Annotated in this window: 228 protein-coding genes, 1 tRNA gene, 13 pseudogenes and 1 riboswitch (1 of these 243 running past the window's edge); of the genes and pseudogenes, 118 read left to right on the top strand and 124 right to left on the bottom strand. The window is 37.0% G+C overall.

From position 1 onward, the window contains the following. Positions 1-63 precede the first annotated feature (63 nt). The 5 genes from LZP85_RS09085 to LZP85_RS09070 all read left to right on the top strand — a co-directional run bounded on the left by LZP85_RS09085 (position 64) and on the right by LZP85_RS09070 (position 3389). Positions 64-1566 carry a malate:quinone oxidoreductase gene (locus LZP85_RS09085; RefSeq protein ID WP_119542734.1) on the top strand — a complete coding sequence of 501 codons (1503 nt, stop codon included), beginning with the start codon at positions 64-66 and terminating at the stop codon, positions 1564-1566. Positions 1567-1830: 264 nt separating this feature from the next. Next, complete coding sequence (locus tag LZP85_RS09080; protein WP_025911268.1) at positions 1831-2094, top strand: hypothetical protein; 264 nt, start codon at positions 1831-1833, stop codon at positions 2092-2094. A 352-nt stretch (positions 2095-2446) separates the two neighbouring features. Continuing rightward, entirely contained in the window at positions 2447-2809 is a 363-nt protein-coding gene (locus tag LZP85_RS09075) for a DedA family protein (protein WP_206833586.1), read from the top strand. Positions 2810-2824: 15 nt separating this feature from the next. Next, positions 2825-2953, top strand: coding sequence for a hypothetical protein (locus LZP85_RS20755; RefSeq protein ID WP_267965685.1), 129 nt, complete (start codon positions 2825-2827; stop codon positions 2951-2953). 175 nt (positions 2954-3128) lie between these two features. Then, positions 3129-3389, top strand: a complete 261-nt coding sequence (locus LZP85_RS09070) for a hypothetical protein (protein ID WP_234562165.1) — start codon at positions 3129-3131, stop codon at positions 3387-3389. A gap of 110 nt (positions 3390-3499) precedes the next feature. On the opposite strand, the gene LZP85_RS09065 is transcribed toward LZP85_RS09070, so the two are convergent. Together LZP85_RS09065 and LZP85_RS09060 are read right to left on the bottom strand one after the other, a co-directional pair. Further along, positions 3500-3826, bottom strand: coding sequence for an antibiotic biosynthesis monooxygenase family protein (locus tag LZP85_RS09065; RefSeq protein WP_100347806.1), 327 nt, complete (start codon positions 3824-3826; stop codon positions 3500-3502). Positions 3827-3867: 41 nt separating this feature from the next. Then, positions 3868-5061 (bottom strand): hypothetical protein, encoded by a 1194-nt coding sequence (locus tag LZP85_RS09060; protein ID WP_234562163.1) that lies wholly within the window; start codon positions 5059-5061, stop codon positions 3868-3870. A gap of 889 nt (positions 5062-5950) precedes the next feature. Here LZP85_RS09060 and LZP85_RS09055 point away from each other — a divergent pair. Together LZP85_RS09055 and LZP85_RS09050 are read left to right on the top strand one after the other, a co-directional pair. Then, complete coding sequence (locus tag LZP85_RS09055; protein ID WP_025911266.1) at positions 5951-6154, top strand: cold-shock protein; 204 nt, start codon at positions 5951-5953, stop codon at positions 6152-6154. A 96-nt stretch (positions 6155-6250) separates the two neighbouring features. Continuing rightward, entirely contained in the window at positions 6251-6421 is a 171-nt protein-coding gene (locus tag LZP85_RS09050; RefSeq protein ID WP_165932551.1) for a hypothetical protein, read from the top strand. Between the two features lie 88 nt (positions 6422-6509). On the opposite strand, the pseudogene LZP85_RS09045 reads toward LZP85_RS09050, so the two are convergent. The 4 genes and pseudogenes from LZP85_RS09045 to LZP85_RS09030 form a co-directional block, all read right to left on the bottom strand. Further along, a pseudogene (locus LZP85_RS09045) lies at positions 6510-6773 on the bottom strand (immunity protein Imm33 domain-containing protein); the annotation flags it as partial. Positions 6774-6775: 2 nt separating this feature from the next. Next, positions 6776-8068: pseudogene (locus LZP85_RS09040) on the bottom strand (serine hydrolase); the annotation flags it as partial. Between the two features lie 42 nt (positions 8069-8110). Beyond that, positions 8111-9261 (bottom strand): IS3 family transposase gene (locus LZP85_RS09035; RefSeq protein WP_206833833.1). Its coding sequence is split into 2 segments (ribosomal slippage): positions 8111-8988 and positions 8988-9261, totalling 1152 coding nucleotides; the frame shifts between segments, so codons are not numbered across the junction. A gap of 99 nt (positions 9262-9360) precedes the next feature. Continuing rightward, positions 9361-9537: pseudogene (locus LZP85_RS09030) on the bottom strand (serine hydrolase); the annotation flags it as partial. 610 nt (positions 9538-10147) lie between these two features. Here LZP85_RS09030 and LZP85_RS09025 point away from each other — a divergent pair. From LZP85_RS09025 to LZP85_RS09010, 4 genes are all read left to right on the top strand, one after another. Then, complete coding sequence (locus LZP85_RS09025; RefSeq protein ID WP_076513657.1) at positions 10148-10342, top strand: hypothetical protein; 195 nt, start codon at positions 10148-10150, stop codon at positions 10340-10342. Positions 10343-10976: 634 nt separating this feature from the next. Next, on the top strand, positions 10977-11462 hold the full coding sequence (locus tag LZP85_RS09020) for a T7SS effector LXG polymorphic toxin (protein WP_206833580.1): 486 nt from the start codon (positions 10977-10979) through the stop codon (positions 11460-11462). A 35-nt stretch (positions 11463-11497) separates the two neighbouring features. After that, positions 11498-12736 (top strand): hypothetical protein, encoded by a 1239-nt coding sequence (locus tag LZP85_RS20815; protein ID WP_277627776.1) that lies wholly within the window; start codon positions 11498-11500, stop codon positions 12734-12736. A 3-nt stretch (positions 12737-12739) separates the two neighbouring features. Further along, positions 12740-13174, top strand: coding sequence for an SMI1/KNR4 family protein (locus LZP85_RS09010; RefSeq protein ID WP_013083517.1), 435 nt, complete (start codon positions 12740-12742; stop codon positions 13172-13174). A gap of 849 nt (positions 13175-14023) precedes the next feature. Here LZP85_RS09010 and gdhA read toward each other — a convergent pair. Then, a complete protein-coding gene (gdhA, locus tag LZP85_RS09005) occupies positions 14024-15406 on the bottom strand; it encodes an NADP-specific glutamate dehydrogenase (protein ID WP_119543748.1) in 1383 nt (460 codons plus the stop codon). Between the two features lie 169 nt (positions 15407-15575). Between gdhA and LZP85_RS09000 the strand changes: the two genes are divergently transcribed. From LZP85_RS09000 to LZP85_RS08990, 3 genes are all read left to right on the top strand, one after another. Further along, positions 15576-16481: a glutamate biosynthesis transcriptional regulator GltC gene (locus tag LZP85_RS09000; protein WP_025911262.1), complete on the top strand. Its 906-nt coding sequence runs from the start codon at positions 15576-15578 to the stop codon at positions 16479-16481. Positions 16482-17803: 1322 nt separating this feature from the next. After that, entirely contained in the window at positions 17804-18202 is a 399-nt protein-coding gene (locus LZP85_RS08995) for a DoxX family protein (RefSeq protein WP_206782609.1), read from the top strand. Positions 18203-18457: 255 nt separating this feature from the next. Beyond that, positions 18458-19396, top strand: a complete 939-nt coding sequence (locus tag LZP85_RS08990) for a ring-cleaving dioxygenase (RefSeq protein ID WP_206782608.1) — start codon at positions 18458-18460, stop codon at positions 19394-19396. Between the two features lie 113 nt (positions 19397-19509). Here LZP85_RS08990 and LZP85_RS08985 read toward each other — a convergent pair. After that, positions 19510-19581, bottom strand: a tRNA-Ala gene (locus LZP85_RS08985). Between the two features lie 221 nt (positions 19582-19802). Here LZP85_RS08985 and LZP85_RS08980 point away from each other — a divergent pair. From LZP85_RS08980 to LZP85_RS08960, 5 genes are all read left to right on the top strand, one after another. Then, on the top strand, positions 19803-21191 hold the full coding sequence (locus LZP85_RS08980) for a PepSY-associated TM helix domain-containing protein (protein WP_119543743.1): 1389 nt from the start codon (positions 19803-19805) through the stop codon (positions 21189-21191). Positions 21192-21293: 102 nt separating this feature from the next. Further along, on the top strand, positions 21294-22436 hold the full coding sequence (solA, locus tag LZP85_RS08975) for an N-methyl-L-tryptophan oxidase (RefSeq protein WP_226638835.1): 1143 nt from the start codon (positions 21294-21296) through the stop codon (positions 22434-22436). Continuing rightward, positions 22436-23305: a PhzF family phenazine biosynthesis protein gene (locus LZP85_RS08970; protein WP_226638830.1), complete on the top strand. Its 870-nt coding sequence runs from the start codon at positions 22436-22438 to the stop codon at positions 23303-23305. Before solA ends, LZP85_RS08970 begins: the two co-directional genes overlap by 1 nt. 10 nt (positions 23306-23315) lie before the next feature. After that, entirely contained in the window at positions 23316-23498 is a 183-nt protein-coding gene (locus LZP85_RS08965) for a hypothetical protein (protein WP_153301161.1), read from the top strand. 447 nt (positions 23499-23945) lie between these two features. Then, positions 23946-24515 (top strand): dihydrofolate reductase family protein, encoded by a 570-nt coding sequence (locus LZP85_RS08960; protein WP_119543738.1) that lies wholly within the window; start codon positions 23946-23948, stop codon positions 24513-24515. Between the two features lie 203 nt (positions 24516-24718). On the opposite strand, the gene LZP85_RS08955 is transcribed toward LZP85_RS08960, so the two are convergent. Beyond that, on the bottom strand, positions 24719-24931 hold the full coding sequence (locus LZP85_RS08955; RefSeq protein ID WP_076513670.1) for a hypothetical protein: 213 nt from the start codon (positions 24929-24931) through the stop codon (positions 24719-24721). A 459-nt stretch (positions 24932-25390) separates the two neighbouring features. Between LZP85_RS08955 and LZP85_RS08950 the strand changes: the two genes are divergently transcribed. From LZP85_RS08950 to LZP85_RS08920, 7 genes and pseudogenes are all read left to right on the top strand, one after another. Then, positions 25391-25528 carry a hypothetical protein gene (locus LZP85_RS08950; RefSeq protein ID WP_176031388.1) on the top strand — a complete coding sequence of 46 codons (138 nt, stop codon included), beginning with the start codon at positions 25391-25393 and terminating at the stop codon, positions 25526-25528. Between the two features lie 425 nt (positions 25529-25953). Continuing rightward, positions 25954-26514, top strand: a complete 561-nt coding sequence (locus LZP85_RS08945) for a hypothetical protein (protein WP_076513673.1) — start codon at positions 25954-25956, stop codon at positions 26512-26514. A 713-nt stretch (positions 26515-27227) separates the two neighbouring features. Beyond that, positions 27228-27939 (top strand): annotated as a pseudogene (locus tag LZP85_RS08940) (IS6 family transposase). Positions 27940-28258: 319 nt separating this feature from the next. Further along, the gene (locus LZP85_RS08935; RefSeq protein WP_176031356.1) at positions 28259-28849 is read left to right on the top strand and encodes a hypothetical protein; all 591 of its coding nucleotides are present in this window, start codon (positions 28259-28261) and stop codon (positions 28847-28849) included. Positions 28850-28853: 4 nt separating this feature from the next. Continuing rightward, positions 28854-29474 carry a hypothetical protein gene (locus LZP85_RS08930; protein ID WP_076512923.1) on the top strand — a complete coding sequence of 207 codons (621 nt, stop codon included), beginning with the start codon at positions 28854-28856 and terminating at the stop codon, positions 29472-29474. Positions 29475-30006: 532 nt separating this feature from the next. Then, a protein-coding gene (locus tag LZP85_RS08925; RefSeq protein ID WP_267965684.1) for an IS3 family transposase occupies positions 30007-31166 on the top strand; the annotation gives its coding sequence in 2 pieces (ribosomal slippage) (positions 30007-30268 and positions 30268-31166; 1161 coding nt in all). A 246-nt stretch (positions 31167-31412) separates the two neighbouring features. After that, complete coding sequence (locus tag LZP85_RS08920; RefSeq protein WP_076512927.1) at positions 31413-32057, top strand: DUF3967 domain-containing protein; 645 nt, start codon at positions 31413-31415, stop codon at positions 32055-32057. 194 nt (positions 32058-32251) lie between these two features. Here the strand turns inward: LZP85_RS08920 and LZP85_RS08915 are convergent, their stop codons facing one another. Next, positions 32252-32563, bottom strand: a complete 312-nt coding sequence (locus LZP85_RS08915; RefSeq protein WP_078989729.1) for an NUDIX hydrolase — start codon at positions 32561-32563, stop codon at positions 32252-32254. Positions 32564-32600: 37 nt separating this feature from the next. Here LZP85_RS08915 and LZP85_RS08910 point away from each other — a divergent pair, with 37 nt between their 5' ends. The 8 genes from LZP85_RS08910 to LZP85_RS08875 all read left to right on the top strand — a co-directional run bounded on the left by LZP85_RS08910 (position 32601) and on the right by LZP85_RS08875 (position 39038). Then, entirely contained in the window at positions 32601-33599 is a 999-nt protein-coding gene (locus LZP85_RS08910) for a DUF3231 family protein (protein ID WP_224840154.1), read from the top strand. Positions 33600-34217: 618 nt separating this feature from the next. Continuing rightward, positions 34218-34574 (top strand): DoxX family protein, encoded by a 357-nt coding sequence (locus LZP85_RS08905; protein WP_119542747.1) that lies wholly within the window; start codon positions 34218-34220, stop codon positions 34572-34574. A 343-nt stretch (positions 34575-34917) separates the two neighbouring features. Next, entirely contained in the window at positions 34918-35403 is a 486-nt protein-coding gene (locus LZP85_RS08900) for a DinB family protein (protein ID WP_206782344.1), read from the top strand. Between the two features lie 216 nt (positions 35404-35619). Further along, complete coding sequence (locus tag LZP85_RS08895) at positions 35620-36732, top strand: MBL fold metallo-hydrolase (protein WP_119542768.1); 1113 nt, start codon at positions 35620-35622, stop codon at positions 36730-36732. Positions 36733-36777: 45 nt separating this feature from the next. Next, entirely contained in the window at positions 36778-37197 is a 420-nt protein-coding gene (locus tag LZP85_RS08890) for a hypothetical protein (protein WP_138116974.1), read from the top strand. A gap of 14 nt (positions 37198-37211) precedes the next feature. Then, complete coding sequence (locus LZP85_RS08885; RefSeq protein ID WP_224840155.1) at positions 37212-37616, top strand: hypothetical protein; 405 nt, start codon at positions 37212-37214, stop codon at positions 37614-37616. 155 nt (positions 37617-37771) lie between these two features. Then, positions 37772-38482: a class I SAM-dependent methyltransferase gene (locus LZP85_RS08880; protein WP_119542869.1), complete on the top strand. Its 711-nt coding sequence runs from the start codon at positions 37772-37774 to the stop codon at positions 38480-38482. Between the two features lie 70 nt (positions 38483-38552). After that, positions 38553-39038: a hypothetical protein gene (locus tag LZP85_RS08875; RefSeq protein ID WP_234562157.1), complete on the top strand. Its 486-nt coding sequence runs from the start codon at positions 38553-38555 to the stop codon at positions 39036-39038. A 107-nt stretch (positions 39039-39145) separates the two neighbouring features. On the opposite strand, the gene LZP85_RS08870 is transcribed toward LZP85_RS08875, so the two are convergent. After that, positions 39146-40027: a DMT family transporter gene (locus tag LZP85_RS08870; RefSeq protein WP_119542871.1), complete on the bottom strand. Its 882-nt coding sequence runs from the start codon at positions 40025-40027 to the stop codon at positions 39146-39148. A 167-nt stretch (positions 40028-40194) separates the two neighbouring features. On the opposite strand from LZP85_RS08870, the gene LZP85_RS08865 reads away from it, so the two are divergent. Beyond that, positions 40195-40755: a helix-turn-helix domain-containing protein gene (locus LZP85_RS08865; RefSeq protein ID WP_226639167.1), complete on the top strand. Its 561-nt coding sequence runs from the start codon at positions 40195-40197 to the stop codon at positions 40753-40755. A 158-nt stretch (positions 40756-40913) separates the two neighbouring features. After that, positions 40914-41129, top strand: coding sequence for a DUF7832 domain-containing protein (locus tag LZP85_RS08860; RefSeq protein ID WP_226639169.1), 216 nt, complete (start codon positions 40914-40916; stop codon positions 41127-41129). 227 nt (positions 41130-41356) lie between these two features. Here the strand turns inward: LZP85_RS08860 and LZP85_RS08855 are convergent, their stop codons facing one another. Together LZP85_RS08855 and LZP85_RS08850 are read right to left on the bottom strand one after the other, a co-directional pair. Next, positions 41357-41659, bottom strand: a complete 303-nt coding sequence (locus tag LZP85_RS08855; RefSeq protein WP_226639170.1) for an ABC transporter permease — start codon at positions 41657-41659, stop codon at positions 41357-41359. A gap of 132 nt (positions 41660-41791) precedes the next feature. Next, a pseudogene (locus LZP85_RS08850) lies at positions 41792-41953 on the bottom strand (IS1595 family transposase); the annotation flags it as partial. Between the two features lie 803 nt (positions 41954-42756). Here LZP85_RS08850 and LZP85_RS08845 point away from each other — a divergent pair. The 4 genes from LZP85_RS08845 (at position 42757) to LZP85_RS08830 (ending at position 46744) form a co-directional block, all read left to right on the top strand. Beyond that, the gene (locus LZP85_RS08845) at positions 42757-43017 is read left to right on the top strand and encodes a hypothetical protein (RefSeq protein ID WP_206782348.1); all 261 of its coding nucleotides are present in this window, start codon (positions 42757-42759) and stop codon (positions 43015-43017) included. Positions 43018-43738: 721 nt separating this feature from the next. Continuing rightward, on the top strand, positions 43739-45229 hold the full coding sequence (zwf, locus tag LZP85_RS08840; protein WP_206782349.1) for a glucose-6-phosphate dehydrogenase: 1491 nt from the start codon (positions 43739-43741) through the stop codon (positions 45227-45229). Between the two features lie 263 nt (positions 45230-45492). Continuing rightward, the gene (gene fsa, locus LZP85_RS08835; RefSeq protein WP_076512938.1) at positions 45493-46161 is read left to right on the top strand and encodes a fructose-6-phosphate aldolase; all 669 of its coding nucleotides are present in this window, start codon (positions 45493-45495) and stop codon (positions 46159-46161) included. Positions 46162-46270: 109 nt separating this feature from the next. Next, on the top strand, positions 46271-46744 hold the full coding sequence (locus tag LZP85_RS08830; protein WP_226639171.1) for a hypothetical protein: 474 nt from the start codon (positions 46271-46273) through the stop codon (positions 46742-46744). 358 nt (positions 46745-47102) lie between these two features. Here the strand turns inward: LZP85_RS08830 and LZP85_RS08825 are convergent, their stop codons facing one another. Next, on the bottom strand, positions 47103-47348 hold the full coding sequence (locus LZP85_RS08825; RefSeq protein WP_242529466.1) for a hypothetical protein: 246 nt from the start codon (positions 47346-47348) through the stop codon (positions 47103-47105). A 170-nt stretch (positions 47349-47518) separates the two neighbouring features. On the opposite strand from LZP85_RS08825, the gene LZP85_RS08820 reads away from it, so the two are divergent. The 4 genes from LZP85_RS08820 to LZP85_RS20880 all read left to right on the top strand — a co-directional run bounded on the left by LZP85_RS08820 (position 47519) and on the right by LZP85_RS20880 (position 50944). Further along, positions 47519-48724, top strand: coding sequence for an MFS transporter (locus LZP85_RS08820; RefSeq protein WP_206782351.1), 1206 nt, complete (start codon positions 47519-47521; stop codon positions 48722-48724). Positions 48725-49044: 320 nt separating this feature from the next. Next, positions 49045-49938 carry a LysR family transcriptional regulator gene (locus LZP85_RS08815; RefSeq protein ID WP_206782352.1) on the top strand — a complete coding sequence of 298 codons (894 nt, stop codon included), beginning with the start codon at positions 49045-49047 and terminating at the stop codon, positions 49936-49938. 471 nt (positions 49939-50409) lie between these two features. After that, complete coding sequence (locus tag LZP85_RS08810) at positions 50410-50565, top strand: transposase (RefSeq protein WP_206782353.1); 156 nt, start codon at positions 50410-50412, stop codon at positions 50563-50565. Next, on the top strand, positions 50528-50944 hold the full coding sequence (locus LZP85_RS20880; RefSeq protein ID WP_206782354.1) for an IS3 family transposase: 417 nt from the start codon (positions 50528-50530) through the stop codon (positions 50942-50944). Before LZP85_RS08810 ends, LZP85_RS20880 begins: the two co-directional genes overlap by 38 nt. A 458-nt stretch (positions 50945-51402) precedes the next feature. On the opposite strand, the gene LZP85_RS08795 is transcribed toward LZP85_RS20880, so the two are convergent. Together LZP85_RS08795 and LZP85_RS08790 are read right to left on the bottom strand one after the other, a co-directional pair. After that, positions 51403-52248, bottom strand: coding sequence for an STAS domain-containing protein (locus tag LZP85_RS08795; RefSeq protein WP_234562155.1), 846 nt, complete (start codon positions 52246-52248; stop codon positions 51403-51405). A 618-nt stretch (positions 52249-52866) separates the two neighbouring features. After that, positions 52867-53271, bottom strand: a pseudogene (locus tag LZP85_RS08790) (shikimate kinase); the annotation flags it as partial. Positions 53272-53666: 395 nt separating this feature from the next. Here LZP85_RS08790 and helD point away from each other — a divergent pair. The 3 genes from helD (at position 53667) to LZP85_RS08775 (ending at position 57586) form a co-directional block, all read left to right on the top strand. Beyond that, positions 53667-56003 (top strand): RNA polymerase recycling motor HelD, encoded by a 2337-nt coding sequence (gene helD, locus LZP85_RS08785; RefSeq protein WP_119542662.1) that lies wholly within the window; start codon positions 53667-53669, stop codon positions 56001-56003. 293 nt (positions 56004-56296) lie between these two features. Next, entirely contained in the window at positions 56297-57073 is a 777-nt protein-coding gene (locus LZP85_RS08780; protein WP_206782356.1) for an SDR family oxidoreductase, read from the top strand. Between the two features lie 69 nt (positions 57074-57142). Then, positions 57143-57586, top strand: a complete 444-nt coding sequence (locus tag LZP85_RS08775) for a cell wall hydrolase (RefSeq protein ID WP_119542892.1) — start codon at positions 57143-57145, stop codon at positions 57584-57586. A gap of 64 nt (positions 57587-57650) precedes the next feature. Here the strand turns inward: LZP85_RS08775 and LZP85_RS08770 are convergent, their stop codons facing one another. Then, positions 57651-59027, bottom strand: coding sequence for an aminotransferase-like domain-containing protein (locus LZP85_RS08770; protein WP_206782357.1), 1377 nt, complete (start codon positions 59025-59027; stop codon positions 57651-57653). 131 nt (positions 59028-59158) lie between these two features. Here LZP85_RS08770 and LZP85_RS08765 point away from each other — a divergent pair, with 131 nt between their 5' ends. The 8 genes from LZP85_RS08765 to LZP85_RS08730 all read left to right on the top strand — a co-directional run bounded on the left by LZP85_RS08765 (position 59159) and on the right by LZP85_RS08730 (position 66219). Then, entirely contained in the window at positions 59159-60067 is a 909-nt protein-coding gene (locus LZP85_RS08765; RefSeq protein ID WP_206782358.1) for a DMT family transporter, read from the top strand. A 100-nt stretch (positions 60068-60167) separates the two neighbouring features. Further along, positions 60168-61010 carry an N-acetylmuramoyl-L-alanine amidase gene (locus LZP85_RS08760; protein WP_119543872.1) on the top strand — a complete coding sequence of 281 codons (843 nt, stop codon included), beginning with the start codon at positions 60168-60170 and terminating at the stop codon, positions 61008-61010. Positions 61011-61147: 137 nt separating this feature from the next. Beyond that, entirely contained in the window at positions 61148-62089 is a 942-nt protein-coding gene (locus LZP85_RS08755) for a nuclease-related domain-containing protein (RefSeq protein ID WP_025910999.1), read from the top strand. A gap of 138 nt (positions 62090-62227) precedes the next feature. Beyond that, positions 62228-62632, top strand: a complete 405-nt coding sequence (locus tag LZP85_RS08750; RefSeq protein WP_226639173.1) for a GNAT family N-acetyltransferase — start codon at positions 62228-62230, stop codon at positions 62630-62632. 80 nt (positions 62633-62712) lie between these two features. Then, the gene (locus LZP85_RS08745; RefSeq protein WP_234562153.1) at positions 62713-63558 is read left to right on the top strand and encodes a DUF2971 domain-containing protein; all 846 of its coding nucleotides are present in this window, start codon (positions 62713-62715) and stop codon (positions 63556-63558) included. Positions 63559-63605: 47 nt separating this feature from the next. After that, on the top strand, positions 63606-63755 hold the full coding sequence (locus tag LZP85_RS08740; RefSeq protein ID WP_169799843.1) for a hypothetical protein: 150 nt from the start codon (positions 63606-63608) through the stop codon (positions 63753-63755). A 97-nt stretch (positions 63756-63852) separates the two neighbouring features. After that, positions 63853-64866 (top strand): acyltransferase family protein, encoded by a 1014-nt coding sequence (locus LZP85_RS08735; protein ID WP_076512947.1) that lies wholly within the window; start codon positions 63853-63855, stop codon positions 64864-64866. 15 nt (positions 64867-64881) lie between these two features. Further along, positions 64882-66219, top strand: a complete 1338-nt coding sequence (locus tag LZP85_RS08730) for an MATE family efflux transporter (protein WP_076512948.1) — start codon at positions 64882-64884, stop codon at positions 66217-66219. A gap of 51 nt (positions 66220-66270) precedes the next feature. On the opposite strand, the gene LZP85_RS08725 is transcribed toward LZP85_RS08730, so the two are convergent. The 3 genes and pseudogenes from LZP85_RS08725 to LZP85_RS08715 form a co-directional block, all read right to left on the bottom strand. Continuing rightward, positions 66271-66450 carry a DUF4083 family protein gene (locus LZP85_RS08725; RefSeq protein ID WP_076512949.1) on the bottom strand — a complete coding sequence of 60 codons (180 nt, stop codon included), beginning with the start codon at positions 66448-66450 and terminating at the stop codon, positions 66271-66273. Positions 66451-66653: 203 nt separating this feature from the next. After that, positions 66654-66830, bottom strand: a pseudogene (locus tag LZP85_RS08720) (PLP-dependent aminotransferase family protein); the annotation flags it as partial. A gap of 98 nt (positions 66831-66928) precedes the next feature. After that, on the bottom strand, positions 66929-67117 hold the full coding sequence (locus LZP85_RS08715; RefSeq protein ID WP_025911008.1) for a hypothetical protein: 189 nt from the start codon (positions 67115-67117) through the stop codon (positions 66929-66931). A 173-nt stretch (positions 67118-67290) separates the two neighbouring features. Here LZP85_RS08715 and fbpA point away from each other — a divergent pair, with 173 nt between their 5' ends. Beyond that, positions 67291-67473, top strand: a complete 183-nt coding sequence (gene fbpA / locus LZP85_RS08710; protein ID WP_025911010.1) for a Fur-regulated basic protein FbpA — start codon at positions 67291-67293, stop codon at positions 67471-67473. Here fbpA and LZP85_RS20875 read toward each other — a convergent pair. Beyond that, positions 67459-68352 (bottom strand): annotated as a pseudogene (locus tag LZP85_RS20875) (sigma 54-interacting transcriptional regulator); the annotation flags it as partial. The gene fbpA and the pseudogene LZP85_RS20875 sit on opposite strands and share 15 nt — an antisense overlap. A 142-nt stretch (positions 68353-68494) precedes the next feature. Between LZP85_RS20875 and LZP85_RS08700 the strand changes: the two are divergent. The 18 genes and pseudogenes from LZP85_RS08700 (at position 68495) to mbcS (ending at position 88026) form a co-directional block, all read left to right on the top strand. After that, positions 68495-69769 (top strand): AAA family ATPase, encoded by a 1275-nt coding sequence (locus LZP85_RS08700; RefSeq protein WP_206833491.1) that lies wholly within the window; start codon positions 68495-68497, stop codon positions 69767-69769. Between the two features lie 75 nt (positions 69770-69844). Continuing rightward, complete coding sequence (locus LZP85_RS08695) at positions 69845-70102, top strand: hypothetical protein (RefSeq protein ID WP_206833490.1); 258 nt, start codon at positions 69845-69847, stop codon at positions 70100-70102. 362 nt (positions 70103-70464) lie between these two features. Further along, entirely contained in the window at positions 70465-71112 is a 648-nt protein-coding gene (gene sigH / locus LZP85_RS08690; RefSeq protein ID WP_061785188.1) for an RNA polymerase sporulation sigma factor SigH, read from the top strand. A 213-nt stretch (positions 71113-71325) separates the two neighbouring features. Continuing rightward, the gene (gene htpG, locus LZP85_RS08685) at positions 71326-73203 is read left to right on the top strand and encodes a molecular chaperone HtpG (protein WP_226639176.1); all 1878 of its coding nucleotides are present in this window, start codon (positions 71326-71328) and stop codon (positions 73201-73203) included. Between the two features lie 91 nt (positions 73204-73294). Next, the gene (locus LZP85_RS08680; RefSeq protein WP_076513024.1) at positions 73295-74041 is read left to right on the top strand and encodes an alpha/beta hydrolase; all 747 of its coding nucleotides are present in this window, start codon (positions 73295-73297) and stop codon (positions 74039-74041) included. 288 nt (positions 74042-74329) lie between these two features. Then, complete coding sequence (locus LZP85_RS08675) at positions 74330-74782, top strand: SDR family oxidoreductase (protein WP_206833488.1); 453 nt, start codon at positions 74330-74332, stop codon at positions 74780-74782. Between the two features lie 384 nt (positions 74783-75166). Next, complete coding sequence (locus LZP85_RS20870) at positions 75167-75385, top strand: hypothetical protein (RefSeq protein ID WP_404825972.1); 219 nt, start codon at positions 75167-75169, stop codon at positions 75383-75385. 42 nt (positions 75386-75427) lie between these two features. Further along, on the top strand, positions 75428-75973 hold the full coding sequence (locus tag LZP85_RS08665) for a hypothetical protein (RefSeq protein ID WP_206782362.1): 546 nt from the start codon (positions 75428-75430) through the stop codon (positions 75971-75973). A gap of 166 nt (positions 75974-76139) precedes the next feature. Further along, entirely contained in the window at positions 76140-76250 is a 111-nt protein-coding gene (locus tag LZP85_RS08660; RefSeq protein WP_224840160.1) for an alpha/beta hydrolase, read from the top strand. A 247-nt stretch (positions 76251-76497) separates the two neighbouring features. Further along, the gene (locus LZP85_RS08655; protein WP_119544180.1) at positions 76498-77685 is read left to right on the top strand and encodes a cytochrome P450 family protein; all 1188 of its coding nucleotides are present in this window, start codon (positions 76498-76500) and stop codon (positions 77683-77685) included. Between the two features lie 24 nt (positions 77686-77709). Then, a complete protein-coding gene (locus LZP85_RS08650; protein ID WP_061785180.1) occupies positions 77710-78327 on the top strand; it encodes an RraA family protein in 618 nt (205 codons plus the stop codon). Between the two features lie 180 nt (positions 78328-78507). Beyond that, the gene (locus tag LZP85_RS08645) at positions 78508-79872 is read left to right on the top strand and encodes a 3' terminal RNA ribose 2'-O-methyltransferase Hen1 (protein WP_226639178.1); all 1365 of its coding nucleotides are present in this window, start codon (positions 78508-78510) and stop codon (positions 79870-79872) included. After that, complete coding sequence (locus LZP85_RS08640; protein WP_226639179.1) at positions 79869-82472, top strand: polynucleotide kinase-phosphatase; 2604 nt, start codon at positions 79869-79871, stop codon at positions 82470-82472. The genes LZP85_RS08645 and LZP85_RS08640 overlap by 4 nt, the downstream gene beginning before the upstream one ends. Positions 82473-82544: 72 nt before the next feature. Continuing rightward, on the top strand, positions 82545-83084 hold the full coding sequence (locus LZP85_RS08635; protein WP_206833486.1) for a GNAT family N-acetyltransferase: 540 nt from the start codon (positions 82545-82547) through the stop codon (positions 83082-83084). A gap of 34 nt (positions 83085-83118) precedes the next feature. Then, complete coding sequence (locus tag LZP85_RS08630) at positions 83119-84180, top strand: DmpA family aminopeptidase (RefSeq protein WP_119542801.1); 1062 nt, start codon at positions 83119-83121, stop codon at positions 84178-84180. 106 nt (positions 84181-84286) lie between these two features. Continuing rightward, positions 84287-84508, top strand: a pseudogene (locus LZP85_RS08625) (AAA family ATPase); the annotation flags it as partial. Positions 84509-85587: 1079 nt separating this feature from the next. Next, on the top strand, positions 85588-86286 hold the full coding sequence (locus LZP85_RS08620) for a hypothetical protein (protein ID WP_206782368.1): 699 nt from the start codon (positions 85588-85590) through the stop codon (positions 86284-86286). A 156-nt stretch (positions 86287-86442) separates the two neighbouring features. Further along, on the top strand, positions 86443-88026 hold the full coding sequence (gene mbcS / locus LZP85_RS08615) for an acyl-CoA synthetase MbcS (RefSeq protein WP_234562151.1): 1584 nt from the start codon (positions 86443-86445) through the stop codon (positions 88024-88026). A 51-nt stretch (positions 88027-88077) separates the two neighbouring features. On the opposite strand, the gene LZP85_RS08610 is transcribed toward mbcS, so the two are convergent. Next, entirely contained in the window at positions 88078-89034 is a 957-nt protein-coding gene (locus LZP85_RS08610; RefSeq protein WP_025911045.1) for a VanW family protein, read from the bottom strand. 388 nt (positions 89035-89422) lie between these two features. Here LZP85_RS08610 and LZP85_RS08605 point away from each other — a divergent pair, with 388 nt between their 5' ends. Further along, positions 89423-89878 (top strand): MarR family winged helix-turn-helix transcriptional regulator, encoded by a 456-nt coding sequence (locus LZP85_RS08605; protein WP_061784611.1) that lies wholly within the window; start codon positions 89423-89425, stop codon positions 89876-89878. Positions 89879-89918: 40 nt separating this feature from the next. Here the strand turns inward: LZP85_RS08605 and LZP85_RS08600 are convergent, their stop codons facing one another. After that, complete coding sequence (locus tag LZP85_RS08600; protein ID WP_206782370.1) at positions 89919-91430, bottom strand: class I adenylate-forming enzyme family protein; 1512 nt, start codon at positions 91428-91430, stop codon at positions 89919-89921. 421 nt (positions 91431-91851) lie between these two features. Between LZP85_RS08600 and LZP85_RS08595 the strand changes: the two genes are divergently transcribed. Beyond that, positions 91852-92496, top strand: coding sequence for an SDR family oxidoreductase (locus tag LZP85_RS08595; RefSeq protein ID WP_119544021.1), 645 nt, complete (start codon positions 91852-91854; stop codon positions 92494-92496). A 27-nt stretch (positions 92497-92523) separates the two neighbouring features. Here the strand turns inward: LZP85_RS08595 and LZP85_RS08590 are convergent, their stop codons facing one another. The 3 genes from LZP85_RS08590 to LZP85_RS08580 form a co-directional block, all read right to left on the bottom strand. After that, complete coding sequence (locus LZP85_RS08590) at positions 92524-93141, bottom strand: NUDIX hydrolase (RefSeq protein WP_167556133.1); 618 nt, start codon at positions 93139-93141, stop codon at positions 92524-92526. A 50-nt stretch (positions 93142-93191) separates the two neighbouring features. Beyond that, entirely contained in the window at positions 93192-94028 is an 837-nt protein-coding gene (locus tag LZP85_RS08585) for a cobalamin-binding protein (protein WP_226639181.1), read from the bottom strand. 278 nt (positions 94029-94306) lie between these two features. After that, positions 94307-94753 carry a DUF6376 family protein gene (locus LZP85_RS08580; protein ID WP_025911056.1) on the bottom strand — a complete coding sequence of 149 codons (447 nt, stop codon included), beginning with the start codon at positions 94751-94753 and terminating at the stop codon, positions 94307-94309. A 344-nt stretch (positions 94754-95097) separates the two neighbouring features. Here LZP85_RS08580 and LZP85_RS08575 point away from each other — a divergent pair, with 344 nt between their 5' ends. After that, a complete protein-coding gene (locus LZP85_RS08575; RefSeq protein ID WP_025911058.1) occupies positions 95098-95676 on the top strand; it encodes an exonuclease domain-containing protein in 579 nt (192 codons plus the stop codon). An 8-nt stretch (positions 95677-95684) separates the two neighbouring features. On the opposite strand, the gene LZP85_RS08570 is transcribed toward LZP85_RS08575, so the two are convergent. The 13 genes and pseudogenes from LZP85_RS08570 to LZP85_RS08510 form a co-directional block, all read right to left on the bottom strand. After that, positions 95685-96371, bottom strand: a complete 687-nt coding sequence (locus LZP85_RS08570; protein ID WP_182840877.1) for a GNAT family N-acetyltransferase — start codon at positions 96369-96371, stop codon at positions 95685-95687. 12 nt (positions 96372-96383) lie between these two features. After that, positions 96384-97262 (bottom strand): carbon-nitrogen hydrolase family protein, encoded by an 879-nt coding sequence (locus LZP85_RS08565; RefSeq protein WP_076512968.1) that lies wholly within the window; start codon positions 97260-97262, stop codon positions 96384-96386. A gap of 40 nt (positions 97263-97302) precedes the next feature. After that, positions 97303-97806, bottom strand: coding sequence for a G/U mismatch-specific DNA glycosylase (gene mug / locus LZP85_RS08560; protein WP_206782371.1), 504 nt, complete (start codon positions 97804-97806; stop codon positions 97303-97305). 59 nt (positions 97807-97865) lie between these two features. Then, a complete protein-coding gene (locus tag LZP85_RS08555; RefSeq protein ID WP_226639182.1) occupies positions 97866-99191 on the bottom strand; it encodes a C40 family peptidase in 1326 nt (441 codons plus the stop codon). A gap of 204 nt (positions 99192-99395) precedes the next feature. Next, positions 99396-100211 carry a uroporphyrinogen-III synthase gene (locus LZP85_RS08550; protein ID WP_061784617.1) on the bottom strand — a complete coding sequence of 272 codons (816 nt, stop codon included), beginning with the start codon at positions 100209-100211 and terminating at the stop codon, positions 99396-99398. A gap of 24 nt (positions 100212-100235) precedes the next feature. Continuing rightward, a pseudogene (locus LZP85_RS08545) lies at positions 100236-101014 on the bottom strand (IclR family transcriptional regulator). A gap of 156 nt (positions 101015-101170) precedes the next feature. Further along, entirely contained in the window at positions 101171-102538 is a 1368-nt protein-coding gene (accC, locus tag LZP85_RS08540; protein ID WP_100347759.1) for an acetyl-CoA carboxylase biotin carboxylase subunit, read from the bottom strand. Between the two features lie 21 nt (positions 102539-102559). Continuing rightward, positions 102560-102997: an acetyl-CoA carboxylase biotin carboxyl carrier protein gene (gene accB / locus LZP85_RS08535; RefSeq protein ID WP_025911069.1), complete on the bottom strand. Its 438-nt coding sequence runs from the start codon at positions 102995-102997 to the stop codon at positions 102560-102562. Between the two features lie 21 nt (positions 102998-103018). Further along, on the bottom strand, positions 103019-104002 hold the full coding sequence (locus LZP85_RS08530) for a 5-oxoprolinase subunit C family protein (RefSeq protein WP_206833481.1): 984 nt from the start codon (positions 104000-104002) through the stop codon (positions 103019-103021). 2 nt (positions 104003-104004) lie between these two features. Beyond that, positions 104005-104754, bottom strand: a complete 750-nt coding sequence (pxpB, locus tag LZP85_RS08525; protein WP_119544029.1) for a 5-oxoprolinase subunit PxpB — start codon at positions 104752-104754, stop codon at positions 104005-104007. A gap of 14 nt (positions 104755-104768) precedes the next feature. Next, entirely contained in the window at positions 104769-105554 is a 786-nt protein-coding gene (locus LZP85_RS08520; protein ID WP_061784622.1) for a putative hydro-lyase, read from the bottom strand. Positions 105555-105610: 56 nt separating this feature from the next. Further along, positions 105611-106840, bottom strand: coding sequence for an NRAMP family divalent metal transporter (locus LZP85_RS08515; RefSeq protein WP_119544030.1), 1230 nt, complete (start codon positions 106838-106840; stop codon positions 105611-105613). An 18-nt stretch (positions 106841-106858) separates the two neighbouring features. Beyond that, a complete protein-coding gene (locus LZP85_RS08510; RefSeq protein ID WP_138117009.1) occupies positions 106859-107623 on the bottom strand; it encodes a LamB/YcsF family protein in 765 nt (254 codons plus the stop codon). A gap of 256 nt (positions 107624-107879) precedes the next feature. Between LZP85_RS08510 and LZP85_RS08505 the strand changes: the two genes are divergently transcribed. Further along, on the top strand, positions 107880-108728 hold the full coding sequence (locus LZP85_RS08505) for a C40 family peptidase (protein WP_182840878.1): 849 nt from the start codon (positions 107880-107882) through the stop codon (positions 108726-108728). A 41-nt stretch (positions 108729-108769) separates the two neighbouring features. Here LZP85_RS08505 and LZP85_RS08500 read toward each other — a convergent pair whose 3' ends face one another. The 5 genes from LZP85_RS08500 to LZP85_RS08480 form a co-directional block, all read right to left on the bottom strand. Further along, entirely contained in the window at positions 108770-109141 is a 372-nt protein-coding gene (locus LZP85_RS08500; RefSeq protein ID WP_119544033.1) for a GNAT family N-acetyltransferase, read from the bottom strand. A gap of 28 nt (positions 109142-109169) precedes the next feature. Beyond that, positions 109170-109820 carry an MtnX-like HAD-IB family phosphatase gene (locus LZP85_RS08495; RefSeq protein WP_061784627.1) on the bottom strand — a complete coding sequence of 217 codons (651 nt, stop codon included), beginning with the start codon at positions 109818-109820 and terminating at the stop codon, positions 109170-109172. A gap of 21 nt (positions 109821-109841) precedes the next feature. Continuing rightward, positions 109842-113042 (bottom strand): DEAD/DEAH box helicase, encoded by a 3201-nt coding sequence (locus LZP85_RS08490; RefSeq protein ID WP_226639183.1) that lies wholly within the window; start codon positions 113040-113042, stop codon positions 109842-109844. A 128-nt stretch (positions 113043-113170) separates the two neighbouring features. Continuing rightward, positions 113171-113806, bottom strand: a complete 636-nt coding sequence (locus LZP85_RS08485) for a response regulator (RefSeq protein WP_076512973.1) — start codon at positions 113804-113806, stop codon at positions 113171-113173. Between the two features lie 12 nt (positions 113807-113818). Continuing rightward, the gene (locus tag LZP85_RS08480) at positions 113819-114937 is read right to left on the bottom strand and encodes a GAF domain-containing sensor histidine kinase (RefSeq protein WP_119544035.1); all 1119 of its coding nucleotides are present in this window, start codon (positions 114935-114937) and stop codon (positions 113819-113821) included. Positions 114938-115222: 285 nt separating this feature from the next. On the opposite strand from LZP85_RS08480, the gene LZP85_RS08475 reads away from it, so the two are divergent. Together LZP85_RS08475 and LZP85_RS08470 are read left to right on the top strand one after the other, a co-directional pair. Next, positions 115223-115561: a hypothetical protein gene (locus LZP85_RS08475; RefSeq protein ID WP_025911084.1), complete on the top strand. Its 339-nt coding sequence runs from the start codon at positions 115223-115225 to the stop codon at positions 115559-115561. Positions 115562-115732: 171 nt separating this feature from the next. Further along, on the top strand, positions 115733-116011 hold the full coding sequence (locus tag LZP85_RS08470) for a hypothetical protein (protein ID WP_061784631.1): 279 nt from the start codon (positions 115733-115735) through the stop codon (positions 116009-116011). 79 nt (positions 116012-116090) lie between these two features. Here LZP85_RS08470 and ilvD read toward each other — a convergent pair whose 3' ends face one another. From ilvD to LZP85_RS08440, 6 genes and pseudogenes are all read right to left on the bottom strand, one after another. Beyond that, positions 116091-117767: a dihydroxy-acid dehydratase gene (ilvD, locus tag LZP85_RS08465; protein WP_119544036.1), complete on the bottom strand. Its 1677-nt coding sequence runs from the start codon at positions 117765-117767 to the stop codon at positions 116091-116093. Between the two features lie 193 nt (positions 117768-117960). Beyond that, positions 117961-118887: a manganese-dependent inorganic pyrophosphatase gene (locus LZP85_RS08460; RefSeq protein ID WP_206782377.1), complete on the bottom strand. Its 927-nt coding sequence runs from the start codon at positions 118885-118887 to the stop codon at positions 117961-117963. 473 nt (positions 118888-119360) lie between these two features. Then, the gene (locus LZP85_RS08455) at positions 119361-119543 is read right to left on the bottom strand and encodes a hypothetical protein (protein WP_224840163.1); all 183 of its coding nucleotides are present in this window, start codon (positions 119541-119543) and stop codon (positions 119361-119363) included. Positions 119544-119679: 136 nt separating this feature from the next. Continuing rightward, a complete protein-coding gene (locus tag LZP85_RS08450) occupies positions 119680-119922 on the bottom strand; it encodes a hypothetical protein (RefSeq protein ID WP_206833478.1) in 243 nt (80 codons plus the stop codon). A gap of 113 nt (positions 119923-120035) precedes the next feature. Further along, positions 120036-121108, bottom strand: a pseudogene (locus LZP85_RS08445) (branched-chain amino acid aminotransferase). A 193-nt stretch (positions 121109-121301) separates the two neighbouring features. Continuing rightward, positions 121302-121730: a hypothetical protein gene (locus LZP85_RS08440; protein WP_234562149.1), complete on the bottom strand. Its 429-nt coding sequence runs from the start codon at positions 121728-121730 to the stop codon at positions 121302-121304. Positions 121731-121991: 261 nt separating this feature from the next. Here LZP85_RS08440 and LZP85_RS08435 point away from each other — a divergent pair, with 261 nt between their 5' ends. Genes LZP85_RS08435 through uraH form a run of 3 tightly spaced genes read left to right on the top strand, consistent with a single transcriptional unit; the run spans position 121992 to position 125175 of the window. Next, entirely contained in the window at positions 121992-123314 is a 1323-nt protein-coding gene (locus tag LZP85_RS08435) for a nucleobase:cation symporter-2 family protein (protein WP_119544037.1), read from the top strand. A gap of 12 nt (positions 123315-123326) precedes the next feature. Beyond that, on the top strand, positions 123327-124817 hold the full coding sequence (pucL, locus tag LZP85_RS08430) for a factor-independent urate hydroxylase (protein WP_119544038.1): 1491 nt from the start codon (positions 123327-123329) through the stop codon (positions 124815-124817). Position 124818: 1 nt separating this feature from the next. Next, positions 124819-125175, top strand: coding sequence for a hydroxyisourate hydrolase (gene uraH / locus LZP85_RS08425; RefSeq protein ID WP_100347746.1), 357 nt, complete (start codon positions 124819-124821; stop codon positions 125173-125175). A gap of 41 nt (positions 125176-125216) precedes the next feature. On the opposite strand, the gene LZP85_RS08420 is transcribed toward uraH, so the two are convergent. Then, positions 125217-125723: a GNAT family N-acetyltransferase gene (locus LZP85_RS08420; RefSeq protein WP_025911101.1), complete on the bottom strand. Its 507-nt coding sequence runs from the start codon at positions 125721-125723 to the stop codon at positions 125217-125219. Positions 125724-126061: 338 nt separating this feature from the next. On the opposite strand from LZP85_RS08420, the gene LZP85_RS08415 reads away from it, so the two are divergent. Then, positions 126062-126988, top strand: a complete 927-nt coding sequence (locus LZP85_RS08415; protein ID WP_206782379.1) for a PD-(D/E)XK nuclease family protein — start codon at positions 126062-126064, stop codon at positions 126986-126988. 4 nt (positions 126989-126992) lie between these two features. Here the strand turns inward: LZP85_RS08415 and LZP85_RS08410 are convergent, their stop codons facing one another. Further along, on the bottom strand, positions 126993-127793 hold the full coding sequence (locus LZP85_RS08410; RefSeq protein WP_224840165.1) for an HAD family hydrolase: 801 nt from the start codon (positions 127791-127793) through the stop codon (positions 126993-126995). A 198-nt stretch (positions 127794-127991) separates the two neighbouring features. Here LZP85_RS08410 and LZP85_RS08405 point away from each other — a divergent pair, with 198 nt between their 5' ends. Further along, positions 127992-128441: a MarR family winged helix-turn-helix transcriptional regulator gene (locus LZP85_RS08405; protein WP_206782380.1), complete on the top strand. Its 450-nt coding sequence runs from the start codon at positions 127992-127994 to the stop codon at positions 128439-128441. A gap of 28 nt (positions 128442-128469) precedes the next feature. Here the strand turns inward: LZP85_RS08405 and LZP85_RS08400 are convergent, their stop codons facing one another. The 13 genes and pseudogenes from LZP85_RS08400 to LZP85_RS08340 form a co-directional block, all read right to left on the bottom strand. Then, positions 128470-128904, bottom strand: coding sequence for a hypothetical protein (locus LZP85_RS08400; protein WP_206782381.1), 435 nt, complete (start codon positions 128902-128904; stop codon positions 128470-128472). A gap of 117 nt (positions 128905-129021) precedes the next feature. Further along, positions 129022-130110 carry a tyrosine-type recombinase/integrase gene (locus LZP85_RS08395; RefSeq protein ID WP_224840167.1) on the bottom strand — a complete coding sequence of 363 codons (1089 nt, stop codon included), beginning with the start codon at positions 130108-130110 and terminating at the stop codon, positions 129022-129024. 287 nt (positions 130111-130397) lie between these two features. Continuing rightward, positions 130398-131591, bottom strand: coding sequence for a TcaA NTF2-like domain-containing protein (locus LZP85_RS08390; protein ID WP_119544041.1), 1194 nt, complete (start codon positions 131589-131591; stop codon positions 130398-130400). Positions 131592-131620: 29 nt separating this feature from the next. Further along, positions 131621-132565 carry a TcaA NTF2-like domain-containing protein gene (locus LZP85_RS08385; protein WP_142925398.1) on the bottom strand — a complete coding sequence of 315 codons (945 nt, stop codon included), beginning with the start codon at positions 132563-132565 and terminating at the stop codon, positions 131621-131623. A 185-nt stretch (positions 132566-132750) separates the two neighbouring features. Beyond that, complete coding sequence (gene thiT, locus LZP85_RS08380; RefSeq protein WP_025911111.1) at positions 132751-133323, bottom strand: energy-coupled thiamine transporter ThiT; 573 nt, start codon at positions 133321-133323, stop codon at positions 132751-132753. Positions 133324-133383: 60 nt separating this feature from the next. Then, positions 133384-133486: riboswitch (TPP riboswitch) on the bottom strand. 67 nt (positions 133487-133553) lie between these two features. Then, a complete protein-coding gene (locus LZP85_RS08375) occupies positions 133554-134048 on the bottom strand; it encodes a GNAT family N-acetyltransferase (RefSeq protein WP_025911112.1) in 495 nt (164 codons plus the stop codon). Positions 134049-134144: 96 nt separating this feature from the next. After that, complete coding sequence (locus LZP85_RS08370) at positions 134145-134723, bottom strand: cysteine hydrolase family protein (protein WP_025911113.1); 579 nt, start codon at positions 134721-134723, stop codon at positions 134145-134147. Positions 134724-134744: 21 nt separating this feature from the next. Further along, positions 134745-135056 (bottom strand): cupin domain-containing protein, encoded by a 312-nt coding sequence (locus tag LZP85_RS08365; protein ID WP_061784637.1) that lies wholly within the window; start codon positions 135054-135056, stop codon positions 134745-134747. Then, complete coding sequence (locus LZP85_RS08360; RefSeq protein WP_119544043.1) at positions 135031-135798, bottom strand: YqcI/YcgG family protein; 768 nt, start codon at positions 135796-135798, stop codon at positions 135031-135033. Before LZP85_RS08360 ends, LZP85_RS08365 begins: the two co-directional genes overlap by 26 nt. Positions 135799-136001: 203 nt before the next feature. Beyond that, positions 136002-136826 (bottom strand): alpha/beta fold hydrolase, encoded by an 825-nt coding sequence (locus LZP85_RS08355; protein ID WP_119544044.1) that lies wholly within the window; start codon positions 136824-136826, stop codon positions 136002-136004. 173 nt (positions 136827-136999) lie between these two features. Then, positions 137000-139432, bottom strand: coding sequence for a DNA topoisomerase IV subunit A (gene parC, locus LZP85_RS08350; RefSeq protein ID WP_234562147.1), 2433 nt, complete (start codon positions 139430-139432; stop codon positions 137000-137002). After that, positions 139429-141404: pseudogene (gene parE / locus LZP85_RS08345) on the bottom strand (DNA topoisomerase IV subunit B). The gene parC and the pseudogene parE overlap by 4 nt, the downstream one beginning before the upstream one ends. Positions 141405-141701: 297 nt before the next feature. Then, positions 141702-142124: a CoA-binding protein gene (locus LZP85_RS08340; RefSeq protein WP_242529467.1), complete on the bottom strand. Its 423-nt coding sequence runs from the start codon at positions 142122-142124 to the stop codon at positions 141702-141704. 187 nt (positions 142125-142311) lie between these two features. Between LZP85_RS08340 and plsY the strand changes: the two genes are divergently transcribed. Then, a complete protein-coding gene (plsY, locus tag LZP85_RS08335; protein WP_061784640.1) occupies positions 142312-142902 on the top strand; it encodes a glycerol-3-phosphate 1-O-acyltransferase PlsY in 591 nt (196 codons plus the stop codon). Positions 142903-143272: 370 nt separating this feature from the next. Continuing rightward, positions 143273-143563: a HesB/YadR/YfhF family protein gene (locus LZP85_RS08330; protein WP_025911127.1), complete on the top strand. Its 291-nt coding sequence runs from the start codon at positions 143273-143275 to the stop codon at positions 143561-143563. 34 nt (positions 143564-143597) lie between these two features. Here LZP85_RS08330 and LZP85_RS08325 read toward each other — a convergent pair whose 3' ends face one another. The 7 genes from LZP85_RS08325 to acnA form a co-directional block, all read right to left on the bottom strand. After that, positions 143598-144020, bottom strand: coding sequence for an acyl-CoA thioesterase (locus LZP85_RS08325; RefSeq protein ID WP_242529468.1), 423 nt, complete (start codon positions 144018-144020; stop codon positions 143598-143600). A gap of 84 nt (positions 144021-144104) precedes the next feature. Continuing rightward, positions 144105-145532 (bottom strand): phospholipase D family protein, encoded by a 1428-nt coding sequence (locus tag LZP85_RS08320; protein ID WP_025911130.1) that lies wholly within the window; start codon positions 145530-145532, stop codon positions 144105-144107. A 100-nt stretch (positions 145533-145632) separates the two neighbouring features. After that, positions 145633-145878, bottom strand: coding sequence for a small acid-soluble spore protein Tlp (gene tlp / locus LZP85_RS08315; protein WP_025911132.1), 246 nt, complete (start codon positions 145876-145878; stop codon positions 145633-145635). Positions 145879-145999: 121 nt separating this feature from the next. Next, positions 146000-146143 carry an acid-soluble spore protein N gene (locus LZP85_RS08310; protein ID WP_025911133.1) on the bottom strand — a complete coding sequence of 48 codons (144 nt, stop codon included), beginning with the start codon at positions 146141-146143 and terminating at the stop codon, positions 146000-146002. A 43-nt stretch (positions 146144-146186) separates the two neighbouring features. Beyond that, positions 146187-146330: an FbpB family small basic protein gene (locus LZP85_RS08305; RefSeq protein ID WP_076512981.1), complete on the bottom strand. Its 144-nt coding sequence runs from the start codon at positions 146328-146330 to the stop codon at positions 146187-146189. A 239-nt stretch (positions 146331-146569) separates the two neighbouring features. Further along, positions 146570-147163, bottom strand: a complete 594-nt coding sequence (locus LZP85_RS08300) for a peroxiredoxin family protein (RefSeq protein ID WP_025911136.1) — start codon at positions 147161-147163, stop codon at positions 146570-146572. Between the two features lie 177 nt (positions 147164-147340). Then, positions 147341-150061 (bottom strand): aconitate hydratase AcnA, encoded by a 2721-nt coding sequence (gene acnA / locus LZP85_RS08295; protein ID WP_119544046.1) that lies wholly within the window; start codon positions 150059-150061, stop codon positions 147341-147343. 218 nt (positions 150062-150279) lie between these two features. Here acnA and sspO point away from each other — a divergent pair, with 218 nt between their 5' ends. Beyond that, positions 150280-150429 (top strand): small acid-soluble spore protein SspO, encoded by a 150-nt coding sequence (sspO, locus tag LZP85_RS08290; RefSeq protein ID WP_025911139.1) that lies wholly within the window; start codon positions 150280-150282, stop codon positions 150427-150429. Positions 150430-150547: 118 nt separating this feature from the next. On the opposite strand, the gene LZP85_RS08285 is transcribed toward sspO, so the two are convergent. After that, positions 150548-150808: a hypothetical protein gene (locus tag LZP85_RS08285; RefSeq protein WP_061784643.1), complete on the bottom strand. Its 261-nt coding sequence runs from the start codon at positions 150806-150808 to the stop codon at positions 150548-150550. Between the two features lie 150 nt (positions 150809-150958). On the opposite strand from LZP85_RS08285, the gene LZP85_RS08280 reads away from it, so the two are divergent. Continuing rightward, a complete protein-coding gene (locus LZP85_RS08280; RefSeq protein ID WP_061784644.1) occupies positions 150959-151102 on the top strand; it encodes a small acid-soluble spore protein P in 144 nt (47 codons plus the stop codon). Positions 151103-151115: 13 nt separating this feature from the next. On the opposite strand, the gene LZP85_RS08275 is transcribed toward LZP85_RS08280, so the two are convergent. After that, positions 151116-151262: a hypothetical protein gene (locus tag LZP85_RS08275; protein WP_156413425.1), complete on the bottom strand. Its 147-nt coding sequence runs from the start codon at positions 151260-151262 to the stop codon at positions 151116-151118. Positions 151263-151356: 94 nt separating this feature from the next. Between LZP85_RS08275 and LZP85_RS08270 the strand changes: the two genes are divergently transcribed. After that, positions 151357-151800, top strand: a complete 444-nt coding sequence (locus LZP85_RS08270) for an Hsp20/alpha crystallin family protein (protein ID WP_119544047.1) — start codon at positions 151357-151359, stop codon at positions 151798-151800. 138 nt (positions 151801-151938) lie between these two features. Further along, on the top strand, positions 151939-152754 hold the full coding sequence (ku, locus tag LZP85_RS08265; RefSeq protein WP_119544048.1) for a non-homologous end joining protein Ku: 816 nt from the start codon (positions 151939-151941) through the stop codon (positions 152752-152754). Positions 152755-152768: 14 nt separating this feature from the next. Here ku and LZP85_RS08260 read toward each other — a convergent pair whose 3' ends face one another. Further along, positions 152769-153173, bottom strand: coding sequence for a hypothetical protein (locus LZP85_RS08260; RefSeq protein WP_025911145.1), 405 nt, complete (start codon positions 153171-153173; stop codon positions 152769-152771). Positions 153174-153369: 196 nt separating this feature from the next. Here LZP85_RS08260 and LZP85_RS08255 point away from each other — a divergent pair, with 196 nt between their 5' ends. Next, entirely contained in the window at positions 153370-153822 is a 453-nt protein-coding gene (locus LZP85_RS08255) for a YndM family protein (protein ID WP_076512982.1), read from the top strand. A gap of 235 nt (positions 153823-154057) precedes the next feature. On the opposite strand, the gene LZP85_RS08250 is transcribed toward LZP85_RS08255, so the two are convergent. The 4 genes and pseudogenes from LZP85_RS08250 to LZP85_RS08235 all read right to left on the bottom strand — a co-directional run bounded on the left by LZP85_RS08250 (position 154058) and on the right by LZP85_RS08235 (position 157849). After that, a complete protein-coding gene (locus LZP85_RS08250; protein WP_025911147.1) occupies positions 154058-154456 on the bottom strand; it encodes a DUF2750 domain-containing protein in 399 nt (132 codons plus the stop codon). A 108-nt stretch (positions 154457-154564) separates the two neighbouring features. Next, positions 154565-155164 (bottom strand): nuclease domain-containing protein, encoded by a 600-nt coding sequence (locus LZP85_RS08245; RefSeq protein ID WP_234562242.1) that lies wholly within the window; start codon positions 155162-155164, stop codon positions 154565-154567. 138 nt (positions 155165-155302) lie between these two features. Next, a pseudogene (locus tag LZP85_RS08240) lies at positions 155303-155868 on the bottom strand (DUF2357 domain-containing protein); the annotation flags it as partial. A 349-nt stretch (positions 155869-156217) separates the two neighbouring features. After that, a complete protein-coding gene (locus LZP85_RS08235; RefSeq protein ID WP_061784649.1) occupies positions 156218-157849 on the bottom strand; it encodes an McrB family protein in 1632 nt (543 codons plus the stop codon). A gap of 283 nt (positions 157850-158132) precedes the next feature. On the opposite strand from LZP85_RS08235, the gene LZP85_RS20740 reads away from it, so the two are divergent. From LZP85_RS20740 to LZP85_RS08225, 3 genes are all read left to right on the top strand, one after another. Next, a complete protein-coding gene (locus LZP85_RS20740) occupies positions 158133-158261 on the top strand; it encodes a hypothetical protein (RefSeq protein ID WP_257788883.1) in 129 nt (42 codons plus the stop codon). Between the two features lie 151 nt (positions 158262-158412). Next, positions 158413-159171, top strand: coding sequence for a TrmB family transcriptional regulator (locus LZP85_RS08230; protein WP_119544050.1), 759 nt, complete (start codon positions 158413-158415; stop codon positions 159169-159171). Between the two features lie 158 nt (positions 159172-159329). Then, the gene (locus LZP85_RS08225) at positions 159330-160499 is read left to right on the top strand and encodes an MFS transporter (RefSeq protein ID WP_025911151.1); all 1170 of its coding nucleotides are present in this window, start codon (positions 159330-159332) and stop codon (positions 160497-160499) included. A 28-nt stretch (positions 160500-160527) separates the two neighbouring features. Here the strand turns inward: LZP85_RS08225 and LZP85_RS08220 are convergent, their stop codons facing one another. The 4 genes from LZP85_RS08220 to LZP85_RS08205 all read right to left on the bottom strand — a co-directional run bounded on the left by LZP85_RS08220 (position 160528) and on the right by LZP85_RS08205 (position 163664). Then, positions 160528-161328, bottom strand: coding sequence for a YihY/virulence factor BrkB family protein (locus LZP85_RS08220; protein WP_025911152.1), 801 nt, complete (start codon positions 161326-161328; stop codon positions 160528-160530). A gap of 339 nt (positions 161329-161667) precedes the next feature. Then, positions 161668-161967, bottom strand: a complete 300-nt coding sequence (locus LZP85_RS08215) for a TIGR04104 family putative zinc finger protein (protein WP_025911153.1) — start codon at positions 161965-161967, stop codon at positions 161668-161670. Between the two features lie 138 nt (positions 161968-162105). After that, positions 162106-163251 carry an MFS transporter gene (locus LZP85_RS08210; RefSeq protein WP_025911154.1) on the bottom strand — a complete coding sequence of 382 codons (1146 nt, stop codon included), beginning with the start codon at positions 163249-163251 and terminating at the stop codon, positions 162106-162108. 5 nt (positions 163252-163256) lie between these two features. Beyond that, positions 163257-163664, bottom strand: a complete 408-nt coding sequence (locus tag LZP85_RS08205; RefSeq protein WP_234562145.1) for a MerR family transcriptional regulator — start codon at positions 163662-163664, stop codon at positions 163257-163259. Between the two features lie 266 nt (positions 163665-163930). On the opposite strand from LZP85_RS08205, the gene LZP85_RS08200 reads away from it, so the two are divergent. Next, positions 163931-165571: a SulP family inorganic anion transporter gene (locus tag LZP85_RS08200; protein ID WP_025911157.1), complete on the top strand. Its 1641-nt coding sequence runs from the start codon at positions 163931-163933 to the stop codon at positions 165569-165571. Between the two features lie 332 nt (positions 165572-165903). Here LZP85_RS08200 and LZP85_RS08195 read toward each other — a convergent pair whose 3' ends face one another. Genes LZP85_RS08195 through LZP85_RS08185 form a run of 3 tightly spaced genes read right to left on the bottom strand, consistent with a single transcriptional unit; the run spans position 165904 to position 168503 of the window. Beyond that, positions 165904-166317, bottom strand: coding sequence for a GNAT family N-acetyltransferase (locus LZP85_RS08195; RefSeq protein WP_407681855.1), 414 nt, complete (start codon positions 166315-166317; stop codon positions 165904-165906). Between the two features lie 18 nt (positions 166318-166335). Continuing rightward, entirely contained in the window at positions 166336-167022 is a 687-nt protein-coding gene (locus tag LZP85_RS08190) for a response regulator transcription factor (RefSeq protein ID WP_035321211.1), read from the bottom strand. Positions 167023-167036: 14 nt separating this feature from the next. Further along, positions 167037-168503, bottom strand: a complete 1467-nt coding sequence (locus tag LZP85_RS08185) for a sensor histidine kinase (RefSeq protein ID WP_119544053.1) — start codon at positions 168501-168503, stop codon at positions 167037-167039. 175 nt (positions 168504-168678) lie between these two features. On the opposite strand from LZP85_RS08185, the gene LZP85_RS08180 reads away from it, so the two are divergent. After that, complete coding sequence (locus tag LZP85_RS08180) at positions 168679-169188, top strand: GNAT family N-acetyltransferase (protein WP_224840202.1); 510 nt, start codon at positions 168679-168681, stop codon at positions 169186-169188. Between the two features lie 12 nt (positions 169189-169200). Here the strand turns inward: LZP85_RS08180 and LZP85_RS08175 are convergent, their stop codons facing one another. Next, positions 169201-169716 carry an SMI1/KNR4 family protein gene (locus tag LZP85_RS08175; protein WP_119544054.1) on the bottom strand — a complete coding sequence of 172 codons (516 nt, stop codon included), beginning with the start codon at positions 169714-169716 and terminating at the stop codon, positions 169201-169203. Positions 169717-169931: 215 nt separating this feature from the next. Here LZP85_RS08175 and LZP85_RS08170 point away from each other — a divergent pair, with 215 nt between their 5' ends. Further along, the gene (locus tag LZP85_RS08170) at positions 169932-171503 is read left to right on the top strand and encodes an RQC-minor-2 family DNA-binding protein (RefSeq protein WP_206782389.1); all 1572 of its coding nucleotides are present in this window, start codon (positions 169932-169934) and stop codon (positions 171501-171503) included. A 130-nt stretch (positions 171504-171633) separates the two neighbouring features. Continuing rightward, a complete protein-coding gene (gene spoIIP, locus LZP85_RS08165; RefSeq protein WP_025911171.1) occupies positions 171634-172821 on the top strand; it encodes a stage II sporulation protein P in 1188 nt (395 codons plus the stop codon). Between the two features lie 28 nt (positions 172822-172849). On the opposite strand, the gene LZP85_RS08160 is transcribed toward spoIIP, so the two are convergent. The 8 genes from LZP85_RS08160 to LZP85_RS08125 all read right to left on the bottom strand — a co-directional run bounded on the left by LZP85_RS08160 (position 172850) and on the right by LZP85_RS08125 (position 180058). Beyond that, positions 172850-173977: a GAF domain-containing sensor histidine kinase gene (locus LZP85_RS08160; protein WP_119542657.1), complete on the bottom strand. Its 1128-nt coding sequence runs from the start codon at positions 173975-173977 to the stop codon at positions 172850-172852. Positions 173978-174114: 137 nt separating this feature from the next. Beyond that, a complete protein-coding gene (gene cobA, locus LZP85_RS08155; protein ID WP_035321217.1) occupies positions 174115-174861 on the bottom strand; it encodes a uroporphyrinogen-III C-methyltransferase in 747 nt (248 codons plus the stop codon). Next, positions 174858-176240: a cobyrinic acid a,c-diamide synthase CobB gene (locus tag LZP85_RS08150; RefSeq protein ID WP_076512994.1), complete on the bottom strand. Its 1383-nt coding sequence runs from the start codon at positions 176238-176240 to the stop codon at positions 174858-174860. The genes cobA and LZP85_RS08150 overlap by 4 nt, the downstream gene beginning before the upstream one ends. Positions 176241-176414: 174 nt before the next feature. Further along, positions 176415-176573, bottom strand: coding sequence for a hypothetical protein (locus LZP85_RS08145; protein ID WP_176031361.1), 159 nt, complete (start codon positions 176571-176573; stop codon positions 176415-176417). 154 nt (positions 176574-176727) lie between these two features. Then, positions 176728-177762, bottom strand: coding sequence for a M42 family metallopeptidase (locus tag LZP85_RS08140; protein ID WP_234562141.1), 1035 nt, complete (start codon positions 177760-177762; stop codon positions 176728-176730). A gap of 108 nt (positions 177763-177870) precedes the next feature. Continuing rightward, a complete protein-coding gene (locus LZP85_RS08135; protein ID WP_206782391.1) occupies positions 177871-178068 on the bottom strand; it encodes an IDEAL domain-containing protein in 198 nt (65 codons plus the stop codon). Between the two features lie 320 nt (positions 178069-178388). After that, on the bottom strand, positions 178389-179660 hold the full coding sequence (locus LZP85_RS08130; RefSeq protein WP_206782392.1) for an ammonium transporter: 1272 nt from the start codon (positions 179658-179660) through the stop codon (positions 178389-178391). After that, positions 179660-180058, bottom strand: coding sequence for a hypothetical protein (locus tag LZP85_RS08125; protein WP_119543529.1), 399 nt, complete (start codon positions 180056-180058; stop codon positions 179660-179662). Before LZP85_RS08125 ends, LZP85_RS08130 begins: the two co-directional genes overlap by 1 nt. Positions 180059-180341: 283 nt before the next feature. Between LZP85_RS08125 and LZP85_RS08120 the strand changes: the two genes are divergently transcribed. Next, positions 180342-180776: a helical membrane plugin domain-containing protein gene (locus LZP85_RS08120; RefSeq protein WP_119543530.1), complete on the top strand. Its 435-nt coding sequence runs from the start codon at positions 180342-180344 to the stop codon at positions 180774-180776. 46 nt (positions 180777-180822) lie between these two features. Further along, on the top strand, positions 180823-182001 hold the full coding sequence (locus LZP85_RS08115) for an NAD(P)/FAD-dependent oxidoreductase (RefSeq protein ID WP_025911184.1): 1179 nt from the start codon (positions 180823-180825) through the stop codon (positions 181999-182001). A 35-nt stretch (positions 182002-182036) separates the two neighbouring features. Here the strand turns inward: LZP85_RS08115 and LZP85_RS08110 are convergent, their stop codons facing one another. The 6 genes from LZP85_RS08110 to LZP85_RS08085 all read right to left on the bottom strand — a co-directional run bounded on the left by LZP85_RS08110 (position 182037) and on the right by LZP85_RS08085 (position 188232). Continuing rightward, positions 182037-183281, bottom strand: a complete 1245-nt coding sequence (locus tag LZP85_RS08110) for an amidohydrolase family protein (protein ID WP_076513028.1) — start codon at positions 183279-183281, stop codon at positions 182037-182039. A gap of 73 nt (positions 183282-183354) precedes the next feature. After that, positions 183355-184356, bottom strand: a complete 1002-nt coding sequence (locus tag LZP85_RS08105) for an ABC transporter substrate-binding protein (RefSeq protein ID WP_119543531.1) — start codon at positions 184354-184356, stop codon at positions 183355-183357. A gap of 17 nt (positions 184357-184373) precedes the next feature. After that, positions 184374-185222 carry an ABC transporter permease gene (locus LZP85_RS08100; RefSeq protein ID WP_025908039.1) on the bottom strand — a complete coding sequence of 283 codons (849 nt, stop codon included), beginning with the start codon at positions 185220-185222 and terminating at the stop codon, positions 184374-184376. A 12-nt stretch (positions 185223-185234) separates the two neighbouring features. Next, positions 185235-186581: an FAD-binding oxidoreductase gene (locus tag LZP85_RS08095; protein WP_119543532.1), complete on the bottom strand. Its 1347-nt coding sequence runs from the start codon at positions 186579-186581 to the stop codon at positions 185235-185237. Positions 186582-186593: 12 nt separating this feature from the next. Beyond that, positions 186594-187391, bottom strand: a complete 798-nt coding sequence (locus LZP85_RS08090) for an ABC transporter ATP-binding protein (RefSeq protein ID WP_373688711.1) — start codon at positions 187389-187391, stop codon at positions 186594-186596. 25 nt (positions 187392-187416) lie between these two features. After that, positions 187417-188232 carry a creatininase family protein gene (locus LZP85_RS08085; protein WP_119543533.1) on the bottom strand — a complete coding sequence of 272 codons (816 nt, stop codon included), beginning with the start codon at positions 188230-188232 and terminating at the stop codon, positions 187417-187419. A gap of 354 nt (positions 188233-188586) precedes the next feature. Here LZP85_RS08085 and LZP85_RS08080 point away from each other — a divergent pair, with 354 nt between their 5' ends. Further along, positions 188587-189615 (top strand): LLM class flavin-dependent oxidoreductase, encoded by a 1029-nt coding sequence (locus LZP85_RS08080; RefSeq protein WP_025908043.1) that lies wholly within the window; start codon positions 188587-188589, stop codon positions 189613-189615. Positions 189616-189632: 17 nt separating this feature from the next. Here LZP85_RS08080 and LZP85_RS08075 read toward each other — a convergent pair whose 3' ends face one another. After that, complete coding sequence (locus LZP85_RS08075; protein WP_119543534.1) at positions 189633-189962, bottom strand: GRAM domain-containing protein; 330 nt, start codon at positions 189960-189962, stop codon at positions 189633-189635. 166 nt (positions 189963-190128) lie between these two features. Between LZP85_RS08075 and LZP85_RS08070 the strand changes: the two genes are divergently transcribed. The 9 genes from LZP85_RS08070 to LZP85_RS08030 all read left to right on the top strand — a co-directional run bounded on the left by LZP85_RS08070 (position 190129) and on the right by LZP85_RS08030 (position 198467). Next, complete coding sequence (locus LZP85_RS08070; protein ID WP_025908044.1) at positions 190129-190683, top strand: serine/threonine-protein kinase; 555 nt, start codon at positions 190129-190131, stop codon at positions 190681-190683. A 131-nt stretch (positions 190684-190814) separates the two neighbouring features. Beyond that, entirely contained in the window at positions 190815-191471 is a 657-nt protein-coding gene (locus LZP85_RS08065) for a PIG-L deacetylase family protein (protein ID WP_025908045.1), read from the top strand. Next, the gene (locus tag LZP85_RS08060; protein WP_119543536.1) at positions 191468-192793 is read left to right on the top strand and encodes a glycosyltransferase family 4 protein; all 1326 of its coding nucleotides are present in this window, start codon (positions 191468-191470) and stop codon (positions 192791-192793) included. The genes LZP85_RS08065 and LZP85_RS08060 overlap by 4 nt, the downstream gene beginning before the upstream one ends. After that, positions 192790-193968, top strand: coding sequence for a carboxylate--amine ligase (locus LZP85_RS08055; protein WP_206782393.1), 1179 nt, complete (start codon positions 192790-192792; stop codon positions 193966-193968). The genes LZP85_RS08060 and LZP85_RS08055 overlap by 4 nt, the downstream gene beginning before the upstream one ends. Before the next feature lie 3 nt (positions 193969-193971). Beyond that, positions 193972-195033: a protein kinase family protein gene (locus tag LZP85_RS08050; RefSeq protein ID WP_061785428.1), complete on the top strand. Its 1062-nt coding sequence runs from the start codon at positions 193972-193974 to the stop codon at positions 195031-195033. Positions 195034-195060: 27 nt separating this feature from the next. Then, positions 195061-196392, top strand: coding sequence for a glycosyltransferase family 4 protein (locus tag LZP85_RS08045; protein WP_119543537.1), 1332 nt, complete (start codon positions 195061-195063; stop codon positions 196390-196392). A gap of 18 nt (positions 196393-196410) precedes the next feature. After that, complete coding sequence (locus tag LZP85_RS08040; protein ID WP_119543538.1) at positions 196411-197328, top strand: NAD-dependent epimerase/dehydratase family protein; 918 nt, start codon at positions 196411-196413, stop codon at positions 197326-197328. A 117-nt stretch (positions 197329-197445) separates the two neighbouring features. Then, positions 197446-197727: a hypothetical protein gene (locus LZP85_RS08035; RefSeq protein WP_119543539.1), complete on the top strand. Its 282-nt coding sequence runs from the start codon at positions 197446-197448 to the stop codon at positions 197725-197727. Positions 197728-197855: 128 nt separating this feature from the next. After that, positions 197856-198467, top strand: a complete 612-nt coding sequence (locus LZP85_RS08030; RefSeq protein ID WP_174521183.1) for a DUF998 domain-containing protein — start codon at positions 197856-197858, stop codon at positions 198465-198467. 36 nt (positions 198468-198503) lie between these two features. Here LZP85_RS08030 and LZP85_RS08025 read toward each other — a convergent pair whose 3' ends face one another. Further along, positions 198504-199841 carry an amino acid permease gene (locus LZP85_RS08025; RefSeq protein ID WP_226639187.1) on the bottom strand — a complete coding sequence of 446 codons (1338 nt, stop codon included), beginning with the start codon at positions 199839-199841 and terminating at the stop codon, positions 198504-198506. 183 nt (positions 199842-200024) lie between these two features. Here LZP85_RS08025 and LZP85_RS08020 point away from each other — a divergent pair, with 183 nt between their 5' ends. Both LZP85_RS08020 and LZP85_RS08015 read left to right on the top strand, forming a co-directional pair. Beyond that, positions 200025-200648, top strand: a complete 624-nt coding sequence (locus LZP85_RS08020; protein ID WP_206833471.1) for a LysE family transporter — start codon at positions 200025-200027, stop codon at positions 200646-200648. 89 nt (positions 200649-200737) lie between these two features. After that, positions 200738-200971 (top strand): hypothetical protein, encoded by a 234-nt coding sequence (locus LZP85_RS08015; protein WP_206782397.1) that lies wholly within the window; start codon positions 200738-200740, stop codon positions 200969-200971. A 77-nt stretch (positions 200972-201048) separates the two neighbouring features. On the opposite strand, the gene LZP85_RS08010 is transcribed toward LZP85_RS08015, so the two are convergent. Then, on the bottom strand, positions 201049-201369 hold the full coding sequence (locus tag LZP85_RS08010; RefSeq protein ID WP_206782398.1) for an MBL fold metallo-hydrolase: 321 nt from the start codon (positions 201367-201369) through the stop codon (positions 201049-201051). Positions 201370-201503: 134 nt separating this feature from the next. Between LZP85_RS08010 and LZP85_RS08005 the strand changes: the two genes are divergently transcribed. After that, on the top strand, positions 201504-201890 hold the full coding sequence (locus LZP85_RS08005; protein WP_119542875.1) for a VOC family protein: 387 nt from the start codon (positions 201504-201506) through the stop codon (positions 201888-201890). A gap of 38 nt (positions 201891-201928) precedes the next feature. On the opposite strand, the gene LZP85_RS08000 is transcribed toward LZP85_RS08005, so the two are convergent. Beyond that, the gene (locus tag LZP85_RS08000) at positions 201929-203158 is read right to left on the bottom strand and encodes a Zn-dependent hydrolase (protein ID WP_206833468.1); all 1230 of its coding nucleotides are present in this window, start codon (positions 203156-203158) and stop codon (positions 201929-201931) included. 763 nt (positions 203159-203921) lie between these two features. On the opposite strand from LZP85_RS08000, the gene LZP85_RS07995 reads away from it, so the two are divergent. Further along, entirely contained in the window at positions 203922-204452 is a 531-nt protein-coding gene (locus LZP85_RS07995) for an IseA DL-endopeptidase inhibitor family protein (protein ID WP_226639189.1), read from the top strand. 30 nt (positions 204453-204482) lie between these two features. Here LZP85_RS07995 and LZP85_RS07990 read toward each other — a convergent pair whose 3' ends face one another. From LZP85_RS07990 to LZP85_RS07950, 9 genes are all read right to left on the bottom strand, one after another. Further along, on the bottom strand, positions 204483-204896 hold the full coding sequence (locus LZP85_RS07990; protein WP_025908057.1) for a GNAT family N-acetyltransferase: 414 nt from the start codon (positions 204894-204896) through the stop codon (positions 204483-204485). 165 nt (positions 204897-205061) lie between these two features. Then, positions 205062-206066, bottom strand: coding sequence for an LLM class flavin-dependent oxidoreductase (locus tag LZP85_RS07985; RefSeq protein ID WP_163071089.1), 1005 nt, complete (start codon positions 206064-206066; stop codon positions 205062-205064). After that, the gene (locus LZP85_RS07980; RefSeq protein WP_025909566.1) at positions 206063-206350 is read right to left on the bottom strand and encodes a DUF3219 family protein; all 288 of its coding nucleotides are present in this window, start codon (positions 206348-206350) and stop codon (positions 206063-206065) included. The genes LZP85_RS07985 and LZP85_RS07980 overlap by 4 nt, the downstream gene beginning before the upstream one ends. 65 nt (positions 206351-206415) lie before the next feature. Then, positions 206416-207009 carry an undecaprenyl phosphate transporter UptA gene (locus tag LZP85_RS07975; protein WP_025909565.1) on the bottom strand — a complete coding sequence of 198 codons (594 nt, stop codon included), beginning with the start codon at positions 207007-207009 and terminating at the stop codon, positions 206416-206418. Positions 207010-207126: 117 nt separating this feature from the next. Beyond that, entirely contained in the window at positions 207127-208509 is a 1383-nt protein-coding gene (locus tag LZP85_RS07970; protein ID WP_076513007.1) for an MATE family efflux transporter, read from the bottom strand. 440 nt (positions 208510-208949) lie between these two features. Then, on the bottom strand, positions 208950-210734 hold the full coding sequence (pepF, locus tag LZP85_RS07965) for an oligoendopeptidase F (RefSeq protein WP_206782401.1): 1785 nt from the start codon (positions 210732-210734) through the stop codon (positions 208950-208952). A gap of 12 nt (positions 210735-210746) precedes the next feature. Continuing rightward, entirely contained in the window at positions 210747-211496 is a 750-nt protein-coding gene (locus LZP85_RS07960) for an exodeoxyribonuclease III (protein WP_119543380.1), read from the bottom strand. A 136-nt stretch (positions 211497-211632) separates the two neighbouring features. After that, complete coding sequence (locus tag LZP85_RS07955; RefSeq protein WP_206782402.1) at positions 211633-215277, bottom strand: bifunctional 2',3'-cyclic-nucleotide 2'-phosphodiesterase/3'-nucleotidase; 3645 nt, start codon at positions 215275-215277, stop codon at positions 211633-211635. Between the two features lie 487 nt (positions 215278-215764). Next, positions 215765-216652 carry a helix-turn-helix domain-containing protein gene (locus LZP85_RS07950; RefSeq protein WP_119543378.1) on the bottom strand — a complete coding sequence of 296 codons (888 nt, stop codon included), beginning with the start codon at positions 216650-216652 and terminating at the stop codon, positions 215765-215767. Between the two features lie 238 nt (positions 216653-216890). Here LZP85_RS07950 and LZP85_RS07945 point away from each other — a divergent pair, with 238 nt between their 5' ends. Continuing rightward, a complete protein-coding gene (locus LZP85_RS07945) occupies positions 216891-217169 on the top strand; it encodes a hypothetical protein (protein ID WP_119543377.1) in 279 nt (92 codons plus the stop codon). Positions 217170-217184: 15 nt separating this feature from the next. Here the strand turns inward: LZP85_RS07945 and LZP85_RS07940 are convergent, their stop codons facing one another. Both LZP85_RS07940 and LZP85_RS07935 read right to left on the bottom strand, forming a co-directional pair. Next, on the bottom strand, positions 217185-218036 hold the full coding sequence (locus LZP85_RS07940) for a YihY/virulence factor BrkB family protein (protein ID WP_076513012.1): 852 nt from the start codon (positions 218034-218036) through the stop codon (positions 217185-217187). A gap of 67 nt (positions 218037-218103) precedes the next feature. Next, positions 218104-218949: a dimethylarginine dimethylaminohydrolase family protein gene (locus LZP85_RS07935; protein WP_119543376.1), complete on the bottom strand. Its 846-nt coding sequence runs from the start codon at positions 218947-218949 to the stop codon at positions 218104-218106. A 177-nt stretch (positions 218950-219126) separates the two neighbouring features. On the opposite strand from LZP85_RS07935, the gene LZP85_RS07930 reads away from it, so the two are divergent. Then, the gene (locus tag LZP85_RS07930) at positions 219127-221295 is read left to right on the top strand and encodes an MMPL family transporter (RefSeq protein WP_234562139.1); all 2169 of its coding nucleotides are present in this window, start codon (positions 219127-219129) and stop codon (positions 221293-221295) included. A 25-nt stretch (positions 221296-221320) separates the two neighbouring features. Here the strand turns inward: LZP85_RS07930 and LZP85_RS07925 are convergent, their stop codons facing one another. The 7 genes from LZP85_RS07925 to proC form a co-directional block, all read right to left on the bottom strand. After that, entirely contained in the window at positions 221321-221536 is a 216-nt protein-coding gene (locus LZP85_RS07925) for a DUF2164 domain-containing protein (RefSeq protein ID WP_224840170.1), read from the bottom strand. A gap of 8 nt (positions 221537-221544) precedes the next feature. Then, complete coding sequence (locus LZP85_RS07920; RefSeq protein ID WP_025908439.1) at positions 221545-221847, bottom strand: YxcD family protein; 303 nt, start codon at positions 221845-221847, stop codon at positions 221545-221547. Next, positions 221835-222302, bottom strand: a complete 468-nt coding sequence (locus tag LZP85_RS07915) for a hypothetical protein (RefSeq protein WP_061786098.1) — start codon at positions 222300-222302, stop codon at positions 221835-221837. Before LZP85_RS07915 ends, LZP85_RS07920 begins: the two co-directional genes overlap by 13 nt. A gap of 216 nt (positions 222303-222518) precedes the next feature. Next, positions 222519-222716 carry a cold-shock protein gene (locus LZP85_RS07910; RefSeq protein WP_025908441.1) on the bottom strand — a complete coding sequence of 66 codons (198 nt, stop codon included), beginning with the start codon at positions 222714-222716 and terminating at the stop codon, positions 222519-222521. Positions 222717-223073: 357 nt separating this feature from the next. After that, complete coding sequence (locus tag LZP85_RS07905) at positions 223074-224336, bottom strand: glutamate-5-semialdehyde dehydrogenase (protein ID WP_061786099.1); 1263 nt, start codon at positions 224334-224336, stop codon at positions 223074-223076. Positions 224337-224434: 98 nt separating this feature from the next. After that, positions 224435-225541: a glutamate 5-kinase gene (gene proB, locus LZP85_RS07900; protein WP_119543374.1), complete on the bottom strand. Its 1107-nt coding sequence runs from the start codon at positions 225539-225541 to the stop codon at positions 224435-224437. 83 nt (positions 225542-225624) lie between these two features. Beyond that, positions 225625-226467: a pyrroline-5-carboxylate reductase gene (proC, locus tag LZP85_RS07895; protein ID WP_035320203.1), complete on the bottom strand. Its 843-nt coding sequence runs from the start codon at positions 226465-226467 to the stop codon at positions 225625-225627. A 534-nt stretch (positions 226468-227001) separates the two neighbouring features. On the opposite strand from proC, the gene LZP85_RS07890 reads away from it, so the two are divergent. Beyond that, positions 227002-230538: a CheR family methyltransferase gene (locus LZP85_RS07890; RefSeq protein WP_206782403.1), complete on the top strand. Its 3537-nt coding sequence runs from the start codon at positions 227002-227004 to the stop codon at positions 230536-230538. Here the strand turns inward: LZP85_RS07890 and LZP85_RS07885 are convergent. After that, positions 230535-230686: the end of a cobalamin-dependent protein gene (locus LZP85_RS07885; protein ID WP_234562137.1), read on the bottom strand. It continues 1135 nt past the right edge of the window; the window shows 152 of its 1287 coding nt (coding positions 1136-1287); its start codon lies off the right edge, out of view — the gene reads right to left on this strand; its stop codon occupies positions 230535-230537. The genes LZP85_RS07890 and LZP85_RS07885 overlap by 4 nt on opposite strands.

Genomic DNA, 230686 nt, shown 5'->3' with positions numbered 1-230686 from the left:
AGCTAATTAAGAAGGGGAACATCTACATCTTTTTTGAAAATTTAGGGGATGGGGAAGGTTATCATGAGCAACGTACAGACAAAAACAGACGTTATCTTAATAGGCGCCGGCATTATGAGCGCGACTTTAGGGTCGTTACTCAAAGAGCTGGCACCTGAGTGGAAAATTAAAGTATTTGAGTCACTGACAGACGCGGGAGAAGAAAGTTCAAACGAATGGAATAATGCAGGAACGGGGCACTCTGCATTATGTGAGCTTAACTACACATCTGAAAAAGCAGATGGATCTATCGATATTACAAAGGCAGTAAATATTAATGAACAGTTTCAGCTATCAAGGCAGTTCTGGTCTTATCTCGTAAATAGTAACTTAATTGGTAATCCTAAAGACTTTATCATGCCAATTCCACATATGAGCCTAGTACAAGGTGACCAAAATGTTTCCTTTCTGAAGAAGCGTTTTGAAGCGCTTTCAAAGAATCCGCTATTTAAAGGAATGGAATTTTCAGATGACCCAAACAAGTTAAAAGAGTGGGTGCCACTTATTATGAATGGTCGTAAGGTAACTGAACCAATCGCGGCAACTAAAATTGATGAGGGGACAGACGTCAATTTTGGTTCTTTAACGCGCATGCTATTTGATCATTTGAAAACAAAAAACGTAGAGCTTAACTATCGACATAGCGTAAAAAACATTAAACGTACAAGTGATGGACTTTGGGAGCTTAAAGTTCAAAACTTAAATACGGGTTTAACTGAATACCATCAAGCTAAGTTCGTCTTTATTGGAGCTGGTGGAGGGAGCTTACCGCTTTTACAAAAAACAGGTATTCCTGAGTCAAAGCGTATCGGTGGATTCCCAGTAAGTGGACTCTTCATGGTCTGTAACAACCCGGAGGTTATCGAGCAGCATCATGGAAAAGTGTATGGAAAAGCAAAAGTGGGTGCACCACCGATGTCAGTACCTCACTTAGACACGCGTTATATTGGAAACAAAAAAGCGCTGCTGTTTGGACCATTTGCCGGGTTCTCACCAAAATTCTTAAAAACAGGTTCGAATTTAGATCTTATTGGCTCAGTGAAGCCAAACAATATCTTAACAATGCTTGCTGCTGGGGTTAAAGAAATGGCCCTTACAAAATACTTAATTCAACAGGTTATGTTGTCTAATGAAAAGCGTGTGGAAGAGCTTCGTGAATTTATTCCAGATGCAAAAGGAGAAGACTGGGATATTGTTGTAGCTGGTCAGCGCGTACAGGTTATTAAAGACACGGAAGCTGGCGGAAGAGGAACGCTTCAATTTGGTACAGAAGTTGTAAGCTCTTCAGACGGAACGGTAGCTGCGCTTCTAGGTGCATCACCTGGAGCTTCAACCGCTGTTCACGTCATGCTTGAAGTATTAGAAAAATGCTTCCCAGATCAAATGAACGCTTGGGAGCCAAAAATTAAAGAAATGATTCCATCATACGGCATGTCGCTTTCTGACAATCCGGCGTTTTTCGAGAAGATTTATGCTTCAACTTCGCATACGCTTGGCTTGAGTGAGAAGGAATCGGTTTATAATTGAGAGAATACTATAGTTAGAAAAGAACCCATTACCTTGTTCAGGTGATGGGTTTTTCACAAAGAAAGGCCGAAAAACTTTCTTTTATACATATTTCTGTTATATCATTTCGTGATTATTTATTGAGATAATAAGACTTTTGGTTTATAATGGAATTAACCATTAAAAGATTGAATTTTCTGAAATATATTTCGGTTCCAAAAACGAAATTTTCAATCTCAACGATGAAAAACTGAAAACACACTAAAATTTTGAGGAGGGGCTTTTATGGAATGGAAGTATTGGAAAGTCGTATTACGCTATGGTCATGTAGGAAAACGAAAAGATGTGACGGTTGCACGCTATCTCGTAACGCCTTCTCATTATAATTTAGTCATGGTGATGGACATTGGAAAAGAAATGCCTGGCGTAAAAAGTGAGGGAGTTGTTCGATTAACGGAAGTCGGGTTAGAAGAGTACCTGGCTGGCAAGAGAGCAGAAACGGAAAACTTTTACTTACAGCAGCTTTTTAATTACGAGCTGAGAGCATAGAAAAACTTTCATTAAGAAGCACCACTTAATTTATTTCTTCTACTACCTTCATCTTCTACCATGCAAGCTGAGCTGTTAACTGTTCCACAACTAGCCTTCAACGAAAACAGTATTCATTGTGTTCCAACATAGAAACAAGAATAGCTGAAAGATAGTAAAAGAGAGCTGCTGGCTTATATAAATAGCTAGCGGTTCTTTTTCGGATGTAAGTAGATTCAAGTGTTGATCCGCCTAACCATTAAACTCTCGGTAAGACCTAAGACGTAGTTGAAATTGATTCTCCAGCAGCTGTTTGAACATTTAATGCTTCTCTATACTTAAGTACATACAAAAAATAGTTGGAGAAGAGAGTATGACTGAAACCATAATAAACCTTGTAGAAGAGTGGGGAATCTGGGGTGTCCTTCTTTCCTTGTTTATTGAAGGGAGTGCATTCCACTTTATTGGAACATTTTTTATCGTAACGGTAGGCTTTATTTTAGATTTGTCTTGGTTTGGAATCGGTGGGATTTCTCTATTAGGAAGCTTCTTATATGCTGTAGGTAGTTATCTTCCTTATTTTATTGGATACAAATTAGGAGATTCATTGGAGAACAGATTAAGTCCCGCCAAAAGAGCAGGGGTAGAAAAAGCGAAAGGTCATTTTAGCAAATATGGCATTTGGAGCGTCATGATTTCAAGTCCCCTTCATCTAGGGAATGTTGTTCCTTTCTGAGCGGACGCTTCCAATATGAATCTTCGCTTGTATACATTACTAACGATGGCTGGAATTGCTCCGACAATCTTTCTTTTTTTGAGCATTGGTCATTTTTATGATGGCGATACTGAAACTGTAATTAAAATAATTACAGACTATTAATCAGTGTTGCTTATTGGCTTTGTGATTATCACTGCTTTATATATCAGTTGGAAAACATATAAGTTCCGTAAAGAAGAGAACACTATAAATAAGACGAACAGTTAGAACAACATGCATTTATTTTTATCCATTTTCTGATAAAATAGTAAGTACATAGAAGAAGGAGTGGATTGATATGACTGTAACTCATATGTTTAATCCAATTATTGCTTTAATCATTCTTGTAACAGGAATATGGATGGCAAGTATGATTAACCCATTGTTTGGATTAGTAGCGATTTTAGGAGGAGCATTATTAGGGTTCTCTAGCTTATTTAGAAGTGAAACCACACTCAATAACAAGGCCACCGTTTTACTGTTTGCATCCTTTGTTTTCTTATTAACTTTATTCTCAATTACTTACTTGGTTGTATCAGCATTTATTTTCAATGTCTAAAAAGGTTTTAAAATAGCTTAAAAACCTCCTGTTGCTTTGTCAGGAGGTTTCTTTTTATACACCCTTAGTCAATATAACGAGCTTTTTATCGATACTAATCAAATAATTAACTACATCTCAAAAAAACTATGTCTCTCAACTTTGCAAACTCTAAAAGAAAAATTTTTATACCATTCTGTTTTGCCTTTATTCTGTGCTACTCTATGAGCTGAGTTTTCTTTCCAAGCTTTTATTGACTCTAAAGAATCCCAATATGAAACTGTGATCCCTAAGTCTTTATCTCTGGCGCTTTCTATCCCTAAAAATCCTTGCTGGTTAGAAGCAAGTTCTACCATTTTATCCGCCATTATCCCATATCCCTTATCTCCTTCGGTTCTCTGTGAAGCAAAAATTACTGCAAAATAAGGCGGTTCAGGGGTTTTTGCAATGCCAGCCATATGTGGTTCCTCCTCGAATAGTAAAATTAAATCCATATTAGTTACACTTTTTGACTAAACAACTCTTTCAAAGAAAAGCAATATTTCTCTGGAAGCTTATCACTTTTCCTCATTAATTCAGCCCGATACCCTGACCGACCTGATATCACAATTTCATCTTTTTTTATCGCAAGTTTGTATAGACTTGCTCCCGCGTAGAATGTAAGTAAGTTATCGATAAAAGTTTCAGCGACTTGATTCGTTTGTAAGTCAGTAACCCTTAAATAAAATGCAGTTTTGGTTACGTGGTCCTTTGGTATATGATAAACAACTTCAGCTTTGTATCTTTTATTCTCTCTTTGAAAGTAAGTAAGCTCTTGGTTTAAGCCGTTTTTTTCGACTTGTGAGATGACGCTTTTTATTTTATCTCTATCTAAATGATCAACTTCTGTAAGCAGTAACAAACCTTCTGAAATGCTTTGTAGTAGCATCTCTTCCTTCTTCGTATCTGTGGCTTCATTAAAGCAAGCTAAGTCAACGCTTCCATAAGTCATCTTGTACCAAGGTTCTAAAGCGAGTTCCTGTTTAGCCTCTAATAGGCTCCCTGCGATATGAATATGTATCTGGCTGTATGAAGGTAAGTATACTCCAGCAGAAAGCAGCAAATTAGAGAAGAGTTCGGAATAGCGATAGCTGAGATTATTAAATAAATCATAGGGATCATTCACTGTAAAACCCTCAATTAGCTTATTTAGCGGTCTTTTAGTAAGCTGATCTTGTTTCAACATGCAGTCAATACGCTTAGCATAGTTACTCTTTTTGGTGAACGCTAAGCTGGCTTTATACTTGTTTAACTCTTCTTGAGAAGAAGGAGCGTGTATTTTTAGCTGTTCGTACTGAGATAATAGTGTTTCTTTGTCATAGTAAGATTCTTCTTTAACGTTTATTTCTTCAGCTTTACGAATTGCTTTTTCTACCGTTAATAGGCTAGCAGTAAAGTCCTCTAGGTTTAGTTTTTGATCATTTTTAAACTGCTGCACGATTTCCATCTCTGCCATGCTTCCGTACAATAACCGTAATTTTAACGTTTTTTTAGTACTTGGTATGTTTGAAACAAAGTGAGTGTAGATGCATTCAAACGCGTCGCCATGAAATGTCCCGATTAAATGTTCATTTAGAAGTGTCTCAAGCACTTCTAGTGTAGAGTTACTTGTTTGCTTTGTCTTAAAATCTTTATATTCAATCAAAAACCTCATCGATTCACTCCTTTTTATAGGCGAGTATTTGTTTTTTATTAATTTTACAAGGAAAGAGAAAGAAAGGGAATTTATATTTTAAGTGAAATACTAATATAATTAGCTGGTTTTATTAGCATTTAAACAAAAAACTCCTATTCATGTAAGAACCAATAGAAACATAATGGACTTCTTAAAGAAGTTTTTCCTGAAAAATATCATCATACTAATTATTGGTGAAAAAAAGTGAAATTATAATTAATTCAATTCTAAACAGTTTAAGATAACTATAGATTAGATACTGAGACGCAATCATCCTCAATATTTTTTGAATTTTTCTTTTATATAGAGCGTAGATAAAACCAATTTTCTTATTGATATGTTAAAATATAACAATAAGAAAATGATTGGCGGGTTTTTTTGTGTTTAACACTTTATCTTATAGAGTGATTATAACGCTATTTGCGCTATTAATTGGCTTATTGAATTACCCAAGTGAAGTTTCAACTTTTGCTTTTATGGTGTTTTTTATTGGTTTATTCTTTATTATGGAATCATTAATTCCTAATATAAAGCGTAAGTTTAGTATACTTGGAACCTTTTCAATATTTTTCATTGTCGTATGTGCTGTTACATTTATTGCTGGTTAGAGCTAATTCTTTAGTGAATCAGTTTTGTTTAGAGATGAAAATGACAAGATATCATCTTTTAGCGAATGTCATAGGGCTCTTTCTTCTTTTCTGTATTTGCTATAGTAACTTTTATATGATAAAATTAAGTTAATTATTTTTGTTCGGTATAGAATCAAGAGAAAAGAAATCTGTTCCATCGAAATTTCAATCTTAAGATAGTATGGTTGGACAAGGGTAGTAATACATATGTGGATTATTCCACAGCAGGAGGCAATATTATGGAACAAGGTACAGTAAAATGGTTTAATGCAGAGAAAGGTTTTGGCTTTATCGAAGTTGAAGGCGGCGAAGATGTATTCGTACATTTCAGCTCAATTCAAGGCGAAGGCTTCAAATCTTTAGACGAAGGTCAAAAAGTAACGTTTGACATCGAACAAGGTCCACGTGGTGCACAAGCTGCTAACGTTAACAAAGTAGCATAATTAAATTAAGTAAAAAAGACTCCACCTCGGAGTCTTTTTTACTTATGAATTCAAATAAACAACTTTATGATTTTAATCGAAGAAAGGGGAACGGTTATGGCTGAGAAAATGTTTAAGGATGGAGAAACCGTAAGCATAAAAGCATCAAACGAATCCGTGACAATTTTAAAAGGGCAGTATGTGAAAAACATGAAAAGATACTCTTATATCGTGGATAAATATCCAAGTACTTTTTTCTTTGAAGAAGAGTTAATAAAACAAAAATAAAAGCGGGCTTTATAAAAAGTTAACATAGACAATACGAACAGTAAAAAGGAGTGGAAACCGCTCCTTTTTAGTTATTTAAATAGTGTTCCTAATCGTAATCATCAATTTTATAAAAACGACCTTCATTATTTCTTTCATATACGCATAAGGGTGGTTGTTGGATAAAGTCCAAAATGGAATCATCGACATTCAAAATAACTCCGATAGAAACAATTTGAAAGTTTTCAGAGTCACTTAGATAATCGTCGTCTTCATATCCGCTCAATATAGACCAACCTGAGTCACTCTCATCATGTGGTTCATTTCTAAGCATAAAGTTGAACTCCTGTTTTTCTAGTACATCATCACTTAATTTTATGACGTTGTATCCGTATCGTCGAGTTTAGTAAATACAATTGGTTTTGCACTTAGCATTGGTGATAAGTTTAATTTTAACTGCGATAGCTTTCCTTCGGTTTCCATTTCATATGCAATTAATAAATTCATTTCTGAATAAGAAATATCCCACTTTACGGTGAACATATTGTAATGATGATGTTTCATCTCCGTATGAAGGGATCCCCATTTTAAATGTAACAGGTCATTTTGTATATCAACTTCAATTTCCCCATATGCAGGGTGCTCAAATATTCCTGTATACTCTTTTAATTCATGTGTAGGGCTTGTTTCTTTTACTTGTGGAAAAGGTTTATCTAACTCTTTCATTATTTCTTTAAACTTAGCTGTATCTTCCGCAGATCTTTTATGCCAGTCGATTGCATCTAGCTCCAGAATCTCATCATAAATTTGATTTGCAAGGTAAGTTGGGAGTAGAGTCGTTCCAGCGTTTGTCAGAATAACAAGGCCGATATTTTCTTCTGGTATAAAAGAGACGAGCGCTGAAAACCCATCAATGTTCCCCCCGTGATGAATGACTTTGTAACCGCGATACGCACTAATAAACCACCCAAGTCCGTAGCAAGTGAGCGCTGTTTCAGACGTAGATAGCAGCGGATCATCAGGAATTGGAATATGCGGTTCATACATTTGCTGCAGTAAATTTGGTGTAATAAGTTCATGCTCTCCAGCTTTTCCTTGATTTAAATGAAATAAAATCCACTTAGCCATATCTTCTATCGTTGAGTTTATGCATCCCGCAGCACCAACTGTATCAATGTTACGCAACGGAATTTTAACGGCATCTTTATCTTTTTCAATGTATGGAAGTGCGTGGTTATCATTTTCTTGTGAAGTAGTAACTGAGAAATTTGTATTTTCCATATGAAGAGGTTGCAAAATATGCTCACTTACATACTGCTCCCATGTTTGGTTCGTGATTTTTTCTACCATATAGCTCATAGTTACATACATTAAATTATTATATAGAAAAGATGTGCGAAATGGTGCATCAAGCTCTAAGTGCTTAATTTTCTCCATAATTTCTTTTCGCGTGAATGAAGATTGATACCATAATAACTCATGACGACTTACCCCAGAACGATGGGAAGCTAAATCACGAGCTGTAGTTTGTGAGCTTATCAGAGGGGCATGGAGTGAAAAAGTTGGAAGATACGTTTGAACAGGTTCATCCCAGTCAAACTTTCGTTGTTGAGCAAGTAAACTTAGAGAAAGTGTACCAAAAGCTTTTGTAGATGAGCCGATTGCAAACGGGACTGACCCCTGTTTTTGAGACAGGAATCAAAACACCTTTTAAACAACCCGTTTTCTGTATTGTACAGGAGACTGGTTGTTTAATTTTGTTTGAATACGGGCATGGTTATAATACGTAATATAGCTTTTGACGGTTTGCTCTATGATGGTAGTCGTAGTGTATGTCAACTCGTCAAGGTAGAACGTTTCAGACTTTAGTGAGGAATGAAACGATTCAATTGAGGCATTATCTGCAGGCGTCCCTTTTCGGGACATACTCATGATAATGCCTTTCTCTTTAATTGTTTGTTGATAAGCATACGATGTGTACACAGAGCCTTGATCACTATGCAACGTGCACCCTTCCGGTAGAGAAGGGAGTTGGTTAAGCGTGTCTAAAACAAACGCGACATTTTGACAATCACCTATGGAATACGCAATAATCTCTCCGTTAAATAAATCTTGAATACTTGAAAGATACAATGGTTTCGGCCCAAAAGGCAAGTACGTAATATCAGTCACGAGCTTTTGAAGAGGGCGTTCAGCTCGAAAGTCACGATTTAATACATTCTCTGCAACCTGATAAGGTTGCCCTGTTCGCTGCCGTTTCTTCCGTTTAACGCGACATTGCCAACCGTATTTCTGCATGGTACGCTGCACAAACTTGTGGTTAATCTTCATGGTTCGCTTGAGTACAGCTGTGATCTTCCGATAGCCATATCGAAACTTGTGTGCACGACATTGTTCACCCACTTGCTGTTCCATCCATTTCTTTCGTGTATCCTGTTGACTATGCTGCTTCCAACGGTAGTAAGTGGACCGAGGAATACCAAGATGGAAACAGATTTGATAAATAGGGATTTGTTCTTTTAACTCTTCCACTAGGTTCACTGCGATTTCTGGTACCACTTCCTTTCCAATTCCTTGTACTTTTTTAAAATCTCGATTTGTTGCTTTAATTGTCGGTTCTCAGTCTTTAACTTAGCTGTCTCGTTTTCAAAATCAGGACCTTTTCCATAGGCATATTGCTTGCCTACTGGCTGTTCCAACCGGTGTACATCCCCATTTTGATACCACTTCATCCATGTTTTTAATTGGGTAGGGTTCCGAATGTTTAGTTGTGATAATACTTCTTTTACAGGTACACCGGCTAACCTCATTTCAATCGCTTTTAACTTTATTTCGACTGGATAACTGACTCTTGTTCCCATAGAAAAAACACCTCCAAGTGATTGTTAGGTACTACATACCCAGTTTTCAACTTAAAGGTGTTTTTTATTTGTCTCACTTTATGGGGTCAGTCCCAACAGCGTGCTAGGTGTAACAGGTTTTTTATTTTCAACGTCACGGTATCCAAATCCTTCAGAAAGAACAATTTCTCCATCTTTTACGATTGCGACTGCTGCTCCTGGTACATTTAGCTCTTTCATCATTTCTTTTGTACAATTACGCAGGTGATCTGTAAGAGAAGACTTTATTTTTTGCATAAGGTTTTTTCTCCTTTACCATTTTTTTCTACAAATAGGTTACTTCGAGGTGAAGAAGGGAAATACCTTCTTGTTAACAAAGATGTCATAATTTCCAATGTTCTTATTAATTAGTAGATTAATAATTTTGATAAAAAAGATAAGACAAAACAATTTAATTGGTTTTATGGTTCCGGTACAAAAATTAACTTAGTATAAGTATACTATCAGAAAGAAACTTTTCACTAATCTCTTACGAATTGAACAAATAGAAATTTCATTTGCTCCAACAAAAAAGCACACCCAGCATTCCAAATACAAAATATTCTCCTATTAAATTAACATTTAGAGAACAATAAACTTATTAGTTATTAATTGACTTGCACAAATGTTATACGTTACTATTGAAGAAACTTAATACTTCAAAGGGGAGTAGCTGTACAACACAGTCGTCATTACGAAACAGTCAGTTTCCGGCTTTGTTGGCAATCTCAATTGTTAGCAAGACCTTTGCCTACGCTTTTAGTTAGGTAAAGTGTGTCTTTATAAATTAAACGCTTTTATCTACTAAAGAGATAAAAGCGTTTTTTTATTTTTATCGATTAAAAATGAGTATGAGGAGTGACTATTTATGTTTAAGAAGCTGTTTAATTCATTAACGAATAATAAGCATTACAGCAGCAGTGATTATAAGAGAAGAAAGTCGAAATCTTTCAAGAGCTATAGTAGTAGTGACGATTATAGAAGAAGTCGCGATCGTCACGATAGTTATGGTCACCACCACTATAAAAGAAAACGGAAGAGTGGTAGTTTCTTTAGTAGTTGAGTAGAAGGATGGGTACTAATAAGCAGTATAAAAATAATGCTAAAAAAACAAAAAAGGAGAAGTCTTTTTTATAGAAGGCTTCTCTTTTTTTGTGGTGGATTGTATGAAGGTTGGATTTCTGACCGCTATGCTGCCAGCGTGGAAAATGAAATTCCCTGTAGTTTTCTACTATGTTCAGAAATACCTCTATATCAAGGATTCGAGGGGATTTTTAAACTTTAAATGAACTATAGTTTCCCTTGATTTTCTATAGTGTATGACCAAAATATGACTGGAGTGTGACCAATATCTTTTGGGTGAATGTAGCTTTTCTTTTGTAGAATTATAGGACTTTGAGATATGATAGTATGCCGTAAGTTACCTTTCCACTTAGGTGGAGTTACAAGAAAGCTATTAGGAATAATGCAATCTGATCATAAAGAATAGTGTTTTTATACATGATATAAACTAGAGGTAAATATTTATACCTATGACTATCCTCTTTTATTTTGCAGTTATATTCTTTTTAATGGATTAACAAGCTTATAAAAGGGATTATTATCCTATTCAGATAATATATTAGCAGTTTTATAATGGATAATAGAGGAAAATCTTAAACCAGAGATATATTAATCATAAAAAAAGAGGGTATGTAATGGGAAAAGTATATGAAGCCAGTACGCTTTTAGCTTATGCAAAAGACAGGATGCAGGCGTACAAAGCATTTGATGAACAGCTAGATGTATTAAAAAAAGCCCTTCATGCCGTGGCTACACTAGATCATGAATTTCAAGGGAAAGGTGCCGACAGTATAAAAGGTTTTTATACATCACAAATAGATATGGTTACGCATTGGAAAAGCCTTGTATCGTCACATGAATCCTATTTTAATAGTATTGCAGATTATGCGGAACAAGCTAAATTAAAAGGTGATACGGTTGTAGACGTATCGTTTTTAGAGCAAGAGCTGGCTGTTGCTAATGATCGCTCTAAGCAAATGGTCGAACAGCAGCAAACTGAACTTGAAGCAATTTTAAGCAATATTGAAGATATTATACATATTACACCGTTTTCCACAGAGGCCTTTGAAGATGAGCTAAGCGCTGCTGAGAAAAAAGAACAGAAACTATTACCGCAGTAGAAGAACTAGATAATCAACTTTCAAGTGAATATGAAATGTTGAATTCTTTCTATGAATCCGTTCAATTTAGCGTAAATGGTTTAGAACAGCTGAATTCTCAAGGCGGCAGCGCTTATCAGCTCACTTTTGATGCGAAAGCTTACAAAAATAGCGAAGCATACCAAACACCTAAAGTGTTTAAAGTGCTTGAACAAACAGAAAAAGGATTGTATGGACTTGTCTTAACAAATGGCATGTATGAGTATACAATGGGGAAGGACTTACTAGGAAATAAGCTTACTAAAGAAGAGCAGCAGGCTAGTTTGTTTCAATCCTTTGGGGTTGCGGCAGGCGGTTTACTTGCTTCAAAAGCATCCACTCAGCTTGTCGAAAAAGGTGCACAGGCAGTTACGAAAAAGTTCAATGATATGCGCAACGTAGTTCGTACAAGTAAAGTTACTCAATATGGAAAAGACATTCAGCAGGCGATGCGAAAAATGCCAGCAGCTGGTATTGATAAAGCCAAAAAGATGTATGATGCTGTATTAGATGCGAAAGTACCGAGGTTCTTACCGCAGGAAGCACCAGTGGGTGTGAGTGTAGACTTTGCGCAGCAAACTGTACGGGATGTGTTGAAGAGTACGGCTAAAGATACGATGAATTTTATGGGGAAAGACTACTTTGACGGAAAACGTTGGCGTGATGCTAGGGGAAGGTTTATAAAGAAGAAGGATCCCAACCATGTTAGTAAGATGGAAAATAGCCAGGTTGAATCTTTAAAAGAAGATTCAAAAATTGATAAAACAACACATTCGATTTCGGTAGTAGAAAATAATACTAACAGATATAGCGGTACTGGAGTCAAAATTAATTCTGACTTAATAAAGAGATATATTAAAGATGTTGAAATGAGAACATCGAGAAAACTGTCAAAAAACCAAATAGAGAAGCTTAAAGAAGCGTTAAGAAATAAGGAATATCAAAAACTTTCTCCTATAGAAACCCGGAAGCATCGACGGGCATTTAATAAAATTAAAGACAAGCTCATTGAGGAATGGGAGATAAAAACGGGACAAAAATGGCCCACTTACAGTGAAGATATTATTTCAGAGAATACAGGTGAACCAGTTAGAAGAAAAGGCGATAAATATGATGCACATCATATAATTGAAAATAGCTTTCGGGGAGAACATGAATGGTGGAATATACACCCTGCAAAATTTCCAAATGAGCATCAGTCTGGTATACATGGTACGGGATCACCGGCTAATGAATTATTTAAAGGAGATAATTAAATTATGAGATACGATTTTGTTAAGAATCAAAAAGATAATCAATTTTATCCTGTAAGTAGAAATGATATTGAAGAGGTAGAAGGAACATTAGGGTTAAAGTTCCCTTTTGAATTAAAGAAGTTTCTTTTAGAGATTGGTTATGGCTTCCTTCAAAGATCAGAATATAATATCAATCGTATTATGGGGCCTTCTTCCATCAGAGATGCTAGATTAAAAGTTAATGATTTTGAATTTTATCCTGATATAGAAGTTTACGAAGATCTTGAAGAGGATAAATTAATATTTTTTGAAGCTAATGAAAGCGCGTTGCTACTAATAGAAATAAGTGAAGAGCAAAATAATGCTATTTATTATGATGATATAAAAATCGCGGATTCCTTAGAAGAATTTTTAAAGAAAATCATGGAAGATGATAAGTATTATATTGATTTAGAATAATACGATACTTATTTAATATTAAAGGCTTTATTTATATTAAACAATGAACAATAGATAAAATAAAGAACCCAACAAATAAAAAAAATTAGCAAAAATAATAAATACTTATTCAAATTATAATAGAAAATTGGTTTATTTAAAGATTGTATTAGACAAGTAGAACATTAATTTTCATTATAGATAAGACTGTAACAAAATTTCTATATTGTATACTTCATATATCTTTAGTTAACATAATGTCTCTTTCCGGAACCAAGCAAGCAAAAGAACCCTTGCGGCAGTAGGGTTCAGCTAAGGATTCCTTTGCTTGAGTATGCATCTTTTTATACACCGTTGATATGACTACGTTTTTTGGGTAGTTGAAAGAAGCGAGAATGTATAAAAAGAGCTCCTTTTATACATATGCTCGCATGAGAAAATATAGTATTTTCAGCAAAAATCTGTTATTATATGTCTGCACATACATTTTATAGTAAAAAGCCACCTGTCCTGCAAATACTGGGTGGCTTTTTATTTTGTTAACGATAATATTTACTGAATTTTCTTTTTGCAGATTCAGTTATAGATATAGTTAGTAGGGAGATAAGTGATGAAGTAAAAGCAGTAAAGCTAATTGTCCCTACTCTCATACCCATCCTCCAATAAGGAAACTGACGATAACACCACCCACACTAATCACTCCTACACTTAAAGGCGCTATATACTTAATAGTAGGTTTTTTTCTACTGAGTGCACATGAGAGTACAATTAAACTAGCAATCATAATTGTAGAAACTATCTGTAAGTCACCCATTATTAACAGCCTTTAAATTCAAGATATCCATACTAGTATATTCTCCTAATGAAGTATCAAATAACACCTTGCTCAATCATAGCATCAGCAACTTTTATAAATCCGGCAATGTTTGCACCTACGACAAGATTACCAGGAGCGTTGTATTCTTGAGCAGCTTTCTTGCTATTTTGGTATATGCTTTTCATAATCGCATGTAATTTGCTATCGACTTCTTCAAAAGTCCAAGAAAGCCTAGTGCTATTTTGAGCCATTTCTAATGCTGATACAGAAACACCACCAGCATTTGCCGCTTTAGCAGGGGCAAATAAAATATTGTTCTCTAAGAAAATCTCGACAGCTTCTAATGTAGATGGCATATTTGCACCTTCACCAATTGCTTTTACTCCATTGGAAAGTAATAATTCTGCAGAGTTTTGATCGATTTCATTTTGAGTAGCACATGGTAAAGCAATATCACATGGTACTGTCCAAATTCCATTACAACTTTCCACATAAATCGCTTCAGGATGATCAGCTACATAAGTACTTATACGTTTCTTTTCTATTTCCTTAATGCGTTTAATTGTCTCTAAGTTAAGACCATTTTTGTCATAGATATAACCATTCGAATCGCTGCAAGCAACCACTTTAGCCCCTAGCTGCATCGCTTTTTCAATTGCATAGATTGAGACATTTCCTGACCCCGACACAACAACTGTACTGCCTTCAAAGCTAAGATTCTTATCTTTTAACATTTCTTCAACAAAGTAAACTGTTCCGTATCCAGTTGCTTCTTTACGAGCTAAACTTCCACCATAACTAAGGCCTTTTCCTGTTAGAACGCCTGCTTCAAAGGTGCTACGCATTTTTTTATATTGCCCAAACAAAAAGCCAATTTCTTTACTTCCTACACCAATGTCACCTGCAGGAACATCCGTATCAGGTCCGATATATTTGCTAAGTTCTAGCATAAAGCTTTGACAAAAACGCATTATTTCTCCATCTGATTTTCCTTTAGGATCAAAATCAGCACCTCCTTTACCGCCACCAATTGGTTGACCAGTTAAAGAGTTTTTAAAAATTTGCTCAAATCCTAAAAATTTAATAATACTTGCGTTGACAGATGGATGAAATCTTAACCCACCCTTATATGGACCAAGTGCGCTGCTATATTGGACGCGAAACCCTCGATTTACTCTAACATTTCCGTGATCATCGACCCACGGTACACGAAAAGTGATGACTCTCTCAGGTTCAACGATTCTCTCCAAAATAGCTTGGTTAATATACTGAGGATTTTTAACGAGAACAGGTATTAAAGAATCGAATACTTCTTTGACCGCCTGATGAAACTCACTTTCATTTGGATTTCGTTTTTTAACTGTTTCAAATACTTGATTAACATAATTCTGTACGCTTTCTGTATACGTCGATTGATTTTTTTCAATTGTTATCATACTTATCCGTCTCCTATTTATTAATTTATAATGAAAATTTTAAAAATTTGTCGTAATTTTTTAGAGTTGTTAGTATAAAATATTTTATAATTGAAATAATGATCGAATCAATATAAAGAAACGATAACATCAATGCTTTTTATGCATTAACTAATAAGGAGGATATAAAATGGACTTTAGACAAATCCGTTATTTCATGGAGGTGGCTACACGCGAACACGTAACTGAAGCCGCCCACTCTTTACATGTAGCACAATCCTCGGTAAGTCGACAAATAGTAAATTTAGAAAATGAATTAGAAGTTGATTTGTTTATCAGAGAAGGAAGGAGGGTACATTTAACGCCAATTGGAAAAATATTTTTTGAACGAATGAAACATGCCATGAATGTGATAGACGATGCGAGACGTGAGGTTAAGGAATATTTAGATCCTGAAAAAGGAACAATACGCATTACTTTTCCGATAAGTTTAGCAGCGTATACATTACCAACTGTAATCTATGCATTTAGATTGCGCTATCCGGAAGCAAAATTTCAGTTAAAACAAGCGCTTTACCAGGAATTAATTGAAGGTGTGATTAAAGGAGATTTTAATCTTGGTCTGATAGGTCCACTTCCTCTCAAAGAAAAAAAACTTGAACAAAAAGTTTTATTTACGGAAAATATTGTGGTTCTTTTGCCAATTCACCACCGCCTTGCAAAAGAATCCTCCGTAAAACTTCAAGAACTAATAGACGAACCGTTTGTTTTATTACCTGAGGGTTTTGTCTTTCGAGATATTGTTGTAAATGCTTGTCAGAATCTTGGCTTCACACCAAATGTTGCCTTTGAGGGGGATGATATTGATGCGTTGAAAGGGTTAGTTTCTGCTGGTTTAGGTGTAACACTCATGCCAGAAGTCACGCTAGTCGATAGCTTGCCACGCTCAACAGTTAAAATACCATTGGTTGAACCAAATGTAACAAGGACTGTAGGGGTTATTACCCCAAAGGAACGGTCACTACTTCCAACGGAAAAGTTATTTTATGATTTTCTTCAGGAATTTTTCACTAGATTAGATGATTTTAAGAGCTAATTTATACTTAAGAAAAAGCACGTAACCAGTATAGAAAAGTAATATATTACATCTTTAGTTACCATAATATTCTTTCTGGAATCCAAACCAAAAAGAATCCCTTAAAAAGAAGGGTTAAGATCATGAATTATGCAGCTTTTATACATATGCTTGTTTTTATAATAAATCGCTTTCATGAAGAAAATATGTTATATTTAACTTACTAACACACACATTTCATATCTAGTTTTATAAAAAGCTGCCTCTCCTGACGCTCCGAGGCAGCTTTTTATTTTGTTAATGGTAATAAATATTTTAACATCTTGTAATAGATCTAAATATTTTGTCCGCGAAAGTATACTTTTACGGACAGTTCTTTTATATAAGAAATTTATTATTTTCGTCGATCGTTTAAGTTAAAAAATAAATTACGAACGACCTTTTAAAGTCATATACGTTTACGAACGGTTTTTGATTGACAAGAGGAAGAGAAACACAAAAGGAGTGTAAAAATAGAAAAAACTCGTCAACAAGAGGCTTTTATTTATCAAGACAAAAACTTCCTTTTTCTATAGATAAAAGTATATCTAATAAAATATTCTTGTCATATCTCATAATAAACTTTATAAAAGCACTAATAAAAAATACATAGTATGTTATAAGCTTACAGTGTACAACGTACAACGCTGCCAGCATAAAGATTACTTAAACAGATGATTTTTTGTTAAAAATTACTAATTGCTTTGATTATCAATTACTCAACAAACTATTGATATGTAGTATTAATTACATAAAAAATAAACGTTTATTTCTTTAGCTTTATGAGCAGCGACATTTAAACGAAATAGTTTTAGACGTCTATATATAACTTACGATCAATATCACCTTTAATTAAGGAAAGCTGTTCTTGTTCTATTCTACATACTTCAAGAATTTCGTGACGTCCGTTTTCTGGCACTATACAGGGAGCATAAAAGGAAATATAAGCAATAAAAAGCAGGGAATGATAGCTTCATTAAGGTATTCTCATCATAAATAAAAATTTATATTGACAATGAAATGACATTCGTTTTATAATTATCTTGAATTAAAGATATTTTAATTAAAGATAAATTCAATTAAAATTAGAAGTAGAAAGTGATGATATTGAATAAAAGTTTAGCAGAAACGGTTTTTAACCCTTCAGAAAGCTTCTAAATTTAAAATCAAAAAGTTATTGAAGATTTATTTATAGCTTTGAGTGATGAAGAAGAAATCTCTCATTAGGATTTTAGGGAAAATACAGTATTGCTAACTATAATCATCAAAGTTAATAAAATGATAAAAAATAGGAGGAATTAAAAATGATTAGTATTGGTTTATTATTAATTCGTTTAGTAATTGGATTGTCATTTATGGCCCATGGAGCTCAGAAATTATTCGGATGGTTTGGTGGTCATGGATTAAAAGGAACAGGAGGGTGGTTTGAGTCCATTGGAATGAAACCAGGTGCTAGAATGGCCTTAATAGCTGGGTTATCAGAACTTGTAGGCGGTGCTTTATTTGCTGTAGGATTTCTTACACCTCTTGCGGCTCTTATGATTGCTGGAACAATGTTTATAGCTATTATTAAAGTACACGGTCCAAACGGCTACTGGGCAACACAAAATGGTTATGAATATAACCTTACATTATTAGTTGTTGCTATTAGTATTGCTATAATCGGTCCAGGATACTACGCAATCGACGCCCTTATCTTCTAAAAGGAAAAATGGTAAAGTAAAGAATAATTTATTAAAAGTAGTTAGATACGTATACTTTGTTACTCTAGAAGTTAAACATATGAATTTTTGTATAATATCTCGAATTCGAGATATTATTGGTTCAATCATTTGAATTTGTTAAAGGTATATCTTTTATATAGCGTGCCTAGGTAAATTTGATTAGATTGAATATTCCATTGCTTTATGAAGGACAATTAAAATAATTATTAAAATATGGTAAGGGAGAGATGAAGAATGACAAAAAAAACTACAGGAATCCATCATATTACAGCAATTGTAGGTCATCCACAGGAAAATGTTGATTTTTATGCTGGTGTATTAGGTTTACGCTTAGTCAAACAAACAGTCAATTTTGATGATCCAGGTACGTATCATCTTTACTTTGGTGATGAAGCTGGAAAGCCAGGAACCATTATTACCTTTTTCCCGTGGGCAGGAGCACGCCAAGGAGTAATAGGTGATGGTCAAGTAGGTGTAACTTCATACGTAGTGCCAAAGGGCGCCATGGAATTTTGGGAGCAGAGATTATCAAAATTTAATATTCCGATAACAAAGATGGAACGATTCGGAGAACAATATTTAGAATTTGACGATCCTCATGGTTTACATTTAGAAATTGTTGAAAGAGAAGCTGGTGAAAAAAACACGTGGCAATTTGGTGAGGTTACACCTGAAGTAGCGATTAAAGGCTTTGGGGGAGCAACATTATTATCTGCTCGTCCTGAAGAAACTGCCAAGTTATTAGAAGATGTTATGGGTCTTGAAAAAGTAGGTGAGGAAGGAGATTTCATTCGTTTTCAATCATCTGCTGATATCGGAAATATCATTGATTTAAAGCTAACGCCAATCGGTCGTGGTCAAATGGGTGTTGGCACAGTTCACCATATTGCATGGCGTGCCGAAAACGATGAGGACCAGTTAGAATGGCAAAAACACGTAGCTAGTAATGGATATGGAGTCACTGCTGTTCGAGATCGAAACTATTTTAATGCTATTTACTTTAAAGAACATGGAGAAATTCTATTTGAAATTGCCACAGATCCACCAGGTTTTGCACATGATGAGTCACAAGAAACAATGGGAGAAAAGTTAATGCTGCCTAAGCAGTATGAAACTCATCGAGCTCAGCTTGAAAGAGAATTGCTTCCTTTTGAAGTGAGAGAACTAGACTAAACCCTAGTCTGAGTGCTTATTTTGCTTTCAATTCATCAATCTAATCTATTTCAACTAAGAAAAAAATGATAAGAAAAGAGAGGTCTTTCTATAGAAAGACCTCTCTTTTCTTATGGAGCGTAGGGGATTCGAACCCCTGACCCCTTCGCTGCCAGCGAAGTATTCTCCCGCTGAACTAACGCCCCGATATGTAAGTTCTCTTTTATTTTATAAATCTCTATAACGTCTGTCAATTCGTTTTTCGTATATTTTCGAAATAAAGCAACAATTTTTTTAGGTTTCATTTTTTCCACACATTTATTTAGTATAACTAAAGGTGAATAAGTAATGATATCAATATTGTAAGCGTTAACTTATTGCGTTCATTACTTAATTTGTATAGATCTGATACTAGGGGGAGCATTGGGTGGAAGCAGTTAAATTAACACCAAAACCAAAAAGACAAAGAGAGGTACACAAAAAGAAAACCTCAGCCGCTATTTATCAAACAGTGTGGAGGTGGCATTTTTATGCAGGACTTATTTTTGCACCATTTTTAATCATATTAGCGTTTAGCGGTGCGGTGTATTTATTTAAGCCACAAATTGAGTCAGTTCTTTATCACGACCTGTATTACGTAGAAGAAAAAGGAGATATACTATCTTCAACAAAACAGATAGATGAGGTCCAAAAAGCGTATCCAGAAGCAGCTATTACTTCAATAAAATATTATGATGATCCACTTCGTACAGCTGAGATTGGGATTATGACAAATGGAGAGATGTCTTCAGCATTTATAAATCCGTACACTGGAGAAGTAGCTGGAACCCTCTCAGATGACGAGAAATTCACGACTATTTTCAAAAAGATTCATAGTGAATTGCTCATTGGCGGAACGCTTGCCAATCGACTTGTAGAGCTAGCTGCCTGCTGGGCTGTTATTCTATTAATTACGGGTCTATACATATGGTGGCCAAGAAATAAAGCGTCGATATGGGGAACAGTTTTGCCAAGGTTTAACCGAAAAGGAAGAATATTTTGGCGAGATATGCACGCTGTTCCTGCATTTTGGCTATCGTTATTTATGTTAATTTTAATTCTAACAGGACTTCCTTGGTCAGGAGTGATGGGAGAGCAAATTAATCGACTTGCTACGTATTCAAACACGGGCTACCCACCATTTGCACATAGCTTTGGTGAAAAGCCTGAATCAATTGTTAAAACAAAAGACGTAGCAGAGGATATACCGTGGGCTGCAGAAAACATTCCAGTTCCCAATTCATCTGTTACTGGCTACGTGCCGCTTTCTCTTGAGAAAGTGACTGATATAGCACAAGCTGAAAAAATTCAAAAGCCATATACAATTTCAATGCCTCAAGGTGAAAAAGGTGTTTATACCATTTCAACATCTCATACTAAGCCCGGCGATAATGCAACTCTTCACGTTGATCAATATTCAGGTGCTATTTTAAGCGATGTTCGCTTTGATGATTACGGTATTATGGGAAAAGGAATTACAATGGGAGTTGCGCTTCATGAAGGAAGGCTATTTGGCGTAGCAAATCAAATTCTTGGCCTCATTACGTGTCTTGGATTAATTGGTTTAATTGTTAGTTCGTATGTTATGTGGCGTAAGCGAAAACCTCAAGAAAGTTCCGGAGCACCACCTAAGTCAAAGGACTCCAAAGTGACAAGAGTTGTTTTCTTTATCATGCTTGGACTCGGGATCGTCATGCCACTTGTTGGAATTTCAATTATTGCGGTATATTTGTTGGATAGGTTTGTATTTTCAAAGATACCCTCTGTTCAAAATTAAGTGCGTAACTTTTCGCTGCTTGCCTTGTTTCATGGCAAGCAGTTTTATTATACGTAATAACCTTCAAATATGTTAAAATAGTAAAAATATTCATTCGAAAACTTGGAGGCTATTATGAAATACGACGTAATTGTAGTTGGAGCCGGCTCAATGGGAATGGCAGCCGGTTATTTTTTAGCAAAAAAAGGGCAAAGAGTTTTACTTATTGATGCCTTTGATCCACCCCATACGAGCGGAAGCCATCACGGCGAGACGCGCATTATTCGCTATGCATACGGAGAAGGAGAAGAGTACGTACCGCTTGCACTCCGAGCAAAAGAGCTGTGGGAAGAGCTAGAAAAAGAAAGTGGACGATCGTTCTTTTTAAAAACGGGAGTACTGAGCGTAGGAGAAGAGACCTCATCGTTTATTCAAACCGTCATTTCAAGTGCAAAAACATATAGTCTACCACTTGAAGTGTTAAACGCAGTTGAAATACATACGCGATTTCCTGGAATCACTGTTCCGGATTCGTTCATTGGCTGTTTTGAACCAACCTCAGGCGTTTTAAAATGTGAAGATGCTATTCGCACTTACAAAGAGTTTGCGTTAAAATACGGAGCTGAGCTGTTAACTAATCATCCTGTGAAAGGTATCAAAGTAACAGAAGATAGCGTAAAGGTGCATACAGGTGACAACGTATATGAAGGTAAACGTTTGGTTCTTTCTGCCGGAGCCTGGTCCAAAGAGCTGTTAGCTAAGCTAGGACTCAATCTTCCTGCAACACCTATCCGCAAGACCTTTGCGTGGTTTGAAGCAGATGAAAAATTTTACGGAGAAGGGAAATTCCCTGCGTTTTCATTTGATACAAAAAGTGGGATGTACTATGGGTTTCCAAGCATTGACGGAGCGGGTTTAAAACTAGGCCGTCATGATGGCATTCAGCAAGCCCAAAATCCAAATGAAGAGATGGCGCCTTTTAACGATGGAGATCGTGCAGAACTGGAAAACTTACTTCGTAGCTATATGCCGCAAGTAGGAAAGCTGAAGTTCGGCAAAACGTGTATGTACACGATGACACCAGATGAAAACTTTATTATTGATATGCACCCATTGTATAAAAACGTTGTGTTCGCAGCAGGTTTTTCAGGGCACGGATTTAAATTCAGCAGCGCTGTTGGTGAAGTAATAAGTGATCTTTTGACTACAGGTAAAGCACCGTATGACTTATCATTATTCTCAGCAAGTAGATGGGAGGTAGAATAATGAAATTTTCAATTGTAGACGTATTTTCACAAGGAAAGTATACGGGAAACCAGCTAGCTGTTTTTAAAGAAGCAGGACATTTATCAACAGAAGAGATGCAAAAAATTGCCAAGGAAATTAATTTCTCTGAAACAACGTTTATTCTATCAAATGAGCCTACTGAAAAAGGGTATCCTGTCCGTATTTTCACACCTAATGAAGAAGTTCCTTTTGCAGGCCATCCAACGTTAGGTACGGCATTTGTTATTCAGCAAGATTATTTAAATGGTGAAGAAAAAGATATCTTGCTTCACTTTAAAGCGGGAACCATTCCTGTTACATATAACGCAAAAGAAAAGCTATTCTGGATGAAGCAAAACCAACCTACTTTTGGGAAGGTATTAGATTCGAAGGTCGCTGCAGATGTACTCGGCTTAGCAGTTGAGGAAATTGATCATCGCTTTCCAGTTCAGGACGTATCAACAGGACTTCCTGCCATTATCGTTCCACTCGTTTCGTTAGAAGCAGTGAGAAAAGCAAAGGTCAACCTGTTAAAATATAATCAGCTTATTCAAACAACAGAAGGGAAGACGCTGTTCGTATTCTCAAAGGAAACCTATGACTCTATGCATGATATTAATGCGCGAGATTTTGCCCATTACTATGGAATTCCTGAAGATGCCGCTACAGGAAGTTCTAACGGCTGTTTAGCTTCTTATCTTGTTCATCATAATTATTTTAATAAACATGCAATATCAGTAAAAGTCGAACAGGGTTACGAGATCGGTAGACCGTCACTTCTTCATTTAAACGCTTCGCAAACAAGTGATGGAATTGATGTGTATGTAGGAGGACAGGTTGAGAAGGTTGCTAAAGGGAAATGGGGATAACTTTTTCCGCATGAATAGTAATCATACTATTTATAAAGGTAAGCGTTTGGTTCTTTCTGCCGGAACCTGGTCCAAAGAGCTGTTAGCTAAGCTAGGACTTAATCTTCCTGCAACACGTATCCGCAAGGCATTTGCTTGGTTTAAAGCAGGTGAAAAATTATCAACCCCCTATTATTTTATTAACTGTAAGTAAGTGGTTACTGTACAGCCCTATTTTTCGTAATTTAGTTGAAATAACGAAAGAATACAGCAATGTATTTTTTTCTTTCCCTAAGAAGCTTTTTTCTATCATCATCGTTTCTATACTCCATCCAGGATGTTTTGTCTTGAAGCAATTGTCTATTATTACTAGCTAATTTTAAATCACTGCTATGACAGTATTTCATATTTAGTGATTACATTAATTATGTAAAAGATACTTAATCATGACAATATATGTCGTAATTAAGTATTATACTAGGTGTCTGTGTAGGAATAAAAATTACTTATACAATAATTAATGGACATAAAAGTCTAATTTTATGATGATAATATTTACTATTACTTTTTCTCCTATTTTGTGTCTGTTAATAATTACTGTAATATTTGGTTACATTACTACACATATCGTATATTCATTAGATAAAAGAGAGGAAAAATTATGTCCCAAAACACAGCACCAAGAAAGATAATTTTAGATTTAGCAGTAACTTTAGATGGATTTATTGAGGGGAAGAATGGGGAAGTTGATTGGTGTATCATGGATTCTGAGATGGATTTTATTAATTTCTTAAACCAAATTGATACTATTTTATATGGTAGAAAAAGTTACGTGGAGTGGGGGGAATATACTCCGAAAACAGGGGAATCTGATAGTGACAAGGAAATGTGGAATATCATTCATAGTAAAGAAAAGTACGTATTTTCCAAAACGCTAAAAGGGACAGAAAATAAAGCAGTATTTATAAATGATAATATTCTAGAAGAAGTAAATAAATTAAAGAATAAGCCTGGTAAAGACATTTGGCTATATGGCGGAGCAAATCTTATAACAACTTTTATTAATTTAGAGCTTGTTGATGAATTCAGATTATCCGTTCATCCTCTTATTTTGGGAGAAGGAAAACCAATGTTTATCGACATAAATCAGCGACTTAATTTAAAAATGGTTGATACAAGAATGTTCTCCTCTGGTGTTGTGCAACTAATCTATCGCTTGAATAAAAATTAATATATTGCATGTTACACGCTAAACCATTATGAAATAATTAATAGTAATTTTTACTTCTTCCATAATGAGGCTCAATTTTGGGATAAGGCTTATATTATTAGGGGATCCTGCCGACAAAATGCAGATGTTATACGGTAATACATTTTCTGGAATATAATACCCTGATTTTTCTCCTTAGCAGAGAAAGATTAGGGTATTACCTTTTACTGACGTTTCAACCACTCTTCAAATGTCATCACTTCAAAATCTTCTTCTGTATCTAGTCGAATTGGAGTTATTAGTTCAATTGAGTTACCATCTGGAGCATCAAAATAGATTGCAGCATGCGCTTGAAGATTGTTAGGTAATACAAGTGGCTGGCGATGTTCATCAAAGCCAAAAGAAGTGCGAATGGCAATCCTTTTTCGTTTAGCCATTCTTTCGCATGTGAAATATCCTCCCTAGCAATTATTTTATTCCTAGAATTTTAATTATGTTGACAAAAACTAAATGTTATATACAGCCTAAAGGAGAAAAATCTTACTGCTCCTGCACAGTGGGGTTCCCCTGTTTAAAATAGACAATTTGGTGTGGTGCCTCACGGTGCCTTGCGTAGTGTGCTCATCATATTTGTTGTTATTCCTAATAGACAGGTTAGATATAATAAAATTAATAGACAGAATATTTAAATAAAATACTTTTATTTGTAATCGCTTTCATTTATAATGAAATTAGGTTGGATAGTACGCGTGGCTGTCATTGTATGTGGCGTAGGCGGGGCCAGTACAAGATAAAAACACCTCATTATACAACATATTTTGTTAATTTGTATGTATAAGAGATTGCTAGTTGGGCAAGAATGAAAAATAGGAACTTACATAAAGGGGGTCAAACTATTGAACGAATCTAAAAAGCTTTTCTCGACATTTATTGAAGAAGATCGATTTGACTTACATTCTTACCTTACTTATCTCTTTATTAATGAGTACCAGGAGGATGTAGTAGATCAGATAGAACCGGAACATGTAAATTAATAAATTGAGAAATACGAAAGACTGAAAGGATAACTAATAATGAATAGAAAAATTGTGTAGGTGACTTAATCTTTCTCCATAGAAGGAATAGGTCGCCTATTAGTGTTTCTTTTAAATATTAACTGTAGTTAGGAAAACGGGTTCTGGTACAAAGAGTTCAACCCACTTGTAACAGGTGCTCTATTTCACACAAATAATAACTGGGGAAGTTATTTGTATTTGAGAAAAATTAGAGATTACTATTTGACTAATGTAGAATTTAATCGAGACGAAATTGATAAATTTATAAAGGATTTAGAGAACATAAAAATGTTTATCCCTGGAGACTATCATCCAGCATTGAATGAATTAATAAGAATATTGAGTAATCATGAAATCAAAAAAATATCTATAGTAGGAGACTAAAAGAAAATGGGAGGTAATCTATGAAGAACTGGGAACTGAAAGATACTGATCAGTTGGAAAAAGAATCTGATTGGAATGCAGCAAGGAATAAGTTATATCATAATTGGAAAGAAAATCCTCAGGACTTAAAAGTTTTTCTCAAACTTAGCTTTCTGTGTTGGTATTTGGTTGTGGAATGGGGCGTAGAAGACACGAGTAAAGTACAAGAAAGTGATTATGATGACTACGAAGAATTGCTGCAGGAACTTTATCATTATGGAATAATCCATTTTAAAGAGGATGCATTTTTTAATGCTGTTTTTGGTTTTATGATTGAATTGTTTCCAGAATACTTTGGGGAAGATTACGATAAAACAAAAGAATTCGGTGAATCACTGATTAATAAATCCTTCTATTTGAACAAAGAAGATCCATTTATAGAACTTATTTATCTTTCCGGACGAACTCCATCCAGAAATCCGGCTTATTATAGTAACGCAGTAGAAAAGCATTTTACCACTGTTAAGAATAGCCTCAAAGGAACGGGTGTTTTTCAAGAATATTTTAGCTATATGCTGCTATCTAATGGAAATCAGCTTTAGCGTCTAATCGAGTGGAAACTATGTCGTATTAACGTTCCAAACTTATGGAATATATAAAAGCATCTTTTTATACATTACGCATCGATTGGCAAAAGTTCAAAACGTGGATAGATCAACGATGTATAGAAATCTTTATAAACAGTAAATTTAACACTTCAGCAAGCCCTTCTATTTCAAAGGCTTGCTGAAGTGCTGGGTTCCTATAAAAGAGACATTATGTTAACTAATGTTGTATAAAGTATTCATTCTTTTTTCATCCTCCATATGTGTTAAAATGTTATTTAAAGAAAAAAATAACATTTTTGTTATAAGTAATAAAATGTGGAGGTTATTATGATAAGACGTAATTTTGGAAGGATATCTACAATATTATTTGTAATAGGTGTAGTACTTACTTTCTTCACTAATTTTTCTAATTCGGGATTAATATTAATAGTTATTTCAATAGGTATGACGTGTGTACAATTGGCAGACTCTATTAAAAATAAAATGTTGCAAGTTTTTATTTCATCAGTTTCTATAATTGTTACCTTGACGATAGGATTATTTATTATAACCCAACATTAATTATCTAAATGTATGCTCGAATTGAAATAAAAAAGCCTTAATTAGGCTTTTTTTGGTTCTGGTGCAAAAAACTAAAACCACCTGTAAATAACCTCTAAATCTTGGACAAACTGATACTAGTATTCTAAAAGAAGGACGTGATTAGTATGGAAAAGAAAAATCTATTCAAGTGGAAACAGTATCAACCTAATATTATTTTATTAACCGTCAGATGGTACCTACGGTACAATCTCAGTTTTCGTGATGTAGTCGAAATGATGGAAGAACGCAGACTATCGATTGCTCATACAACCATTATGCGCTGGGTTCACCAGTATGGTCCTGAATTAGATGAGCGAGTACGGCGTCATCTTAAGCCAACCAATGATTCTTGGTGAGTCGATGAGACGTATGTGAAAGTCAAAGGTCAATGGATGTACCTCTATCGTGCCGTTGATTCAGAAGGAAATACGATTGATTTTTATTTAAGTCAAACAAGAGATCATAAGGCTGCAAAGCGCTTTTTCAAGAAAGCTTTGCGGTCTTTTCATGTTTCCAAGCCCCGTGTGATCACAGTAGACAAGAACCCAGCCTAGCCTATCCTATGGCGATTGAAGAGTTGAAGAAAGAAAAAAAGATGCCGGTAGGCATCCAAATACGGCAGGTAAAATATCTGAATAACATTGTGGAACAAGATCATCATTTTATTAAAAAGAAAGTTCGTTCGATGTTAGGATTAAAATCGTTTCGTACAGCTACATCCATTATTTCTGGAATAGAAGCGATGCATATGATAAAAAAGGGCAACTTATGTCACGAGACAAGTCTGCCCGAAATCAAGTGGCGTTCATTCATGAACTATTTGGAATTGTTGCTTAAGAATCGATTTAGTTAACAATTTATATGCTTTTTTTCAGATTGAAGTAATTTTTGCACCAGAACCAGAAAAACAGCTTAAGACTTAACTTTTTTGTGTCCAAATTATTGACTCAAATCCAATAGGTACTTGAGACTAAATTATAACGGTTGTTTTAGTTGTATTTATATGGTTTATAAAAGAAATAATTAGAAAATAATGTATTTTAAGATAAGTAGAAATACTTATCTTAAAATAGATTTAAATATTTCCTTTTTTGTAGTAAAAAAGTTTGGTATTGTTTATTTGTGAAAAAAACAAATATGGAGGTTGTTGGTTGATATGAGAAAAATTTTGTCCACAGCTATTTTAGGTATAGTAGTAATAGGGGGGATTACCTTGGGAGCTTTAAGCACACATACTGAAGCAGAGACTGAAAGCAAATTATCCAAACAACAAAATTCTGAGGAGAAAGTAGAAGCAATAGTGTATTTAAAGAAACCTGCTAAACTTCAGAATTTAGCAGCACCAGTTTTTAATACAGAATCGAAAGACATACAAGAAGTTATTTTTTCTTTTGAAGGTAAAAATCATACATTTACTAGTGGTTACATATATGACTCTTCTCAAACAATTAAAGAGAATGCTGAAACATTAAAGTATCAACAATTATCAATAGTAAACAGAAATATTAAAAATGTTTCATCTATGATAGAAAATGAAGAAAATGAGCAAAAACGAAGTCAGCAAAAAAGATTACTTGAAGACTTACAGTCTAGGTTAACATATTTAAATAATAATGAACCTGCTGCTTATGCTGTCAGAGTACAAAATACTAAGTCTGAGATTGAAAATCTAGAACAGAGCTTTAATGTAAAGAAAGTTTCAAAAGAAAACAAACTTAAAACTATTAAAGAATTGAAGGAGGAATAATTGGATGTTTAAAAATGGCTTAAAAAGGATGTTCTTAGCATTTATTCTAATTTCAGGATTATCTATGACGATTGATGGTGTAGTTGAAGCTACTAACTATCCAGACTCTCAATGGGCTCCGGATTGGGGAGTAACGTATGTAGGAGAAACTTATGATCAGCAACGAGGTTTTGATATTACATATATCGATTCATTTTTTTCGTGGAACTCTTCAGCTGATATGAAGTACTTGAGAGACTCAGAAACGGATACTTTTGAGCTTGATACTATTTTTTATGCAGAACCTTATCCTTTTGCTTATGAGGCGTTAGGTGGAGGAAGAGGTATGTCTTGGGATACAGACATGAATGGAGGATATTTAGATTCTCAGTTAAGTGATGATCCTGATACTCCAACTTTTGGAATTGGAACAGCATCTCCTGACACTTTAGTGCCGGATAAAGTATACTTTGCATCAATTTATGCTGACCGAGGAGGTAACAGCTCTCCAATGTCAATTACAGCACAAAGAGGACGTTGTGTAGGTGGTATTTGTGACCCTTCAAGTACAATTTTCGCGTGGGAATCTTCAATTCTTCTTTCTAAAAGTGCAGGTGTAAGAGCTCCTGGAGAAGCTAACTATTAATCTAATAGCTACTATATAATAGAGCATAGGGTGAAACTCGTAATAGTTATGTAGTTTCATCCTATGTAATAACTTTCAAGCGTATGGAGGTGTAGATTATGTTTTCTAAACTTAGACTGTTTATATCATCCCTATTGTCAATACTAATATTAGTTATTACCTCATTTATTACTCCTACATATAAATCTCATTTAATGTATAAAGACTATATTAGTTTTGGCTATCCTTTTAAATTTATAGAGCAGCAAGTATTATATGAACCTATGAAGAAAGAATCATATACTATGTTTTCTCCAGCTGAAAATCCTACAGAAATATTATGGGGGCAATTTTTACTGTCATTTTTATTAGTGTTTATTTCTGTGTACTTAATACTATCATTAATATTTTATATGAGGAATTATGTTTTTAAAAAGTGAAATGGAGTTAGTATAGTTTCATGGATACCATTTAATTAAGGGTTCTTGATGCTAGACTAAAAAGTAGACACAGATTGTTATAATAAAAATAAAAACTATAACGAGGTGTCGAAATGCCAAGAGGTACTGGTAAAAGATATGATGAAGCATTTAAAAAAGAAACAGTAACGTATATTGCAGAAAACAACAAGTCTGTGGCTCAAGTAGCTAGAGAAATGGATGTTAATGAGAATACTTTATATAACTGGATAAAGAAATATGGCCAAGAACCCGAGGTGAAGTCTGTTCAATCCTTCTCCTCTGCAGAAGCTGAAGTAAGAGCACTGCGAAAGGAAATGCGTGATCTCAAGGAGGAGAATGAAATCTTAAAAAAGGCGATGCACTACTTCGCGAAAGACCCTCGGTAAAGTATGAATTCATTTATGAAAATCGCTCCCAATTCCGAGTGGAGAAGATGTGCATTGTTTTGGGAGTTTCCAAGAGTGGATACTTTAAATGGTTAAATCGACCGATTAGTGAAAGACAGAAGAAGCATGAAAAACTCTCACAAGAGATATTAAAGACTCACCTTGAATTCAAGCAACGTTATGGCAGTGTTAAAATTACGAAAACACTAAAAAAGCGTGGTGTTAAAGTAAGTGAGCGTACAGTCTCCCGAATAATGACAAAGAACCACTGGAAGTCTTGTACAGTCAAAAAGTACAAGGCTACGACCAATTCGAGGCATCATCACCCAGTAAGTGAAAACGTCTTAAATCGACAGTTTAAAGCGAGTAAACCAAACCAGTTCTGGGTTACGGATATCACTTATATTCCAACGAATGAGGGCTGGTTGTATTTGGCGACCGTAATGGATTTATATTCTCGTAAGATAATAGGATGGGCCATGGATAAAAAAATGATCAAAGAATTAGTTATCTCTGCGTTAAAGATGGCTTACAAACGCCAAAAACCTGGGAATGGAGTGGTCCATCATTTAGATCGCGGTGTTCAATATGCTTCTTGTGAATATCAAAATCTATTAAAAAAGTACACTATGACTGGCAGCATGAGCCGGAAAGGAAATTGTTACGACAACGCTTGTATTGAGTCCTTTCACGGGATTCTAAAACGAGAGCTTGTTTACCAAACAAAGTATAAAACGAGAGAAGAAGCAAAGAAGTCACTATTTGAATACATTGAGTTCTTTTACAATTCCAAGCGAATTCATTCGACATTGGGGTATTGCACACCGAATGAATTTGAACAAATGTACAGGAAATTCGCAGCTTGATTTCTCCTTCATAAAAAAGTTTAAATCTTTATAAATTTAAACTTTTTTATGAAGGCTACCAAGCGAAAGTGCGGTAGAAATCTGTGTCTATTTTCTTGACGTAGTATCATTAACGGGACCGTTTTAGAAGTAGACAAAGAGGAGAATATTATTCTAAATCGAAAACATTGTTAAAATAACCTATATAATAAATATTTATATGTATTGAGAATAGGTGGTGAACACATGCCAGAATAAGCAAATGAAGTGGTTTATTTAGGTGGAGAAGTAGCAAAATCATTAGGGATAGCTCGTAGTTCTCTCATAAAATATTGTATTGCTTTAGAAAATAAGGATTATAAATTTATTAGAGGAACTAATAATTCCAGAGCATTTAGAAATCAAGATATTCTTTTACTCCAAAAGGTGAAAGATTTAGTTCAAGATAAAAGTATGACTATGGAAACAGCAGTAAATGTAGTATTATCAATACTTCCAGAAGAAGAGAGAACAGGTGCTATTCTAAAGGAGAACAAGCTAATTTCTCAAAAACATGAATCTAAAGAACAAGAAGAAAATAATCCACTTTCTATTGTTATGGATAAATTAAGATATATTGAGGAAATATCTGATAGATTAAATTCAATGGAGAAAGAGCTTAAAGATATTAAAACTCAAAATAAGATTTTACAAGATCAAAATGAGGAATTAAAAACAAATGTTGAAGCAAGTTCGAGTAAAAGAGATGAAAATCTTTTATTTTTAATTCGTGAGATTCAAGATACTAAAAAAATGATAGCAGCCTCAAAGGAGAAAAAGTGGTGGAAGTTTTGGATCATAAAGAAGCATAACATAGCACCGCAAGTAAAAATATCGTATTTTTACCATATTATCTATAGTTTTCTTAATTGAGCATATGAATAAAAGGTGCGCTTTTTATGCATCATCACTTCAACTACCTGTAAGGGGAACTCCGTCATATCAAGGATGTATAAAAAGCTGCATATTGTATAAAAGTGACCCTTGCAGAATCCTTACTCCCAGAAGGGTTCTCTTTTGTGATGGCTTCCGGAAAGAGACATTACGTCAACTGGCTTCTATAGTAGTTATAATTTTTGATGGACCATTTTATTTTGACTGTATGTAAATAAATGATTTCCTTTATGAGCTAGTAATGTTGGTAAGTAGTGTGGGATTTTTTCTGGTATGCCAAGATTATTAGGGTTTAAAATCCAATCAATATCTTTCCAATCTAAAATGCCTTCTCGAGTTTTTATTGGTGTATCATATGTGAAAAGATTGTCTAATTCTCCAAGAAAAACATGTATTCCATCTACTTTACCTTCAGGAGTTAACCACGTTACAACTCCTTGAGATATAAAACCACTCAATTGAATAAATGTAAGGATTTGGGGCACAATACTATAAGTTTATATAGTATTGGAGGTAACAGGTTTGGATAATAAAATGAGATTAACGTCCTCAGAAATTACAAGTTTATGGACACAATATATTCAAGATACAATGGCTGTTTGTATTAGCAAATACGTGTTGGCAACGGTTAAGGACCCTGAAATTTATTCTCTATTTGAATTTACTCTAGGGATATCCGAAAAGCATTTAAAAGTGCTTAGAAATATTTTTAAGTCTGAAAAGTTGGAGCCACCGAAAGGATTTACTGAAAAAGATGTAAATGTAGATGCACCTCCTCTGTTTACAGATGTTTTTTGGTTAGGCTACATGCATGAGATGACAATGCACGGGTTAGCTGGATATAGTATATCTTTTAGTGTGTCGGCCAGAAAAGATATACGAGATCACTATTTCCAATGCAACATTGATGCTATGGAGATTTATAATAAGTCGATCGAAATCCTTTTATCCAAAGGTATTTATCAACGATCTCCCTATTTTTCTACATCTCAAAGGAGTCAATCAGTTACAGAGATAGGATATGTTATGGATTTATTCGGAGATAAACGACCTTTAAATTCAATGGAAGCAGGAAATATTTTTTTTAATCTAAAAAAGAGCATTGCAGCTAAGGCTCTCGTCATTGGATTTAAACAAGTAATTAAAGATAAAGACATTCATAAATTTATGGATAATTGTTTACATACAGTTAATAAAAATATAAATATTTTCTCTTCTATCCTTCAGGATGAAAACCTTAAACCTCCCCAATTATTAGACAATGAAATTACAAATTCTGATGTAGCTCCTTTTTCAGATAAATTAATGGTGTTTCATACTGGATTTTTATTTAATTTAGCCGCCACGTATTATGCTGCAGCTATGGTAACAAGCATGAGGATAGATGTAGCTGGACATTGTGACGCCTCTATTTTTCGGGATTTGAAAACGATCTCATCTTTTGGGAGAATTATGATTAAAAAAGGGTGGATAGAAAAACTACCAGAGGCGGATGATCGTAAAGAGTTACCTGATAATTAATGAAAGTTTTTACTCTTTTATAAATGTTTAAGATGGGGTAGCGTCAGAAAAGTGCGGATTTACAACGTTAAGGAAATCTAAGTATAAGAAAGCCTACTATCTCGATGTTTCAAGTGAAATAATAGGCTTTAGTTACCTCAAAGCTTAACTATAAAAGTAGAACGAAAAACACAGACTTTTAACCGATGAAATAATCCAAGAATATGAATGTTTTTTAGAAAGAGTTAACTCACAACCTGAACATACGCCAATGGCAGTAAGTTGGTTAGAAAAAATATTCCCTAAGAAACAGAAAAAGGTAGGAAGTATTATCGTTTCAGCTGTTAACTGTGTGTTTTTTTACAAACTTGATTATAGTCACTAAAACATAAAGTAAAATTTATCTAGTTGTCAGCTTATATAAAAACAGCTTATATAGCAGAAAATCTATTTAAAAAGACCAAGCCCTCATACACATTGTTCTAACAATTTAGTCATATAATGCAACTAAGAAGATTTACTTTTACAAGTAGCTTCTGTCTTTATTCTTACTTTATAGGATCTGATGCTTACTACGCTGAAAAACTCTTTTCAAAAAGTTTTAGGCTTTGACTTAAAATGGAGAAGGAGTGAGTGGTTATGCTATCAACGGTACTGCAGTTTATTTTGGGAGTTGGCTTTTTATTTTTTGGTTTTATGAAGTTTTATTCCCAGGACATGGTGAGTGAGTTTGAGCGGTATGGCTTTTCGAGTGGGTTCCGAAAATTCACAGGATTTGTAGAAGTAGTTGGAGCTATTGTCATCGTGTGGGGAGTTTGGTATGAAAGTCTTTCCGCAATCGGTGCGTTTGTATTGGGAGTGACGATGCTGGGTGCAATCTATACGCATTTAGTTCGTGCAAAAGATTCGTTTTCAAAAGTGGTTGTTCCTATTATTCTTTTGGCACTAGCAGTAGTAGTATTTGTACTGAATTTTGATTCCATACCGTTTTTATAAACATTAATATGCAATGTTAGCCGCGAGTTTCGACTAGCGGCTTTTTTCATTCTCTATTCTGCTTTTCAAGCAATTCAATCATCCTATCATTTTGTTTTACTGTTTTTCGCAGATTTGATTCTATTGAAAATAAAGTGACCATAATTGCGAGAAACCCAAATATTAAAAAAATCATAGTGCTTTACAACTCCTATACAACATGTTATCTAAGAAAACAATAACTATATAATAACATATTTTCTATATTTTACATATAATTAGTGCTAACTTAATAGACCTTTTAATTATTTCAAATTAGTGTATAGTAAGGATAAATTATACAATTTACTAAAGAGGTGAGGTTTTGTTGGAAATAGAATACGAGTGGGTAAAGAAAACGCGGCAGATTTTATTGGATCAATGTAAAGAACTAAATGAAGATGATTTTACGAAAGAGTTTGAATTTGGATTTCAAAGTATCAGAGACTCTTTAGTTCACGTAGCTGGTTGCTACCATGCGTGGTTGGGTTCTTTTGTACTTTCAAAAACATCCTCACCACTACTAACAAAAGAAGTTATTCAGACTATGCAAGTAGGCGATATTGACCGTTATTTTCAAGAGGCTGATAGATATGTAGAAGAAGTAATCGAAAGTTTCACAGATACATTTGATGAACTTATCGAAAAAGAGCCTTCTTGGAAAGCGAACGGTCAAGTGATAGGGAAAACACCTCGCCAACTACTAATTCATTCCATCACTCATGAATTTCATCATAAAGGACAAATTGTGATTATGCTACGGCTGCTGGGTTACACCCCTGAAAATACGGATATTTTGGTGTTAGAGTGAAATGCGGTGGTTGCTTGTTATTCCGCTCGTTTTATTCGGTTGGCTCCTCACTGGTTTAACTGTAAACTCATTTGGAAACATAGGCAATATATTGTTGAAAAACAAAGCCATATGTAAATTTCTTCTTGCTACAAGGAAGATAAATTGCTTCTTCATTAATATTCCATCTATAATAGGTTCACAACCTATTTGGCTTACTAATGGAGGCAGACAATGATGTCGTACGTATTATTATTTCTAATTTTATTAACCGTTGGTGTTGTGCTGTTTATTAATGTCCATCCAACGTTTGGGGCAAACCCAACCAAATTACAAAAAGAAGCCTATGAACGGTTTCCTCATTATGAAAATGGCAAGTTTAAAAACATGGTGCCTACTAACATGAAAATGAGCGCAGCTGACATTCTTTCTTTTATCAAAGATTCTATGAACAAAAAGCAGGAACGGAGTCCAAGAAACCAGCTTTCTATGAACAAGATTGACTGGGAAAAGGTGAAAAGTAAGGAAGATAGCCTTACTTGGTTTGGTCATTCAGCTTTTTTACTAAGCATTGACAATAAAAAACTTCTTATTGACCCCATGCTTGGTCCTACAGCTTCGCCTGTATCTTTCATTGGAAGCAAGCGCTATAGCCAAGATATTTTACATATCATTGATGAAATGCCACCGATTGATGCAGTTTTATTAACGCATGATCATTATGATCACCTTGATTATTCGTCGATTAAAAAGCTTAAGTGCAAGGTAAACCACTTTTTTGTGCCGCTTGGTGTAGGCGCTCACTTAATGAGATGGGGCGTTTCTTCACACAACATTACTGAGCTGAACTGGTGGGACGAGGTAGAATTAGGAGGTATAACACTAGCTTTTACTCCTTCTAAGCATTTCTCTGGAAGAGGCGTATTGAACCGTGATTCCACACTTTGGGGTGGCTGGGTTATCCTTGGTGAAAACACGCGCTTTTATACAAGCGGGGACGGTGGATACGATGCTCATTTTAAAGAAGTAGGAGATAAATACGGTCCGTTTACCTTAGCGCTGATGGAAGGCGGACAGTATGATGCGCGCTGGTCGTGGGTTCACATGAGACCAGAAGAGTCGGTGCAAGCACATCTTGATGTAAAAGGTGAAACGATGATGCTCATTCACTGGGGGGCATTTACCCTCGCGTATCATAGCTGGACAGATCCAATTGAACGAGCTATTCAAAAAGCAAAAGAAGAAGATGTGAACTTACTTATTCCAGAGCTTGGAGAGACGGTTTTGCTGAGTGGTGAAAAAGCAAGCGGTGTTAACGACTGGTGGACAAATGAAAGTAAAGAAGCATAAATGAAATGCCCCTAACAAAAGGGGCATTTTCTAATGGAGGAGACAATGAAGCCAAATTATAAAGAGTTAGGACATGCGGATATTTTAGGACCAAAGTTAAAGGAGCTAGTTGAGCAGCAGCTCCTTGAAGATTTAAAATTTTATGGTATTAATGGAGAGAAATTTAAGTTTGACTGGTCGGAAAGTTGTATTGAAGGGCATGACGAAGAGTACTTAGACGGAACAGTGGAAAACTTTTCAGGTATTAACTTATTTAATGAGCAAGATGAACATCAATTAGAAGGCTGGATGGAATTTATTTATGAGCGGGAACATCACTTTTTTATCGCATACTGGGAGTTTTTACACGATATATCTGCTACTAAACGATACCTCAAAGATATGCCTGGAATTCCTGATCACGTGTTTAGTAGAATTCCAGAAGCGGTGCGCAGCCGTTATAAAAGGCAACGGTTAAATCAATAAAAGGAGTATTCTTTATGAAAACAGAAGAGCAATTTTTAGCCGAAAAAGTACTAAAGTATTTGTTGATTGGTAGCCAAGTAGATGGTGTGAAGTTTGGGCCTAACAGTGGAACAACTATACTGAACTTTAGTAACTATAGCCGCAAGGAAGAAAGTGACTTTGTTTTATCAATTGAAACTGCCTGGACTTTATACCCCAAACCAACTGATTATCCATCGTGCGAGGCCGAAATACCTAACTTAACAGAGAAAGAACAGTTTCAGCATATTTGGAGCATGCGAAGAGAAAAAGGAGTGAATGTTGAACTAGGTAGTTTATCGCCACATCTCATTATTCACTTGGAATCCAACAAAGTGCTGTTTGTGAACGGTCGCGATCCTAACTATGAATGCTCTGGCAGCTTGGAGAAGAATGGATGAGCGGCGACTGGCTTGTGGTAGCTGCGCCTGGTGATGAGGTTGCGGTTTGGTGTCTAGATGGGTTTGAAGTCTTTTAACCTTGAAAACACTAAAGATAAAGGATAAAATTAACACTGTAATATTTTTCTATATTAGCTGAAGAGAGATGAGACGAGATGAGTAAAGAAACGTTCTATGAACAGGTAGGAGTTGCTATGACGTGCAGATCCTACGAAGAGTACGAAAAAATGTTTGTGTTAGATGATAATCTGTTAAGAAAAGGGACAATTCTAGATGTTGCAGCGGGAGCTTCTTCTTTTAGTGCCAGCGCCAACGAACAGAGCTATGATGCTTTTGCTGTTGATCCGCTGTATAACTTAGAATTTGAAGACATGATGTGTAAAGGTCAAAAGGAAATGCAAGAGGCAAGTGATAAGCTAGAGAGAAGTCGTTCAAGCTTCTCTTGGGAATCTTATGGAAGCTTAGCGGAGCATATACAGATTAGAAAACAATCTTTTGATGTTTTTCTAACCCATTATCAAGAAAAAGAAGTCAATAAACGATTTGTATGTGGAGCCTTACCGAATCTACCCTTTAACAATGAAACTTTTTCTCTAGTTTTATGTAATCATTTTTTATTTTTATATGAAGAGCAATTTGATTTTAACTTTCATTTGCAGGCCATTCATGAGCTAATTCGAGTCACTAAAAAGGGGGGAGAAATAAGGATTTATCCTCTAGTAAACTTTAAAGGAGAGAGGTTTCCTTTTTTAAATGAGCTAATAGAAACTTTAAGCGACGAGAATTTATCTGTAAAAATAATTAGTACACCGTTTCGATTCGTTCCTACAGCAACCGAAGTGTTAACTATTAAGAAAGCAGATTAAAAATCGAAACCTTTCTTCTCATAGGGAAGGGTTTTTTTATGCGGATTTCATTAATAAGGGGGACTGTTACTTGAACAACAAATATAAGCTTTTACTACTCGCTGCTCTGGTAATTACAATCTCTTGGGCCACGGTACATTTTTTTAACCATGACAAGCGTACAGCTAAAGATTTTGCTGAAGAATTTTACGCCATTCCGCTCCCACCTAAAACAAAAGTTATTGATCAAGATTTTAATTATGGTGTTTATTATGGAGGAGGGCCTTGGGGAAGTGGCGGACGACCAACCGTGGTTGCGTATAAAAAGCTGTCTTCTGAACTAAGTGAAAAAGATTTGGTTGATCGTTATACTAGTAACCCACCACTAGAAGGTGTAGAGATTTACTTTAAATGGGATGAAAAAGATACAACAACCGCTGGTAGTGAGAAAAAATGGTTTGAAGGCGAAATGCCTAAACAACCTAGTACAGAAAATCATAAAGGCTCACCCATAGAGGTCGTTATTCAATCACGAGAAGAATTTGAATCAGCTTTTGGTGAGTTTGCTAGGCCGTAAAACAAAAGAACATGTAACTATAATAAAGCCTAAATTCTCTGTAGTATAAGTGAGAGTTTAGGCTTTAGTTGCTTTATTACAGCGTAACGTCATTTAACCGCTGTTATTTATTCGTTATTTCTCTGCTGTATTAAAAATAATGCTAGACCGATTAAGATGAGTGCAATCCCCATACCTTGTTGCAAAGAAATGACCTCACCTAAAATGAAATAAGCAAGTATACAAGTTCCAATTGTCTCTCCTAATATACTCATTGAAATAATGGAAGTACTTAGCCATTTCAGCAACCAATTGAAAATTGTTTGCCCTAAAATTGTTGCAACAAAAGCTAATCCAATAAAGGACCACCATGTTTGTACGGAATAATTGAAGAAGGGTGTTTGCTGAGTGAAGGCAAAAACACCTAAAAGTACCGTACTGCTCCCATAACTAATAACTGAATATGGGATAAGAGATAGACTTTTACGAACATGCTGGCCAATGAAGAAGTAAGCTGTTATGATGCCTGCCGCAATAAAAGCGAGTATATCCCCAAATAATGCCTGACCACTAATCTGAAAATCTTGCCATCCAATGACAATGCTTCCGGAAATCGCTACTAGACAGCCTATTATCGCTCCTTTACTGAATCGCTCTTTAAATAGAAAATAGCCACCAACCACTGAAAAAAGTGGTTGTAATGTAACGATAACCGTGGAGCTTGCTACAGACGTATAATTTAATGATTCAAACCACAATACATAATGCGCTGCTAGAAATATGCCTGATAATAACCCGAGTCCCCATTGTTTTTTTGACAACAAACGTAATTCTTTTCGATTATTTTGATTAACTAATAAAAATGGTAAAAGCATTACTGTCGCAAAAAGTAACCGATAGAATGCCGTAATTGCTGCAGGTGCATCTGCTACTTTTACAAAGATGGCTGAAGTAGATAAAGCAAATACACCAAAAAATAAAATGATGTAACCAACAAGTGGTGATTTCAATTTTGTTTCCCCCTAGGTGTTCGTTTACAAAAATAAAAAAAATTTATTATAATGTACAAACGTAAGTATAAAATACTTATGTAATCGATAAAAGCATTAATTTAAGATGTTCATTATGTCAGCACAAATGGAGTTAAATACACATTATTGTAGAAAGGATTTTTACTATGAACAATCATCGTCTCGGGCACACTGTATTAAATTATCGTAAAAAGAATGGAATGACTATTCGAGAATTTGCTGATTATGCTGGAATTAGCACTTCGCTTATTAGCCAGATAGAAAGAGGACAAGCTAATCCTTCGTTAAGTGTATTAGAACTAATTGCGAAAGCATTAAATGTGCCACTTTTTACCCTTTTCATTAATGAAATTGATACGGATTCACTCATTTCAAGAAAACAGGACCGAAAGAAAGTATATCGTGAAAATAGTAATCATATTGTCTATGATGTGTTAACACCGGATTTTATGAAATCACATATTCAACTCTTAATGATGGAATTAAATGCACACGCAAATACTACGGAAAGTCACTATTCGCACGAGGATAAAGAAGAAATTGCTCTCGTCATGAAAGGACAAGCGTATGTCGAATTGGAAGGTACCGAATACTTTTTAAATGAAGGAGATGTCGTACGCATTCCACCAAATATTAAACATCGATTTTTAAACAAAAGCGATAAACCCAATCATATTTTATTCGTACTAACTCCATCATTAGTTTAAAGCGCTCTTTTTGATGAAAATATTGGTTTTTAGAAAAATGCATGAAATTAAGCGAAGGAAAACAAGAAGTTATTTATGATAAGGATATTTGCAGGTTTCATTTTCAAGGGTGTTGAAAATGAAACCTGACAGATGAAGGGAAGAAAGAGGAGAAAACTATGACGACGGTTTACGATAAAGCAAAATGGCATTATGAAGGGGACTTTCCAGAAGACCTGGATGAAGATCAAGGGTTTGTACATACAGGAATGTATTTAGGTTGGGTTATAGATGATAATAATCTGTATAGTGAAGAGTTTCACCAAGCGCCTTCTAATGAAATAGCGAAGGTTCACCAAGAGCTGCTATCTGGCACGGAAATATATATGAATTGAGATGGCGTGTGTACTAGCAAGCGATATACTAAATAATGCGTTTAGGTTTATAAATTTAATTTTCTCAGGTCATTAACTTTATAGCTATGTTAAACATTAATGTTGATTTTTAAAATAAAGAAAGAGAACGCCGATGTTTTAGAGTTCCCTTGTTCAATTAAAGCTCTCGATAATTGAAAAGCTTTTAAATAGGAGTATTAAATTTGCTTTCCTTGTTTTTTCTACCTTCAATGCTTTAAATTACGTTGTCTAATAAAATCCTTAATCACGAAAATGATACCAATAATGAAATAAAGTATTCCATTGATTACGATGACTATACCTATGAAAGCAGCTCCAAAGGCTGCTCCTACCCCGTCTCCTCCCATACTGTGGTCAACCTTTACAAAAACATAGCCCGATATAAAAGCAATTATTGGTCCTAGAATTCCAATAATTAAACCAGATCCCCATAAAGGCATTTTTCCTTTCTTGTATAAAACTATTAGACTTAATAACAATACGCTCCAGATTTCTCCATCGCCACTCATATAAGAATCTCCTTGAGATATTTTTAGGGTCAACCCTCTTTCAACAATCTTGCCCTTTAGTATAATGCTACTTTGTTACTAATTTGGAAAATTATTATAAAATAAGTTTATCATAAGTCATATCCATTTAGAACAAGTGAAGCTATCTTTAAGCTTCCGTTTCGAAACCTCTTTAAATACAGGTTCGCTTACAGAATAGGACGCAAGAGATTTAGAAAAGAACTCTTTTAGATGGTATTGATCTGCTTTGTTCTTTTTACTTCTCTGTTTTTTTAATAGAAAATAGAGACTCAAAAGCAAAGGAATTAAAAGAAACAAATAAACTGGAAAAGGTATTTAGTAGATCCAATGCTTATAATGTGAGGTCGTGTTTTTTTCAACAGCTAATGATAAGACAGAGAGCATGATGACTAATGATGAAGTCAACAAAGCAAAGCTTATCAAAAGCAGGTCGTACGTTTTGTTGTTTAGCAAGTAATTCACCTTTTTTTAACGGATTTAGAAGATGATGAAGTTTTTTATTATGGGTTTGAAACGGTTACTAAGATTGAAATCATAAATGATAGTAAAGAAAGTAAAGCGATTCGGTTATGTATAGACCAGGATAAAGATCGTTTTCTAATGATTATGGAAATAAGATTTAAACCTAAATTTAAAGTCAGAATAAAAGAAGTGTTTGACGGGTAGAAACAGTTGTGAAAATAAAAGGCCTGGTTTAGAAAAAATGAAGTAAAAATGATTTTATTAATGTAGAAAATCACACATTTATTACAAACAAATGATATAATTGTAATAAATGGAAAATAGTGAAGTGATATGCTTAGTTTATTTATTGGAGGATTTCTATTACTAGCAGGTGGCTATTTCATGTTAAAATTTTTTGGTGCGTCTCCTTCAACCAAAAACAGAGACGATCATAATGTTTCAAATCCAATGGATGAGAGTGTAGTTCCCCCTAACTCAACAAATAATTTTCAATAAATTTCTGCATCATCATAATGTATAGGATGTAAAAAAAAGTATATCAGCATAAAGGCAACAAAAAGAATAAATCTGTCATTGCATGTACTTTAAAATAAGTAAGAGAGTAAGTTACTATGAATGCAAGTAGTATGTTTAATCCAGCGTTTGCTTTAGTCATTTTTGGGGTAGGAATAGGGTTAGCAAGCATGGTCGACCCGTTATTTGGTTTACTAGCTATTTTTGGAGGTGCGCTTCTAGGGTTTTCTACATTAGTAACAGGCAAAATCGAGCTTAATAAAAAGGCAAAACTACTGCTTTTTGCATCTTTTGTTTTTTTATTAAGCTTATTTTCAGTATCTTATGTCATTGTCTCAGAAGTAATTCTTCGCTATTAACGTGCTGTAAATAAGAAAAAGAGACCTTTTGATAAAGGTCTTTTTTAATGTGGTTTGTATACGAAAAGCGAATTCTGTTAAGAGTGTTTATGCAAACTAGTACTGCATATAATATTCATTTGTTTCTCTCTCTTTATAACGTTTTAAGATGAACGTTTTAGGTTGGAAGCAAACTCTGTAAAAGAAAACGGAAGATGGTTTAGTTACGAAAACGCTCTAACAGATGAAGATTATACACAAGTTGCAGAACAAGTCCTCAAATCTCTTAAAACATCCGATGAATCTTGGATTACTTCGTTATTTTTATAACTTTTCAAAGGTGAAATAAAGCTTCTTTGAGGCTTTATTTTTTTGTTTTTTTCTCAATAGCTTTTTAGAAATGATAATTAGTCATGTTATAAAGCTGATTCTGTTTCAATTTATAAATGGTTATTTCCTTTTTTTATATCTAACATACTCCTATTATGTGTGTTATGTAAAAAAGCATTCTTCGCGCACTTTCAAACAACGTATATTTAGTGATTTTCTGTTCATAATATCCCACACCGTAAAAAATATAATATATAAACGTCTCAAATTGATGACCATTATCTATATAAGCTGATGTCAATGAATAATATGTCCTTATAATACAGATGATTAATGTCTAGATAATTATTTAGTGTATATGAATTACTTTGTTATACAAGAGGAACTTTACATAATAAAAGGAGTATTGGCAATGGACTCAATGACTTTTGTTTTATTTGGAGCTACAGGAGATTTAGCTAAAAGAAAAATAATACCCGCGTTATATAATTTATTTTTAAATAAGAAAATGCCTCAGCCGATTTCTATTGTTGGCTCGGGTAGAGAAGAGATGTTTGATACGGATTTTCAAAACCTAGTAAGAGAGTCAGTGGAAACTTTTTCTCGACGAAAGGTAGACAATCGTTCAAGCATGGAAGATTTTATAGGTTATTTCAGTTATATTAGCTTGGATGCAACAGCACCAGAAGATTATAAAGATGTATTAAATCATGTTCAACAACGTGAAAAAGAATTAGGAATTCCAGAAAATCGAATATTTTACCTATCAGTAGCACCAGATTTTTTTGATTCTATCGCATTAAACATTAAAGAGAGCGGGCTAGGTTCTACAAAAGGTTGGAAGCGCCTGATAATTGAAAAGCCATTTGGACATGATTTAAAATCTGCGCAAGATTTAAACCTAAAATTAAGTCAAGCATTTAAAGAAGATGAAATTTACCGTATTGATCACTATCTTGGAAAATCTATGGTTCAAAACTTAGAAGCTTTAGAATTTGCAAATCCTATACTTCAATCACTATGGAATAACGAACACATTGCTAATGTCCAAATTACGGCAAGTGAAACGGTAGGGGTAGAAGAAAGAGCTGGTTATTATGACCAAGCAGGTGCAATTCGAGATATGGTTCAAAATCATATGTTGCAACTCGTAATGATGACGGCTATGCACCTACCAAAAAGAATTAATTCAGAAGAGATTCGTAATGAAAAGAGAAAAGTAATGGAATCACTTCGCCTCATAAAGAAAGAGGAAGTAGGTATGCACGTTATTCGCGGTCAGTATAGTGCTGGAGAAGTTCAAGAACAATCTGTAGTTGGATATAAAGAAGAGCCTGGTATTGACACGTCTTCACAAACTGATACATTTGTAGCTGCTAGATTGTGGATTGATAATCCATTTTGGACTGAAGTCCCTTTTTATATTCGCACAGGAAAAAGAATGAAAAACAAGTCTACTCGCATTGTGATTGAATTTAAAAACTCGTTAAAATATTTGCATGTTACTGAAAAAAGAAACCTGGCTCCTAATTTGCTAATTATTGAAATTAATCCACATGAACAGGTCTCTATACAACTTAACAGTAAAAATCCATTAAATAACGGAGAAATTGAACCTGTAAGAGTAAACTTTTCATTGGATCAAAAGGACGTACCTGAAGCCTATGAACGGTTAATCTTTGATGCTTTCTGTGGAGATCCTACTTTCTTTGCTCACTGGGATGAGGTGGAGATGTCTTGGAAATGGGTACAGCCAATCCTAGAAGCTTTTGCAGAAAACCTTTTACCTCTTTATTCTTATAAATCAGGTTCTTATGGGCCTGAGGAAACGAATCGTTTACTGAGTGCAAACGGATTTAAATGGTGGTTAGATAAGGATAACTTTCCAACTTTAGAAGGGTGAGACCTTTAAAAAAGCGTCTATTATTTGAAATAAGAATCTCCCTGGGATGGGAATGATAAGGACCATAGGAGAAAATAATATCTATTGACATGTTTCGAGCGTTAGATCAGAGGTCAATCATTTGAATTTACCACAGAAAACGTTGTTCAACTTACTAAAAATGTATTACATGGTTAAATTAAGAGATATTAGGGAAAAGAAAGTAAACAAGCTTATGCTCTATTGTCTTGTAGCTAAAAAAGATTTGATGGAGGAATACAACTATGAAATTTTTTATTGATACAGCAAACATTGAAGATATTAAAAAAGCATATAAAGTAGGCGTTTTATCCGGTGTGACAACAAACCCATCTTTAGTGGCAAAAGAAGGCGTAAAGTTCGAAGATCGCATTGAAGAAATTCTAAAAATAGTACCTGAAGTAGAATCAGTTTCAGCAGAAGTAACACCGGATGCTGAAACCGCAGAAGAAATGATTGCACAGGCAGAAGAATTAATTAAAATTAACGGCGGAGATAAAAATATTACAATCAAACTTCCAATGACAATCCCTGGCCTGGAAGCAACACGTTACCTTTCAAAAAAAGGCGTGAAAACAAATGTAACACTCATTTTTACCGTGAACCAGGCACTTCTAGCAGCGCGTGCAGGTGCTACTTATGTATCTCCATTCTTAGGACGTTTAGATGATATTTCAGAAGACGGTGTCCACCTTGTATCAAAAATTGCAGAGCTGTTCCGCGTACAAAACATTGATTCGCAAATTATTGCGGCTTCTGTCAGACATCCAGATCATGTGACGCGTGTAGCGCTTGCTGGAGCTCATATTGCAACAATTCCTTATGCTGTCATTGAACAACTAGTGAAACATCCTTTAACTGAGCAGGGAATTGAAAAGTTTGCAGCTGATTGGAAAAACGCTGTTAAGAGCTAATTTCTCTACCTAAAACGATTTATTTAATGGAAGGAACGTTAGCTGTTTAAGAATTGTTAACGTTCCTTCTCATTATAAGGATATTAATACGACTAAGGGGTTAATTAGTATGGATTTATTAAGTAGTAAAGTAATTAAGACTACCCGTGGTTTGGAACTATATATAGATTCAGTAGAGAATATCACGATTAAAGGGATTCATATTCCAACTACATCTAAGCCATATTATGGGGTTAAATTTGAAATTGATTATTTTTTATTAGAAGAACATAAATATTATGACCTTCAACAAAATTATTTCTGCCTTGTTATGAGTGAAAACTTTCAGTCAATCAAGTTAGAGGAACCAGAGATGCAAAGTTTATTTGGTGTTAAAAATGAAGAGGAATTTAAAGCAACCAAACATCTCTTAAGTGACTGGTTAATTAAAACAAATGCTTATAGAGAAGCAATTCTTCAATCTCTTAATGAACATAAAGAGCATGGTACAAAAGAAGGAAATGAAGATATTAAAAAAACAATTACATTCTTAAAGGAATTATTAGAACTGAAAACAATAGACATAGAGCAAGCGCCTATCTAAAGAACGGTTTATTATTTTCACTATCCGGTATAGTAAAGAAGCTCCAGAACTAATTTAATCGTTCTGGGGCTTCCTTTATTTTAGAAGAGTTTATATAACGCATAAGACTTTACATATTCAAGTTCGTTGCAGTGATTGATGTTCACTTTCACTACGTTGTTTTATAGTGCACCGGAAGTGTTTGTATCAGAATACACCATGTAAATTAATGGTGTTTTAGTTAGTGAAAAGGATGATGAAATTAAAGAAGTTTCACTTGAGCTTAACATGTATTCTTTTCTTGAGTGCTTGTTCGTAAAACGAAGATGCACTAAGTGAACATTAAATGGTTTAAATATTGCTTAGTGGATTAGGCTTTTTATTTTATAGCTTCATTTAGAATATTTTCTGCTTTTTTCATAGGTTTATATACAAATACATGTAAAGATAACCCTATTACTGCAGTAACATTTAAAATAATACTTATAACGGGTAATGTAAATTGGAAGAAAATAGAAAGGTGTTCATTCATACTTATTGTGGAAGTACTAACTCCACAGTTTATATCACAATATAAATAAATGACAGTATGCTTAATTGTATCAATATTACAAGAACGAGTCATTCAATACAAATTTCAACACTTTCTATTTTCTTTTTATCTGTCCAAAAACGACTTAACATTTATCGTCAAAAATAATGAATATTATCATCAATTACCTTCACTGTTATTGATGATAATGCAATGTTATTCTATACAAGAAATCAATCAAACACATCTTAGGAGGTATTTACATGAGTGGACATGAACATTCACTACCGAAGTCAAAGGGAAACACATTTGCACTCTTTGCTTTGGCCGCAACATTCTTTGGTGTAGGAGTCACAGAATTCATAAGCGTAGGTGTCCTTCCTGCTGTTGCTAAAGAATTTACTATATCAACATCGACAGCTGGATTAATTGTTTCTATGTATGCGCTAGGAGTTGCTGTAGGAGGTCCTATTTTAACTTCTCTAACGGCTAAACTTTCGCGAAAAAAAGTGTTATTATCCGTTATCGTTCTGTTTATTATCGGGCATATTATAACGGCTATCGCTCCTACTTTCAGTATTGTACTAACAGGACGTATACTATCAGCATTTGCACATGGTGTGTTTTTTGCTATAGGTTCAACGGTTGCTGCAAGTCTTGTTCCTAAAAATCGTCAAGCAAGTGCCATTGCTTTTGTATTTGGAGGGTTCACCCTAGCCACTGCCATTGGTGCTCCTATAGGGACCTATATCAGTGATATTTTTGATTGGAGATTCCCATTTTACGGAATTGCATTTATTGGTGTAATTGCTCTTATTCTTAATGCTATTGCAATTCCGAGTCAACAATTAAAAACAGAAACACCTCCATCCTATAAAGATCAATTAAAGTTAGTTGGAAACGGAAGAATCTTGTTGGTTTTAGCAGTTACTGTTCTAGGATACGGTGGGACATTTGTAACCTTTACGTATCTTTCACCAATTCTCCAGGAAATCATGGGTATCGGTGCTAAGAACGTAAGTATTATCTTATTTATATACGGTATAGCTATTGCAATTGGAAATGCTATCGGGGGACGTTTTGGAGATCGAAAACCACTTAAAGCTTTACTTTATATGTTCATTATACAAGCTATTATTTTATTGATTTTCACATTTACTGCGCCGTTTAAAGTAGTTGGTCTTATTACAGTCGTAGCTATGGGACTGTTAGCATTTATGAGTGTTCCTGTATTACAATCATACGTATTAACCCTCGCTCAACGTTATGTGCCAAGCGCTGTAGATGTTGCTTCATCTCTTAATATTGCTTCATTTAATGGAGGAATTGCATTAGGCTCATATGTAGGTGGACTTACTACGGATATCATGGGGTTAAATCACACACCTTGGGTTGCCTCCATTATGGTTTTATTAGGTGTTCTTCTTACTTTCGTAACGATAGGGTTGGAAAAGAAAGAAAATAAATAATAAAGTTTGAAAGATAAAAATTAGTTGTTGAAATGTTATCAAAGGTTCTTATAAATATAATTTCTTACAAATCAAAACTTCTTGCAAGAAATAAAATGTTTTAAAAGGGAATTGTATAAAAAAATTGGTAAGATGGTTGTAGACGAAGTATGAATCTATAGCCTTCTTGCTTTATTTTTTTAACCACAGAATTGATATAGATTAGGATCACCCTTATTCATATTTTCATCTGAAATTGTTAATAAAATGTAATCATGAGATGATGAAGTATATGTAAAAAATGAAAGAATGGTTGGGTATTTTCGAAAGGAGTAAAACAGATGGAGTTACGTCAACTAGTGACTTTTCGAATGGTCGCTCTAACAATGAATTTTAGTCGAGCTGCAGAGGCCTTAAACTATGTTCCCTCAAATGTTTCCATGCAAATTCAATCCTTAGAAGAAGAGTTGGGGGTAAAATTGTTTGATCGTTTAAACAAACAAATTGTATTAACAGATGCTGGCGAACGCTTCTATAAATATGTAGAAAGGATTTTAAATGATGTTGAGGAAGCAAAAAATAATGTGAATGATAGTGAAAATATGACAGGTACTATTACCATTAGTGCAAATGAAATTTTATGTGTTTATTTGCTTCCAGCCATTTTGTATGAATTCAGGAAACAATATCCTAACGTACGTGTGATTTTCCGTCCAACACCTTCTAACGATCTAAAACAATCTATTTATGAAGGGAAAACGGACGTTGTATTTATACTGGAGGAGCCTGTAAAGTCAAACGGATTAAATATTGAGCTACTTCGCAAAGAGAGCTTTCGTCTCCTAGTTGCTCCTAATCATCCCCTTGCAAGTCAGAGCAAAGTTGATTTTGAGGACATTCAAGGAGAGTTTTTCTTATTAAACGAAAAAGGATGCACATATCATACAACATTTGATCGACTCCTTGTTCGTGAGGGGGCTAATGACTTTACAACCCTTGAATTTGATAGTGCGGAAGCCATCAAACAGTGTGCCATGCTTGGAATGGGAATTGCTTTTCTTCCTGAAATCTCTGTTGCTTCCGAGCTTGAACAAGGTAAGTTAGTTTCTTTATCTTTAGATCTAACAGAAATTAATTTTGTTTCTCAGATGATTTGGCATAAAGGAAAGTGGATATCGCCTGTCATTCAAGCATTCCTTGATATTGCAAGAAGTTCATATCAACATAAAAATTAACTATTTCTTTTATGAAACCGAATTGGGCTATTTTTATAGGGACGAGCATATGTATAAAACATGCGCTTTTTATCCATTTCTTTCTCGTTCGCCTCCTACTAAAGCGTTAGTATGTCAAAGATGTATAAAAAGCTGCATATCCGATAAAAATCATCCTACTCCGAACCCTTATCCTGCATGGGTTCCTTTAATTTTGATTATGGTAACTAATCAATGAAGCAGAAGCTAGTGTTAGCTATCGAAGTGAAAGTACTAGCGCTAGTTCTTCAAAGGCTAGTATAACTGTCATGAGAGTAGATGCCATTGAATTCTTACTGAAGAATTCAAAAGAAGGTTCAAAACGGATATATTAAGAAAAAAGATTAATAAATTAAATAAACCCACTCTTCTTTCTAAGCGTGGAGTTAGTATAGTTTCATGGACACCATTTAATTAAGTCCTTACAATAACTTTTGAGAGGATGTGTCCGAAATGGAACGTAAACGTGCAGGCAAAACATACAATGATGAGTTTAAGGAAAGGATTGTGGATCTATATCATGCAGGAAACTCGGTTAAAGATTTAAGCAGCGAATATGGCGTATCAGAAGTTGACGAAAGAAATCCAACGAATTCATGTGAAAAGTAAAGCACGTTATGGTGCTCCTAAAATTCATCAGACTTTAGTGAATAACGGGTGTTACCTAAGCCTAAAGCGTGTTCAACACTTAATGAAAAAGGCAGGAATTCGTTCGATCACAAAGAAAAAATACCGTCCTTATCCGTCAAAAGAAAAGGTTATACAACTAGATAATCTGTTAAAACGAGATTTCTCTACTTCTAGTTTTAATCGAAAAAGTTTACAGGAAGATCTTATATGCGGCTGCTTTTATTGTTTGGAAATTTTTAATCCAAAAGAACTTGAAGAATGGGAAGGCAAAAAAGAAGATACGGCGATTTGTCCTCGCTGCGGCATCGATTCTGTAATAGGTAAAAGTTCTGGTTTTCCTATAAAAAAGATTTTTTAGAGAGAATGAATCAAAAATTTTTTCATTGGAATTTAAAAACTAAACTATTAGTGTTAGAGAACATGTAGAGTATTAAGATAAAAAAATGAAATATATTCAAAACAGATGAGTAAACGAAAATACCTTTAAGCTTTATGAAGCCTGTATTACACATAGCTAAAAACAGATAATTGCGGTGATTACCTGGATATGAGATGAATAATACATAGGTTACGCTAATCAAATTTCTTTATCTTAATTATCACCCAATAAGAGGAGCAAATAAATGTCTAGTTCTAAAAGACAAATGATGGACGCTGCTTTAGCTCAACATTATAAAAGAGGAGGTGGTTCAAACGGGATAGAGCTGAAACAAATTGAAAACCTTTAATCCTAATTTGAAATAACTTCGTCCAGAAAAGATTTACCTCGAAAGGAATCTTTTCTGGACAAGTACAGTATTAACAAAAACTTATAGATTAATAGGTTTTAGATGTCGCAATTGCTTGTTCAAGGCTAGAGACAATTGAGATTTTACTGAAATCAATCCCGATTTGAATAGCAGTTTGTGCAATTTCAGGTCGAATACCTGATAGTGTAGCTTTTACACCTATTAAGCTTAATGATTCAATTAATTGAAAGATTTGATGAGCCACCATTGTATCAATAATGACTACTCCGGATAAATCAAGCAAAAGGTGACGAATCCCCTTATCTACACATTGATTTAAAGTGTTCTCAAGAATAAACCTAGCGCGGTCTGTGTCAATCTCACCTACAATAGGAAGTAGGGCTAAGCTTGAACTTAATGAGATGATAGGTGAGCTCAGTTCTATAATCAGTTCTTGCTGAGCCTTCAATCGTAGCTGAGAATGCGCATGATATTCTCTAGTGAATACAGTCATGACGTAATTAAAGTTTTTAATCACAACACGATTCCACCTATTGATTGTTTCTTGTGAATACGTTTCACTACTTGTCCGAACAAATTCTTCAATTAAATCCAAATACTGATTTTGCGTAACGAAAAACTCATGTAAAATGACGTCGATTGGCGTGTTTAAATGTTCTTCATCTTTTGAAATTGAATTAATCCATTCATCGAAGTGAATGGAAAACTGTTCATTTGACTCGTTATTATCAAAGACTTTACAAAATCGAATATGAAATTCATGGTTTTGCTGTTTTACTTTATCAATTACGAGTGGATCATTTGAAGCATATACACCTAATGAATTTTCTTTGTCTAATGATTCATACCAGTTTTCAGTCAAAGACCATGTGCGTTCAACTAAAAAATGATATAATTTGTGATTTCTATGCATCGTTTATTATCTCCTTATACAAGTGATGGCCATCATCGATCTTTCATGTTGTAAACAGTAAAGTCGTTATTATCTTATAAAGAAAAAAGCCCTGGATTTAAAGGGCTTTTTCTGCTCTTAAATTATTGTGCGTGCAGTTTTCACTTTATTAAATTTAAAATAGACTGCTTTGTGCTTGTTTATCTTAACATATTAATATAGAGAAAAATACCTTTTTTAGTGTATATATGCTCACAAGGAGTATTTTGCTAACAGCAGTTAACTTAGCTTGAAGGGGGTATAGTATAGCTTTACAGACAAGCATTCAAAGCGTAGAATGACTCTAACGAATAGACAATTTACTATTTTAAGAATCTTAAAATGTGGGTTGATCTTATATAAGGGAGCGTCCACAATTGGAAAATCAGTTTTCTCAATTAATAGAGAACAACGAAAGCGTTCATATTTATTATAATATTAACGATAAAAGAAATTACTTGGACAATCTAGTGCCGTATATTGTTTCAGGTGTAGAACAAGAAAGACATACGTTAGTAATTGAAATTGAAAGATTAATTCCGCTCATTTTTAAAAAGTTAGAGGAAATGCTAACTAAGGAACAATTAACATATATACACATTCTACGTTTCTTTTTGTTGGCTTATGCTGCAGTCTATTTGACGTTTTGTTTCGGTCAATGCTTTCGTTGAGATCCGCTTCTAGCTCCACAAAATATATCGTACCGCATTTTGATTCAAAAATGTCGCATACTTCTTTAACAAAACCCCAATCGCTTTGCATATCAAACGCCCATACATAAGTGAAAATTATACCTTCTGCGTCACTTTTTGCAACAGCTTCAAAGATTTCTTTACGGAACAAATCTACTAATCTCCACATTTCTTCGTTGAATTGAAACAAAGGAGCAAGAAGCTCAATAGTCATATGGTTATGAAACAGCTTCAGTCCCGTACTTTTCTCTAACTCTTGTCCTACCGTCATTTTTCCAACCGCCTGTGGGCCGAATATGAGAACGAACTTCATCTAGTTTCTCCTTTCTGCCGTAAGCTTACTAGATTATCATTATATACATTTGGTAAATTTTATCACAAATAAACAAACAGCGGAAGAAGAGATTCCAACAACTAACAATTTACCGTAGAGGTGCGGAATTGCACCAACTCCAATCAAGAATGATAGCATAGCTTCTTCATAACCACGGCTTCTGCTTATCTCAAAAAAGCATTAAAAAAGGATGAAGGTATACAATACCCTCATCCTTGGATTTATATTTCTGCTGAACATCTTGAAAACAAAACAATTTCATGATAAATTAGTATAGATGCGTATCTATATTTGTTATCGATTATAATTTTCCCTACTATAATTATAATATAGAAATGATGCGCTAGTCAACTATTTTTTAAGGGGTGTTTGCGATGGGTTCGGAACTTCAGCAGGAACAAAAGCGCGTAGACGATGTTACGGAAAGAATTAATGAAGAAATAAATAAGCTAGAAGAAGAGACGACAAAGCGTAAAGAAGAAGTCATTCATATTCGCAAGCACTTTTGGGATGAGGTTAAGGTAAATACGGATACGTTTGATGATTACCTTGAAACGATTATTGGGTTACGTCAGGAAGCTCAGGCGCTATCAGTAACTCAAAGTACACATAAACATTCCTCTAAGCGATTATCCACGTTGCATCGGATGAAAGAGCTTCCTTATTTCGGTCGTATTGATTTTACAGAAGAAGGAGATTCAGCTCCTGAAAGCATTTATATTGGAATTGCTGCTCTTAATGACCAAACCGGAGATGATTTTTTGGTTTACGATTGGCGAGCGCCTGTTTCCAGCGTCTATTATGATTATCAGCCTGGGCCGGCTCATTATATGACGCCTGGTGGCATGATTCAAGGTGTGCTTGAAAAGAAATGGCAGTACCTTATTCGTAACGGGGTGATTCAGTCCATGTTTGATACAAGTTTGACGATTGGAGATGAAATCTTACAGCAGGTTTTAGGTAAAGGTACAGATAAGCAAATGCATAATATCGTTGCGACAATTCAAAAAGAACAAAATAAAATCATTCGCCACGATAAAGGACGATTATTGATTGTTCACGGGGCAGCTGGAAGCGGAAAAACCTCGGCAGCTCTGCAGCGAATTGCGTATTTATTGTATAAATACCGAGACCACATCAATGCGGATCAAATTATTCTGTTTTCACCTAACTCTATGTTCAGTAGCTATGTTTCAAACGTACTACCAGAGCTTGGAGAAGAAAATATGCAGCAAGTGACGTTTCAAGAGTATTTAGACCACCGCTTAAGTAAAGCATTTCAAGTAGAAGCGCCGTATGAACAGTTAGAATATGTTTTAACAGCTAAAAAGACATCTTTCTATCAAGCGAGGCTCGCAGGCATACGCTTCAAAGCATCTACACGCTTTTTCGAAGCTGTTCAAGCCCACAGAAAATCACTTGAATCAGAAGGGATGCTATTTAACGACGTTGTGTTTAGAGGGAAAGCAGTTGTAACAGCAGAAGAAATGGTAGAACGATTTTACAATTTTGATACATCTCTCCGCTTTCATAATCGACTTGAAAAGTTAAGAGATTGGTTATTGAAGCAGCTAACTGACTTTCAAAAAACCGAAAGCAAAAAGCCTTGGGTTCAAGACGAAATCGAGCTTTTAAGCAATGAAGATTATCATAAAGCACATGCGTATTTAGCTAAAAAACGCGGATTTAAAAGAGAAGACACCGCTGATTACGATATGGAACCACAAGCGCTTGCAAGGCTGATTGTGCGTCAAAAGCTAAAGCCGCTGCGAAGCAAAATTAAAGCGCTGCAGTTTATTAATTTTATCGGAATATACAAACAGCTGTTCACGAATTCTCTTGAAATAACGAAACACTTAAAAGACAAGGCGCCTGCTAATTGGCCTGACATTTGTGACATCACGGTCGATACGTTAGAGAAAGATAAGCTTTTTTATGAAGACGCTACGCCGTTTTTACTTCTAAAAGAAATCATTGAAGGGTTTCAAATAAACAGCGCTATTAAGCATATCGTCATTGATGAAGCGCAGGACTATTCGCCGTTTCAGTTTGAGTTTTTAAAACGTTTATTTCCAGCTGCACGAATGACGGTACTTGGTGATTTCAACCAGGCCATTTTTGCTCATGCAAGTGAAAATGCCGACTTTAAACTATTAACGAACCTTTATGGTGAAGAGCAGACGGAACTGATTAACATTACAAGAAGCTATCGATCGACAAAACCAATCATTGAGCTGGCGAGAAGGCTTGTGCCGAATGGAGAAACAATCGTTCCATTTGAGCGCGAAGGTAAACGACCTGCTCTTACACAGCTGTCAGATTATGATGAGCTCCATCAAGCAATTGCCTCCAAGGTTGATGAGTTCAAGAGCGAGGGCTACAACAGTATTGCAATTATCTGTAAGTCTGCAGAAGAAAGCGCATCTGCCTACGAAGCGTTAGCTAATATTAAGGAGCTTAAGCTATTAAAAAGCAACTCTCTTGAGTATGAGCAAGGAGTAGTAGTTGTTCCCGCATACTTATCAAAAGGAATTGAATTTGATGCGGTTATCATCTACAACGCATCAAAGAACGTATACGGCGAAGAAAGTTTACGCCGGACGTTTTATACGGCTTGCACAAGAGCTATGCACGACTTTCACCTATACAGCGTAGGGGAAGTCAGTCCGTTTTTAGACAAAGCACTTCGTGAAGGAGCACTTGACGTGTAAGATAATAAAAGATATTTACTTCCTTTACCTCCTGGGTTATGATGAAATCATCATGGAGATATATGGAAGGAGCATAATGCAGATGGCTGGTATTCGATAATGGTTGATAAACAAAATGAATAGACAAATTCCCTTTTTATGAAAGGGTTGTTTTTCATTGTTACCATTATAGGATACGCCTAAGCTTATGTATGAGTAAGACAAAAAAAGCGGGTGCCTATTAGCATCTGCTTTTTTGTTAGTCTATATCTCCAATCGTACGTTGGTCGGCGCGTCCACAAGGAGATGCGAATATGCCAAAATTACCAAACAAAATTGCCATTATAACCGGAGCAAGTCGAAGTAAAGGAATAGGGTCGGCCATTTGTCTAGAGTTAGCCAAACAAGGGGCAGATATCTTCTTTACTCACTGGTCTCCTTATGACCAACAAATGGACTATTTTAAAGGCGAAGATACAAGTTGGTCTGAAGCCTTATTAACAGAAATTAAGCAGCTTGGAGTAAGGTGCGAAGCGATGAAGCTTGACTTATCTAAACCTGATGCGCCTGAATATCTGCTTAAAGAAGTGGAGAAGCGACTCGGGATACCTTCTATTCTAGTCAACAATGCAACTCATTCCATTGACGTTAATTTTCGTGCCTTAAATGCCGACGTACTTGATGACCACTATCGAGTAAACGTACGCGCAACGCTCCTTTTAACAGCTGAATTCGCGCGTCGACTGGACGGCAAACATAGCGGGCGAGTCATTAATATGGTATCCGGACAAGATAAATCACCTGAACCCGGAAACCTTGCCTATATTGCAACGAAAGGTGCGGTGTCTACATTCACTAAATCAATTGCGATTGAGCTTGCTTCTTTAAACATTACAGTGAACGCTGTAGATCCTGGTCCAACGGATACGGGTTGGATGAACGAAGAGTTCAAGCGAACTTTACTACCTCGATTTCCAATGGGACGAATTGGAAATCCAGCTGATGCAGCCAAGTTGATTGCCTTCTTAGCTAGTGATGAAGCCGCATGGATTACCGGACAAATTATTCACTCTGACGGTGGATTTTTGTAAAAAAATCAATTTTCCTGTCCACTAACATCAATTTTGGCAACTTTTCATACTATAGGTTGAGGTGAGATTATGCCAAGAGTTCAATATAAGGATTCAGATGTTGCGTTAATGGCTAGAATGATGCGAGCGGAAGCAGAAGGTGAAGGACAGCAAGGAATGTTATACGTTGGAAATGTCATTGTAAACCGATTAAAAGCGAATTGCATTGACTTTAAAGGTCTACGAACAATTCCGCAGGTTATTTATCAAGTGCAAGGAGGTAACTATTCCTTTGAAGCTGTTCAAAAAGGGAATGTTTTTTATCAACGAGCAAGAAGTACAGAGAAAAGATTAGCCAAGAAAACGCTTGATTTTTGGCGTGAGCATCCTGCAAAATATGCGCTTTGGTATTTTAACCCATACGCTCCGTGTCCTCCAACTTGGTACGACCAGCCATTTGCAGGTCAATATAAAAACCACTGCTACTACGAGCCGCAGCCGAATACGTGTGACAGTGTGTATACTGGATCGTAAAGTTAATTTAAAATAAAAAAGAGTTCATCGCCTTTATATTTTAAAGATGAGCTCTTTTTTTGTTTTAAAACCGCAAAAGGTTTTGAGGCGTAACACGATATTTTCTACTACTAATAAAGGTAATACAGCTCGCAATCTGTTTTACTCCCAATTTAATTTGGCTTTCATTTACCTGAGAGATGCTTAGTCTCAGTATATGGTCATTCTTATATTCCGGAAGAAACATTCTAGTTGCATCATCTACATAAACATCCTTTTCTTTTAATAAATTAATCACCTGCTTTGCCATCACGGTGTTTGGAAGAAAGATAGTGAGATAAAATCCGGAAGTAGGTCTAGAAAAAGAAGTCTCAGCAGGTAGATAGCATTCACAAGCTTCCTGAAGAAGCTGCATTTTGTGTTGATATACGTCTTTTATTCTTTTAATATGCCCATTAAGCATACCACTCTTCAGGTAGATTTCTAATGCTCCTTGAGAAAGTACGGAACTATTAAAGTCTGAACTGAACTTGTAGCGAGAAAAATTGCTAATCATTAATTTTGGAAGCACAACCATCGCAACTCTTAAACCAGGAAGGAAAATTTTAGAGAAGCTTTTAATATAAATCACTCTTCCAAACGGTGCGTAAGAAAAGAGTGGGTCTGATTTTGAATCGGGATCTAGATCTCCCAAGAAGTCATCTTCAACTAAATACACATCGTATTTTTCAGCTAATTCAACAATCTTTTTCTTTTCATTATTAGTATAGCTATGTCCAAGGGGATTTTGAAATCTCGGTACAATATAGAAAAATTTAATATCATTGTTTCGAAATATATACTCTAGACGCTCAAGGTCAATTCCTTCCATTGTTAGCTCAATACCAAAAGTAGTAGCTTGATGCAGAGTAGCGGATTCAATAAAGCCAAAATACGTGGGCTGCTCAATGAGAATATTGCTTTTTCCATTTGGGAAAGGCATTGAGACTAATAGATTAAGAGCTTGCTGAGAGCCAGATACAATAAATAATCTGTCTGGATTGGTAAAAACCTGTAGAGTTTGCAAATAGTTCACAAGCTGAACTCGTAGTGAATAAAGACCTTGCTGTTCAGAATAAGTAAATAGTTCTTCTTTATATAGATCTATCGCTTGGTTAATACAATGTTGGAATTCGATGTAAGGCATAGAATCTTTGTCTGGACCTGCTGATAGGAAATCAATCACGTTATCTGTACCTGCAAAACGGTGTAGCTCATTCACAACATAATAGCCGCTTTTAGGAACAGAATAGATAAGATGCTCCTTTTCTAATTCATTATAAGCTTTGACAACTGTGTTTTTGCTGCAACCAAATTTTTCAGACAAGTTCCGTATGGATGGGAGTTTACTTCCCGTTGACAACGAGCCGCTAACTAATTGTGTTTTTATTTCTTCGACAATCTCTTTGTATTTTGCTTGCATGCTCTTTCTCCTTATTCTGTACCAGGACAGATGGTTAAAAAAACGGTGTATATTCACAATTTCTTCCACTATTATTTTCATTATACCAGGACAGATTTTTGGTACAAATGAAAAAGTAGGAGTGAAATAAGATGAGCATAAATAAACAAGAAAAGACAGGGTTACTTTTGGGTTTAATTGGCGTAATTTGTTTTAGTTTTACCCTTCCCGCAACGCGTATAGCAACAGAGTACTTAGGAACTACATTCGTTGGCTTAGGAAGAACCGTGATTGCCTCCATTTTAGTAGCTATTATATTAATGGTTCGAAAAGAAAGAATCCCCACACTTTTACAATTTAAAAGCTTACTTATTGTTTCGCTTGGTACTGTTTTGGCGTTTCCTTTACTTACGAGCTGGGCAATGAAAACTCTACCTGTATCTCACGGAGCTGTAGAATTAGCGCTTTTACCCTTAGCCACAGCAGGCTTTGCGATCATTAGAGCAAATGAAGCTCCTTCGCTTACGTTTTGGATTTCAAGCTTAATCGGCTCTTTGTCAGTCATTATCTATGCCATGCACCTCGGTTTTGGGCAATTACACTATGCAGACTTGGCCCTATTGGCGGCTGTTATTATCCTCGGCCTTAGCTATGCTGAAGGCGGAAAGTTATCAAAAGAGTTAGGCAGTTGGCAAGTCATTGCTTGGGCAATTATTATAGGTGCTCCATTTTTTATTATTCCTGTTGCTTTAGACATTTCTACTGAAATGACTCAGGTCCCCTTAAAAGCTTGGCTGAGCTTTGCGTATCTAGCAGTAGTCAGTCAGTTTCTAGCCTATGTAGCTTGGTACAGCGGAATGGCGATGGGCGGCATTTTAAAAATAAGTCAAATTCAATATCTACAGCCGTTTCTGATGATTGTTTTTGCAGCGCTCTTTTTGAACGAATCTATTACATTCTTTACAATTGTAACGGCTGTGGTTGTAGTAATAGCAGTCATTGTAGGTAAAAATACTGGAGTCACGAAGAAAAGTTCTGCATCAATCAAACAATCAAGATAGATGCCGTAAATATGTATAGAAAAGAATAGTTTATAGGCTTGTATCCGTTACCAAACCTCCCATCTTTCATAAGCTAATAGAGAAGGGAGAGACAAGTCATATGAAAAAGATTTATCTTGATGCCGGCCATGGCGGCACGGACTCAGGTGCAGTCGGTAATGGCTTATTAGAAAAAAATCTTGTTTTAAAGCTTCAGCAATACATGATTAGTTTTTTGAATACAAACTATACTGGTTTTACACTTCAAACAACGCGCACAACGGATACGTTTTTAAGTTTGTCAGAACGCGCTTCTAAAGCAAATGCTTGGGGAGCTGATGTATTCATGTCTATTCATGTAAACGCTGGTGGTGGTACAGGCTATGAGGATTATATTTACAATGGATCCGTCAGCTCAGCAACCGTAAACTATCGCAATCGCGTGCACGAACAGGTCATTCCTGTACTAGCAGCTTATAACCATACAAATCGAGGCAAAAAAGCAGCAAACTTTGCGGTTTTACGCTTAACGAATATGCCAGCTGTTTTAACTGAAATTGCGTTTATTGATACAACGAAGGATGCAAATCTTTTAAAAAATGAAGCTTTCTTACAAGCAATGGCAAATGCATACGCAAGAGGGATTGCGGTGTATTTAAATTTACCTGTTCGCCAATCAACGGTTTATACCATTCAAGCAGGAGATACGTTTTATAAAATTGCGACTATGTATAACATTACCGTTGAAGCGCTGAGAAATGCGAATCCTGGCGTTAATCCAACTACTCTACAGATTGGCCAGGAAATCTATGTTCCTGTGCGCACATATATAGTAAAAGCAGGAGATACGCTGTATAAAATCGCAGGGATGTATAGCGTAACAGTTCAACAAATCCAAGCAGCGAACCCAGGTATTGACCCATCTGCACTTCAAATTGGTCAACAAATTAGGATTCCTTCATAAAAAAGTAGAAAAAGGGCTTATCTTTAAGCTCTTTTTCGCTTATAATAGCGCTTTAGAGTAGGTGTTTAGGTTCATTTTTTTTGAATCTCTTTTTATAGACGGAAAAAAATTCTATAATAGACATAAGGAGGAGAGGTATGTACATTGTTTATATTATTGGCACAATCTTAATTCTAGGGTTAATAACGACTTGTATTTACCTTTATCGCCGAAATGTACAAGTCGAAGAGAAGTATGTTACCCAGCTGGAGCTAGCACAAAAGGAAGCGGCTGTTTCCATCGCTGCTTGTGAAGAAGAATACAAACAGAAGAAACAAGCTGATTTAACAGAGAAAGAAGAGCACTACAAAAATATTATCAGAGATTTACGAGAAAAACATACGGCTCAGCTAATTAAATCGACAAAGTATATAAAAAGCTTGGAAGCTTTTTCGAAAAATAAAGGTGAAATTGTTATTCATAAAACGTTAACGACATTACAAACAAACTTAATTCATAAAAATAAGATTACAGCTGATGACATGATTATTATGGGAAACGTTTTTATGCCTTATTACATGAACGAACAGCTATTTATTCGACAAATTGACCACGTTGTTTTAATGAAAACTGGTATTTATTTGATTGAAGTGAAGAACTGGAGCGGAGATATTCTTTATGGTATTCGAAAAGACCAGATTCATGAGCTGTCATTTTTAGTCGATTCACTATCCACTCGGGTAGCACGAACCGAAGAGCAAACCTTTGTATTTACGAAAACAAGTGAAGGTGAGATTAAAGTAATGAGTAAGCCTCATCCTGGAAAAGAAGTCCAGCAACACGCGGCTAGCTTAAAGTCTTACTTGCAAAAATTACGTCGCGATATACCTGTAGTAACACCAATCGTTTATTTTAACGGTGATTATAATACGAGTGTAAAAAACTACTCACAAAACCATTCACTTTGCTTTTCTACTAAAGATGACCTATCTGTCTTTTTCACTGAACAGTTAAAACAACAGCCTATCTATACAACAGAAGACTTAAAGATGTTTAAAGAAACGCTTGAAAAAGCAAGTTATCATTTCATTCATTCCTAGTTGTTAAAACGAACATAGCTTACTAAGGTAAAAGAGTAGTATACGTATTGACTAAAATGGAAAGTAAATATCTAAAATATGTTGTGTAAAAAGTGCTTTTATAAGCACTTTTTTTCATCAAGAAAGGATGGGAACCAATTGAATGTTCGTCAAATTTCAAAAGAAGACACGTGGCAACTTAGGCAAAGCGTAATGTGGCGGGATAAGAATATTGAGTATGTGAAAATAGACAACGATCATGAAGGAATTCATTACGGGCTATTTGATCATAATGAGCTTTGTTCAGTAATTTCACTCTTTGTCCAAGGTGATACAGCTCAGTTTCGTAAATTTGCGACTGATACAAGTCGTCAAGGAAAAGGCTACGGTACGACTTTACTAAATTACGTCATAAATGAAGCGAAAGAGATGAATACAAAAATAATTTGGTGCAACGCCAGAAAGAACAAGACCACCTACTATAAAAAATTTGGTTTAACGCCTTCTAATGAGACGTTTCAAAAGGGCGGCGTTGACTATGTTATTATGTCAAGACACCTATAATTTTGTTTGATTTTGAAAAAATATCCTGACATGGTGCTATAATGTAAATATCGATGATTATAGTAAAGCAGGTGAAATGAATGGATCTAGGTTATAAAGACAAAGCCGCGCACCATGCGATGGGCTTTGAATCAAGCTATGACTATTATGATGAGCAGTACAAGATTAACGACAATCCAACTGTTTGGCGCTATATGAACGCAGATCATTTTGAGTCCTTGCTATCTACAAAATCACTATTTTTCACAAAGCCCACTGCGTTTCTAGATCCTCTTTCTACGAATTACACGATGTGGAATATGCGCGATGTTGATAAATCCATATTTGCAACCACGGAAGATTTCAAAAGCTATCTTGAAAAGATCTATGAATATTCAGCATTGTCCTCTTGGCATATAAATGAGCATGAGTCAGCAGGGATGTGGGATTTGTTTTTGAAATCTCAAGATGGCATCGCCATTCGCACGACATACGACCGATTATTAGGAAGTATTAAGGATTTACGCTATAAAGTTTTTGCGCGTAAAGTTCAGTACATTGATTTTGCTAAAAAGCAAGTGAGTGAAAATATCTTTGATACGCTTTTTTATAAGCGAAAATCGTACAGCTATGAAAACGAACTGCGTCTGCTTATTATCGCAAGTCGAATTGACGCATGGAAGAGCCAGCAGCTTTTTATTAAAGAAGAAATCTATGCTAGCGAATGGCAATCGCGTATGGACGCTTTAAAAGAAAGATCTTTTGCATTTTCTCATCTGCACGGAAATCTTGTACGCTGTGACCTGGCTCATTTATTTACACAGATATACGTGTCACCCAAAAGTTCTCCTGCTTTTGTTCAAAAAATAAAAGCGTTATTAAGCGAGCACGGCTTAGCCTATAAGGATGTTATTCAGTCTGATTTAGCGAGAGACTATATATATTAACCGTATGAAATTTCTCTTCTCACTCCATTATAAGAATGGAGGTGTAGATGATGAAGCAACCGGTTGTAATCTGTCCAAAATGTCAGTCTGCAAGCGAATTAGGATCTGTGTTAACCGCACAGTCCAATCAAAACGTCATTTATCATTGCTCGCAATGTGACTATCAGCTTCGCAACGTATATACGAATAAAGGATGATGATCTAACAAGAAAAGTCAAGGTGTTGCACCACTTTGACTTTTCTTGTTGTTCATAGTTCAATAAGTTTTATAGTTAAAAAGAAAGGGTACTTCACATGAGAGAACATAAGAGGTGGGTTGACGTCCTTAAGGGGGTTGGCATTTCTGCTGTCGTTATAAGTCACAGTGGACACGAACTGGCGCAGCATTATCTATTTTGGTTTCATATGCCGCTATTTTTTATGATTAGCGGCTATTTATTTTTTGAAAAACAAAGTCTTAATTCATTAAATAGGTGGGTTGTCAAAAAAACGATTAGCCTTATGGTTCCATACGTATCATTTGGGCTTTTGATTCTAGGATATATTACATGGAAGACTAATGACTTTGCGGCTATTCCTTCCACTTTAGAATCCCTTCTATATGGAGGAAGAGCACTAGGTTTTTATTACGGCGTTTTTTGGTTTGTTCCATGCTTACTTTTAACACAAATTTTATTCGGCTATTTGGTTTTCTTTATACAATCCAAGCTAATAAAAATAGTTATTTTTATGACCATCTATGTAATGGCATATTTGTATTCTGTTTCAAAAATTCACACACAATTTATTATGCCTTGGAGTATGGATACAGTTCTAATGGCTATGACTTATTATGCAATTGGCTATTTCTTTAAAGAACGATTAACTACTGGGCTCAATAAAATTACGCAGCTAGTCTGTAGCGTGTTTATTCTTTTAGTCATTTTATTAGATTACAGCAGGCTGTTAAACTACGAGCTGGATTTAAAAGTAAATATGTATAATCATTTTGGTCTTGATCTTTTATTGCCAATAGCTATTGTTTTGCTATTGATACAAGGCAGTAAACTTATTCAAAGTAGTATATTGGGCGCAGTGTTTGAGAAATTTGGACAAGCATCTTTAACGATTATGTTTTTACACGTTCCAATTCAAATTATTTTGCGCGAAAATATTAGTTTGCATCCGCTTATCATTGGAGTCGTTAGTTTACTAATCAGTTTTTGTGCCCATATGATTTTTAATTCTTTTTTAGTTGCCAGACGCGTTTTCTTAGGCAAAATCTATGGAACAAGCAAAGAAAAGAATAGGAGTTATTATAGTCACTAAAGGAGTTTTAGTTATATGAAGCAATACAATTTTACTGAGGGCTCAATCTTAAAGCAGCTCATTTTCTTTTCAACGCCAGTGCTATTAACGAATTTGCTTCAGGTATCTTATCAGTTCATTGATAGTCTATGGGTCGGTAATTTATTAGGGTCTGATGCTTTAGGAGCCATTGCGGTTTCAGGTACCGTTATTTTTACGATCTTATCATTTATTATTGGAATTAATAATGCCAGCTTAACAATTTTATCTCAGCAAAAAGGAAACGATGATAAAGAAGGGCTATCTCGTTATTTAAATGCGTTTGTTGTGATATTATCGGCTTTAGCAATCTTACTTGGCGTCATTGGCTTTTTAAACTCAGAGACAATCTTGAAGTTACTGGGCACTCCTGAAACAATGCTTGTCCACGCTACAACATACTTACAAATTAACTTTGTCGGAATTTTATTTTTGTTCGGGTACAACTTTATCGGTACTGTACTACGAGCAGTAGGAGATAGTAAAACCCCGCTGCGATTTGTGTTTATCTCGGTTATTTTAAATGCTGTGCTTGATCCAATCTTTATCTGGACGTTTGATTTAGGCATTGCAGGAGCTGCGTATGCAACCATTTTATCTCAGGGCTTTGCGTTCATTTACGGTCTCATGTATATTCTTAAAAAGCAGCTTGTACCGTTTTCAATTCCCACTTTACCCAAGGGAGAAGAAACGGCTCTTATCTTTAAATTAGGTATTCCATCCGGTCTACAAATGACCGTTATTTCAGCCGGCGTTATGGCAATCATGAGCGTAGTTACATCTTTTGGAAACGATGCAGTTGCTGGATTTGGCGCAGCTCAACGCTTAGATAGCATTCTTATGCTTCCAGCGATGGCGCTTGGAACGTCTGTGAGCAGTATGGCAGGGCAAAACATCGGTGCAGGGAAGTGGAGTCGTGTGAATCAAATAGGCCTATATGGAGTTGTATATAACTTTGCAATTATGATGGTTGTAGCGGTTATCATCTTTTTCTTAGCAGAGTGGGCGACTCGCCTATTTATTCAAGACGAAGGAGCCGTGGCGTTTGGTACACATTATTTAAAAGTCGTCGCTTTCTTTTATCCGTTCCTTGGCATTAACTTTATTTTAAACGGAGTTGTAAGAGCGTCAGGAGCGATGTTTGCGATTCTCGTGTTAAACATTATTTCATTTTGGGTGCTACGTTATCCGCTCACGTATTTATTCGCTAAGTGGCTAGGTGAAACGGGTATCGGACTTGGCATGGGTACGAGTTTTGTAATAAGCAGCATTATCGCATTTGTTTATTACAAATATGGAAAATGGGATCAGAAACAAATTTTCGCTTCTAAATAAAGCACTGTAAAACCCCTCTTATTGTCTTTGGAAATAGGAGGGGTTTTATTATTATTGTTTGTCTTTATTCAATTTCTCAGTAATCTCTTTCACTTGTTGTTCTATTCGATTAAGCTGTTTTTTGCTCTTTAAAAATGAACGAAACAAAAATACTAGAAGTGCAATAAACAAGACGATAAGTCCAAAAGTCACGAGTTGAAATATAATATCACCAATGTTGTACGTACTCATATAAAACAATCCTCCGTTAAAAATGAAAATATAACCATTATTTTAACATAAAATTACATATAAAAGTAGGTGGAATAGTAAATTGGTAGTATAAATAGAATTAAGATTCTAAGTTAAAGGCAGAATGAACAAAAGTAACTCCTTTGTACTCTGCTTTATTCTGCCTTTATCCCAATCTCGATAAAATATCTCTTGCTTCGTTTTTAATATTCGCTACACACTTCAAATAAAACATTTACCCCCTTTTCTAATTCCTCTAATGACGCGTACGCATACGACAGACGAATATGATATAGATCCCTTGTTTCATAAATGTAGCCAGGATTAATTAGAACATTTTGCTTTAGCAAATTAAGAAATAGTGCTTTATTTATATGGGGAACTGCTGTTTATTTAATAATAGGACTCTTTTAACCTAAAACAAAAACAAGCATCTGAAGGAGTATGTCGGATGCTTGTTTAGCGTTCTTTTTTACCCTCATGTTTCTCCGCAGCATTTTTTGTTACTACTATTCCCGTTAACCCGGCCGGCCGTCATACTAATGAGAAAGCTCCACAAGAGGTAGCGCCATTCTCCTGTAAACAGCGCAACACATAAAAAGACAAGGACTTGCCCAATAAAAGCAAACCACGAAGCGAACCAAGCTAAGCGTAGATGTTCTTTCATTACATTACTCCAGAGCATTTCATCTTTTTTTCACGAATTCTACCTATTCTATACCTATTCAATCTTTTTTATTTCATGTTTTTAATCGCAAACATCGGGTAAAGATAGAGAGTGCTTACAAATATAAGATAATGACAATAAAGAAAAAACAAGCAACGAAAGGGGAAGCGGTCATGCAATCCTATGAACAACACCTAGAAACCCAGCGTGAACGAGTACTACACCAGCTCATTAATTACGGATGCTATAAGGCAAAAGATGGACGACATTTATATGAGCTTTCTATGCTCGAATTAAAAACGATGTACACAGAAATCCAGAAGCAGCGCATTAACTCCGTGCTAGGAGAGCGATAACTTAAGTTTTTCAGCCGCTACATAACCTTTTCGAGTTAATTTTGTGCCACCACGTCCTTTTTGCTTCATCACTAATCCTTTTTCTTCTAACATCTCTAAACGATAGCGCACCTGCTGCTCAGAAAGAGGCGTGTGGGATGCTTCAGCAAACTCAACCAAACGCTTGCGACTAGGCGTAACTCCTTGCCTAGTTAACGCATAAATGCCCTTCAATAAAATCAACTCATCCATCCCAAGCTCTTCAAGACTAGAATCTGATTGGTTCTGGTCTTTTTGATAATCACTTAGTTCAAAGAAACTGTTAGAAGGTAAATCATCAATGCTGACTTCATTCTCGTCACAAACTGCTAGCATATACTTCACCGTATTCTTTAATTCTCGTACATTTCCATACCAAGGATAATGAGATAGTGCTTCAATGACTTGTGGCTGGATATAAACATCCGGCTGTTCACTTTCTTGAATAAAGCGCGCCATTAAAATAGATAAATCACCGGTTCGTTTTCGCAAAGGTGGAAGCTTTAAATATAGCACTTTCAAACGATGGTATAGATCACGGCGAAACGCGCCTTCGGTAATTATGCTTTGCAAATCACAGTTTGTAGCTGCGATAATTCGAACATCAATAGGGATGTTTTTGGTCCCACCAACTCTTCGAACCTCTTTTTCTTGCAGCACACGCAATAGCCTAGCCTGTAGCTTAGGGCTGCTGTCACCAATTTCATCTAAAAAAATGGTCCCTCCATGACCTTGCTCAAAAATCCCTTGTTTCCCACCTTTTTTTGCACCGGTAAATGCGCCTTCTTCATAGCCAAACAGCTCGCTTTCTAGTAGATCTTCGGATAACGCACTAAAATTGACGGCTAAGAATGGTCCATTTCAATGCTCTTTTTCTTCGTTTTTACTGTCGCATAGTTGTTCTGTTATTTCTTTCAAATGTTCTAACGTTATGTACATAAAAGAAGTCAACGTATGTAAAATGTTGTATAATTAGACATATTAAACCTGAAGGAGACACTACATGACAAAAACGAAACAAGCTTTAGTTCAATTTTCAGCTAAGACAATCGATGAAGCGCCTGAGTACTACAGCTACGCTTTTCCTGTTCAGAAGATTAAAGAGTATTTAAAAACAAAGACAGGTCACGATTTCCAACTATATGTTGATAGCGATACGTCTAATGAGATTTGGGAAGTACTTGAAGAAGATCTAGAGCTTCACCCTGAAAGTGTTACGGAACTCGCTTCCGTTTTTGACTGCTTAGAAATGGGGATTATTTCTTCCAATCATACAGACAAAGAAATGGAGCTTATTTTAAAACCATCGCTCTACAATCACCTTTATTATTATGAAAAGCATAACCTAGCGCTTGTGCGTATGCCTGCTTTTCAAAAGAACGAATTGACTCAGTATGACTACATTTTGGCATCAAGTGAAGAAAGCCTATCATCCTTTTTAGACTATGTGTTAAAACGTAAGCGGGACTATATTAAAGATTACGTGACCATTTTTATTGATACAGAAGATGGTGTTGAAAATCATAAAGAGAAGATTACAACGCTTGTTAAGCGGGACGAAGTTTTTTTAGAAGATAAGCTCAAAAATCAAATCTATCGTTCTATTGACGAATTTTTCACAAACGGCGGAGAGTTTTTTCATACGTATCAAATTCCATATAAACGTGGAATCTTATTGTATGGAAAGCCTGGAAACGGTAAAACAACGCTTGTCAAATCGATTGCAACGAGTATTGAAGCTCCCGTTGCCTATTGGCAAATTACTGAGTATACGTCCAGTTATTCGATTCAAGAAGTATTTTCTTCCGTTGCAAAAATGAGTCCGATGGTGCTCGTTATTGAAGATATTGACTCTATGCCTCAAGGAATTCGCTCTGTCTTTTTAAATACTCTTGATGGCGCGACATCTAAAGAGGGGATTTACTTAATCGGCACAACCAATTATCCAGAACGTATTGATCCCGCGCTTATTAACCGCTCCGGGCGATTTGACCGCGCCTATGAAATTAAGCTTCCAACACCGAGACTTCGCGAACAGTATCTTGTGAAGAAAAACAGCAGGAATCTTTTGACGGCAGAAGAAATTAAAGAGCTTGTTTCCGTTACAAATGAATTTTCATATGCGCAGCTTAATGAGCTGTATAACAGCATTGCTCTTCAAAAACATTATGAAGATAATGTCAACATCATCGATATTTGTAACGAATTAAAGGCAGATAATAAAAAAGGCCAGCGTAATGCTTGGTCAAATAACGATGAAGCGAATATTGGATTTTAAACCAATACTTTTTTGTAACATAAAAAACCAATTTTACGATCTAGTGTAAAATTGGTTTTTTCGAAGATTAGGAGAATGTATGATGAACCTTTTTACTTTAATCATGAAAACTACACGGGTAATCACTTGCACGTAGACAGCTGGCAAGACGAGAACACAGCGTATTTAGAAGGTATTGCTTTGGAACGAAAAAATGGAACAATGGATGTGTTTTTTCAAGGGACTGATTTACTGTCAGACGAAATGAAGAAAAAAGGAAACATTCATGAAACATTCGGCATTTTTTTAGGGAATGTTAAAAACGCTGGGGATGCCTGTAACCTCTTTTGGTGATGGGTTCAAAACAATCCTTTATAAGCAGTCGTTTTTTAGCTACATAAGGCGATTCGACAGAGCTTGCTAACAAAAGTTTAAATTTTCAGATAAATACATTAGAATTTTTTGTAAACACTTTCACATTTCGACAACGTTTTCAAAAAAGAGTCTGTATACTAATATCCAGGGAGAGGCATTCAAGGGAATAAGTTTGACGTCACCGTTAATTGATCTGTGCATTGGGTTTTCAAACTAAACAGTATTCATTCTAATAAACGGACACTACGTTTTATGTCACTTTGCCATTATGGACCCTTGAAAGAAAAGCAGAAAATAGCAATCTACATCAACATTCAATAGAGGTCAACGGGGGGATATAAATGAGTATTCACATTGAGTTAAAGATGATGAGAAACTACGAAATACTAGAAGACATGACACTAGTCGAATTAGCACACACAGGCGATGATGAGTCGCTCAATCACTTGATTAATCGCTATCGTAATTTTGTACGAGCAAAAGCACGTCCTTATTTTCTCATTGGTGCTGAGCGAGAAGACCTTATTCAAGAAGGCATGATTGGCTTATATAAAGCCATTCGTGATTTTAAAGAAGATAAAACGAGTTCATTCCGAAGTTTTGCAGAGCTCTGCATCACAAGGCAGATCTTAACAGCTATTAAAACAGCGACTCGTCAAAAACACGGACCGCTTAACTCATCCGTGTCGTTGGACAAGCCGCTTTCGGATGATGAATCAAACTATACACTTTTAGATTTACTATCAGAAGAAAATCGTACAAACCCTGAAATGATGCTGATTAACCGTGAAAAATCACTTGATATGCAGATGAAAATTTCTGAATTATTAAGCGAATTAGAACGAAATGTACTAAACCTTCACTTAGAGGGGAAATCTTATTTAGAGATTTCTAACGAGCTACAGACGCATGTAAAGTCAATTGATAATGCCCTGCAGCGCGTGAAGAAAAAGCTCGAGCGCAACTTACAAATTAAGCAAGCAATTTAACATCAAAAACAGCATTTAGACGCCTAAATGCTGTTTTTGATGTTATTGGAAATATCAGATTACATAATAGAATCCTTATTTAAACTACGGTGTTCTTTTCAATAAAATCTATTGACATATTTATCAAAAATATGATAATTAAATAGTGATTAGCACTCCGGACAAAAGAGTGCTAATCATCTACATATTCATGCAACGGGAAGGAGATTTTTTATGACAAAGAAAGAATTTAAAGCTGAATCAAAACGACTGCTCGACATGATGATTCATTCGATTTATTCTCAAAAAGAAATTTTCTTACGCGAGCTCATTTCAAACGCAAGTGATGCGATTGATAAAATCTATTACAAAGCGTTAACAGATGAATCACTATCATTTGAAAAAGATCGTTACTTTATTAAAGTAACGGCAGATAAAGAAAAACGTACGCTTACTATTAAAGATACAGGTATTGGCATGACGCAGGAAGAGTTGGAAAACAACCTTGGCACAATTGCGAAAAGCGGCTCTTTGGCGTTTAAAGCTGAAAATGAAGCAAAAGATGGACACGATATTATCGGTCAATTTGGCGTTGGTTTTTACTCAGCGTTTATGGTTGCTGATGAAGTAACCGTGACGTCAAAAGCACTTGGAAGCGATACTGCTTACCGCTGGAATTCAGAAGGAGCAGACGGCTATACGATTGAGCCTTGTAAAAAAGCCGAAGTTGGTACAGAAATCGTCTTAAAGATTAAAGAAAATACGGAAGAAGATCAGTATGATGAGTATTTAGAAGAGTATCGCTTAAAAGCTATTGTTAAAAAGTATTCAGACTTTATTCGCTACCCAATTAAAATGGACGTTACTGAGAGCAAACCAAAAGAAGGCAGCGATTCTGAGTTTGAACAGGTAACGGAAGAACAAGTCATTAACAGCATGGTGCCAATTTGGCGTAAAAATAAAAGTGAGCTAACAGATGAGGATTACGACGCGTTTTATCAAGAAAAGCGCTATGGTTTTGACAAACCGCTGAAGCACATTCACATTAGCGTGGATGGAATGGTGCGCTACAACGCTATCTTATATATTCCAGAAACAATGCCGTTTGATTACTATTCTCCTGAATATGAAAAAGGCCTAGAGCTTTATTCAAGCGGCGTATTAATCATGAACAAATGCGCGGACCTTCTTCCAGACTACTACAGCTTTGTGAAGGGTCTTGTTGATTCAGAAGACTTATCGCTCAACATTTCACGTGAAATGCTGCAGCATGATCGTCAGCTAAAACTGATTGCGAAAAACATTAAAAATAAGATTACGAGTCAGTTGAAATCCCTTTTAAAAGATGATCGTGAAAAGTATGAAACGTTCTTTGGTACATTTGGTCGCCAGCTAAAATACGGCGTGTACAGCGACTTTGGTGCAAATAAAGATACGCTAAAAGATTTACTATTGTTCTATTCATCAAAAGAGCAAACGCTTGTAACGCTTAAAGAATATATTGAACGTATGCCTGAAGACCAAAAGTATATTTACTACGCATCTGGTGAATCGTATGACCGCATCTCAAAAATGCCACAAACAGAGATGGTTCTTGATAAAGGCTATGAGATTCTTTACTTTACCGATGAAGTGGATGAATTTGCGATTAAGATGCTGATGTCTTATGAAGATAAAGAATTTAAATCTGTTTCAAGCGGTGACTTAGGAATTGAAGCAGATGAAAAAGAAAGCGCAAAAGAAGAAGAAGCTGACAGCAAAGACCTTCTTACGTATATGAAAGAAATGTTAGCAACAAAAGTGAAAGACGTTCGATTATCTAAACGTCTAAAAACTCATCCTGTTTGCTTATCAACTGAAGGTGACGTAACAATTGAGATGGAAAAAATCTTAAAAGCAATGCCAAATAATCAGCAAGTACAAGCTGACAAGATTTTAGAAATCAACCCAAGTCACAACGTGTTCCAAGCGTTAAAAATAGCGTTTGAGCAGGATAAAGAAAAAGCAGAGCTTTACACAAATCTTCTCTACAACCAAGCTCTTCTTATTGAAGGTTTACCGCTTGAAGATCCGATTGAATTTACAAACAACGTGTGTAAAGTGATGGTATAACGTAAAGGAAGCAGAAATGCTTCCTTTTTCAATGCAAAAATGTAACGGTTTACAAATGGTTTTTGGTAAACTAAAAGCGGGAGGGATTTTTATGACAAAATATCCAATAATAGAAGGCGCAGAGCCGTTTTACTTTGAAGGAAACGAAATTGGTATTTTAGTATCGCACGGTTTTACAGGTACTACACACAGTGTGAAGCCTTTGGGGGAAGCTTACCATAAAGCTGGCTATACGGTTTGTGGTCCCCGTTTAAAAGGACACGGCACGCACTACGAAGATATGGAAACGTCAACTTATCAAGAGTGGATTCAATCGGTAGAAGAAGGTTATGCATGGTTAAAAGAGCGCTGCCATACCATCTTTGTGGTCGGTTTATCAATGGGAGGCACACTGACGCTTTATATGGCAGAAAATCATCCCGAAATTAAAGGAATTGTATCAATAAACGCAGCTATTGACATTCCTGCTTTAAATCCACAGGCATTCGAAGCAGATCCTCATACTCGTTTTCTTGATTCAGCTGGATCTGATGTAAAAAAAGAAAACGCAGATGAAATCGGCTATGACAAAACGCCTGTCGCGTCACTTAAAGAACTATATAAGCTGCTTGGAATTGTTAAAAATGATTTACCCAAAATTACTTGCCCGACCCTGATTTTTGTATCCACAGAAGATCACGTTGTTCCACCGCTAAATAGCACATACATAGCTGAAAACATCAGCTCAGCTGAGAAGAAAGCTATAACGCTTGAAAATAGCTACCACGTGGCGACATTAGATAACGATCAGCAAATCATCATCGATGAATCGTTGAAATTCTTTAAAGACTATCAATAAGTAAAGAGCTCTACACTTAGGTGTGGAGCTCTTTACTTATTTTTTGTTAATTTCATAATCCTAAGAACTCCCCAAGCTGCTATTCCAAGAGACAGCGCAAGTAATGCTAGAACGATCAAAATCCCCCAAAAAGTATCCATACTTAATTCACCTCTACTTGTACTACGAAATTACTTTTCGAAAGTTTCAGATTTAAAAACTATATTTTTCCTATTACGGTTGTTGAAGAATGAACATAATCTGGTAGAATTTGAGAATGGTATTTTATTAAAAAGGAGTGTCGGTTTAATGTTGTCAAAAGTACATGTAATTGTAACGGGGGCAGGAGCTGGGATAGGAAAAGAAATTGTCACATCATGTTTAAGTGAAAGAGCTCATGTTGTTGCTTGTGATATCAGCGAAGATTCATTAAATGAACTAAAAGCTTCATATTCAACTAATAAACTTTCTACATATGCAGTTGATGTTGCAGATTATGATAGTGTAAAGGACTTCTTTAAACAAATTAAAGCTACATCTCCAGGAGTCAATGCTTTAGTTAATAATGCTGGGATTTACTTAGCACAAAATTTACTTACATATTCGGAAGAGGAAATTAATAAAGTTTTAGATGTTAATGTGAAAGGAGCGGTTTATTTTTCTCAGTTTTTCGGAAAATACCTCATCGAAAAAGATGCATATGGCACAATTGTCAATATGTCTTCAGTATGGTATGGCTCATGCAAAGATTCATTTTTATGACCCCGATGGAAATAGCCTAGAGTTTATCTGTAAAATTCCAAACCCCACTAATACTGTGGGACGAATGTATTTAAGCGATTGGGAAGCGATTCAATCATAAAGCCTTTTTAAATAAAACAGCTCTTTTCATAAAGTGAGAGGAGCTTAAATTCTATAATTGCTTTAAACTATAGAATGGGGTGATGGAAAATGAACAGCAAACCGATCGATGAATTAACAATTGAAGATTTAAAAAACTATAGAATCTGACAATGGGCGCTAGATGAAGAAGAGAACGAAGAGCAAGATGAAACGTGGGTTCCGCCTGCTTACACGGATAACTTTACATCAGATTTAAACGGATCCATCGTATTAGGCACAATATACATAAGCGCTAATCAAACAATGCCTATTATGTGCATCCTAGATGTTACTATTGATTCGATTGTAGTTTATAAAGAAGAAGGAGATAATTATCTAGGATTAGAGGATATGGTACATGAGCTAGCATTTCCTATTACCGTTAATATTGAAATGAACTTAAGCAAGCAGTTTAAAGTACTTCGCTTCACCGTCAACAAAATAGATGTGTATCGCAATCAAATAAAAACTAGCTTGCTGTAAACTAAGTGATCAGTTGTAAAAACAAAGGGGGTGTAAGCGTTAATGTCGGATTATTATGAAAAGGAAGAAGTGCTAACAGGTGGCAACGTTTCAGCAGTCTATCGTAAAGGGAGCACCGTACGAAGAGATGTAAAGCCAAACAGTTTTCAGATTCACAAGGTATTAACGCACTTAGAAAAGAAAAATTTTAACTTTGCACCTAAGTTTTTAGGTGTTGATGAAAAAAACAGAGAAGTTTTATCATTTATTGAAGGAGAAGCGGGGAACTATCCTTTAAAAGCGTATATGTGGAGTGACGAGACATTAAAAGACATAGCTAAGATGCTTCGACTTTATCATGATGCCGAAAAAGATGCAAATCGAATTAAACAAAGAATCAACCTTTTCTTTGAAGCTTATGATGTTCCGGGAATTGAAAAGGACTATCTGGAAATGGTCGTACTCCGACTGGAAGGGTTGTGTGCATATATGAAGAGAAGAGCAGGCGCAGGAGATATTGCTTTTCAACAAATGGTTGATCACGGTCACTTTGATCACTATCAAGAAGATATTGTTTTTCTGCGTAAGCACGGTAAAGAATGGCTGTAAGATTTCACTAATAACAAAAAAGAAAACGATTACAAAAATACTCTGTTTTTGCTAGAATTCTAGTAAACAATTTAAAAGAATCATCAGAAGAAAAAGAAGTAAATGGGGTACATAGCGTCATTAAAAAAAATACCAGACTTAGATGTAGCAGGCGATTTCTAGTTCAATGCTTAATGAATTGTACTTACAAGGAGCTGACGTGACTGATGTGCGTGTATCACCTTTGTTGGCTGGTTATTTAAAAGAAATACCTGAAACGCTTGTTATTAATTGCTAACTTTGTATGTTGAAAGACGAGGATATTGATCACTCGTCTTTTTCTATTTGGTTAGCATTTAATTTACTTTAATTTTATTATGTAAACTATATATTAAACATCACTTTCCTTGATGTTCCAAATCAATGCGCATACAATGAAAGAAGGAATCAACAGATAGGCCATCCAGATTGATGAAAGCGATTCCTGTTTTTATGTGAGACCTGGCTTTTTCGTTCAAAAAGTAGATAACAGGAGAGGATACCATATGAATATTAAGTCACTTGATTTATTTTCACAGAAGTTCCACCAAAACCCTTACGAATACTATGAACAAATTCGTCCGCATGAACCGTTTGCAAAGGTAAAGCTTTATACAGAAGCTCCTGATTCTTGGATGGCTTTTACATATGAAGCTGCCGAAGCTGTGCTAAAAGATGAGCGCTTCATCAAAGATATGCGCACCGTATTTCCTGGCGAAATGACGGATGAAAACGTACCGCCGATTTCTCAAACGATGCTTTTTGCAGACCCACCCAATCATCGTCGTCTCCGCAGCCTTGTCCAAAGTGGCTTTACTCCTAAAAAAATTATGAGCTTAAGCGGACGCATTGAAGAAATTGCGCGTAAGCAAGCTGAAAAAATGAAAGAACATGAGACAGTTGATTTTATTGAAGCATACGCATTTCCAATTCCTATTATTGTGATTTGTGAACTCCTCGGTGTTCCACAAGAAGATCAGCTTGATTTCCAGCGCTGGTCAAACGTATTGGTCGATATTAACGAAGCTTCTCAGTATGACGAAGTATTGATGGAGTTTATGATGTACTTAGAAAAACTCATTCACAATAGACGACAATCACCACAAAATGATCTACTATCTCATTTAATTCAGGCAGAAGAAGACGGAGATAAGCTTACTGCGACTGAGCTGTATGGTGTTGTCATGCTGCTTATCGTTGCTGGTCATGAAACGACTGTCAATCTCATTTCAAACGGATTGCTTGCACTTCTTACCCATCCAGACCAGCTTGCTTTATTAAAAAATGACCCTTCCTTAATTTCAAAAGCCATTGACGAATTTTTACGATACAATGGTCCAGTCGAATTCAGCACGGACCGCTGGGCGCGCGAATCCTGTACCTTTATGGGACAGCAAGTTCAAAAAGGGGATCACGTTATCGTGTCATTGGCCTCAACAGGACGAGACCCAGAAGTATTTTCACATCCAGAGAAACTTGACATTACACGAGAGAAAAACCCTCATTTAGCGTTTGGGAAAGGCATTCATTATTGCTTAGGTGCGCCACTAGCCCGATTAGAAGGTGAAATTGCGATTCGCGTGCTGCTTGAAGAATTCCCAAACATAAGCCTTGTTGCTAATTTGTCTGATTTAGAATGGCGACAAAGCTTTATTATTCGAGGTCTAAAGGAGCTTCCAATTCGTTTAGCCTAACGTTAACTAAAAGGAGCGGTCAAAATGAGTATTATTAATTCATTTAAAACAATTCCAACTACGTGTATATCAGACGCAATGGCAGGGTTAAACAATCTTAATTCATCCATCAAGCCATTAAAAGAAGAATACAAAGTTGTCGGAAGAGCCTTTACCGTTAAAATGCCTGTAGGTGACAACTTAGTATTTTTAAAAGCCATTAAAGAAGCGAAGCCAGGTGATGTATTAGTAGTAGATGCAAAAGGAGATACGTATCGAGCAATCGCTGGAGACTTCATCGTTGGATTAGCGCAAACATTGGGTATTAATGGAATCGTCGTGGACGGGGTCATTCGTGATGTCGTCGGCGTAAAGAAGCTAAACTTTCCTGTTTTCTGCAAAGGAACAGCCGTAGCAGCAAGCGGGAAATCAGGGCAAGGTGAGCTAAACGTCCCTATTTCATGTGGCGGAACCACTGTTCATCCAGGCGATATCATTGTTGGTGACGCTGACGGCGTTGTGGTCATTCCAAAAGAGCATGAGCAAACCATCCTAACAAAAGCGACTGAAAAAGTGAAGTTTGATGAGTTGCGTGATCAAAAAGTATCTGGAAATCGAGATGAAGTTATAAACTATTTAAATGATTTTCTTTCAAAATCTTAAACTTTTATTCTCTAAAGCTACTAATCATGAAGATTGGTAGCTTTTTCTATCTCATTAATAGTTCCTAATAAATAGCGTAAAAGGTATAATTAGTTAAAGAAACTAGGTTCTGGTTTCTGTTTATATTCTGGTGCTTTATAGAGTGAAGAGTAAAGTACTATCTAAAAAGAAGGTGAACGTATGCAGCTCAGTATGAAAGTAAAAGGAGAAGGTGCAGAAAACGTATCGCGGTTAATTGCAAAAAACCCTTCCAATCCTTATGAACGAATGGAAAAAGGACAGAATGTCAGGTTAGCTTTTACAACTTTTGAAGCCTATGAAGCGGAGTTTATTATTTACGTTGATGTGGATCCTATTGAACTTGTAAAAAGTGGATCCAATCATTTTGATATTACCCACTATATCAACGATCGTGAATTTGCGGTCAGCAGCTTGTTTTGTTCCTACATACGCAAAGCACTTGGGACAGCTTTAAACGGAAAGCCGAAAGAAGAATATAGCGAGTGGGTACATCATGCTTTTGATCTTGAAGTTAGCTTCGGTCCTATTGCCTCACATTTACCAGATCAACGAATCCAAGAGCTTTTTGAACCGATGGGCTATACTGTTGAAATAGAGCGAAGAGACATTGATTATACGTTTGATTTAAAAACACGAAGCACGGCTCGTTACGTAACGTTAAAAGGAATAGTTACAGTCCAACAAGCCCTTCAGCATTTGTTCATTTTAATTCCAGTCTTGGATAACTTTAAGCACTACTTTTTGGATGAGCGAGAAATTGAAAAAATAGAGCGCTACGGCGAAGGCTGGCTAGATGCTCACCCCTTGAAAAGTTATATCTACGAGCAGTCGCTTCGTTTTAAAGACCTTGTTCAACAAGCGAACGTAGCAACTAATACGGAAAAGAAAACGAACGATCACACAGCGGAAGCTAAAATTCCACTCAATGAGCTACGCTATCAGGCAATTCTTAAAAAAGTACAGTCTCTTCCTGCTAAAGGAACCGTTGTGGACTTCGGTTCGGGTGAAGGAAAGCTAGCTACTCGTTTAGGATTCATTCCAGGCATAGGTGAAATTTTAGCAGTAGAGCCTTCACAATCTGCACAGCTAAAAGCATTGGAGCGATTTGAAAAAGCTGCTGCCAAACCAAACTTCATTCAGCCTCGTTCTGTTTGGGGATCGTTGTTTTACTATGATGCACAGCTTCAAGGTGCAGACGTCATCATTTTGTGTGAAGTCATTGAGCATATCAATGAAGAACGACTGCCTGGCATTATGAACACAATCTTTACGTTCTATCAACCAAAATCACTGATTGTGACAACGCCAAATCAAGAATACAATGCCGTTTATCAAATGAATGAAACAATGAGACACGCGGATCACCGCTTTGAATGGAATAGACGAGAGTTTGCAAGCTGGTGTGAAGCTTGGACGCAGGATTTTCCTTATTCCATAACCATTGAAGGCATTGGAGAAGAAAATGACGAGTACGGATCACCGACACAAATGTGTACGTTTGAACGAAAAGAGGGAGACAATTGAAGAAATTATTTTTACCTCCTGCAGGAATTGTACTTTTAATGGGGCCCTCAAATAGCGGCAAAACAACGTTGCTAGAGTCCTGGATAAAAAAAGGCTATGTCAAACCTTCTGAAACGGTGAGCTCTGATCAGTTTCGCTTATTAGTAGGAGATACAGATTTTATTGAATGGACAAGCCGTCCAAAAGATGAGGCAGACGTGTTGTTGCAAGAATATCAAACAATTTCCCAAAAAGCGTTTGAAACAATGGAATACATCATTGAAACTAGGTCCAAAATGGGGAAATTAACGATTGTCGACGCAACGCATCTATATGAAGACGACCGTAAGAGATATATCGACTTAGCGAAAAAGAACCACATACCGTGCATTGCACTTTTGCTTGATGTACCAACTGAAACGTTGCTTGAACGTGATGAAAACAGAGAATTCCCACGTGGTAAAAAGCGAGTCAAACAGCAAGCGCAGGTATTTGCTAAAAGCAAGCGTTCTATTAAACGAGAAGGCTTTCGTCAACAGTACGTATTAACAAAAGAAGATATCAGTGAATTAGAAGTCGTTCGCACCAAAAATAAGCTTGAACTTGACGTTGGAACAGGAATAGACGTAATCGGTGATATTCACGCGTGCTATGAAGAACTAATTCAGCTTCTTGAGCGTCTTGGCTATGAGCCAAATGAAGAAGGCTTTTACACGCATCCAAACGGACGTAAATTTCTATCCGTTGGAGACGTGATGAGTCGAGGGCCTCGTTCTCTTGATAGCATGCTGTTTTTCAAGCGGCATGTAGAAGCTAATCTTGCGTATATGATTGACAGCAACCACGGTTGGAAAATTGCAAGATGGTTAGGCGGGAGAAATGTCACGTTGACGCACGGAGATGAAAAGGTTGCGGATGAGTTTACTCGCTATGAGGAAGAACACGGAACTGAAAAAGCGGAAGCCTTAAAACGTGAGCTAAAAGACTTTTTGCTAGAAGCGCCGTCTCATTATATTCTGACAAAAAATGATGTTCGCGTAGCTGTAGTAACGCATGCGGGTATAAAGGATGAATATATCGGAAAGCAATCCTATCACATCTCAGACTTTTGTCGATACGGGGATTCTGAAGGATTTTATGAGAACGGAAAGCCTATACGTAAAGACTGGTATACAAATCACCACACAAAAGAGCTCATCATTTGGGGACATGACTGTAAAGTTCAGCCGCTTGTTGTGAACAATACTGTTAACATTGATCAAGGGGCCGTATTTGGCGGCTCGCTGACGGCTTTTCAGTATCCAGAAAAACAGTTTGTTTCTGTAAAAGCAAAAGAAAACTACTCTGGAACGGAGGACAACCCACTCACACAGTGGCAGAAAAAAAGGTTGGATCCACCGAATATTGCACGCTTTCTTAACGGCTATTCGGTACTAACTGACACGTATGGAGATATTAAAGTTCTTGAAGGAACGGCCAAGTCAGCAATTGATTCTGTTTCTCACTTCACGATTCCAATTGAAGAGCTTATTTATATTCCACCAACCATGAGCCCCACACCAAAGCCTCCAGTACTGGAAGGATATCTTGAGCACCCAAAAGAAGCGTTTGATTACTATCAGTCAAATGGCGTTCAAACAATGGTCGTCGAGAAAAAGCACATGGGAAGTCGCGGCGTACTGCTATTATTCAAAGATAAGGAAACTGCTGTTCATTACGTTGGCAGAGAAACGCTAGGAACCATTTATACGCGTACAGGACGCTCCTTTTTTGCAAAAGACGTAGAGGAACAGATTTTATCGACTTTAAATGAAGACCTAATGCGTTCTAATTATTTCTCTAAATACAACACAGACTTTGTTCTGCTTGACGCTGAAATTTTGCCGTGGAACTTAAAAGCAAAAGAGTTAATTAGCTCTCAATACGCGCACGTAGCGGAAGTTGCACTATTAGACCGCAGAAAATTAAGTGAAAAGCTGAAAAAAGCCTTAAAGCATAATCAAAGCATTGAAACGTGGCTATCTGAAGTCAATCTAAAGCTTAAAAATGCTGAGATTTTCAACGAAGTTTTCCAAAAATACTGCTGGAACATTGACGGAGTAGAAGGCATTCAAATTGCCCCGTTTCACGTCTTAGCTCACAGCGGCGAAACGTTCTTTGACAAAACGCATCTGTGGCACATGGAAAGAAACGCTGAGTTTAGCTCATTATCGGATTTATTTATTTCAACAGACTTTATGGTCGTACATGACGAGAAATCAATGAACAAAGCGATTGAGTGGTGGGAATCCATTACGGAAGAAGGACACGAAGGCTTTGTGGTGAAGCCGGAAACGTTTATCGCAAGAAATGAGAAAGGCAAGCTTTTACAGCCTGCTATCAAGGTGAGAGGACGTAAATACCTCCATATTATCTACGGAATGGATTATTTAATGCCTGAAAATCTCAATCGTTTAAAACAGCGGAATACCGGTAAAAAGCAAAAGCATGCGCTACTGGAGTTTGCTTTAGGTATCGAAGGTATTACGCGCTTTGTAAACAAAGATTCGATCGAGCGAATTCATGAATGTGCCCTTGGAACGCTTGCTCTTGAAATGGAGCCTGCGGACCCTAGACTGTAAGAGAAAGAAAGGGAAGTGAGCTTTTAGCTTTCCTTTTTCTATATATACACAACACTTGAAAGGAAGAAACGTATGATTACCAGCAAAGACTTAACGATTAGAGCATTTACATTACCGGACGCCAAAGCTATGCTTTCTCTACAAACGAAAAATCGCGCATTTTTTGAAGAATTTGCACTTACTCGTCGAGATGATTTTTATACAATACCTGGTCAGGTTGAAAAAATAAAAGATGCTGCGTTAAAAGCTCAGGAAGACAAAGAGTATTACTTTGGTGTTTTCGAAAACCATGAAAAAAAGCTAATAGGAACCATTAGCCTTTTTAACATCGTGCGAGGAGCATCACAAAGCGCCATTATCGGCTATTTTTTAGATGAAGACTACAACGGCAAAGGCTATATGACTCAAGCAGCAAAGCTATTTGTTACCTATGCGTTTACTGAATTAAATTTACATCGCATTCAAGCTGAAGTTCAGCCTCATAACGTTGGGTCGATACGCGTATTGGAAAAAGCAGGATTTCATCAAGAAGGTCTTGCAACGAAAAATCTTAAAATCAGAGGAGAATGGAAGGACCATCAGGTGTTAGCCATAATTAATCCAGCTGATTGATGAAAACAAATAGGCAGCAGAGGTGGGAGAGAGCTTGAAACAAAAAAGGCTACGTGATTACGGGGTAACGATTGGAAAATTAGAAACAGGCGCATATAACGCAATTACGGATGTTAAAGGCGTTACGGTCGGGCATGTGACTATTAGGGAAGATGAACAGCAAACAGGAGTAACAGCAATCTTACCTCACCAAGGGAACATTTTCCGCGAAAAGCTCATTGCATCAAGTCACGTCATAAACGGATTCGGAAAAACAATCGGAACTATTCAAATAAATGAGTTAGGAACGTTAGAATCTCCAATCGTTTTAACGAACACGCTAAGCATCGGGACAGCAGCTGATGCGGTCATTGATTATATGTTAGAACAGAACGAAGAAATCGGACGAACAACCGGAACGATAAATCCTGTTGTCTGTGAATGCAATGATATGATTTTAAACGATATTCGTTCAAAGACAGTGACGAAAAAGCACGTACTCAAAGCTTTAGAGACCACTTCAGAAACAGTCGAAGAAGGCTCTGTCGGTGCAGGCAGAGGCATGGTTTGCTATTCGTTAAAAGGAGGAATCGGAACGTCATCTAGACAAATTCAATTAACTCATGGCCTATATACAATCGGTGTCCTTACCTTAACTAATTTTGGTTCGTTACCTGATTTAACGATAAACGGACAGCCAGTTGGCTCACAGCTTTATAACTCGATGCATTCTTTAGAAGAAATACCAGACAAAGGCTCTGTAATCGTTATTCTTGCTACTGATTTACCCGTGACAGAAAGACAGCTCAATCGCATTTTAAAACGAACGATAACTGGCTTATCACGTACAGGATCTATTATTACAACAGGAAGCGGGGAAGTCGTCATTGGATTTTCAACAGCAAATAAAATTCCTCATGATAAAACGTCTTCCTGCCTTTCAATTTCAGCTATTCATGAAGAAGATATCGATTTAGCATTTCGAGCCGCTGGTGAAGCCACTGAGGAAGCGGTCTTAAACTCACTTATTACAGCAACTCATGTTGTTGGCAGAAGCGGCAATAAACGACCGGCATTAAAAAATCTATTAGAGATTTACGGAATTCAGTTAGACTGAAAACCAATACGTGTGTACAGTTGTTTATAGAAAGGAAACTTTGTATTGGCTCAGTTTGATATGAAAACAAAGGAAGAACTAATAAAGTAGGTTTGGGGGATAAACTATGAAAAACCTGGGAAATCTATACTTTTTCTGTGGAAAGATGGGAGCAGGAAAATCAACTAAATCGAAGCAAATGACTGCGGAAAAACATGCGGTGCTGTTATCCGAGGATGAATGGCTTTCAGCTTTATATCCGAATGAAATCGCATCATTTGATGACTATCTAAAATTCTCAGCACAGCTCAAACCGTTAGTGAAAAAGCATGTCCAAAATATACTAAGTAAAAGAATAACAAGAAACTTAATTCATTATCATAGCAAGTATCAGAAAACCAATTAGCTAAATCAAACCGCCATTAGAAACCACAGGTGGCGGTTATTCAATAAACCTTTAGTTGTTTGTAATGAAGGGGAAGCTGTTCTTATTTTTCATTTTTCTAGTTTACATAATATACATTATAGGAAGTTATATAAATAATAGATTTTTTGTCTCATTTAATAAGTAAACTTTAGATAGTGAGATGAAAAAGGAATTTACTAATGTATTGTATTGAAATTATATTATAGAGCTTGATACATGATTAACTTAAATAACTCCTGATCAAACGTTCGATTGCTTCAGTTTCATTTGGTGTTGCAGATGCCAACTACATAAACATATAGCAGCATCTCCGTTTAGAAAAAATAAATCTACTGTGATTGAATTTTGTTCTAAACGTTACTTCATAGACTTTATATGATTAGTTTCTTAAATAGTTTACATAATGTTTCCTGTAAACGTAAATTTTGAGTTTAAAGATTTTTTATCCCTATATTGGATTAATATTCATTTTAGTTTGTATAACACCCGTATTTATTGTAACTATATCCATTTATATTTATTTTTATACAAATTAACCCTCTGTTTTTTCTTTGTTTTCAATCTCTAACCTTGCTGTTATCACATTTACAGTTGTAGTTTTGTATACATTGAGGTATAATGTATAACAAATAGAGATCGGCATATGTTGGGTGCTTAATCATCCGATTTTAAAGGAGCGATACTTGTGAATATTACAATTTATTATGGTAACCATGAAGATAAAACAATTCATACAATGGATTGTCACGTAGATATTGATGTAGACGACGAAGATTTAGTTTCTTTAACAGATGTACGCTAAATCCATATAGAAAATAAATGTTCAAAACACAAATCAACTGGTTTGTGTTTTTTTATGTTTACTCTCCCCCGCTTTCTTCGTAAGACATAGCTACTTTTTTATTTTTATCTACTTGCCCCCCTTTACTTTTCGTTCTTTTTCTCGTATGATTTAATAAGAACGTATGTTCGATTTATCAATTGCAAGGAGTGTTTGTTAGATGAGCAATAGAAAAAGAAAAAAGCCGCTTCCCCCTACCCTTTCTAATACTGGTTTTATCGGAGCAACATTCGCAGATACAAATGAGCTGCTTGCAAATGAATATCACTTTTCACGTAAACAGATGAAGATCACTCACCACGTATTGGATGCACTATTACAAGGTGTGACGCAGCTATTTCAACAGCATAATGTTGAAGCCGCTCTATCTTGTGTTTATTTACCTAAATATAAAAAGATTGGTCTTGTGTTATCTAAGCAACCGTTTGGGCGTCGTGAAGGTATTGGCTACTTTATTAATTACTTAAAAGAAGTTGGTCATATTGATTGGGATGAAAAAACAAAGGATTATGAAATACATAACACGAGCTTTATAGGCGTTGTCTTTGCAGATTTAGAAAAGATTTCAAAGTTTACTTTTGAATTTGAGCTTCAGCTTCTAGCTAAATTTGTAAAAGAACTAATTATCCCTGCGAAGGAGCTCCTTTTACAGCACCATATAAGAGCCTATATCTCAGGAATTGAAAATGATGAGCAGCATAAGTTAGGCTTTGTACTTTCGATTAAGCCTTATGACGAACGGAAAGAAGCGGATTTATATTTTGTTGAATATTTAAAAGAACGCGGTCTTTATGAAGCGGATGAATCTGAAGAAGAATTAATTCCCATACATACGAAGTGGAGTCTATTCTCCAAATAAAAATTCCCATTTCTCACAGCTGAGGGTGGGAATTTTTATGTTTTTTTGGTTACTATAAACAAATTAGTAGTAACTACTAATAGTTAGTATTATAATAGAGATTATAATGATGCACTGTCATTATAGACATTTTTTTATAGAAAAGGAGTCGTGGCAATGATTCGTTTAGAAGAACTAATTCCAAAAGAACGCTATAATTTAACGGAGGAATTTGAAAAACACGCATCTGATCACCTTGCGATCAAATGGCAAGATGCTGATGGTCATCGAGAAGAAATTACATATAATAATCTATTAAAACGAGCAAATAAAGCCGCAAATTCATTAACAGAACTAGGTTTAACAAAAGGCGATCACGTCTTAGTCATCATGCCCCGCTTAATTGATTCATATGTCATGTACTTAGCATGTTTAAAAGCAGGTATTGTCATTATTCCTTCTTCAGAAATGCTTCGAGCAAAAGATATCCAATATCGTTTACACCATGCCCAAGCAAAAGCGATTATTTCGTACTCTCCATTTTGTCAAGAAGTAGACCAAGTAACAGACTTACCTTCTTCTCTAAAGCATAAAATTGTTTTGGGAGATGCTGTGAACTCTTGGACATCCTTAGAGCCTCTTATGGATGCAGCGAGTGATCAGTTTGAAGCCGCTGATACTCATAGAGACGATACGGCCTTTTTACCTTACACGTCAGGTACAACTGGCAATCCAAAAGGCGTCGTTCATACACACGGATGGGCATACGCTCATCTACGTTTAGCAGCGCGTGAATGGCTAGATATTAAAAAAGGTGATATAGTTTGGGCAACAGCAGGTCCAGGCTGGCAGAAATGGGTTTGGAGTCCATTTTTATCAGTTTTAGGTCAAGGAGCAACAGGAATTGTATATAACGGCCGATTCGAACCAGAGAAGTACTTAGCGATTTTACAAGATGAGCAAGTGAATGTGTTATGCTGCACGCCGACAGAATACCGCTTCATGGCAAAATCAGCAAACTTAGATTCCTTTGACTTATCTCATATTCATAGCGCAGTATCAGCTGGTGAACCGCTAAATGAAGAAGTAATGAGCGTGTTTAAACAACACTTTGGTATTCAAGTCCGTGATGGATATGGCCAAACAGAAAACACGCTTTTGATTGGAACATTAAAAAATGTAGACGTTAAGGTTGGTTCAATGGGTAAACCGATGCTTGAAGAATTTATTGAGATTGTTGATGAAGACGGCAATCCATGTGCCCCTGGTGAAATTGGAGATATTGCGGTTCGTAAAGACCTCCCTTCGCTTTTTAAACATTACTACAAAGACGAAGAGCGTACGAAAAAAGCATTTTGTGGCAATTATTATCTAACGGGTGACCGAGCTTCTAAAGATGCTGATAATTACTATTGGTTCCAAGGCCGCAGCGATGATATTATTATTAGCTCTGGCTATACAATTGGACCTTTTGAAGTTGAAGATGCTTTGATTAAGCACTCTGCTGTCAAGGAATGCGCCGTAGTTGCAAGTCCAGATCCGGATCGTGGTAACGTAGTCAAAGCCTTTGTTGTGTTAACTGACCCTACGTTAACTGCTGATGAATCGTTAGTTAAAGACTTACAAGATCATGTTAAGCAATTAACAGCACCGTATAAGTATCCTCGACTAATTGAATTTGTATCTGACTTACCAAAAACAAATTCAGGTAAAATTCGTCGCGTTGAGCTCCGTGCTCGTGAACAGCAAGTTACTCAATAAGCAACAAAACGCCGAAGCGAATAGCCGCTTCGGCGTTTTGTTTAATTTTGTTTACAGGTAGCGCTGTGCAGTCCGAACTTCAACTGTTAGCGTTCCCCCTGCAACGTTTGTATACGTCTTAATAATAATTGGATATGATTTATTGTTCATAAATTTAAAATCAGGTCCATTCCATGAAACAGTAGCATCTCTTCCTTTAGGAACATATCCTACGTCTTTTGAATGATGAGAACGCGCAACGATTTGTACTCCAGCTTTATCTACTGCGTTAAATAACGTGGAAGATGTTTGACAGATTCCTCCACCAATCCCCATGACTAGTTCTTTGTTGATGATTTCAGGAGCTTGCTGATAACCGCGTTCTACCGTACGAGGCCCTACAACACTGTTATAAGAGAAATAATCACCAGGTCCTAAAATAGTGTTGTTAATAGCTTCAGCAGAGAGCTGGATATTTCGATTTCTCCCCGTGTCGTTAGGGCGAAATTTTGTAGTGAAAGAAGCAATTGGTACTTCACTTACTCCTGTTGCTGCTTGCACAGAAACGTTTGGTGGTGTTTCATAAATTGGAACCGTAATTTCTAATTGATTTGTGTTTAAATTTTGCAGACTCGCTACAAGTTCGTCTTCTTTTAAAACAATCCGGTTCGAGCCTCCAATTAATGCTCCATTTCCATCTAGCTTCATGCTTTGCATTGGTGTATCGATTCCTTTTGCTAACTCGGAGGCAAGTGCTTTTATCTCTTTATTATATACTTCCTTATCAGCAAAATTAACGGGTTTAAATTCTCGCATTAATGCACCAGTACGAGAATCTTTTAATTGGTACGTTAAGTCTTCTACTTTAATAACCGGCTCTTTTTTTTCTTTTTTCTCTACAGCTTTTTGTTCTTTTTCTGCCGCTGTAGCTGCCGCTTGTTGTGCAGAATGGTCCATATACATATCAAATGCAATATAACCGCTGACCAACGTGGCACTTGCTAAAAGTGCTGCTATAACCTTTTTCATGTAATTGTGATCCCCCCATATTTCGGCTTTACCTCAATATGTCTTTCTTTTAAAAATATGTATGTTTCACTATATTATATAAAAATATAGAAATATTCGTCTATCAAAAAGTAAATATTTTTAAGAAGAAAAGGAAAGACTGAGAAAAGCCAGAATCATTTACACACCCCTTTTTGAAACGAAACATCTGTCTGAAAGCGCTATTGATACTATCATAATAGCACGAAATAAATAATAATTTAACGAATTTTGGAAATTAAATTTAACTTTTTTCTATCTAGACTTCATCAAACTGTCACAAATAGAGAAGGTCTTTCATTTATACAAAAGCTTTACACATGTTATAATAATTAGTACAAATGTATGAATCTAGAGGAGGCTCCACAGATTGACGCAGTATAACAAAGAAAATGTGAAAGAACAGTTAGAAAGCATTGATCAAATTAAAGAGGCGCTAGTGAAGTATCGAAACACCGTGATCGGTGAAAAGTATGATTTACTTCCCTACCACCTTACACCTACAAAAGAGACAATCTTAAAAACTGTTTATGATAAAGAAAGCTGTATTGTTAGCGATATCACAAAAGTACTTGGCCTTTCCCCAGGTGCCATTACCATTGTGTTAAATCAACTCGAAGATGAACAGCTCGTAACGCGCATTTATAAAAAGAAGAATCGTCGCAGCGTATGGATTGAGCTAACTGAAAAAGGAAAAGACGTTGTGGAAACGTTACAGCAAACGCGTACGGATTTTTGGCTCAGTATTTTATCTCATCTGACAGATGAAGAGCGTTCACAATACATTCATATTATGCAGAAACTTTCAAAAACATTAAGCGAATAAACAAAAAAGCGGTATAGTCACCGCTTTTTTTGTTTATTTTTTAAGCATGAGCTAAAGCTAGCTCTTTTACTTTTTTCTTCATAATTTTACCGACGCTGTTTTTAGGAAGAGAAGGTACAAATACGATTTCAGGAACCTTATAAGCTGTTAATCGTTCTTTGCAGTATTCTTTAACCTCTGTTTCTGTTACACTAGATTCTTCTCTTACCACCGTATACGCGTAAGGAACTTCTCCATATAAGTCATCTGGCATACCAACTAACGCCGTTTCCAACACATCATCAATGCTTAAAATCACATCTTCTACTTGGTCTGGATAAATATTGTCTCCTCCATATACAATGACATCTTTGTAGCGACCATCAATGTATAGGAATCCCTCTTCATCAAGCTTCCCTGCATCTCCCATAGATAACCAGCCGTCATGTAACACAGCTTGTGTTGCCGCTTCATTCCCCCAGTATCCCTTAAAGATGTACGGGCTTTTCACAAGGACTTCACCAATTTCTCCTGTTGCAACTGCCTCTCTTGTTTCAGGGTTAACTACTTTTACTTCAACACCTGCAATTGGTTTTCCAACAGAGTTTACTTTATCCCAGCTCATTTGAGGTGCCCAGGCGCTGATCACCCAAGCTTCTGTACTACCGTAACCTTGTGCTACCGTAACACCATGCTTTTCTAAGTTACGAATAAGTGATTCAGGTACTTTTGTTCCACCTGATAAAGCTAGCTTCCACGGTAAGTTTTCGCGAGGGTTTTGCTCGAGCTCTTCTAATAAGTACGTAAGAGCCGGTGGCAAAGCTAATAATAGCGTAATATTTTCTTTATCAATAATGTCTAAAATCCGTGCTGGTTCGGTCTCTTCTGAACAAACCATTGTCACGCCGCTTTTAATGCAGTGAAACATAGAGTTCATTGAGCTCATATGGAAGAATGGATGCACAAATAAATAGTGCATTTCAACATGAATTAAATCCTCTGTTCTTCCGCTTTCTAAGTATTTTCGAACGCCACCATGTGAAATCATGCAGCCTTTTGCGTTCCCTGTTGTACCTGACGTAAACATCATTAAAGCCGTATCTTCTTCAGTTACTTCATAGTCAAATGAAGGTTCTTCTGCTGAAAATTGATTGAATTGTTCACTAAACTTAGGTTCCCGCTCTAGCATTACCGTAAAGTTCAATTGGTCAATTGCTTTAGCCCCTTCCACAACCGTTGAAAATTCTCGATGATGTAGGAGCGCTTTTAACTTTCCACTTTCAATAATGTGGTCTAATTCGTAAGGTGTCATATTTTCACTAAGCGGGCTTACAACAGCTCCAATTTTTACAATTGCCATCATAACAGTTGGATAAGCAGCGGTTGTACGAGCTAAAATCCCAACTCGATCTCCTTTTGTGACCCCCTGACTTACTAAAAAGTTTGCAATTCGATTAATTTGATTAGAAAACATTTCATACGTATAGCGTTGTTCACCTTCTACTAACGCTTCTTTATTTGGCGATAACATCGCTCTCTCTGCAACTAGATGTTGAATCGTATTTGATTTCATCTTTATCTCTCCTTTACGTTTTCAACATAACTATTGAAAAAAATGAATTAAAATAGTTTAATGACTAAAATATTAGTAACCCAAAGAATAATACCAAAAAAACATTCATTAGTAAAATTTCAATAGTCCCATATACTCTATTCGTATAGTTTAAAGACAAAAAAGAAGCATTTTAGACCCTGAAACCTGGTATATCAAGAATGTAAGAGCTTTTAACAAAATTCAAATAAATACTAAAAATAGTCATAAAGGTGTATGATTTTTCTAATTTATGGTTAAAAGCGTTTTAAAATGATTTTATTTTCTTATTTATGAAATTTATTTTGTTTTTTTACTTTAAAAGTGTTTAAAGCATAACTTTTGAGTGCATAAGAATCGTATGAAATAATAAAGAAAGAATAGAGCTGAAAGGAGAATGTATATGAAAGTATTAGTTATTGGAGCCAATGGACAAATCGGTCAAAAAGTTGTAAGACTATTACACGCTAATGAACAATATACCGTACGCGCAATGGTTCGTAAGGAAGAACAGCTTGAGAAACTAAAAAATGAAAATATTGAAGCGGTCTATGCTAGCCTTGAAGGAACGGTAAAAGAATTAGAAGCAGCAATGAAAGGCTGCGATGCGGTAGTCTTTACTGCCGGTTCGGGAGGTAGCACCGGGTCTGATAAAACGTTGCTAATTGATTTAGACGGAGCAGCCAAATCAATTGAAGCAGCCGAAAACGTAGGAGTTAATCGTTTTATCATGGTAAGTGCCCTACAAGCACATCATCGTGAAAACTGGAATGAGAATTTAAAGCCTTATTACGTAGCGAAACACTATGCTGACAAAATCCTAGAAGCAAGTAGTTTAGACTATACAATCATTCGACCAGGTGGATTGACGAACGACGCTGGTACGGGTAAAGTAGACGTTGCCACAAACTTAACGCGCGGAACAATTCCTCGTGAAGACGTAGCCAAGGTTGTGGTTACTAGCCTTACAGAAGAAGGAACTTACAAAAAATCGTTTGACTTATTAGCAGGCGATAAAAAGATCGAACAAGCTCTAAAGACATTATAAAAAAACAGGCGGTCGTAACCGCCTGTTTTATTTATTTAATAACTGGGTGAAATGATGCAAAATCTTAGCAGTTAGACCCCAGATTACACGATCCTCATAATAATAAAAATGCTCTTCCATCTTGCGTGTTTGCCAATTATAATCTTCTCCTCCAATGATATCATCAAATGGGAAGGTTGAATCAGGCTCTACTTTAAAATGAATATGATGAACTTCAGGTGGATTCTCTTTAAAGAACGAAAGGGGTACGGTAAATATTTCCGCTACCTCAGAAGGATTTGGACGTAGTGGCAAATCATCTTTTAAAACCCCGATATACGGATAAATAATAGTTCCGAATTGCGACACGATATAATCTAATGGTTTGACATTTTCAACCGCTTTATTTTCAATACCCAGTTCTTCTGTCGTTTCTCTCACTGCTGCATCTTGAGGTGTTGAATCATTTGGTTCAATCTTACCCCCAGGAAAACAAATCTCACCAGGTTGCCTACGCAAATGGTGGGCCCTTACTTCGAATAACACATGAAGCTCATCTTGTTTTTGAACAAGTGGGACCAAAACGGCAAACTGTAAAAATTCATCCATGCCTAAAATGTTTGGATTTCGCTTAGTTAATGTTTCGAGTATGTCATTTAGCTTCAATGTACCACTTCCTTTTCTCTCTTTTTCGTAGTAACAGCATAGTTTGTTGGTTAAGGCTTGTCAACTTCCATACCCTTTAAAACTGATAGTAGCACATCTTCATCTTTATCCTCTTTAAAAATAGCGGGATGAAGCAGCTGAGCTAGCTTTTTAAGACCAACTAATAATCGTGGAGATGGCCGGCAAAATAATGCCTCCTCTAAAATATGTATATCCGTTTCCGACAGTCTTAATTCTTCCCAACCAGAACGTTTTTGGATCACTTTTTTATTGACGTTCTTTTCGGCTACCCCAACCCACGCAAGACATATCGCTTGAGGTTTTCTCTTTTTGACTTCTTCCCACGTTGTTTGAACGCTTGGTTCACTGTAATCTTCAAACATATTTTTTGCTCCGGCAAGCGCACTAATTTCAGTTAGCCAGTTTGAGCCACCTGGCGTAAACAAAGGCTTTGGCCACCATTCCCAGTAGATGTTGGGCTTGTGTGTAATACGCTGGGCTAACTCTTTATAGTAGGTTATTTCTTTATCAAATCGCTGCACAATTTTTTCTGCATAAGTACCTACTCCAATTAAATCCCCTACAGTCAGAAGGTCATTTCTAATATCACTTAAGGACTGAGGATTTAACGTAACGAAAGAAAGGTTCCTTTTTTTTAATTCTTCAATGTTTCGCTCCATTCCAGGAACGCTTAAAGAAGCTAAGATTAAATCCGGCTTCAGCTCCTCAACCAATTCCATATCAATAGACAAGTCAGGACCTAATCGCGGTAATTTTTGCACGCTGTTCGGCCAATCTGAATAGTTATCGACCCCTACAAGTAAATGCTCGCATTGCAAATAACCAATAAGCTCGGTGTTGCTAGGGCATAGAGACACAATTCGCATTAAAACTCCTCCTTATTAAAAGTCTTTATCTTTACAATACTAGAATTACAGAAAAAAAGACAGCAGACATTCTGTTCACTATTCTTTAAGAGAATTTTTATAAAAAGGTAATTTTTCATCGTTTTTTCACTTTTCTCTTATATAGTAAAGACAGTACTTTTTTTATAGATATGCCCCTTTTCACTCGTCTCTTGTAGACGAGCTTTTTTTATGTTCTAAAATATGGCTAATATAGAAAAGGTATCGGACTAAAATCCAATACCCTTTTCGTTACGAATTTATAATCCCAAGTCTTCAATTTGTTTAACGATGCTTGAGATGTCTTGAATGGATTGAAAGAGCTCCGTATTTTCAAGCGCTGCAGGATCCAACTTTCCGCCCTCTATGTTTTCTAGATACGTATTGATTCCGTCTAGCGCTTTCTCATTTTGCTCTAGTACCTGGTTGTGTAAGTCAGCTGCTAATTCAGGGGCATTGAGCTCATTGAAGCTTTCAATTTCTCCTTTCATGTCTTCTAGTTTCGTTTCAAATTCCGCTGCGGCTTTTGAATCTGTAATGGCTTGCTGTGCTAATTCGGGTGCTTCTTCAGCAAATGTTTTTGCCTCCTGTACATAGTCTGTCGCTTCGTTTACGTATGTGAGTGCGTCATTTGCTCCTTCCAGCATTGAACAGCCACCTAATGCAAGAGACGTGCTGGCTAGGATTCCTATCAACCATTTTTTCATTTGTTTTCCTCCCAGAAATTTATTTTCAACCTTTTAAGGTAGAAACCAATAAAAAAACCATCTTCACAATGTTTTTTGTAAAGATGGTTAAAATGACCTTTACCAAAAAACATTTGGCAAAGGTCTCGCTAACAATATTACATATTGCCAACAAAGCCGGAGAGATTCTCTCGGAATGACGACCTTGCTGTAGCAGCTACTCCCCTTTGGGAATTCCATATAAACTTCTAACATCATTCTACCTTATTTATAAGAAACGCGTCAATTCTCACGAAGGAATGGTTTTTCCATTTAGATAATCAATGGTAGAATAAGAGAATCATAATGATAAGGGAGAGAACGTCTTGTCTGGACAGTCTAAAATACTCGCGTTTGTGGATATTGAAACAACCGGCTTAAGTCCCGCTAGTTGTGAAATGATTGAACTTGGAATTTTACTTTATGAATACGACGAACAGCTCCAAACCCTCACGGAGCTTGACCGCTATAATGGATTTGAAATGCCGACATACCCAATTTATCCTCATATTACTCGGCTAACTGGGATTACAAATGAAATGGTGGAAGGTCAAAGATTTAATGATGAAAAAGTGATCGAGTTGTTTAAGCAAGCTGATGGTATTATTGCGCACAATGCTTCTTTTGACCGTAGCTTTTTACTAAAGCGCTATTCCTTTTTACAAGACCTGAAATGGCACTGCTCGATGAGATCAGTAAAATGGAAAGAATACGGATTTGTCAATAAAAAGCTAACAACGCTCTTAGATGCACATGGAATTTCTAGAGAACATGCTCACCGTGCGATGGATGATATTGAAGCAACTGCTTTCTTGTTACAAAAAACCAATCCAGAGGGTAATATGTACTTAACCGAAGTTTTAAAGAAAGCCATGGGCAAACCAAAATCTGTTGTGAAACGATAAAAAGCATCTCATTTAGCTGAGATGCTTTTTTGTACTAAAAATGGGTTTTTCCATTCCATTAGCGTTCCGTAGTTACAAGACTCTTCATCTTCTAAATAGTTCTCTATCACTTTAAGCGGTGTTCGACCACAGCGCAGCAAAAATGTAATAACAGGATCTTGAATGGTACCTTTTGAAATTTCTTGGATATATTGCTCTGGCGTTAGCTTATCCTGATATAGGTGGTAAGCAGGCATCCTCCCTCCACCTATTAGCCGGTCTAGTTTCAGATGAATGACCACATCGTACATGGCAGTCATCATCCATTTCCCTAACCCTAACTTACGGTAAGCAGGAGCTACACTAATATCTACAACATATAATGAATTCCCGTTTGGGTCATGATTACGAATATAACCGCTATCCGTAACGTCCTCCCACGTATGATTTGGTGATTTAGGGTCAAACTGAACTAATAATCCCGTCATGCTTCCTACTACTTTACCGTTTACTTCTATACACAATGCTCCCTCTGGGAATAGCGTAACGTGATTGGTAAGCTGCTCGATATTCCACCATAAATCAGACGGAAACGGAGGTGGAAAACATTCTTGCTGAATAGCAATTAAATCTTGGAAATCAGCTTGGTGATAATTTCGAATGATGGCGGGAACAGGCTTTTTTTCGTCAAACACAAAAAACTCTCTTCGGTACACATTCATCACTCCTTATCGAATCAAGACCTCTTCTTTTTCCCAATCGGTATATAAATCTGTACGACGATCACGCCACGTTGTTACCGATCCGCTTTCTCGAACTTTATAGAGTAATTCCAAGTCTAGATCAGCTGTGACAATCATATCTTGGTTGATTTCACCTTCAGCCATTAATCCTTTAGGTGGAAACGGAACATCGTTTGGGGTAATGATTGCAGCTTGACCAAAGTTGGCGCGCATAAAATCGACGGTAGGGAGTGAACCTACTGTCCCCGAGTTTACTACATAAACTTGATTTTCAATTGCTCTTGCATGGCTCGTATAGCGTACGCGGTGAAACCCGTGACGATCATCTGTACATGACGGGCAGAATATTACGTCTGCACCTTTTGCTTTTGCCATGCGTACAATCTCAGGGAATTCAATGTCATAGCACGTAAGCATCGCAATTTTCCCTTTGGTTGTCTCAAACACCTGCAGGTTTTCTCCAGGCGTCATGTCCCACTCATGTAGCTCCGTTGGCGTCATATGAAGCTTCGCTTGCTCACCTATACGTCCATCTGGATAAAAAAGGTGCGCTACGTTATACAAACGCCCTTCTCTTCTTATTACGTGTGTACCTGCAATAATATGAATGTTCATTTTAATGGCTAAGCTCATAAATAAAGAACGATACTGCTCGGTAAAGTCCGGTAAATCCTGAATTGTTAATGCTTGTCCTTGGTGGTTACCAATCGACATTAACTGTGTTGTAAAGAATTCTGGGAACATGACAAACTCTGCTCCAAATTCTTCTGCTGTTTTGACATAGTGCTCAACTTGATGAGCAAATTCCTCAAAGGATTGAATTGTATGAAGATGATATTGAACCGCTGATACTCGAAGTTTCATAGGTTCCTCCTTCCCAAACTTATTTGTCTATTTTTTTCTTTTAGTAAAAAAGATCTGCTAGCTCTCGGTAAATGGCCACAATATCGTCTACTTTCATTCGCACTAAGCCGCTTGAGGAAGGAGCCACGAAGTCAATTGTCCCTTCAATAACCGAAACCTCTTGAATTCCCCAAGGAACGTTTCTACGTTTGCTGTATTGTTCGTAGACACCTTTTCCGACGAAGCAAACGACTTTTGGTTGATAGGTACGAATTTTATGAGCGAGCTGCTTTCGTCCTTCTTCATATTCTTCTTTCGTAATTTCCGCTGCCGCTTTTGTAGGACGATCTACAATATTCGTAAGACCATAACCAAGATCTAGTAAATCTACATCCTCTTCAGGCTTATAAAGTCGTGGTGTTAATCCGGACTTGTATAAAATACTCCAAAATCGATTGCGAGGATGTGCAAAGTGATAGCCTGTTTCACTTGATCGAATACTTGGATTAAAACCGACAAATAGAATGCTTAAGTCTTTCTTAATGCAATCTTGTACCAAATCCATGCCGTACCTCCTAAAAAAATCATCCATCTAGTATGAATGATTTTTTAGAAAATTATACGTTAAATACGAACAACGCGTCCGTTAAATTTTTTCTTCCAATAGCCTTGCGTCATATCGGCAATGCCGACGCCTTTACTTTGAGCACCAATGAATTTTCCATTTCCTACATAAATGCCAACATGTCCATCTGTTTTATATGTGTTAAAAAAGACAAGGTCGCCTGGCTGCATTTGTGAAGCGGAAACTTGTGTACCAGCACGCTTTAATGTTTCAGTGCTTACATAGCCGCGAGGTCCTAGCTCAACGCCGACTTGTGAATATGCCCAGTGTACAAACGATGAGCAATCAAAGAATCCGCGGTTGATATCCGCTTGGGTACGACCTCCACCAAATACGTATGCAGAATTCCCAATCCATTTATTCCCAACCGTTGCGACATTAGAATGAGATGCAGCAGGAGCTGATTTAGCCGCTGGTGCTTCAACAGTAGCTTTTGATGTAGCTTTCGTACTTTCATTGTCTTGAGCAGGAGCTGCTTTTTCAGCAATAGATTGACTTGAAGCTGTAGCTACCTGCTGCTCAGCTTTTTCAGCTGCTTCTTTTTGTTCTTGCTCTCTTTGTTTTTTAGCTGCAATGCTGTCTGTTAACGTTTGTTCTTGCGTTGATAAATCTGTTTCTTGTTCCGTTAAAGATGCTACTTGCTGTGCATTTTCTGATTTTTTTTCATTTAACTGAGCAGCAAGGGTTTCTTGCTCCGCTTTTTGCTCCGCTAAATATTCATTAATACCCTTTAGCTCTTCTTTCATCGCTTCAAGATCTTTTAGTTTACCTTTTACAGAAGACTGTTTCTGTGCTACTTCATCTTGCATCTCTTTAGTTTCTTTTAGAATATCACGGTCTGCGCTAATGATTGTTGACACAGCTACCGAGCGGTCAACGAAATCCGAAAAGCTTTGTGAACCAAGAAGCACTTGAACATAATCAACGCTGCCTCCAGCTTCTTGAAGTGCTTTTGCACGCTGAGCCAAAACTTGATTGCGCTCTTCTAGCTTTTCATTTAGCGTATCGATGTCTTTTTGAAGGATGTCTATTTTTTCAGTTGTCTGCTTAATGCTGTCTTCTGTATCCGTTACTTTCTTTTCGTTTTCCTTAGCTGCTAATTTTAAACGCTCCAACTGAGCTGATAAGCTGCTTTGTTCTTTTTCTAAACGCTTCTTTTCTTCATTTGCGCTTGAAATTTTCCCTTGTAGTTCTTCACGCTCTTGTTGAATCGTCGTTTTTTGGTTTTCCATTTCATTTATCGTTGAGGCAAATGCTTCAGTTGAAAACACGCTTGATAGTCCTAAAACAACCGCTGCATTGGCAAAAATAGCTTTTTTATTCACTTTAAATTCCTCCATTACTTCATCTGTCTAATCCTCTATGTATATATCGAACTATTATTGTCGAAAAATAGCTAAAAATAGTCTTTTACTACGAAAATTATACCACGATGTATTTATATGAAATATTACAATTTCATTTCATAATTGGAAGACTTAGTGAAATAGAAGAAAAAAATAGCACGCAAACGCGTACTATTTTCCTGATTACTTCTCTATAGTTTGCTGATAGTATTGCTCTAGAGCTACAATCGCGCTCCCCATTCGTTCCTGAAGCGGAACTACCACGCGCTTCACGCCTTGATCATTTAACGCAGCAGCCGTTACTTTTCCAACTGATAACGCCACAACGTCTGTCTCAAATGCTTCTAAAACCTCTTGTTCTTTTCCTTTTTCGCGCGCAAACGAAAAAAGGTTACGAGGCTGAGGAGCGCTTGTAAAGTTGACTGCGTCTACCTTCCTAGTTAGTATTTCATCTAACAGTTGCTCCATCACGTCAGTTTGAGGAGGAATGTGCTTATAAGGAAGAATATCTTTGGCCTTGGCGTTTTGATCATTTAAAAAGGTCATTAATGCAGGCGCAGGATCTCCATGAAGCTGAAGCGCAACTTTACATCCATCAAATGAATGACTCTTTAACTCTCGCACCAGACCAGCTGTACTGCCATCATCATCGCGAACCGTTGGTGTAACGCCTAGCTTTTTTAGCATATTAATGGTTTTATAGCCACGAGCCCCGATTTTAGCGCTCTTTAATGCCGCTAGGAATTCAGAAGCTAGCCCCATTTTATCAGCGGTATTGTATAAGATTTCTGTACCAATACCCGTAGTGAAAATAAACCAGTCGTACGTACCTTGAACAAGATCTTTTACGTCTTCTTCAAGATGAGTGTCATCTAAAAAAATTGTTCCTTGTGCCGGTCGAATAAGAGCCGTCCCACCTAAGTTTTCTACGATTTTTTTAATGTCCTCTACTTTTCGCTGACCAGCAAGGGCGACTCGTTTTCCTTCTAATCGTCTCATTGTAAACTCCTCCGTTTATGTAAATTACTGCGCAAATGGAGATGTGTGTTGAGGAATATATCCTAATTTCACTGAAATCTCCGCTGCTGCCGTTGTTACTTTTTTAATTAAAAATGGCATTCTTTCTTCATGAAAATGTGCATCAATTCCTGCAACGCTAATTCCCGCTACAATTTCTCCTTTATGGTTAAAGATTGGAGCTGAAACAGCTGTTGTATAATCTTCAAGCTCAGAATGGCTAATTGTATAGCCGTTTACACGTGCTTTATGAAGCTCTTCATTTAATTTTTCTTTGTCGGTAATTGTGCCTATGCCTATTGGTTTTAAATCGGTTACCTCTAAATAGCGCTGCTGCTCTTCAGATGATAAAAAAGATAAAATAATGCGAGAACAAGCACCAGCATAAAGCGGCGATTTTCGTCCAATCGATGTATAAAGACGTACGGGGTGCACGGCTTCAATCTTTTCAATATACATCGCTTCATTTCCATCGCGAACGATCAGATTAACGGCTTCTTCTACTTCATCGCGAAGCGCTTGCATAATCGGCAGCGCAAGCCCTCTAACATCTAGTCGATCGGCTACAAGCTGACCAAACTGCAAAAAAGAAGCCCAAGCTCATAGTGGCCATATGGATCTTTCGTTAAAAAACCCATTTCTTCTAAGGATCCAAGCATTCGGTGCAGCGATGTTTTAGGGATATTTGTCTTATTCATTAACTCATTGAATGTAAGGCGAGGGTGATCAATGAACAGCGTTAGAATGCTCATCGATTTCACAACCGTTTTATTTTTATCCTGCATACTCACGCTCTCCTTTAATTTGAACATATTTTCACAATCTTTGTTTTATTATACAACAAACTAGCGGAAAGCACCTTATTTTAGGATGTTTTTTCGCCTTTAATTAGACATAAAAATAAAGAAAGCACCCTATATAAAGGCGCCTTCTGTTATTACTTATAAAGTTGTTGCTACCTGCTCTGGCTGAATCTCATATATTTCTAAAAACTTCGTTGTAAAATCTCCTTCTAAAAATTTCTCATGTTCTAGAAGGGATAAGTGAAACGGTATGGTTGTTTGCACTCCTTTAATATAAAATTCGCTGAGTGCACGCTTCATGCGCTGAATAGCTTCCGTACGATTTTTTCCGTAAACAATCACTTTAGCAATCATCGAATCATAAAAAGGTGGAATTGTATAACCTGCATATACTGCGCTATCTATGCGTACCCCAAACCCTCCAGGTGGAATGTACTCTGTTACTGTTCCCGGTGAAGGCATAAAATCACGCCAAGGATCTTCCGCATTTATGCGACACTCAATTGCGCATCCAGAAAAAGTAGTGTCTTCTTGCGTGAAGGATAGCGGATAACCTGCTGCTGCTAAAACTTGCTCTTTAATCAAATCTACCCCTGTTACTAACTCTGTTACTGGGTGCTCAACTTGAATACGCGTATTCATTTCCATAAAATAAAACGCACCGTATTTATCCAGTAAAAATTCAACCGTACCTACACCATAGTAGTTCACTGCTTTTGCAGCTTTCACAGCAGCATCTCCCATCTCATCCCGGAGCTTTTCGCTAAGCGCTGGTGACGGTGACTCTTCGATAAGCTTTTGATGACGCCTTTGGATGGAGCAGTCTCGTTCTCCTAAGTGAACAACGTGTCCATGCTTGTCCGCTAAAATTTGAATTTCAACATGACGCGGGTCTTCAATAAACTTTTCCAAGTACACGCCTTTGTCTCCAAACGCTTTTTCCGCTTCTTGCTGAGCTTGACGAACTGCTTTGTGAAGCTCTTCTTCATTAAAAGCCGTGCGCATTCCTTTACCACCTCCACCAGCGGATGCCTTTACAATGACAGGGTAGCCAATTTCTTTTGCAATCGCAGCAGCTTCTGTACTACTTTTAATTAAACCGTCGCTTCCTGGTACAATTGGTACGTTTGCTCGCTTCATGGTATCACGAGCTTTTGCTTTAGCTCCCATATCTAAGATAGCCTGAGATGAAGGACCAATAAACGTTATCCCATACTCTAGACAAGCATCTGCAAACTGTGCACTTTCAGATAAAAAACCATACCCAGGATGAATCGCATCTGCATGTGACACGTCCGCTGCGCTGATGATGCTTTTACTATTTAAGTAGCTATCTTTAGGACTTTTCCCACCGATGCAGTATGCTTCATCAGCCATCTGTACATGAAGTGCATCGCGGTCTCCAGTAGAATACACAGCTACGGTTTTGATGCCAAGTTCCTTACATGCACGAATCACACGAACAGCAATTTCTCCTCTGTTAGCAATCAACACTTTTTTAAACATCGTCTCACTCCTTATTAGCGCTTATTGTTTGATTAAAAATAGAGGCTGGTCGTATTCAACAATATCGCCGTCTTCCACAAGAACCTCTATAATTTCTCCTTCAATTCCCGCTTCTACCTCATTAAAAAGCTTCATTGCTTCTACAATACAGACGATATCATTAGCACGAACTCTATCACCTTCCGATACAAAAGGTGAAGCTCCTTGTTCAGGAGAGGAGTAGAAGGTCCCGACCATAGGAGAACGTACTTCGCAGACCGCTTTTGATGGCTCCTCATTTTTTAATGGAGGTGTGAGTTCTACCTCATTGTTTTTACTAGGCGTTAACACTTTTGTTGCTTCTTCCGTTAGTGTTTTATCAAGAACAATCACTGTTCCATCGTGTTCCACATGTAGCTTTTGAATGCCACCTTCATTCATTAAAGCTATAACCTCTTTTAATTCTGCAGTATTAATCATCCTTTTCTCCCCTTTCGTTTTTTAAGCTTCTTTTTGATAAAGTGCAATTGAACACGCTAACTGCTTCATAGTTTTTTCGTTTTCTAAATAAATTTGTTCAGCTTCTTCTAGGGTAATATATTGAAAATAAATGCTTTCTCCAGGCTTCACCTGAGCTAGAACTGGTAAGTCAGCCGTGATGACCTGAGCCATTTTTGGATAGCCACCCGTGGTTTGTCGATCTGCTAATAGAATGATTGGATTTCCGTCTGGCGGTACTTGAATAGATCCATTCGTTACGGCTTCTGATAGCAACTCTACTTTTTCAGTAAGTACCATTTCAGGACCAGCAATTCGATAACCCATGCGATCTGATTGAGTACTAACTTTAAAGGCTTGTTCACTAAAGGCTTGTTGACTTTCTTTAGTAAACAATTCAAATTGACTGCCTTTTATTACACGGATAATTGGCTTTCTTTCAAACGGTAAGCGTTCGTGAAAATTCACGTACCAGTTTGGCATATGTACATGACTTGCCAACTTTACATGCTGATGTTGAGAACCCGTGAATTTAATTACATCGTTTGCCTGTAAAGCGCGCCCTTTGTAACCACCTAACTCACCACGTAAATACGTACTTTTACTATTCATAACAGGAGATAGTAAAAAACCACCCTTTACTGCCAAATAAGCTCGACACCCTTTTTTACATGGTCCAAATTGAAGGGTACTTCCTTTTGACACGTAGATTGGTTTCCACATATGAACGGGTTCATTGTTAATGCTCGGTGCTAAATCACCTCCAGTGATAGCGATTACACAATCTTTTTCAAATTCAATTGTTGGACCCATTAAAGTCATTTCTAAGCAAGCTTCTTTTTCATCGTTCGCAACTAATAGATTTGCTACGCGCAAAGAATACGTATCCATAGCTCCGCTCACTAAGACACCGTGTTTTTGGAAGCCAGTTCGTCCTAAGTCTTGTATAGTCGTTAGTAAACCTGGCTTTAAGACCTTTATGCTCATGCTTATCTCTCCTTTGTAAATTTTAAAAATTCATGCTCTGTAATAGGGATGAATTTGACGATATTACCTGCTTCAAGTAAGCTAGGGGGATTTTGCTCTGGTAAAAATAAAGGCTTTGGCGTTTGACCAATCAGCTGCCATCCTCCAGGCGTAGAGATTGGATAAACGCCTGTTTGCATTCCAGCAATCCCAACAGACCCTTTTGGAATGCTGGCGCGAGGAGACGACCTTCTCGGTGCCTTGATTTTCTCTGACATACCGCCTAAGAATGGAAATCCAGGCGCAAATCCAACCATATATACGAGGTATTCACCACTTGAGTGGATGGATATAACTTCATCAGGCGTCAAGCCATTGATCTTCGCTACATCTTGTAAATCGGGTCCATATTCGCCACCGTAGCAAACCGGAATTTCTACAGTATGAGATGGTTGATCTTTATGGTGCGTTAAACTAGCAAGCTTTTTCTCTACTAGATCTGAAACAATTTTAAAAGGAGATATTAAAGATGAATCTTTGCCTTGATATGTTTGATAGACAATAAGCGGGTCGTAAAAAATCGTTAGGTTTGTAAATGCAGGGACACTCTCGACAAACCCTTCAAACGGTGTATCTTCAAGCATATTCATAAGCGCCATGATTTGTTTATGAGTACTAATGCTCATTTCTGAACCAAATGTTACAACCACAGCCGAGTCTCCAAGTGGGGTCAGCTCTGCAATTGTTTTCTTGTTATCTACTGCTTTAATCATGTCTTTCACCTCGTTTATAAAATTCCAAGCTCATCATCACGTATATCCGTAATGAGCATGTGCCCTGGAGCATGCGTAATCATAATAGACGGTTTAACCTCCATCGCAACAGCTTGTGGAGTAACTCCACAGGCCCAAAAAACAGGCACTTCACCTTCGTGAATGGTCACTGCATCACCAAAATCAGGATGATCAATTTGTTGGATACCGATTTCTTTTGGACTACCAATATGAAGAGGACTTCCATGAACGGAAGGAAAGCGCGAGGTAACCTGCACCGCGCGAGGTACGTCTCGAGAAGGCATAGGACGCATACTTACAACCGTTACGCCTTTAAATAAGCCAGCTGATTTACATTCAATATTGGTTTTGTACATCGGGACATTACATTTCTCCTCAATGTGTCGGATAGGTATACCATTATTTAACAAGGCGTCTTCAAACGTAAAGCTGCAACCAATCAAGAAACCTACCATATCTTCTTCCCAAAGCGATGTAATATCCGTTATTTCTTCCGTTAATACACCTTCTCGATATACGCGGTACTTAGGTAAATCTGTACGAATATCCGCTCCTTTTGCAACGGTTAAATACGGTGATCCAACCTCTGTTACGTCTAATAATGGACACGACTTTGGGTTACGCTGACAAAATAGTAAAAAGTCATACGCATGTTCTTGTTTTAAGATTGCTAGATTTGCTTGGGCGTATCCATTCGCCATCCCTGCTGTTGGTCCAGTAATTTTCATTTCACGAATAAGCTTACGAATTTTTTCAGGTGTTTCAGTTGCGTAACTCATATTTGGTCTCCTTTCAACAATACGGAGGTGAATAAAATAATCCACCTCCAGCTCAGTTATTTAAATAATAAAGGCAGTTGATCAATTAATGTATATCCCCCCATTAACGCCATCACGATAACCACAAGGCTACCCGAGATCGTTAACCAAAGAGGGTGTTTATAATCTCCTACAATATCTTTTCGGTAAGCAGCAACTAAGAGCGTTCCAAGAGCAATTGGTAAAATCAATCCATTTATTGCGCCAACTAACAGCAATACTTTAACTGGCTTTCCAATGACTACAAAACATAGTGTTGACACAATAATGAAGCCGATAATTACCCATTTATGATGCTGCTCTAAGCGTTTGCTAAATGTACGAATGAACGATACGGATGTGTAAGCAGCTCCAATAACAGACGTAATTGCAGCTGACCACATAACAACTCCGAAAATTTTATAGCCAATATTTCCTGCCGCTAGCTGAAAGACTGAAGCGGGTGGATTGCTTGCATCTATTTGAAGCCCTTGTGATACAACGCCAAGAACTGCTAAAAAGAGCGCAATACGCATAACAGACGTGATTAAAATTCCTACAACAGAACTCTTTGTCACTTGTGGTAGTGCATCAACACCTTTTATTCCTGCATCTAATAGTCGGTGACCTCCAGCGAACGTAATATAGCCACCTACCGTTCCACCCACTAACGTGACAATAGCAACAATATCAATCGTATCCGGCATTACTGTTTTTACTACAGCTTCTCCAACAGGAGGTGCCGTTTTAAACGCTACAAAAAACATTAAACCAATCATGACAAAGCCTGCGTACTGTGTGAAACGATCCATGGCCTTTCCAGCTTCTTTAATTAAAAAGATTGCCACTGCAATGATTGCACTTACAATTGCACCGTATTCAGGTGCGATACCAAACAAGGCATTTAATCCTAATCCAGCTCCTGCAATGTTTCCTACGTTAAAAGCAAGGCCACCCATAACAATTAGCCCAGCGATGACATAACCGAGGCCTGGCAACACCATGTTCGCAATATCTTGTCCTCTTTTTTCGGATACAGCGATAATTCGCCAAACGTTGGTTTGTGCAAAGATATCTAAAATAATTGATACTAAAATAACAAATCCAAAACTAGCTGCTAACGTTTGAGTAAAAACAGTAGTTTGAGTTAGAAACCCAGGACCAATAGCAGACGTGGCCATTAAGAAGGCGGCCCCCATCATGAGCGTCCAGTTAAGCTTAGGTACTGGCGACAGTTGCTGTTTTTTTGATTGTTTTATCGGCTCCATAATTAATTCTCCTCTCAATTAGCGGCATGATACGGCGACGCGTGTAATATCTGCTTGCTTAAAGGCTGTGTTAAGTGCATGAGCAAACTGCAAGGCATGTGTTCCGTCTCCATGAATGCAAACTGTATCTGCTTGAATCGGCACTGTTGTTCCTTGTTGAGACTGCACTTCTTTTTGCTCAATCATTCCAATAACTTGATTAATTGCTACTTCATCTTCTTCGATTAAAGCACCTTTCATTGTTCGAAGAGTTAAAGAACCATCTTCTTGATATGTACGATCAGCAAATACTTCATTTGCTGTTTGAAGCCCTATTTCTTTTCCTGCTTTTATGAGTTCACTTCCAGATAAGCCGAATAAAATAAGTTCTGGATTTACTGCATATACGGCTTCAGCAATTGCTTTTGATAATGCAGCATCTTTCGCCGCCATATTATAGAGAGCACCGTGTGGCTTTACATGCTGCATAGTACCTCCTTCCGCCTTTACAAATCCGTAGAGTGCACCAATTTGATATACGACTAAATCATACGCTTCACTAGGACTAATTTGAATATTCCGACGTCCAAACCCGCGTAAATCCTGCAAACCAGGATGAGCGCCAATAGCTACATCATGATGCAAGGCAAGTTTTACGGTTTCTCGCATGACGGTTGGATCTCCAGCATGAAAGCCACACGCGATATTAGCCGAAGAAACAAACTTTAAAATCTCTCTATCATTTCCAATCTTATAAACTCCATAACTTTCACCTAAATCACAGTTCACGTCAATTCGTTTCATTTCTTCATCCCCTTATCTATCTTGTTGTACCGAAAAATGGAACTTAAATTCCGTTTTTCGGTTAAATTGATTTTATCATTTAAATGTCTGATACACAAGATAGTTGTCAGAACATTTAACATATTAGGTCAATTCTATTAATTGAAAGGTTTCTAGATAGGTATTTCACTACAGGAAAAAAGAATCTCGAAATCCAAGGTTTTCTAAGTCATAATTCAAAAGGTAGTCTTTTTTACAAATGGATAGGAGGAAGAAAATGAAAAAACATCAACTAATTGCTGCATCTATTGTAGGTATCAGCTTACTTTGGACCACCCCTACTGAGTTCAAAGCAGCGGAAATGGATACTACTAAAGTGGTGAAGACGGCTGCTGAATTATCAGGAATCGACTATGTAAGCGGTGGTGAAACAAAATCAGAAGGTTTCGATAGCTCAGGGTTCATTTACTATGTAGTAGAAACAGCTTTAAATGTAGATATGCCGCGCACGTTAGAAGGGCAAGGTGAGTTAGGAACAGAAGTGAATAAAAGTGATTTAACAACCGGAGATCTGTTATTCTTCTCTACAAGCTCATCTACCATTACAAGCGCTGCAATCTATATTGGAGATGGAGAGATGATTTTCCCTTCTACTTCAAAAGGTGAAGTGGTTAAAGAAAATTTCAAAGATAGTTCATTTTGGAATGAACATTTTATCAAAGCGAAAAGACTCAGTGCCTCTACCTTTTCATTTCCAGACTATAAAATTGTCTCGGAGAGTCGAGAGCAGCTAGGCGTTTCGTATCAATTTGGAGAAGAACGTCCAGAAGTTGGTTTTGATTGTTCGGGCTTTATTCAATATGTATTCAAAGAAGCATATAACGTAGCGCTCCCACGTTCTACGGATCAACAGTGGAACTTTGGTACATACGTTAAAAAAGAAGACCTACAAGTCGGAGACGTTGTCTTTTTTGAAGATACATACCGCAGCGGAATTTCGCACGCAGGTGTTTACATTGGTAAAAACCGTATGATACATGCTAAACATAAAGAAGGCGTCACCATTGATTATTTAACGGATGATTATTGGCAAGATAAATACGCTGGTGCCAAAAGAATGCGCTAATCATAAAAAAAAACCGCCTTCAAGCCTGAAGGTGGTCTTTTTTATGACAATATCATTTTGACAAAAGTGGTTGGATTGCTATCAGCTACTGCAAACCCTAGTCGTTCCCAAAACTGATTGTACCTTTTGTCTTCAGAGAAGTTTAGCTTTATTTGATCTCCATGACACTTCTCTTCAAATAAGAGATAAGCTTGCGTTCCAAAACTATACCCCTGATAATCTTTATGAATCACAAAAGTATGAATGTGACAAATATTCTTAACGGTTTCAGTATGCACATAGCCAATATACGTGTCCTCTAACTTAATTAGCAGCTGCTCACCAACTGACTTTATGTTTTTCGTCTTCGTCGATTTTAACATTTCTTCAACGATATAATGTGTATCTGCTACGACTGTTTCAAATGTAATCATGCTGTTAACTTTCCTTTCGTATATATGCTTAGTTCCACAAATGTTGTTGATTAAAATAAGATGTAATTTCTTGAAAGGACGCTACTTTTACGTGCGGAACGTTCTTTTCATCTAACAAATCTTGAAGAGCAGCTTTTGCAAACGTGATGTCTGCGCAAGCCGCTGGGTGTGAGTCTGGTTCACTATCACCGGCAAAATAGACCTGCTCATATTTTTTCTTGAAATCCTGAATAACTAACGATTTATCAATTCCGTAACGCTCAGAATAGCTCCAGTGCTTAGGATCAATTTGCAAGTGAACATTTTTTTCATGGAACACACCGGTATTTGAAAGTACTTCCACATTCTCTACACCATGCTTCTTCAGAAGAGGTCGAATATAGTAATCTGAACCTGCGCTTAAAACATAAAAATCTCCGCCTCTTTTTTGTACTTCTTGAATAAAAGCAGGAACTCCAGGATCAATTTCAATTCCATCAATGTCTTGTAAAATGACGTCCTCTGTTTGGTTAATTGAGCTGAAGACAGTTGACAAAAAGTCAATGTCCTTCAGCTTACCTGACTTCCATTCTTTATATAGCTTTCTACCTTCAGGAAAATGTTTCTCAATCACAATCCAATAAAAATCCTTTTGTGAAATGGTACCATCAAAATCTGATACAAAAGCAAAGCGTTTCATTTTATCTTCCTTTCATGTGAGCTACATCTCTAAAAGTTCTCGCAGTTCCTCTTCCGATAGACTTGTTAGCATCGTTTCACCCGGTTGAATTACCTGGCTAATCAACTCTCTTTTCTTCTGCTGCATCTCATAGATTTTTTCTTCAATCGTTCCTTGCGCAATTAAGCGAATTACTTGTACAACATTCTTTTGACCAAGGCGATGGGCTCGTCCGGCAGCCTGTTCTTCAACCGCTGGGTTCCACCATAAATCATATAGAATTACGGTATCTGCACCCGTTAAATTCAGCCCTGTCCCACCAGCTTTTAACGAGATTAGAAAAATATCATGCTCGCCTTTATTAAAACGGTTGGCCATCTCTACTCGGTCTTTTCCATCTGTTTGGCCATCCAAATAGAAAAAGGAAATGTTCTGTTCTGCAAGCTTTTCTCTAATGATATGAAGCATGCTCGTGAACTGTGAAAAAATTAGCATCCGCTTTCCGTTAGCTAATGCTTGATGAACGGTTTCAAGTAGCTGTTCCAGCTTGCTGGACTCAGCTTCGTAGTTTTCAATAAAGAGAGCTGGATGACAGCAAATTTGACGTAAACGCGTTAAGCCAGCTAAAATTTTCATACGGTTTCGCTGAAAATCTTCTGTAGTTAACGAGCTTTTTAATTGCTCTAAATATCCAACGTACAGCTCTTTTTGTTCTTTTGACAGCTCTGAGCGCTGCGTTGTTTCAATTTTATCAGGAAGTTCTTTTAGAACGTCCTTTTTCACGCGACGGAGAATAAACGGGCGCACTAATTTGCTAATCCGCTCTGAGGTCATCTTTTTAAACCCTTGCTGACTTGGTAACAATCCAGGTAATATCGTTTGAAAAATAGACCATAGCTCTTCAAGTGAGTTCTCTATCGGTGTACCGCTTAATGCAAATCGCTTTGGAGCAGATATTGCCCGTACCGCTGCTGCCGCTTTCGTAGCATAGTTTTTAATCGTTTGAGCTTCATCTAAAATTAGAGCATGAAACTCTCTTTCTTTATATAACGACATATCCTGTCTAAGCGTTGGGTAAGACGTAATAAAAATATCTGCGTTCTCTTGAAGCAAATCGTTTCTCTCTTTTGGAGTTCCAGCAATCGTGTGCACCTTTAAAGAAGGCGCGAATTTCTCAAATTCATTCTTCCAGTTGTAAACTAAGGAAGCTGGTACAACAATTAAAGATGGATGCAATACAGCGTCTTGTTCTTTTTCTGAAAGTAAATAAGCAATGGTTTGAAGCGTCTTTCCAAGCCCCATATCATCAGCCAGTATACCGCCTAATGAATAGGTTGATAAAGATTTAAACCACCGAAATCCCGTATACTGATAGTCTCGAAGCTCTGCATGCAGACCCGAAGGTATACGCCAATTACTTTGATCAGGTGCTCCGATACGTTTAACAAGCGTTTGAAACGCTTCGCTTAATCGACCTTTAGCCTCCTGTGATTGACCAAGAATTTCTTCAACTTGCATTCCTTTATATAGCGGAACATGAAGGCGATTCTCTTCTAGCTCTTCTTTTTTCACATTTAGCTCTGTAAACAAGTCCTGAATCCTCTGAAATCCATCTTGCTCAAGAGAAAGAAATGCTCCATTGTTTAAACGATAATATTTTTTCTTTTCAAGGACAGACCTAAGAACTTCTTGCACCGTTTTTTCATCGATTCCAGCCAAGTCAAAGTTTATTTCTAATAGATTGTTTTGCTGTTCTAAATCAATGCTTGTGATCAAATTTGAAGCATCATAGAGGGTTTCTTGCTTTGCTTCTTCACTTATACGGATGTCTACAAGTTCTTCAAGTTGAGGAAGAATACGAAATAAGAATTCAAACATCGCTTCTTCATCTTGCTGAAGGTAAAGCTGGTTTTTATAAATATTAATGGGTGCATGTTCAATAATATCCATAATAATTGCTTCTTTTTCCATATCTCGTACCAGAATAAACTTAGGTTTTTCATCGGTATTCTGAAAGGGATTAATCATAAAATCACCGTAGTGATATTCAAGCGTCACAAGAAGCTGTTCGCTTTCTTTCTCTACCCACAGCTTTGCCTGTAATGGCGGAGACATAACTTGATTTTCTACTGCTTGTGAAATTTTCACTTCTCCTACTTTGCGTAGGCCAGGTACTACTTGTGATAAAAACGTTCCCATCTGTTCATCATCAACTGATAGAACCGGCTGAACCGGCATGTTTTCCAGTAATCCTTCTACAAGCTTCCGCTGCTTCTTCGTGAGCTCATAAAAATGACCACTCGCAAAAATCCAATGATAACGATTAAAAAAAGAAGCTTCATCTAGGTCCCGAAAATTAATTTGAAACTCTTTGGCTTGATTTTCATCAATAAAAAAAGAAAATGGAAGGCCTTCTTTTTTCAGTAACACATCTCTATACGTCTCATCTTCATGAACAAAAGTCCAGTCTCTTCCTTGAAGTGCGTGTAAGAGTGACTTTGCTACAGACGTCGGGATAACAAGATCTTTGTTAGTAACGGTTCGCCTCAGAGAAGCATAGGTTTGTTTATAAAAGCGTTCGCTTTCGACAATTTGCTGTAAAAGGTTAAGAACGACTTCATCTTCTTTCGTAAAATAATGTACAACCGGATCATATGAAAACCGCTTGGTGAATTCATGCGGTTCATCCTCAGCTACATCATCTAAAAAAGACCGTAAATCCTTCACAACATAGGTACGCTCAACCCCTACCTTTACCTCAATTGTTAAGTAGAGCTCTCCGTCTCTAGAAAAGCGTTCTGAATGCGACTTACAAATATATTCAACCGATAATTGTTCTTTCTCATCCCTGCTATCACTTTCAATAACTGATTGATGAAAATCTGCGAAGGATTGAATAAAAGAATTGACGCGCTGGTGTTCATAGCTTTTCCGGCGAGATGTTGATGCAACGTCAGTTTTTGTTGCTTGTTGTTCACAAATGGCTAAAAGAACCGCTACCTCATGCTTACATTCACCAAACTCATGATAAGCTAGGCATTCACAAGAAGAAGCGTAACCTTGTTCTTTCATTTGAATCATAACCGTATATGATTCCGTTCCTTCAACAAACCCTATCCATGTTTTCGTTTGTTCATTGTATTCTAAGTCTGTTACTCGCTGTTGTTGATAATATGTATGACCTCTATAGTAGGTTCGACTTGAATATGCATCTTTTAAATACGCTTCATTTAACATTCGCATCTTTTTAAATCTTCCTATCGCTAAATTTTTTCCTCATAAAACAAATCATGCTCAAGTAATCTTGAGCATGATTTGTTTAATCTCTCTATTATATCATGTACATCCATTCGGTACTACCGAGCACATTTTTAAACATGATGCTCTACAGCATATAGAGCAGCTTGGGTGCGATCTTGAACCTGAAGCTTTGATAGAATGTTTGAGACATGCGTTTTAACCGTCTTTTCTGTTATATGTAAAGCAGCTGCAATTTCTTTATTACTTTTCCCTGAAGAAATTTCTTTTAACACTTCACGCTCTCGCTTTGTTAATAAATCTAACAATAAAGGCTCTTTTTTAACAGGTTGGGTTAATTTATTTAATAAATGAGCTGTTATCTTGGGACTTAGCTGGTATTGACCGTTTATTACATTTCGAATTCCCACTATCAGCTCATCAGGGTCACTTTCTTTTAACTGGTAACTTTCCGCCCCTGCTTCTAATGCCGGTATTACGTGATCTTGATCTGAAAAGCTCGTTAGAATCATTACTTTCACATTTGGCTGCTCTTGCTTAATTTGTTTAGTAGCCTGAATGCCATCAAGCTCTGGCATTGATAAATCCATCACGACAAGGTCAGGCTGTAGTTCTTTCACTTTTCGAACGGCTTCCTGGCCGTTTGACGCTTCGCCCACAATTTCTATATCGGGCTGGGTTTGTAAAAATAACGCTAACCCTTTGCGAACAACATGGTGGTCATCTGCAATTAAAATACGTATGCTCATCTTTCTCTCTCCTTAAAACGGAACAACAATTTGGATCGTTGTTCCTTCTCCTAGTTTACTAGTTACATGGAATGTACCGGATTGCTTTTCGACTCGTTGCTTCATTGCTCTTAAACCAATTGTAGGAAGCATTGCCGACTCATACTCTTCATAGCAAAAACCCATTCCTTTGTCGCTAACTGTCATAGTAACCTTTTCTTTTTGGATTGATAGAAAAAGATTTACATCGTGTACATCGGCATGCTTTCGGCAGTTATTCAAGGCCTCCTGCCCAGCTCTAAACAGCATTTCTTCCACAGAAGCTGGTAGAAAAGCCGTTCCTTCTCGAATTGCGTTTACGTTTAAACCAATCATTTCACCATAGCTTGTTAATGCACAAACAAGCCCTTGCTGTAATCCATCTGGACGAAGCTGTAAAATCAGCGCTTTCATCTCAGCTTGCGCTTGACTAGCCGTTTGTTGAATTATTTCAAACATATCGCTGGACGCCTCATGGCCAGTTTTTGTTCCTGCTTTAGCCGTGAGCTGAATTGAGAATAAAAGCTGATTAACAGAATCGTGAAGGTCTTGTGCTAAGCGATTTCTTTCATCTCTTAGTCGCATTTCTTGTTCTTTTTTTGTTAAGTCTAACCGTTTAATAGCCGTTCCAATTTGGAGCGCAACAGCACCTAATATATCAAGCTCTTGTTGATCAAAATACTGTTTTCCTGGTGCCGCAACGTTCAATATGCCAAACTGTTCTTTTCCTGAATAAAGAGGAACGGTTGCATGATGAGTGATGTTATTTGTTTCTCCCCAATCGTGAACTGTAGCTTCATCCAGCCTTTTGCATTCCATTGTATTTGTCGCTTTTGTTAATTTACCATTACAATAGCGGCTAACACACCAACAGCTGCCGTTACGCATAGGTTGAATTTGATGATTCGTTAACGCGTCCGGTAGATTATGAGCAGCCATGAGTTCATAATCTCCACACTCGTCAATTAAAAAAATCCACCCCGTATGTAATTGAGTTGCTTTAAGCAATTGAACCAGGGTATCTTGAAGCATTTGCTTTACGTCTGTACTTTCATTTAGGATTTCTGCAATATCCTTTAATATCTTTAGTTCATTCAATTGTTTTTTTGTCATCTTCATCACCTAACTTAGTTATATAGCTATTTTATCATAAAGTAATGGTAGTTCATTCCAACTATCGCTCGTTTTTTGAAAAATATAAAAATAGTTTGTTAGATTCTTTAACAATTCGCTAGCGTTCGATTTTCATTCAAACTATACTACAATTAATACAAGAAATCGCAAAAAAATGTCAGAAATTGATGATTTATTTCATAAAAAAATATTATTGAAAACGCTTCCAAAAATAGATTGTTAGTGCTAAAATGAATTTATTAAAAGGATAGGGATGTGACCGTCATGAATAAATTGTTTTTAGAAGAATTAAAATACATTATCCAATGCGAAGTGCCTCTGACAACATATCGCTTAACGCAATTAGAAGAAAAATTCTCAAAGCGATCAGAGCTTATTATTGAAATGTATCAACTTCTCTTCGAAAAGCGTCATGTTCTTTTATTTATAGACAATCTGGAAGCGGCCGTGTACGAATATCTTGTGAATCGTGAAATCTCAAATGCAAAAACTCGTTACGGTGCGGTTTTGTTTGTGGCAAATTTATTTGGTGAAACACCTACATATATAAAATGTAAGATTGCGAAATATCAGCAGTCCTCTATTTCGAATATGAGTGCGTAGTAATAGGTTGTTTGCGAAGAGAAATCCTTCAACCGAGGATTTCTTTTTGCTATTTAACAATCGTTCCTTTTTCCTCAGCTGGAAGATAAAAGGTTGTGATTGAAAATCGTCTATCATGTAAAATCTTCAGCGTATGACATACTGACTTATAATTTAAAGGAGGCTGATAAGATGAAGGTTATGTTTTTTGTAGACCGCTATTTTTTTCTTGAAAAGCAGGTTCACGAATACATGAAATTACTAGTTGTCAAAACCCCTGAACAAGTACTGCATTATTTTGAAAAACAATTAATGAGATATCAACGTTTATTATTACTCCAAAACCTTGACGCGTATCCTGATAGCGTTATTACCTCGATTCATTATCTAATTAAAGATTACTCTTCTGCTATTCACAAAGTCCAAACTTATTTAAGCTATCAAAAAGAACTGCAAGTGTTAAATGATTAATGACAAGGAATGTTACATGAAAAAGCCCTCTAGCTCATTCATTTTATCTAGTAAATGAGCTAGAGGGCTTTTGTTTGTTTTAGATTTTCATGATTCCGCCTGTGCTTGCCGATGTAACAAGTTTAGAGTAACGAGCAAGATACCCTTTTTTCACTTTTGGTTCAAAGCCTTTCCAATTAGCTTTACGAGCTTCCCAAACTTCAGGTGCCACTTCTACGTCCATGCGGCGCTCTTCAATATCAATTACGATATAATCTCCATTTTCAACAAATGCAAGTGGTCCACCTTCAGCAGCTTCTGGTGAAGCATGGCCAATTGATAAGCCACGTGATGCTCCAGAGAATCTTCCGTCTGTTAGTAAGGCTACTTTTGCCCCTAATCCCATTCCCATAATTTGAGAAGTAGGAGCTAACATTTCAGGCATTCCTGGTCCTCCTTTAGGTCCTTCATAACGAATGATAACTACGTCTCCAGCTTTGACTTTGCCGTTTGCAATGCCGTGAAGGGCTTCGTCTTGAGAATCGAATACTACAGCTGGGCCTTCATGACGTGTTATACCGTCTTGAACACCACCAGTTTTAATGATAGCACCATCTGGAGCCAAGTTACCGAATAAGACAGCTAGTCCACCTTTTTCTGTAAACGGCTTATCGATTGGATGAATAACATTGTAGTCTTGCACTTCACACCCCGCAATGTTTTCACCTAATGTTTTACCTGTAACGGTCATTGTATCTAAATGAAGTGCACCTGGCTTTTTCGCAAGCTCATTAAGTGCAGCAGATACACCGCCTGCTTCGTGTAAATCTTCAATAAAGACATCAGATGCTGGTGCAAGCTTAGATAAATGTGGTACGCGTGCTGCTACTTCATTAATGCGTTCAAGCGGATAGTCGATTTCTGCTTCGTTCGCAAGCGCTAGCGTATGTAAAACAGTGTTTGTTGAACCACCTAGAGCCATATCAAGCGCAAACGCATTGTCAATTGCTTTTTCTGTTACGATATCACGTGGTTTTAAATCTAGCTTAATTAATTCCATTAACTGCTTCGCTGATTTTTTCACAAACTCTTTACGTTCAGGTGCAACAGCCAAGATTGTACCATTTCCAGGTAGCGCTAAGCCTAATGCTTCAGCTAAACAGTTCATTGAGTTAGCCGTGAACATCCCAGAACATGAACCACATGTCGGACAACCAAACTGTTCTAATTCTTGAAGTCCTTTGCCATCAATTTTCCCTGCTTGGTAAGCACCTACGCCTTCAAATACTGAAGATAACGAAATGCGTCGACCGTCGCTTGTTTGTCCGGCTTTCATCGGTCCGCCGCTTACAAAAATAGATGGGATATTTAAGCGTAAGGAAGCCATTAGCATTCCTGGCGTAATTTTATCACAGTTTGGAATACAAACCATTCCGTCAAACCAGTGTGCTGAAACAACTGTTTCTACTGAATCGGCAATGATTTCACGACTTGGAAGTGAGTAGCGCATACCGATATGTCCCATTGCAATCCCATCATCTACGCCGATTGTATTCATTTCAAACGGAACGCCGCCCGCTTCGCGAATAGCATCTTTTACAATTTTCCCGAACTCTTGCAAATGTACATGCCCAGGTACAATATCAATATATGAATTTACAACAGCGATAAACGGTTTATTAAAATCTTCTTCTTTTACTCCAGCAGCACGTAGTAAGCTTCTATGAGGTGCTCTGTCAAAACCTTTTTTGATCATGTTACTTCTTAATTCTGTCACAATAATTCCCTCCGTATTCGTAACGATCTAAAGAAATATAAATCTTTTAAATTATTTAACAATTTTTAATATAGATACTAATTTAACAAATTAACATGTGCTTTGTAAAGGCTTATAACAAAATAAGCAGATTTTTATGTTGAAATAATAAAAAAACCTCGATGGTTTCGAAGAACCTCGAGGTTTTTATGGATTATGCAAATACTGAAGTTAATACTGGAACAACTTGTTTTTTACGTGATACAACGCCTTTTAATAGCGCCATGTTGTTCACTAGCGGTACTCCATATGCTTGCTCTACTTTTGAAACTTCTGCGCCAAGTGCAATAGCAGTTGAATCACTGTTTAAGATATCTGTTACAACAAGTAAGAATAAGTCTAATTCTTTCGCTTGGATTGTTGCTGCAATTACTTCTTCAATTTCTGTTTTACGTTCAATCACATCATTTACATCCACTGCGTTTACTTGAGCAATTTCTACTTTGCTAGCGCCCATTGTAAATTCTTTTGCATCAAGTGAGATTAATTGAGCTGCTGTTTTGTCTCCAAGGTCTGCACCTGCTTTTAACATTGCTAGTCCATATTCTGCTGCATCTACACCAGCGATAGCTGCAAGCTCTTTTGCTGCTGCAACGTCTTGGTCTGTACAAGTTGGTGATTTAAACAATAGTGAATCAGAAATAATAGCTGATAACATTAACCCAGCAATATTTGGCTCGATTTCAACACCATTTTCTTTGTACATTTTGTTTAAAATTGTTGCTGTACAACCTACAGGCTCTGCACGATAGTATAGTGGATCTGCTGTTTCAAAGTTTGCAATACGGTGGTGATCAATTACTTCAAGTACGCGTACTTGGTCAATGTCTATTGCACTTTGTTGACGCTCGTTGTGGTCAACTAAAATAACTTCATTTACTTCTTTTGATACTTCAGCTACAAAGCGTGGTACTTCTGCGTTGAACTTCTCTAACGCAAATTGTGTTTCACCATTAATGTCCCCTAAACGTACAGGTTCTGCATTCACACCTAGCTTTGTTTTTAAATCCGCATAAGCAATTGCCGAGCAGATTGTATCTGTGTCTGGATTTTTATGTCCGAAAATAAATACTTTTTCCATAGAACTCTCTCCTTCTAACTATGTAAATAAAAGTCTTGTTCCTTTGACGTAAACTCTACGCGTTAGGAAGCAACATTGACATTTTAACACAAACTTTCCTGTTCGTTTTACTATTTATTGAAAAATTCTTTTCTTTAGATAAAATAATTCCTTTTTATTCGGTATGAATGGATGGAATTATTTTATGTGAGCGCTTTATTATTTGATTTCAATTTTAAATGCACTATCTTGCCACCTCTGATAAAGATAAAAAAGAATGGCCACAGCGGTCATAATTTAAAAAAGCTGGAATGCATTTACAGAGTGCATTTCATAAATCCCTAAACATTGGAAAAATGGGCTCATTATATAAGCTTGAAATAAATCAAAGATGACATTTAAGATAAAAAACGCCCAAAAGCCGGGATAAGTAAAATAAAAAATAAGAAGTGTACCCACAAAAAATACGCCAAATACAAACGGGGTCATATCCTCTAAGAAAAACAGCGTTTGGTTAACTTCCCACCAATCATAGCGTTTAGCCATTTCAAAGAAATCGTCCGCATAACAATCCCAAAAAGCCCAGCGAGAACATACCGCTTTATGCGATTGCTATCAAAGAAAAAGAATAACAGCCATGGTCCAATAAACAATCCCAACATTACGATTTGTGCCACGCATATAGCCTCCTTTAATTACATTTTACTGTTAATGTGCGTAAAAGAGGGAATTATATGAATAACTATCAAAAAAAAGAAAGCTAGCACGCATGCTAACTTTCTTTTTTTTTTGGGAGAGATTACACCACTTCTATTAAACGCTCTCTGTGGGTGCAGATTCTTTTAGATGGTTGTAAAAATCGTGTAGCTGCGATTCATACTGAATTCTCAGCTTGTACTCACAGGGGGTAAATTCAACTAGATGAGACGCAAATAAATAACCAACCAATCGATGAAGTTCACCAGCATTCATTTCCACTCCAGCTATTTCGCATAACTTTCTTTGAATAACCTCTTCTAGTACACGCACTTTTTCATCATGTGATAAAAATAGCACCCCACCAACCCCTTATCTTTTCTAATGAAACATGTTCACCTTAAGTATAAAGTAAAAACCAGGAAAAAAGAACTATTTCCCTGGTTTTTACTAACGTTTTTATTGAATTATACCTACTTTACTTCTATACACCAATTAAAGTGATCTTCAACCATTCCACTTTGTATGCCTGTTAGCGTATCATACAATTTCTTTGTAACTTCTCCAGTTTTTCCACCATTGATACTCATACCTTCATTTTGCCAGAATAGCTCACCTACTGGAGAAATAACCGCTGCTGTTCCTGTTCCAAATGCTTCTTCTAATTTACCAGCTGCATAGGCTTCCTTAATCTCAGCAATTGAAATCTTGCGTTCTGAAACAGGGATACCCCAGTGCTTCAATAGCTCAATAACTGATTTGCGGGTGATACCTTCTAGAATACTACCGTTAATAGACGGAGTAATAACTTCACCATCTACTTTAAAAAAGATATTCATACTTCCTACTTCTTCAATATATTTGCGCTCTACGCCATCTAACCAAAGTACTTGAGAGTAACCTTTTGTACCAGACAGCTGCTGCGCTTTTAAGCTTGCCGCATAATTTCCGCCTGTTTTCGCACTACCTGTCCCTCCAGCTACAGAGCGGACAAATTCATTTTCAACCGCGATTCGTACCGGAGCAATGCCTTCTTTATAATAAGAAGCTACAGGCGATAAAATAATAATAAATTGATAACGATCAGATGGTGAAACGCCTAAATATGGTTCTGTTGAAATAATAAATGGACGAATATATAAAGACGTACCTTCAGCATTTGGAATCCAATCGCGGTCCACTTGAATTAGTGTTTTTAGCGCTTCTAACGCTAACTCTTCATCTAAGTGAGGAATACATAGACGATCATTTGATTTGTTTAATCGTTTGAAATTCTCATCGGGTCTAAATAATAATACCTGCTCTTTTTTTGTTACATATGCTTTTAAGCCTTCAAATACTGATTGACCATAATGGAAAATCATCGATGCTGGATCTAACGTAAGAGGCTGATAAGGAATAATTCTCGGATCATGCCAACCTTGACCTTCTGTGTAGTCCATAATGAACATATGGTCCGTGAATACTTTACCGAACGCCAATTCACTAGCGTTGGGTTTTTCTTTTTTGTTTGAGTTAATGTTACATCAATATTGTACTTTGTCATGGTTGCTTCTCCTTGCTTTCTTGAATTTAAGGGTTATTTACCTTTATATAAATTCCATTGTACATCTAGATGGAAGATTGTCACAATAGGTAAAGATGAAAAATTCTAAATTTTTTATAAAAAGATTTTTTAACACTTACATTCCGATTTTCACACGCAGTTTATTATCCTGAATGGAAAACTGCTTAATCGTTCAAATTGGAATCAGTTTCACTTTATCAATTTCGTTCAGATCAATGTGGATTTGCCCATCTTTATAAGTCGTTACTGGAGGTTTATCAAATAGTCTCTTTTTAAGAAAATCGCGGTTGGTAGGTTTCATTTCATGAATTTGAAATAAAAGCACACGTCCGTTAGCTGAAGAAGGTTCCAACTTTATTTGAAAGGGAATCTTTAACAAATATTTATGAACACTACCTTTTACTTCAATGATATTTTCTTGAAAAATGATACTTAAATTCTGAATTTGATCTTGTTTCTTTAACTGTCTCTGAAACAAGCGCATAAGCATAGCAGCTGAGATAGGTACTGTAATTCCCCCATCCGCTAGCTTTTCTTTTGCTTTAAGCGTTCTCTCGTCATTTGCTACCTGTTGAAATTTGCGTTGTATCCATTCTTTCATGATGCACCTCCATAGTTTAATAACGTCTTGTAATAGTGTATGAGTAGAGAGCTTATTCATTTTCATAAAATTATCATGCTCTTTTATGTGTCACAAAACATACCACCGGGTTATTTTTTTGGAAAAATAGCGAAAAAAAACTTATATTTTTTAGTTACATTCACTAATGACAGAATATTCAAAACGGATTAAGATGGTATCAACACCTATTAATGTTACATTTTATAACATCAATTGTGATATAATGAAAGGAGATTTTGTATGAAGAAAACACAAAATCCATTAGCACTTACTTCATTAGGCTTGCAACACGTACTTGCGATGTATGCTGGAGCTATCCTTGTTCCATTAACCGTGGGGCGCGCTTTGCATTTAAGCGCACATGAACTCGCCTATTTAGTTGCAATTGATTTACTAACATGCGGCATTGCTACCTTATTGCAAGCTTGGAACAACCGCTGGTTTGGAATCGGATTACCGGTTGTACTTGGAAGCTCGTTTGTTGCGGTTACACCAATGATAGCAATTGGCTCGCAGTATGGAATTAGCGCAGTATACGGCGCTATTATTGCAGCGGGACTGTTTATCGTTTTATTTGCTAACTTTTTCGGTAAAATCGTTAAACTTTTCCCACCGGTTGTAACAGGGACAGTCGTGACAATGATTGGCTTGTCACTTGTGCCATCAGCCGTTCGAAACATGGGTGGTGGTGTTGGCAGTGAAGAGTTTGGATCCGTAGAAAATTTAGCATTAGCTTTTGGCGTTCTCGCTTTCATTTTATTTTTAAATCGTTTTTTCACAGGTTTTCTACAAGCATTGTCCGTACTTCTCGGCATTGTAGTAGGAACAATTGTTGCAGCGTTTATGGGCATGGTTAATTTATCAAGTGTAAAAGAAGCCTCCTGGCTACATATTCCTACTCCATTTTATTTTGGTGCACCCACATTTGAAATTGGACCTATCCTGACTATGATACTAGTTGGTGTGGTAATCATAATTGAATCTACGGGTGTTTTTCTCGCACTAAGCAAAGTCTGCGAGCGTGACTTAAACGATCAAGATTTTATTAAAGGTTATCGTGCTGAAGGGTTAGCTATTATGCTAGGTGGTATTTTTAACGCTTTTCCTTACAATACGTTTGCTCAAAACGTTGGACTTGTTCAACTCTCAAGAGTAAAGACAAGAAATGTCGTAGTGGTAGCAGGAGTCATTTTGATTACGTTAGGTCTTATTCCTAAAATTGCTGAATTAACAACAGTTGTTCCTACTCCGGTACTTGGTGGTGCTATGATTGTATTATTCGGAATGGTTATTTCATCAGGAATTAAAATGCTGAGCAACGTTGATTTTTCTAATCAAAGTAATTTATTAATCATTGCCTGTTCATTATCACTTGGATTAGGGGTAACGGTCGTACCTGATTTATTCGCCCAGCTCCCAGCTGGACTCAAGATTATTGTAAGTGATGGTATTATTACAGGAAGCATTGCTGCTATTTTACTAAACATATTCTTTCGTTCTAGCGAAACTACGAATAGGCCTATCGTGACGTTCAAAAAAACTGATTATTCAGAATCAAAATAATGAGGTGCTAACATGATGAAGCAAACGATTCACGAAGTAAATGAATTACCTGAGCAAACATTTATTGGATTATTTCAAGATATCTATGAACATTCTTCTTGGATTGTAAAAAAAGTTGCTCCACTCCGGCCGTTTAGTTCTCTCCAAGAATTTCATCACCGAACAATCAGAGTTATTGATGAAGCTTCTAATCAAAGAAAATTAGACTTACTACAAGCTCACCCAAATCTAGGAGCTAAAATCGCCATGACGACTCACTCTATAAATGAGCAAACAGGCGCCGGTTTAACCTCTCTTACAGCGGAAGAGTATGAACATTTCACAAACGCAAACAAGACCTATATGAATCGCTTCGGTTTCCCTTTTATCGTTGCTGTAAGAGGAAAAACGAAAAGCACAATCTATCAAAGCTTAATTGATCGACTACAAAACGATAAAAAAACAGAGTTTACAACAGCGTTAGCTGAAGTATATAAGATTGCTTATTTTCGATTGGTAGACAAAATAAAAACTGAGGAGCGTGTTACAATGACGAATCAATCAAATCGCCAAATGTATTATGGAAAAGGAGATGTATTTGCTTATCGTACGTATTTAAAACCACTTAAAGGTGTGAAGGTCATTCCAGAATCCGAATTTAGTGGCCGAAATAACATCGTATTTGGCGTCAATGTAAAAGTGGCAATAGGAGGAAGTCAGTTTTTATCTTCGTTTATAGAAGGTGATAATAGTCTTGTTGTTGCAACAGACTCTATGAAAAATTTTATTCAGCATCATTTAGGCAGCTATGATGGTTCAACAATCGAAGGCTTCTTAAAATATGTTGCTGAAGCATTTTTAGATAAATATCCTCAAATGGAAACAGTTCAATTAACTGGAGACGAAGTTCCATTTGAAGCCACAAACGGTATGGTAGGCAATACGCTAACTGAAAGCAAGCTTGTTTACAAAAGATCTCGAAATGAATATGCTCAAGCTGGTATTAAAATAGAACGAACGGTCCAAGGTCAACAAATTACTGAGCAATATAGTAAACTAAAAGATTTACAGCTAATTAAAGTAGAGGGAAATTCATTTGTCGGGTTTGTTCGAGATGAATATACAACGTTACCCGAAGACTCTAATCGCCCACTTTTTGTTTATTTAAATATCGGATGGACATACACCCAACCAGAAGACGCAATAGGTGATGCCCCTCTTTCTTATGTAGCAGCGGAACAAGTAAAAGACATCGCATGCTCAGTGTTTAACGAGACTGAAACACCATCTATTCAAAATTTAATTTATCTAATCGGCATTCGCGTGCTCGAACGCTTCCCTCAACTAAAAGATGTCACGTTTGAGTCACAAAATCACACGTGGGATGCAGTCGTTGAAGATATTCCAAACTCTGATGGCAAAGTATATACTGAACCAAAGCCACCGTTTGGTTTCCAAGTCTTCACGGTAACACAGGAGGATGTCAAAATAGCTGTTACATCCGCACTTGAGGAGTCAAATTAACATGACCACGCTTTCGACTCATGTTTTAGATTTAGCAAGTGGAAAACCAGCTAAAGGGATAGCTGTTTCACTCTACAAACTTCAAGACGATAATGAACGGTTGTGGATTGGAGATACAATTACAAACGAAGGCGGACGAATTGACCAACCTTTTTTTAGTAACGAAACGTTCACCCCAGGCGAGTATGAGCTTTTATTTGATATCGAACCTTACTTTATAAGAGAATCAGTTCAAACGAGCACGCCTGCTTTTTTAACAAAAGTAGCGGTTAGGATTGGGCTTTCAGAAGCATTTGAGCATTATCATGTCCCTCTTCTTGTTTCTCCATGGGGATATCAAATCTACCGAGGTAGTTAAAACAAAAAGGAGCAGCGTAGACTGCTCCTTTTTGTTTTAATTTATTCAACATCTAATAATTTACTCATGATGTATTCGTCTACATATTGCCCATTAATTCGCAGCGAATGCTTTTTTGTGCCTTCAATTTGAAACCCGATTTTTTTATACAAATGAATTGCAATTACATTTTCAACTACAACTGTTAGCTCAAGGCGGTGAATTTGCTGTTCTTTTGCCCATTCTTCAAGCTGTTGAAACAACTGCAAACCAATACCCATTCCTCGATAGTCTTTTAAGATTCCCATCGACACATACGCGATGTGGGCACTTCGGTTCACCACTCCACCTACAGCCTGTAAGTAACCAACCAGTTCACCCTCTACTTCTGCTACTAAAAGCGTAGAGTTTCGCTGTTGTTTCATCATTTCAATTTGCTTTTCCTGTTGCTCTGAACTTAGCTTTCGTTCGTTTTCTTCAAAAAGCATATACTGACTTTCAGTTTCTACTTGCTTAATCATCTCAACAAATTGAGGCGCATCAGTCATCTCTATTTCACGTATCACAATTGACTCCCCTTTTTTCTATCTATCTTTCTATCTAGCATTTATTTTAAAGGAATATGAAAAGTAACGCTATTGTCTTGCTTCGAATGACTCATGTGAAGAATGTACAAAAAGACGCCCAATTGGGCGTCTTTGATGCGTTTTGAGGCGAGGACCGTATGACCACATTCATACGTTTAGCAAAAGCATATCCTTCGACTTACACAAATTAGCTCATCGCTTCTTTACTATAGCACGGTCAAAGCGGAACAGCAAGCTTTTTTTAATTCTTTCGTCATTTTTCGTTCTAAACTTTAGAGAACTTCATATGTATGCTACAAAAGGATAAGGACGTGATACTTATGCTTCTAGCGAACCCTCCTCGTTTTTCTTGGTCACTCGCTCGCCATAATCAGATGATAGAGTGCCCAAGAAAATATGCTTATCAGTACTATTTTTCCCATCATGGTTGGCTTTCTTCTTCTACTGAACTTGCAAAACAAGCCTATCGCTTAAAGAAAATAGTTACTTTGCCGCTATTAGTGGGACAAGCAGTCAAGCAAGCTATTCGGAATTATTCCTTTACCACAAACACAGAATCAATCGAAGAGCACATGACTGCAATGCGTAATTTCATTGATCAAGAACTGCGTCGTGCTTATTTGCAAACACGAGATCATGGCGACGATTGGTATCATGAACCGAACGTGTACACCATGATGCTCGAATACTACCAAAAAGGTTATTTAGCAGATTATGAAATTCAACAAACGAAAACGTCTATCGAGAGGTGTGTAACTTCTTTCTTTCGAAGTAAAACATTCAGAGAACTTCAGTCAATTGATTTAATTCAAATTCTCCCTCAAGAAGCGTTTTGCTCAGTAGAGCTCAACTCAGTCAAAGTATTTGTTTCACTTGACCTTCTCTACCATAAACCAACTACAAACGAATACATTATCGTGAATTGGCAGACGGGAAAGCAAGCACATGATCATCTGACACAGCTTGCCCTTTGCGCTTTTTATATACAGCAAACTTATAATGTACCACTGAATGTCATTCAGATTCGTAACGAATACCTTTATTCAGGAGGGAGTCACACCTATTATGTGACAGCAAAAGAAATAGATGCATTCCATCATACTATTAAAGAGAGCCTGATGAACATGCATCTATATATCGAGCACTCAGAATACAATCAACCAAAGCCACTAAGCGCTTTTCCGATGAAACAAAGTACTCGCTGTAAACAATGTGTCTACCAAGAGCTCTGTGAAAAAACAGATTAAACGATTATTCTTGATTTAAGAACTCATGTAATTCACTCAGCCTCTTAATCTCATGAAACGGTACAACTTTATCCGCTTTTTTGTCATCACGATTCACCCAGACAGAGCGTATCCCAGCTCGAGAAGCGCCAAGAATGTCCGTCATTAAATTATCACCAACCATAATCACTTCATCTTTTGATAAGTTTAACAAAGATAAAGCATGATCAAAAATCGACGGATCCGGCTTCCCTCTTCCAAATGCTCCAGAGATGACAATCTCATCGAAATAAGGAACAATTTCTGGCGTAATCTCTAGTTTTATATTCTGAAGCTGAGGCGACCCGTTTGTTAATAGCAACAGCTTATAGTTTGATTGTAGTTCATTTAACACATCAAACGTATCTTCATATACGAACGGATTACGGCGACGCTCTTTAGGGAATCGCTCTGCAAGCTCTGCACCAAATGCTTCGTCATCAATTCCAAGTGACTTTAATCCTTGCGTCCACGCATTCTTGCGATAGATCGGTACAATTTGTTTCATTTTTTGGAAGTTCTCATGTTCATCATGGAAATCTCCCCATAGCCCTTCAAATGGATTAATACCAATCATTTTTGTAAACTCGTACGTTTCGTATGTAGCATAAAGTGAAGAAGCCGCTTCGCGTACAGCTGCTTCTAACTCAATAGGATCAACATCATATTTTTCACTCGCGTACTCACACGTTGCACGGAACGCTTCCGCAACGCTTTTTTTATCCCATAACAACGTATCATCTAAGTCGAAAAAAATTGCTTTGATGTTCATTTTACCAATACTCATTCAGACACCTCTTTTATTTATTGAAAAAGTTGAACTATTCTAACACTAGATTACCTTGTTCAATTAAAGAAGTCTAGCTAAATTCGAACTCTACCTAAATGATAGCGTTATCATTTTAAAAAACCTTAGTTAGAATGTAACTGAGAGAGTAGAATGTGATATGATGAAAAGACTGAGTATGTACTTGGAGGTAAATAAATGAAATCAATGGAAGAAATGTACGGTTTTACGACTGCGAAGGTTGGAAAGCGCCTGAGTAGGCTGGTAGCTAGTTTTCTAAGACCCTACGACATAACGCCTGAACAATGGACGGTATTAAAAAAGGTATCAGAATCTGATCGAATTACTCAAAAGCAGCTAGCGATAAAAGCAGATAAAGATCAAGCTACACTCACAAAAATTTTAGATTTGTTAGAAAAAAGCGGTCACTTACAGCGTATTAGAAATCCTGAAGATCGCCGCTCTTACTATATTCAACAAACAGAAAAAGGAATGGCTTTGCAAGAGGAAATAACAGGTCCGATTGAAGACCTTTTTAAAATGCTAACAGCGGAAATTGATGAAGCTGATTTAGCTGCTTATTTTAACATACTTCAACAATTAGAAAAAAAAGCAGAATCTCTTCAAGAAGAGATTGGACATACATAAAGCAGGCATTTCACTTAAAGCGCCTGCTTTAAATACATCTTGCCATTTTTAGCACATCTTCAATTTGTCTCAGCGTTTCCATTGCTTCTTCATCTAGTGCCGTAAACTTAAACGCAATTGACTCAGCCTCTGGGTTAACGAAGGGTTCTTTGTTAGTATCCTTTCGAAACGCTGTAATGTTTTCAAGTAAATATTTAAATGGTGATGTTAAGTTACTTCTTCGAAAGCGTAAACTCACCGTTGAAGGCGTTCGTTTTTGCAACTCATTACTACCTTCGTATTGAATAGCTCCTATGTACCGATCTCCCGCTTCTCTTGATTCTTTATTCCGGTATAGCTGTACAGTTTGTGTCGTGCCGTGCCAATCAATGTACAACCCTGCGCTTTCACATAAATCATGAATGTAATGAAAAATTTCGGTCACTTCTCCGAAATGATGTTGAAGCGGATGCTTAACGCCCATTGCACTTCGCCTCCCTTTTTTAGACCATTATATTTGATGAATGAAGGGTTTATTCGAAAAAAGAAGCGAAATGAGAGAGTTTCACTTTATAAGTTTACATAATATAGTTATAGGAACCTAACGATAACCGGAATTTCGGAATGCATCATAAACCGTATCTTCTTGTAATTTTTCTAGGTAAATATTAGTCGTTGCAATGGAGGCGTGTCCAACTACTTGTTTCACCACCGATAATGGTACGTCATTCGCTAAGCTGTTCGTAATGAACGTATGACGAAACCAGTGTGGTGAAATAGACGAATTACCTTGAATCGCATAAACCGCTGTTTTGATGAGCCGATAAAGTGTTGTATACGATAATCTTTTTTTGACTCCTGTTTTGACAAATGGTTTAAGTTGAAAGAAAAGCGGCGTTTCATCCGACGGATTCAGCATCGTCGATTCTCCTAAACTTTCTCGGTAGTGAAATAGAGCATTTTGAACGTCTTTAAATACTGGAATTGTTCGCTCTTTTTTTCCTTTTCCGAACACATCTACTAACATATTGCCACGACGATCTTCACGAAAGCTTCCCCAATTCAAGCTTAATACTTCACTAGACCTCATTCCACTTAAATATAAAAGCATACCGATTAAGCGATTTCGTGCTTGGTACTCTTCTTTTAGCATGGAATGTTTTACGGTATCTTCAAGCGCTTTTACAATGAGCTCAGCTTCTCTTGTGCTTAACTCTCTGTATTCTGTTCGATTAACCTGTTTCTTTTCGCTATAATGTCCTTTTGAAACAGTAGGCTTTTCGATCCATGTTGTATAGAGCGCACTATAAAAATGGGTTTCATGACCAAACGTGAGCATCCTTCTGAAAAACTCTAGTTTTCTTGCTGCGCTTCTTTTGGCATAGGTTTGATTCATCCAATGATTAAATGCCTTCACTTCCATAAACCCAATCTCTTTTAAGGAAACGTCTAACTCTTTAAAAAAAGTCAAAACTGTTTTTAAATCTTGATTGTACGCTCGAATGGTATGCGGAGATAGCTCAGGTTTTATCATTTTAATTTTCATAAAAAGCTCAACAAACGTTCCATCGTCTGTATGACCCAACGATAGATTTTGGTTTTCATCTAGTAGATTTCCCCACTGTTCTTTTAATTGCCGAAATGACAGAGAGGATTGACTTTGTATCAATACGTTGTCATTTTTCATCATTTCCACCTTCTTTTAACTAATATCTTTTATAAGCTTCAAAATCCACCCTAAGGCGTTTTTTACATCTTGAATGTATTGGTATTAAAATCAATTTAAAACGAAAAATAAACCTATTTAAAGAGGTCGTTTTTTTAACGACTCAATAATTGTGTAAAAATATGTAATTTATTAGCGATTTTTCCGCTTTTTCTTTACTTTATCATACTAACGCAAGATAAGAAAGAGTTATCTTGCGTTAGTATGATAAAGTATTTTCTTATAAAAAAGCTCAGGTAGACTCTGAGCTTTCAATAAGATTCTAACTGAGTAATGACGAGCTTTTCATTTTCATGTACGATTGTGTACACTCGGTAATACTCTTTTTCTTCTGTATGTTCATTAATGGTAATGTTCATAACTTCTTTCGTTTTGACTTCGTAGCTATTTGCTTCTTTAGACGTCCATTCTAAAATTTCAACCGTTGTAAGATCTTCTCGTATTGTTCGATCATAGAGTGTTTTGACAAGCTGCTGTTGTTCGCTAAACAACGTGCTATCTTTTTCAAAATAATGTTGAATGCGATCAAACTCATTAAGATTAATTGCTTCTGTTAAATCACGTAAATACGTTTCCGTAAACGAACGAACAACCGAAGCGTCTACTTCTGTAACCTTGTTCAAATCTACATCATTATCTTCCAAAGGCAAAGTTACTGGCACATCCTCTTGAACTTCGTTAATCCGCTCTGAACTCTTTGCCAAAACACCAAATTCTCCAGAATCATCTTTAAATAGTAAGATTTTTTCTTGATTACCATGTTCATCTTCAATAGTCGTTTCTTTGTTAAACGAAACTGCTTCGTTAGGCGTTATTTTTTTCAGATATTCTAAATACTCATCTGACGAAATATCTAACGGTTTTTGACGATACGTCATTTCGTCCCATTCATTTAACTTCCAACCATCTTTTCCGTATTTCATATTCAAGTAAATAGTTGTACCTCCGTTCCCTTTTTCGTCCAGTGGCTGAATAGCTGAGATTGAAAATTGACCGGGGCGGTTGTTAATCACTTTAAAACGTACGGTTGTCGCTAGATTTGGAATAGACTGCTCATCACATTGACAGTAATAAGAAGTGGCGATTGTTTTTAGTTTCGTAGCAACTAATGAACTCGTAGCAAATTCTTTGAGCCTAGGGCTTAGCAATTGAAAATCTGCTGGTTTCTCTTCACTGTCCCATCCCTCTTGTTTACCTAAGGTATCAAATGTTTGGATAACATTTTTCAACGAATCTGTAGCAAGCTGTTTGGCTTCTTCATTTGTCACAACGGGAAGAGAAGAACTCTTTTGTGTCTCATTAGCAGACTCATCGACATCAACCAGAACGGTAGCTTCTGATTCAGGCTCTTTTGGTGTCGGAGCCGGAGCAGACTTTGTCTCACTACATGCTGACAGCACAAGCCACAGGGAACAAATTATGGCCACCATATATAGATTTCCCATTTGAATCCCCCTTTTTTCTTTTATCTTGTTTAACTTTCAAACGTGGACAGCTCAAATGCGCCTGCAGGAATCATCCATTTAGACTCAGAAGCCTTTTCTAAATGATGAATAACAAAAAGAGAATTTGCTTTTAGGGTCACGACAATTGTTCCTTTATTTCCATTATTGTCCGTATCGTAATGAATAACAGCTTGGTTATGTTTAAAAATTATGTTTTCTGCTTCTACTGTAGCTACTTCTACTGAATTTGGTGGCTTATAGGCATGAATCTTCACCGTAGCCTCTGAGCTAGAAGAAGCATAAAACTCTACGATTGGAGCACCTTTTAAGTCAGAATTGGCAGTGGACCATTTACCGTTATATTCATTTAAGCTAGCTGCTCTTGTAATAGCTGGTGCATTTGACTTCGTTTCTTCTGCTTTATCCATTGTATACGGCTCTACGCTTTTAATTCGCAATGTACCTTGATCGCTTATTAGCGTATACAATTGATTAATACTCTTTGTATAATCCTTTTTATTAGGTTGATGGATGGTGACCTCTTCAAACGTTTGTAAATTTATTTGATTTTTCTCAGCTTCATACCAGTTCACAACTTGAAACGTCTTTAGTTCTTGACGAATTCCTTGCTCCGAAAAATTATCAATTTTCATTACTTGCTGTTTATAAAACTCACTATCTTCTATTATATATGTCTGAATTGACTTAGCTGATTTATGAAGGATTCCATCATGTAAAGCCTTGAAGTAGCTATTCATAAACTGCGAGATTATTTTTTCATCTATTGTATCTGAAATATCATATCTGTACTGGTTTTCAACAACATCTTTCTTTGCTTCTTGATCATGACTTTCTATCTCTCCTGCAATCATCAAGTCCGTATCGACTTCAGTTGCTTTTTGAGCTTTTTGCTGACATCCTGCGAGTAAAAGGGATGTTGCAATCGTCATGTAAAGGAGATTACGTTTGTTCATTAACATGATTCCTTCCTACAAAAAATGGTATGTATATTCTTCCAACAAACAGACCTAGTATACCATTCTACAAAAAAACCCTCAACCCTTTCATAAAAAGAACAAAAACACTGAAAACATGTAAATTGGTTTAAAAACGCAAAAAACCTATAGGATGTTACTCCTATAGGTTTCATTCCTTTTATTTATGATGCGCGATTTAATACCACTCTTGCAGCAGACGGAATTAATACGGCTAAAATGATTAGGCAAGCAATCATGGATCCCACCATTGCTAGTCCATTCATCGTAAATGAATACCATAATGCAGATACTCCTTTTGGTGCATAAGAGCCCCAAAAAATAATCCCTGCAACAAAGTGCCAAAAATAGCGAGCAACGCTGCCGATAACAATTGCTAAAATAATAAATGTAAATGCTTTTGTTCGATTGTTAGTAGCTAAGTTCTGCTTAATAGCACCAGACAATAGCCCTGCTAGACCAATGAATGCAAATGCAATAAAATATTCGATAAATGCTTGTAGAGGTGTTAATACATAAGCAGTACCCGTGACAACTTGTAGCAATCCCCACAAAAATCCAGCTACCACGCCTGATTTAAATCCCCATCGAAAGCAAATAATGAAGATTGGTACCATGGAAAATGATATGGACACGGCAGGTGCAATTGTAATTGATGGCAATATATCAATTATCATTGCTAGAGCTGCAAAGATTGCCACTTCAATTTTCGCTTGTAAAGACATTCCTTTGTTCATCGTCTTTTCACTCCTGTTGTAAAATCATTAGTATTCAACGACAAACACAGGAGGCAGCACAAGCTGCACGCTCCACACTCCCTACGCTAGCATTAACTAACAGGTTCAAAGGGTCAGAACAATTGGTTCACTCTCAGCCATTCAGGCTCCCCCTGTGGTACGTTGATATGTATTATTAGAACGCTTTCTATTATAACATAATTCTCAAACAAGATACTATTTAATTTCACTTAAAGAATCAGTTGATAAAACAGAACATCTTGCCATTGATTGAACTTCCATCCTACTTCTTTAAATTCCCCACAAAAGGTAAATCCAAACTGTTCATGCATTTTAATACTTTTATCGTTTCCTTTTGTAATACCAGAAATAACAACGTGATGATTTAACTCTTTTGCTTGTACTAGAATAGCTTCCATTAACCTTTTACCAATTCCAAATCCTTGGTGAGCTTCATCTACATAAACGGAGAGTTCAACTGTTCGAATATATGCTTCTTTATCACGGTAGGAAGACAAAGATGCGTATCCAGCTACTTCACCATTTCGTTCAGCAACAAGCAGTGGAAACAGTTGACTTTGGTCGTGAGATTCAAACCAGCTTTTACGTTGCCCAATTGTTACAGGAGTTAAGTCAAATGTTGCTGCGCTTTGGCGTACTGACTGATTATAAATAGCCACCATTGTAGGTAAGTCTTCTGCTAAAGCTTTTCTAATTACTGTCATGATGTATCGTGCTCCTTTTTCAAAATGATGTTTCTATTGTACTTGTTTTTGTCAGAATAATCTACACAAAAAAAACTGATGCAAAAGCATCAGGCCTCATTTTATATATTGATAGGATTGCAGTACGCGTAGGGCTTCGGATGTTGAAGTAACCGTTGCAAATTCATTGTGAAGAGATGATAAGCTTAAGCGATGAACATCTTCTGCTGCAAAAGTTGTTTCACCGTCATATGATAACAGATTGAAACACGCAGTTGCATCGTGGATGACGTAAGTGCGATAACCTAAGTTTCCTGCCATGCGTGCCGTTGTAGAGACGCAATGGTTCGTTGTTAAACCTACTAGTATAAGCGTATCGTATCCGTTTTCCTTTAGATAGTTATCCAGTTCTGTTCCTATAAAACAGCTATTTTTATGCTTTCGAATTAAGTATTCATCACCAACAGGACCGAAACCTTCTTTGAAACGGAACCCTTCCGTCCCTGGAAAAAGAGGAGATGTTTCGCTTTTTGAAGCATGCTGGACATGAATAACCGGAAACTGCTGTCTCCTCCAAGCTTGTAAAAGAGTGAGCATATTATCTTCTGCATGAATATTATTACGAGTTCCCCAAGCATCTTGTTCAAAACCTTTTTGTACATCTATTATGATTAAAACAGGGTTTGATTGAATCATTCCAGTCATCAACTTCTTTCATCAAAATTTTAAAATGGAGATTACATACGTACAACCATTCACATCAGCTTTTGACGCATGCTTTGTGTGTTTTGGTAAATAAATACGATCTCCCGCTTCGCACCGAGTTGTTTCTCCCTCAACTGTAAAATAAATAGATCCTTTAATAATATGAAGAATCTCGTCGGTAGGGTGAGTATGACTTGGGTGTTCCTGCCCTGCAACATCATGTTGAACCTCTACATAACCGGTATGTTTTGGAAGTAGTTCATGTATAACTTCTTCAAGACCACCGCCAATTCCTTTTTTAATAAAGGCTTTTTTTAACTCCATCTCTTTCACTCCTTTTTAGCTTGAATGGACATTCTGTTGGGAACGAGTTGTTAACATCTCGCAAGAAATACTGCTTCCATTCATGATTTTCTTGATCTCCATACCATCCTAGATGAGGATGCGCTTCAACTTTGTCGTAATCTTCAAGTCGATTCCGAACCGTTTTTTGAACTTGCTGTCCCATTTTTGTATGAGGAGTCATTCCCTCAAACACCCATCTAGGCTGAAATGTAATCATGAAACTGCTGCTCTTTCGGCTTTTTCGTAATTCATGTACAGGCGTATTACAGACAACAAATATTGGCTCACCTTCAAAACAAAACTCCCATAGAGGATCGTTAGGGTTTTTGGGGATTTCTTCGGGCCAAGGCTTTCCATCAATTCGATGTAAAAATGTGAGCGTATCCCAAAACATCGTTTCATACTGAGTCATCGTACGTTTTTTATGTTCAGGCTCAAAGAACACAACAAATGATGTATAGCGACCTAATGTGCGAAAGCATGACATATATTCTTTAAGTGCATCTGCACAGAGCCTGATATCTTTATAATTATATGGTGAAGACACAAACGCAAAGCGCAGCAAATCTTTTTTTAATCCCTCTACTCCTAAAATGCAGGGGAAAGGGTTCTCTTCAGAAAGCATGTCTTGACTAAAATCACTAAAAACCGCTTTTCCCCATTCAGGAACAATAGGCGAATCCATAATTTCCTTGCTATTGAATAGCTTTTTATTTCCCATTAAAACCCTCCTTACAGATTTCCACCATATATTTTTATTAGAAACAGGGACGCTTTATGTTCGTTTTCCTTGTATTTTCCAAATTCACAAACGACCGGAATAGGAAATAAGTAAACTTTTAGAAAGAAAGGCTTTTGGTAGGAATTCCACCGATTTGCCTATAGAAGACCGTTTATCACCATAATTTTATATCCTCGTTGCAGTCAACCTCTTTTCGCAGCAGAATAAACAATGTCTTTTAAGGTTTCAGTAAACTTTTTTTGTTCATCGTAAAAAAGGCCGTGACCGCTCTTTTCAAAAGGAATTAACGTTGAACCCTCAATTCCTTTATGCATGGCTTCAGCTAAAGGAAACGGACAAATTTGATCTTTCTTTCCGTGTAAAATATACGCTTTTACAAAAATTTGACTCAAGTCTTCACGGAGATCTTCATCACGCAGTGACTTTGCTGTTTTAATCGTTCCGTGACCCGAAGCTTCTAGACCTAGTAATTGAAACCAATCTCTAAAAGAAGAGCTAATTTTTGAATTAAAAAATTTCTGGCCAAAATCGGCGAGCATAGCTGGTCGATCTTGATACGTCGCTTGAATGATGCTATCTACTTCTCCCTTAGAAAGTCCATAAGGAAAACCGTCTCTTTTAATAAAGCTAGGGGCAGCTGCACCAGCTAGAATCAGTTTGTTCACACCAAACCCTAAATGTCTACTCATATACCGCAAGGCGATTGCTCCTCCCATTGAAAAACCAACTAACGTTAGAACTGAAAGTTGTAAGGCGTGAATAACTGCTCGAACATCGTCGGCTAATGAGTTATATGTATAGCCTTTGAACGGTCGACTTGATTTTCCAAACCCGCGTAAGTCTATTGCAATGCAGCGAATCCCATGTTTCGGAAGCTCATTAAACTGATATTCAAACATTTTATGATTAACTGGCCAGCCGTGAAGAAACAGTATAGGCATTCCACTTCCAATGTCTTCAACATATATTTTCGTACCCTTTTGATCAACGGTAAGGTAATATCCCATAAAAATACACTTCCTTTCATTATGCCTACTTTATTTTTATGTTGATATTCTCTATTCATGTTGATATTTTCTTAGCTGCTATTTTTTATTTATATTGATTATCTAGAACATAGTTTATATAGAATTTATATAAACTAAAAAGAACGCTGCAAAACAGCGCTCTTTTTAGTTTATTATTTTGTTTTTTTTTCAATCCACATATCAATAACGTCCCCGGATTCCGCTTGATCGATTGCAAATGAACCGTTGCTATAGCGATCGCTTGGTCGCATTGACGCTGGATCAATGCGCTCTGTTTGATTTTTCTCAGACTGTATCACAACCTCATCTTCCTTCGTGACAATCTTCACTTTTGTAATTTGATGAGGATTTGCTTTTAATTCACGAACCATTACTAATCCACGTTTCGCTCGAGATGACTGCTCAAATTCTGTCATTTTTGTTTTCTTAATAGCACCTCGGTGCGTTGTAATAAATAAATCTGTTTCCTTCACTTTTTCTTCACTAAAAACAGCTCCGCTAACGACATAATCATTTTCTTTCAAATTGATTCCTTTTACACCTGCAGCGCGCGTTCCAACAACATTGACTTCCTCTTCAGCAAACCATAAGCCGTATCCTTGGCGAGTGGCAATAAAGACCTGCTGCTTGCCATTTGTTACGTACACATCAACTACTTCGTCATTACCTTTTACATTCACAGCGACTAGAGCTTTAGAATAACGTTGCGCCTTATACTGTAGCAACTCAGATTTTTTAATCATGCCGTTTTTCGTAAAGAATAATAAATAGTAATCTTCTTTAAACTCTTTAATTGGAATGGCTTTCACAATATGGTCGTCTTTATCAATTGGAACAATGTTCATGATATGCTGCCCCATATCCTTCCATCTAATATCAGGAAGTTCATGTACAGGGAGATATAAATAGTTTCCTTTTCTTGTGAAAATTAAGAGCGTTTCTGTTGTATTAATTTCTAACTTTGAAAGAATACGATCCGTGTCCTTCATACCAAAATCCTGTCCATTCGAAGCTGAATATGAGCGTAAGCTTGTGCGTTTGACATAGCCATCCTTTGTGACCGTCACAATGACATCTTCAGAAGGAACCATAACTTCTAGGTTAATTTTAATTTCTTCAATCTCCGCTTCAATCTTTGCACGGCGCTCGTCACCATACTGCTTTTTCACGCGGCGAAGATCTTTTTTAATAACGTTAAAAAGCTTTTTTTCACTTGCTAGAATGGCCTCTAGCTCTGTAATCTTTTCTGTAAGCTCTTTTGACTCCTGTTCTAACGCTGTAATATCAGTATTTGTTAAGCGATATAGCTGTAAGGAAACGATTGCTTCTGCCTGCTTTTCTGTAAAGTCAAATTGCGTGATTAAGTTATCTTTCGCATTTCGCTTGTCTTTTGACGCTCGAATTGTGGCAATTACTTCATCTAAGATGGATAAAGCTTTAATTAAACCTGCAACAATGTGTTCGCGTTCCTTCGCTTTTGTTAATTCATATTTCGACCGATTGGTTACGACTTCACGCTGGTGCTCAATATAAGCATCCAAAATGTTTGGTAGATTCATTAACTTCGGTCGTTTCTTTGAAATAGCTACCATATTAAAGCTGTAAGGCACTTGTAAATCAGTATTTTTATATAAATAGTGTAAGACACCTTGTGCATTAGCATCTTTCTTTAATTCAATGACAATTCGCAGACCTGTGCGATCGGTTTCATCACGAACTTCTGCAATGCCTTCTACTTTGCGATCAATGCGAAGCTCATCCATTTTTTTAACAAGGTTTGCTTTATTCACCTCAAACGGAATTTCTGTAATCACAATTTGTTGCTTTCCGCCGCGCACATCTTCAATTTCTGCTTTTCCGCGAATGATTATTTTCCCTTTACCTGTTTCGTAAGCTTTTTTGATTCCATCAATGCCTTGTATAATACCCCCAGTTGGAAAATCTGGACCATTAATGACGGTCATTAGCTCCTCCACTGAGCTTGATGGGTTATCAATTCGCATGATCGTTGCGTCAATGACTTCTCCAAGATGGTGAGGTGGAATTTCAGTAGCATACCCGGCAGAAATTCCAGTTGAGCCATTTACAAGTAGACTCGGGAACATGGCTGGGAGCACCGTCGGCTCTTCGCTAGTGTCGTCAAAGTTAGGAACAAACTCTACCGTTTGTTTGTCAATATCACGTAATAACTCAGATGCTATTGCTGATAAACGTGCTTCCGTATAACGCATTGCTGCCGGTGGATCACCGTCAATACTACCGTTGTTCCCGTGCATTTCAACAAGTACGTTTCGTACTTTCCAATCTTGACTCATACGCACCATCGCATCATAAACCGAGGAATCTCCATGCGGGTGATAGTTACCGATTACGTTACCAACTGTCTTTGCTGATTTACGAAACCCTTTTTCAGCCGTGTTTCCTTCCACATGCATTGCATACAAGATGCGGCGCTGTACCGGCTTTAATCCGTCTCTTGCATCGGGTAGCGCGCGCTCTTGAATAATATATTTACTATATCGTCCAAAGCGGTCGCCAATTACATCCTCAAGAGGTAAATCTAAAAATCGTTCTGTTTGTGTCATTGTACATCCTCCTCTGCGACCGTTACTACATTTTCGTTATCTAAAATATTTGGATCTTCTTCTAGTCCAAACGCTACGTTACTTTCAATCCATTTTCGTCTTGGTTCTACCTTATCCCCCATTAGCGTAGTAACACGACGATCTGCTCGGGCTGCGTCATCAATGCGCACACGAATAAGCGTTCTTGTATCAGGATTCATAGTGGTTTCCCATAGCTGATCTGCATTCATTTCTCCTAAACCTTTATAACGCTGAATCATATAGCCTTTGCCAACTTTTTTTATCGCCCCTTGTAATTCTTCATCACTCCAAGCATATTCTAGAACTTCTTTCTTTCCAGTTCCTTTGCTTACTTTATACAGAGGTGGAAGGGCAATAAATACTTTTCCTGCTTCAACTAATGGTTTCATATAGCGATAGAAGAATGTTAAAAGTAGTACTTGGATGTGAGCTCCATCTGTATCGGCATCGGTCATAATGACGATTTTGTCATAGTTAATATCATCCACTTCAAATTCAGCTCCAACACCGCCGCCAATTGCGTGAATAATCGTACTAATCTCTTCGTTTTTAAAAATGTCTTGAAGCTTCGCTTTTTCAGTATTAATAACTTTACCTCTCAAAGGCAGTACAGCCTGAAAACGACGGTCACGACCTTGTTTAGCAGAACCACCAGCAGAGTCTCCCTCAACTAAATATAGCTCATTTTTTTGTGGATTACGTGATTGTGCAGGTGTTAACTTACCGCTTAGAACCGTTTCTTGACGCTTTCTTTTTTACCGTTACGTGCGTCTTCTCTTGCTTTTCTCGCAGCTTCTCTTGCTTGAGCAGCTTTAATGGCTTTTTTTACAAGCAGCGAGCTTACGTCTGGATTTTCCTCTAAAAAATACGCTAACTTTTCGGAAACAACAGCATCTACAGATGAACGTGCCTCACTTGTCCCGAGCTTCCCTTTTGTTTGACCTTCAAATTGAAGAAGTTCTTCTGGGATACGAACAGAAACAATCGCACCTAATCCTTCACGTATGTCCGTCCCTTCAAGGTTTTTATCTTTTTCTTTTAGAAGATTTACTTTTCTTGCATATTCGTTAAACGCACGCGTCATCGCCGTTTTTGCTCCGGATTCGTGCGTTCCACCGTCTTTTGTACGAACGTTATTAACAAAGGATAAAATCGTCTCTGAATAACCATCGTTAAATTGAAACGCAAATTCTACTTCAATATTATTCTGAAAACCTTCAAAAGAAACAACTGGATGCAGCGTATCTTTTTCTTCATTTAAATATGTAACAAAAGCTTCAATTCCCGTTTCATAGTGAAACACTTCGTGCTGATTATGTCTCTTATCAATTAGTTCAATTTTAAAACCTTTTAACAAGAACGCCGATTCACGTAAGCGTTCGCTTAATGTATCAAAGTTATAAACAGTTGCTGAGAAAATGGATGGATCCGGCTTAAAATGAATGGTCGTTCCTGTTTTTCTCGTTGTTCCCTTTTTCTCTAACGTTGTAACGGGTTTTCCGCCGTTTTCAAAGCGTTGTTCATAGATGGTACCATCGCGGTAAATTGTAACCGTTAACCATTCAGATAACGCATTTACAACCGATGCACCTACACCATGTAAACCACCGCTTGTTTTATAGCCACCTTGCCCAAACTTACCTCCAGCATGAAGTACTGTTAAGATAACTTCAGGTGTAGGTTTTCCTAATTTATGCATACCGGTCGGCATTCCGCGCCCTTTATCCTGCACTGAAATGGAATTATCTTGGTGAATGGTTACAATGATTTCTTCACCATATCCTGCTAACGCCTCATCAACCGAGTTATCGACAATTTCATAAACTAAATGGTGAAGCCCTCTTGTATCTGTGCTTCCTATATACATTCCTGGTCGTTTACGAACAGCATCTAATCCTTCTAATACTTGAATTGCATCTTCGTTATAATTAAATTTTTGCTTTTGAGCCATTCATACATACCCCTTCCATACAAACACACTTTCCTCATTATGTAGAAGACAGCAGTGCGCTGCCTTTTATATGTTTATCTTTACTTGTTCGTGTTTCATCCGCTCAGTAAGAACATACGTTTCTATTTTAGCACACTTAAACGATTTTAGCACATATTTCCGTATTATAAAAGCTTATATAGCTCTATCCCTTGATTATAGATGACCTTTGAAGCGTTGTCTAACAGTCATTTGATCGAAGATATGAAAAACCCATGCTTCCATTCACGCATGGGTTTTTCATATCCTATCAAAGATTTATTTCGTTAACGCATGTTCCACTTTAATACAACGATCCATAACAACCGTATAGCCTTTACCTGCTAAAAGTTCATATGCCTCTTCATTTATTAGTCCTAGCTGAGCCCAATAAATATCCGCATCAATTTCTAAGAACTCTTTCGCAACATCTAATAAATGCTCAGATCTTCTGAACACGTTTACAATATCAACATGCCCCTCAACATCTGTTAATGATTTTACGGCTTTTACACCTAATACTTCATCGACTAATGGGTTAACTGGTATAATTTCATAACCAGCTTTTTGCATAGCTTCTGAAACCATATACGACGTTCGTTCTGGATTATCTGATAGCCCTACTACTGCAATTCGCTTACTATCTTTTAGAATCTTTCCTAATTCTTCACGTGATGGAATTTGAACTGTCACACTTTTCATCTCCTTTTATGCTTAAACGTTCGATGTATAAAATAAATTTCCTGCATATGTTACCCGTTTTTTAGTATTTTGTAAACATTTCCTTCAAACTTACAGAAAAAAAGACTCTGCTGAAAAACTATGTATGGTGTTTTTGCTATCTCATGGTAAAATAGATACGATATATAGATAAAGGAGCTTTTGTCAAATGGATTATCTATTACCTATTCTGGCCTATATCATCGGCTCTATTCCCTTTGGACTAGTTGTTGGAAAATGGGGATATGGCATCGATATACGTGAACATGGGAGCGGAAACCTAGGAGGGACCAACAGCTTTCGAACGCTAGGAGTAAAAGCAGGTATCCTTGTAACGCTGGGAGACATTTTAAAAGGAACGTTTGCTGCTTCATTAGCTGTTTTGTTTCATTCAGGACTTCATCCTCTTTTCGTCGGTTTATTCGCCGTTATTGGACATACATATCCGCTATTTGCGAAGTTTAAAGGTGGCAAAGCCGTTGCCACATCTGCAGGTGTTTTATTATTTTATGAGCCTCTTTTATTTTTAACATTGCTTGCTTGCTTCTTCATTTGCTTATACATCACCAAGTATGTATCGCTATCCTCAATGATTGCAGGTATCATTGCATTTATTTATACACTATTTACAGGCGAACTAATTTTAATCATCATTGTTGGATTCTTGGCTTCTTTTGTCATTTATCGCCACCGCGCGAATCTTGGTCGAATTCGTCAAGGGACGGAACCAAAAGTTACGTTTTTCTCAAAAAAGAAATGAAGGTAAAAATCCTTCATTTCTTTTATTTTCATCGTTGTAAGCGAATACATTTATATTTTTTTAGCTATACTGACAGTAGGAGGTGATTGAGATGAAGCCGAGCCGCTGTCCAATGTGTAAGCGTGAAAAAAAGATTCATAAACAAACGCAAAGCAGTCGTTATTGCATTCATTGCTGGGAAACAATTGAGAAGCCCTATGAATTTAAATGAAGAAGGTAGTCAAAGTGGTTATTTAGAACATTGTTTACTTTATAACTCCTTTGACTATCTTTTTTACCCTTCCACGTTCATCCAATTGTATTAATGGTAATTTTAGCTTTTTTCTACTATAATAAGAAAGGAAACCTAGTGATGGAAGGAGCACACACAATGAAATTAAACGTAACAGAACAAGCTGCCCAATGGTACAAAGATGAAATGATGTTAGAAGGCAATGAACATTTGCGCTTTTTCGTTCGCTACGGTGGTTGTAGTAATGTTCAAAAAGGATTCTCGCTTGGTATTAATAAAGACCAGCCGTCCAATATCGGTGTCAAAGCTGAAGTTAATGGTTTAACATTCTTTGTAGAAGAAGAAGATCTTTGGTATTTCGATGGTCATGATTTAAAAGTTGTCTTTAATGAAGAGGCAAGTGAACCTGAATTTATTTACGAAGCATAATAAAAAAAGCATCGACTATACATCGATGCTTTTTTTACTCTTTGCCTTTTTTAGCGTTTTCATAAGCTGCATGCCATTCCGGCAACTGCTTTCGAATGGAAATCGGCTTGAAGTTTTCTTTTTTCACGCAAACATGCGAAGAAGTTCCAGTTAGAGCAATACTTCCATCTGGCGTTATAATTTCATATCCATACACAACGCGCAAGCCATCATAATAATCAAGCCACGTTTGAATTTTAGCTGTTTCTCCGTAATGAAGTGGCTTTTTATAGGAAACGTTAATGTCAATGACTGGTGATAAAATACCGTCTTTCTCCATTTCAGCATAATTAAAGCCCAAATCTCGAATAAACTGCGTACGCCCTAATTCCATCCACACTAAGTAGTTTGCATGATACACTACGCCCATTTGGTCCGTTTCACTATAGCGTACATCAATTTCTTTTATTGAAATCATGATTTTATTTCCTCCTACATCGCAATCATACCGGTACTATATTACCACAAATTGGTGTAGTTTCACTACTTATCGGCTCGCGTTTTAATACGTTGTGAAACTAAGCATCTTCTGGATACGATACAGCAATGTTTGAAAAATGGTCATTTTATTTTCATATTTTTCATACGGAAGAGTATAGGTTGCATCTTCGTTTCCCCATAAGCGTGTAAAATATTTATTCATTTCTTCCGAGATATCTTCGTCAGACCCTGCGGTAATTTTAATATTGGTTTCTAAATTCAAGTCATCTAAATTACGCTTTGTAAAATTGGCTGATCCCCCAATGATCGTACTCTGGTCCTTTCCGCGAACAAATAGAGTTTTTGGATGATACTGTTCTTTGTCTGTGTTATACCATCGTACTTGTATTTTATTGCTTGAATCATCTAATAGCTCAGCAGCTACAGGGCGATTCGGAAGGCCAATTTTTTCTTGTCCAAAAGCATTGACGTTCGGGTCTAAAACAAGTCGGACTTTAGCTCCTTTATTTGACGATTGTACTAGCTTTTCTACAACTTTGCGATCAGCAAGATAAAACATACCTAGCCATACTTCATCCCCTGATTCTACTTGATCCAGTGTATTGAGGATTTCTTTATACACTTTTCCTTCCGTTAATAGCTGTACACCAATGTCACCGCTCGGAGCTTTTTCATAGCTCAGCTTCGGGATTTGTACATCGCTCGAAAAATCGACAACTGCTTTTTCTGTTTTAACAATCTCACCAATGATATCTCCCTGCACTTCAAAAGCCATATTGGAATGATGACCACTTGCATCGTGAGGGTTGGCTGATGAAATAACGGCTGTCTTATCAGTAGCTACAACTTTCCGATGGTTAGCTTTTACATTAAAAAGCTTTAAATAGGACCTCGCCGTAATTTTCGGTGCATTCTCACCAAATGGGTTGGCAAGCCATCCTTCTCCAGATTGTCCAAACCACTGTAAAAAACTTCTCCAAACGCTTGAGTATAGAGGGTTGGAGTCTCTAAGCTTTGTAACATCTGTCTCAACAACCTTAATCCCCGCTCGTTTTAATGATTCTAGCCACTCTGATTCATGTGAACCATACGTGGTATTTACCTCATCGGTAATGAAATAGATGTCTACGTTTGGTTGCTCCTTTTTCTTTTCAATTAACTTTCTCGCTAGCGTATCGCTAATAGGTGGATAGGTTTCACCTTGGTCATAGTAGCCGTTAAATAAGAACATATCCATAACGATAAAGTTTTCTGCATTGTCAATCGCTTCAAAAATCCGCCGAAAAATTTGCTGCTCGCTTTTAACTTCATCACCGCTTTGATAAGTTAAGTCATATAACAGCGATACGTCCTTTACGTAGTGTACGTTTCCTTCGTATGAAACGCCTTCAGGTAGCGGCTTATATGTATGATAGCATGCGACAATTGTCAGTAATAATATAAGTGCAAGCATGAGATATGTTGCTTTTTTTGTTAATAGGCGCCCCACCAGTTCTCCTCCTCATAAGTAGTATCAGCTGTTTATTCCCTTTCCTTGTTCATTAGAAACATAAAAGAAACATAAAGGCCAATTCTGGCCTTTATGTTTCTTAGTTAGTCGAATTAGGATATCCTTCTTCACGAGCTTTAGATTCGTCTTGAATTTCATTGCGCATTGCCTCTATACTTACTTCTCGATTATGATTTTTTTGCTCAATTTTCGCACGCTCTTCTCCAGTCGCTCGCGTCATTGTAGCCTCAGCTTTTTCGATATTATCAATCGTGTTTTGAACCATTGATTGTAAGCGTTCTACGTTGTTGCTACGATCATCTGGGTTTGGTTTACTCCATGTCATAGTAAAATCCTCCTTTAAAATCCTTTTTTCGTACATCTCTAGTATGCAGCGGTTTTTTCTTTGTATAAGTGGAAAATAACACCCTTTTAAAACACAAAAAAAGTCGCTGTTCAGCGACTTTTTATTCTCCCTTTGTTTGAATAACCTGAGGGTGTTTTCCAGATTTATCTTGCATTTTCTTGCCATTGTTACCACCGGCTTCTCGCGGCTGAGTGCCAATGTGGTCAGGTACAAAACGTTTGGCGAATTTCTTCGGATTTCCCATGTTAACCCCTCCTTGCTGTTACTGTAACCAGTTTCAGAAGGAACTATTCAGCCTTTTCAAGCATACGTTTTTCTAGACGCTCTTCAATCGCAAGCTCAATTCGCTCGATCTCTTGTTGGTCTTCTAACAACTTGCTTTTATTCTCTCTTACTAACTCTTCAAACGTGCGTTTATTTACTCTTCTCATCTTTATCACCTATCCTTTTTAATTTTTGAAAAGTCTGAAAAATAACTATACAATAAATTACTATTATTTTTGCCATAATCCTTCACATTAAACCTAAAAAATTCAAAATGCTCCAAATTTGATCATTTTTTTGTTAAAACACGTAGCTTTTTCTAAAGTAAAGATCGATTTTTGAGCATACTTTCTATACGAACATGCCTATGAAAAGGTTTCATTTTATTCACAAAAAAAAGCAGCCATTATGAGCTGCTTTCAGACGCAAAGGTCTCCATTTGTTCTAGCGTCATTGGTCCGTTAATACGCTTAACAATTTTACCTTTTTCATTAATAAAGTATGAAGTTGGGATTGTCATCACACGATATGCTTTCGTAGCTACCTCATCTTTTTCATCTAGAAGCACTTGAAACGATAGTTTGTTTTCTTTTAAAAAGGTTGAAACACTTTGTTTACTACCTTCAGACGACGTTAAATTTACAGCTAGGATATGAACTTCCTTTCCTGATGTGTCGTGAAACTGCTGCATAGCTGGCATTTCTTCTTTACAAGGAGGGCACCACGTAGCCCAAAAATTTAAGATAATCTTTTTCCCTTTAAAGTCTGATAGCTGAACTGATTTACCTTGTGTATCCTTTAACGTAAACGGAGGAGCTTGATCTCCAGGTTCTAAACCATACGGCTCTCCATTTGCTACTTCAGCTTGTCCTTCTTTTATGTTCAAGTCTTCATACGATGATAACTTTTCTCCTTCATCATCTTTTGGTGCTAAAGCTTGCCACGCTGCAAAGCTTGCAAAGCCTACCAGTAAAAGTGTTGCTATAACTTTTTTTAGCATTATGCTTACTCCTTTCAGCCAGCTTCTATGAAATTACAGACCCTTTTTCTTTATATATGTACAAGAACATGCAAAATCATCCTAAAATGTGAATCTTTTATTATCATACCATATCTGAAAGCGTTTTATGAAAAACAAAAAGAAAAACGCACCTTAAAAAGGTGCGCTTCTGCTATCTTATGCGTGCGTTTTTGATTGAAGCTTATCGCGTAGTACCATCTGTAAGATACCACCATGACGGTAGTAATCAATTTCAACTTCGCTATCAAAACGAACTAATACGTCGAACTCTTTTTTGTTCCCAGCTTCATCCGTTGCAGTAACTTTTACAAAGTCACGTGGTTTTACTGTTTCATCAATTTGAACACTAATTGTTTCAGTTCCAGTTAAGCCTAATGTTTCAGCGCTTTCGCCTTCTTTAAACTGAAGTGGAAGAACACCCATTAACACAAGGTTTGAACGATGAATACGCTCAAAGCTTTCAGCGATAACCGTTTTAATACCAAGTAAGTTTGTTCCTTTAGCAGCCCAGTCACGAGAGCTTCCCATTCCGTAATCTTTACCTGCTAATACAACAAGACCTGTGTTTTCTTCTTTATACTTCATACAAGCATCGTAAATGCTCATCACTTTATTTTCAGGCCAGTACGTTGTCCAGCCACCTTCAGTACCTGGTGCAATTTGGTTTTTAATACGGATGTTTGCGAACGTACCGCGCATCATTACCTCGTGGTTACCACGACGAGATCCGTATGAGTTAAAGTCTCTTGGCTCAACGCCTTTATCTTGTAGATACAGGCCAGCTGGTGATGATTTTGCAATTGAACCTGCTGGTGAAATATGGTCTGTCGTTACAGAATCTCCAAACTTCGCTACAACACGCAGGTCATTTAATGCTTCTACCTCACCTGGCTCTTCAGATAACCCCTCAAAGAACGGCGGGTTTTGAATATATGTTGAGTCATTATCCCACGTGTAAAGCGCTTCTTCACTTGTTTCAATTTCGTTCCAACGCTCATTATCATCAAACACGCGATCATACTCTTTACGGAACAATTCTGGCGTTACAGTTGCTTTTACTACTTCTTTAATCTCGTCTTGAGAAGGCCAGATATCGCTAAAGAATACTTCTTTACCGTCTGCTCCTACACCAATCGGATCTTTCTGCAGGTCAATATCAACTGTACCAGCAAGAGAATACGCTACAACAAGTGGTGGAGATGCTAAATAGTTTCCTTTTACAAGCTGGTGAATACGACCTTCAAAGTTACGGTTACCTGACAACACTGACGTAACTAATAAATCGTTATCTGCAATTGCTTGCTCGATTTCGTCTTCTAATGGACCAGAGTTTCCGATACATGTTGTACAGCCGTATCCAACTACGTTGTAACCAATTTTTTCAAGGTAAGGAAGTAAGCCTGAGCTTTGTAAATAGCCCGTTACAACTTTTGAACCTGGTGCTAATGATGTTTTTACGTAAGCCGGAACATCTAATCCTTTTTCAACTGCTTTTTTAGCTACTAAACCAGCCGCTACTAATACGTATGGATTTGATGTATTTGTACAGCTTGTAATTGCAGCAATCGCAATTGCACCTGTTTTCATTGTTGTTTCTGTACCGTCAGCAAGCTTAAATGTTACTTCTTTTTCTACATCAGAAGTACTTAAGCCAAAGCTTTGATTACTTACAGGAGCTATTAGCGCTTTTTTAAATTCACTTTGCATGTCTGAAAGTGGAATTAAATCTTGAGGACGCTTTGGACCTGAAAGGTTTGATTCAATTTCGGCTAAGTTAATTTCTACTACATCTGTAAACGTTGGCTCTACTGCATCTGGAGTATAGAATAAGCCGTTTTCTTTTGTATATTGTTCGACAACCTGAATATCAGCTTCATCACGACCCGTAAGACGCATATAGTCTAACGCTTCGCTATCAACTGGGAAGAATCCACAGGTTGCTCCATATTCTGGTGCCATGTTAGCAATTGTTGCGCGATCTGCTAATGGAAGTTGAGCTACACCTGGTCCGAAGAATTCAACAAATTTTCCAACAACACCTTTTTGACGAAGTACTTGCGTTACTTTTAAAGCAAGGTCTGTTGCTGTTGTACCATTTGGTAATTCACCAGTTAGCTTCACTCCAATAACTTCTGGTACTGGGAAATATGAAGGTTGACCAAGCATTCCTGCTTCTGCTTCAATACCACCAACGCCCCAACCTAGAACGCCAATACCGTTAATCATTGTTGTATGAGAGTCAGTTCCGACCAATGTATCTGGAAACGCTAAGTACTCTCCGTTTTCTTCTACTGCATGGACTACGTTTGCTAAATATTCTAAATTTACTTGGTGTACGATTCCTGTTGCAGGAGGTACAGCACGATAGTTATCAAATGATTTTTGAGCCCAGTTTAAGAACTTATAGCGCTCTGTGTTACGTTGAAACTCAAGATCCATATTTACTCGTAAAGAATCTAATGTTCCCGCTTTATCTACTTGAACCGAGTGGTCAACTACGAGATCTACTGGAATTTCTGGATTAATTTTATCTGGGTCTCCACCTAAATCAGCCATTGCTTTACGTAAAGATGCTAAGTCAACAACTGCTGGTACACCTGTGAAGTCTTGAAGAATAACTCGTGATGGCTTAAACGGCACATCTACTTCTTGAATTTCATCAGTTCCCCATTTTGCTAAATTTTCTACGTGCTCTTTTGTGATTACACGTCCGTCTACTTGACGAAGAACGGATTCTAATAATACTTTAATTGAATACGGTAGTTTTGAAACTGCTCCTAAACCGGCTTCTTCTAATGCTTGTAAGCGGTAATAATTATATGTGCTACCGTTAACTGTGAATGACGAACGAGCGTTAAAAACGTCTTTTTTAGTCATTTCATTACCCCCTTAAATGCTATGTATAAAGGATTTTACTTACCCCATCCTCTATTCCCTTCACCATCTATCTTAATATAATGTTATACATAAGTAAATAAAAAGAATGTTATTAATTTGCATAAGTTTTCCTTATAACATAATCATTAATCACAAACATTTTCTAATAATTCATATTTCATCGACTTTTGTGCATATTAAAAATGGAGGTGAATAAAATGGCTAATCATAAATCAAAGCACGTCATTCCTGGAGCTAACGCTGCTAGCGCTCAGGGAAAAGGAGCAGGTTACAATGAAGAATTTTCAAATGAGCCGCTAACTGAACAACAAAAGCAAAATAATAAAAAACGCAAAAAAAATCAATGAGCTAGTTTAACATCGTGCTTTATCGTTCATAATGATTATTAGTGTTAGATAAGCACATACCTTAAACCTCATGATTTCTAGCATAAAAAGCCATGTTTTCACATGGCTTTTTGGCTGTTTATTCATTCACTTCGTTCATAATTCCCTGCAAGTCCTGCTGAAACTGTGTAAGCTGCTGACGCTGCGTTTCAGTAGCTGTTTCCAGCGCATTGTTAATTTGTTCATATGTTTCATTAATTTCTTCTTTAAGAAGCTTTAGCTCATGCCCATACGCCGCATCGTGTTTTACAATATTTGATTGTGCATACGCATCTAACGTTTGTTTATGGCCTTGTTGAGCTGCTTGAAAAGCCTGCTGACTATTTTTATGATATGGCATAATATCTCTCCTTTTTTACATTGTTCTGTTGTATTGTTTCATATCCCTCTGCTATTCATACCCCTCTTTTACAGGTTAAAAATGCCGAGCATAGATGCTTCTATAATGAGCGACATTAAGAAAGAAGCAACGAAAAGGAGGAGCTTTCATATGAACAAAAACGATAGTAAAGACATGCATAAAAACGCACCTAAAGGACATCAAACTGGGCAACCTGAACCGCTTAGTGGATCTCATAAAGTAAAGAATCGTCAACATACTCGTCAAAAGCATAATAGCGGTCACGATATGTAAAAAAAAAGAGCCCTTAGCGGCTCTTTTTTTGTTTATTAGCTTGCATCGCTTGAATTTCCTCTGGCAGCTCGTTATCTCTTTCTTCTGAAAGAGATAACGGCATAACTCCTGATAAAATTTCTGTTGTAACTTCATCATTTCTGCGTTCATTTCGAGTCACAGTATCTTTTCCTTTCTATACATCATTTCACAATCTTTGAAAGCTTGCATATGATGGTTATGGAAGAACGTGTATCATAACGGAGGAAACAAGTATGAACAACAAACATTCTAAAAACGATTGCTCAAAAAGTTTTCAAGAACTGCTAGAGTTAATTTTGGAAAATCCTTTTATGAGCTATTTAGATTATGATTCTGTTCGCGCAGATTTATTCGAAACGGAAGATACTTATATTGTGGAAATAGAGCTTGTTGGCTATCATCCTCATCATATCCATGTATCAGTTGAATTACAAACTCTTCTTCTTGTAGCAACAAAGCAAGTGAGCTATGAGCAATATGATGATAAACGGCATACGTCTCAAAAAGTTTTACGTGAGGAAAAAATTGAAAAAACAATTGATTTTCCTTTTTTGTTAACCAATAAAAAAATTATCGGAACCCTTCAGAATTCCATACTAGAAATTACCATTTACAAAAACTCCAACGTGACTTCTCCCACTGCTTATGTTCCTATCCAACCCTTCTTCAGCGAATAAACTCTATTCAAATGCTCTCTTAAATTGTTTATTTAGAACATAGATTAATTAAGGCTATTTACGTTTTAATAGTCTTAATTAATGATGTACATATCTTCTCTTCCTCGTTGCACACTATAGAAAAAACGAGGTGATCTTTTGCTTCATACAGCATGGAAAGGCCAGCTGTCTTTTGGACTGATTGAATTTCCAATTAAGCTTCACGGGGCAGTTGAAGACAAGGACATTAAATTACGAACACTGCACTCGGTTTGTTATAAACCCATCCATCATGTAAAGCGCTGTGAACATTGTGAACGTGATGTTGCATCAGATGAACTAATTAAGGGGTATGAAACAAGTGAAGGTCATTTTGTGACATTATCAGAACATGAGCTAGATGAGCTAAAAAAGCGATTTTCTCAAAGTAAGACCATTGACATTTTACATTTTGTCGAGCTAGAAGAAATTGATTCAATCTACTTTGATAAAAGTTATTATATTTCAGCCAATGAATTTGGTGGGCACGAATATAGCGTCTTATTGGAGGGGCTTGCACTAAGTGGAAAGGTTGGTATTGCAAAGGTCTTTCTATATTCCAAGCAGCAGCTTGCAATCATTCGTTCTTATGGAGACTGCCTTTTATTACAAACGCTGCACTTTCATGAAGAGCTTCGCCATGTACAAGACGTGCCTCATGTCGACGCCTTACCTTCTCTATCAACCAAAGATCGTGAAGCAGCTGTGGAAATCATTAATAAGTTGTCCGCTCCGTTTGAACCAAAAATGCATCATAACGACTATCGTGATATGCTACATGAACTAATTCAAAGCAAAGACGCTATGGCTTCTTTCAGTCAACAGCAGTCTGAACAAGACGTTACAAAGCTTATGCAAATGTTAAAACTAAGTATCGATCAATCCAACTTAAAGCCAAGAAAGCCTCGTAAAAAGGCGATTCAGAAAAAGGCATAAAAAAGCGAACAATGTTAATTGTTCGCTTTTTTCACTACAGATTCTTTAGGAATAATGGTTCCATAATCTACGGGAACTTTTATATACTGAGTAATTTGTTTGTTTTCTACAAATACAACTACATTTTCCTGACTATTTAATACGCTGTTTAATGTAGCATCCGACCATTTAAATCCAAGTTCTTTATTAACATCCTTTACTGACGCTTCTGGGCCAAAGACATATACTTCATCCCAGTTAAAATCAAAGAGTTCATTAAAATCAATCACTGCGTAGTCGCTTTTCGTTTCTTCTTTTGTTTTATTTATCTCATCTACTAATTGAGACTCTAGCTGTGCCTGATTGCGTTCACTATAGGCACGATCAATAAAAAATGTAGCTAATAATGCAGCTACTGTGAATAATAAAATCTTCTTCACAACCTGCTCCTCCTGTCAGATTCATCGTTGTCGTATATACATATGATGCGACTCTATCTTTTTACATTTTAGAAAATTCAACAAGAAATTACAACTAATATCTAAATTTGTCACAGAAATATTACATAAAGTTTGCTTTTGTATAAAAAGTAATTCTTCGTCCATACTAAGAAGAAAAGGCAGGTTTATAAAACACATGAAGCACATTTCCATTATCATCGTAAAATTCATTTCGTGTATGATTGCGTTCGCTATTGGACTGGACTTATTTTTCGATGCAACGTTTGTTGACATTTTATCGTTTAGCGCTTTTGTAACCGCTGCATCTTACATATTAGGTGATCGCATTATTCTTCCCGCTTTAGGTAATAAAGCAGCTACTGCTTTTGATTTTATTTTGGCCTATATGAGCGTATGGATATTCGGGACAATTCTATTAAATAACTATATGCAAATCGCATGGGGAAGCATTTTATCCGCAACGATTATTACCGGTGTTGAAGTGCTTGTACATCGCTACTCATTAGCGCACTTCTTTCAAAATCGAACGCGTACTGTAAAAAGAACAGAGTTTCGAAAAGGTTTTGCATATGGCACTGAATTTGCGGAAGAGCACGATTCAGATATTCATGATCCTCAAAAAAAATAACCGAAAAGCAGGCGCTTTTCGGTTATTTTTTTATTTTGACTAGTGACCAATACTGATTATTACGTATAATAAAAGTAAAGAAAGGTGGTGATTACCTATGAAAAACCGCGACAAACAGCGAAAGAAAAAGCGCAAGATCCTACAGGATTATCTCAAAAACAAGCTTAAAAATTTAAACCCAAAACAATCTAAGGGTCCTGTATCTAATTATAAAAACCGCTAAAACCTAAAAGGGTTAATGAATAATCTCTGTCTTACCAATTTCCCACTCTAAGTCGAATAATAGCTGATCAACACCGATAATAATAGTATCTAATCCATTCCAAAACACAGAGGATAACATGCCCTTTTTCTTCATACCTAACAAGAGTTCATTCATAAATGTCTCAAGAGAAATGTCAATGACTCTGCAGCCAGATGGTGCATGCTGTAAACAACACTGTGCATATTCTTTGCAAGGCCATACGGGTACTAATCGCTTATTGTCATCATTTCCGGTCATCTTTACCTGATTATGTTCATCAAGAACAATCCAAACTCGTTTGCATTTAATTACTTGCTCGATAAAATACGTGTAGCGATCATGAGCAGAAGCATTTACTAATTGCTGAAATATTGATTGTTCTACCATCATTGTTCCCCTCCATTTTCTATTTTTTTAAAGGAGTTCAATTGAACTTATTTTCAGTATATAGATTCGTTAAGAAAACGGTGCCACCTTACGTTTCTTTTAAAGAATATACTAGTTAAATTTGGTCAAAAGACCTAAAATAAAGTCTTGGACTATTTTTTCATTGGTTGGTAAAAAAGGAAGAGCTCCAATTCCTATTTTTTCAATACTTTTAAGAAAGTAGTCTACAGATGTTTTATCATTGCTTGGGAACAATACAATCGCCTTTTCAATGATGCGCTCATTTTTACTATTTAAAATGGCATCACGATATCGATGCATCGTATTCAGGTCTTCTTCTTTAGGAATAAGATCGTGACCTTTTCGGTGTACCCGATATTTGGCATCAAAAACATAGTTCACGTATTCTCCACTATTTTTTTCCAATGTCAATACTAAATCTGGTCTTTGGGTGGTCGTGTGCTTTGATCTGAATTCCTTTTGATAAAAAAGATAGATACGTTTTCCGCTCTTTGAAACGAATTCATAATGTGATGCTCCTGTATTCATGAACAGCTCATTTTGTGTTATTTTTATGCTGTTATGTGTTCTTAATGTGGCATACGCCTGAAGTAGATCGCGTATTCGTAAATAAACCCAATACTCATATAACCAAGCGGTATTTTTCAGAGATAGCGTATAAAACTCTCCATTCAATGTAATTCCTCGCATCAGCATCATATAGTACTTACACACTTCTTTATATAACGGAACTTGGCGAATACGACGATCTATCGAATAGATTGATTTAGTGCTTATCTGGTTCCAAAAAAAGTTGGAGCGAACTGTTTTTACAGCCTGCTGCATGCGATTAACCTCTTCTATCATGTTTCGTTTCACCATGGAACGATGATACTCTTCCTTTCGATTCATGACGTGTAAAAAAAGCTGCTCTAGCTTATTCTCAACAGTCGTTAACATCCATTTTACCGTTTGATTTTCAAACGTATCTACGGTATCGCTTCTACTTGTGCCAATGACTTTGTTCGGTATTACATACTTATTTCGTTTTAAGCGAACACCCCTTTTAGCAGGCACGAAATAATTAGGGTGTTTACGCAAGTATCCTATTGATAAGCTATCTGGCTTTTTGAGCTGGTCTCCTCTCATAAAATCTCTCTCTTTTAAAACAGTGCGTGTTGGCTGCTTTTCTATTTGCTTAATATATTTCATAAGTGGTAAAACTCGAGCCAATTCCCGTCTTTTACTGTTAAATTCAAAGATCCTTTTAAATACGTATTACCTACCAGTTTGTAGGCCATCCCATACGTTGATTGATTAATGGATTCAACTATGGAAAGGTAATCGCTTTTATAGTCCATTTTGGTAGGAAAGATTTCAAGCGTAAAAGCTATTATTTTCTCTGTTCCGCTCATAACATGAAAAGTTGTATAGCCAATTTCATTTTGTAGAAGAATTGTACTGAACAAAATTGACTGTCCGTCTCCATACACACTCCGACTTTTTTGCTTGATGCCTGTCATTTCATTTACTAAAAACAGCTCTTTTTGTCCCTTTGACACCACCATTACTTCATACTGTTCATTTTCAAAAAATAAGGGCTGGAGAGGTGAATTTTGTACATGCTCTCTCTCCTTAGGATGATACACTTCGACCTTTTCAATATCTTGCCCTGTACAAGAAAAAAACATCGACTCGCTTACTTCCTCATTAAGTGTTTCAGCTTTTCCGCTAATGGTGACGGTACAGTTTCTCATGGCAATTTTAACGAACGGTATTTGTCCAGAATGATGTATATCCAAATGCCTCATACCTTCTAATCATCTCCATTACTTTTTTCGCACTGCGAGGAAAACGCATTCGTTCCGCTTCAATAACAGCTGTTTCAATATTTTGATCAACAAATGTATTCGTACAGTAATAGTATAGTTCCTTTAATACGTCAAACGTGTATACGTCACCTCCACTAATGCGTGGAGCTATTTTTTGCAACAGCTGAAAGTCAAATGCCTGATCAAACGTAAACACGCCGCTTTTAATAGCATAAATCATATAAAAACAGATTTCGTCTCTCATTCGATAACCAACTTGACAATCGATAGGCCTTAATAATTCATTTAGAGACATTAACTCATTTGTAACCTCATTAATTAGCTCCCCATGCTCAACGTATGCATCTTTTAAATGAATATACAAGCTTTGAATCTGTGTTGTTTCGATTCCTGCTGTAACTAAAGAATCCTGTGTAAGACTTTCAAAAGAATCGAGGTGAATTGTATTAAGCTCGACGGTATTCGTCCGATCTAACACTTTTTGGCTGAATGAGTGCGTCGTTTCGTCCATATTAACCGTTCCTACAATTAATAAGTTAGGAGGGATGTACACGTCACGAAACATCCTGTGACCTGGCAACAGAGGCGCGGTTTTAATTTTACGCTCTTGCCACTTCCGGCTTTCTATTACGCTTAACACGTCGCTTAAATAATGTTCAACACGGGCTAAGTTCATCTCGTCCAATATTGCCACGTATGTATAAGTGGGATGTTGAATGGCTTGTTGCACAATTCCTAAGAAGGCTCCTTTTCGAAAATCGCCTCTAAGGTCGATGTAGCCAAGCAAATCCGATCCGTCATGCCAGTCTGGTCTGACGGGAATTAAGGCCAACCTTCCATTTTCAAACGTTGCGCCTAGACTTTCTGCTAACAGCTGTGCCAGTTTCGTTTTCCCAGTTCCGCTCATGCCTGATAAAATGATAAAGGGCTTTGTTTTTAACGACAAATAAATGTTTGTTAAGTCTTCATCTTCATACGTAAAGCCTTGTGATTTGATATATTCTTTCATATGAGTTATTACATCTTTGTCCGATAAAAGCTCTTTACTCATTCCATGCGCTTTTAAAAACTGACGATGGATTTCAATAAATAATGTGAGATCTTCATAAAGCTGACGATCACTTGCAAAGTCTTCAATGTGATAAGGCACGTATAACGCTACGTTATCTTCAAAACTCTTTGCATCACTACTTGTGCCAATCATTAATAAATGATCTTTTTTTATTCGCTCATGCTCGGGAGTAAAAAAGCGAATGTCAGCAATAGTAGGTGCATCTTCTTCTTCTCTTTTTAACACAAGGTATAGTCTCTGTCCGTCTTCACTCAGCGCATACGATATCGCAAGGCCCGTTACGCTCTTTTTGTCCACAATGTTGATATAGGGGAAAAGCGCTGTTTGCATTCCGGTTATTTTGAATTCTTCGCGGTTAACTTCAGAAAGCTTATAAAGTGAAAGTGGAATTCGTCTCGTTAGCATATTGTCGACTTCGTGAGAAAGCAAAGCATCGCTTTCTTTTGCAGAAAAATTTTCAGCAACGTATAGCAATCGTTCTCGTAAACTCATCGACTCATTCCTCCTTTTCTATACGTAAAAGCATCGCCAAAAGACCATGCTTGTTTTCTCCAGTATTTTCTTATCTTTATTATATAGTATGCGCTTTAATTAGAGAAATGTTATGAAAGCCTGTTTCCTTACAGTCTTGTAAGAAAACTGTAAGCTCGTGTAGTAGGGTGTGATTATTACCTTATTTTATAATTGAGAAACAAAAGCAATCTTCCATCCAAAGTAAACACACTCACTAATTAAATTTTAAATAGAAAACAAAGGATTAAAGGAGAGATTTAAATTGAAGTATTTTTTCCAAGCAGGCGCATGCGTCATTTTACTAGTAGGTGGTATTGTTATTTTCACTTATGCCGGCATTCAATTTTTATACGGAAAAGTAAGAGAATCAACAGCCAGAAATCACGGATAAAACCATGCTATAACAAGGAGTTTATCATGCCTCTATTTATTACTATGAATAGATAATAATCGCACTATTCTCGTTGACAACATGGTTTTGTAAACTAGATTTGTTATAATAAAATACATATAACTTATTACAAGAGACTCTTGGAGGTTTTATGTTACAAAAGTTCGGTTATTCTCAATATGAAAGTCAAGTATATGAAGCGCTTGTATCGAGCGAAGAGTCGTTGGACGCAACGGCTATCGTGCGTGCATCTCAGGTACCAAAAGCAAAAATCTATGAAGTATTAGATAAACTCATTGAAAAAGGTGTCGTGTTAAACACTCTTTCCGGTAAAAAAAAGTTTTACTCTGCGGTATCACTTGATGTCATTATTAAAAAGTTAAGCTTAGAATTTGAAGAAGATATTCGCGATTTACAGTCTTATAAGATTAAGAAAGTTAGTCAAGATGATCACGTGTGGACACTAAAAGATGAAGCAACTATCATAGCTACAATCGATGAACTTATTCAAGATGCGTCGCATTCCATTTTGCTATCGGCTTGGAATACAACGCTTGAGCACTACCGCCCCTTGTTAGAAGAGAAAGAAAGAGCAGGAATTTCAGTTGAAATCTTAACAATTGGAGATTTGCGCACGACGTTGGAAAATACGAGCACGCTTCACCCCATGGAACACCATGAGAAGCTAGAACCATCTCAGCTCGTCATCGTGGATGAACAGTCCTTGCTGTTTGCAGGAATTGAAAACGAGACGTGGAAAGCCATTAAGACAAACTCTCAGCCCCTTGTTAAAGTATTTACCGACTTTTTTTATCATGATGTCGCTCTTACATATATCACAAAAAAATACCAAGAGCAGCTGCTGGAAGATGAAACGATTATGCGACTTCTTACTCGTCTTCGCTATTAGTAATCTCCCCAGCTTTCTCACGCTACTTTCTTACTCCATATAGACGTTAATTAAAAAAAGATTGCTTTTACGCAATCTTTTTTTAATTTTGCACTTGAAAGGAGCTGCAATAAAGGTTACTATTACAGTTGTAACTTTTATTAAAAGGAGTTTTATTTATGAATCATAAAGTGTACATACTTGCGATTGCTTCCTTCGTTGTAGGAACTGTTGAGCTTATTTTAGGAGGCATTCTCGACCTCATCGCAAGTTCATTTCAAGTATCAATTGCAAAGGCTGGATATCTAATCTCCATTTTCTCTCTTGTCTATGCAATTTCAGCACCTGTATTGTTAAACATTACGGCAAAATTCGAACGTAAAAAAGTTTATTTATGGGCTTTATTTATCTTTTTACTAAGTAATATCGTAGCGTTAGCTAGTACGGGTTACTCCATGCTGATGGTTTCTCGCATATTAGCTGCTATGAGCGGATCGTTCATTATTGTGTTATCTACAACAATGGCATCGCGCCTTGTGAAACCTGAATATCAAGGCAGAGCACTAGGAATTGTATTTATGGGTATTAGCGCTTCGTTAGTACTTGGGATTCCGATTGGCATTTTTATTGGAAACGCGTTTGGTTGGCGTGAAGTCTTTATTTTAATTGCACTTTTAACAGCGATTATTATGGTTATCGTTGCAATTAGCATGGAGCGCTTAGAACCTGCTCCAGTAGTACCGATTAAACAACAGCTTAATGCACTTCGAAATACAAAAATGCTGTCTATTCATATCGCAACCTTTTTTGTATTAGCTGGTCACTTAACGCTGTATGCTTATTTCACACCGTTTTTACAAGAAACATTTGGATTATCAAGCGGAATGGTGACGCTTGTATACGGCATTTTCGGATTAGCAGCCGTAGCAGGTGGAGGTTTTGGTGGCGTTCTTTCTGATAAACTTGGAGCACCTACTGCCGTCATTGGAATTATCGGTGCCTTTTTTCTAAGCATGGTCGCTCTTCCTTTTGCCGTTAAGCTGCCTTTTATTTTATTCTTAATTGTGATGACGGTTTGGAGCGCTCTAAGCTGGGCCGTTTCACCAGCTCAGAACAACTTAATTATTCAAAGCGCCAAAGACAATCCCGATGTATTGATTAGTACAAATGTTGCCATTTCTCACTTGGGAATTGCTGCAGGATCTTACGTGGGTGGAATTATTATTAACGGCTATTCATCTCTCTTTAACGGTTGGGTTGGTTCTATTTTAGTTTTACTAGGTCTACTAGCAACCGTAATTGCTGTAACGCGCCCAAGCATTTCCACTAACTCTATTCAAAGTAAATAAGAAAACCCGCTGCTTGTAGCAGCGGGTTTTATCGTTGATAACGATGACCGTTTATTAGCCCTCCAATTAATAAAATAGCAGCGGTTAAATAAAACCAAATCATTAAGATGATAATACTCCCCAACTGACCATATATTTCAGAATAACTACCAAACTTCACGTAATACGAAAACCCAGTTGAAGCCACTTGCCAGCCTAGCGTTGCAAAGATAGCCCCTGGCAATACTTCTTTCCATGCAATTTTGGCACTCGGCACCATTTTATAGAAAAAGATAAAGAATAAAAGCAGAAAACTCGTACCGATTCCCCAACGAATAATGGTCCAGCTTGTATACCAAAAATCCGGAATTTTAACTTTTGTTACGATAAAGTGTCGTGAAATTTCCTCTATAATTGGAACGAAAAGCGACAGTGACACGATAATCATAAAGCCAAGCGTCAAAATCAAATCATTTATTAATGCATGAAGAAAAGTTTGCTTTCGCTCAATTTGATGCGCATCATTTAACGAGCGTACAAGAGACTGAATCGCCATTGAAGCAAGCCAAAACGTAGCAATTAAGCTAAAGGACAATAATTTCTTTCCGCTTTGGTTTAAAACAGACGTAACCGACCTTTCAATAATATCGTATGCACTTTCCGGCACAAACGGCTGAATAAGCACCAATAAATTATTGGTATCAATCGGAAAGAAGCTTAGCAATGAAAATAAAAAAATGATAAATGGAATAAAGGACAATAAAAAATAGTATGCTGTTTGCGCTGCTTGGTCAAAAAAACGCTCTGAAAAAAAACGTTGCAAGACCGTTTTTGATGTTTGAACTACCATTTGTATACACCTTCTTTTTGTACATGCACTTTGCTTTAGTATAATAAACTAAAATATGTTTCATTACTTATTTCTTCGTAAAGCATCTCACCCCTTTGCTTAACCAAACGAGTAAATCAGCATATAAGATCATCTGAGACTTGAAAAATGAGCTGAAATTCCTAAAATAAATATCTAGGTGTTTCGTCGTTAGCCATGAAAAATATAAATTTATTTTCCCTTTTTTATCTGTTGTAAACATTTTGGTACTAAATAAGTCTTTATTATTAGACTTTGTTACGATGATGGCTTTTATTAGTAGCTTACACGCATAAAAAAAAGCTCATGTAGACATGAGCTTTACCATAGTGGCTCTTCTTCATCACTTAACTCGTATGAAAAAGGCATCATCATAATTGAAACAACAAATCCGAGGACGGTAACCGTCATTACATTTTGAAGAGGAAAATTAAGTACGGATAAGATAAGCCAGAGAATCAGAGGTGTAAATAAGTAGATTGACAATCTTTTTTGAGATTTTGCGGACATATATTGCTCTTCTCCACAATGTGGACACTTCATCACGTTTCGAAGCGTTAATAATTTTTTAACAGATGTTTTCCAATTCCATTTATGGTCACAGTTCTTACAGGTGGCCATTCGCATCACACTCCTATAATATAGAACACAAATTTACGTTCTTGTCTCCATTATACACTATTTTTTGATTTCCTCAAAATTAGTCAAAAAAAGAGAAAGGCTACGTGCCTTTCTCTTGGTACTTTTATCCTACTATCTCTAAACTTTTTTTACTTTCACTTTCATGATAACAAACGCTACAACTGCTATGATAGCAGCAACTAAGAAAGGTGCTTGAGGCGCTATTGCATGACCGATTACACCTGATAATAACGGTGCAAATGCAGCTCCTAACCAGCGAAGGAAATTATATCCACCTGAAGTAATCCCTCTTTCATACGGTGATACTTCCATAACGTAGCTTGTAAATAGTGCATTGTTTAGTCCTGATACTAAGCCTGATGCCATAACGAGAATAATACGTAGCGCCGTATTATCTGTTACAAATAGTAAAGCTAAGATAACAACAAAGATAATCAAGCTAATATGAAGCACTTGTTTCGGCGGATACTTCATTTCTAATTTATGAGCTAAAATAGCAGATCCGTAAGCTAAGCATAACCCCCAACCAAAGAAGACAAAACCAATTTGCAAGGCACTAATCGGTAAAATAAGAGGTGTATAGGCTAACACCGTAAAAAAGCCATAATAATAAAGCATTCCGGAAAGCGCACCTTGAGTAAACGGCTTACACTTATAGAGCTGAATAATATCTTTAAAGCCTGCTGCCTTTCTTAGCCTACTAGAACCAGGTTGTTTAACGATTGTTAAAACGAGAATAAATGCAATAAAAATCAAAATACTAGTTCCGATAAACGGTAGTCTCCATGAAGAGCTACCAAGTACACCACCAACAAGTGGTCCACCTGCCATTCCTAATCCGATAGCTGCTTCGTACATTCCAACCGCTTGTTTCACTTCACCTGATAGTGCAATTAACAGCGTCATAGCAGTTGCGAAGAAAAATGAATTACCTAACCCCCAGCCGGCACGGAAAATGGATAGCTGTGGAATATTATTAGACAAGCCACAAAGCGCAGCGAAAATTGTTACGATAATAAGTCCTGTAACCATCAAGCGTTTATCTCCAAATCTGGAAGCTAAAATCCCAGCTGGAATCATCATGATAGCCATCATTAATAAGTATGACGTAAATAGCATTTCAACTTGCCAGTGAGAAGCTCCTATTTGAGCCGCAATCTCTGGTAAAATTGGATCTACAACTCCTATTCCCATAAATGCTAAAAACGTAGCAAAAACCGTGATGACTTGACCAACACGGCTTTTAGAATGTTGTTGTTCCACACGCGTCACTCCTCTTGTTCCTTTCGCTTCCGAATGTCTGTAGCTCGTTGATGCATGGCCTCTAATTCCTCTTTAAATGTCATCATCTTATCGACTTTGTACATAATCATTTCCATTTGAGTATGAATCATATTTTCAATTTCCAATACATCTTGAGCTGAGACATTCTGATCTCTTTTTGCTTGTTCAATCGTTCTTTTTAACGACATAAACTCTTGAAGTTCTTGCAGGGAAAAGCCAAGTACTTCTTTTGCTTCTGCTACTTTTTTCAACTCACTTACTTCATCTTCCGTGTAGAGTCGAACATTTCCCTTTGTACGTGAAGGAGGCAAAATTAGCCCTATTTCTTCATAGTAGCGAACTGCTCGTTTTGTTAAACCTGTCATTTTTGTTACTTCATCAATTTTGTACATGTACAGTAAACCTCCAGGTATATAACATTAACGTTAACGTAAACTTTACTTTTATAATAATACCTAACGTTAACGTTAATGTCAACGTATTGATTTTGATTCACTTATAATTTCAAGCATATTTTCACTCTATATTTTAGATAAGTTTTGCCGTCTTTTAAGAAATTTTTAAGAATTCCTTTCACTTTTCTTTACGATTGCTCCTTAGACTAAGTGTATCACCTTAGAACAGACCGTCTATTGATTATACAAAGGAGGATACTCAAATGAAAAAGGCGACTAGGTTTCAAGATTATAACGGAGAACGCTTTCAAAAAGATTTGATTGCTGGACTCGTGGTAGGTATTGTAGCAATTCCTTTAGCCATGGCATTTGCCATTGCTTCTGGCGTTCGACCGGAATATGGTATTTATACAACGATTATTGCCGGGATTTTGGTCTCCTTATTCGGAGGATCCAGATTCCAAATCGCAGGTCCGACAGGTGCGTTTGTTCCTATTTTATTAGGAGTTGTCATGCAATATGGTTATGAGAATTTAATTATAGCTGGCTTTATGGCAGGAATTATCTTAGTTACCGTTGGACTTCTTAGGCTTGGAAAGTTTATCAAGTTCATTCCAAAACCAGTGACAATTGGTTTTACTGCCGGCATTGCAATTATTATCTTCTCAGGACAAATTGCAAACTTTTTAGGATTACACAATATAGAAAAACACGAAGCTTTTCACCTTAACATGTGGGAAATTATCACAAACCTATCTGCTGTCAATATTTATAGCATACTAATAGCTATTATTTGTTTAGTAATTGTCCTTATTGCACCGAAATTTATTCCAAAGGTTCCTGGTGCGTTGTTAGGCATTCTATTTTCCACTTTGATTGCCGTTCTTTTTTTTCAAGACAAGGTTGCCACCATTGGATCAACCTATGGTCCAATCCCAAATGAACTCCCTACTTTTCAGTGGCCTGAATTAACAATTGATACCATTGTTATGCTATTACCAGCAGCACTTGTAATCGCTATGCTCGGTGGAATTGAATCGCTTCTATCAGCTATGGTAGCTGACAGTATGACAAAGACAAAACACAACAGCAACAAAGAGCTTGTGGGACAAGGAATTGCCAACATGACCACTTCCTTATTTGGAGGTATTCCTGCAACAGGAGCAATCGCTCGAACAGCAACAAATATTCGTAACGGAGGAACTTCGCCTATTTCAGGAGTTGTACACGGCCTTGTTGTACTCATCGTTTTGTTGGTATTAGCACCTTATGCATCTCATATTCCACTAGCAAGCATGGCACCTGTATTAATGGTCGTTGCTTTTAATATGAGCGAACGAAAAGAATTTGCTCATATTTTCAAAACAAAAACTGCAGACTCTGCAGTTTTAGCAATTACGTTCTTACTAACCGTATTCTTCGATTTAACAACAGGTGTTGGGGTAGGATTGCTCTTTGCCATTATTATGTTTGTTAAGCGTATGAGCCAATCGCTTCACGTTTCAAAAACAAACCATGATGATGAAAAATCCCAGCTTCAAATGTACACGCTAGAAGGCTCGCTCTTTTTCGGCTCGGCTGAACGATTAGAAGAAGCAACGGATAGTATCATTCAATCGAATGCAGACGTTGTTATTTTAAAAATGGAGCAGGTTTCATTTATTGACACCTCAGGCGAAAATCTACTATCAAACGTTCATCAAAGGCTTAATGAAGATAACCGAGCATTATTAATTACAGGGCTAGATGCTCAGCCAAAAGAGATGTTTCTAAAAACTGGACTGTATGATCGAATTGGACGGCAACACTTTTTCTCTCAGGCAGGTAAAGCACTTGATTATGCACAATCTTTTGTTCATACAAAACGTAAGCGAAAAGCTAATCAACCCGCATTTTCTTCTTAAATACAAAAGAGACTGAGACATAAGTAGTTCAGCCTCTACTATACCTGAACGATTGAGAGTTCATCACTTTTAATCGTTCAGCTTTTTTGGTTGATTGTGAAAACAATGTTGGAAACAGGGTGGAATGGAGCGTAGGACACTCGACTCCTGCGGGAAAGAGAGGGAAAACTGAGATCCCGCAGCACAGCGAGGAAGCTCAGGTTCCTCCCCGCGGAAAGCGAGTGGCCGTAGCGCAATGGAACGAACGTGTTGAGACAAATCAAAGAGATGGGAACAGCTAGTGTTCGTCTTTTAGAAGCAATCATTTTGTTATGTCCCAAACTCATTTTTACTTATTGATATTCCATTAACCAATAGCGTTCAGATACAGGGCCTTCTTCAACCACTTGCACCCACCCCTTCTTCTTATAATACAGCAGCGCTTTGTCATTTTTTGATACGCACTTCAGACGCAGTGGCGTATTCATTTTTTGAATGGATGCATCTACTAACGCTGTTCCAACACCTTTTCTTGAATAATCGGGATGCACAAATAAGCAGTGAATAAAATTATCAGGAAGATACAAAGATACAAACCCCACAACTTTATCATCAAGCTCAGCAACTAGTAGATGTTCACCTACCATATCCCTATCAAAATCCTCAAGCTGAAAGGCTTCAGCTTTCATCCAATGAAAGTGGTGACTGCGAGATTCCAAATAAATAAATCGCAGTTCCGGATAATCTAATGTAGTAGCTGTTCTCACTCGCAATTTCCTTCCCCCTTAAATATTAAAACGATATCCCGCTCCCCAAATTGTCTCTAAGTACTGAGGCTGAGCAGGGTTTTGTTCAATTTTCTCACGCACTTTTCGTACATGCACCGTAACAGTTGAAATATCTCCAGTCGAATCAAACCCCCATAAGTTTTCAAACAGTTGTTCTTTGCTAAGTACTTGGTTTGGATGAGTAATAAGAAATAATAATAAATCGAACTCTTTTGTGGTAAATGTTACTTCCTGATTATAAACGAAGACGCGACGAGCTAGCTTATCCAATTCAATATGATGAACTTTAATTAGTTTTTTTGTGTGATTGCGCTCGCTCAAGCGCTCATAGCGAGATAAATGCGCTTTTACTCTTGCTACAAGCTCTCCAGGGCTAAATGGCTTTGTGATATAATCATCCGCACCCAGCCCAAGACCTCTAATCTTATCGATTTCTTCTTTTTTAGCTGATACAAGTAGAATAGGTATATCTTTTACCGCTCGAACTCGTTTGCACACTTCAAATCCGTTTAGCTTTGGGAGCATAATATCTAAAATGATTAGGTCAAACTCTTCGTTTAAAGCTCTTTCTAAACCTTCTTCTCCGCTATGCTGCACATGTGCTTCAAACTGGTTAATTTCTAAATAATCACGCTGTAACTCTGCAATACTTGGCTCATCCTCAATTAGTAATATACGCTTCACTCTTGCTATCACCTCTATTTAGTTATTTTTCGCAAAGAAAAATAGATGCTTGTTTCTTTATGTAATGTACTTGTTGCCCAAATTGATCCACCGTGCGAGTCAATGATTTGTTTGGCAATTGCTAGCCCTAGACCACTTCCACCCGTCTGCGTATTTCTCGATTCTTCAGCTCGATAAAACTTGTTAAATATGTAAGGAAGCGCTCTCGGCTCGATACCGCACCCATTGTCTACTATTCTTACAATTACTTCACTTTCATTTTCACTGAGCACCAGTTCAATACGCTTATCCTCTTTATCCATAAATTTGATGCTATTTGTAATTAAGTTCATTATTACTCGCCGCAGCTTATCTGTATCTGCTTTTACATAAGCTCTTTTAGAAAGCGTTGTATAAAAGCGTAATAGCACTCCTTTTTCTTCTAACTCAAATTGCAGCTCCTGGTTGAGGTTCTCCATAAAATCATTAATATTCACGGTTTCAAAATGAAATGGTACTTCATGCAAATCTAGTTTAGAAAATAAAAAGAGCTCGTCAATTAAGCTATTCATATCCTTTGCTTTTGTAGAAATTGTTGATAAGTATTTTTCAAGCTTTTCAGGTGTGTTGGCTACGCCATCTTGTATCCCTTCAACATAACCAATGATTGAGGTAATCGGCGTCTTTAGGTCATGTGAGATGCTTGACAGCAGCTGCTTACGATTTTCTTCATAATGAACCTGAAGGTCAATAGATGATTGCAGCTTTTTTCTCATTTCTTCAAAAGAATTGGTTAACTCGTTTATTTCATCTTTGGAATTGTGCTTATACGGTATTGAGAAATGAACGTCTCCTTGACGAATGCGTTCAGCTGCTCGCTTTAATCTATAAATTGGCTTAATAACGCTTCTGGACACAACATAGTTAACAAAACCAATGATCACCACAAATAAAAGCAAGAGAAAAATAAATAAAAACGGAAAAACTTTATGAACAATTCCAACGTAAGGGCTAATGCTTCGTAAAACAAAAACAGTTCCTTCATCCCGATTTGGAAAGAAAAAATCTAATTTGATGTATGAATAAAACTTATTTTTAATTCGAATAATGTCTTGTTCATATGTAGCTGATTTTGTACTTTTTTCATTAAAATGCGGCAGCTCTTTGTCCACTGTTCGCTGATCTATAGAGAACGATGAGTACGTCACTTCTTCATTCTTTCTGACAATTACATCAATGCCTTCTTGCTCATAACTTTTAATTATTTGCTGATTTAAAAGTTGATTTGGGTCCTCTTGACTCAGCAGCTTTACATTTAAAAATGTCGTTTCTTCTTCCGGTGTTAAGAGCTTATATACATATGCATTGGAGTATGTTTTTTGCAGAAAGTTAGCATCCCCTGTAATTGAAAAAAACACTAAGAAGCCAAAAAGCAAAAGCAGAAGCACAAAAACTAAAACCATGCTAAGATAGGTTAATAAAAAGCGAAGTTTTAATGACATGTCCACATCCTTTCTTCTTGCCGAAAAAGAAATTATTATTAAACTATTTTGATAATTAAACCATATCACAAAAAAAATTAAGAATCTCTTAATATGGTCCTACATTACAATTATTTACATTTCATTCATGTTATTCATTCATTTTTGTATACGGAGGGTTCACACATTGCAGTTCATGAAAGCAAATTTTAGCCATATAAGCAGTATTTCAACATTATATATTGATAGTTGGAAAACCACTTATCGCGATCTAGTTCCAGACTCTTATTTAGAAAAGCTCTCCTATCAAGAAAGCGAAGAAAAGTGGAGCAATTTTTTACAGAAGGACGGGGCTTCTATTGTAGCAGCCTTCAGCGATCAGCAAACTATCGTTGCTTTTGGTGCGTATGAACAATACAGCCACTCATCACATAAAGGTGAATTGGTTGCATTATACATTTCAGAAGGCACACAAGGCCAAGGACTTGGAACCTTGTTAATGGACTTTATTAAAAGGGACCTTTATTCCTTAGGCGTCCAGTCAATCGATATTTGGGCCTTAGGAAAGAATAAGCGTGCAGTCAACTTTTACAAACGTCAAGGAGCACGGTTCGTAAAAAACCAGCCCCACGAATTTGACGGGGTATTTTTAGACGACGTTTTATACACCTATGATCTTACAAACAACAAGACGTGCCGCTCATAGCAGCACGTCTTGTTATTGAAATCGTTTAATTCGTACAAGAACTGGCTGAACGGACCACGTCCAAAATAAATTACCTTGGCTCATTATTAGTCGATCAAACCACTGTTCAAAAGTCATATGTAAGTTCACCGCTTGCTCAACCGGCTCATATTTGCTTTTAATTATGACTGAGTGCTCGCTTGCTTCTTCTCTTCGGAGTAAAATCTCATTCTGATTGACAGCTCCAATAGTTATATAGTCTTCACTACATTGACTCTCCATATCTTCCAAACGGTATAAGACAACGCTGTTTTCTACTAGATTTGACTCAAATAAGCGACAGCCGTTCGTTTCCCTTAAAAATTCTCGGTAGTCTTTTGGCATAACGCACCTATGCTTTTGTTCAAATTGATGAATTATTTCTTCTACTAAACCCTCGTAAAATGTGCACGTGGTGAAATTAACTTCTCCATTCCCTTTATACACTTCAATTACATCGTTATTTTCCCATAGCCTTTGTTTTAGTGCGTTTATTGTTTTTTTGACCATAAGATCCTCCTATTTTTGGATTGAACAAAAAAACATACATACACTAATTACACAAATGGGTTCTTAATTCCTTCTTTCACTTATAAATACAGCTACCATTAAATACTTTCTCCCTTATTTTAAAAGTAAAAATTTATTCAGAATTCAACACATCAAAACTTTTTCTTTTATGAAAATATAGCTACAATACAACCTACAGGAAAGGAGTTACGATAATGGCAGTACCTGAAAACTTATCGATTCAGTTTGAAGATTATCCGCAGCTAACTTTTATACCGCTCGGTCGCAAAAACAAAACGGTGCGCTCATTGAGTACAAAAAAAACAAAAGCATTACTCACTCGTTTGAACGAAGCTGTTTTATTAGCTCTTCAAACATATTCCATAGATGAGCAATTGCTTCTTAATTCGTTTTTATATAATAATGCAGCTGACGGTTTTCCTATTCCAATTGACCGAATGGAAACAATTTATCCACACCTTTGGAAACCACAGTCGTTTCTATGGAAAGACTATAACAAAAATCGTGGTGTTCCGATTCATGAACACGAGTTTTACCCTGAGGACTTTAGCAATATGTCTAAGGAAGACTTACATAGCTACGTCTCAAAGTTGGTAAAAGAATATATGTTTTGCGCGAGAATTCACGATTCATCTCGTGAGGAATGGCTGCTTCATGTCAACAGTCGTTTCTTTGATCATCCGCTTGTTTCACTTTATAATCGCAACAAAGAAGCGATTCAAGCCATGGAAAAGTGTGAGGATTCACCTCTGTTATTTTTAATGAAAGATCCCGAAAAGGTTGCACACTTTCGCAACCGTTTAGAAGTTGGTTTAAGACCGTTTCGTTCGCTCCCTTATGAGGCTTTTGAATGCGGGATAAAAACATGTGTAAAGGAAAGCACCATTCAAATCGTACCTGACCAAGAAGTGCTTCTGGTTCACTGTTCCTCTTTGGATTTATCCGTAACCTATCATATTATCGATGATTGCGTTACGCTACGTGAGGAGTTTCATATCGTGTTGGCCAATAAGCGCCTCGCCACTACACAGCATTTATTTAAAGAGCTGTTGAAAGAGAACCAACGGTTGATTCGTAAAATGAGTAGGCTCCAAGAATGGAAAGTATTAGCTGAGAAATATCGTTTAGCCGTAACAAACATCAACCAAACGATTGAGCAGATTGAGCAGTTTTCTTTGCGTTCTAATCATGTAGACAAGCCTCCATTTCTTATTTTCATGAATGACTTACTCACACTTGATATTCCTATCAATGAAGAAATTGAGCTGTCACTACCCTACTTTTCTAAATGGAACGTTGAATCACATACTGCACTGTTTCAAACAATGGAAGCCTATGTTGCCTTATTAAATGAAAGTGGCATACATCAGCAGCTTGATGGATTTTCATCTATGTACAAACAGGAATTAAATCAGATTCAAAAAGAACCAGTAGAAGTACCGATAATGGTCCAAAAGAAACCACTTTCTTCTCTGTCTTTTTATAAGCTTCTAGAATTGATAGAGCTACTACAGGATTCTCAAACACAAGAAGTTTATTTCCAAGTAGTTGAAGGTCAATCAACAAACAGTATGCGCCAAAAAGGCTTAACAAACTTACACGCACACGGCCTCTTGAACAACGTGAAGCGAAAGCATATTATAACGGTATTTGACCAACTTCAACATTTAAATCTCATAACAAAGAATAGCCGAGGCTTTACGCTGACTCCTAAAGGTCGTCGAATTTATCAACTGTTAACAGCTAAACATGCTTCTGCTAGCTAACCGATTCGGTTCAGCTAGCATTTTTTCTAGCAATTACTCTATTATGTTCGAAAATGTCCTCATATTTCCTTTTCATTCCTCATAAACTAGTTACTAGATTCAGAAGCGGTCTTGAAGGGAGTAAGCGATATTGAAATCTAGTAACGATAACCGTGCTAACTTTTTTGTTCTCACATATAGAATGATTATGGTCATTATATGCGTTGTTGTCCTCATTTCTTCAGCAGTCTTTGTAGTAAGCTACTCCGCATTCAAAGAGCAGTTTCATTCATCGATTGTGTATCAGACGTTATCAAAACATAAAGCAGAAACTCTATATTATTTAATGAGCCAAGAAAATCAGCATTTTAAGAAAGCGTTTGACGATAATTTTTCTACGCCTTCTTTATCTTCCACTCTACTAGAACTTTCCACTAGCATACGAACACAAGATGCGAGAAGCTTATTTGGATCTGAAATTCCAGGTTTTAGCATTTTCGACTCGAATTTAATTATTGCGGGTGAAGGAACTAATTTTACAAACTTTCCAAAAGAATCAGCTCCTCCAATCGAAGAAGTGTTAAAGGAAAGAGAAGTAGACAAGGAAGAAGTTGAACAACCTTCTACGGAAAAGGAAAAAGAGCAAGAAGAAAAGCCTCCAGCTAACACAACAAATGGACGAAAAGTCGTCTATATCTATCATACGCACAGCTGGGAGTCCTATTTGCCTTTACTAGGTTTAGAAGGCGATGGTAATGCTGATAAAGCAGCCGATAGTAAAACTAATATTAGCATGGTCGGAGAAATGCTCGGGAGAGAATTAGAATCACAAGGTATTGGTGCTGAAGTCGACACAACAAATATTGGCGCAAAGCTAAATGAAAAGGGTTGGAAAACACCGCGCTCTTATGCGATGTCTCGTACTATCGTACAAGAAGCCATGGCACAGAATAAAGATTTAACCTACCTTATTGACCTGCATCGAGATTCCCTTCGTAAAAAAGATACAACGATTCAAATTAATGACAAGTCGTATGCACGCGTCATGTTTGTATTGGGAAAAGAAAATCAAAACTTTGAGCAAAACTTAAAGCTTTCAAAAGCGCTTCATGAAGGGTTAGAAAAGAAGTATCCTGGATTAAGTCGTGGTGTACTCGGTAAAAGCAAAGCGAGCGGAAATGGAGTTTACAACCAAGATTTATCCACTAATGCTATTCTCATTGAAATGGGTGGCGTTGATAACAATATGGAAGAATTAACGAATACCGTAAAAGCGCTAGCAGATGTTCTCAGTGAATTTTACTGGGATGCTGAAAAGGTTAACGGAAATGAATCATAAGAAAAAGCTGCCAAGAGGCAGCTTTTTCTTATGATGTAGCGGGTAGTTGAATACTAACAACGGTCCCTTCATAATCATTTGCAATACTCATAAAGCCTTGATGCTCTTTAATAATGCTTTGACAAATAGAAAGACCTAACCCTACCCCTTCATCTTTCGTTGAAAAAAAGGGATCTCCAATTTTATTAATAATCGACAACGGAATACCAGGACCGCTATCTTTTATAAACAAACAGACCGTATCCTCTTTGTTTTGAACGTAAACTGCTATTTTCCCATTATGACCAATCGCTTCAATAGCATTTTTTATAATATTTAAAAACACCTGCTTTATCTGTGAAGCATCAAGCCATAACTTCGGCACGTAGTCGTCCGTTTCCAAGCAGATAGAAATATTATGTAGGTTCGCTTCGCTTTGCAATACGCCAATTGTTGCTTGCATAACGTCAGTAATGGAAGTTAGTGATTTTTTAGGCGCAGTGGGCTGCGTGACTAGTAAAAAGTCACTGATAAGCTCATTCATTCTATTTAATTCTGTTAACACAAGATCTTTAATATGACTACTGGTTTGGTTGTGCTCTTCAAACAGAAATTGAATAAAGCCTTTTACTGACTGCATAGGATTTCTAATTTCATGAGCTAAACCAGCGGCAAGTTGACCTACAAGCGCTAACTTATCTAAATGCTGTATTTTCTCTTCAAACTCTGGAATAATTACCTGCTGCTGTTGAGAAATGATGGTACCTAATACGTTTGCTAAGCGCTTAATTGATGAAACTTCTTGTTCTGTAAAAGTCTGTGGATTGGGATCTACTACGCATAGAGTTCCAAAGAGTTTACCATTTTCTAATACAATTGGTGCACCTAAGTAAGACCCAACATCCGCATCATAAATAGCCTGCAGATGTTTTGTTCGAACATCGCACTTCGTATCAGAAATGACAAGTGACTCTTCACACGTTACCAAATTACAAATCGAAAGCTCAATTGGTAACGTTAATCCCTCATGGAGTAGACTTCCACCTTCGCTATTTACAATTTTCATAATTGAAAACACGTCATCAAGCGTGCCGATAAAAACCGTGCGACTTTTAATGAGGTTAATGGCTATTTGAAGTATATCTGTCAGCGCATCTTTATTGAAAACTTTATTCACTGTAATCACCCGTAGCTTTGGATTCTTTTACATTTATTATAAAGTTTTTACTGCTTCAGGTACACTATCTTTAGTCGCTTTTTTCAGAAAAACCCTTCAAAGTCACATGGGCATAGTAGCCAACTTACTTAATCTTCTTATTCAAACCAGCGGATAGCTTCTCTTACCCCAACCACATCTCCTATAAGGACAATTGCAGGATGCGCTACTTTCGCTGTCTCTGCAATCGTTACGATATCTTCTAACGTTCCTGTTACCGTTCGCTGCTTTTCTGTTGTGCCCCATTCAATAAGCGCTACCTGCGTATGTGGATTACGTCCATGCTTAATGAGCTGCTCACAAATATACGGCAGATTACCAACCCCCATATAAAACGCAATCGTATCAATACCCGTTGCAAGCGCTGGCCAGTTTAGGAAGTCTTGTCCTTTTTCTTCTCGACCGTGTCCTGTTACAATTGCAAACGATGTAGCATGATCGCGATGAGTCACAGGAATTCCAGCATAAGCAGGTGCTGCAATTCCTGATGTAATCCCAGGTACTACTTCAAAAGGAATACCATGCTGAACAAGAAACTGTGCTTCTTCTGCTCCGCGTCCAAATACAAACGGATCTCCTCCTTTTAAACGAGTGACCGTTTTTCCAGCAAGGGCATGTTCTACTAATAAGCTATGAATTTTATCTTGAATAACCCCATGCTTTCCCGGTAGCTTCCCACAAAAAATTAGCTCTGCATCCGCTTTTGCATATTCTAATAATTTTTCGTTAGCCAGTCGATCATATAAAATAACATCTGATTGTTGAATGCATTCAACGCCATAAACCGTAATTAATTTCGGGTCTCCAGGTCCCGCTCCCACAAGAAATACTTTCCCAGCTGTCATAGTGAATCGCTTCTTTCTCTTTTAAATTTTTCACATTTGTTTATCCAGTTTTCAACAAGCTCCGTTGATGATCCGAAATGAAAGTGCGTATAGCCTGCAACAAGATTCTCTTTTAAATATCCTTCATCTTTTACCCCTACCATACTTGTTGTCTGATAAGCGTGTGGAAGCTTTTGGGCTGAATGAAAAGTTGAGTAATGAAACTCATGCCCTCTTGCTTTTACGCCACCTTCTAATAAAAAGTTGCCTTTAGCACCTTCAATTTCTCTGTAACCAAGCGCAGCAAGCTGCGTTTGCATATGTGCCTCTCCAGGAATGATGCCAACCATTTCAAACTTTTCTTTATCTGTCGTGACGATTGCTTCGGTTAAATACATAAACCCTCCGCACTCTGCTAACGTCGGTGTTCCACGATGAATTGCTTGCTTAATAGACTCTTTCACTTCGTTTTTATCAGCTAACTCTGCTGCAAACTCTTCAGGGAACCCCCCTCCAATATAAAGACCATCTATATTATTAGGAACCTCTTCACCTTGCAATGGTGAAAAATAAACAAGTTCCGCACCTTTTGCTTTTAATAACTGTAGATTTTCTTCATAATAAAAATTGAAGGCTGCATCTCTTGCAACAGCAATTTTCACTTTAAAAGGTATTTGAGGCGAAAAGATAGCAGTATAACCTTTAAGAGTGGGCGCCTTAGAAAGCTCATAAATTTTTTCTACATCAATCGTTTTTAAAATGGCTTGACTTAACTCATGAAAAAAGGGTTGCAAGTCACCACGTTCTATTGAAGGGATAAGGCCCAAATGTCGTTCCGGCATAGAGAACTGTTTGTATCTTGGCAAGTAGCCTACAACTGGAATTCCGCACTCCTTCTGAACCGCTGCTTGAATTAGTTGAAAATGCCCTTGACTGCCGACTCGATTTGCAATAACGCCTACGATGTTGACTTCTTCTGAAAGAAGCTGAAAGCCTTTCACAATTGCAGCAGCACTTCTTGCCATTCCAGAGCAGTCAACAACTAAAATGACGGGGCTGTTTGTTAAAATACTAAGCTCAGCGGTGCTTCCATGATTGCTGGTGGGTGCTTTTCCATCATAAAAGCCCATCACTCCTTCTATAACTGATATATCAGCTCCATCGCTCGCATGATTCATAATTGCTGCTATCATCTTTTCCTCAAGCATCCAGCTATCAATGTTCCTTGAAACCCTTCCCGTAACAGCTGTATGATACGTTGGATCTATGTAGTCTGGTCCGCACTTGAAGCCCTGTACAACATAGCCTTCTTGACGGAGTGCTCCCATCAATCCAATTGTAAGAGTCGTTTTGCCTACTCCGCTTTCAATTCCTGCAATGACTATTCTTCGATTAGACATGCAATCTCCTTTCTTCTTGCTTATGTAATGTGCAATATCCTACTATACCTATCGTGATAATCCTTCACATAGTAGCTTATATTACTGAATTTTTCAACTCCTTTTAATGGAATACAAAAAGCTGCAGGCGCTTAGAATGTCTAAACGACTGCAGCTTTTTTACTTTTATTATCCTTATACTGCTGACAACCTTAGTCTAGCATCATTAAAATAAACAACTTCCGATAAGACTTTGCAGCCTTTTAGCTTTGAAAAAGCTTCTCGTGCTTGATTTTCTGTGTCATACTCGAACATTCTCGTTTCATCTTTTGCATATACGGTAATAATCCACATTTCTAAGTCCCCCCACCAAAGGTTAGTTCAGCAATTGCTTTAACACCACCTATTATGGACAGGAATAAACGATTTGGGAACCCTTTCTACAAAACTAGTCACAAGAAACATTTTATTTAAAAAGTTCATTTTGTTCATTCAACTTGTCACGCTATTAATAAACCATTTCAGATTGGACATATTGCCATAATAAACGTCCGGTTGCATCTAAAGATTCTTGGTGCGTTCGTTCAAACGCATGGGAAGAATCAATTCCAGGTCCAATCAAACCATGAATTAAATCATGTCCTGCTCGCATCGCTGCTGACGCATCTGAACCGTAAAATGGATAGATATCAACTCGGTACGAAATATCGTGAGTTTTTACTAAGTTAACTAAATGCTTTCTTAACTCATAGTGATACGGTCCACTTGAATCCTTCGCACAAATGGACACTGTATATTCATCGGTAGATTGCCCGTCTCCCATCGCGCCCATATCAACGGCTAAATATTCAACAGTTTGTGGTGGAATATTAGAATTTCCACCATAGCCAATTTCTTCGTTGTTTGAAATTAAAATATGAGTCGTATAAGGAAGCGTTACATGCTCTTCTTTTACTCGTTTAATTAAGTTTAGCAGAAGAGCAACGCTTGCTTTGTCGTCTAAATGACGAGATTTGATATAACCACTTTTTGTAATGCTTACGCGAGGATCGAAGCTAACAAAGTCACCAACGTCAATGCCAAGCTGTTTCACGTCTTCTTTGGTAGACACTTTTTCATCTAAGCGAATTTCCATATTTGTTTGGTTTCTCTCTGCTGTTCCAGCATCTTTGTACACGTGTACAGAAGTTTGATGCATTAAAATCGTTCCTGTATAAACCTCTCCGTTGGATGTCTCTATTTCACAATATTCACCTTCAATACTGTTGTAGCGAAAGCCGCCAATTAAATCTAGCTTCAACCTTCCATTTGGCTTAATGTCTTTTACCATTGCTCCTAGCGTATCTACGTGAGCGGTCAAAAAACGATGCTTATCATGATTTTCTCCTTTAAGCGTGACAAGAAGTCCACCTTTATATGTACGGTGTGATTCTACTTCAATATTGTTTAAAAACGTTTCTACATATGAAATAACTTCCGCTGTATTGCCAGAAGGACTCGGAATGGAAACTAGCTTTTTAATTAATTGTAGGGTTTCAGACATAGACACACTTCTTTCTTTTACTTTTAGTTCTAGTGTACCATAGTTTGAATTATCTAAAAAACAAAAGCTGCGTTCTTCTTAGTTGAAGAACACAGCTTTTGTTATCTATTAAGAAATACTCTTTAGCTGATCAGTTAGTTTAAAGAAATCTTCTTTGTTTTTCTTTTCTAATGACTGGTCGATTTCTTTTTTCAATTTCGCTTTTTGAAAGTCTGCAATAACTTTATCTAAGAACATTTCGGCAATTAGGGAATCTAACACTTTCACATTCGATTTCGGCGACGAATTCAGCAAATTTTTCTTCATAAGAAATCAACTCCTTGTCTTTTTTATACTATAACATAAATTTTCTGACTTTTCAATTATTTTGTGGGAATTAGAAAAATTCTTCTTTTTTTACACATAAAAAGAAGCTGGGACATACCAAAATAATTTCTTCTCAAAGACGAATGATGACTGTTCTACCATCGTTAGGTTGGAAGAATAAGTTTACTCCATTACGCTACAGAAATTCGCTTTTTTTAATTGTCTTTGGAACCAACAAAAAATATCCGAACTATCAAAAGTAGTTAACTCGCAATAGTTCGGATAGATTATTGACTGAAATACTTATGTCTCAGCCTCTTTTATTTTTGTTCTGTTTGTTCGTACTGGTTATAGTATTCAATAAATTCATGAGACTGATTGGCAGCCATAATGCCGTGGTAGCTAATATCTAACCCTACTTCTTCCTCTTCCTCTGTGGAGCGAAGCGGTACAAGTAGCGCAATTGCTTTTAAACCAAACCACGTTGCTAAAAAGCCCCACGCGGACAATGCTACTAAGCCAATGAACTGAATCCCTAGTAGCTCAAAGCCACCTCCAAAGAACAGACCACCATCTGTAGCAAATAACCCTACTGCAATTGTCCCCCATACGCCAGCAGCAGCGTGAACCGGAAATGCGCCGACTGGATCATCAATTCGTCTTGCCTCTAACCAATTTGTTGCGGCCATCATTAACAACCCAGAAACTGCACCAATAAAAATGGCAGAAGGCGTACTGACAAAAGCGCATCCTGCTGTAATTCCAACCAGACCTGCGAGTGAACCGTTGATCACGGACGGAGCGTCTGAACGATTATGTCTAAAAAGCGTATAGAATAAAGTTGCGGCACCACCTGATGCAGCTGACAGCATAGTCACAAGGGCAATGTGACCAATTCTTACATCAGTTGCACTTAACGTACTCCCTGCATTAAAACCAAACCAACCAAACCATAGTAAAAACGCTCCAACAGATGCTAAAGGTAAATTACTCGGTAAGGCAATTGAGCTCACTCCGTTAGCCGTAAACTTTCCTGTACGAGGCCCAATGGCGATAGCAGCAGCAAGCGCCGAAAAGCCGCCCAAAGCATGAATAACAGCTGATCCTGCAAAATCTTGTACTCCAAGTGAAGCAATCCAGCCTCCGCCCCAGATCCAGTGACCCGCAATTGGATAAATAACTGCGGTCATTAGCACTGCATATAATAAATATGCGCGGAAATTAATTCGTTCCGCGACCGCGCCAGATACAATGGAAATCACAGCAATAACAAACGCACATTGAAACAGCCAGAACGTTTCCAAACCGATTGGAATATCTAAATGCGATAAATTACCTGTTAGCGCAAAGCCATTTGTACCAACAATACCACCTAAATCATCTCCGTACATAAGTCCGAACCCGATTATATAAAAGCAAAGCGTTCCAATTGTAATATCAGCAAATACCTTCATGATAATATTAACGTTATTTTTATACCGTACAAATCCAGCTTCTAATAATGCAAAGCCGCCTTCCATTAATAGAATCATAGCAGCCGTTAGTACCACCCACGTTGTATTGACGCCCAAGCTAAGTTCTTCAATCCCCATTATCTTTCCTCCATTCGCGATAAACCTTCTACAATCGCTGATGTTAAAACGATTTCCTCGATGACAACCTCTTGTGTTAGCAGTTCAAGCACACGTTCAACTTCACGAATTTTCCCTTTAAACTGCTCAATTTTACGAAACCTGTCCTTTACATGGACCATATACTCAACGGCTTCATGATGACTTAAAGGTCTTCCTGTAAAAATTTTGCGAAACGGAGAAAGTGATTGATACCATGTTTCCTGAGCTCTTTTTTTCTGCTCATATTTCTCGATTTTCTCTTTGATAACGACTATCTGCTCTTCATGACTCTCTTTTAACTTCGTTAACTGATCTATTAATTTTTCACGATTAATTTCAAATATAGCTGTTTGGTATAGTTCATTCACGACCTTCACGTCATATCTCCTCACATCAAATGTTATGTTTTAGATTATATGTGAGAATCGATAAAATCGTCAATCTAAAAATCGGAATTTATTCTTATTTTCTGAATAAACAGAGTTCATTTCCAATAAATGCATCGTTCGACTCTTTCTTAGTTTTTTCCACCAAACCGGTTGCTTTTATAAGGCAATAAATTTACAATAGATAAATGTGCAGGACTTCACAACAAAACTAGAAGTCTAGCAGCTAAAGTGTCTACATATGCAACAATATACAGCAAAGGAGGACGTTCTTATGTCTCAATCAACTATCCAAAAGCCGGCTGAAGAAGCGGTTCAAGCTAAAGGTGCAACTCAATCAGATGTACTTGATCAATTGCTAAAACCAGAAGTTCAAGAATCATTAACAGTTCTTGTTGACAACTTACCAAAGTTAACTGAAATGGTAACTGTATTAACAAAAACGTACGACTTAACACAGTCTCTATTAACAGATAACGTGTTAAAAGAAGATTTACTTGCTGGTGCTAAAGAATTTATCGAACCAGTTGAAGGAAAAGTGAAAGATCTTGCTGCTTCAGCAATCGAAGCAAATGATCGTGCGGAAGCTAACCAATCAACAACTATCGGTTTGTTTGGTTTATTACGTATGCTCAAAGATCCACAAGTTCAAAAACTATTCCGCTTTGCGCAAGCTTACTTAGAAGTAACAGGCGAAAAACAAAAATAATAACAATCTATCATTTTATAAAGCACGAACGGAGGATCGATCTACTATGTCAAAACATATTTTAATTTTAGGTGGCGGCTATGGTGGTCTACTAACAGCCCTAACAGCTCGTCAACACTTAAGTGCATCTGAAGCAAAAATTACAGTAGTAAACCGTTTTTCTACTCACCAAATCATTACTGAACTGCACCGTTTAGCAGTAGGTGGACTATCTGAACAAGCAGTAGCTCTTCCATTAGAAAAGTTACTAAAAGGTAAAGATGTAGAATTAAAGATTGCTACAGTAAAAGAAATTTCACCAGACCAACGTGAAGTGGCATTAGAAGACGGAACAAAATTAAGCTATGACTACTTAGTAACTGCATTAGGTAGTGAAACTGCTTACTTCGGCATTCCAGGACTAGAAGAAAACAGCTTTGTGTTGAAATCAGTAAATGATGCAAACCGCCTACGTGCACACGTAGAAGAGCGCATTGTTGAATTTAGCAAAACAAAAAATAAAGCTGACGGAACAATCGTTGTCGGTGGTGGCGGTTTAACAGGTATCGAGCTTGTAGGTGAATATGCTGACCTTATGCCAAGCCTTTGCCTAAAACACGGTATTGATCCAAAAGATGTTTCTCTATACTGTGTAGAAGCTGCTCCAACTGTTCTTCCTGGTTTCCCAACTGAACTAGTAGAACGCGCTCAATCAAGCTTAGAAAAACGTGGCGTAACATTTGTAACAGGAACTCCTGTTACAAAAATGGATGCTACAACAGTTGAGCTTAAAGACGGTAGCAAAATCGAAACAAAAACAATGGTATGGACTGGCGGAGTTCAAGGTAACTCAGTAGTTGCTAACTCTGGTATCGAAGTAAACCGCGGTCGTGCTCTTGTGAACGAATTCTTACAATCTACTTCTCACGAAGACATTTTCGTAGCTGGTGATAGCGCGGTTGTTATGGGACCTGAAGGACGCCCTTACCCACCAACTGCACAGCTAGCTTGGCAAATGGGAGAAGTTATTGGCGTGAACTTAGCAGTAGCTATTAAAGGTGGCGCAATGCACGGGTTCTCTCCAGTATTCTCTGGTACATTAGGAAGCCTTGGACGTAAAGATGCAATTGGTACAATCGGCGGAAATAAAACGCAATTAAAAGGTTTGCCAGCGTCTCTAATGAAAGAAGCAAGTAACGTTCGTTACTTATCACACATCAAAGGTTTATTTGCTCTAGCATATTAATACAGAAAAGCCAACGCAGACACGCGTTGGCTTTTTTACATAAGTTGCAAAGAACACCCCCACTTCGTATAAGCCGGAATCGTTTCAGCTATAACTTTCCCTCTTCTGATTACATATCTAGGCACCGACTGGTTAAGCATAAGCTCACGAATCGTCCGCTCCTCAAAAAGTAAAAAATTAGCTTCACTTCTTTCTTGAATTCCATACGCTTTGCCTTTTCCAAAAGCAGCGGCTGGTCGTTCTGTAATCATGGATAAAACCCTTTTCACTGGTTCTTCTCCTGTCATATGAGCTAAATGCGCTCCCATAAAAGCAGCTCTTAGCATATTTCCGTCTCCGAAGGGATAAAAAGGAGTCTGAATGTCGTCATGAGCAATACAAATATTAACATTTTTGGTATCTAATTCTTTCACCCTGGTAATTCCTGTCGCTTTAGGATATGCATCATTTCTTCCTAGCATCGAACTGTTAATAAGTGGACAACTAACAACGGTTAAACGTGCTTTCTTTATAGCCTCCATTACTGATTCAGCATATTTACTTTCATAATAAGCCAGCGCATTTACGTGGCTGACTACAACCCTACCTTCAAACCCATTTTCAATGGTTAAATTCGCTACTTCTTGTACAAATGTTGAGCTTACTTCGTCTACTTCGTCACAAAAAATATGAATATAGCTTCCATACTCTTTGGCGAGACTAAAACAGTATTCCAGAGAGCGCACCCCTTCTTCTCGACTACTTTCTAAATGTGGCACAGCACTTACTGCGTCAGCTCCCATTTCAAGTGCTTTCCGCATTCGCCCCTGATTTTCAAAGCACTTCCACAACCCATCTTGCGGAAAAGCAATAATTTGTAAATCGATAATTTGTTCATACACTTTTTTTATTTGCAGAATAGCTTTTAAAGCCGTCAAATCATCATCAGATATGTCCACTGCTGCTCGAACACTTAACACCCCATGCTTGATGTACATCTTTAATGCTTGTTCAGCCCTCTCGTTCACGTCCTTGATGGTAAGACTTTTTTTTCGTTTGTTCCATATTGAAATTCCTTCTTGTAACGTACCGGTTCGATTAAAGCTTGGCCAACCTGCAGTCAAAGCGGTATCAAAATGAGTATGCAATTCTACGAAAGGCGGAATAACTATCCCCCCTTTGGCATCTATCACTTTCTTTCCATCTACTAGATCTTTTGTTATATGCATAAACCTTCCATTCGATACTCCAATATTTACAACTTCCACTGCGTGTAACAACCGAGCATTTTTAATGGCCATATCATACAATAGAATCTTCCTTTCTACTAAAAAAGAGAAGATCTACTCTTCTCTTTTTCTCTACATTTACGGTTTATTTCTTTAAAAATTCTGTTGTAAAAATCCCCTTAATATCTTCTTTATTTTTAATAATCCCTAAATCAAGAAGCTGCATTTGAAGTTTATCCCAGCGCTCCGCTGACATATAACCGAAACCTCTTTCAGCAGCATCTCCTCCGAAGATCAATTCTTCTTGTGCTTTTGCACCATATTCCATCGCTTCCATCTTCAAGTCTGGATTTCTCTCTTGAAGGAACGGATTGATTTCATCTGAACTTTCTCGGTAATACTCCCATCCTTTTACCGTAGCATTCATAAATGATTGAACCACTTCAGGGTTTTCTTTAATCATCTTTTCAGTTGTAAAAATCACGTTTGCATACGTTTCAAATCCAGCATCATGAATGAATAAATAATCGTTTTCTATTCCTTCTTGTTCAAGAGAAAACGGCTCTGACGTCACGTACCCTTGTGTGACCGCATTTTCATCCTCAATAAAGGTTGCTAATGAGCCCGTATACGCACGATCTTTTACCCTATCTAAGTTATAGGCTTTTTTAATATATTCCCAATAACCACTCCCTGGTGCTGTATACACTGTCTTTTCGTTCAGCTCCTTAAAATCTCCTACCGTTCCTTTATGGGTAATTAATACCTGCGGGCTTTTTTGAAAAATTGCTCCAATCGCAACAAGAGGTATTCCCTTATCTCTTGCAATTAAAATATCTTCCGCTTGCGTATAACCAAATTCAGCCTTTCCAGAAGCAACGACTTGGGTTGATGAAATTTGAGGTCCTCCCGGTTCAATTATCATGTCGAGACCTTGTTCTTTATAAAAACCTTTTTTTAATGCCGCGTAGTTACCGCCATGTTCAGGTTGTGCAAACCAGTTTGTAATAAGGGTTGCCGTTTCTAATTTTTTCTCAGTATTATCACTCCCAGACGTCTCTTCACTTCCACATCCTGCCAGAAATAACGGCAGTGATACAGCACCAATTAAACCGATTTTTTTTAAAACCCCTTGTTTCACACTCATTTCCCCCTTTTAGAAAATTAGTTCTCTCTCTTCATTTCCGACTCATGCCATGAACCTAACAAAAGCTTAGAAAATAAATTGACCAGCAAGAAAAAGCCAATACCTAAAACAGATGCGGAAATACCACAAGCGAATAGGTATGCCGTTTCCATCCGAGAGGAAGCTACCGTAATGGCATAGCCTAAACCACCGTCGCCCCCACCAATACCGGCTATGTATTCTCCTACGATTGCTCCTACAACTGCTAAGGTACAGGAAATTTTCAATCCTGCCATGATATAAGGAAGAGCAGCTGGAATTCGCACTTTCCACATAATTTGCCAAGGTGACGCTTGGTACAGCTTTAACAAATTAATCATGCCACGATCCGTTGCGTTTAAGCCAATGAGCGTGTTGGATAGCATAGGGAAAAAGCCAATTGTAAACGCAATGATCACAATAGCATTCATACCTGAACCAAACCAAATCACGATGATAGGTGCAATGGCCACAATCGGAATAGTCTGTAATAAAATGGCGTAGGGGTATAAGCTGCGTTCTAGAAGCTTAGAGCTAGACATCAATAGCGCGCCAACCACTCCACCTATTACGCTAAACATAAACCCGAGCATCGACTCTGTGATTGTTCGAATAACAGCACCGCTTAGGTTACTCCAATTCATTACGGCAGCTTCTACAATATCCATTGGTTTTGGCAATAAGTAAGGTGGAATTTGAAGCAGCTGGGTACCAAACTGCCAAAATAGCATAAAAAGCATAAATACGATAACCGGTGGAAGATACGTATTCAATATTGGCCACGTGTTTTTCTTATAGGTGACGTTTACTTCTTGAACTCGATTTAACTCCTGATGCGAATGTTCCATGTTTTCCCCCTCCTATAACTGAAATTCTTGGACTTCTTTAGCCGTCGGCAACTTACCAGGATTCAATAAGTTATAAGGGTCGTTTAGCTCTTTTCGTTTTAATAACTCTTTCATTCTCATGTTGTATCCACCAAACCCGAGTATATATGTGTGCGGATCATTAATTTCTACTTCAATCGTTTTACAAAACTGGATGATTTCATATAACCTCTCTTTTGACTGATATTTCACCACCGGTAGTGAAGCGGGTACAATTTCTCCTTGAATTTTAATGTATTCAAAGTGAAACTGAATTTCATCACCAAATTTACTTCGAAGGTCTGCCATCTGCTCAAATATTCGATCAGTTTGAAAGCGAGCCTGCAAGTAGGTTAAATTGTCTCCATGCTTATGAGCCCATAATGTCGCATGATTCCATGTAAAATCAGAAAGCTTTAGTCCTTTTTGATAGTTTTCAGCAGGAATTGTGTATCCTATGTCTCCATCATATTTATCTGCCAAACAATCTAATAGATGAACTGATTTTTCGTCAATTTCAAGCATGACAATTGACTGACCTTCCCGTAATACTTTCTTCAAGGGGTGAAAGTGAGCTGGAATTGGCCATTCACACACGGAAACCAAACGCTTAAGGATTTCTTCACTATGGGCTAGTTCATCGCTAAACTTAATAGCTTCACGAAAATCATGAAAGAAAACGATATGTTGTGACCATGACACCTTTGGTTCTATCGGCAGCTTCACTTCAACAATAAGACCGGTTGTGCCATAATTGTGAATGTACTGCTGCATGTCATCACCTGAAACAGTTAACAGCTGGGGCATTTCCTCAACGGTCATAACCGTAACGCTACTTACATTATCGTCCCATAAATTCCCCCAACGAATCGATCCGATTCCACCGGAGCCTCCGCATAAGAATCCCCCCACCGTTGCCTTCATATAAGTGCTCGGAAAAATACGAAGTTCCCGATTGTTTTGACGCAGCGTCTTTTCCAATACACCTAAGCGAACGCCAGCCTGCACGGAAACTAAGCGATCTCCTTGCATGTCAATACGATCAAGTTTTGTTAAATCAATAACGATTCCACCTTGTAATGGAATTGCTTGGCCGTAGTTTCCTGTTCCCGCTCCTCTTGGCGTAATAGGCACTTTATTTTTAACGGCAAACGAAACGATACGCTGTAGTTCATCGATTGATGTTGGCGCAATTGCACAATCGGCGATTTTATTTTTAAGCTGCTCATACAGTACTGGAGAATACCAATAGTAGTCTTTTGATAGCTTTTCTCTTAAGACCTCGTTTACAATAACAGCATCAGTTCCAAACTCATTTATGAATTCTTGTAACCACACCATAAATCACCTCATTTAAAATTTTAAATCGTGAGATACGTTAGCAACGATACTACTAAACTGTGGATCTGTCCGAATTTCTGCTTTACGAGGGAAGGGTAGATTCACTTCTACCATGGATTCAATTTTACCCGGACTAGGCGTCATTACCGCAATTTTGGTCGATAGATACACAGCTTCAAATACATTGTGTGTAATAAAAAGCACCGTCATCTTTTCGTTTTCCCAAATTCGCAATAACTCACTTTGTAAATTTTGCCTTGTAATTTCATCAAGGGCACCAAACGGCTCGTCCATCAACAAAAGCTTCGGCTTTGCAATTAATGCTCTGGCAATAGAAACACGCATTTTCATTCCACCTGATAATTCTCGAGGTAGCGCTTTTGTATACTCTTTCAGCCCTACCATTTCTAGTACTTTATAAGCGCGCTCCTTCTTTTCAGAATGGGCTATATTGCGAAACTCTAGAGGAAGCATTACATTATCAATAACTGACCTCCATGGTAGTAACGTAGCATCTTGAAACACAAAAGCCACATCCGTACTTTCTTTTTGAGCGTCACGAGGTGTCTTTCCAAGAATGTCAACGTGACCACTTGTTTGATCGATCAGTCCTGAAATCATTTTAAAAATAGTTGATTTTCCACAACCTGAGGGGCCGACAAATGAAACGAATTCTCCTTGTTGAATCGTCAAATTAACATCTTTGACAGCGACTTTACCGTTTGCATACATTTTATTAACTCGGTTCATTTGTACAATTGTGGGGCTACTCTCGTGCTTTACCTCATTTACTTGATTCACCTGCTGAATGCTCACGATATTCGACCACCTCGCTTCATTTATTTACATAGTCTTTCTTTAAATCACCTAATGAAAAATGCTTCATTTCTTTTAATGTTTTAACAAGCTCACTCACGATGAGTTCTTTCATCATTTTCCCTTTTTCTTTCGTTGCCTGTCTGGCATCTCCAGCTATACCCGTGTTTGAAATATCGTTCATTACCCAGGCAAAGTAGCTATTTCCTTTCAAATGTAAATGATGGTTATTGGATAAATTAACAAACTCTGTTGGACTTTTATCAAATTGCACCCAATCCCCCTTCAACTCCATTATTAATGATGTTTCCACTTCACCTCCATGTATCCCAAAGCGCTGTTCTTGTTGTGAAATTAAGCGATTGACTGCTTCAAATCCAGGATTTAACCGAAATACCATCAAGCCAGTTTCTATGCGTATTTCTCTCGCCATCATATTGAGCAGGTCATGATTTCCGCCGTGTGTGTTGAAAAGCAAAAGCTTTTTAAAGCCACTTTTACAGACGCTGATAGCTAAATCCATTACAACTGCTTGTAATGTAGAAGCTGATAAGCTTATTGTTCCCGATAGACCTAGATGCTCATTGCTTTTACCATAAGGAATGGCTGGAAGAACCCAAATATTTTCGTGCTGAAGCTGAAGCATTGCTTCTTCTAAAAGCCCTTCTGCAATTAAAGTATCGGTATAAACAGGAAGATGCGGACCATGTTGTTCAACTGCACCGATTGGTAAAATGACTAGTGCGTCCTCTTTAGAGAGGTGCTCAATATCTACACTCGATAATCTTGGTAAGAAATTTTCTTCAAATGCGAAACCACTATACCGTTTGTTCATCACACTTTCACCTCTTCGGAAAATTATTTATTTTCTGAAAATTTAACATATAATGTAATAAGATATAACGTTTTGTGTAATAAGTTTATTTTATTACATTAATTTTTAAGAATCATTAACATAAATGATAATTTTAAAATTTCTAATTAGCTATAATCACCAAATATTTTATTCTTTTTATTATTTTTTGTAAGAAAACCTAACATGATATAACTAAATTATCGAATTATTTTCTGTTTAAACACAGGCATTTTATTTTTCTCTCTTTCACATTCTTGTTACAATGAAACCTGTAGATAGTTCGATGATTATCGAATAATTAAATTATTATTATTACGGAAAGAGGATGAGTATATGTCGATGGACCAACATCCAAACAGTCAAAAAAACATTCCAATTTCAGTGCTTGATTTGTCACCTGTTTTGGAAGGCAGCACGGTGGCTGATGCACTTAGAAATACGCTAGACTTAGCACAACACGTCGAAAAATGGGGATACAATCGCTACTGGTTAGCCGAGCATCATAATATGTCAGGAATTGCAAGCTCCGCTACTTCTGTCGTAATTGGCCATGTCGCTGCTGGTACATCTACCATTCGAGTGGGTTCAGGTGGCATTATGTTACCTAATCACTCACCGCTTGTTATTGCAGAACATTTCGGAACATTAGAATCCCTTTTTCCCGGTCGAATTGACTTAGGCTTAGGTCGCGCTCCTGGCACGGATCAATTAACCGCCCAAGCTTTAAGAAGAGGACGCATGAGTGATGGTCAAGATTTTCCAGATTTGTTAGATGAACTGAGAGCATATCTTGCCGTTCCATCTGATGAGCACCCACTACCAGTGAGAGCTGTTCCTGGAGAAGGTCTTGAAGTGCCAATTTGGTTACTTGGCTCAAGTGGATTTAGTGCACAGTTAGCGGCTCAGCTTGGCTTACCATTTTCATTTGCAAGCCACTTTTCACCGAACAATACGCTTGGAGCGCTTCAAATGTACCGCCGCTACTTCCAACCGTCTGAAGTATTGGATAAACCATATGCAATGTTAGGCGTTAACGTAATTGCAGCGGATACAGATAGAGAAGCGGAACGATTAGCAACGTCGCTTCAACAGCAGTTCTTAAACTTAATTCGCAACAAGCCAGGCAAACTTAAAGCACCTGTTGACAATATGGACAAGATTTGGAGTGAATTTGAAAAGGCAACTCTACAGCAACAGTTAGGTTCATCCATCATCGGCGGACCAGAAACTGTAAAGAGAAAGCTTGAAAGCTTTATTGCTGAAACAAATGCTGATGAATTGATGATCAACGCACAAATATACGACCACAAAGCGCGATTACGCTCATATGAAATTGTTTCTGAAGTAATGAATAGTAAATAAAGAAAAGCCGAACGTTGTCACATAACGTTCGGCTTTTCTTTATTTATTGCTTGTTCGATATCTTCCCCCCGCTGGCTTGCTTTGTTCACAACATACCGAAGCTCTTCTCCATCATTTGTAGTTATTTTTAGACCGTTTTTTAACAAAGGCACTCCTAATAATTTGTTACGGACTCTCTCTACCGTTTCAATATCTGCCAAGTCCAATGTTACAGTACCTCGTTGAACATTAATCGCATGTGATTTATGTATAAGCTCCGTTGAAGTTAGGTATAGTTTACCTCCTACCCCTTCCATCCCTTTCATTAAATTGGCAAGTCCTGTTCGAATATATGATTCCTCAGACATATTTTTTGTTCTTCTCCTTTCTTTCCTTTTTATAGAAATTTTTATTATCTTCTCATATTTTTAATCAATATGCACAGAAATTAACGGTTCCATTTCCATAACCTGTCTCATAAACTATTAAGAAAAAGTAAATTAAATAACATTTAAGAAAAGAGGCTTAATCAATATGAAATATCCCCTTATTAGGCAACGAAGAATTTCCTTTAGTAGCCTACGCGACCATAATCTAATCGGTAGCGGAAAAGATGGCCAAGTATATCATCTTAAAAATGGCAAGTGTATCAAAATTTACTACAATGAAGCAACACAACAAAAAGAGCTACAAGCATTAAAGCTAGGTCAAAGTTCTTCCGTCATCCCAAGGATTTATGAAGCTGGCTATAATTACATTATTTTAGAATATATTGAATCTATTTCTCTAGCTAGATATATAAAAAGAACGAACAGCCTACCCTTTTCCTTAGTTAAGGAAATTATTTTGCTTCTTGATGAACTTCAAAGGGTTGGTTTTACTAGATGGGATGCAGAGGTTCGACATATTTTAATTACAAAAGATGGACATTTGAAGGTTATTGATTTAAAACGAGCATTAACTTCTGATACAAAAGTTCCTACTAAGCTTTTTCAAGGTTTAGAAAAATTAGGGGTTTTAGACTTATTCTTTAAGCATTTACGTGATCTACGTCCAGACCTTCATTTGAAATGGAGCTCTTATCAGTAATTTGCTTTCAAAGTAGAAAAATTCTATTGGTAATTATCAACTTTTTTCCGCTAATGCCGGTTGCTTTTCAACCATACGTTTGCATATATTAACCGTAATAGAGACAGAAGGCTATAAGGAGTGACATCGGAATGAAAGATTATATATTAGTTATCGGAGCCCACCCTGATGACGAACTATTAGGCTCTGCAGGAACTCTCAAACGATTGATCGATCAAGGATATACGGTCGTATCTGTTGTTACAGCGTTAGGGCGTAAAGAAGAAGCTCATCATATTCAAGCGTTTGGCCGTCTCGCTAACAAAAAGCTCGGCATTGAAGAAGTGATTTTTCTCGGTCATAAAAATTTAGAGTTAGAAATGATGCCTCGTCACAAGTTGACAAAAGACATTGAAGCATTAATTACAAAATATAATCCAAGTAAAATTTTCACTCACCACTACGGTGATATGAACATCGATCACCGTATTACATTTGAAGCGGTGTTAACCGCGACTCGCCCGCTTCCTAATAAAAAACCAATCGAGCTCATTACATTTGAAACAGTATCTTCTACCGAATGGAATACCTATACACACGATCAAGTATTTAAACCAAATTATTTTGTAAATGTTACCGATACAATGGATTTAAAAGTGGAAGCGCTAAAAGAATATGACGTGGAAATGCGTGATTTCCCACACCCAAGATCATATGAGGGAGTAAAAGCATTAGCAAAGGTTCGGGGAATGACCGTTGGTGTACCGTATGCTGAAGCGTTTGAAATTATAAGGAGGGTTTGGTTGTGAAATACAGTGGCAACATCCCATATCCATATATAATTGATACGTTGGATACATTTTATGGGATTAATAATAAAAGTGATGTGGAAGAATACAGTTCAACTCAACCTAGCAAAAAGTTAAAATCTATGAAAAAACAAAAGTCACAAAAGCGCAGGCTTTCGATTTTAATTACAACATTTTGGGATTATCCTCACACAGGTGGTTTATCTAACTATATCTCAGAGCTAAGCGCTACTTTACGGAGCCAAGGTCATTATGTGGATGTCATTTCTCCTCGTAAGTTTCCATCTTTAAAAAAAGAAGAAATGCGCAATGAAATTGTTCCTGAGCTTGAAGACTTTTTTTCAACCCGTTATGGCGAAGTAAACAAACTTATTTTAAAAAACCAACGTTTACTTTATATCTATGAACAAATGTTAAAGACCGTAGATTTAGAAAAATATGATATCCTCCATGCTCAAGATTTATTCACCGCAAATATTTTAGGGAAATTTAACAAGTCTCTTCAGAAACCTCTCTTCTATACTCCTCACGGCATGTATACTTTTAACCGCTTAAAATTCAATATTTTTGATAAAGGATCGGTTGAAGAAGCGTATTACCTACGCATGGAGCAGCAAGCTGTTTCATTTGCCAGCCATATTATCATTTTACATGATGGATTTCGCCCACCACTTGAAAGTATTGGTGCCAAACAAGAACATATGACAACAGTTTACACCGGGATTGAAAATAAGATGTACCCTAAAAAGCATAAAGCAAAAGATGACAAGATTACCATTGCATCAATTGCTAGACTAGGCCCTAGAAAAGGCCATAGAGATTTATTAAGTGCCCTGTCTACTATTAATCATCTAGATAACGTAGAAGTGCTTATTGTAGGTGACGGAGAAATGCGCGAAGAGTTGGAAGAACAAAAGGAAAAATTCCATTTGGACATGGTTCATTTTCTTGGAACTCGAACCGATATTCCAGAAATCTTACACGAAACCGACATTTTTGTTCTCGCAACGCTAAACGATAGCTTGCCTCTATCTATTATTGAAGCAATGCATGCTCAAACGGCAATCATTTCAACAGAATGCGGAGGCATCCCAGAGATTATTAAGCATAATAAAACTGGAATTATTATTGAACCAGGAGACACCGAAACGTTAGCTAGAGCACTTTCCTTTTTCATCGCTAATACAAAGGCGCGTGCTCGAATGGCCGCCAATGCAAAGCGTTTCGCAAACGCCAACCTGACAAACGTGAAAATGGTGTCTTTTATAAGCAACCTTTATTCTCAAGCGCTTGCCGCTTTTAAAGTAGGTGAAAAAATATGAATGACAAACATGCTGCCGTAGTACTCGACCTTAGCGCAAACGGCTTAGGAATTATTAAAAGGTTAGCAGAACGGAACATTGAAATATATGCTTTTGATACAGAAAAGTCTTACCGAATTGGAAAAACAAAATTAGCTACCTGTAGCCCTTGTCCAAGTCCTCTTACCGAAGAAAAAGAGCTGCTAGATGTGCTCATTACACTTGGAAAGAAACAGAAACAGAAACCTGTATTATATACGGGTGCTGATGATTATGTCATATTTATTTCCAAATACCGTGAGGAACTTTCCAATTATTTTTTATTCTTATTTCCTGATCATGATGTAATTGAGCAAGTGCTAGATAAACAGCGAGCTTATAATCTTGCTTTGAAACATAACATCCCCTGCCCTAAAACGTTTATTATTAAAAATGAAGATGATATGAAGACAGCGATAGAGACGTTAGAGTTTCCGTGCATTTTAAAGCCTGTGCTTGGACATGAATTTCGAAAGATTATTAATAAAAAAGCAATCTTAATCCAAACTGCTGAACAACTCCAAGCAGAATACCCTACCTATCAACAAGCTGGAGATTTAATTGTACAAGAAATTATTCCAGGCGATAACAGCTGTTTTTATAAGGTAGCCACTTTTTTTGATGAAAATATGAATTTACTTGCTCAGTTTTCACTCCAAAAAAATCATCAGTTTCCAGCTCAGTTTGGCACTGGAGCGCATATTGTCAGTAAGACCGTTCCTGAATTATTTGATATTTGCCTCCCATTCTTTAAAGCCATTCACTTAAAGGGCGTTGCGATGGCTGAGTTTAAAAAAGACCCGAGAGATGGTGTTTATAAATTCATTGAAATAAACCCTCGTTTTTGGCTCACCCACAGCTTAACAGGTGCAGCTGGAATCGACTTTGTTTACCTCTACTATTTATCAATGACAGAACAACAACCGATTCCCCATCTCGTTCAAAAAGATGGAGTGAAGTGGATTTATCTCGTGCGTTATTACTTAACTTACCTAACGAAGCGAAAACAAGAAGGCATGACGTTACGAGATTTCCTATCAGGTTTTAAAGGCGAAAAAGAATGGGCATTGTTCAGCTTACGAGATCCAATGCCCTTTGTTCGAAGTGCTTATTCACATTTAGTCAACGCATGGAAAAACAAGCGAAAGGAGAAATAAGAAATGTATCAACCAAAAGAATTATATTCAACGTTTCAGCTCTTAAAAATTGAAGAAAAGCTATCAGCATCTATCGGGGAAAAAATCACGATTGATTCTACCGACTTGAAATGCTTAAAATCTACAACGCGAAGTAGTATTTATAAACTGGTTGTGAGCACAAAACATGATTCTTTTCCACTTATCTTTAAAACGTATAGTAAGAATAATTATAAAAACGACATTGAAATCAATATGTATACAAAAGGTTATTCCAAGTTAAAGTCTTTTTTTCCAACTATTTACTTAGTGGAAGAATATAAAGAAGAAACGTGGATATTCATGGAATTTGTGCAACAAGTTCGAGGTCAACTAGTATTCACACCAAAGCATTTTCAATCCATTATTCCATCGGTAGCAAAACTGCATGCTAATACGTTTGACAGTCATTTTAATGAACAGGCAATGGAATGGAGCTCTTGGCTACCTATTTATGATTCATTCACTATGCGAAAAGAACGCTCAAAAGCGATTGCTAACACGATGAATTTCCTTCAAGAATCCTCAAAAAACCGAGAACTCAAATCCATTCTTTCACCTCATAAAAGTTCTTTATATAAAATATACGAAAAGGGCCCAGATTTTTTTCCGGAGTTATTAGAAAGTGGTTCTGCCCTAACTCATGGCGATTTGCACATGCAAAACATATGTAGCCATGACACGGTAAAAAACGGCCCTTGGCCAATTCAATTTATCGATTGGGAGTCTGCTAAATACGCTCCTTCTTGGCTAGATTTAATCGTATTAGTTGAGCTGTTAATTGCTTTTCGAAAAGACTGGCAAAAAGACGGCAATTCTATTCGAACAGAGTGCATTAAAGCCTACCTTCAAGAGATGAAAAAGCACGGCATTTCCTTTAAAGAAAATCCGACCCATCTTTATAAAATGGCATATTTGCAGCGAACTCTTGAAAAGGGATTACAAACACAACTGCGAAGAATTTATGAAAATCGTGGTGGCGAGCTATTACCTTATCACCTTCATAAACTTGAAACCTGGGGTAAAGACCTTGGAATTTATAAATAGTAAGCGAACGAATCGAGGTGTTATGTTATGAACGATTCTTTTTCGACAAATCTACCTCCGTTTTTCCCTGATTTACTCCACACCATGGATCAGTTTTATGCTATTTCATCAAATAATCCAGCTTTCATTTCCAAACCAGGATTCCAAACTGCAAAAGCACTCATCAGAAAGCCAAAGCTTCGTATTTTGTATGTCACCTTTTTACGCTACCCTAATACAGGAGGTTTAGCTCACTATATCAACCATGTTAAAGATGGTTTTTCAGAGCTGGACTATCACGTTGATGTACTCTCACCTCTTAGCATGTCGAAAGAAGAGCTTGAGATCCATATTCCAGCTCAAGCTTCTAAAGCAAAAGAGTTTATGAGCAAACGCTACGGGTTGGTTAGCGAGAAAATTGTTAAAAACACAAGCTTCCTCACTGTTTTTAACGCTTTTTTAGAAAAACAAAATCTTAAAAATTATGATATTATTCATGCTCAAGATCTCTTCGCAGCATACCTTCTCGCTCACCTCAACCAAAAACTTCACAAACCCATTTTCTTTACTCCGCACGGTCATTTTACCAAAAGTCGCATCGATTTTTACAAGATGCAACAAGGATCCCTTGAAGAAGCCTATTTTACAGCAATTGAGAGAGCTGGCATACGAGGGGCTTTCCGAATTATCACAATCAGCGATTCATTTCATCCACGACTAAAGGAGCTTGGAGCATCAAATCAACAATTAAGGACCGTTCATACCGGCGTGAAAGTTCCTTCACTGCGTACTTCTTATAGCAAAGCAACAAATAAACTAGTTATTACATGCATCGCACGATTAGGACCTAGAAAAGGACATGAATTCTTTCTTCAAGCTCTTTCTCATCTAAAACAGTTCGAAGATTATATTGAAGTATGGATTGTGGGTGATGGTGTTATGAGAAAACATCTTGAAAAAATCCGTAGCGATTTAGACTTATCATTCGTTACGTTTTTCGGCAAACGTCATGATGTCTTTGACATTCTGCAACAATCCGATATCTACGTTCTGCCAACACTAAATGATAACCTCCCTTTATCAATCATTGAAGCAATGCATGCAAAACAAGCCATTATAACATGTGATTGTGGAGGTATACCTGAGATTGTTACAAACAGACATTCAGGACTCGTTTGTAAACCTGGAAACGTTGCTGAACTAAAGCAAGCTCTTGAAGAACTCATTTGCAATGCCGAATATCGTAAAACAATAGCGAACCAAGCCTTTGAGTTTGCAACTACTCATTTAACCGCGGATGTAATGATTGCTAAAATACAAGCAGTCTACGAAGAGTGGTGGAAGACCAATACAAAAAAGGAGAATGAATGTGATGAATAAATCAAATTGTGATAAATTATGAAGGTACTAGTGACAGGCGGAACAGGCTTTATTGGCTCTCATGTTGTTGAATGTTTATTAGAAAATGGGTATACTCCTGTTGTCCTTGATAATCTATCAAGCGGGATCAGAAGCAACCTTGCTGATGACGTTTCTTTCTACAACATGTCAATTTTGTCAAAAGAGATTGAGCAGGTATTTAAAATTGAAAAACCAGAAGTTGTTATCCACTTAGCGGCACAAGTCAATGTTTCGACTTCTTTAAAAGCCCCCGTTGAAGATGCAGCAACTAATATCTTGGGAACTATTAACTTGCTAGATATGTGTAAAAAACATGCGGTCAAAAAATTTATTTTTTCTTCTTCTAGCGCTGTATACGGTGATGCCGACACAGTGATTGATGAAGAAACACCCACATCTCCTCTTTCCTTTTACGGAACTTCAAAACTTGTATCGGAGTCTTACATTCAATTATTTCAACGGCTACACGGCCTCTCTTTTACAATTTTCCGCTATGCTAACGTATTTGGGCCACGTCAAAAATCAGACGGAGAAGGTGGCGTTATCAGCATTTTTATTAACCAATTACTAAATGGTAAAACCCCTTCTATTTTTGGGACCGGTAATCAAACTAGAGACTTTGTGTTTGTTGAAGATGTAGCGAAAGCAAATGTTCTTGCTATTAAAAGTGGTGAGAATGAAATTATTAATATTAGCAGCAATCATCAAATTAGCATTAATGAACTGTTTAAACTGTTAGCTGCGGAGATTTCTTCATCTGCTACTCCTAATTATCTACCTGGACAAAGCGGAGAGATTTTACACAGTCAATTAAACAATCAAAAAGCACTTCAAACCCTTGGATGGAAACCTTCTAGCGACATTCATACGCACTTGCTCAAAACAATTGAACACTTTCAATCCTATAAGAGCTAACACAAAAAGCTACCAGAAATTCCTGGTGGCTTTTCTACATAAAAAGGCACAAATTGGAGACTCTAATTTTATTACTATAGAGTTATTTTTATTCCTTTCATTTGAAGGTGGGATTACATGGTCTTTCCAACAATTCACACAAACTTTTGGGATGCAATAATCGCTGTTCCATGCGTGATGATTATAACCCAACTTTTAAAAACCTTCTTCAAAATCAATAAGAAATATGTACCAACAATCGCTTTATTAATAGGGTTAACAGTTTCTATCTTTATCAGCCACCCAAAGGATTTAATCGCTGGCCTTTTTATGGGATGGTTTTATGGATATGGCGCCATTGGTTCCTATGCTTCCTTACAAACAACCCTACAAGCTTTTCGTACAGAAACAAAACAATAAAAGAGTACGTTTGAAGAACTTTATTTATCAGACCTAAGCCTTACAATAAACTCCCCTTATAGCTCTATTCTAATTAGCATTTTTTGGATATACAATAGCTGTATAACACTTTAAAAAGGGTGATTACACTGTATATACCAAAAAAAATTGGCGTTTTGAGCTGGTTTGCTACTTGCTGCTATTTTTTGATTGAACCATTCTTTATTTATACTTCTCTTGTTCCCTATAGCTTTTTATACCAAGCTATGAGTGATCTTGGTGTTACTTCATGTGGTGAATATACGTATTCACTGGCACCTTACACGATCTGTTCTCCTTTTCATCTTTGGATGAACGTCTTGTTTATTATAAACGGTTTAACTCTCGCTATTGGGATTTTGTATTTAGCACAAAACCTTGCAAAAACAAAAGTGAGACATCTAGCAACGATCTTCCTTTTACTATTGGCATTAGGAAATATCGTTTCTGGATTCATACCAGCTGATATAAATCTATTTTGGCACTCCATTGTTGCTCAGGTGGGGATGATCACTACTTTAGCCGGACTTTGGATATACGCGAAGCTTTTACCTACAGGACGCAAATGGACGCTTATTTGTTTAACCATTCTATTTATGATTCTATTACTTATAATGTTTGTTTTCTTTTTTCCAATGCCTGTCGGTTTATTACAGCGCTTATTTTATTTCGTTATTTTCATATGGGGAACCGTTCTTGCCTTCTGGGACATAAAACAATGATAAAAAGCTCCTACGTGAAGGAGCTTTTTATTTCTATTAAGGAGTAGCTTCTTTCGCTTCCTTCTTCCATTTAGGACGTAATTTTAAAATGACCAGCGTAATGATAAGAAGGAAACCTACACTTACAAAAAATCCTGGCCGGCTTGATGAATGCAAAAGCGTACCAGACACTGCTAACAAAATGAGAATCATTCCTATAATTTGCTTGATTTTATCTACTACACTTAATTTAAGTAACTTTTGATGGGAAATTAAAATAAAAAACCAATTATATAGTAGCATAAGACCAGCTGCTGTCGTAATGTACTCATAGATTTTCCCTGGCAGTAGTAACGAAAGAACAATCGAAATGATTAATCCACATGTTGTCAATAAAATTGCTGGCAAAGGAAACTCCATTTTTTTTGATTTTTGTTTTGAAAATAAAGCAGGTGCATCTCCTTCTTTGGAAAGCGTAATGATCATTTTTGTTACTGAAAAGAAAGATGCTGCCATTGTAGAAAAACCAGCAATAATCATTGCTCCATTAAAAACATGAGGGAAAAATGGAAGCTTGTATGTTTCTAAAGCTGTAACAAAGGGGCTCTCGTTTTCATGAAGCACTCGAAAAGAGACCATATAAATTACTAAAGCTAGAGATGTTATATAGATACTTACAAGTAGTAAGAGCATAACTGCTCCAGCTTTAGCTGCATCCTTTTTGTCTTTTAATCGCATCGTCATAATACCCATCACTTCAATGCCTCCAAAGGCATAAAAAGCATAGAGTAAAGCTCCCCATAAACCAATGGCTCCTTGTGGGAAAAATTCACTCACTGTATTGGGTAACCCTTCTTTAGCACCGTGATCTAAGAATCCAAATACAGCTAAGCATGCCAAAACAATAAACATGAAGATTGCAGCTACCTTTGTCACAGCAAAAATATTCTCTAGGCGTTCAAACCCTTTCGTACCAATAGCTACAGCTACAATCCCTAACACCGCATAAATGGATGCAAACACCCAAAGCGAGAGATGAGGAAACCAAAATCGTGTAAAAATAGATAAAGCCGTTAACTGACTTCCCATAATCATCATTTCAGAACTCCAGTATACCCATCCGCTACCAAACCCCGCCCATCTACCGTGCGCTTTTTTAGCATACGAACGAAACGAACCTTCTTGAGGGTCTTTAGCACTCATTTTAGCAAGGGCTTCAAATACAATAAACGTACCGCATGCAGCTAATAAAAATGCAATTAACACAGAAGGACCTGTATATTTAATTGCAATGCTTGATCCTAAAAAATAGCCCGTTCCAATCGTACAGCCTACGCCAAGTAAAGATAATTGCCACCATTTTAACTCCCCTTGAACCTGACTTCCACAGCTCAATGACAATTCCTCCCTCCTATCTTCTTCTACATTAACCTATCGTTTGTGAGGAAGTAGAGGATTATACACCTCTTAAGATAAAGGATGGATTTTATCAAGAAATCTGTTGTACAAGCCACCATAGCTGCATAAATTTAGTGTAGTCCATATGAGCACGGAAAGGTTGACAAGGGAGGAATGACGTTGGGTTCTTTTTTTAGCTACATGATTTTAGGACTCTCATTAGCAGCACCTATCGGACCAATTAATGCTGCTCAACTAGATAAAGGAATTAAACATGGTTTTTTACACGCGTGGTTTCTGGGGATTGGTGCCACTTTAGTAGATGCTTTATATATGATGGTCGTTTATTTCGGGTCCGTTCATTTGTTAAATAGTGAATTTATGAAAACGCTACTTTTTTCTTTCGGTTGCTTTGTGTTAATTTATACGGGAATTGAAAGTTTAGTAACAGCCAAAACCATTACAGAAACAAGAAAAACAAGTGGAGAATCCATATTAAAATGCTTTGCTTCTGGCTTTTTACTTTCTCTTACTAACCCACTAACAATCCTGTTCTGGCTAGGGATTTATGGATCGGTATTAGCCAAAACAGCAGCTACATCGACAGTTCAAGATTTATTGATTTCTAGCTGTGCAATCTTTGCTGGCATCTTGATATGGGATGTGACAATGGCTGCTTTATCAAGCACGTTTCGAAGATACTTAAGTTTAAAATTATTAACGCTTGTATCGATTGTCTCCGGGTTATCATTAATTGGCTTTGGTGTATATTTCGGGGTTCAGGCTTATGAGCTGTTAACGTGAAATTTAATAATAGTAACGCAGGTCGTTTAAAGTAGATAAAATTCGTACATCTTAAAGGTAACAATTTAAAGATGGAGATGAACCGATAAATGACCGATTTTACTTCTATAGAAAAAAGCTTACAAATGGCAGAGCAGGCTGTGTACCAATTCCAAATGAGCGCCGTTCCTGAACAGTTTCAAAAAGCACAAAACCAATTAGCTATTGCTCAAGAAAACATTACAAAGTTAAAGAGCCAAGGAGTGAATAGTACTGAAATAAAAAAAGCAGAAGAGCATTTAAAACACTTAAAAGAAGCACAAATAGCCGTACAGTTTTCTTAATCACCCGTTACTGATTTTTCCATTTCTAAAAGAACGAAAACGGACCCCAAATAGATCCGCTTTTTTGTTTCTTTTACTTATTCTTCAACATAACGCCCATGTTCAGGAAGTGCAATTCGATCAAAATGAGCATGGGTCAAAACGATTGCTTTAGGCTGAGCACCCACACCGAATCGGTCTTCAATTTCCTTTAAAATCATTGGAGCCGACTCTGGCATTCCTGCATCCACTAACACAAATTCATTCTCATGTTGGGGATTACCCAAAAAGCAAATGTTTACAATCTGAATGGTATAACTATAAATATCAAGAGCTACCTCTACTCCTTTATCATTAGCTACAGATGTTACTGGAATAAACCGTTCAGTAGATGAGCTACCTTGCATTTCCATATCCATTTTATACACTCCCTTTTTTTGTACCTTTTCATTGTGCACTAGTTTATACTCAGTATACATTCGTATTTGTAGTCATCTATTTGTTTTTATGATATCGTTTTACATAATAACTCTTGAGAAATGAGGAATTTATCATGATTACATACGAAGCCTTACATCACGTAAGCATAGCCGTAACAAATATTGAAAAAGCCAAACATTTTTATGGAGATGTTTTAGGATTACAAGAAATTAAGCGTCCAGATTTTGATTTCGAAGGAGCTTGGTACGGAGTTGGGAATCAACAAATCCACTTAATCGTTTTTCCTACTGCTCAAACCCTTCGTGGAACAACGGAACTAAGCAGTCGTGAAGGTCACTTTGCTCTTCGTGTAGCTGACTTTGAAGAGACGCTCCGTCATTTAACCTCTAAAGGAATTGAGACCCTTGAAAAACGAAAGAGTAAAAGCGGCTTTGCCCAAATCTTTTGTGCAGACCCTGATGGGAATTTAATTGAGCTAAATGTCGAACAGTCTTCATAAAAAAAAGAGAGCTAATTCATAATTAGCTCTCTTTTTTTCTATTCTAGCAGCTGCATCACCGCTTCTAATAATACATTTACGCCTTGTTCACACTGCTTCCACTCAGTAAATTCCTCCTCGCAATGACTTTTACCATTCAAGCTTGGTACAAAAATCATCGCCGTCGGTACATAGGTAGCAATAAACTGCGCATCGTGACCCGCTCCGCTTACCATTCGCTTATAAGAATACGTGAGGTTTTGCGTTGCTTTCTCAATAACTCCACACACTCTTTCATTAAACCATACGGTATCTCGTCCCCATTGTTTCGTTGCTTTCATCGCACAGCCTTCCGCTGCTGCTAAAGAGGATAGGTTTTTAATTATTTCTTCTACTTCTGCAATAACATTCATATCCTTGTGTCTAGCTTCAATGGTAAAAATAACTTGATTTGGGATGACCGTATGAATATTTGGCAAGACGTTCATGCGCCCCATCGTAAAAACTAGTTCTTCATCAATTGCGCTCAGTTTTTCACGCGCTTTTTGGATAATTGTATTAGTAGCGAACAGGGCATCTTTTCTCATCTTCATTGGTGTGGTGCCTGCATGATCGGATTCACCTGTAATTTCAATTTCATAGCAAACCATCCCAAGCACACACTCCACTACTCCAATTGATAGATTTTCACTTTCCAATACAGGGCCTTGTTCAATATGTAGCTCCAAAAATGCAGCAGCTTCTGTTAAGCGGTTTGTAATATCTCCCTCATAACCACTTGCTGCTAAAGCTTGCTCAAAAGTTGTGCCTTCCACATCTTGTTTCTTTAACATTGTCTGCTTATCAAATTTCCCAGACAACACTCCTGAAGCCATCATTGAAGGTTCAAATCTAGCTCCCTCCTCGTTTGTAAAGTTCACAATCATAATGGGAACTTTCGGCTTAATGTTGTTCTCTACAAGAGTTCTTACAAGCTCTAACCCTGCCACAACTCCTAGTACGCCATCGAAGCGACCACCTTTTTTTACCGTATCGAGATGAGAACCCATGACAATAGGTGGCTTATCTTCAACTCCCGGTAAAGTTGCATAGATACATCCCATATCATCAATTTTAACTGTCATGCCTAGCTGCTCGCAGCATTCGCAGAAATAATCGCGTACCAGTCGATCTTCCTTAGATAGAGATAGCCTTGTAACACCGTTATTAATTGTTTTTCCATAGTCAGCAAATGCTTCAAGCTCTTGTTTTAACCGTTCACCGTTTACTACTAATTTTTGTCTTTGCAAAGCAACCACTCCTTCGTTTCTTTTTAAATGAATGATGTGGAAAATACTTGATGTCGAAAAATGAATATTCATTATTATGACATAAGCAACGATGCAAATCCCCTTTTATGTTAGGACTCCTAGCAAACTCTTACTTTATAACAAATTATACAAAAACACTGCTTTTCCTCTTCTTAATTTATAATTTATGATTTCTAGCCTTACTTATAACAAATGTTCATAAATAAGTGCTTTCCTTTATACTACGGTTCAGTAAACACTTCTCTTTGAAATTCCGATAAAACGACATAAAGGTGACAAAACTAGTTCTTTTTTTACAAAGGGGTGTGAGGCAAGAGAGTCGTATTTATATGTACATAAAAAAAAACAAAAGTCACTTCAAAATGACTTTTGCTTTTATTTAGATCCTTCATTTTTATTTCGTCTTGCAATACTCACAACCGTTACTAGAAACCCAACAACAACAGCAATAATTAAAAAGATAGTTGCTGCAAACAAATAACCCATTATGTTCTCTCCTTCAGTGTAATCTAGACATACCTATCTTACCACAGCCATATCATTTAACAAACCACATTCAAAATATGTCGCAGTCATTTCATAACTTCAGGTTTGTTTTAAAATTTAAAGGGAAAAATAAACATAAATTCGGAAAACCCCTTTTCTTTTTCTGAATTCTGTTGTAATATAAATGTAACATAAATGTAACAAAAGCAACATGAATGTTACATAAAAGATGATTCATTTAGGAGGGAGAATCACAATGAAAAAATTTAAACTAGTTCTAATGACAATGGCTCTTTTCTTTACAATGACTGCAGGTGCTACGGCCGCAACAACGTCAGCAACCCTATCAAATAACCAAGCTATTAAAATTGCGGTGGACGCAAACACTCGCTATTGGAATACATTACACGGTTACAAACAAAAAGCGTGTACACAAAAAGCATTTACTTATAAAGGCACTTATTATTCTTATGTTTGCAGCGAATTTGATACAAAACAAAAAGTTACTTCTTACTTAAGTGGAGTTTATACAAATAGCGCAATTAATGCAGGACTAACAAAATACGGTTTTATCACACATAACGGCAAGCTAGCTCGTCCAGTTGGAGATGGTGGAAACATGTTAGAGTGGAATAAAGCCAAAGTTAAATTAACATATCAACGTTCTGATGTACGCTCTTACGAATTCACTGTTCCTGACGTAGAAGGTGGCACTGTAAAACGCACGGTCACATTCTATAAATCAGGAGCTACATGGAAAGTAAATAAATTTGATGCTGTACAATAATAAAAAGGTAGGCTTTCGCCTACCTTTTTATTATTGTACTAACGACATGCCAGGTGCTTCTGAATCCCGCTCTTGAAACCCGAGCTTCTTATAAAACTGCTGTTTTCCTTTTACAGCAAAAAGTTGAATGGACTCAATTCCTCGTTCGTTACATTTATTGACGATCCCTTCAATAACTTGCTTTCCTAGCCCTTTTTTTTGATAAGTTGGAGCTACCATCACATCACAAATTAAAGCTTGGTAAATACCATCTGAAATCATTCGGCCGAACGCAATTAACTGATGATTATCATAAATAGAAAACGTATAAAAGCTATTGCATACCGCTTCATAAAGCTGCTCTTTCGTATAGCTTGCTTTTTTACTTTTCTTTAAGCCACTCTCTTCATGAAGATATGCAAATTGATGAAACGCAGGTAACTGCTCTGTTGTTATGTAACCCATTATTCTGTCCCTTCCTTTCTTTCCACTAGATTTATCTATTTTACTTTCATTAAGTTTGAATAAATAAACACCGATATAAATATTTATACAATAAAAGTTATAAAAATTCAATAGTAATCCATCACTTTAAACAAACAGCTAATTTTTGTCACAAAAAAGCTTCCTTTATGAGGAAGCTTCTTCAGTAAATATTTCATGTGCTAAAAGTTCGTAGGATTGAAGGCGCTCTTCAAACGATGGAATGAACGAAACGAGCATAAACTCATCCACTTGATAAGCTTCCTGCATAGATTTAAGCTTATGTTTGATTGTCGTTGGTGAACCAATCAGCATTTTCTTTTCAATATCAGCTTTAACCTGATCATCTGGCAATTCGTCAATATATTGCTTTGCTTCATCAACTGGAAGGAGACCTACTTTGCCGTCTCCTCTTTCACTTTGAATACTCCATGCTAACGCACTGTGAGCAAGTTCTTTTGCTTTTTCATCTGTTTCTGCACAAATAACCGATACAGTTAATAAAGCTTCTGGATGTTGCTGTCCTCGATGAGATTGAAAGCTTGTACGATACTCGTGCAAAATCTCTTCTGGGTCTTTGTTACTCATAAATTGTCCAAATGCATACGGCAAGCCGTACTTAGCAGCTAGTAAAGCGCTTTTTTTGCTTGTTCCAAGAATCCACGGTACTGGAGAAACCGCGGGCAATGGAGCAGCCTTCAGGCCAGTAACAGCGCTTTTTTTATAGTTTAGAAAATGAAGCAACTCTTCTACTAAAGCAGGCATCTTAAATGCTTGCTGCAGAAAGTTATCCGAAAGAGTTGTCATGACGTCTGTTCCGCCTCCTGGTGCTCTACCTAGCCCAATATCAACGCGATCAGGAAGCAGCGCTGCAAGTGTATTGTACACTTCCGCTACTTTATAAGGCTTGTAATAAGGTAATAAAACGGCTCCAGGACCAAGCCGAATTTTCTTCGTTTGTGCACCAATATAGCTAAGCATGACTTCTGGAGCGGAGCTTGCTAATCCCTTTAAATCATGGTGCTCAGACATCCAATAGCGCGTGTATCCCAGTTTATCTGCTAGTTTTGCAAGCTCAACAGACTCAACTAACGCTTGTTGAGGTTCTTGACCCATTCTTATTGGTGATTGATCGAGTATGCTAAGCTTCATTTAGGTTGCTCCTCAACAAGAGTTAAGGTAAACGTTCCTATTTGATTTTCCTGATATAAGTTTGTAACGGATGTAAAGTATGTTTGAATGACAGCAAAAAAAGACTCATTCTTTGCCGGAATACGAACATGAAACTTATTTTTATATAACAAGGTGGTAACATCATGATATGCTTCGCTTGTCACGTCAAATTCAAACGTAATGTAGCGCTTTTCTTGTTCTTGCTTTTCTTCAAAATGTCGAACTATAAGCTTTGTGTCGTTTAGCCATACTTCATTTATCATTGTATCACTCCTTACGTATAAGCATCATAGCACTACCTTATACATAAGAACAACTAATTGGATTCTCACTTTTGAGAAGAAGCAGGCTTTTTAAACACAAAATACAAAACGACGCCCACAAATGCAAAGACAATAAAAGGAATGGTATAGCTAGTCGCAATTTCCTCAATATTAATCCAGTTTTCTTTTAGCTGAATCCCTAAATAGACAAATAGTATGGACCAAGGAACCATTGCTAAAATGGTTAAGAACGTGAATTTCCAAAACGACATTTTTGCAATGCCAGCTGGAATAGAAATAGCATGCCTAACCACCGGTACAAATCGAGCGGTAAATACAATTCCTGTTCCATATTCCTTAAACCATTTTTCTGAAACATCTAGGTGTTTTTCACGAATAAATAAATACTTTCCATACTTTTGTAAGAATGGACGTCCACCGTAAGCTCCGATCCAATATAAAAACCATTGAGCAATCGTTCCACCAATTATTCCAGCGATAACTGCTCCCCAAAACGTAATAATTCCTTTCGTTACCATGTAGCCACCGTATGCTAGTACAATCTCACTCGGGATTATTTCAACCATCAACCCCAATGCAATGCCAATGTACCCAAAGCTTGTCAGCAGCTCTAAAAGATCTGTTAAAAACGCTCCCATGCCTCCACCTACTTCCTTATTGTGGTCAAGCTCTATGACACTATCATATTAACGTTTTTACTTATGTATAACTTTTCTCCACACGAAAAAACCTTAAAGAATATTTCTTTAAGGTTTCTAAGCTTGCACAGGTTCTGTTTTTTCATGATTAACAAGCGCATGATTTTCCCATGCTCTGCTTTTCCAGCGAAAGAACATAATAACGGCTCGCGTCCACTCATCTGCAGCAATTGCTAACCAAATGCCAGCAAGCCCCATATCTAAATGGAACACAAAGAAATAGCCAAGCGGTAAGCTCATGAGCACCATTGAAAACAAGCCAATAAATAATGGATATTTAGCATCACCAGCTGCGCGCAGAGAATTAATTAGGACAATATTCATTGTTCGCCCTGTTTCTAGCACAATACTTAGCACTAAAACCGTAGCACCTAGCGTAATGATTTGTTCATTATCTGTAAATAAACTCATTAGTTTTGTTCGAAACGAAATAACAAGCACTACCATTCCAAGCGTAACCCCTACAGCCCACTTTACACTGTGCCAAACGCGCGTATAGGCTTCATCTTTTTCGTTCCCACCTACTAATCGGCCTACAATAATGGATGTTCCAATTCCAATAGCGATGGCAAACAAGTAAATAAACATTGAAATATTGGTAGCGTACTGCCTAGCTGCTAACGATTCTGAACCAAGATACGTTGCATAATATAAAAAGACAATTTGACAACCTTGATACATGACTTGCTCAAATGCTGATGGAAGGCCAATCTTTAAGATTTTCCCTATATATTCTTTTGATAACGATAAATAGTACTGAACCTTAACTTTGTATTCCATCACTTGATATAGCAACCAGAAGAAAACCATCAATGCAAGCAAGCGGCTGACAACTGTTGAGATAGCAGCCCCCTGAACACCCATTTCTGGAAAACCAAACTTCCCAAAGATTAATAGATAGTTTCCAACAATATGGAATAAATTCATACCAAGAGATACAAACATAGCTTGTTTTGTAAAGCCATGAACACGGATGATAGCAGCTAACGAGTTAATAATCGCTTGTAAAAAAATAGCACCACCAACAATCGCTAAATAACTTTGCGCGTAAGCCAAAACTTCGCCTTGCAAGTTCATAGCAGCCATCATGCTGCGTGCAAACAATAAAAAGAACACACTAATGACTATGCCAACAATTAAATTCATAGTAACTGCCAAAGCTGATATTCTAGCGGCTTCCATGTAGCGCTTTGAACCGATGTACTGAGCAACCACAATCGCCGCACCGTTCCCAATTACTTCTAAGATTAAAATCGCAATATGTAGGTATTGGTTTGCTGCTCCTACTCCTGATACCGCGTCATCGGAAAGCGCGCTTAGCATAAACGTATCGGCAATTCCCATCAGCATAAAAAGAAAAACTTCTAAAAAAATAGGCCATGTTAAAAAGAATAGATTTAGCTTTTCTCCAGAGCCCTTTTTGACCTCAACAGCGGTCATACCCTCACCCTCTTTACCGATATCCTTTTTCAACCAAATCGTATCTTAACACACTTTCTCACTACATGCACTACCCTTTTCACCTATTTTTTTCGACATTCGAAAGTTTTTCAAATAAAGAGAAAGAGGGTGGGACATAACAAAACAAATTTTCAAAAATACCAACACTCCCTTTTCTCACCTCTTTACGTTACCTGAACAAGTTCGTTCCACTGCGCTACGGCCACTCGCTTTCCGCGGGGAGGAACCTGAGCTGCGCTGCGGGACTCAGTTTGCCCTCTCTTTCCCGCAGGAGTCGAGTGTCCTACGCTCCATTCCACCCTGTTTCCAACATTGTTTTCACAATCAACAAAAAACCTGAACGATTAAAAGTGAGGAACTCTCAACCGTTCAGGTTTATCATTGGCTGAATTACTTAGGTCTCAGCCTCTTTTTATCAATTATTTCGTTAACTGCTTAACTAACTCTGCAAAGACGGACATCGCATTAGCAATAGCATCTGGTTTTAAGAGATCAACGTTGGTAGCTTTTAATAGTTCAAGCGGATAATCCGAGCTCCCGCTTCGCAAAAATTGTAAATACGCTTCTTTTGTTCCTTTTTCCTTTTTAATAAGTCGATCAGCAATATCAATGGCTGACACAAAGCCTGTCGCATACTTATAGACATAAAATGGACGGTAAAAGTGAGGGATTCTAGCCCATCCATATTTGGTTTCTTCATCTGCTACAAGACTTGGTCCATAATATTGCTTCATTAAATCGGCATACACTTCATTAAATACCTCAGCATTTAACGGCTCTTGTTTCTGTGCTTTTTCATGCGTAATTTGTTCAAATTCGGCAAACATCACCTGCGTGAAGAAGGTTCCTTTAAACTGATCAATAAAGTGATTTAATAAGTACTTTTTCTCTTCTTCTGTTTTAGCCCGCTCAATTAAATAACGAATTAAAAGAACTTCATTGACCGTCGATGCCACTTCCGCTACAAAGATTGAATACCCAGCTTTAATTTGAGGCTGATACTGGTTTGAATAATAGCTATGCATCGCATGGCCCATTTCATGAGTAAGAGTAAACAAGCTTGATAAATCATCTTGATGATTCAATAAAACGAATGGATGAACGCCGTATAAACCTAAGTTATATGCTCCTGAGCGTTTCCCTGGTGTTTCTCTTACATCAATATATCGCTTTTCTTTAAAGCTCTTTAACGTATTGACATATTCTTCACCGAGTGGATACAAGCTCTCCAACATTGTTTCATATGCTTTATCATAGGGAATCGTTAGCTTATGATTTTTCACTAACGGGACACTTAAATCATATTGACGAAGCTCTGATAACCCAAGCTCTTTTTTTCGAATGTCCATATAATCATACAACGGCTGAATATGTGCTTTTGTTGTTTGGATTAAATTCTCATATACCTCTTTTGGAACATTATCTGAAAACAGCGCTCTTTCTAAAGTAGATGGATACTGCCTAATTTCAGACGTTGTTTTTGTATTTTTAATCGCTGAGCTTAACGTTGAAGCAATTGTATGTTGCAAATGCATGTACGGCTTGTAGTAAGCTTGGAATGCTTCTTTTCGCTTCTCTCGGTTTTTATCCTCAATTAACTTGCTATACATCCCTCTTGTTAATGTCACCTTTTCACCAGAATCAGTCGTTACTTCACCAAAACGAATGTCCGCATTATTAATCATCCCAAATGTCTGACGAGGAGAACCTAGCGCATCCCCCATTTTCGATAAAATTTCTTCTTGTTCCTTGCTTAACACGTGCTTTTTATACCGATACGACTCAAATAACGAATCCTCAAAATAAGCTAATTCTTTTACTTCGTTTATGTATGATTTAAGCGTAGATTCATCTAGTGATAATAAAAATGGCATAAAAAATGAAGTGGCGCTGCTTATTTTTTGACCTAAGTGGCTAGCTTTATCTAAAAGTGCCTGAGAAGCTGAAACTCGTGTATCTAAGTCATGTTGTAAAAACGCATATACATATAGTTTGCTATATTCATAGGTCATTTCTTCCTTTAAGTTTAAAAATTGATACAACTCTTCAGCACTTGAAATGTTTCCGTTAAAGCTACTTAATTCAGCCACCTTTTCTTCAATAAGTGCATACTGTACATGCCATTCCTCTATATTTGGATAAATGTCAGCTAAATTCCAAGTTTCTTGAACTGGTACATCCGTTCGATTTCGATAGGTTTTCATTCTTATTCCTCCTTAAATAAGTTCAATTACAACGGGACAATGATCACTTCCCAAAATGTTTGAGTGAATATCCGCACACTTTAATCGACTTTTCAGCTGCTCTGAAATTAAAAAATAATCAATGCGCCATCCAATGTTTCGCTCTCTCACCGTACTCATATACGACCACCATGTATACATACCTTCTTGGTTTGGGTGAAGATAACGAAACGCATCAACAAATCCTTCCGCTAACAGTTGCGTCATTTTTTCTCGTTCTTCTGTTGTAAAACCTGAATTTCCTTTGTTGCTCTTGTCATTTCGTAGGTCTAGTGGTGTGTGAGCAACATTTAAGTCACCGCAAAAAACAACCGGCTTCTGCTGGTTTAGCTCTATTAAATAGCTTCTGACTGCGTCTTCCCACTCCAGTCGATAAGCAAGTCGAGTTAAGTCTCTTTTCGCATTTGGCGTGTACATTGTGACTACAAACAGCTCTTCAAATTCAAGCGTAATGACTCTTCCCTCTAAATCTTCAAAATCACGTATGCCATACGTGACGCCTAAAGGCTTTTTCTTTGTAAAAATGGCCGTTCCAGAATACCCTTTTTTTTCAGCATAGTTCCAATATTGATGATATCCTTCTGTTACTAAATCGATTTGGCCTTCTTGAAGCTTTGTTTCTTGAATACAAAATAGATCTGCGTCCACTTCGTGAAAATAGTCCATAAAGCCTTTTTTCACACATGCTCGTAACCCGTTTACATTCCATGATACTAATTTCATTTTATCAGTTGTTCTCCTTTAACTTATTCATCAGTACCTATCATTATGGCATATTCACGAAACGTAGAGAACAGATTTGCCTATATAACAAAAGGAACGTTCACAATTGAACGTTCCTTTTACATAAAACATGTTATTATTGAGCTTTCTTTAATTCCGTTGGCTGACTGTTCGCACCCACAACTGCTTGCTGAATGCGACCTTCTACCTTGTAATCAAATGGTTGCTGAAGCGTCTTTACATAAGCAATCGTAGCTTCTAAATCTTCAGGACCAACTTCCATATCTTTCGATAGTTCGCCGATTCCATATTTTGTATTGCCATACATATAGTTATTGACAACAACCGTATACTCTCTAGATGGATCTAAAGGCGTTCCATCAGGTAAAGTTAAATCAACGACTTTTAGCGTAGCTGGGTCCCATGTGTAATGGAAACCTGCAACGTGAAAATCAAGTCCAGAAGCTGCAATCTGGTTGTTTAATACCGTTTCAAGATCAGCTCCTGAAAGGGTCACTTTGTTTAAGACATTTCCAAACGGTTGAATGGAGAATAAATCACCAAACGTTACTTCACCCGCATCAAGCTGAGCACGTAAACCGCCACCGTTCATTAAAGCAAAGTCAGAATTCATTGCGTACTTCATTCCATCAGCTAAAAGATTTCCTAAAGCAACGTCTCCCACTTCACCATTTGTAGGGTATCCTTTAGGTAAAGTAGTAAGTGATTCACCCACTACTTCTGCTTTGATTGGAGCCGTTTTTTCTTCATACTTGTTTAAGATAGCGGAAACCGCAGGGTCTGGTGTATAGTCCTTTTGGTATACAGTCACAACTTCTGCTTGTTTCTTACTAATGTCCCCTGTTGCAGGGTCGATTTCAATGTCTACATCCGAAAACGCAGAGCCGTATGAATACGCTTGAACGATTAATTTATTGTCAACGACTTGATTGACTTTTGCATGGTTATGAGCAGCAAAAATTACGTCTACTTCGTCATCTACCTTTTCTGCAATATCAGCAGCATCAAAAGCATCTGTTCTTCCATTTTGTACAGAAGGGTTATGAGCTAGCACAGCGATTGCTTTCACACCTTGGTCTTTGAGCTCTTTTGTATACTTGTTAATCGCCTCTGCTTCATCAGTAATTTTTAACGTTTCGTTTCCTTTTTGAACAATCATTGAAGGAGTTTCTTGCGTCACAACTCCGATAAAGCCAATCTTTTGGCCACCTACTTCTTTAACTGCGTACGGATCGGTAATTAGTTTATTTGTTGACGTATCATATGCGTTAGCTGCCACAACAGGAAAATTCATACCATCGTATCCTGGATTGCCTTTTGGATGATCTCCACCTTTGATCATGCGGTGTAGCTCAGAAATCCCTTCATCAAACTCATGGTTACCAAGCGTACCTACATCAAAGCCCATCGCTTCCATTACTTCAACCGTTGGCTCATCTTGGAATAAAGCTGAAATAAGTGGGCTTCCACCAATCATATCTCCTGAATGAACTAAAAGCGTGTTTTCATTTTCTTTTTCACGCTGTTTCATTGCCGCTGCCGTGTACTCCATGCTACCAGCAAGAACACTTTGTCCATTTAGGGTTAATTTTGTATCCGTATCTAACTGACCGTGAAGATCGTTCATGCCTAATAGCTGAACCTTAACTGGATCTGTTGAAGTTCCACCGCTTAAGCTCAGTTTAAAGATTCCAAACCCTTGGTCATTTGTTTTATTTGTGTAAGAAATGTTGCTACCTTCTTTTACATAGCTTTCTCCTTTTGGAGATGATGTAAAGGTAACATTTGCTTCTCCTTTAATCGGTGCGATAGACCAATTGTTGTCAGCAGTTGGCGTAATTTCTTTTTGTTCTGTAATATAATTCATTAAGATTTGACGATTTTCATCCGCTGAATCTACCACTAGCTCGCTACCTTTAAGACCTGGGAAGTTTCCTCCTCCACTTGCACGGTAGTTGTTCGTTACAACGATAAACTCTTGGTTTAAATCGATTGGCTTGCCATCATAGGTTAAGTTCGTAACACGGCTTGAATTTGCGTTAATAACATTACCATTCCCATCGTATTTAGCTGGCTTTGTTACATCAATTTGATACTGAACCCCATCAATTACGTCGAAGTTGTATACAGGGAATGAAGGATTTAAAAGTTCTTGCTCTTCCGATTTCCCTGGCGTAATTTGATTAAACTTTCCAGCTGACATTTCAATCCATTCTTTCACAACTGAACCTTTTACTTTGACTGCTTTCAACGTGTTGTCATACAAATACAAATCGCCCGCACTGCGAATAGTTAAGTCGCCTTTTTTAATCTCTGTAAATTCATTTACGCCATTTCGACCCGCTTTAAACGGAGCACCAACTGATAGAATTGGAAGGTCTTTGTATTCCGGCTTATTGTCCGCAATATATTTTTCTGCGTACCACTTTTGAGCATTTGTTACAACTTGAATAGATGGGTCATCTTGAACCAGCGCAAAGTAGCTGTGAATATCATCCGTTGTTTTACCGATTGGCGTATTTACGTAGTTCACTGTGTTCATATGATCTTTTTGAATCGCTTTTAAAATCTTTTTATCAGATTCCACCGTGCTTTGCGTTACTGTTTTTCCTGTTTGTGGATCTTTTACATCTTTATAAATCTCTCTTGTTGAAGACTGTGAGTTTATAACAGACCACTTGCCCTTTTTCTTTTCTAAAGACAGGTCAATTAAGCCGAGAGAACCTCCGCCGTACCCTGCTTGTACAGCTGGCACACCGTTAATTGTTCCTTTTGCATTATCTACGCCTGGAAGCGGCTTTTTATTTACGTCTAAGAATAGACCATCAAGCGCTGCTTCTGTTTTTGCCGGGAACACTTTATGCGTATGAGAGAACGTAATCGCATCGATGCCTTTTACTTCACTTAGGGCATAAATCGTATCTTCGGAGTTATCTTTATTGCTGCTAAATCCAGAATGAGCAAGGGCAATGACAACATCCGCTCCCTTTTTCTTCATTTCTGGTACAAACTTGTTCGCTGTGTCTACAATATCTTTCGTAATGACTTTACCATCTAGCTTTGCTTTATCCCACTCATTAATTTGTGGAGGGACAAAGCCGATAAAACCTACTTTAATAACGTGCTTCTTTCCGTTCTCATCCACAACTTTTTTATTCACAATTTTGTAAGGAGTAAATTTATTTTTATCATTTTTAGGATTGTTATCGTGATCGTCAATATATACGTTGGCGTTAATATAAGGAAAGTCAGCGTCATTATAAGCTTCTTCCAAATAATCTAAGCCGTAGTTAAATTCATGATTTCCTAGAGTCGCAACATCATAGTCCATTTCGTTCATTGCTTTAAAGACAGGATGAACTTCACCTTTTTTAAGTGGTTTTACCGTCGCTTTATATGTACCTAACGGTGTCCCTTGAATTAAATCACCATTATCAACTAATAAACTGTTTTTCACTTCGCTGCGCGCTTGCTTAACAAGCGAAGCCGTCTTCACTAATCCTACTTTTTCATAAGGAGCATCTTTGTAATAATCATAGTTTAATAGATTCGTATGAATATCAGTTGTTTCCATTAAGCGCATTTTGACAATTGAATCTTTCTTTCCTGGATGCTTCTCTTTTTTTTCAGATGAATTCTGGTGGTTCTCATGATTACTAGAAGCAGATACAGTTGTTGTTACAAGAGGCATTGATAATAACGATAACGCCAAAGAGGTTGATAATATTTTTTTCGCTTTGTTGTGTTTACCCTTTTTCATGTATCATTCACCTTTCAAGTAGATTAGTAGACTGTTCAAAAATAGTATAGCAGAAAAGATTTTAAATAAGTTGTAAATTTTTTGACTTGTTCGTAAATAATCTTTTACACGTCGTTAACATACTATATTTTGGAAATAAAAGGGAAAATGATAGGTATTTTAAATCATTTTATTTTTCAGATTTTTTGTTAGAAAACCTATCCATATACCCTTAACTCTGTCATACTCTCTGACAAACTACAGAAAAATCTAAAATCCTACGAAAATATTAGCTTCTTCGACAAACCAAAAAATTTTATGGTCTATTGGGGTTTTATATTCCAAAAAGAATAACAAAACTCTTAAATAACTATATTAAAAAAACAACAACTTAAAATCTATCTGGTTAGATTGCCTTCCATCAACTAGTTATTTTTACTTATTTTTCATTATGCAGATAAAAAAGAGAACCTAATGTTTTATTTTAGGTCCTCTTTTTCATTTATAGCTATTTAAAATCTGCTTGTAAAAGCTGTATTTCTTGCTCTACTAACGAAACAAATCGTTCGTTTTCTTCAATTTCAAATATGTGAATCGATTTTTGGAGACAGGATAGCCCTTCTTCACTTTTGCCAATTTTATATAAGGACTCACCTACCTGATAATGTAGCTCTCCCAATAAATATAGAGTTTCATGCTTTACACAGAGCTCTAGACCAAGTTTTCCGTACTTAATTGACTTTTCATAACGCTCCATCTCACACAGCGCTTTTGAAAGTCCATAGAGAATGCGAATTTTTACAAGCGGATCTTTTAATTTAGGAAGAAGCGTAATATGTTGTAGAGCTTCCATATACGCACTAAATGCTTTTTTCAAATCTCCTTCTTCCTCATAAATGATGGCAATGCTGTTCAAGATTGCAATTTCTTTTTCAGAATAAAAATGTTCACTTGTGCGAGTAAACGAAATAGCTCGCTCTAATTTTTCTAGAGCTGTTGGAAAAGAGTGATGAATATAATAATCACAAATCGCTTCGTGCCATAAAAAGAACTGAGCATGAAACGGATCTTGAAACATCGGGTTTTCCTTTTCTTTGTTTACTACATGCAACACCATTTCATAATTTCTCTTGCGAATATAATAGCGAATGGTCTCTTTAATTTCTTTGGAATAGTCATTAGGAGTTAACTCTCCTACTTCAAAAAAATAATTCATAGATACGCCTAGACGCTTTGATATTTTATATAAAATGTCACCCTGAATTGCTTTTGCTCCTGTTTCATACAAATCAAGTTCTTCTTTGGAACATATCCCGTCAGAAAGTTCTTCTTGAGATAACTTGGCTATATTTCTTAGATTTTGAATAAGTTTTCCTACATGCTTTCTGTCGTTCAAGAAATCACCTTATTTATTATCAATAAAACCTGTTTAAACAACATTCTATCATATTTTATAAGTCTATTGTACCATTTTATTCATTTTTGAATCAACAGAAACAAGAAAATAATTCCAAACAAAAAGCAATATTCATAGCTTTACACTGAGATTAAGCATGATATACACTCCTCGTTTAAAAACAAAAAATGAGGGTATTTTATTCATAAAACAACTGTTACTTAAGGAGTTGAAAATTTTGATTATTATTTACTTAAGCTTTGCACTTATAATTGTCTCTGCTTGCTTTTTCATTTATCGCGTAATTTCCTTTAAAAAAGAAATTACGCCAACTATGGATCAAATGACGACAGCAAATGAAACGATTCAACAGGGCATCTCTTCTATACAATACCAATCAAATCAGTTATCAGAAACTCAGGCTGTCATAATAAATGATATTGCTTATAAACAAGCAGCATTCTTATATACAATCGATACGTGTAAAAAAGTAGTTAAAAAAGACGGCTTTCAATAAGAAGCCGTCTTTTTCCTAATTAACCGTTATTTCGTCATTTTTTGTAACAGGAGAAATCGTTCGATCTTGATGATATATAGCGTTAATCTCACCGCCAATTACCAGAATTAATCCCGTTAAGAATAACCATAGCATTAGCACAATGACGCCTCCTAAGCTTCCATAAGTAGCTGAATAGTTACCAAAATTACTGACATAAAATGAAAAGCCAAGAGACGTGAGCTGCCACAGAAGCGTTGCTGCCACAGCACCAGGCCATACGTGTGCAAAAGGAAACTTTTTATTCGGCGCTAATCGGTATAACATAGATAACACAGCAATCATAATTGTGATCGCTACAATCCATCTTAAAACGCTTAAAAATGTCCCAAAGCTAGTTGGCAGCCCCCAGCTTACTAAAGCTTTTAAAATAACACCGCCAAATACAGGTAAAATAAGTGCAATTACAAGTGTTAAAATCAATCCAATTGTTAGCAGTATCGATAAGCCACGCACTTTTATAAACGAGCGAGTTTCTTTTACATTATACGCTTCATTCATCGCTCGCATAAATGCGTTCATTCCATTTGATGCTGACCAAATTGTTCCTAAAATACCGATTGTTAATAAGCCACCATTTGGGTTATTAATAAACTGAACAACATTTTCTTTAAATATATCTGCTGTTTCAGCTGGCATAGCACTTTCTAACACGTTTATCGCATCGTTTGCATCAAGGGATAAATAAGGTATGATGGATAACAGTAAAATTAGCATCGGAAACAGCGAAAGCATGTAATAATACGCTTGTTCTGCCGCAAGCCCAGTTGCATTATCTTCTTTAATTTCAGTTATTAGTTTTTTTACAAAACCCACGATTCCTTGCATTGAATCCCCCATTCCTTCACTTACTCAACTCTTTAATTCCCGATTTTCCTCTTCTTTAATCCTTTTTCTATTCTTCTCTTTGAAGAGGTAGCGTACAACATCGAAACGATCCTCCTGATTTAATAATCTCAGAAATATCAATTTCAACCACTTCAAACCCTCTCATACGAAGGGTTTCATTTACTTGATTATTTACAGGTAAACTAATAAGCGTTTTATTCCCAATTGAAAATACGTTCGTCCCCAATGTAAACTGCTCTTTTTCGGTTACTTCAATTAAGTCAAATCGTTCTTTTAATAATGCTATTTCCCTTTTATCAAGAGCCTCGGGATAAATTAACGCTTCTGTTTTAGAAATAATATTGAAAACGCAATCCAAGTGCAAATAACCGTCTTTAATAGGCATGGGTATAACATTCATATGCGGAAGCTGTTCTTGGACCTGCTTAATAGCCTCCGTGGTCGTTCTCCCACTCACGCCAATGTAAATGTCTTTTCCATCGATAATTACATCGCCGCCTTCAATTGAGTCACCCTTTACTTGATAATAAGATAGGTTATGATTGTTCAACCATTCTGTCAAATAAGCTTCTTCACCTTCACGAATATCGCTTCCCATTTTGGAAACAAGAACCGCGTGGCCAAGTACATATCCAATGTCTCGTGTAAACACTTGTTCTGGAAACCTTTTGTCTGCTTTTAGCTCAATGACGTTAATTCCTTGTGTACGAAGGTACTCTACAAATGTTTTATGCTGCTTACTAGCTTTGGTTTCATCAATATTTTCTCCAGCATAATGCTTTTGTGTTTCATTAATTATTTCTTTAATTTCCATATATGTAGGAGGACAAACAATTACTTCTTTTAAAATGCCGTATTCCGTTTGACAAACGGAGGATTTTTCTAGATTCATCAAAACACCTACCCAAATAATTGTATAGTGTAGTGTTCCTTTTTTATGAAGAAAATAAACAAGTTTTTATTTCTTATAACCAGCAATTAATTTGCTACTAAAAGTGCCAAATAACTTCTATTTGTATCATTGTTTGTTATAAAATAGGCTAGTAGTTATATAGAAACGGAGGTTATTATGGAAAAGCTATCTACAATTTTATATCGATATCGTAAACTTTTTCTAGCTATGTGGCTTGTTTTGATTGTTACATTTGGTTATTTTGCTCTGAAGCTCCCATCTGTTTTGGGAGGTAACGGCTTTGAGATGGAGGGTGAATTTAAACAAACCCAACAGCTTCTTGTTGATGAATTTGACGTCAGCGAATCTCAAGCGATTGTTTTGTTTGAAAAGAAAGATGACGTCTCATATGAAGAGCTTATTAAGAGCGCAAGCAATTACTTAGAGAAAATTAATACAAAGGACTATGTGTTAAAGATTGACGCTCCTTCTCTAGATAGTAGTACAATTGATGGCAACTTTGCGTATGGCATTATTCACTTCAACAAAGCAGCTGTCGATTTAGATAATGAAATTAATGAGCTTCAAGATATTCCAATTGAAAATGATGAAATTAGAGTGAAGCTAACAGGCGAACCTGTTATTGTTCAGGATATGAATACAGCTAGCCAAAAAGATTTAGCAAAAGCTGAAGCAATTGGAATCCCTGTAGCACTCATTGTTTTATTACTTGCTTTTGGTGGCGTTATTGCAGCTGGCATTCCTTTAATTATTGGTATCGTGACGGTTATTACAACAATGGGAATTGTCTATTTCTTTCATCATGTGACACCATTGTCAATCTTTATCTTAAATGTTGTACCGATGATTGGATTAGCTTTAAGTATTGATTTTGCCCTTCTATTTATTAATCGTTTTAAAGAAGAGCTCGTACATAACAGCGTAGAAAACGCTGTGAAAAAGACCATTCAAACTGCTGGGCGCTCGGTCATTTTCTCCGGACTTTGCGTATTTATTGGGCTTGCTGGAATGTTATTCATACAAGTAGACATTTTCCAAAACGTAGCGTTAGGAGGTATGGCGGTTGTATTTGTAGCTGTCTTATCAGCGGTTACATTACTGCCAGCTATTTTAGCAATGCTTGGCGAAAAAGTAAATCGCTTGCGTATCCTGCGCACAAATGATCAATCGGGTCAATCAAAATGGCGTTCCTTTGCTCATTTTGTAATGAAACGACCGGTCATTATGACGCTCGTCTCCCTTGTTATTTTGTTAACAGCACTTCTTCCTATTAAAGATATGCAGCTGGAAATCCCATCTTCTGAAGCCCTGCCAGATAACTATGATTCAAAAAAGACTTTAGAAGTTTACAATGAGCGTTTTACGGACGAAACAACCACCGATGTCTTCTTTGTGTTAAAAAGCAATGGTGATATGTTAGCACAAGGTTCTCTAAATGATGCCGTACCATTTATTCATCAAATAGAAGATGATAATTTGGTCAGTAAGGTTGACTCTTTACCTACTGCATTAAAAGTAGATTCAGGGAAAGAACTTAGCCAACTATTGAACAACCAACAGTTAGAGACTCAAACTAAGCCAGCGGTTGAGTCATTTGTAAATAATGATTATATGCTTGTAAAAGTAACATTGGATACAAAACAAAGTTCCAACGAAGCAAAAGAATTTGTAAAGACGTGGGCTGCTAAAACACCAGGTGATCTTGAACTGTATGTAGGAGGATATCCAAAGTTTGAACAAGAAATTTTTGATGAAATATATGAAAAAGCTCCTTACGGCTTATTGTTAGTGCTGGCATCTACTTATTTAATCCTTATGATTGCCTTTCGTTCTGTCTTAATTCCACTGAAAGCAATTATTATGAACATTTTAAGCTTAACAGCTACTTTCGGATTGCTTGTTTGGCTTTTCCAAGGGGGACATTTCGGCTTAACAGAGTCTAATATTGCCTTAGTCCTTCCCGTATTTGTGTTTGGACTAGTATTTGGATTAAGTATGGATTATGAGGTATTCTTAATTTCACGCATTCATGAAGTGTATGAACAAACAGGCGATAATAACTTAGCAACTGTTGAAGGGTTAGCTTCAACTAGTAAAATTATTACAAGTGCCGCTCTCATTATGATTGTGATTACAGGTGCATTTGCGTTTACTGGCATTACACCTGTCAAACAAATGGGCGTTGGTATCGCGCTTGCTATCTTTATTGATGCTACGGTTGTTCGGATGCTGCTTGTCCCTTCTCTTATGAAGTTATTAGGCAATGCAAACTGGTGGTTTTTTGGTAAAAAAACTACCAAAGCAAACACACAGCTAAGTAAATAAAAAAATAACCCTGCAATTTGCAGGGTTATTTTTGGATAGCAAACAAATCCTCTAAACGATCACTCATATAACGATATGAATCTTCAACGCCTAAGTTATAGAACTCGACAGCTATTTTATCAATGAAGAAATCAAGCAGTAAGCCCGCTGCTAACTCTCCAATTTCTTCATCACGTTCATTTAAAAAATACGTTTGAATTTCTTCAATTAATACTTTCTTTTTTTCTTTTGATATTGTCAAAGACTTGCTCATCCTTGTCTTACCGTTGCGTAAGCAATAATGCCTTCTTCGTCATCTAACTCTAATTCTAAACCTGTTGAGAATGGATCAATGTTCATCTGCGTATCTAACCACAAGCGCAGTGCCTCAATGATATTTAACGTAATATGGACCTGCTTTCGATCATTTACGTATGACTCAGCTGAAAAGCCATAGTCGTCATCATACATCAATTCGACCTCAACTTCCTGAGGCTGCACCTGCTTTTTATCAGCAATATACAGACACATTGCATTGATAATGTCCTGTTCCGAGATTTTTAGTTTCTCCAAGAGTTCACTTCCTGTTCTTTACGCTTGTTACGTTTAATGCTTTGAAATAGTCGAATGACGATTAAAATAAGAGCTACAATTGCTAATGCATTAATTAAGAAGCCGATTACTGGACCTAATGCACCTAAATTTCCTAACATACTACCAAATAGTAATCCTGCAAGTCCACCGAATAATAGTCCTTTCATTAAACCACCACGGTTAGTACTTGCTGTGTTCGTTGATTTTGAGTTATTTGTTGTGTTGTTCTTTTGATTTACAGAAGAATTGCTGTTTGTATTATTGTTGTTCTTAAACATGCTTGGTTGATTGCTGTTTCCGCTATCAAAAGAACGCTTTCCTGATTTATAACCTTTTGCACTTACAATGGTTGAGCTATCTTGAACCAATGCTCCACCTATTGGTGAAAACATAATCGTAAGCGTTACACAAGCTGCTAATACTTTTTTTAACATGAATTTTTGCCCCCTACTATTAGTTACATACGTAAAATTTTCTACGTAACTTGTACTACGTTTCATCGTATCAAAAGGTTTCATTTTTTTATATAAAAATGAAGTAATTGCCCAAAAACGTTCACAATCTTATGATTGGTTACCTACTTAATCAAAAAAGCTGCTTATATCCATGTTGCAAAGAATATGAGCAGCTTCTACAAACCTCGTATTTTATTAGTCAATTACTTTTGGATTGTGAATAACTTGTAACTCTTTCGTTGCTTGTTGCATTTCACTTTTACAAAGCGGGCACGTTGGTTGGTCACCGCTCTTAAAGTTATCGCGAACCCAACACTTACAACTATCTGACGTACATTCCCATACTTTAGTTTCTTCAATTACAGCTGGTTCAACATTTTTTCGGTTATACATAGACATAATCTCCTTTTAAAGTAATCTACTATCCGTCTTCATATGGGTATCATCATGAGTTTATTAAAATGGAGCATATCGGTAAATGACCTATCTTGAAGAATTTAATATTATCATGAGAGAAACGAATCAAAGATGGAGTTTTATTATAAGATTTTAAGCGTATGTTTGGCATAAAGCATATACGCTTAAATGAGGATACAATAGTAAAAAAATTACGTGTTTTTATTATAGCAGAGTTTAGAAAAAAATTCAATAATACTATATTTTCAGGAAATTGACAACTATATTTTATTCATTGCACAAAAGAAACTCAGCATCTCTGCTGAGTTTCTTTACATAATTATTTTTATGATATTAGCGTACTTGACCATTTCCGCTCATTACATATTTAATTGTTGTTAGTGCCGGCAAGCCCATTGGTCCTCTTGCATGAAGTTTTTGAGTTGAAATTCCAATTTCCGCTCCAAAACCAAGCGCTCCACCGTCTGTAAAGCGAGTCGAAGCATTATGATAAAGAGCTGCTGCGTCTACTAACGCCATAAACTTTTTCACAACATTTTCATCTTCTGTAATCACAGCTTCTGAATGCTTCGTGCCATATACTTCAATGTGTTCAATTGCTTCATCTACGTTTGAAACAACCTTCATCGCAATTGCAAGGCGCAAATATTCCTCTGCCCAATCTGCTTCTTTTGCTTCTTTGGCACCAGGAATTGTAGCAAGTGTGCGCTCGTCACCAAACACTTCAATATTAAAGTCTTTAAACGCTTGAATTAAACGGTCGCTGTTTTGCTCAAGCCACTTTTCATGAACTAATACCGTTTCAGCTGCGTTACATACCGCTGGGCGATCCGTTTTAGCATTGATTAGAATCGAAATAGCTTTTTCAACATCTGCGTGTTCATCAATGTAAAGGTGACAATTCCCTACTCCTGTTTCTAATACAGGAACCGTCGCATTATTTACAACAGCCTGAATCAATGATGCACCGCCGCGTGGAATTAATACGTCAATATGCTCTTTCATCGTGAAGAGCTGCTGCGTTGCTTCACGATTTGTACTCGCAATAAATTGGACAGCTTCTTTAGGAATTTCTGTTTTATCTAATGCTTTATGCATGACTTCGACAATCGCTTTGTTGGAATGAATTGCAGAAGAACCACCTTTTAACACAATCGCATTACCTGATTTTAACGCAAGACCTGTAGCATCAACCGTTACGTTTGGTCTCGCTTCATAAATCATTCCAATTACTCCAAGTGGAACGCGAACTTGTTTAACATTTAAACCATTTTCAAGCGTCCACTCTGTTAAAATATCTCCTGTTGGATCATCAAGCTTCGATACCTGCCTTAGTCCATCTGCAAAATCTTTTACACGTTCAACAGATAATGCTAAACGATCCATTAGCGCATCATCAAAGCCTTTTTCTTTTCCATTTTCTAAATCTTTTTCATTTGCTTTTAAAATGTCATCCGTGTGCTCTTCAAGTACATCTGCAATTGTTAAAAGCGCTTTGTTTTTTTGTTCTGTTGTTAATAGACTAAGCTGCTTTGCACCTTTTTTAGCTAACACCGCTTGTTGCTTAACCGAAATATCTTCCTTTACCTGTACCACAAAATCACTCCTGGATAAGATTTACAATATTTTTTTAATATTATGATTATTTTTGTTACATCATTATACCATAGATTTGTCGTTCTTCGATTGTTTAATTAAAGGCCTACCGGAATCGGAATTTCGACGTGACAAACCATTCCTTCACTGTCAACAACGGGTTCATTCATTTCTTGGTTTTGAGCTAATTCTTCTGAAGAATAATTCGAAACACCTAATGCAAGCTCTTGCTCATCAACATCTAAGATTCGAACAACGGAGTCTTCTTCAAAGTGACCTTTTATAAACTTAATGTGTTCTCGTAGCAGCGGCTTCTTTTCTTCCACAATCGCCGTTTTTGCTTCGTCTTTAATTACTATTTCCCCTTCAGGCCCTGAGTTAAACGCAATCCACTGTTCTTTTTGACTTAAGTTAACAGCGTCTTCTCCTGCTTCGAAATACGTTCCAACTGCTTCACCCAACACCGCTTCTGTTAAAATGTTTGGAACGCCTGCTTTTCCTAGGAATGAAGGAATTCCTGAAGCCATTGAAATTTTAAACGCATCAATTTTTGAGCGCATACCACCTGTGCCAACTGAGCTTCCAGAGTCTCCAGCACCTTCTTCAATTTCTGGCGTAATTTCAGATACGTGTGATAATAGCTCCGCATCTGGATTTTCACGAGGATCTGCGCTATATAATCCGTCAATATCAGATAGGATGATAAGTAAATCTGAATCAACTAACCCTGCAACTTTAGCAGATAGCGTATCATTATCTCCAAACTTTAGACGATTAATAGTCACCGTATCATTTTCATTGACAATCGGTACAATTCCTCGTTCTAACAGTACGTTAATGGTATTACGTGCATTGTTATATCTGCTTTCGTCAGAGAAATCATCTCGCGTAATTAAAATTTGTGACGCGACGTAGCCATGAGATAAGAACAGCTCAGAGTATGCTTCCATTAAAAGTCCTTGGCCAATGGATGCGGCCGCTTGTTTTTCAGGTAATGAGCTAGGTCTTTCTAAACAACCAAGCTTTCTGTAACCTGCCGCTACTGCACCGGATGAAACAAGCAGTACCTCATGACCTTGATCTTTCAACTCGACTACTTGGTCAACAAGCCTCTCCAATTTCTTTCGGCTAATCTCACCGTGTGAACTTGTTAAAGAACTGCTGCCAATCTTAATTACAACCCGCTTCTTGCCATCGGGACTCATCAAATCACTCCTAGTTAATTCATTTCTTTTGTTTTATTGATTTATAAATATGAGGATAGTAACGAAGAATATGAAGTTATGGTTTATGCTTCGTTGGATACCTTTTCAAGCTGTTCACTCATTTCTTTTGAACGGTCTGATGCTCCTTTTACCGCGCGCATAATTGCCGTTCCGCCACCATGTTCTTCAAGGGCTTTCAAGCCTGCTGCCGTTGTGCCATTTGGAGACGTTACGTTTTCACGAAGCTCTGTTGGCGTTTCGTCACGCTCCATCATCATTCTTGCCGCACCGTATATGGTTTGGGCTCCAATTGCTCTGGCTACTTCTGGATCTAATCCTTCTTCTTTGGCTGCTTTTTCAATATGCTCCATTAAGAAATAAAAGTACGCTGGTCCACTACCGGCAATGCCCGTGAAAATATCCATTTGTTTTTCATCAATAACGTAAACTTGACCAATTGACGATAGCAGCTCTTTTGTTAAAATGACTGAATCCATTGCTGTATATTGTCCTGGAGATATTGCTGTAGCAGATTGTTGAATCATACTTGAGGTATTTGGCATCACTCGAACAACTTGTTGTTCTTCATGCAATAGATCTTCCATAAAGGCTGTTGAAATACCAGCTAGCACTGATAAAACAACTTGATCTTTAGTTATATTGGGTTTTAAAGAGGATAATGCTTGCTCAGCATCTTTTGGTTTCATTGCTAAAATGAACACGTCAATATCTGTTGTGTCTAAATCAACTCTTTTACTAGTTTGAACACCGTATTTGTTTTCCAATTCTAAAAGGCGTTCTTTATTGCTGCGATTTGTTACCACAATATTTTTCGCTGGAACAATATTAGAATGAATCATACCAGAAATCATTGCTTCTGCCATTGATCCTGCACCTAGAAAAGCAATCTTTTTTGTTTTGATCATCAAATCTCCCCTGTCAAATGTTCGTATTTTTGTTCGCGTTCTCTCAACGGTAACTATCGTAACATGCTCAAAATGGCTGTCAACCTGTCGACAAGGTAAAAATAACGCTGTCAGCACATAGTACAAAAGAAATGAAAACGGATACAAAAATATTTTTCAACAAATTTCTCTATTAGAAAATCCCCAAAAAATCGACTTTTTTCGCTGTATTGATGTTTATAGTTTTTATTTTAGGGAAAATGTTTTATTTGGATGTTACATACTATTTATAAAGAATTTTACGAAACGGGATGGGAACAGCTTGTGAGATTTGTTAAAATACGTATATGGATATTTTAGAATTTTTTTCTTTATTTACCGTATTTAAGAATTTTTAAGTAGAATTTCAGTTTGTAAATAATGATTGATTTTCTACTCAGTGACAGATGAAGAAAACTTTCGCTGACCATTAATTAATATATTTAAACTATCATCGGTAAAATTCACTCCTTACATATAGAAAGCAGAATTTCACCGGAACTTGGAGGTCACAATATGAAGAACAAAACGTTTTCTACCATCTCATTATCTGAAATACACAACCCAAAAGCCATACATGTCGTAGGGATTGGGGCTTCGGCTGGTGGCCTAGAAGCAATTGAACAGTTCTTTGCGAATATGCCTTCTTCAAACGGCATGGCTTTCATTGTTATTCAACACTTATCGTCAAAATATAAAAGTTTTATGCCCGAGCTTTTAGCAAAAAAAACCAATATGAATATTGTTCAAATCGAAAACGGTATGACATTACAAGAAAATACCGTTTACTTAGCTGCTCCTCACTACTTTGTCACCCTGAAAGGCTCTGTATTAGAGCTAACACCCTACGAGCAAAATGAACAAGTAAAGTTTCCAATTGATAAACTTTTTTCATCTTTAGCTTTGAGCCATAAAACAAACTGCACAGCAGTTATTCTATCTGGAAAAGGAAACGATGGAACAGAAGGCGCTAAGCTGATTCGCTCAGAGGGAGGAACTGTTTTAGTCCAGGATGAAACAACTGCAAAATACCCAGATATGCCTCATAGCTCAGTCCAATCTCACTTAGCTGATTATATTCTTTCACCCTCAGATATGCCTGAACTAATCCAAAACAATCTACTAAGCTATGACTTTCAATATAATGAAGAAACCCTTCAATATATTTTCACATTAATAAAAAAGAAAACTGGAATTGACTTTTCTCTATATAAAAAAAACAGCGTGCTTAGACGCATTGAAAAGCGAATGTCTTTATTAGAGACTCCATGTGAGACGTTGGAAGATTACCGAGATTATTTAAATGATCATCCTGTTGAAATTGTTGATCTTCAGCGTGATTTATTAATTGGCGTAACACAATTCTTGCGAGATAAAGAAGCTTTTTCATTAATTGAAGAACAAATAATTCCAAAGATTGTGAATCGGAAAATTGAGCGTAAAGAAGATGAAATTCGCATTTGGGTTGCAGGCTGCTCCACTGGTCAAGAGGCATACTCACTCGCTATTCTATTTCATCAATATTTATCAACTGTGAACCATTATTTCGACGTACGAATCTTTGCAACAGATATTGATAAGCAAGCGATTACAGTCGCAAGTCAAGGGATTTATACAGAAGATAACTTAAGCGTCTTTTCAAAAGAACAAATCAATCAGTACTTTGAACCAACAAAGCACAATTCTTACCAAGTGAAAAAAAACATTCGTAAAATGATTGTATTTGCTCCACATAATATTGCAAAGGATTCACCTTTTGTTAACGTTGACTTAATTAGCTGTCGCAACATGTTAATTTACTTTCAAGGTGAGCTACAGCAGCGAATTTTATCACTTTTTCACTTTTCATTGACAGATGAAGGTATTTTATTTTTAGGGCCTAGTGAAACGGCTGGAAAGCTATCAAACTTATTTCAACCTATCAGTAACAAATGGAAAGTATTTAAAAGTACAGGTCAATCGAACAGACAACTAGCCAGCTCATTTACATTATCAAAGTCCATTTCTAACGATTCAACAATGACCCATGCGCCAATACCTAATCAGCTCTATAAACCGCTTCCTTCTATACAACTAGATAGCATGTATCAAGCATTAATCAATAACTTTATGAGTCCTTGTCTCGTTTTAAATGAATATAATGAAGTGATTTTTTGTTCTAAGGACGCTACGAAATTAATTAATGTCCCTGCTGGGAAAATTCATTACACAATCTTTAAAATGGTTCCCGTACACGTGTCCTTAGCGATTGGAGCTGCCATAAAACGTGTCAAAGAGCAAGCGATTAGCGTTTGCTGTCAAGATATTGACTTTATTATTGATGGAACTATACGACGATTTAATTTAACCGTGTCTTCATTTCCAACAAATGATTCACTCCATCTGCTCGTCTTTGACGAGCAAGAAGTAATTTGGATTTCCGCTATAGAAGAGACTTTATACTTAAATCAAACAAGCACTATTAATGAATTATTAATTGACTTGGAGCAAGAGCTACACTATACGCAGCAGCACTTACAAACAACGATTGAAGAATTAGAAACAACAAATGAAGAATTAAAATCAACAAATGAGGAGCTAATCGCCTCTAACGAAGAACTGCAATCTGTCAACGAAGAACTGATTAGCGTCAATAATCAATATGAACGAAAGATTGATGAATTAACAGATTTAAATAATGATATTGACAATCTATTAATTAGTACAACTATTGCCACAATCTTTTTAGATGATCAGCTTCATATCAAGCTGTTTACACCTGAAACAAAAAAGGTTATTAACGTGTTACATCAAGATATCGGAAGGCCTTTCTTCCATATCTCCCATAACCTGCGTTATAATGATTTAGTTGCTGATGCGCGCTATGTATTGCAGTCTAGCGAAACGATTCATAAGGAAATTCAAAGTGATAACGGGCAATGGTACAGTATGAAGATAATGCCTTATCGCACAACAGAGAATTTAATTAACGGCGTGGTCATTACATTCATTGACATTACTGAAATTAAGCGTTCAAATGAAGAGCTCGCAATTACTTCATTTGCTGTTGCCCATAGCCCAACAAGTATCTTTATTACGGACCATAAAGGTCAAATTAAATACATGAATCAAAAATTCACAGAATATAAAGTTGATTTTAAAGAAATGTTTGGTATGCACGTATACGATTTTTATACAAAGCAGCTGGGTGTGAAAAACTTCCCTTCCATCTGGAATGAAGTATATCGTGGGAAAAAGTGGAACGGTGAAATTTCCTATACAAACGATGATGGTGAAGCAGTTTGGCAGCGTTTATTATTAATGCCTATTAAAAATGAAGCCAATGAAGTGCTTCATTACATTGGTTTAAGTGAGGATATCTCTCAGCACAAACAATCAGAAATCATGCTGAAAAACTCTGAAATGCTGTCTGCTTTAGGACAACTGGCAGCTGGAATTGCACATGAAATCCGCAACCCCTTAACGTCATTAAAAGGTTTTTTACAATTGATGCTTCAAGAAGAAACGTACAAAAAAGAATATATTGACGTAATGATGTCAGAGTTTAACCGCTTGGAACTCATTATTAGTGAGCTATTGATTTTAGCAAAGCCTGAAGTGGTAAAGTATGAGCATAAAAACATTAGCACAATCCTACAGGATGTTTGTACCCTTCTTCATACACAAGCCATTATGAAAAACATTACAATTACTAGTAATATTGCTGATGATCTTCCTACAATGTATTGTATTGAAAAGGACATGAAGCAAGTGTTTATTAATATGGTTAAAAATGCAATTGAGGCAATGGATGATCCGGGATCAATTTACGTTAATGCAAACTACGACCTTACCGATCAACGAATTGTTGTACACGTTATTGATGAAGGAAAAGGAATGCCAAAAGAATGTTTAAAAAGAATTAGCGAACCATTCTTTACTACCAAAGAAAAAGGAACAGGGCTTGGGCTAATGGTGAGCCATAAAATCATTAGCAATCACAAAGGTACCATTTTCTATGATAGTGAAGAAAACAAAGGTACTACTGTTGAGATACGCCTACCGCTTTCTTAATTAATGGCAGCACTCTTTTCTTTTAATTGACGTAAGAGTTCGTCTATAATTTCATGTGTATGTGAAAGCTGAGTAACGATTAAATCGAAGTACTCAGCTTTTTCAGCTTCAATTACATCAGGATGAATAATCGTTAGTAAATCTAATA

This window comes from Priestia flexa (genome assembly GCF_021441905.1).
Classification (GTDB): domain Bacteria; phylum Bacillota; class Bacilli; order Bacillales; family Bacillaceae_H; genus Priestia; species Priestia flexa.
Note: the sequence above shows the minus strand (reverse complement) of the source record. Positions and strands in the feature narration are given on the sequence as shown.

Excerpts from the sequence above, each read along its gene's own strand:
- LZP85_RS09085 (WP_119542734.1), top strand. The coding sequence starts at position 64 with ATGAGCAACGTACAGACAAAAACAGACGTTATCTTAATAGGCGCCGGC.
- LZP85_RS09080 (WP_025911268.1), top strand. The coding sequence starts at position 1,831 with ATGGAATGGAAGTATTGGAAAGTCGTATTACGCTATGGTCATGTAGGA.
- LZP85_RS09075 (WP_206833586.1), top strand. The coding sequence starts at position 2,447 with ATGACTGAAACCATAATAAACCTTGTAGAAGAGTGGGGAATCTGGGGT.
- LZP85_RS20755 (WP_267965685.1), top strand. The coding sequence starts at position 2,825 with ATGAATCTTCGCTTGTATACATTACTAACGATGGCTGGAATTGCTCCG.
- LZP85_RS09070 (WP_234562165.1), top strand. The coding sequence starts at position 3,129 with ATGACTGTAACTCATATGTTTAATCCAATTATTGCTTTAATCATTCTT.
- LZP85_RS09065 (WP_100347806.1), bottom strand. The coding sequence starts at position 3,826 with ATGGCTGGCATTGCAAAAACCCCTGAACCGCCTTATTTTGCAGTAATT.
- LZP85_RS09060 (WP_234562163.1), bottom strand. The coding sequence starts at position 5,061 with ATGAGGTTTTTGATTGAATATAAAGATTTTAAGACAAAGCAAACAAGT.
- LZP85_RS09055 (WP_025911266.1), top strand. The coding sequence starts at position 5,951 with ATGGAACAAGGTACAGTAAAATGGTTTAATGCAGAGAAAGGTTTTGGC.
- LZP85_RS09050 (WP_165932551.1), top strand. The coding sequence starts at position 6,251 with ATGGCTGAGAAAATGTTTAAGGATGGAGAAACCGTAAGCATAAAAGCA.
- LZP85_RS09025 (WP_076513657.1), top strand. The coding sequence starts at position 10,148 with ATGTTTAAGAAGCTGTTTAATTCATTAACGAATAATAAGCATTACAGC.
- LZP85_RS09020 (WP_206833580.1), top strand. The coding sequence starts at position 10,977 with ATGGGAAAAGTATATGAAGCCAGTACGCTTTTAGCTTATGCAAAAGAC.
- LZP85_RS20815 (WP_277627776.1), top strand. The coding sequence starts at position 11,498 with ATGTTGAATTCTTTCTATGAATCCGTTCAATTTAGCGTAAATGGTTTA.
- LZP85_RS09010 (WP_013083517.1), top strand. The coding sequence starts at position 12,740 with ATGAGATACGATTTTGTTAAGAATCAAAAAGATAATCAATTTTATCCT.
- gdhA (WP_119543748.1), bottom strand. The coding sequence starts at position 15,406 with ATGATAACAATTGAAAAAAATCAATCGACGTATACAGAAAGCGTACAG.
- LZP85_RS09000 (WP_025911262.1), top strand. The coding sequence starts at position 15,576 with ATGGACTTTAGACAAATCCGTTATTTCATGGAGGTGGCTACACGCGAA.
- LZP85_RS08995 (WP_206782609.1), top strand. The coding sequence starts at position 17,804 with ATGATTAGTATTGGTTTATTATTAATTCGTTTAGTAATTGGATTGTCA.
- LZP85_RS08990 (WP_206782608.1), top strand. The coding sequence starts at position 18,458 with ATGACAAAAAAAACTACAGGAATCCATCATATTACAGCAATTGTAGGT.
- LZP85_RS08970 (WP_226638830.1), top strand. The coding sequence starts at position 22,436 with ATGAAATTTTCAATTGTAGACGTATTTTCACAAGGAAAGTATACGGGA.
- LZP85_RS08965 (WP_153301161.1), top strand. The coding sequence starts at position 23,316 with ATGAATAGTAATCATACTATTTATAAAGGTAAGCGTTTGGTTCTTTCT.
- LZP85_RS08960 (WP_119543738.1), top strand. The coding sequence starts at position 23,946 with ATGTCCCAAAACACAGCACCAAGAAAGATAATTTTAGATTTAGCAGTA.
- LZP85_RS08955 (WP_076513670.1), bottom strand. The coding sequence starts at position 24,931 with ATGGCTAAACGAAAAAGGATTGCCATTCGCACTTCTTTTGGCTTTGAT.
- LZP85_RS08945 (WP_076513673.1), top strand. The coding sequence starts at position 25,954 with ATGAAGAACTGGGAACTGAAAGATACTGATCAGTTGGAAAAAGAATCT.
- LZP85_RS08935 (WP_176031356.1), top strand. The coding sequence starts at position 28,259 with ATGAGAAAAATTTTGTCCACAGCTATTTTAGGTATAGTAGTAATAGGG.
- LZP85_RS08930 (WP_076512923.1), top strand. The coding sequence starts at position 28,854 with ATGTTTAAAAATGGCTTAAAAAGGATGTTCTTAGCATTTATTCTAATT.
- LZP85_RS08905 (WP_119542747.1), top strand. The coding sequence starts at position 34,218 with ATGCTATCAACGGTACTGCAGTTTATTTTGGGAGTTGGCTTTTTATTT.
- LZP85_RS08895 (WP_119542768.1), top strand. The coding sequence starts at position 35,620 with ATGTCGTACGTATTATTATTTCTAATTTTATTAACCGTTGGTGTTGTG.
- LZP85_RS08890 (WP_138116974.1), top strand. The coding sequence starts at position 36,778 with ATGAAGCCAAATTATAAAGAGTTAGGACATGCGGATATTTTAGGACCA.
- LZP85_RS08885 (WP_224840155.1), top strand. The coding sequence starts at position 37,212 with ATGAAAACAGAAGAGCAATTTTTAGCCGAAAAAGTACTAAAGTATTTG.
- LZP85_RS08880 (WP_119542869.1), top strand. The coding sequence starts at position 37,772 with ATGAGTAAAGAAACGTTCTATGAACAGGTAGGAGTTGCTATGACGTGC.
- LZP85_RS08865 (WP_226639167.1), top strand. The coding sequence starts at position 40,195 with ATGAACAATCATCGTCTCGGGCACACTGTATTAAATTATCGTAAAAAG.
- LZP85_RS08860 (WP_226639169.1), top strand. The coding sequence starts at position 40,914 with ATGACGACGGTTTACGATAAAGCAAAATGGCATTATGAAGGGGACTTT.
- LZP85_RS08855 (WP_226639170.1), bottom strand. The coding sequence starts at position 41,659 with ATGAGTGGCGATGGAGAAATCTGGAGCGTATTGTTATTAAGTCTAATA.
- LZP85_RS08845 (WP_206782348.1), top strand. The coding sequence starts at position 42,757 with ATGAATGCAAGTAGTATGTTTAATCCAGCGTTTGCTTTAGTCATTTTT.
- zwf (WP_206782349.1), top strand. The coding sequence starts at position 43,739 with ATGGACTCAATGACTTTTGTTTTATTTGGAGCTACAGGAGATTTAGCT.
- fsa (WP_076512938.1), top strand. The coding sequence starts at position 45,493 with ATGAAATTTTTTATTGATACAGCAAACATTGAAGATATTAAAAAAGCA.
- LZP85_RS08830 (WP_226639171.1), top strand. The coding sequence starts at position 46,271 with ATGGATTTATTAAGTAGTAAAGTAATTAAGACTACCCGTGGTTTGGAA.
- LZP85_RS08825 (WP_242529466.1), bottom strand. The coding sequence starts at position 47,348 with ATGACTCGTTCTTGTAATATTGATACAATTAAGCATACTGTCATTTAT.
- LZP85_RS08820 (WP_206782351.1), top strand. The coding sequence starts at position 47,519 with ATGAGTGGACATGAACATTCACTACCGAAGTCAAAGGGAAACACATTT.
- LZP85_RS08815 (WP_206782352.1), top strand. The coding sequence starts at position 49,045 with ATGGAGTTACGTCAACTAGTGACTTTTCGAATGGTCGCTCTAACAATG.
- LZP85_RS08810 (WP_206782353.1), top strand. The coding sequence starts at position 50,410 with ATGGAACGTAAACGTGCAGGCAAAACATACAATGATGAGTTTAAGGAA.
- LZP85_RS08795 (WP_234562155.1), bottom strand. The coding sequence starts at position 52,248 with ATGCATAGAAATCACAAATTATATCATTTTTTAGTTGAACGCACATGG.
- helD (WP_119542662.1), top strand. The coding sequence starts at position 53,667 with ATGGGTTCGGAACTTCAGCAGGAACAAAAGCGCGTAGACGATGTTACG.
- LZP85_RS08780 (WP_206782356.1), top strand. The coding sequence starts at position 56,297 with ATGCCAAAATTACCAAACAAAATTGCCATTATAACCGGAGCAAGTCGA.
- LZP85_RS08775 (WP_119542892.1), top strand. The coding sequence starts at position 57,143 with ATGCCAAGAGTTCAATATAAGGATTCAGATGTTGCGTTAATGGCTAGA.
- LZP85_RS08770 (WP_206782357.1), bottom strand. The coding sequence starts at position 59,027 with ATGCAAGCAAAATACAAAGAGATTGTCGAAGAAATAAAAACACAATTA.
- LZP85_RS08765 (WP_206782358.1), top strand. The coding sequence starts at position 59,159 with ATGAGCATAAATAAACAAGAAAAGACAGGGTTACTTTTGGGTTTAATT.
- LZP85_RS08760 (WP_119543872.1), top strand. The coding sequence starts at position 60,168 with ATGAAAAAGATTTATCTTGATGCCGGCCATGGCGGCACGGACTCAGGT.
- LZP85_RS08755 (WP_025910999.1), top strand. The coding sequence starts at position 61,148 with ATGTACATTGTTTATATTATTGGCACAATCTTAATTCTAGGGTTAATA.
- LZP85_RS08745 (WP_234562153.1), top strand. The coding sequence starts at position 62,713 with ATGGATCTAGGTTATAAAGACAAAGCCGCGCACCATGCGATGGGCTTT.
- LZP85_RS08740 (WP_169799843.1), top strand. The coding sequence starts at position 63,606 with ATGATGAAGCAACCGGTTGTAATCTGTCCAAAATGTCAGTCTGCAAGC.
- LZP85_RS08735 (WP_076512947.1), top strand. The coding sequence starts at position 63,853 with ATGAGAGAACATAAGAGGTGGGTTGACGTCCTTAAGGGGGTTGGCATT.
- LZP85_RS08730 (WP_076512948.1), top strand. The coding sequence starts at position 64,882 with ATGAAGCAATACAATTTTACTGAGGGCTCAATCTTAAAGCAGCTCATT.
- LZP85_RS08725 (WP_076512949.1), bottom strand. The coding sequence starts at position 66,450 with ATGAGTACGTACAACATTGGTGATATTATATTTCAACTCGTGACTTTT.
- LZP85_RS08715 (WP_025911008.1), bottom strand. The coding sequence starts at position 67,117 with ATGAAAGAACATCTACGCTTAGCTTGGTTCGCTTCGTGGTTTGCTTTT.
- fbpA (WP_025911010.1), top strand. The coding sequence starts at position 67,291 with ATGCAATCCTATGAACAACACCTAGAAACCCAGCGTGAACGAGTACTA.
- LZP85_RS08700 (WP_206833491.1), top strand. The coding sequence starts at position 68,495 with ATGACAAAAACGAAACAAGCTTTAGTTCAATTTTCAGCTAAGACAATC.
- LZP85_RS08695 (WP_206833490.1), top strand. The coding sequence starts at position 69,845 with ATGTATGATGAACCTTTTTACTTTAATCATGAAAACTACACGGGTAAT.
- sigH (WP_061785188.1), top strand. The coding sequence starts at position 70,465 with ATGAGTATTCACATTGAGTTAAAGATGATGAGAAACTACGAAATACTA.
- htpG (WP_226639176.1), top strand. The coding sequence starts at position 71,326 with ATGACAAAGAAAGAATTTAAAGCTGAATCAAAACGACTGCTCGACATG.
- LZP85_RS08680 (WP_076513024.1), top strand. The coding sequence starts at position 73,295 with ATGACAAAATATCCAATAATAGAAGGCGCAGAGCCGTTTTACTTTGAA.
- LZP85_RS08675 (WP_206833488.1), top strand. The coding sequence starts at position 74,330 with ATGTTGTCAAAAGTACATGTAATTGTAACGGGGGCAGGAGCTGGGATA.
- LZP85_RS20870 (WP_404825972.1), top strand. The coding sequence starts at position 75,167 with ATGCCTATTATGTGCATCCTAGATGTTACTATTGATTCGATTGTAGTT.
- LZP85_RS08665 (WP_206782362.1), top strand. The coding sequence starts at position 75,428 with ATGTCGGATTATTATGAAAAGGAAGAAGTGCTAACAGGTGGCAACGTT.
- LZP85_RS08660 (WP_224840160.1), top strand. The coding sequence starts at position 76,140 with ATGCTTAATGAATTGTACTTACAAGGAGCTGACGTGACTGATGTGCGT.
- LZP85_RS08655 (WP_119544180.1), top strand. The coding sequence starts at position 76,498 with ATGAATATTAAGTCACTTGATTTATTTTCACAGAAGTTCCACCAAAAC.
- LZP85_RS08650 (WP_061785180.1), top strand. The coding sequence starts at position 77,710 with ATGAGTATTATTAATTCATTTAAAACAATTCCAACTACGTGTATATCA.
- LZP85_RS08645 (WP_226639178.1), top strand. The coding sequence starts at position 78,508 with ATGCAGCTCAGTATGAAAGTAAAAGGAGAAGGTGCAGAAAACGTATCG.
- LZP85_RS08635 (WP_206833486.1), top strand. The coding sequence starts at position 82,545 with ATGATTACCAGCAAAGACTTAACGATTAGAGCATTTACATTACCGGAC.
- LZP85_RS08620 (WP_206782368.1), top strand. The coding sequence starts at position 85,588 with ATGAGCAATAGAAAAAGAAAAAAGCCGCTTCCCCCTACCCTTTCTAAT.
- mbcS (WP_234562151.1), top strand. The coding sequence starts at position 86,443 with ATGATTCGTTTAGAAGAACTAATTCCAAAAGAACGCTATAATTTAACG.
- LZP85_RS08610 (WP_025911045.1), bottom strand. The coding sequence starts at position 89,034 with ATGAAAAAGGTTATAGCAGCACTTTTAGCAAGTGCCACGTTGGTCAGC.
- LZP85_RS08600 (WP_206782370.1), bottom strand. The coding sequence starts at position 91,430 with ATGAAATCAAATACGATTCAACATCTAGTTGCAGAGAGAGCGATGTTA.
- LZP85_RS08595 (WP_119544021.1), top strand. The coding sequence starts at position 91,852 with ATGAAAGTATTAGTTATTGGAGCCAATGGACAAATCGGTCAAAAAGTT.
- LZP85_RS08585 (WP_226639181.1), bottom strand. The coding sequence starts at position 94,028 with ATGCGAATTGTGTCTCTATGCCCTAGCAACACCGAGCTTATTGGTTAT.
- LZP85_RS08580 (WP_025911056.1), bottom strand. The coding sequence starts at position 94,753 with ATGAAAAAATGGTTGATAGGAATCCTAGCCAGCACGTCTCTTGCATTA.
- LZP85_RS08565 (WP_076512968.1), bottom strand. The coding sequence starts at position 97,262 with ATGAAACTTCGAGTATCAGCGGTTCAATATCATCTTCATACAATTCAA.
- mug (WP_206782371.1), bottom strand. The coding sequence starts at position 97,806 with ATGGATTTGGTACAAGATTGCATTAAGAAAGACTTAAGCATTCTATTT.
- LZP85_RS08550 (WP_061784617.1), bottom strand. The coding sequence starts at position 100,211 with ATGAGACGATTAGAAGGAAAACGAGTCGCCCTTGCTGGTCAGCGAAAA.
- accC (WP_100347759.1), bottom strand. The coding sequence starts at position 102,538 with ATGTTTAAAAAAGTGTTGATTGCTAACAGAGGAGAAATTGCTGTTCGT.
- accB (WP_025911069.1), bottom strand. The coding sequence starts at position 102,997 with ATGATTAATACTGCAGAATTAAAAGAGGTTATAGCTTTAATGAATGAA.
- LZP85_RS08530 (WP_206833481.1), bottom strand. The coding sequence starts at position 104,002 with ATGAGCATAAAGGTCTTAAAGCCAGGTTTACTAACGACTATACAAGAC.
- pxpB (WP_119544029.1), bottom strand. The coding sequence starts at position 104,754 with ATGATTAAAGCAGTAGATAACAAGAAAACAATTGCAGAGCTGACCCCA.
- LZP85_RS08520 (WP_061784622.1), bottom strand. The coding sequence starts at position 105,554 with ATGAGTTACGCAACTGAAACACCTGAAAAAATTCGTAAGCTTATTCGT.
- LZP85_RS08515 (WP_119544030.1), bottom strand. The coding sequence starts at position 106,840 with ATGGAGCCGATAAAACAATCAAAAAAACAGCAACTGTCGCCAGTACCT.
- LZP85_RS08510 (WP_138117009.1), bottom strand. The coding sequence starts at position 107,623 with ATGAAACGAATTGACGTGAACTGTGATTTAGGTGAAAGTTATGGAGTT.
- LZP85_RS08505 (WP_182840878.1), top strand. The coding sequence starts at position 107,880 with ATGAAAAAACATCAACTAATTGCTGCATCTATTGTAGGTATCAGCTTA.
- LZP85_RS08500 (WP_119544033.1), bottom strand. The coding sequence starts at position 109,141 with ATGATTACATTTGAAACAGTCGTAGCAGATACACATTATATCGTTGAA.
- LZP85_RS08495 (WP_061784627.1), bottom strand. The coding sequence starts at position 109,820 with ATGAAACGCTTTGCTTTTGTATCAGATTTTGATGGTACCATTTCACAA.
- LZP85_RS08490 (WP_226639183.1), bottom strand. The coding sequence starts at position 113,042 with ATGCGAATGTTAAATGAAGCGTATTTAAAAGATGCATATTCAAGTCGA.
- LZP85_RS08485 (WP_076512973.1), bottom strand. The coding sequence starts at position 113,806 with ATGAGCATACGTATTTTAATTGCAGATGACCACCATGTTGTTCGCAAA.
- LZP85_RS08480 (WP_119544035.1), bottom strand. The coding sequence starts at position 114,937 with ATGACAAAAAAACAATTGAATGAACTAAAGATATTAAAGGATATTGCA.
- LZP85_RS08475 (WP_025911084.1), top strand. The coding sequence starts at position 115,223 with ATGAATAAATTGTTTTTAGAAGAATTAAAATACATTATCCAATGCGAA.
- LZP85_RS08470 (WP_061784631.1), top strand. The coding sequence starts at position 115,733 with ATGAAGGTTATGTTTTTTGTAGACCGCTATTTTTTTCTTGAAAAGCAG.
- LZP85_RS08460 (WP_206782377.1), bottom strand. The coding sequence starts at position 118,887 with ATGGAAAAAGTATTTATTTTCGGACATAAAAATCCAGACACAGATACA.
- LZP85_RS08440 (WP_234562149.1), bottom strand. The coding sequence starts at position 121,730 with ATGAAAGAATGGATACAACGCAAATTTCAACAGGTAGCAAATGACGAG.
- LZP85_RS08435 (WP_119544037.1), top strand. The coding sequence starts at position 121,992 with ATGAAGAAAACACAAAATCCATTAGCACTTACTTCATTAGGCTTGCAA.
- pucL (WP_119544038.1), top strand. The coding sequence starts at position 123,327 with ATGATGAAGCAAACGATTCACGAAGTAAATGAATTACCTGAGCAAACA.
- uraH (WP_100347746.1), top strand. The coding sequence starts at position 124,819 with ATGACCACGCTTTCGACTCATGTTTTAGATTTAGCAAGTGGAAAACCA.
- LZP85_RS08415 (WP_206782379.1), top strand. The coding sequence starts at position 126,062 with ATGCTTCTAGCGAACCCTCCTCGTTTTTCTTGGTCACTCGCTCGCCAT.
- LZP85_RS08410 (WP_224840165.1), bottom strand. The coding sequence starts at position 127,793 with ATGAGTATTGGTAAAATGAACATCAAAGCAATTTTTTTCGACTTAGAT.
- LZP85_RS08405 (WP_206782380.1), top strand. The coding sequence starts at position 127,992 with ATGAAATCAATGGAAGAAATGTACGGTTTTACGACTGCGAAGGTTGGA.
- LZP85_RS08400 (WP_206782381.1), bottom strand. The coding sequence starts at position 128,904 with ATGGGCGTTAAGCATCCGCTTCAACATCATTTCGGAGAAGTGACCGAA.
- LZP85_RS08395 (WP_224840167.1), bottom strand. The coding sequence starts at position 130,110 with ATGATGAAAAATGACAACGTATTGATACAAAGTCAATCCTCTCTGTCA.
- LZP85_RS08390 (WP_119544041.1), bottom strand. The coding sequence starts at position 131,591 with ATGGGAAATCTATATATGGTGGCCATAATTTGTTCCCTGTGGCTTGTG.
- LZP85_RS08385 (WP_142925398.1), bottom strand. The coding sequence starts at position 132,565 with ATGAACAAACGTAATCTCCTTTACATGACGATTGCAACATCCCTTTTA.
- thiT (WP_025911111.1), bottom strand. The coding sequence starts at position 133,323 with ATGAACAAAGGAATGTCTTTACAAGCGAAAATTGAAGTGGCAATCTTT.
- LZP85_RS08375 (WP_025911112.1), bottom strand. The coding sequence starts at position 134,048 with ATGACAGTAATTAGAAAAGCTTTAGCAGAAGACTTACCTACAATGGTG.
- LZP85_RS08370 (WP_025911113.1), bottom strand. The coding sequence starts at position 134,723 with ATGATTCAATCAAACCCTGTTTTAATCATAATAGATGTACAAAAAGGT.
- LZP85_RS08365 (WP_061784637.1), bottom strand. The coding sequence starts at position 135,056 with ATGGAGTTAAAAAAAGCCTTTATTAAAAAAGGAATTGGCGGTGGTCTT.
- LZP85_RS08360 (WP_119544043.1), bottom strand. The coding sequence starts at position 135,798 with ATGGGAAATAAAAAGCTATTCAATAGCAAGGAAATTATGGATTCGCCT.
- LZP85_RS08355 (WP_119544044.1), bottom strand. The coding sequence starts at position 136,826 with ATGGGATATTACCTTACCGTTGATCAAAAGGGTACGAAAATATATGTT.
- parC (WP_234562147.1), bottom strand. The coding sequence starts at position 139,432 with ATGACACAAACAGAACGATTTTTAGATTTACCTCTTGAGGATGTAATT.
- LZP85_RS08340 (WP_242529467.1), bottom strand. The coding sequence starts at position 142,124 with ATGAAAAGTGTGACAGTTCAAATTCCATCACGTGAAGAATTAGGAAAG.
- plsY (WP_061784640.1), top strand. The coding sequence starts at position 142,312 with ATGGATTATCTATTACCTATTCTGGCCTATATCATCGGCTCTATTCCC.
- LZP85_RS08330 (WP_025911127.1), top strand. The coding sequence starts at position 143,273 with ATGAAATTAAACGTAACAGAACAAGCTGCCCAATGGTACAAAGATGAA.
- LZP85_RS08325 (WP_242529468.1), bottom strand. The coding sequence starts at position 144,020 with ATGATTTCAATAAAAGAAATTGATGTACGCTATAGTGAAACGGACCAA.
- tlp (WP_025911132.1), bottom strand. The coding sequence starts at position 145,878 with ATGACATGGAGTAAACCAAACCCAGATGATCGTAGCAACAACGTAGAA.
- LZP85_RS08310 (WP_025911133.1), bottom strand. The coding sequence starts at position 146,143 with ATGGGAAATCCGAAGAAATTCGCCAAACGTTTTGTACCTGACCACATT.
- LZP85_RS08305 (WP_076512981.1), bottom strand. The coding sequence starts at position 146,330 with ATGAGAAGAGTAAATAAACGCACGTTTGAAGAGTTAGTAAGAGAGAAT.
- LZP85_RS08300 (WP_025911136.1), bottom strand. The coding sequence starts at position 147,163 with ATGCTAAAAAAAGTTATAGCAACACTTTTACTGGTAGGCTTTGCAAGC.
- acnA (WP_119544046.1), bottom strand. The coding sequence starts at position 150,061 with ATGACTAAAAAAGACGTTTTTAACGCTCGTTCGTCATTCACAGTTAAC.
- sspO (WP_025911139.1), top strand. The coding sequence starts at position 150,280 with ATGGCTAATCATAAATCAAAGCACGTCATTCCTGGAGCTAACGCTGCT.
- LZP85_RS08285 (WP_061784643.1), bottom strand. The coding sequence starts at position 150,808 with ATGCCATATCATAAAAATAGTCAGCAGGCTTTTCAAGCAGCTCAACAA.
- LZP85_RS08280 (WP_061784644.1), top strand. The coding sequence starts at position 150,959 with ATGAACAAAAACGATAGTAAAGACATGCATAAAAACGCACCTAAAGGA.
- LZP85_RS08270 (WP_119544047.1), top strand. The coding sequence starts at position 151,357 with ATGAACAACAAACATTCTAAAAACGATTGCTCAAAAAGTTTTCAAGAA.
- LZP85_RS08255 (WP_076512982.1), top strand. The coding sequence starts at position 153,370 with ATGAAGCACATTTCCATTATCATCGTAAAATTCATTTCGTGTATGATT.
- LZP85_RS08250 (WP_025911147.1), bottom strand. The coding sequence starts at position 154,456 with ATGATGGTAGAACAATCAATATTTCAGCAATTAGTAAATGCTTCTGCT.
- LZP85_RS08245 (WP_234562242.1), bottom strand. The coding sequence starts at position 155,164 with ATGCGAGGAATTACATTGAATGGAGAGTTTTATACGCTATCTCTGAAA.
- LZP85_RS08235 (WP_061784649.1), bottom strand. The coding sequence starts at position 157,849 with ATGAGTTTACGAGAACGATTGCTATACGTTGCTGAAAATTTTTCTGCA.
- LZP85_RS08230 (WP_119544050.1), top strand. The coding sequence starts at position 158,413 with ATGTTACAAAAGTTCGGTTATTCTCAATATGAAAGTCAAGTATATGAA.
- LZP85_RS08225 (WP_025911151.1), top strand. The coding sequence starts at position 159,330 with ATGAATCATAAAGTGTACATACTTGCGATTGCTTCCTTCGTTGTAGGA.
- LZP85_RS08220 (WP_025911152.1), bottom strand. The coding sequence starts at position 161,328 with ATGGTAGTTCAAACATCAAAAACGGTCTTGCAACGTTTTTTTTCAGAG.
- LZP85_RS08215 (WP_025911153.1), bottom strand. The coding sequence starts at position 161,967 with ATGGCCACCTGTAAGAACTGTGACCATAAATGGAATTGGAAAACATCT.
- LZP85_RS08205 (WP_234562145.1), bottom strand. The coding sequence starts at position 163,664 with ATGTACAAAATTGATGAAGTAACAAAAATGACAGGTTTAACAAAACGA.
- LZP85_RS08200 (WP_025911157.1), top strand. The coding sequence starts at position 163,931 with ATGAAAAAGGCGACTAGGTTTCAAGATTATAACGGAGAACGCTTTCAA.
- LZP85_RS08185 (WP_119544053.1), bottom strand. The coding sequence starts at position 168,503 with ATGTCATTAAAACTTCGCTTTTTATTAACCTATCTTAGCATGGTTTTA.
- LZP85_RS08180 (WP_224840202.1), top strand. The coding sequence starts at position 168,679 with ATGAAAGCAAATTTTAGCCATATAAGCAGTATTTCAACATTATATATT.
- LZP85_RS08175 (WP_119544054.1), bottom strand. The coding sequence starts at position 169,716 with ATGGTCAAAAAAACAATAAACGCACTAAAACAAAGGCTATGGGAAAAT.
- LZP85_RS08170 (WP_206782389.1), top strand. The coding sequence starts at position 169,932 with ATGGCAGTACCTGAAAACTTATCGATTCAGTTTGAAGATTATCCGCAG.
- cobA (WP_035321217.1), bottom strand. The coding sequence starts at position 174,861 with ATGACAGCTGGGAAAGTATTTCTTGTGGGAGCGGGACCTGGAGACCCG.
- LZP85_RS08150 (WP_076512994.1), bottom strand. The coding sequence starts at position 176,240 with ATGTCTAATCGAAGAATAGTCATTGCAGGAATTGAAAGCGGAGTAGGC.
- LZP85_RS08145 (WP_176031361.1), bottom strand. The coding sequence starts at position 176,573 with ATGTGGATTATTACCGTATATGCAAAAGATGAAACGAGAATGTTCGAG.
- LZP85_RS08140 (WP_234562141.1), bottom strand. The coding sequence starts at position 177,762 with ATGTCTGAAACCCTACAATTAATTAAAAAGCTAGTTTCCATTCCGAGT.
- LZP85_RS08135 (WP_206782391.1), bottom strand. The coding sequence starts at position 178,068 with ATGAAGAAAAATTTGCTGAATTCGTCGCCGAAATCGAATGTGAAAGTG.
- LZP85_RS08130 (WP_206782392.1), bottom strand. The coding sequence starts at position 179,660 with ATGGGGATTGAAGAACTTAGCTTGGGCGTCAATACAACGTGGGTGGTA.
- LZP85_RS08120 (WP_119543530.1), top strand. The coding sequence starts at position 180,342 with ATGTCTCAATCAACTATCCAAAAGCCGGCTGAAGAAGCGGTTCAAGCT.
- LZP85_RS08115 (WP_025911184.1), top strand. The coding sequence starts at position 180,823 with ATGTCAAAACATATTTTAATTTTAGGTGGCGGCTATGGTGGTCTACTA.
- LZP85_RS08110 (WP_076513028.1), bottom strand. The coding sequence starts at position 183,281 with ATGGCCATTAAAAATGCTCGGTTGTTACACGCAGTGGAAGTTGTAAAT.
- LZP85_RS08105 (WP_119543531.1), bottom strand. The coding sequence starts at position 184,356 with ATGAGTGTGAAACAAGGGGTTTTAAAAAAAATCGGTTTAATTGGTGCT.
- LZP85_RS08100 (WP_025908039.1), bottom strand. The coding sequence starts at position 185,222 with ATGGAACATTCGCATCAGGAGTTAAATCGAGTTCAAGAAGTAAACGTC.
- LZP85_RS08095 (WP_119543532.1), bottom strand. The coding sequence starts at position 186,581 with ATGGTGTGGTTACAAGAATTCATAAATGAGTTTGGAACTGATGCTGTT.
- LZP85_RS08085 (WP_119543533.1), bottom strand. The coding sequence starts at position 188,232 with ATGAACAAACGGTATAGTGGTTTCGCATTTGAAGAAAATTTCTTACCA.
- LZP85_RS08080 (WP_025908043.1), top strand. The coding sequence starts at position 188,587 with ATGTCGATGGACCAACATCCAAACAGTCAAAAAAACATTCCAATTTCA.
- LZP85_RS08075 (WP_119543534.1), bottom strand. The coding sequence starts at position 189,962 with ATGTCTGAGGAATCATATATTCGAACAGGACTTGCCAATTTAATGAAA.
- LZP85_RS08070 (WP_025908044.1), top strand. The coding sequence starts at position 190,129 with ATGAAATATCCCCTTATTAGGCAACGAAGAATTTCCTTTAGTAGCCTA.
- LZP85_RS08065 (WP_025908045.1), top strand. The coding sequence starts at position 190,815 with ATGAAAGATTATATATTAGTTATCGGAGCCCACCCTGATGACGAACTA.
- LZP85_RS08055 (WP_206782393.1), top strand. The coding sequence starts at position 192,790 with ATGAATGACAAACATGCTGCCGTAGTACTCGACCTTAGCGCAAACGGC.
- LZP85_RS08050 (WP_061785428.1), top strand. The coding sequence starts at position 193,972 with ATGTATCAACCAAAAGAATTATATTCAACGTTTCAGCTCTTAAAAATT.
- LZP85_RS08045 (WP_119543537.1), top strand. The coding sequence starts at position 195,061 with ATGAACGATTCTTTTTCGACAAATCTACCTCCGTTTTTCCCTGATTTA.
- LZP85_RS08040 (WP_119543538.1), top strand. The coding sequence starts at position 196,411 with ATGAAGGTACTAGTGACAGGCGGAACAGGCTTTATTGGCTCTCATGTT.
- LZP85_RS08035 (WP_119543539.1), top strand. The coding sequence starts at position 197,446 with ATGGTCTTTCCAACAATTCACACAAACTTTTGGGATGCAATAATCGCT.
- LZP85_RS08015 (WP_206782397.1), top strand. The coding sequence starts at position 200,738 with ATGACCGATTTTACTTCTATAGAAAAAAGCTTACAAATGGCAGAGCAG.
- LZP85_RS08010 (WP_206782398.1), bottom strand. The coding sequence starts at position 201,369 with ATGGATATGGAAATGCAAGGTAGCTCATCTACTGAACGGTTTATTCCA.
- LZP85_RS08005 (WP_119542875.1), top strand. The coding sequence starts at position 201,504 with ATGATTACATACGAAGCCTTACATCACGTAAGCATAGCCGTAACAAAT.
- LZP85_RS07995 (WP_226639189.1), top strand. The coding sequence starts at position 203,922 with ATGAAAAAATTTAAACTAGTTCTAATGACAATGGCTCTTTTCTTTACA.
- LZP85_RS07990 (WP_025908057.1), bottom strand. The coding sequence starts at position 204,896 with ATGGGTTACATAACAACAGAGCAGTTACCTGCGTTTCATCAATTTGCA.
- LZP85_RS07985 (WP_163071089.1), bottom strand. The coding sequence starts at position 206,066 with ATGAAGCTTAGCATACTCGATCAATCACCAATAAGAATGGGTCAAGAA.
- LZP85_RS07980 (WP_025909566.1), bottom strand. The coding sequence starts at position 206,350 with ATGATAAATGAAGTATGGCTAAACGACACAAAGCTTATAGTTCGACAT.
- LZP85_RS07975 (WP_025909565.1), bottom strand. The coding sequence starts at position 207,009 with ATGGGAGCGTTTTTAACAGATCTTTTAGAGCTGCTGACAAGCTTTGGG.
- LZP85_RS07970 (WP_076513007.1), bottom strand. The coding sequence starts at position 208,509 with ATGACCGCTGTTGAGGTCAAAAAGGGCTCTGGAGAAAAGCTAAATCTA.
- pepF (WP_206782401.1), bottom strand. The coding sequence starts at position 210,734 with ATGAAAACCTATCGAAATCGAACGGATGTACCAGTTCAAGAAACTTGG.
- LZP85_RS07960 (WP_119543380.1), bottom strand. The coding sequence starts at position 211,496 with ATGAAATTAGTATCATGGAATGTAAACGGGTTACGAGCATGTGTGAAA.
- LZP85_RS07955 (WP_206782402.1), bottom strand. The coding sequence starts at position 215,277 with ATGAAAAAGGGTAAACACAACAAAGCGAAAAAAATATTATCAACCTCT.
- LZP85_RS07940 (WP_076513012.1), bottom strand. The coding sequence starts at position 218,036 with ATGCAAGGAATCGTGGGTTTTGTAAAAAAACTAATAACTGAAATTAAA.
- LZP85_RS07935 (WP_119543376.1), bottom strand. The coding sequence starts at position 218,949 with ATGAATCTAGAAAAATCCTCCGTTTGTCAAACGGAATACGGCATTTTA.
- LZP85_RS07930 (WP_234562139.1), top strand. The coding sequence starts at position 219,127 with ATGGAAAAGCTATCTACAATTTTATATCGATATCGTAAACTTTTTCTA.
- LZP85_RS07915 (WP_061786098.1), bottom strand. The coding sequence starts at position 222,302 with ATGTTAAAAAAAGTATTAGCAGCTTGTGTAACGCTTACGATTATGTTT.
- LZP85_RS07910 (WP_025908441.1), bottom strand. The coding sequence starts at position 222,716 with ATGTATAACCGAAAAAATGTTGAACCAGCTGTAATTGAAGAAACTAAA.
- proB (WP_119543374.1), bottom strand. The coding sequence starts at position 225,541 with ATGAGTCCCGATGGCAAGAAGCGGGTTGTAATTAAGATTGGCAGCAGT.
- proC (WP_035320203.1), bottom strand. The coding sequence starts at position 226,467 with ATGATCAAAACAAAAAAGATTGCTTTTCTAGGTGCAGGATCAATGGCA.
- LZP85_RS07890 (WP_206782403.1), top strand. The coding sequence starts at position 227,002 with ATGAAGAACAAAACGTTTTCTACCATCTCATTATCTGAAATACACAAC.